Here is a 230,686-nt window from a genome sequence, read left to right as displayed (position 1 = left end):
TGAAAACTTTGAAATCCAAAGGCATCCAGCCGATGGCGATCGGTGAAAAAGACAGCTGGACGGGTTCGTTCCTGTTCATGAACATGCTGCTTCGCACCAATAACGGTCCTGGATTCCTGCAGGATGTACTGGATAAAAAGAAAACGTTTGAAGATCCTGCCTTCGTCGAAGCCGTTAACGCATTCGAAAGCCTGGTTCAGGCTGGAGCTTTCCAGGATGGCGCAACATCCTTTGATTACAACGCAGGCGAAAACCTCTTCAAAACAGGTAAAGCAGCGATGTACTTCATGGGTACCTGGGCAACCGGCGGTATTGAAACCTCTTCTGTGAACGGAAAAGTTGGCGTATTCAAGTTCCCAACCATCAACGGCAAAGGGAATCCGGATGAATTCATGCTGGCACCTGGAAGCGCATTCGCGATCTCTGCAGACAGCAAACATCTGGAAGAAACGAAAGCGTTCCTGAACTGGTTTATGATGAGCTTCCCTAAAGAAGCATTTGAAGCCAAAGGCGCAGTAGGTATCGGTCAAAAGGTAGACGGCGACTTTAAAGCTGCTGGATACTCCGACATGGCTATGGAAGTGCTGAATCTCTTCAAAGAAGTAAAGGGTGGCGACCTGGCATTCGATAATACGATGAATCCGGCCACGGCTCAAGTTCACTTGACCAGCATCCAGAACCTGTTTGCTCAGAAAAAGGATGCGGCTGAAGTTGCAAAAGAACATCAGGCTGCATTTGAAGAAAACAATAAATAAGCATGACCGTGGAGAAGGGAACGCGTGCTGAAGGCTGCATGCAGTTCCCTTCCAGTCCTTAAAGACCAGCCAGAAGAGGAGGGGGTATTTTATGAACGTGCTGAAGGTCTCCCGTCTGACGATTGCCGCGTTTGTACTGCCTAGCTTAATCATTTATATAGGTATCGTGTTTGTGCCGATTATTGTATCCATGTACAGTGGTTTGCTGGATTGGAACGGAATCGGGGATCCCAAATTCATCGGGCTTGAAAATTTTAAAAATCTGTTCTTCCATGATCCGGTTTTCTGGCCGGCTGTGAAAAGAACATTAATGTTTGCCGTCTTTTCTATGGCAGAGATTCCGATTGCGCTCCTGGTAGCCATCTTGCTGAAACGTTATATCCGCAGACCGAATTTTCTGGTCTCCAGCTACTTTTTACCTGTAATTCTGTCGGTTGTCATTGTAGGTCAGCTGTGGAAGACGATCTATAACCCCGCATCGATGGGCGGCATGCTAAATCAGGTATTGGAAGCGATCGGGCTTGGATCCTGGACTCATTCTTGGCTCACCGATCCGTCTGTAGCCATGTACTCGCTGTATTTTGTGGCACTGTGGCAATATCTTGGATATCACACGCTGATCCAGTACACAGGCATTTTGAATGTACCGGAAGAAATTTATGAAGCTGCACGAATTGACGGCGCCGAAGGTTTTACAGCTGACCGTTATATTACGTTCCCGAACATCATCCCGATCTTCAAAATTTCGATTGTGCTTGCGTTCATCGGTTCACTGCAGTCATTCGATATGATCATGGTCATGACGGGCGGCGGTCCAGCACATGCCACTGACGTGATCTCGACGCACATGTATAACATGTCCTTCCTATCCATGAAATACGGTTACGGAAGCTCAATCGCGACATTTTTGGTGATTTTGTGTCTGTTTGCAACGTTCCTGATCAACCTGTTATTCAACAAACTGGAGAAACGGTTCTCGTAAAGGAGGAAATCGCCATGAATACAAGTACTGTGGTTACGTTGAACAAGCGGACAGCAACTGCCCGTCGCGGACGGTTTTCTATTGCGAAAATAATCGCCATCCTGTTCTTGTCCATCCTTGTGGTGACTCAGGTATACCCGCTGCTCTGGCTGTTTTTATATTCATTCAAAACCAATGAAGAGATTTTATCAGGCAGTTTTTTTGCCCTCCCGCATTCGCCTCAGTGGAGCAATTACAGCGCAGCGCTTGAAGGGAATTACTTTCAGTATCTGCTAAACAGCTTGTTTGTAACATCAATAACGATGGTTACGGTCATTTTGCTAAGCTCCCTTTGTGCGTATGCCATCAGCCGGTTTCGCTGGCGTTATGGGCAGGTTGTCATGCTGCTGTTCCTCGTTGGAATGATGATTCCGATGCAGGCGACCCTGCTGCCACTGATGATTATTTTCAAGAATATGCATATATTGAACACGCACCTGTCGCTGATATTGCCTTATGTTGCTTTTCAAATGCCGATTGCCGTGTTTATCTTAAGCGGGTTCATGAAGTCCATTCCACATGAGATTGAAGAGTCAGCGGTTATCGATGGTGCGAGCATATGGAGGATTTTCCGCAGCATTATTTTACCGGTGTCTGTTCCGCCTGTCATGACAGTTTGTATTTTGACTTTCATTAACATCTGGAATGAGTACATCCTGGCAGCGACATTCATTTCGTCGGAAAAGCTTAAGACGCTGCCTTTTGGTGTCAACAGCTTTGTCAGCCAATATTCCGTCAACTATGGCGCGATCGGAGCCTATCTGGTACTGGGCGCACTTCCGGTCATCATTATCTACTTCCTGTTGTCGGACAAAATTACGCAGGGGATGGTGGCTGGCGCGGTAAAGGGCTGAACTATTAAAAAAGATAGTACGGAACAAGCGGAGAGTATGCTAAAATTGACACGAAATGTCGATTTCCCGAAAGGAGAGCACATCAATTGTGAGACGCTTCCGATCCATACACAACCGCTTGTTTCTGCTATTTATGGGATGCATGACCGGGATTTTGATCCTAATGAGTATTTTGTATTATAATCGAACTCTTTCTATTATCCATTCGAAAGTCAGCGATATTGCCGAGAAAAATATTTCTCAAACCGCTGGTCTGTTCAACCTGATGCTACAAGGCTACAACAGCCTGTCCAAATCGCTGAACAGCAACTATGAGCTGACGCGCCTGCTTCAGGAGACAGCATCCAATCCTTCGGTTGCGGTCATGAATGAACGAACCATCACCAATATTATCGGAGCAGCCTACTATTCGCGAAACGATGTGGTAGGCATTCATATTTTGTCGAATGACGGAAAGGTCTACAGTTATGAGAGACAATTTGCCGGGGTCATCGACAACAACTATGCACAGACCGAATGGTATAAAAAGCTGGGAGAATCCTCAGGTAACATGGTGTGGCTCGGACTCTATCCCGGTTCTCCAATCAACACGATGCAGCAGCAGGAGAAGGTATTCGTTTTCGGACGCAAGTTGTATGATCTGACCAGCCATAAGGAGATTGGTATTCTTGTCATCGAAACAAATCCGTCTCCTATTATGGAAGCGCTGTCTAATGTGAGCATCAGTCCGGGAACTCGGGTGTACATATTGGACGAGGACAACAAGATCATTGCATCATCTGAACAAAAAGGCACAAAGCGGCCGGAACTTGATAAACTTCCAAGGCCATCCCCGGACGAAAGTATCGTCGTGGATAAAACTTCCGATCAGTTGATCGTAGCCGCTAACACTTCGATGGCCGGTTGGACCATCTATGGTTTAACGCCGAATAAAGATATCCAGGCGGAAGTATATCAAACGACGAAAGTTTTGATTATTGTGGTGCTGGTGCTGATTATTTTGTCCGCGGTTCTGGCGTCCATCGTTTCCCGCAATATTGCCTCGCCGCTCAAGCTGCTCATCCGTGAGATGAAGAAGGTGGAGATGGGGAACTTCAACGGTTCAGTCGATGTAAATTCTTTTGATGAAATCAATAGTCTGGTCTCGTCCTTTAACCGGATGGTCTACCGGATGGATGAGCTGATCGAGACAATTAAAATTTCTACGGTCAGCGAAAAAAATGCGCAGCTGCAGGCGCTTCAGGCACAAGTCAATCCGCATTTCCTCTACAATACACTGGACATGATCTACTGGATGCTGGATGAGCAGGAAAACGAGCGCTTGAGCCGTGTGGTACTGTCTCTATCGCAAATGTTCAGATACAGCAGTAACTGGGAAGAAGCGTCGCGTACGACGCTCGGGAGCGAACTGGAGCAAATACGGCATTATTTGACGATTATTGAAACAAGACTTGGCGGAAGACTTCATACGGAAATTGCTGCAGATGAACTCTGGCTGGAAGTCACGCTTCCGAAAATGACGATACAGCCCATCATTGAAAATGCGGTGAAGTACGGGCTGGAGCCACAGGGCAGCATCGGATTTCTGAAAGTGAGCACGGAAGCCCATGGGGGTAAGCTGCATATCATCATTGAAGATAACGGCGTGGGCATGGATGAACAGACGCTCACGAGAGTAAAAGAGACATTATCACAGAGGCAGCCAGAAGCGTCAAACGCCGGACAGTCCGGACAGAGACGCGGTATAGGGCTTCGGAATGTTCACGATCGGCTCGTTATGATGTTCGGAGAAACATACGGGCTGCAGATTCAAAGTGAGCTTAAGCAGGGGACGACCGTGGTTATCACCATTCCGATTCCATTGAAAGGGGAGATAGACCATGAACATATTGATCGTGGATGATGAGAGTGTAATTAGGGAAGGGATCAAACGGACGATACTGAGGGCTTTTCCTGAGCATGGCGTACAATTGGCAGAGAGTCCAGGTGAAGCGGTAAACATCCTCAGAGGCGGCAATATCGATGTAGTGCTAACAGATATTTTGATGCCGGGCATGACCGGACTGGAATTAATGAAGCTGTCTAGAAGCAGTTATCCGCATATCAAATGGGTCATTATCTCCGCCTATTCGGAATTTGCGTACGCGAAGGAAGCGGTGAGACTCGGAGCAAAAGATTACTTGTTGAAGCCGATCGGCAAGGATCTGCTGGTGTCCATGATCGGGCAGCTGAGTGAAGAAGTAGAGCGGGATGCTGAGCAGCAGCAGGAAGCCAAGATGCTTCGCAGTAATTTGAAGTTTTTGCGGGAGGCTGTAATTCAGCGGTGGGCGATGGGCCTGGATATAGGCAATATGGATATCGCCCCGTTTGTGGAGCGGCATCACCATTTTCAATTGGCACTCATCAAAATGGAAAGCGATAATACGGTGCAACTAGAGCATTTCATCATCGAGAATGTGCTGAACGAGCTGATCGAAAGGTATGGTGAAGGATTCGTCACCAGCCTGGACGGTAAAAGCCTGCTTGGCCTAATTACCGTGAGCACCAAAGACGGCATGAAGAGCTTGGTGGATGAACTGCGGACACATCTGAAAAACTACGTTAAGGTTCCTTTTCAGATTCAGCTGTCGGATGAGATCCATCATTTTGACAATATTCCGGCCGTCATTCAGCAGATGGTTCGGGATTCAGGAACGCTGGAGTTCGATTATTACGCACCGGGCGGAAATCGCGCTATGGAAGTTGCTGTGCAGTATATCCGCGCCAACTATAAAACTGACGTTACCCTGGAAAAGGTAGCTTCCGTTGTCTTTTTGAATCCGGCGTACTTCAGTCAGGTGTTCAAACAAAAGACGGGCAGCGGGTTTAAAGAGTATGTCACGGGAGTGCGGATGGAAAAGGCAGTTCATTTGCTCGAGCATACCCAGCTTAAGCTAGCCGATATCGCTGAGAAAATCGGGTATCAGGATGTAAAGCATTTTACGCAGGTATTCCGCAAGCGCATGAATGTCACACCGACAGAGTATCGCCAGCGGTTGGCAGCGGAGTCCGGTATCAGCCGGGTATGCCCATAATTCTTATTCGATACTGCTGCGTTCGTACGATCGTAATTGAGCTCTGCCACTCCCAAACAGCCTCTTATTGATAAAAGCGAACAAATGTTCTATAATTGGATTATTAGTATTGAATCAGTGGGAGAGAGTGAGGGTTAGCCGGTTTGAAAAAAGACGCTTGGAATGCTGTAGAACGGATGAGAAAGGGGAATATTCCTGGATTAAGCATGGCGTTGATCGATCATGGAATGTTGAATCGTCAAGAATGCTGGGGGGAGACGGGTTTAGGGAGTGGAAAACCGATTCAAGCTGATACGATGTTTAACGCTTGCTCCATCAGCAAATTTGCCGCGGCTATGTTGGTCCTTCTATTAGTGGAAGAAGGGATTCTTGGACTGGATGAGGATGTGTGCGGGCGTCTGGTTGCTTGGAAAATACCTGAAGATCCCTTGTATGATTCCCGAGATATTACATTGCGCAGGCTCCTTAGTCATCAAGCGGGTTTCGCTGATCCGGAAGGAAGCTTCGGTGTATTTTCCAGAGAATATGGGGCTCCCACCATGGCGGATCTGTTGGAAGGAACGACATATTACAGCCCAAAACCTGCTGCTTTGATGGCAGAGCCGGGCAGCCAGTTTATATATTCGGATACAGGTTATCGCATTCTTCAGCAGCTGATCGAGGATGTAACCGGCAAGTCCTTTGAACGACTGATGCAGGAAAAGATATTTGAACCTCTACATATGAATCACAGCAGGATCGTTACGTCGGATATGGATATCCGGCCAGGATCAGCAAGCGGACATAACAAGCATGGTGAACGACTTCAGGACCCTTATACAATATATCCATTTCCGGCGGCTGCAGGACTGTGGGCGACGCCATCAGATTTGGCGTTGTTGTTGATAGAACTCATGAACTCTGTTCACGGGAGGGGGAGGCTCGTTATTTCTGCCGAGACCGCCAGTGACATGATCTTGCCCCAGGGCTGTTTTCAATGGACAGGCCTTGGCGTATTTTTGGATACCTCGAACGGTCAACTGGAGATTTCGTCTCTTGGGTGGGGAGTGGGGTATCAATGCATGCTGATTGCTCATCCATATACTGGCAGGGGAGCGGTGCTGATGATGAACGCTGATCCGGGAGTACATCAGAACCAGAGCCTGCTTGGAGAGGCAGCAAGTATGTGGCGACAAGGGCAGCTCGACAAGCGGAAAATAAGAAAAACGTCAATCAACGTACTTTCACAGAAGCGTTCTTAAAAAAGCCCTTGTTCTCCGGCAGGAGCAACAAGGGCTTGTACATTTTGTACGCAAAAACAATTAATGAATATCCCGGAACAAACCGACTACCTTGCCGAGGATCGTTACATGATTCAGCCGCAGTGGCTCATAGGACGGATTCTCCGGCTGTAGACGAATGTGATCCTTCTCTTTATAAAAGGTTTTCACTGTAGCTTCATCCTCTTCCGTCATCGCGACTACGATATCGCCGTTGTCAGCAGTCTGCTGCTGGCGAACGATAACGTAATCACCATTATGGATGCCTACCTCGATCATACTGTCTCCCATAACCGAAAGCATAAATACTTTCTCATCCCCGACATAATGCTGGGGAAGAGGGAAATAGTCCTCAATGTTCTCCGTTGCGGTAATCGGTACACCGGCTGTAACCTTACCAACCACAGGAACTCTTGCGATCGTATGTGTAAACAGGTTGCTGCTTTCGGACTCTTCCTGACCCAAAATCTCAATGGCGCGAGGTTTCGTAGGGTCTCTACGGATTAGTCCCTTCTTCTCGAGTCTGTCCAAATGACCGTGGACAGTTGAGCTTGAAGCCAATCCTACAGCTTCGCCAATCTCTCGGACGGAAGGCGGATAACCCTTGGCCCGCACTTCGTTTCTGATAAACTCCAATATTGCCTGCTGCCGGCTAGATATCTTCGACATTCCCCATCAACCCCATTAGTAACGTTTGGTAAAATTATAACATAGAACTACCGTTCGTACAAACACAAGTTCTAAAATCAGAATATTAAAAAATCAAGCCCAGAGGCTCCCCTGTACAATCACTAATAGAACAAACCTTCCCCTAATATATCCATGAAATATAGCCTGCACTTTGAATTAGATCTAAGTTTTAAAAAAAGGGAACAATCGTTCGAAAAAACTATTGAACAAAACATGTGTTCGTGTTATATTGTTCTCATACAAGAACAAATGTTTGGAGGAGCGCGAAAAATGTTAAAACATACTACATACCAAAGTATTTATAATAGTGAAGTTATTGAAGTAGGAACCGGTGGATGGAAGGCTGTCGAGCGTATTCAGGAACTGCAAGCAATGTTCACTCGCCGTCTTCTTTTCAAGCTTATGCTTGCTGCCGTCATTATCATCATTGGGTGTACAGGAATGGTTCGCGTGTTTGCCGGTTCACCACATGATGAAATTCCGTTGGAACAGGTGGTCGTAACCAAAGGAGACACGCTGTGGGAGATTGCCGTTGAATATAAACCGAAGGATATGGATACACGCGATTATATTAATGTTATTAAGAAGACGAATCATTTGAAGACAAGCGGAATTGAAGCCGGAGATGTACTATCTCTTCCTATATATGAATGATATTTAACACAGAAGAGCTTGGAAAGGTGCATACCTTGACAAGCTCTTTTTCTCATGGCAAAGTTAGTTATGAATTGAATAATGGAGGAGTAGTGTATGGATATCGACAGCTTAGTTCAGCGGATTAACGAGCTTGCCCGTAAACATAAGGAATCGGGGCTCACGAAGGAAGAAACTGAGGAACGTGCCAAACTGCGCGAAAAATACCTCCAAAACGTCCGCCGGAACTTCAAGGCCCAATTGGAAACGATCGAATGGGTAGAGGATCAGCAGGATGTTAAGCGCAAGTAAAATACATGATAGGATGGTTAAGGAGGAAAACCTATGTCCCGTTCCTGGGAAAGAAAGGTTCAGAAAAACACAGCACAATTAAACAAGCAGCGTAAGAAACAAGGAAAACCATCGCTTTATTCTTCGAACAGCTCCGCAACGGAAGAAATTTTCAAAGGACGAAATTACGTTCTTCCTATTACGTTGGTAGCACTGGCAGCCATTTATGTTCTCCTTGGATTGGCGAGTCAGCAGGCAGTTATGAATACGTCTTTGACGTGGATCGTGGTCGCTATGTATGTTTTGCTCGCGGTCGTCATTTTTCTGCGTCGTCCATTTCTTAAAGTGGATAAAAACACGATTTCTACCATTAAGTTTAATCGGGATCGTCGTCTTAACGCTGATCAAATTGCCAAGATTAAGGTTGGATCAGGTACGGTAGTTATTGAACTCAAGGGTACCAAAGGAAAGAACGGAAAAGTAAGCAGAGGCGGCAACTGGGTGTTCACCCGGATCGTTAACCGTTATGATACTGCAGCCATGGGTGAACGGTTAGAGCGATTCGCGAATACTTTTAATATTCCTTTTGAAAAACAATAGATCATACTTGGGAGAGGGATGGATGAAGATGGGGGCAACCGCTGTATTTTTTGATTTGGACGATACACTGCTGTGGGATGAACGGAGCGTGAAGGAATCTTTTCGTGCAACCTGCGACACGGCTGCTGCGAAAACGGGGATTGATCCTGAGGCGCTTGAAGCAGCAGTTCGCCGTGAGGCAAGAGCGTTATATGAATCTTATGATACATATGCTTTTACCGCAATGATCGGAATTAACCCATTTGAGGCGTTGTGGGGTCAATTTACTGTAGGCGAACAGCCTGAATTCCGCCTTATGGCTCAGATCGTTCCCGGTTACCAGAAGGAATCCTGGCAGCGTGGTCTACAGGCGCTGGGAATCGATGACGAAGAACTGGCTCAGCAGCTGGCGGAACAGTTTGGAGCGGAGAGACGAGCACGTCCTCATGTCTATGAAGAAACCTTCCAGGTGCTTAAAGAGCTGAAAGGCCGCTACAAGCTTTTACTTCTCACCAACGGTTGTCCTGGTCTTCAGCAGGAAAAACTGGACAGTGTACCTGAACTGGCGCCTTATTTTGATGAGATCGTGATTTCAGGCAGCTTCGGCAAGGGTAAACCAGATAAACGCATTTTTGAACATGCCCTTTCCCGGTTGAACATCTCTCCTCAGGATGCGGTCATGGTTGGAGACAAGCTATCGACAGATATCATAGGCGGACTTTCCGCTGGATTAAAGACGGTTTGGATCAACCGGAATGATAGATCAAAGCACTCAAACATTGAGCCTGACTATGAAATCAAGCATCTGTCAGAGCTTCATGGTATTCTGGAATCCATTTAATTTCAAATGTCCTATAGAAAGTCTGCTATGGTGAGCAATTGCTTTTGCGCCATCGCAGACTTTTTTTGAAGGCTTGATGAAGTCAATAACATTTGTGTGTTATCGATGTGGTATTTGTCACCAATTTGTGAACAAGCCTGCGTTTTGTAAGAGTTAAAAGCATGTATAATATATGAGGCACCAAGAGGCGTACATATGAAGGATAATGAATTAGGGAGTGACAGCATATGAAAAACAGATTCTGGCTGACAGGACTTATTTTACTTGTCGTACTGGTTCTGGGAGGATGCGGCAGTAAGAGTGAACATGACGGCATGAATATGGATGAAAGTATGATGGAGCCGCTGAAAGTGGATGTAAGCTGGACACCGGAACAGGTGAAGGTAGGAGAGCCGGTTACCATTGAAGTGAATGTGACCCAGAAGGATAAAAAGGTTGATAAAGCAGATGAAGTAATGATTGAAATCGCAAAAGAGGGAGACAGTGGTGCCCATGAGCAGGTGCCGGCTGAGAACAAGGGAGACGGAAAATACGTTATTGAAAAAACATTTAATAGCGACGGAACCTACAGCATCACCTCCCATGTAACCTACGGGCCACAGCATACGATGCCTACCAAGAAGCTGACGGTTAACAAGTGATTGCGATTTAGTGCTTTTGAAATGAAAAAGCAAAGAGAACCCACATTTGAAAGCTAAGTGCAGGTTCTCTTTTTTGTATTAATAAATATAGTTAATAATTCACTACATTAAAATAACTAGGCCTTTTGAAAGCTTGGATCTTCTACCGGATAAGCAACCCAGCCGTTCTTTTCAATGAAGAGACGTACGGCAACGATCTGACGGTTCTCCATCAAAGTAAAGAAGTGATTCGTGTTCTCAGGTACCGAAATAACGTCACCGGCTTCCAGCTCCACGTCGAAATAACCCAAGTCACCGCTGCCTTTGATCACGAAGATACCTTTTCCGCTAACAACGGCACGGATTTCATCTTCGGTATGGGTATGTACGTCCTCAAACTTTTTCAGCAGTTCTTCGAGGTTTGGAGTCGAATCAGACAACGTAATGACATCCCAGATTTGATAGCTGCGGCGCGCAGCCAGATCACGGATTTCTTCATCATAAACACTCAGGATTTCATTTTTTTGATCATCTGTTAATTGGAAGTTGTTTTGAAGCTCGGAAGGCAGCTTGGAAGCATCCCATTTTTCAAATAATACATTTTGATTGTTTAAGAAATCACGAACATTATCGTCGCCAGAGATTTTTTCGTTCGTGTTACGTATTACGATTTCAGCCATGAGCTTATCCCTCTTTTCCACTTGGATTAATTTATATTATAGCGAAGCCCTCAGTCTTTGTCGATGCATCTTCCTAATGAAAATGAGGGATGACTGCGTTTTCTAACACTTTTCTAAATTATAGGATTCTGTTAAACTAAGAGCTAACGTTTTGCAGGGGGGAAATGACATGAATAGACCAGGCTTGCAGGAAATGATGAAAGAACGAATATTAATACTTGATGGTGCAATGGGTACCATGATACAGCAGGTCGAGCTTGGACCACAGGATTTTGGCGGAGAAGAGCTTGAAGGCTGTAATGAGATGCTCGTGCTGATCCGTCCGGATGTCATTGAAGAAATTCATGAAAAGTATCTGGAAGCGGGAGCCGATCTAATTGAAACGAATACCTTTGGTGCAACGTCCGTTGTACTGGCGGAATATGATATACCTGAGAAATCAAGAGAAATTAACCTGACGGCTGCTGAAATCGCACGCCGAGCCGCTGATAAGTTCAGTACACCGGACAAGCCGAGATATGTCATCGGGGCGATGGGACCGACTACGAAAACCCTGTCTGTAACCGGGGGTGTCACGTTCGAGGAATTGGTGAATAGCTATGAAGAGCAGGCTGCTGCTTTAATCGAGGGCCGCGTTGATGCACTGCTCTTGGAAACGAGCCAAGATACGCTGAACGTAAAAGCGGGAAGCATCGGCATCCGCCGGGCATTCGAAAGTAGCGGAGTCACGCTCCCTGTCATGATTTCAGGAACAATTGAACCGATGGGCACAACACTTGCCGGGCAAAATATTGAAGCCTTTTATATTTCGCTCGAGCATTTGAACCCGATCTCGGTTGGATTGAACTGCGCAACTGGCCCTGAGTTTATGCGGGATCATATCCGTTCACTGTCGGCAATGGCCAAAACGGCGGTCAGCTGTTATCCCAACGCTGGACTTCCGGATGAGAACGGGAGCTATCATGAGTCGCCGGAGTCGCTTGCACGTAAAATGGAAGACTTTGCGAAGCAGGGCTGGCTGAACATCGCTGGTGGATGCTGCGGAACCACACCGGATCACATTAGAGCATTGTCAGACGTGATGAGCCGGTACGAGCCCCGCCCGATGGAGGGAACTCATGCACCGGCGATTTCGGGGATAGAGCCAGTGTATATTGAATCGGAAAACCGTCCTTATATGGTAGGGGAACGGACGAATGTGCTTGGTTCGCGTAAATTCAAACGGTTAATTGTTGAAGGGAAATATGAGGAAGCATCGGAAATTGCACGTGCTCAGGTAAAAAATGGTGCTCATGTGATTGATGTATGTGTGCAGGACCCTGACCGTGATGAAACAGAAGATATGGAGAAATTCCTGGAGCTCGTTGTGAAGAAGGTAAAAGTGCCTCTCATGATCGATACGACGGACGCAGCGGTCATTGATCTGGCATTGAAGTACTCGCAAGGGAAAGCGATTATTAACTCCATTAATCTTGAAGATGGTGAAGAAAAATTCGAACGGGTGACGCCGTTAATCCATAAATACGGAGCAGCCGTCGTCGTCGGCACGATTGATGAGACGGGACAGGCGATTCACCGGGATGACAAGCTGAAAGTGGCAAAACGCTCCTATGATCTTTTGGTGAACAAATACAAATTGCCTGCCGAAGATCTGATTTTCGATACGCTGGTCTTTCCGGTAGGCACCGGAGATGAGCAGTATATCGGCTCCGCGAAGGAAACCATTGAGGGCATTCGTCTTATTAAGGAAGCGATGCCTGAATGCCAGACCATTCTCGGAATCAGTAACGTATCCTTTGGTCTGCCTGAAGCGGGACGTGAAGTGCTGAACTCGGTATTTTTGTATGAATGCACGAAAGCTGGTCTCGATTACGCGATCGTCAACACGGAAAAGCTGGAGCGTTATGCTTCAATTCCGGAAGAAGAACGCAAGCTTGCGGAAGCATTAATCTATGATACGAATGATGAGACGCTCGCTGCTTTTGTCGCCGCATTCCGGAATAAAAAGGTCGAGAAGAAGGAAAAGCTGTCCAACCTTACACTTGAGGAACGCTTGGCTTCATATGTGGTGGAGGGCTCCAAGGAGGGACTTATTCCTGATTTGGACGAAGCGCTTCAGAAATACGGGGCTCTCGAAATTATCAATGGTCCGTTAATGGAAGGAATGTCCGAGGTGGGCCGCCTCTTCAACAACAATGAGTTGATTGTTGCCGAAGTGCTGCAAAGCGCCGAGGTCATGAAAGCATCCGTATCGTATTTGGAACAATTCATGGAGAAAAACGAATCATCAGTTAAGGGTAAAATGCTTCTGGCTACCGTTAAAGGTGATGTACACGACATCGGGAAAAACCTGGTAGAGATCATCCTTTCAAATAATGGATACCAGATTGTCAATCTGGGTATAAAAGTAGCACCGGAGATAATCATTGAAGCATATCGCAAGGAAAAGGCCGATATGATCGGCTTGTCAGGCCTTTTGGTCAAATCCGCGCAGCAAATGGTCGTTACGGCGCAGGATCTAAAAAATGCCGGCGTTAACGTGCCAATTATGGTAGGCGGTGCCGCATTGACCCGCAAGTTCACCAAAACGCGTATTCGGCCGGAGTATGAGGGAATGGTGGTATACGCGAAGGATGCTATGGATGGGCTGGATCTCGCTAATAAGCTGATGGATCCCGTGCAGCGGGAGATCATGCAGACTGAAATGCAGGCTGAGCTCGAGGCTATGCTCGCAGAAGAAGCAAAGCCGCGGGTGCTTCCGGAGCCGACTAGAGCGGCAAAGTCCAGCGTGTCCACAGATGTGCCGGTGTATATCCCGCCCGATCTGGAGCGCCACATTATCCGGAATTACCCGATCAATCATATTATTCCATATATGAACATGCAGATGCTTCTGGGGCATCACCTGGGTCTTCGCGGACAGGTAGAGCAGTTGCTGGCTGATGGCAATGAAAAAGCGGTCGAGCTTAAAGCAACCGTTGACGGTTTGCTGGATCAGGCGGCTAAGGAAGGTATTATTCAGGCTCATGCGATGTACCGCTTCTTCCCGGCGCAATCCAGGGAGAATGATATTGTCATTTATGATCCTGAGGATACATCTAAAGTGCTTCATACTTTCAGCTTCCCGCGCCAAAATGTGCCTCCATTCCTGTGTCTTGCGGATTTCCTGAAGTCAGTGGACAGCGGACAGATGGATTACGTTGGATTTTTGGTGGTGACAGCAGGGCAGGGGATATCCAAGCTGTCGTCCGAATGGAAAGACAAAGGCGACTACCTGCGCTCTCACGCCCTTCAATCGGTTGCCTTGGAGACGGCAGAAGCGCTTGCCGAGCGGGTGCATCATATCATGCGGGACAGCTGGGGATTCCCGGATCCGGCGGATATGACCATGAAGCTGCGTCACGGGGCGCGTTATCAAGGGATTCGTGTTTCGTTCGGATATCCGGCCTGTCCGGACTTGGAAGATCAGGAGCCGCTGTTCAAGCTGATGAAGCCGGAAGATATCGGTGTTCAGCTTACGGAAGGCTTCATGATGGAGCCGGAGGCTTCGGTATCGGCCATGGTGTTTGCTCATCCGGAAGCCCGGTACTTTAATGTGGATAAGGCAAAGTGATACAATTGTAATCATAAGTATTGCGCTTTATGCTATAAATGATTTGGAAACGGAGCTGCTTGCTTTTGAGGGAGCAGCCCTTTCTGCTTGCTGACATACATAGAAAGAAGGTTGCTTGTTATGGAACTTGAATTTTTGGGGACCAATGCGGGAGTACCCTCACTGCAGCGGAATGTAACGTCGATGGCTCTGCGGATGTTTGAGGAGCGGCGGTCGTTTTGGTTATTCGATTGCGGAGAGGCGACGCAGCACCAGATCCTGCGATCTTCGTTAAAGCTCAGCAAACTGGAGAAGGTATTTATTACACATTTACACGGAGATCATATTTTTGGCCTTCCTGGACTTTTATCGAGCCGTGCCTACCAGGGTGGTACAACGAAGCTGACGGTTTACGGCCCACCGGGCCTCAAGCAGTTTATCGAAGTCAGCCTTACGCTGAGTCAATCGAGAATTGAATACGAGCTTGAAATCATCGAACATACAGGTGGAACGGTTTACGAGGATCAGGATATCACCGTTGAATCGTTGCTGCTGGATCACCGTGTGGACAGTTATGGCTACCGCATTGCTGAGAAAGACAAAGCCGGAAGCCTTGATTTGAAACGGCTGGCTGAGTGTGGGCTTAAACCCGGACCTGCTTATGGCAGGCTGAAAAGAGGAGAAAGCATCGAACTCGGTAATGGTCAGATTTTAAAGCCTGAGGATGTGCTTGGTTCTCCAAAAAAGGGCAGAGTGGTTACCATTCTAGGCGATACCCGCCCTTGTGATAATGTGGTTACGCTCGCTAGAGATGCGGATCTGCTGGTACATGAGGCTACGTTTATGGGTGATATGAAGGAATCGGCGTACAATTACCATCACTCTACATCGATTCAGGCTGCTGAAGCTGCAGTGAAGGCCGGAGCCAAGGAGTTGATTCTTACCCACTTCAGCTCGCGTTATAAGGATCTGGAGCATCTTCAGCCAATGCTTGAGGAAGCTAAAACCATATTTCCGAATACAATGCTTGCTGAAGAACTCGTTTTGTTTCCGGTCCATAGACATACTTAAGATGATTCGGTAAATGGTAAGGTAACACCAGCACGTAAAAAGCTCCAAAAGGAGCTTTTTTCTCTATAAAACGAGGAGGGCATAAACAAGCCTAATTACTTGATCTCAGGTGGGAAATAGGGCTGAATAGCGCGTGGGAATAAATTATTTTCCGGGAAAGCGCAGGAAGTGACACAAGATTTCAGCTCCAGACCCTTTTAAGCCAGGATCATGGGTATTCTATGGCGAACTGCGGTGAAAAAGAGTCAAAAACGTCGCGATAACGATAAGATTTTATTCAATATGTTGCGGCTTTCCCCCATTTTTCTTAAAATAGGACATGCGTAATCATTGAGAAATTTGTAATATATCTGTTTTCTAGAGGGAAATAAAATATCGTGAATCTGTCAGAGTCAATCGGAAAAGAGGCACAGTAAATGACACAACGCAAAGAAACTAAAGGACTGCTGATCGACCTGGACGGAACTTTATATCATGGAATTCATCGGATTCCGGGGGCGGATACGCTCATCCAAACATTGAAGAAACGCCAGATCCCTTATATGTTCGTCACGAACAATTCATCGAGAACGGCTGAAGGGGTTGCGGCACATCTCAATGAAATGGGCATTCCCGCTGCTGCGGATGAAGTCTGCACTTCAGCGTTGGCCGCGGCAAAATACATTGCTGAAGAATCTCCCGGAGCCGCTGTGGCTATGCTAGGTGAAGAAGGGCTTCGTCAAGCCTTGCTGGAAGCGGGGCTTCATATCGTGGATGATAAACCGCAATTTGTCGTGCAGGGAATTGACCGTTCATTTACATATGAGACCTTGGCCAATGCTGTTCGCTGGATCCGTGAAGGAGCCGCTTATATATTGACCAATCCCGATCTGCTGCTTCCTTCAGATCACGGTTTGATACCAGGCGCCGGGTCTTTAAGCGCATCCATCCAGGCGGCGTCGGGGGCGGAACCGGTGGTCATCGGCAAGCCCGCACGTCATCTGATGAATTATGCGATCGAGCGGCTGGGGATATCGGCTTCAGAGGCGACGGTGGTAGGCGACAACATGCGCACGGATATTGCCGCAGGAGCGGCAGCCGGCTGTCAAACGATTTTAGTATTAACCGGGCTTACGACCGAGGAGAACCTGGATGCACAAATTCAAGCTACAGGGATGAAGCCGGATATGATCTGCAAAGACTTGTATGAATTAATTGAACAGGTTTGCAAGGCAAACGATTCAATAGATTAAAGCCATCATTGTTTTTTACGAAAGGATCGATGAACGAATGCCGGAACTGCCGGAAATGGAAAATTACCGAAGACTGCTTTCAGAGAATATCATTAATGAACCGATTACAAAGGTTGTGGTCAACCGTGAGAAGTCGGTTAATGTGTCTGCGGATCAGTTCATCCGTGAACTCGTTGGACTAAGGGCCATTTTTGTGGAAAGACGCGGAAAATTTATTGTTTTTCATATGAACAACGGCCGTCGTCTGCTTTTGCATCTTATGCTGGGCGGCATGCTGTATTACGGCACGGAGGAAGACCGTCCAAGCCGGAGTACGCAGGTAGAGATTACATTTGGACAGAAAACATTATATTTTATCGGCCTGCGCCTAGGATATCTTCACCTGCTGACCGCGAAGGAAACGAATGAGATTCTAAAGCCGCTTGGACCAGAGCTGCTGGATCGGCGCTTGAGCAAGGAACGTTTCATCAATCTGCTGAAAGGACGGCGCGGAGCCCTAAAAAGTCTGCTTGTAAACCAGCATGTCTTTGCAGGAATCGGTAACTGTTATGCAGATGAAATCGCTTTTGAAGCCGGGCTTCTGCCATCGGTTAAGGTACAGGATCTGTCAGAAGAGGCTGTCGGCAGACTATATGATGCGGCACTCAAGGTTTTGCCTGAAGCGTTGGAGCATGGAGGTTACATGGAAGCCCCATTTATGGAGGGTGACACATTAACCGGTGGATTTGATGATGAGTGTAAGGTTTACGACCGTGAAGGGGAAAGCTGCTATCGCTGCGGCGGGGTTGTGAACAGAGAAGAAATAACAGGACGCAAAGCTTTCTTTTGTCCGTCCTGCCAGCATGAACAGTAAACGTTTGATCGGCTGTCATGTCAGTACTCGCGGAGGCTTTGGGAGAGCGGCCAAGCGGGCATGGGATATGGGAGCCAGAGCGTTTCAGTATTTTCCTAAAAATCCGCGCAGCTTGGCATGGAAGGAGCTTGATGCCGCCGCTGCGGCGGATTGCTTTCATTTCTGCCGGGAAAAAGAAATCCCGAGTATCGCACATACACCGTATCCGGTCAACATTGCAGTCGGAGAAACGCGCGGGAAAGAGCTGTACCAGACGACGGTGGCATCCCTCAAAAATGATTTAATTATTGCTGAGGCCTGCGGCTCCGTGGGGATCGTCGTCCATTTTGGCCATTTGAAAAGCAAAGACCCGTTACAAGGGTATAAAAATATAATACAATGTTTAAATGAAACGTTGGCAGACTGGCAGGGCAGTGCAAAAATACTGCTTGAAAACCAAGCGGGACAACCAGGTTCAATGGGAATTACGCTCGAGGAGCTGGTTCATGTCCGGAGTTTGGCTAACGAGCCGCATAAAATCGCCTTTTGTCTGGATACCTGTCATGCCTTTGCTTCTGGAACCTGGAAACCTGGTGACACGGATCGTTTCATCGAAAAAGGACATGAGCTTGGGTACTGGCGGGATCTAGCCGCCGTTCATCTGAATGACTCGAAATACCCGTTAGGTACAGGGAAAGACCGGCATGCCAGGATTGGAGAAGGTCTAATTGGAACAGAGGCGATTATCGATTTAATCTCATATCCTGAATTTGAACGGAGGCCGCTGGTTCTGGAAACGGAGCCCGGCCGTCACGGAGATCACCAGGAAGAGATCGAGTACTTATATCGAAGCTTGGCTGAGAATCAGAAGAGATAAAGCCTGGAAGGCTTTGAGAAAGGGGGAAACTGCAGTGATACACGTCTATCTGGATGATTACCGGCGTTGTCCGCAGGGGTTTGCTCTAGCAAGAAATGCGCAGGAATGTCTGCTCATGCTTGAGGAGTGCGAGGTGAATATTTTGTCGCTCGACTACGACCTTGGGCCGGGGGAGCTCACGGGCAAAGCTGTTGTACAAGGGATGATCACAGGGCAGCTTTTCCCAAGGGAAATTTATTTGCATACGTCCAGTATGCCCGGAAAAAGAGAAATGTACGAGCTACTTTACCAATCTGTGCCTGGACATGTTAAGCTGCATAACGGCCCGATGCCTTCAGATGTGCTAGAGCGAATTGCCATGGAGGCGCAGAAATGAGGTCACTGGACGAACAACAGCTGCTCGAGGAACTATGGAGCAAAGGCAAACCTTTAGCTGTTTTTCTCCATACTCCTTTTTGCGGAACGTGCAAAGTCGCTCGGCGCATGTTGAAAGTAACGGAACATATGCTGCCTGAAGGGATTCTTGCAGAAGCGGATGTAAATATGCTGCCGAAGGTCGTAGAGCAATATAAGATCCGGAGCGTTCCTGCCCTGCTTCTTGCGGATCCGGAGCGCAGCGGCAAGCCTGAAATTGTATATTCCATGGGATCGGTAGCGGATTTATTAGCTCAAATAAGGGGAGTGCTTTCATGATTTCGATGCGGGATGTGTCTTTGAGAAGAGATGAAAATCAAATTTTGGATCATGTATCACTTGAAATTCGCAGGGGCGAGAATTGGGTCATCTTAGGCCGCAACGGCTCAGGCAAAACCACCATTCTCGAGATGCTTACGGGATATCTTTTTCCAAGTAAGGGCAGGATTGAAGTACTTGGAAACATCTATGGTGAGTGCGATGTGCGTGAAGTCCGTAAGGAGATCGGCTATATCAGCCCTAATTTGCTGGAAAAGCTAAACCTGAGTGATCCGGTTTGGGAGGTCGTAGCCACTGGAGCTTATGCATTCCTGCGCTTTTATCAGGAGATTCCGGGTGAAGTTCAGGAGAAGGCACTGAAGCTCTTGGAAGAAATGAATCTGGGCAAGCTCTCATACCATCCGCTCGGAACCTTGTCACAAGGAGAACGGAAAAAGGTGATGCTGGCACGCTGTTTGATGAGTGAGCCGAAGCTGCTGATTATGGATGAGCCTTGCGCAGGTCTCGACTTATATGAACGTGAAAAAATGCTTGCCGAAGTAGAGCGGCTTGGTAAGCGGGATATTACTGTCGTTTACGTGACACATCATGTTGAAGAAATCATGCCGATGTTTACGCATACCGCACTCATCCGCGACGGCAAAATTGCGGGCTCCGGCCCCAAAGAACAAGTCTTAACCGATGAAATGATAAAACAAACCTACGATATTCCGGCACGGATCGAATGGGACGGCGGCCGGCCTTGGATTAAAGTGGTTTCTGGAGGGTAATCCATTTTGGATGATAAACAATTAACGAACGAAGAAACGAATAACGAAATTTCCCGGTTTATTTGCACGGCCAATCACGGCTTTGCGCCTTATGCACAGGAAGAGCTGAGACGCAGATTCGGCAAGCTCAAAAGCAAAACCTTGATCTCGGGTGAAGCCTTTCTGGTAACCTTCTTTGAGGCTGCAGACAGAGCGGTGGACATGATCGTGTCCAATCCTCCAATTTTTCTACGGCATATTCAGCCTGTACAGCTTGAGCTGCCTACGGATACCGAGGATGCATTTGCGAAAATGGTTCAATTTCTGGTTCACATGGACAAGCTCCATGGTGCAAAGGTATCCCTGCAAGTAAGGAAAGCCGATAACAGCGTACTCGAGGACAATGCGGGTGCGCTTCGGGAAAATTTGCAGGGGAAGCTGGCGGAGCTAAATGCCGAATTTGTAGTACGCGATGCTCAGTGGGTTATTTCCGTTTTTGCTGCTGAAGACAGGCTGTATATTGGTGTTTCCGAGCCTGAGCATAATTTATCGGACTGGAGTGGGGGAGCGATCCGTTTTCAGCGGGAGGAGGGACAGATTTCACGTGCCAAGTTCAAGCTGCTTGAAGCTGAGCAGAGCTTTGGCATTGATTTTGCATCCTTTGAGACCGGTCTGGACATCGGTGCAGCGCCTGGAGGCTGGACTTCGTTTCTGCTCGAACGAGGACTTCGCGTGACTGCCGTCGATCCCGCCTTCATGCATGAGTCGCTGCAAAATCACCCTTCGCTTAGAATTTTCAAAAAGAATGCGTCAGAGGTGCATTTCCGCGACAGCGAATTCGATTTGCTGGTCTGCGACATGAGCTGGAGTCCGAAACAGATGGTGAAGCTGGTAACGGAGCTGTTGCCAAGCCTGAGGGCGGGTGGAACGGCGATCGTGACAGTTAAGCTAATGCACAAAAAACCGATGGCGCTTATTGACGATGTCATTTTATCGTTTGAACATGCCAATATGCAGGTGCAGCGGGCCAAACAGCTGTTTCATAACCGTGATGAAATTACCTTGTATATGATTAAATATTAATTGTATAAATTGGTGGGAAATATCCGTTCTATTCATGGCGCATCCAGTACTCTCAACGATTTAACGACATGCCTTGAAAATAGTTCTTTACACAGATATTACCATTGATCTATAATGATACCAAATTAACCAAGCGATAAATAAAGGGAAAGCATCCCGGAGTATGACAATTACGATTACCGTAATTGTCATCTCCCGAGTGCTTTCCTTTTTTTGTCATGAAAGAGAGGGGACGCGAATGGATCATCCTTCCAAACTGCTAATTGGACTAACGATTGGAGGGAGATATGAGATTATCCGGAAGATTGGAGAAGGTGGCATGAGCCATGTGTATCTCGCAGAGGACTTGAAGCTGCCAGGTAAGCTGTGGGCCGTTAAGGAGAGTGTCTCCCATCCGAATCAATACAACAGCATAAGGGACGAAGCACAGCTTCTTATTTCCCTGAGTCATTCTAGACTTCCGAGAATTGTGGATTTTTTTCCTCCTGATTCAGACGGTTATACCTATCTGGTCATGGATTATATCCAGGGAATCACTCTTGAAAAATATTTCAGCGGATACCGCGGCAGGATTCCCGTAGATTCCATTTTTCAGCTCGCGGATCAGCTGCTTGAGGTGCTCGAATATTTGCACACCAATGACCCGGTCGTCATTTTCAGAGACTTGAAGCCGTCTAACATCATGCTTACGGAGCAGCTGGAGCTAAGGTTAATTGACTTTGGCATTGCCCGTAATTACAAGCAGGAGCAGACTCAGGACACTGTTAAGCTGGGTACCGTGGGGTTTGCTGCTCCGGAGCAATACGGTTCAGGGCAGAGTGACGCTCGCTCGGATCTGTATGGCCTTGGAGCTCTGCTGCTCTATCTGTCTACGGCAGGAGCTTGTAGCGAATGGACGCAGAAAGCCGAGAAGAGTATCCGCTCCGATCTGCCGCGTAGGCTGATACCTATCATTCGCAAGCTGCTTCAGTTTGCACCTGAGAATCGATATGCAACTGCTGCTGAAGTCCGTAAGGAGCTGGCGGAGGTTGTTAGGCATGAAATGAAGAAGCCTGATCTAAGGCAGATCAGAGATCTGGCCGTAAGGAACAGCACGCAGGTCGTGGCGGTTATGGGAGCGAGCGGCGGAACGGGTACTACGCATACAGCAATCGCAATCAGCCATTTTTTGGCCCGGAATCACAGCAAGGTAGCGCTTGTCGAGATGAATGTGAGGTCCCCCGCCTTTCGCAGAATTCAACAGATCGTTAATGGAGATCAACCCCCGGCTGGCGGAAGCCGCAAGTTTGAAGTACAAGGGGTCGATTACTGGCGGCAGACGGCAAGAGCGGATGTGATCACACTGTTATCCGGAAGCTATAACTATGTAGTGATTGATCTGGGAACTTATCGGGAGCGTGACCGCCTCGAAGAATTTCTAAGGGCGGATGTTCCTGTGATCGTGGCCTCCGGTGCGGAGTGGCGCCAGCAGGATGTGAAGGATATGGCACTTAGCCTGTCCAGATATCCCCAGCAGAAATGGATGTATTTCATGCCCTTAGCTCAGCACGATGCCGTTCAGAGGTTGCGTAAGGAGCTAAATACGACTCAGGTGTTTTCCCTGCCGCTGAACATGGACCCATTTGATAAAAGTGAGGAGATGGACAGAGTGCTAAATCATATTTTTCAAGGAATATTGGGCGGAACTCAGCGGCGGAGAAGATTCAGGTTCGGACTCAGCTGATTCCCGTGCGAGAGGAGAATGAAACGATACATGTCAAAGCTGAGACAGCGGACAAGACATATGCTTTACGCCGGACTGACTGGAGCAGCAGCAGTGGGAGTTATATTTGCCAGCTATGCCGTGGTTAGTAGTATGCAACATCATACGAAGGAAAACAAAATCAGGCAGGACTACCGCGAACAAATCGCCAGGCTTGAACAAGCTCGACTTGACGAAGAAAAGAAGATGGCCTCGAGCTGGGTCCTTTCGAGGGATATTGCTGCGGGTGAAGTTATCACACCAAAGGATCTTGTACAGGTCAAGCTGCCTCCTGGAGCGGCACCGGTCAATCTAATCCAAAGCAGCGATGGCAGCGAGGCGAAGATCGCCAAGATCGAGCTGAAGAAAGGAACGGCTTTGACGGATGCCATGATCTATTATCGTGAGCCGCTGCTGGATGATCTCAGAAACAGGGAATTGAAGGTGGTTACGCTTCCGTCAAATCTTAGAGAGCACGACGTTATAGATATTCGCGTCCAGTTCCCTACAGGACAGGATTACATCATTGTATCCAAGAAAAAAATTGACAAGCTGTTAACACCGTCGATGTGGATCACCATGACTGAGCAGGAGATTCTATCCTTTTCCAGTGCAATGGTTGACGCCTACCTGCATGACGCCAAGTTATATGCCGTGACCTATGTCGAACCTGAAATGCAGGATAGAGCCATCCCGACGTATCCTGTGAACAAAGAGGTGCTTAAGCTCATTAACAGCGACCCTAATATTATTAAGAAAGCGGAGCAAAAGCTGTCCGAAACCTTAAGGGCTTCCTTGGAAAAAGATTTGGTGAAGGCTGCTGGAGAAGAAAAGACGAACCAAAATTTCGCCGTATCGGAATTTGTGCCTACTTATAAAAGCGGAAGTTCCTCTACTGGTTCAAGCACGGATTTCGACGATTCGGGATTTCGTATTGAAGATTTATCGACAGGTGACGAATCCAGAGGAAATGAAACGGTCGTTCCGGGGGAGAAGAGCAATCCTGCACCTGCGAATACAAAACAGGATGCTTATTCACTCGGAGGGGTTCAGGACAATAAGCTGCTAGAACAGAGTAAGAATGAGAATCAAATGGAAAAGGGTGAGCTAACAACAGAGCCATAGCAACAAAATGCTGACTTCGATGTGTAAGCGAAAGTGGAAAGGAGATTGGAGAAACATTGAATACATGGATTTTCGCAGGCCAATGTGATAAAAGTGAGACCTTGTTATACATAAGCAAAATGTTAGTGTCCGGAAATCACAGCGTACTATTGATAGATGCAACGGAGAAGAGGAAATATCCCTTTTATATCGGGCATCTGGATGAAAAGTTATTGCTAACCGAGTTTGCAGGGTTTGACGTTGCGACCGGATTTGATGATGCACACAGACTGGAAGCTCATTTGCAGAGCTTAGGAAGTAGCTTGGAGAAATATGATTACGTTATTTATGATGTAGAGCTTCACAATTTTTGTCCATCCGAGCTTTGGAGAGAAGCCTCAGCGCTCGTATGGGTGACGGATTATGAAATCTGGACACTTGAACAGGGGAGCCGCTGGCTTAAAGACGCGATAGAGCGCCATTTTCCAGATGGGAAAAATCCTGAAATGGTTAAAGTTGTCGTACGTGCAGTAGATGAATGGTTCGGCATTTCCTATCTGGATGGGTATTTTAACAACCTGCCGGTATGCTGGAAAGATGAACCTGTCATTATACCCTGGAATGAGCTGGATATGTCGTTGAAGCTCCAGAATGAGCATATCAAGAGAGTTCATATGAAGCCATTGACTCGCAGGTATAAAAGAAATCTATGCCAGCTGGTTCAAACGCTCACGGATTGGAATCAGAAGCAAATTAACCGCCTACTTCGGGTAGCGGAAAGGAGAAGAGCATGAGTACGGTCGTATTTTGGAGTCCACTACAGGGAGGAAGCGGGAATTCCGCCCACACAGCAGCAGCTGCAATTAGCATGGGGATGGATTACCGCCTGAAATTGCTGTTAGCGCATGGCGGCATGGCGAAAGAACGAATTGAGGGAGCATTTCAAATAGGGGCATATACTTTGGATCAATCTCTGATTTCCTTTCAGGATCATGGTATGGATGCCATAGAGAGACTTTGTGTGAATAGAAGGTTAAACCGTGAAAATTTACGGGATTACACGCTTCCGCTGCTTCCCGACAGACTTGATCTGATTCAGGGAAATGCCAAGCTGGAGGGAACGATGCCCGGATATCGCAAACAGTTGATCCAAGCGATATGTTCCGTTGCCAACCAGTCCTATGATCTCGTCATCGCAGACGCCGGATGCGGCATTCATTCGAACGAAGAGAGTGGGGATACTGCACTGTTGGAAGCTGCAGACTTGATTGTCGTCAGTTTGAACCAGTGCGTTGAAGGATTGGAATTGTTCTTCAAAGACGGGCGGTGTCCCGCCGTGATTAAGGAAAAACCGCATATTGTCGTTCTGGGCCGGTATGACAAGTACTCACACTGTACGTTAAACAATGTAAAAAGAAGATTCGGTTACAAGGGCAGTATTCATGGAATCCCTTATAATACGGATTTTTTGGATGCGTGGAATATGAGAAGCGTGCTTCCGTATATACAGCGAAGCCGTAATTTGAACAGCCGCCATCCTTCCGCTGCTTTTTTGGAAAGTGTACGCTCATTGACCAAAGACATATTAACACAATTGGAGATGACCTCTGTCCTAAAGCTGGTGGAAAGGGGGGCGTAAATGATCCCGGGAATAATCATGAATACGCTGTTGATCGCGCTGATTGTTCTCTTCGCGGTGCTGCTTGTATATATTAAATGGCTGGATTACAGGCGTCCTCCCATAGGAGTAAACATTACAGCAGGACAATATACGATTGAAAACATGACCGAATTCGTGAAAGAAACGCTGCATGAACTGACGCACAGTCAACTGACCGATCTGGGTCTTCATGAAGAGGAATATAAACGCAGACTCAATAAGCGAAGCGAGCTCCGTAAGGCGCTTAAGGACTGTATCTCAGGCGATCTAAGCGAAAAGCAATATGTGAAGCAATTCATGGCGGATCTTCTAGTCAAAAGTTTTGGATTAACGGCAGAAAACATTGATGAGGCCATACCCTTTGATGAAATCGTTCGTTTAACGCCGCAGGATCAATTTGAAATTATATTTTATTTATATCAGATTCAGTATGGTCAGGAAGCGTTATCCCGTATCTTGGAAAGCTATGGGCTTGCCGAACCGCGAATCCTGAATGGTTATGGTGAATATCCGGTATATGCGGTGACTGGCGAGGATATCGAGATGATTTTCATGGCTGAATATACGGGTCTTACATTTAGCGAGAAGCTGGATATTGTCGTACAACGGATTTACCAGCAGTATAAGGGATTTTCTGTGGTGGACGATCTCCGTGATCAACGCATCGATGGGATCAGCGGTGGTGTGAATGGCATTTTAACAGATGATGGCGTCTTGGATACATACGGGAGCAATGGATTTCATCTGTATCTGCAGGATGAGGTTGAGGATCACAAGCCATTTGCTGCAACAGAGAGCGTATGGGTTTTTTATAAGGGCAAGTCCATCCATATGGGCTTTCTATCCTTTGGATCGGAACTGGAGCTTAAACGGGTCTGCCAAAACATCTATAAATACAATCATCCCGGACAGCTTTCCGAATCCAATGGATACAAGGTCAATGAAATGAAAGACGGTTCACGTGTTGTCGTTGTTAGACCGCCATTTGCGGAATCTTGGGCTTTCTTTGTACGCAAGTTTGATATTCCGAATGCTTCACTCCAGCAATTAATCACGGGAGAAAATGCCGAGCTGCCCATCGAGCTTCTAGCCTATCTGATGAAAGGAAGCCGGATTACCGCCATAACGGGTGCCCAAGGCTCCGGTAAAACCACACTGCTGATGGCCATGGTGGAGCATATTGATCCCACGTATACGCTGAGGGTACAGGAAATGGCTTTCGAGCTGCATCTGCGGAAAATATATAGCCGGAGAAACATTCTCTCGTTTCGTGAAACCGATCGGATATCCGGTCAAGAGGGACTGGATTTGCAGAAGAAAACAGACGGTACCGTCAACATCCTGGGTGAGGTTGCAAGCGATGAGGTTGCGGCGTGGATGATTCAGATGTCTCAGGTCGCCAGCTTGTTTACCGTATTCACCCATCATGCCAAGACATTTCGTGACCTTGTTTTCTCGCTGCGGAATTCTCTGCTCAAAATCGGTGTGTTTCACAACGAGCATATTGCAGAAGAACAGGTCATTCAAGTCATTAATTTTGATATTCACATGAAGAGGGACGCGGACGGCAAACGGTATATCGAGCGGATAACAGAGTGTATTCCCATGGAGAGCCATTCCCCTCTTGAGGAGCCGATCCTGCATAAAGACAGCACGATGAAGCAAATGCTTGGCCAGCTGTTGGAACTTCAATATGAGAACAGACGGCAAGCGCATCGAAGAACCTTTACGTCTCGTAATATCGTGGAGTATAAGAACGGGAAATACATTGCAGGCGACCCAATATCGGAGGAAAACATTCAAGAAATGGCAGAACAGATGGGAGCAGAGGATGCTTCTATGTTCCGTGACTTTTTGAATGATCACTGGGGCGGTGTACATGTATATTAAATCCGTTTTAATTATTGTCCTGATCTCATCCCTAGTTCTATTTGGAGCAGCGTTCGCTTTCTTGTCCTGGATTAATAGCAGACAAAAGCAAGTACTGCAGACCGAGTTTCATGGAAAAACGCAGTCTGGAAGTATTGGCATACGGGAACATTGGAAACGTTTTTTGCAAAAAGGGTACGTGACCATGTCCAGAATTCCTTGGCTGTCAGCCTATTTACGAAGAATCAGAAAACGGTTATCAGGTGTTCACGCATATGATGAATTCCGGTTAAGGCATGAAACCGCAAAGATTACGATCGCTGTCCTTGGCATTTTGATGTTATCGTGCATCATCCTTTTTATGCTTAATCCTAGCTTCAGCTTCCTGCTGCTGGTGCTGCTGACGGCTGTAATCATCAACAGCTTGCTGATCGATATGTACGTGAACCGTTTGGAGAGACGTCTGCTGGTTCAGATGGTGGATTTGTTCTCGGAAGTCAGACATCGGTATCAGCAGCATGAGATGATCGATGAGGCATTGTATGAGGCAGCCGAAACAGCAGGCTACGAGGCGTCGATTCATACCCGCAAAATATACGAGGCTTTAAATGCGAAAGAACCGTCACAGGAACTGGAAAAATTTTATGAGACGGCACCGAACCGGTTTCTGAAAGCCTTTGCCGGTATTTCCTATATGGTTATGGAGTTTGGAGACAAGGTCAAAGAACAGGGATCCATTTATCTGCAGGGACTTAGCGGGTTAACCAAGGAAATCCATCTCGAAATTCTTCGGCGGGACAAGCTGGATTACCTTTTGAAGGGACTGAATGTGATTGCTCTTGCTCCGGTGTTTTTTACCAAGCCGATAGAGAGATGGGCCCGCAGCAGTTTTCCGGCTATGGATGAATTTTACACGAGCAAATTGGGATATATCACGAAAATTATTATTTATCTTGTCATTATCTTGTCATTCATATTGCTTCAGCGATTACATCAGGACACTGAAACGACATATCGTTCGGGAAACAGGAAAAGGACCTGGGAGCAGCTTCTTTCATCTTTCCGTATTTTCAAGTTTGCTGTGTCATTCATGGCTCCGCGTCCTACGACACCAGCTTATTCCAAAATCATCCGTCTGCTTAAGGAAAGCAGTACCCATCTCAGATACGAGTGGTTTTACGTCCGAAGAATCTCGTTTTGCATTTTGGCCTTTGCCGTAACAATGACCACCATACTGATTTTGCATCAGACAGCAAAGATCCACATTTTGCACGATCCTGTGAGTGGTACCAGCTTTTTCGGTCAAGTCTCCAGCGGCCAGAGAGAGTCAGGAGAGAAGCTTAGTAAACAGGATCAGGAGATTATGAAGGAAGTAGGCATGTCCTCTTCCGCCAGTTATGACGAAATTGCCACAAGGCTGAATGAGAGAGAGGATACATATGCTAGCAGCAAAGATCTTAAAGTCAACACCACTTATCGGATTCTTTCTAAGCTCCAGGCCTATAACGAGGAATACACCAAGTGGTGGGAGATTCTGGCTGCGCTCCTGGTAGGCTGGGCTGGATATCAGCTTCCGCTTTGGCTCCTATATTTTCAGCGGAAAATCCGCTATATGGATATGAGGCATGAGGTCTATCAGTTTCAGACGGTGATTGCTATGCTGCGCGAAATGGAGCGGATATCGGTCGAGGAGATTTTGGAATGGATGAATCGCTTCGCGATCATTTTTAAAGCGCCGATCCAGAAATGCGTTCTGCATTACGATCATGGCGCGGAAATGGCTCTCACTCAACTAAAGGAGGAAGTCAGCTTAACCGAATTTCAAAGGATTGTGGACAAGCTGCTCCTATGTGTTGAGAAAATTCCCATTGACCAGGCTTTTGATGATCTTGAGAACGAGATGTCATTTTATTTTGAGCAGCGGAAGCAGGAATACGAGAAGATGATTGATACCAAAGGTGGCATAGGTAAAATGCTTGGTTTTGCTCCCATGTATGCTCTTGTCTTTATGTACCTGGTGATCCCGCTGATCGTCATGAGCTTTATGCAGATGAATGTGTATTATGAACAAATCCAAAAAATTTAAGGAGCTGTTGTCCAATGAATAACGCTTCAAGCGCACTGAAGGTTGCTGCAGGTATTTTTCTTACGATTGCATTGATTACCATTGTTGTGATTTTGTTTATTTCAGCTCAAGAAGCCACCAAGACAGCGCAGAATAACTTCTCTGACATTCAAACGGAATTGTCCCAGGCTGCATTTACCGTTTACGATGGCACGAGTATCAGCGGTTCTCAGGTAACCAACGCACTTCGAAAATTCAGGGATAAGGATCAATTCGGCATTATGGTGAAAACAGGTAAAAATAAAGGTGGTCAATGGTATGGCAACAGACTGTTTATTAGCAGTGATGTAAACGATGATAAGTACGGATCGGTAGTCGATGTCAATAACAAAGAAGGCGAATTGAAAAACACGAGCATGGAGTCCAGTAATGAGTACGTCAATCCAAGCGGTAAATTCAAAGCCAGTATTATTAAAGACAAATCGAACGTTGTTCGTGGGCTGATATTTGAACAGTAGTCGCAGACAAGGAGGGAAGGAGGGGCACGAATGAACGTAAATGTGCAAAACATGATTACCCTAAGCGCGGCCGTTGCTCTGTTTCTGAGTGCCTGCTACTTCACATTGGGCTTGACCAGCCACATCCATACAGCTTTGGATGAAGCTTCCTTGGTATCAGGAGGACAGACGAAAAGCGTCTATACAACACTAAAAACCGCAAAGCCTGATACGTTCAGCGGCTCTCAAGCGATTATAATCACGGTGGATCAAATAAAAAACGGAGTCCAAATCTTAGTTGACAGCGCTCCAGTAACAGAAGATGATCCAGTCTGGATGATGCAGCAATCTATTTTTCAATTTGATGCGAGGTACCGCGCAATGTATAAGAGGGATGTCAACGGAAAGTTAATAGAGATCCATATCAACAAGTTGTCAGCGGGAGAGGTTGACCCATGAGCAGCATGGTTTCTAAATTCGTAGCTGTACTGATCGCCGTCGTGCTGATGTTCATTTATCCGGCTGCTGGAGCGTATCAGAAACAGGATGACTTATCGAGGGTCGTGGTGTATAACGCGGTCACGCAGTTTGTCGATGCGGTTAGAAACAAAGGTTATCTTACGCCGGTCATGTATCAGGATTTCATGAACGAGATATATGCCACGGGCAATGATTTCGAAGTACAAATGGAGCATTTACATAAGAAATATACGCCCGTTTACACGGATGCTGCGAATCCGGATACATTTCAGCATGATATTGATGTGTCATACGCAGGGTATTATACCGCTGATATCATGTCGGTCATTTTTCCGGATAGCACGGATCAGAAAGATGAGGATACCCGTAAGTACAGGATGAATGTCGGTGATTTTTTCAAAGTTACGGTAAAAAACAACAATCGTACGGCAGGAACCGTGATGATGGATTTCGTTTCGGGGACCTTCTCGGGCAGTACGCCTGTTTTGGCATATCCATACGGAGGTATGGTGCTTAATGAAGATTACTGATTTTTCAATCGTTTTTGCCGTTATTTTTGTACCCTTATTTCTGCTCAGTGGCTTTCAAGTCAGAGATCAGCAAACGGTGCAATACCTGGAGATGAAGTATGTAACAGCCCTCCGGACAGCAGTTCAAGATGGAGCGAGTGTGCTAAATACGAATGAGAAGCAGGAGTGGGAAACGGGATACGGGTCTTCGAAGTTTTTTCGTGCTGACAAGGAACTGGCAGTGGCTATTTTCTACCGGAGTCTATATGCAAATCTGGGAATCGAAGAGGATATTTCTGCACAGCAGGCACTGGATTATTACATTCCAGCCATCGCGGTAGTGGATTATGACGGCTACTATATATATGCGGACGAGGAATTCAAAGGCAAAGATAACGAAACGCTGATCAAGCACATTTGGAGTCCTAAAAAACCGTATACCTACAGTGACGATAGCGGCAATCTGGTCCGTTTTACTTTGGATAATGCTGTAGAGGTCTATGATCATCACTCGAGCAACTGGATTCAAGGCCTGCAGCGGGAACTGAAGGATTCAACAGGCGTACCATTAATTGCTCAGTCTGAATTGTTTGAACAGGTGAGACGTTCGACCATCGTCAGGACCATCGAAGACGATCTGGCCAACGTGATCAACCGTCATAATGAGTATGCCGCCAAAAACGGTGTTTCGTATGACTTTACACTTCCTTCAATCACGGGGGAGGAATGGAACAATTCTATTAACGATATTGGTTTGATTGCTTTTATTCAGGGAATTCCCGTAGGCAAGGACTATATCAATAACTATGCCTTGGGCGGAGGCCGGCTGGTAAAAAAACCGGATATATACGCGGGAAGCGATCCGGTGACAGGGATTCGTTACTTTGAACGAGGGAATTGCAGGAGCGGCCTTATCGTTGAAGAAACGTTCTCTTCCGCTAGGGAAGCCACCGCCAATGGTTACTTTGAAAGAAGCTGTTCACCTTAAGTATTCACTGCTTCTTACCGAAGCTGGAATGGTCTGAATTTTATTATGGTAGTAGACATTTTCGTGTTTTACGGCAAACTCCAACTTATGATAAAATGATATCTTGAATGCCCGTTTACAAGCTGCCGTATTCCCATAATAGGAATGCGGCTTTTTCTCAGAGGAGATGTATAAACAGATGAACACAGGAGAAGATCGATACTCCAGACAAGAGCGCTTCACGCCGCTTGGGCCTGAAGGACAGCGTAAACTGGGTGACAGCCATGTATTGATCATTGGAGCAGGTGCGCTCGGCACTTCCATTGCCGAAACGCTCGCCCGGACGGGCGTGGGACATCTGACGATTGCGGATCGCGATTACGTGGAATGGAGCAATCTTCAACGTCAGCAGCTTTTTTCCGAAGAGGATGCAAGCCAGAGACTTCCCAAAGCTATTGCGGCCAAGAAGCGGCTTCAAGCGATAAACTCGGCCATCCAAATCGACAGTCTTGTCATGGATGTGAAGCTCGAGGAACTGGAGACGCTAATCGAAGGCGTGGATTTGATTATGGACGGTACAGATAATTTCGATACCCGTCTGTTGATCAATGATATTTCCCAAAAATACAAAATTCCCTGGATCTACGGCGGCTGTGTGGGGAGCTATGGCATCACCTATACTATTTTGCCTGGGCAAACCCCTTGCCTGAATTGCCTTCTGGGTACGGTACCGCTTGGAGGCGACACATGTGATACTGCGGGTATTATTCCGCAAGCCGTTCAGATTGTTACAGCCCATCAAACGACTGAGGCGATGAAGCTGCTGAGCGGACATCTGGAAGCATTACGCGACAAGCTGCTGACTTTTGATTTATGGCGGAATGAATCCATGTCTATGGGCGTGAAGCATGCGAAAAAAGAGGACTGCCTTTCCTGTGGGACAAATCCAACATATCCTTATCTGTCCGCTTCTAACCTTGAAAAGACGGATGTGCTTTGTGGAAGGGATACCGTCCAGATCCGCCCGGGCAAGAAGCAGTCGCTGAATCTGCAGGAGACAGCAGAGCGGCTGTCGAAGCTTGGGGAAGGCCGGGTGGAAAGCAATCCATTCCTGGTTTCATATACGTCAGGTGCGCACCGGATGGTGATATTTGCAGATGGCAGGGCATTAATACACGGCACCAAGGATATTTCCGAGGCCAGAATCCTGTATCACCGTTACTTTGGCTGAGTCATTAAGAGCTCGTTTTATTAGGGATAGAACATCATGAAAACCATTCCTTAAGGCTCGTCCTTGAGGAATGGTTTTTTTCATGAGCGGTAACCCTATGTTAAGATTACTGAATCGGGACTCAAAATGAAATCAGGTGATTACATGCATGAAAAGCTACTGGTAATCGGTTCCTTTTTACAAAACGAGGAGTTATTCGATGTCCTTCAGAAGGAGGGATATGTTATAAACATGGTTTTGACAGAGCGTGAGGCCATGAGAGTGATCAATGAAGAGGCAATTGATATGCTAATGATGGATCGTGCGGAGCGTACAGGGATCACATTACATAAAATTATTAAAGCGCTTTTGAGAGAGCAGGGGGACAGGCCTTTTCCGATTATTTTATTCGAGGAACAGCTTGATACCGAAGCAGTGATCGATGGGCTGGATGCCGGGGCAAACGATGTCGTGGCGAAAGAGATCAGGGGGATTGAGCTGGTAGCACGGATTCAGAACTTACTCAGAATATTCCATATTGAAAATGAGCGGGGGAATCAAAAGGTCGTTGTCGAAGATTTGGTTATAGATCCAGCTAAGCGGAAGGTGCGTAGGGGTGATAAGCAGATTCCGCTGACGGTAAAAGAATTTGATTTGCTTTTGTTTTTGGCAAGGCACGTTAATCAGGTATGTACGCGTGAAGAGATTCTGAAAAAGGTATGGGACTATGATTTTCATATAGGTACGAACGTGGTAGACGTGTACATCCGGCATCTTCGTACTAAAATGGATAAAGGATTTGGAAAAAAACTGATCCAATCCGTACGTGGTGTAGGTTATGTAATAAAGGAAGGCGAGTAAGTCCCTAAGCTTACTGCCTTCCTTGGTATTTTAGATTACGCGACGTGCAAATAAATATGTTTTTTTCCAGTTGCCGGAGTTCAGATCGGACATCGTTACACCGGGTTTGCCATAAGTGTGCAGAATTTTACCGTTACCTGCATACACTGCGACATGAGTGACGTTCTTGCCATTGGCTCTGCTACCGCTCGAGAAGAATACGAGATCGCCTGGCTTCAGGTTAGATTTCGAAACAGAGACGCCCATTTTCGATTGATCAGTGGATGTACGCGGAAGTGTAACACCGTATTTACCAAAGATATGCTTTGTGAATGAGGAGCAGTCGAACTCTTTTGTTGTTTTGGTAGACGCTCCGAATTTATATGGCGTACCCATAAATGTTTTGCCATAATTCACAATAGCTTGTCCTTTAGAAGTTTGAGAGGATGATGCGGAGACGGAATTAGATTTAGATGAGGATGCTTCCGTCACGTCTGCTCCGGTTGCCATCATCGCTGTAAAACCAATCGTTGCACATAACCCTACGGTTACTAATTTTTGGAATAGTTGTTTTTGCTTCATGTTGTTGTAATACCTCCAAATTTCGTTTTCTTTCAGGCTCGTCTCCGAGTATAACAGCTTTGTAACTCCCTAAATTATGGATAGGTCGTCTCAACCCATTACTGCTCTAAGGATTATCCCCTTTTATTAAAAAACGATTAAAAGTTACAAAAAATTAAGAATTTGATTTTGGGAGTGAAATTATAATGAGAAAAACCCTTGATATTCAGATTCGTAAAAGTTCTAAAGTAGTTCCCAAGTATCGCGGTCGCCGGCTAGTTTTAGGCAAAGGCGCGAACGACCGATGGCATCGACTCGGTCGGCACAAACGCCGAGCTGATAAACGGCAGGAAGATAATCGGGTAGGAAAAGGCGCTTGCGCCATCCACTGATTTGGCGGACAGTCCGGCAATCGCCGCGACCCAAGTTAACGCCAGCGTAAACAGCATGAGTATGCGGGCTACTGCAAGACATGGCAGTAGCCCGCATACGAAGCCCATAAGGAGCGCTACGAGAATGATGACGACAACCGATATGGCGTTGGATACCAGCGAGGTCAGCACATGCCCACACAGTGAGGTGGAACGTGAAATCGGCATGGAGTGAAACCGCTCGAATATATCCCGTATACCTGCGTTTTGCATTTACAACCCTTTACAATAATGGAAATGATCATGTATAATTTAACTAACTAATTAGTTAAATGGGGTGTTTAAGTGTCAGAGACTAATGTGGATGAAAAAGACATTAATACTCGAGAAAAAATACTTAAGATAGCAACCAAAATATTTGCAGAAAAGGGATTTGATGGAGCAAGAGTGGATGAGATTGCTAAACAGGCAGGAGTAAACAAAGCGCTTATTTACTACTATTTTGAAAGCAAGAAAAAACTCTTAGAGGAGCTTTTTCAAAAAAATATTGATGATTATATCAATCAAAAAGATGTATTTGGAAAACAATTATCCACCATCGATCACAATCAAATCGTGGAGTATTCAGATGAAATTTTAGCTACCTTAAAAACAAAAGATGAAGTGATTAAAATTGCGCTCATAGAAGCATTAAAAAATAACGAGCCGGATTTCTCTTTATTTAAGATGATGGATATGTCTCATTGGAGTGTATTACCTAAATTAAAAGAGATGGGATTAGATATTCATGATGAAGCTAACTCACTAATAACGGGTTTTTTCTTTGGAGTTGCCCCTGTGGTCTTCTATGTTATTTTAGGCGACAAATGGGCAGAGTTTCATAATATGGACCGAAATGAATTCGATTTGAATTTTTCATCTCGATTGAAGGAGTTCTATACGAAATTTGCAACTGAATTTTTAAATCAAGTTGTTGAATAAAGCTTTCAGCATAAGCGCCCCCTTTAAAATATTTGATTATGAGAGTAGGAGCGATATGAAGAAGAGTATTCTGTGGTTACTAAGCGATACACGTAAAGCCGCCGAAGAAGGAACTCCCGCGATTATGCAGCGGCAGAACAATCGCCTTGCTGAGATCGTAGAATTCGCCCGTACCAATTCTCGTTACTATTATGAACTCTACAAAGATTTACCCGATCAAATAGAAGATATCAGGTTACTACCTGTCACCAGTAAGAAGAAACTAATGCCATCCTTTAATGACTGGGTTACCGATAAGAATGTAACGCTCGAAGATGTCCGAAACTTTGTAAATAACCCTGATATGATTGGAGAACTATTCCTCGGAAAATACACAGTAGCTACTACCTCTGGTACTACGGGGCATCGTGGAATTTTCCTTGTAGACGATCATGCCCTCAGTGTGAATCTTGTCTTAACTTTACGTGCATTGGGTAACTGGCTCGGTATTGGAGATTTTATCAAGTATCTCATCCATGGTGGACGCATGGCAGTAGTAGCTGCGGAAGGTCACTTTCTCGTCTCCTCTGGGATCAACCGTTTCCGCAAAAAAAGCATGATGCTAGGCTCCGCGATGAAACTCTTTTCAGTGCATACTCCTATTCCAGAGTTGGTTGCTCAACTAAATCACTTCCAACCATCTATCGTCATCGGCTATGGGAGTGTAATCTCGATACTTGCTAGCGAACAGGCTGAGGGGCGATTACGAATTAAGCCGATTTTGGTAGAACCAGCTGGTGAATCACTACCAAAGAAAGAGTATGAGCGAATTTCCAAGCTGTTTAACACCAAGGTTCGTGATCTCTATGGTGCCACAGAGTGCCCATTCCTAAGTGTTGATTGTAAATGTGGTTGGTATCACGTAAATTCTGACTGGGTGATTGTCGAACCAGTAGATACTAACTATAAACCAGTTCAGCCAGGTGAACAATCTCATACCGTATTGCTTACAAATCTTGCTAACCGTGTACAGCCTATTCTTCGCTATGATCTCGGCGATAGTATCATGGTACGTCCTGATCCATGCCCATGTGGGAACCCTCATCCCGCCATTCGTGTGGAAGGCCGGTCTGCCGATATACTGATCTTTCTCACTGAGGATGGTGAAGAAGTAGCGATTCCGCCGCTTGTAATTGCCACCTTGGTGGATCGTACCGCAGGGATTCGTTTTTTTCAAATTGTTCAAACGACATCAACGAATTTACGGGTTCGTTTGTTGACCATGAACAACGATGATTCAGATTTTGTATGGGATCAGATGGAAACTGAAATTAGAAATATACTCAACCAATATAAACTTAATCATATTACCATTGAACGAGCCGAAGAACCACCAGAACAGGCACTAGGCGGCAAATACCGAAGGATTATTCCACTAAAGCGTTAATCTGACTGGCTATTTTTGCCTATTAAGAATCGCTGTGAATTACCGAGTTTTCATGTGTTAGAAGAGCCGGCAGGTCAAATTCGTAGACCAGTCAATCAAGAACTATTTCAGCAAGTGTATCGTCAGTTATCCAAGGAACAAACATATATTTTCAACGACATTACAGTGACTACAATCGCTTAAAAACACTCCCCAAGAAGCTACGTTAAAAAACCTGCAATTGCACATGCAGGTTTTTTAACGTAGGTACGCTCTCGGAGTTAAAAAAGCTGTTCCCATCCGCAAAGGTGGAGTATGTTGAAAAACAGCCGACATTAGAGGAGATATTCCTCGCAATCGTCGGCAAAAAGGAGGGGAAGTAAATGGAGGCAGTACAGAAACATTATTTTAGCGATCTGGGCGTTATGCATGGACGTTCCATGCTCAATATTACCCGCAGTATGGACACCATCATCACAGTCACCATCTTTCAAGGGTTTTCAGTGTTTTATATTTAGTTACAAAATAGTTTCGATGATGAAGACATTCGTCTATTAACTTCGATAGGATTTTTCTCGAAAACGTCTTAATCACGGCTTTGGATAATAAGTAATAGCCCGTCTTCAACAGTCACTATTCCGAATGATTCCAGCAGTGCGTTGCTGATACCTAGAGATTCACCCATTTTTAATGTGGCATTTTCGAGGGGATATTGGAATCCTTCAAGCGTAATTCCGGTTACCTCAAGAGTGATAGGAAGCAGAGAGATATATTTGTATCCTCGATCTAAAACCTCGATTTTGGAGCCGGTTAACGTAATGTAATTGTTTTGATCCATAATGGCGCATGCAATATGATGTTGAAGGGCGCGATTTAGCATTTGGATATTGGCGAGCGTGTGATCCATTCGGGTTCCTGTGCCGCCTATGAGCAATATGAAATCAGGCTGTTCCCGAAAGGCCATTTTAAATGCTAGCTCGGTATCCGTCAGGTCTTTATCAACCGGATCACACTCTACTATTTTCCTGCTTTCCATTCTCACATGCTCCAGTTCTTGCGTAGAAATGGAATCAAAATCTCCAACAGCTAAATCAGGCTTAATTCCATGCTGTGTAAGGAACAAGGCTCCTTTGTCCGCGCCAATGATAAAGTCTCCCGGCTGAATTTCCTCTATATATTGAGGATGAAGTTCACCCCCCGAAAATATAACAACACGTTTCTGGCTCATTTTTGGTTCCTCCTAAATCCATTTCATTCCTATCAGATTTTTTCTTCAGTATAAATGAGAAAACACTGTTGCACAATTTAGCCAGCCGCGACTACAATAGGTAAGACATAGTTAGGGGAGAGGTTAGAGAGAAATTGGACATGCATGCTTTTGAAATTTTCAGCATCATTGGAACCGTTGCATTTGCGATGTCGGGTGCTTTTGTCGCCATGGAGGAAGAATACGACATCTTGGGCATACTGGTGCTGGGACTTGTTACGGCATTCGGCGGCGGGGTCATCCGTAATGTACTGATTGGAGTTCCCGTAACGACGCTGTGGAGTCAAGGACTTCTGATCAAACTGGCGATTTTGTCAGTTCTGTTCGCATTCCTGCTTCCGAGCGGCTGGATCAAGCATTGGAAGCGATCCGAAGCTTTTTTTGATGCGGTTGGGCTCTCGGCCTTCGCGATTCAAGGTGCTTTGTATGCAGCCAAAATGCATCATCCGCTGTCGGCCGTAGTGGTTGCAGCTGTGATGACAGGAATCGGGGGAGGTATCATCCGCGATCTGCTTGCCGGGCGCAAGCCGCTTGTTCTGCGGGATGAAATTTATGCCGTGTGGGCGGCGCTTGCAGGAGTGGTGATTGGTTTGAACTGGATTCATACGTCATGGCAGGCGATTATATTGTTTTCGTTCATTGTTTTGTTTCGTATGCTGTCTGTATTTTTCAAGTGGAAGCTTCCGCGGCGTAAGCTGTTCATGTCTTCCTCATCCGATCTCTCCGTCAGTGACAACCATCATAGCAAGCGCAATCGGAAGACGGCTTAATTGAAGAAGGAGGCAACTACAGCATGGTATCAGTACTATTTGTTTGTTTGGGCAATATCTGTCGCTCGCCGATGGCCGAAGCCATCATGAGACATAAGGTGAAGGAAGCAGGTTATGAGGAAAGGATCCAAGTGGATTCTGCCGGAACAGGGGATTGGCATATCGGCCACACGCCGCATCAAGGTACAAGACAAATGCTGGATCAGTACCAAATTAGCTACGAAGGGATTCGGGCACGGCAATTCGCTGGCACGGATTTTGAACAATTCGACTACATCGTGTGCATGGATAACAGCAACTGGAGTAATGTACGTAAGCTGCCCGGCGCGCGCGATGATAACTTGATCAAATTCATGGATCTGCTTCCGGAGCATGAGCTCAGAGAAGTCCCCGACCCTTATTTCACTGGGAACTTCGAACAAGTATACGATTTGATGGATGCAGGATGCGAAGTTCTGCTCGGCAAGATCAGAACCGAAAAAATGTAATAGGTTAGCGGACAGTTTTTCCGGCTTCATGAAAATACGGCATAAAAGCCGTTTTTTCGGAAAAACAATGAAAACGCAATCATTGTATGAAAAACAACAAAGGTGATCCTTAGACTTGATTTGGCAATTACTGCTTCATACATGTCATTGGCTCACCTTTATTATGTTCTATTTAAATCAGTTTGTTATTAAGCGTGTAAAAAATATTGAAGCGCATTCGGCAGCTCTTTTTGCCAGAAGCCCCAAATATGCTTGCCGTCTTTTTCAGCATATTCCACTTTGGCACCGCGATCGAGCAAAATTTCACGGGTTTGACGGTTTAATTCAACAAAATTATGCACGCCGTGATCTGTTTCGAATGCCGTTTCCTGCAAGCCTACAATCATATAAACATCAAGCTGAGACAGGTCATCCTGAGCCTCATAAATGTCCTGGGAGGCCGGATAATAGGCTCCGGATAGGCTGATAATGCGCTGGAACAGCTCCGGGTAGCGGATTGCCAGATGCAATGATACGCTGCCGCCGAGAGAGTCTCCGGCAAGAATCCGTTCAGAAGCTGTCCTTCTTACGGGATATTTGGCTTCGATGAAGGGAATAATCTCTTCTGCGAAGCAACGTGTGTAGGATTCAAAGCGACTTCCGAACGGGGCGTATTCCTCGGTTCTGATAGAAGTATCAACTTCAACGCCAACGATAATGAAAGGCTCAGCGTCGCCGTCAAGAATTAAATGATTGGCTGTCGTCGCTATGCGTCCGAAATTGAAAAATTCCTCGCCATCCTGGCAGTAGACCACCGGATAACTCAAAATTTCATTATAACCAGGAGGGAGGTAAACCCGAAGGCTCCGTGTTTCATTTAGAAACTTACTGTCCATTTGTTCTTTAATAATGGTACGTTTCAGATACTTTGAATCCGTCATCTAATGTTCACCCTTCTTACAATTGATTTATTGGCTGAAAAAAGCCTAATTATTTGATAACTTATCATGATGCAATGTTCACAATCCCGTCAAATTATCGTGTTCTGTTATACTACACTTTACTGACTGTTATATATACAAAACTTGTTTATTTCGAAATTTTTCCGCGATGGCTTTGACGAAACGAATAAAACAGGTGTATAATAATTCTATAACAGCAACACATGATATTCAAATTTTTTTGTTGAGGTGAAGATAATGAGCAAGGTGCCTTATGAAGTGTATACCGAGGAAGTCGAAGCGCTTTCCGTGCTCTCTCCTGAAGGTGAAATCATTAACAAAGATAAAATGCCTAACCTTTCTGATGATCAATTAAAAGAAATTATGTACCGTATGGTATTTACCCGTACTTGGGATGACCGTGCCGTTAACCTTGGCCGTCAAGGCCGTCTTGGTTTCTATGCTCCGGTATCCGGACAGGAAGCAACAATGGTCGGCAGTGAATTCGCTCTGGAAAAAGAAGATTTCGTTTGTCCGGGCTACCGTGACATGCCGCAAATCGTATGGCATGGATTGCCTCTCTACCAAGCATTCCTGTATTCCCGTGGACACCAGCATGGTGGACAGATTCCTGAGGGAGTCAACGTTTTGATGCCGCAAATCATCATCGGTGCGCAAATTTTGCATGCGATGGGTATTGCTATGGGCTTCAAACTGAAAAAACAAAAACAAGTTGCGATCACATATACTGGTGACGGCGGTTCTTCGGAAGGTGACTTCTACGAAGGTTTGAACTACGCTGGACGTTTCAAACTGCCAGTCATTTTCTTTGTGCAAAATAACGGCTATGCCATCACAACTCCTTTCGCAAAACAAACAGCAGCACTGTCTATTGCTCACAAAGCAGTAGCAGCCGGTATCCGCGGTGTGAAAATCGACGGAATGGACGTGCTTGCTGTCATTAGTGCTGTTCAGGAAGCTGCAGAGCTTGCGCGCAAAGGCGAAGGCGCAACTTTGATCGAAGCTGTGACCTACCGTTTCCGTCCGCACTCCTTGTCTGACGATGCGACCAAGTACCGTACGAAGGATGAAGAAGGCGAGTGGAACGAGAAGGATCCGATTTCCCGCATGGCTAAATATCTCGAGAAAAAAGGCTTGTGGACTGAAGAAGACACAGCACGCGTGAAAGAAGAAGCCAAAGCGAAAGTTAACGAACAGATCAAAAAAGCCGAACAAACCGAAAAAATGACGGTTCCAGGTCTGATCGATAGCATGTTCGAAACAACACCAAAACATCTGGAAGAGCAAAAAGCTGACTTCCAATAATTCTATAGATGCGTTTGATGTAATTGCAACGTGAACAGTGAATGTTTAAGGAGGAAAAGAAGCAATGGCACAAATGAATATGAAAGAAGCGATCCGCGACGCAATGCGCGTGGAAATGAAACGTGACCCTAACGTCGTTGTATTTGGTGAAGACGTAGGTAATGTCGGCGGTGTGTTCCGTGCAACGGAAGGCCTGCAAAAAGAATTCGGCGAAGAGCGTATCTTCGATACTCCGCTGGCTGAGTCCGCAATTGGCGGTCTTGCAGTTGGTCTCGGTATCCAAGGTTTCCGTCCAGTTGCCGAAATCCAGTTCGTTGGATTTATTTATGAAGCTCTTGACCAAATGTTTGTTCAGGCAGCCCGCATGCGTTACCGTTCCGGCGGCCGCTACAATGCTCCAATCGTGTTCCGTACACCTTTTGGCGGCGGCGTAAAAGCAGCTGAATTGCACACAGACTCTTTGGAAGGTTTGGCTGTGCAGACTCCAGGTATTAAAGTGGTAGTGCCTTCGAACCCATATGATGCAAAAGGTCTTTTGATCGCAGCAATCCGCGATAACGACCCAGTATTCTTCATGGAGCACTTGAACTTGTACCATGCATTCCGTGCTGAGGTTCCTGAAGAGGACTACACAGTTGAGATTGGTAAAGCCAATGTTGTTCGTGAAGGCTCTGACGTAACGATCATCGCTTACGGCATGATGGTTCACACAGCAACGAAAGCTGCTGATGAGCTGGAGAAAACAAAAGGCATTAAAGCTGAAGTGATTGACCTGCGTACGCTGAATCCTTTGGATATCGATACCCTCGTGGCTTCCGTCAAGAAAACGAACCGTGCAATTGTGGTTCAGGAAGCACAAAAAACTTCCGGCGTAGCCGCAGAAGTCATTGCTCAAATCAACGAGAAGGCCATTTTGCATCTGGAAGCACCTGTTCTCCGCGTAGCGGGACCAGACACTGTTTATCCATTTGCGCAAATTGAAGATACATGGCTTCCTACACCGGCTCGCATCATTGCTGCAGTCAACAAGGTTATGGAATTCTAAGAAAAGCAGTTAATAGGAGGTAGTAAAGGTGGCAAAATTTGAATATCGGTTCCCAGAACTGGGCGAAGGTTTGCATGAAGGCGAAATTATCAAAATGCATATCAAACCAGGTGATAAAGTAACAGACGACGACATCATTATGGAAGTGCAAAACGACAAGGCGGTTGTAGAAGTTCCTTGCCCAGTCAACGGTACAGTGCAGGAAGTTCTGACAAAGGACGGACAAGTGTGCCGCGTAGGCGAAGTCGTTGCTATTATTGATGCGGAAGGCGAAGTTCCAGAACAGGAAGCTCCTGCTGCAGATCATGGTTCCCCGGAAGCTGAAGCAGCGCAAGGCGGAGCAGACACAACTTCCTCTCCTGCACAAAGCAGCCCAGAAGCTGCACCTGCAGCTCCAAGTAAAGAAGTATTGGCTACACCAAGTGTACGCAAATTTGCGCGTGAGCAAGGTGTTGACATCGCTCAAGTGAACGGAACTGGCTCCAACGGCAAAGTAACTAAAGAAGACGTTGAAGCATTCAAAAACGGCGGCGGCCAAGCAGCTGCACCAGCTGCTGAGAAGAGCGAAGCCAAAGCAGCTCCTGCGGCATCCGCGGCAGCAGCAGTGGATACTCGTGCCGAAGAAGAACGCGTACCGTTCAAAGGTATCCGTAAAGCGATCTCCAATGCTATGGTTAAGTCTGCTTACACAGCACCACATGTTACGATCATGGATGAAGTGGACGTTACCGAACTGGTGGCATTTCGTACACGCATGAAACCAATCGCCGAGAAAAAAGGCACTAAGATTACTTACTTGCCATTCATCGTCAAAGCTTTGGTTGCGGCTTCCCGCCAATTCCCTGCTTTGAATGCCATGATCGACGAGGAAAACAACGAGATCGTGTACAAAAAGTACTACAACATCGGTATCGCTACAGATACAGACAACGGTCTGATCGTACCGGTTATCAAGGATGCTGACCGTAAGAGCGTCTGGATGATCGCTGATAGCATTCGTGACTTGGCAGCACGCGGCCGTGATGGCAAGCTGACTCCTAGCGAAATGAAAGGTAGCACGATTTCCATTACTAACATCGGTTCTGCTGGCGGTATGTTCTTTACTCCGATTATCAACTTCCCTGAAGTTGCAATCCTTGGTACTGGACGTATTTCCGAAAAACCTGTTGTTAAGAACGGTGAAATCGTAGCGGCTCCTGTGATGGCACTATCCCTGAGCTTCGACCATCGCATCATCGATGGCGCAACTGCACAACACTTTATGAATTACATTAAATCACTGCTCAGCAATCCTGAGCTGTTGGTTATGGAGGTGTAAGATATGGTAGTAGGTGACGCTTCTCTCGATATCGATACATTAGTAATTGGAGCTGGCCCTGGCGGTTATGTTGCAGCAATCCGTGCTGCACAGCTGGGTCAAAAAGTTCTGATCGTGGACAAATCCGAAGTCGGCGGCGTGTGCTTGAACCGCGGCTGTATTCCTTCCAAAGCCCTGATCGCTGCTGCTCACCAATATGAGTCTGCAAAGCATGGCGAAGCATTCGGCGTAACTGTTGAAAATGTAAAAGTTGATTTCTCTAAAACTCAAGAATTCAAAAACAGCGTTGTTAAAAAGCTGACTGGCGGCGTTGCTGGTCTTCTGAAAGGCAACAAAGTTGAAGTATTCAATGGCGAATGTATGTTCATCAGCGAAAATGAAGCGCGTTGCTTCAACGAACATGAATCTCCACGCTACCGTTTCAAGCATTGCATCATTGCAACAGGTTCCCGTCCAATTGAGCTCAAAGCATTCCCATTTGGCGGACGCATCATGTCTTCGACAGAAGCGCTGAGCCTGAATGAACTTCCGAAGAGCCTCATCGTAATCGGCGGCGGCTACATCGGTGCCGAGCTGGGTCAAATGTTCTCCAAATTCGGTACGAAGGTTACGATCCTGGAAGGTATGGATACCATCCTGAACGGATTTGATCCAGACATGACCAAAATGGTCGTAAAGAGCATGAACAAAACTGGTGTTGAAATCATCACTAACGCTAAGGCTGAAAGTGCTGAGCAAACCGATAAAGACGTAACAGTTAAATATACAGTGAACGGCGAAGCTAAAGAAGTTACTGCAGATTACCTGCTGGTAACTGTTGGACGTCGTCCTAACACTGACGGCGACCTCGGTTTGGATCTGGTTGGCATCGAAATGACCGACCGCGGTTTGATTAAAGTCGACCATCAAGGTCGTACCAACAAACCGAATATCTTCGCAATCGGCGACGTTGTTGCTGGTCCTGCACTGGCACACAAAGCTTCTTACGAAGGTAAAGTGGCTGCAGAAGCTATTTCCGGTCATCCATCCGTTGTGGATTACAAAGTGGTTCCTGCCGTTGCATTCGTAGATCCTGAGTGCGCAAGCGTAGGATACTCCGAAAAAGAAGCGAAAGAAAAAGGCTATAAAGCCAAAACTGCGAAGTTCCCATTTGCCGGTAACGGCCGTGCGTTGTCTCTGAACAACCCTGACGGTTTCGTTAAACTGGTTTATGATGAAGAAACTCAACTGGTTCTTGGTTGCCACATCGCGGGTCTCGAAGCTTCCAACCTGATCTCTGAGCTCGGTCTTGCGATCGAAATGGGCGCTACCCTCGAGGATATTTCTTTGACGATCCATGCGCATCCAACACTTGGTGAAATCGTAATGGAAACTGCTGAGCTTGCGCTTGGCAATCCAATTCACGTGATCGCACCACGCAGATAATTACGTTATAACATACTAGATTTGAAGCAAGAGCCTTGCGTTAGTAAGGCTCTTGCTTTTTTATATCCAGAAGACTAAGGTTTAATTTTACTATTCCTCAGCGCTTTGCCGCATGGTAAACTAGTAAAAAGAATTTTGTTTATTTTAAGATTATAGAATTTATAAGTTTTCAGCGAAGCTGAACCATTCTATAATCGCAAGAAAAACTACATCTAATAGCGGTCTGTCATCTGTGATAGTACGTCGATGGACGTTTTTCTTATAAAAATAGAAAGAAACGGAAACGCGAAAGGGTGGACGAAACGTGCGCAATTACTTGGAGTTACTTGAGGATATTATGGAAAATGGAACGCCAAAAGAAGACCGGACGGGTACGGGGACGATATCTGTTTTTGGTAGACAGCTGAGATTTGATCTTGCGAAGGGTTTTCCTCTATTGACAACCAAGCGTATACACATTAAATCCGTGGTGCATGAGCTGTTGTGGTTTCTAAGCGGCGAGACGAATATTCGTTATCTGAAGGAAAACGGCGTGACGATTTGGGATGAATGGGCCGATGAAAATGGTGATTTGGGTCCGGTATACGGTTCTCAGTGGCGTAACTGGGCTTCGCCGGACGGTACACATATTGATCAGTTTGCCAACGTGATCGAATCGATCAAAAACAATCCGGATTCACGCAGACATATCGTTAGCGCATGGAATGTGGCGGAAATTGAGCAAATGAAGCTACCTCCATGCCACTTTGTGTTCCAATTCTATGTAGCAGGGGGCAAACTATCCTGTATGCTCACTATGCGGTCTGTGGATACCTTCCTGGGTCTTCCGTTTAACATAGCAAGCTACGCCTTGTTGACGCATATGGTAGCGCAGCAGTGCGGACTAGAGCCCGGAGAATTCATTTGGTCGGGCGGAGACGTGCATATTTATTCAAATCATCTGGAACAGGTCAAGACTCAGCTTGAACGCGAGCCGCATGAGCTTCCTGAACTCGTGATTAAACGCAAGCCTGACTCTATTTTCGATTATACATTTGAAGACTTTGAATTCGTTAATTATAAGCATCATCCGGGTATAAAAGCACCTGTTGCCGTTTAAGCTACGAATCGTATGAATACCTATACTAAGGAGGTCCATTCTTATGAGTATGACGTTTATTTGGGCGATGGGAGAAAGCAGAGTCATTGGCCGCGATAATAAGCTTCCTTGGCGATTGCCGCGGGACATGGCTTTTTTTAAAGAGCAGACTATGGGCAAAAAGGTGCTTATGGGGCGAAAAACCTGGGAATCCTTCGGAGGTAAACCGCTGCCCGGACGTACCAACATTATTCTGACGCGCGACCATGAGTATACGGCACCAGGAGCCCAGATCATTCATACGATAGATGAAGCGCTTGAGCTCGGGATCGAAGAGGAATTGATGGTGATCGGCGGCTCGGAGATTTACCGCGTGCTCCTTCCTTATGCCGATTGCCTTCTGGTTACGGAAATTGATGAATCCTTTGAGGGAGATACCTTCTTTCCGGAAATCAATGAATCCGAATGGAAATGTGTTCAGGAAGTACAAGGAATCCGCGACGAAAAAAATCCTTATGATTACCGCTTTTGCACGTATATTCGGCGTTAGTATCTGAGAATAGTTTCCATCCGAATGTGAACGGTATGTTAAATAATACAAATAATTATTCGGATAATCCATTTAATATTCAAAGATTTAGATGCTACTATAATTGAAATATCATCGTGCAGTTATTTGGAAGATATATAGAATCATCAGGAAAAGAACGGATGGGGGAACACGTCATGTCTACACCAACAGGATTTATGGAATACAGCCGTCAGCTGCCGGCTGACCGCGATCCGACTGAACGAATAAAAGATTGGGAAGAATTCCACAAGCATATGTCCGAAGAAGAGCTGCGTACGCAAGGGGCGCGCTGCATGGATTGCGGTACACCTTATTGTCATACGGGAATGGACATGGCAGGAGGAACCTCAGGCTGCCCGGTGAACAATCTGATACCAGAATGGAATAATCTGATTTACCGAGGACTTTGGAAGGAAGCGCTGGAACGGCTTCACAAAACGAATAACTTTCCGGAGTTTACGGGCCGTATTTGCCCAGCTCCATGTGAAGGGTCTTGTACTGTAGGCTTGATCGACCAGCCCGTTACCATCAAAACCATTGAACAAGCCATTATTGATAAGGGCTTTGAAGAAGGATGGGTAGTTCCAAATCCACCGGAAAAACGTACAGGCAAGAATGTTGCTATTGTCGGTTCCGGTCCCGCAGGTCTTGCAGCCGCAGCCCAGCTGAACAAAGCCGGCCACAGTGTTACCGTATATGAGCGTGCGGACCGGATCGGAGGATTGCTGATGTACGGCATTCCGTCCATGAAGCTGGATAAAGCCGTGGTACAGCGCCGTGTGGATCTCCTTGCTGCTGAAGGCGTCCGCTTTATAACCAATACCGAAATCGGCAAAGATATTTCTTCCCAGCAGCTTGTGGATGATTACGATGCCGTTGTATTGTGCGGCGGTGCTACAAAGCCTCGTGAGTTCAACATTGAGGGCAGCGCTCTGAAAGGCGTTCATTACGCAATGACGTATTTGAACGGAACCATCAAAAGCCTGCTGGATTCCGGACTGGCGGATGGACAATATATTTCGGCAGAAGGCAAGGACGTCATCGTTATCGGTGGCGGCGACACCGGATCTGACTGCGTGGCTACTGCTCTTCGTCATGGCTGCAGCAGCGTGACACAGTTCGGTACACATGAAATAGCGCCGCTTGAACGTGATACAATCAACAATCCTTGGCCGCAGTTCCCGAACGTATATACGCTGGATTATGCCCAGGAAGAAGCAAAGGCGTTGTATGGCAAGGACCCGCGTGAGTTCTCCATCATGACCACCAAATTTGTTGGCGATGAGGAAGGTAACCTTAAAGAGCTTCACACCGTACAGATCAAACGGATCGTTGATGAAACCGGACGTAAAATCTATCAACCGATTCCAGGTACGGAAAAAGTGTTCAATGCGCAAATGGCCTTGATCGCCATCGGTTTCGACGGTCCAGAGCAAACGATCGTGAATCAGATGGGCCTGGAAACGGATCTCAGATCCAACGTGAAAGCCCCTTACGGCAAGTATCAGACGAACGTGGAAAAAGTATTTGCTGCTGGCGATATGCGCCGCGGTCAAAGTCTGGTTGTTTGGGCAATTAATGAAGGACGTCAAGCTGCTCGCGAAGTAGATAAATATTTAATGGGTTCGACTGTACTCGTATAAATCAGTAAAAAATATGCATAAGAAAAGACTTCCTGATTCAAAAGGGAGGTCTTTTTTTGGCTCAAGGGACGCCTCATTTCATGTTTTAAACATGTGTATTCATTGAAACCATACCCGATGTATGCTATCATATTTTGAGGATTCAAAATCAAAATCCGAAGATTTACATAATCTTGAGTCTATTGAACACAAATAAACCATGGTCGGGAGAAGCTTCCTTTTCTCGGCCTTTTGCTTTCATAAAAGCTTTTATCATTGGAGCCCCCCGCTAAAGCATTTGTAATAAGTACCCGAAGCAAATGCTTCGCTTTTCGGGGTTATTTTCATGGGAAACTGAAGGTCCACTTGAGGAGAGACGGTACTTTTGAAAACATTAGTGATTGCTGAAAAACCGGATATGGGGCGAAACATCGCGGCGGTCATTGAACCAAAAGCCAAGAATGCCCGTACCTACATCGAAGGGGAGAATTACATCATCACATGGGCGATTGGACACTTGATCGGTTTGGCCGAGCCGGACGCGTATGATGATAAATATAAAAAATGGAATATCAATGACCTGCCGATCATCCCCGACCATTTCAAACTGAAGCCCAACCCTAAAACGAAGGACCAGCTGAAGGTGATAGCCGAGCTCGCCAAGCGGAGCGATCAGCTGATTAATGCCTGTGACGCCGGGCGCGAAGGACAGCATATCTTTTCGTTGATCCAGCAGCATCTGAAAATGAGACAGCCGGTAAAACGTCTCTGGATCTCGGATTTGACGCCGGAAACGATAAAAAAGGGATTCGATGAGCTGAAAGACGGCAGTGAATATGAAAACCTGTCCAAAGCGGCAAGAGCGAGAAGCGAAGCGGACTGGCTGATCGGCATGAACGGCTCCCGCGCCTTCACGACCAAGCACAATGTGCTGTTGTCCGTTGGACGTGTTCAGACCCCAGTTCTTGCACTGGTGTATGACCGGCAGAAGGAGATTGATGCTTTTAACTCCGCCAAGTTCTATGACGTAGAAGCCATGTTTAAACAAGGGGATTCCGAATATAAGGGCCTCTGGCAGGGTGAACGGATTCAGGATGAAGAGAAAGCGAAGGCCATTGCAGCCAAAGTTCAGGGGAAGGAAGGCGTGATCCAGAACTATGATGTGAAGGATACGAAGGAATATCCGTTCAAGCTGTATGATTTAACACTGCTTCAGCGTGAGGCCAACGCCAAGTACAGCTTTTCCGCCAAAAAGACCCTGGATCTTGCCCAAGCTTTGTATGAAAAGCACAAGGTGATCAGTTATCCGAGAACGACATCGAACTATGTGACAGAGCAAAATATTCCGCAGATGTATAAGTCATTGGATCAGCTGCGCAGCACGGATTACGCGAAGTTTGCCGAGCAAGCGGAGAAGAAGTATGTGCATAAAAACAATAAATCAGTCTGCAATCCGTCCAAGGTCGAGGACCACCATGCGATCCTGCCGACCAATAAAATGGCGCGGAACCTGGCACCGGACGAAGCGAAGATCTATGATTTGATCGTGCGGCGCTTTTTGTCTCATTTTTTTCCGCCCGCTGAATACAAGGTGCATACGATTATGACGGAAGTGGAAAAGGAAGAATTTAAGACCACGATCAAGCAATTGCTCTCGGAAGGCTGGAAGGTGATCTATGCAGACCAGAAGAAAGACGCCAAGAAATCCCGTGCCAAAAAGGATAAAGAGGACGAGGATGAAACGCAAGGCGACGAGGAAGTAACCACTCCGTTTCAGTTAAACGGAGGCGAAGGGGTTACTTGCATCAGCAGCGAGGCGAAGGAAAAAGAAACCCAGCCTCCCAAGCCATACACCGAAGGTACGCTTCTAAAAGCTATGGAAAGTGCGGGCAAGCAGATTGAGGATGAGGAGCTGCGGGATGCCATGAAGGATTCCGGGCTTGGAACACCGGCAACACGAGCAGCCATCATTGAACGTCTCAAGCAGGTTGGATACATGGTGATGAAAGGCAAACGCATCGTGATTACCCAAAAGGGGAAAATGGCCATTGAGGTCATCCGCGGAGCGGGGGTCGATCTCCTGACATCTCCTGAAATGACGGGTCAGTGGGAGCGCAGGCTTAATGAAATTGCCAAAGGCTCTGCTTCCGATGAAGTATTCATGGCGAACGTCAAAAAATTCGCAACGATGGTTATCAGCAAAGTCAAGGTACAGCCACGGGTCGCCAAAGAGTCCTTCGAGGACAAGCCCTCAGAGGAAGCCAAGTCGACTCGGACACGTAAGAAAACAACGACAAAAGCAGGGGAGGAAAAGGCATCCGCAAAGGCGAGCACATCCAAAAGAACATCTGCGAAAAAATCAGCCTCTGTAGCTGCAACCGATAGCGCTCAGAATGACTCCCCGGAGCAAGCGCCTCCCGTACCGCGTACTACCACAGCAGGGATTGCACCATGTCCGAGAGCGGGCTGCCAAGGCGCATTGATTATGGGCCGGCGCGGGTACGGCTGCTCTCATTACAAAACGGGCTGCAAGTTTGTCATTTGGAAGGCTCAGTTCGGCATCTCCCTTGAGCCGGAGGATATTGCATCCTTGGCAGGCAGCGGTAAAACATCAAGAGTTTTCATGCTGGAGGATAAAGGACAGGAGCGGCAGGGTCACTTGGTACTTCTTGACGCCGAAACCGGACTGATCGGGATTCAATCGTAGAATAACCGGATATGAAACAAAAAACAACGGTCCCTTAATTGAGGGTCCGTTGTTTTTGTTCCTGCTTAATTTTGATATCGATGATATTCGGTACTTCCTCGATGGAGGAAACCGTGTATAACGTGCTTCCAGGCTCCTGCTGTAGCTCGACCATATTATACGCCCATTCATTGGACTGTTTGACATAGATGCTTTGCAGCCCGGCGGTAAGCGCGGGTACAACATCCGTCCGCAGTGAATTTCCGATCATCCAGGTCACGGACCGGTCAAACGAACCTTTACGCAAAATCTGCTCCAACGTGGATTCATTTTTATGCTGCGTAATAAAGATCCGGTCATCAAAATAGGTGCTGAGCTTCATCTGATCAATTTTACGCTGCTGTATCGCACTATCTCCGCCTGTGTAGAGATACAAGTGATGGCCTTCCTGTTGCAGGGTTTCCAGTGTTTCCACCATGCCGGGGTACGGCTCAACTTCCTGCTCGTATACGCTCAGGCCCAGCTTGTTCAACTGCTGCTCTTCTTCCAAATGAATCGGGCGATTCAGCTTTCGGCAAAAAAAGCGGTACGTTTCAATCAGAGATTTAGGAAAGTTTCCGCTGCTGAAGCCGGTGCGGCTGACCTGGGCGACATCGATTTCGATCTGTTTCTGGCTGATTTCATCGGTTGAAATTTGCTGATCTCCAAGCCAGTGATGAAGCATTTCAAAAAATTCTCCGAGAACAATGCCAAAGTATTTGTTGCAATAGATCAGTGTGTCATCCAAATCAAATAAAATATGTTGTCTTGATGTGTTATTCAACAAGCTTCACTCCTTATAGACGCATGTAAGATTCCAGAAACATCTGGAGCTCCGACGCACCGTCCGGACGAATACTGAATTTTTCCTTTTCTTCAGCTCCGAGATGAATCCGCAGCAATCCTGCCACCCTCAGGATCATCAAGTGATGTTTGAGCGATTCTTCCGGTTGGTCTAGATCCCGAACCATTTCATCGAGGGAATGAGGTTTCTCCGCCACATAACGGAGCAGACGAAGCCTCTTGGGATCGGATAGTGCATGAGTCATCCGCAGCAGGCAGGTTGGGGGCTCGTCCTCATCTTCTTCCGGGACATCTACGGGATACTGTACCAGCATCATTTTTTTATAGTAGCAATACGCATTGATAGGCCTATTATGGACTGTCGGAAAAAGAACGATCGTCTGAACCTCAGGAACGTTCTCGATTACCAATCCGCCGGAGGCGTACTCGATCAGGCTCATGGGGTCCATTTTGGTAAGGAGCATCCCTTTTTCCTTGGCATCCTCTTCGATGAGCGGGATAATTCCTGCTTCAACATCCTTAAAATAATTCTCATACCAAATCTCTAACAGTGGAGTATATTGTTCCCTGATGCGCCTTGTTTCTTCCAAGGTGAGATTCGGTAAATATGGGGATGCCGCCGCAAGCAGCACTTCTTCAGGTGTTTCCTGCAAGCATTCGAGGAAGCTGATGACAGAATCGCCGTTATTCCGATGAATAGCCCAGGCGTAGAGAACATCGTAGTCGTCAAACGGCCAAGCTGCGGCCTTGGAAAGTGCCGCCGAGACTTCCGGGGCTAGCTTGCTGCTTACCTCACTGATCCATTCAGGTCCAATATCCAGATTGCGGACCCACTTCTTGGAAGTATATACCATAAAACTGCCAAGCAGTTCGTATATGGGTGAAACGTCAACTTTCACTTCATAGTTCATGAAACCGATAACCTCCTATGAAATCAGTGCATCTCCTTCATTATGGCTTGTTGAGTATCGGGTTGTCTACTATAATTGTTCAAGTAAGTTTGCCCTGATCTATCGAAGGAGGATTTTTCAAAGTGTCACAATCAAACAGCATGAACCGCAGCTTGTCTTTTCATTATGTCATATTACTCATCGTAATTGTAGCTGTAGGGGTTAGCCAAGGGCTTTTGTTGCCCGTATTATCTATTTTCTTGGAAAAAATGGGCGTATCATCGGCGATGAACGGACTTAACGCAGCCGCGCTGTATGTCGGCTCCTTCGCCATGACACTCGTGGCGGAACGTACGCTGGGAGCATTAGGCTTTAAGAAGCTTGTCAGTTTTGGGCTTGCTCTCGTACTGGTTTCCGTTATTTTATTTCCGATCTTTCCGGATGTGAAATTCTGGTTTATTCTTCGTCTGCTTGTCGGTATCGGGGACAGTGCAGTGCATTATGCTGCCCAGCTTTGGGTACTGCTGGTTACACCGGAGGAGAACAGAGGAAGAAACATTTCGATATATGGCATGTCCTATGGACTGGGCTTCAGTTTGGGTCCGCTGGGTATACCACTTCTCGATTTTGGCTACAGCGTACCTTTTATAGCTCTTGCTGTGCTGATCCTGCTCTCCTTGCTGCTGGTACTGATAAAACTTCCGGATCTCAGACCGGAAAAAGTCAATAAAGAAGATCGTCCGGAGAAAAGATTCCGCCGCAGCTACGCGCTGGCCTGGTACGCTCTCATCCCGGCTCTTCTGTACGGATATATGGAAGCGGGCATCAACAGCAATTTTCCTGTCTACGGCCTGCGCGTAGGGCTCAGCGAACAGCAAATTGCATTTCTCCTGCCATGCATCGGAATCGGCGGGCTGGTGCTTCAGCTACCGCTTGGCATGCTCAGTGATCGTTTCGGCAGAAAAAGAATCCTGATTATATCCGGAATTATCGGCGGCCTGGCGTTCATGATGGTTCCATTGGCCGGAACCTCCATTGCGCTCATTCTTGTATTGCTATTGCTTGCAGGAGGAATGATAGGTTCATTTTTCTCGCTCGGTCTTGCTTATTCAGCCGATATACTTCCTAAGCTTCTGCTGCCTGCGGCCAATGTGATCGCATCCTTTCATTTTAATATAGGAAGCATCGCAGGGCCAAATGTCGGTGGTGCTTTGATGCAATACGGCTGGAATGCTGGTATGTTTGTCGTGCTCGGATTCGGATTTATCATCTTCAGTGTTATCGGTATCGCCGTACGGGATAAATCTGCAGTATATGTAAGGCAATAGCTGTACTCCTGAAACCGAATGCTTTATGATAGAAGGAAGAGAACGAGAGACCAGAGGAGAAATGTCATGATTAGAATTCAGCATTTAACCAAGTCCGTCGGAGTAGATAAAATTCCTGTACTCAAAAGCATTTCGCTTGATTTTCAACGCGGGGAACTTATTGCGCTCGTTGGTGCTAGCGGAAGCGGAAAGAGCATGCTGCTGCGCTGCCTGGCAATGAAGGAAAAATGGGATAAGGGCACCTTTGTCATAGACGGATACGATGTTTTGAAGGACACGTTTGCCGGAAAAAGAAAAATAAAACGTGAATGGGCATACTTGGAACAGAACCCTCTGCTTTACCTGAACCGTACAGCCTTGAAAAATGTGCTGATTGGACAAGTGGGCCAGACTCCACTGTGGAGAATGGCAACCGGAATGGTACGGTCCGATGATTATATGGGCGCCATGGACGTGATTGAGCAGCTCGGACTGCTGGAAAAAGCGCATCAAAAATGCGATAAGCTGAGCGGCGGCGAGCGTCAGAGAATTGCGATCGCACGCTCACTTGTACACGGGGCCAAGGTAATTCTTGCTGACGAGCCAGTCATTGGTCTTGATCCCAAATCGCAGGAGAGCGTCATGGAGACGCTGAAGCAGCTTTGTGAAGAGGAGAGAGCCACTGTGCTCACGGTACTGCCGCTGGAGCTGGCAGAACGCTATGCAACGCGGATTATAGGCCTGGCAGGCGGAGAATTCGCATTTGATGTTTCCGGACGCCGGTTGACAGTTCGAGAACGAAATATGTTATAAAGCCTTTAAACAGGCTTTGGATAGAAAGAGTGATTCATATTGGTAAAACGCTACTGGATTTATATCCCTGCCGCTTTTTTTTTGCTGCTGCTGCTGAGTGGATGCTCTTTTATCAGCGACCCGGTCCTGATGATGAAAACCCCAGAGTTGCCAGCTGAAAAAGAATCCTTGCGGTCCATCGTAATGGCCAATTTGCCTGAGGATGCGAGCTTAATCCGTTCCAACGAGGAGAATGATACCAATGTCATCCATTTTGTGGATCTGGATAATGATGGCGTCAATGAAGCGGTCGTCTTTTATGAAACGCCGGATCAGACGATTGGCATTCACGGGATGATCTTTAGAAAGACGACCGGTACGTGGGTGAAGCAAATCACCTTTGACGGTGCAGGTAAAGTGCTCGAATCCTTGTATTTTAAAGACATGACGAATGATGGCCGCGTAGATATTGTAGCCGGATATTCAATAGGCAACGAGGAGACCCAAAACTATGTTTTCATATACAGCTACACCGGCAAAACAGTGGAAAGGGTATTAGAGCATCCGTATACGAATTTTGTCATCAGCGATATGAACAAGGATCATGTCAATGATCTGACCATCGTGGAGCTGAAACACGGCGAAAGCAATTTTATTACTACGTTTCAATATGAGGACGGCAGCTTCCTAGAGCTCGACAAGCTCGAAATGAAGCCGTATATTTACGATTATTACAATGTTGTCGCAGGTAAAGTGTACGTCGATCCAGAAGGTAACAGCGTTGAAGGCATCGTTCTGGACGCCACGCTTTCTAACGTCGGGGAAGCATCCTTCACAACCGTCATTGTGATGGAAGACGGCAAGCTCAAGTCAGTTCTCCCTAACCAGGATCAAACGTACAGAAATTACAGGGTGTACAGTGAAGATATTAATAATGACGGTATTATAGAAATTCCGCTGCTGAATCCACCGATCGGCTGGTCCTACTTTAAGAATCAGGATGAGATTCCTTATTTCTGCTCGTATTATCAGTGGGATGGCAAGAGCGGACTGAAGTTTGTGGCCGAGAAATATCACGACTTCAAGTATGATTTCGACTTCGGATTTTTCCCTCCGGAGTGGCATAACAAAATTACAGTGGATACGAAGTCGGAAATGAACAAATATTTGCGTTTTGTTATGATTGATTCCGGAAAAACCGTTGCTGAAATTAAATTTTTCTCCCTATACGAGTGGGATAAGCAGCATGATGACTGGAAGTATTTGAAACGAACGAGCGAGAAGGTCATTGCATATAAGAAGAGTGTGGATTTTGACCTGTCCAATAATCCGAACAAAAACAAACCGAAAAATGAAGTTCCGCCGATAGAAAGGAAGGACAAGCAAAGTGAGTAAAGTGTTGATTTTGGAAGATGAAGATTCCATCCGCAGTTTTATTGTCATTAATTTAAAACGCAACGGGTTTGAAGTGCTTGAGGCATCTAACGGAAACGATGCGCTTGATCTGATACTCAGTAACCCGGATATTGATATTGCCCTGCTGGACGTCATGGTGCCGGGAATTGACGGATTTGAGGTATGCCGCCGAATTCGTGAGACCAATGAACGGCTGGGTATTATTTTCCTGACAGCCAAAGTGCAGGAACAGGATAAAGTCTATGCATTATCGGTAGGGGCTGACGACCACGTCAGCAAACCTTTCAGCCCAACCGAGCTGATCGCGAGAATCCAGTCTCTGCTTCGCAGAGTAAATGTGCATCGCGAGACATCAGCGAAGGTTTCTTTCCAATCTGGACCTTTTGCTTTGGATCTCATTTCCAAGCAGTTTAAGAAAAATGGACACAATATTGAGCTTACGCCAACGGAATTTTCGTTGGTACAATTTTTTCTCGAAAAAGAAAATACCCCGCTCAGCCGCGACGTTCTGCTGGATCACGTATGGGGCAAGGAATATATGGGCGATCCGAAGATCGTTGACGTGAACATCCGCCGTCTTCGCCAAAAGATTGAGGACAATCCTTCCGAGCCCGAGTTTCTCCAGACCGTATGGGGTCACGGGTATAAATGGAAGGGTCAGGGACAATGATTAAGAAAGGCATTCGCCGGCAGATCGTCATGCATTACTTTATCGTGGTGTTTTCGACGCTGCTGCTGGCTGAAGTCATTTTTTTACTGGCAATACGAAGCTATTATTATGACAGCATCTACAGCCATATCACTCAACATATCAAACAGGTAGAGGACTATCAGAAATTCAGTAGCACCTCTAACGAAGGCAAGGATGACCTGGGTAATCTGCTTGCGATATATAAGCTGAGTTTTACAGAGATGCAGATTTTAAATGTCCAGGGTGACGTCTTGATCAACTCATCTGAGTTCCAGCCTGACGAATCCATTAAGACCAGTGATATCTCACAGGCCCAATCGGGTAATGTCGGTAGATGGGTAGGTCGGCAGCCGGGTACAGGTGAGGACGTGATGGCTGTTTCCAAAATGGAGCAGGATAACGGACAAGAGCCCTACATCGTCAGGTATGTCACCTCACTTGAACGGGTAAACGAAAAGCTGTTTAACGTCACGCTCATTGCCACAGCGGTTGCTGCCGTTGTACTGGCTCTGGTTCTGGCATTCAGTCTTGGACTTGCCAATTCGATTGTTAAACCGCTGAATACGATCACAGCCGTTTCCGCGCTGATGGCGCAGGGCAAATTTAATGCAAGAATTAAAGGCAATTACAAGTACGAGCTTGGAGAGCTTGCATCAACGCTAAATTATATGGCTCAAGAAATTGTACGCAGCAATCAGGTAAAAGATGATTTTATTTCTTCAATCTCTCATGAGCTTAGGACGCCACTGACCAGCATCAAGGGTTGGAGCGAAACCATTAACTCGGGTGGGTATGATCCTGAAGAGACCAAAATAGGCATGGAGATCATCACGAAGGAGACCGATCGTCTGATCGGCCTAGTGGAAGAAATACTCGACTTCTCGAAGCTGCAGCAAAACGAGATGAAGGTGTCATTCGACAGGGTTGACTTGAAAGAACTGCTGCAAGAGATTATGCTTAATTTATGGACCAAAGCGGAGAAAAGATCCATTGAACTTCGCCTAGACTCAGTGGATAAGCCTCTTGTAGAAGGGGACGCCAACCGTCTTAAGCAGGTCTTCCTGAATCTTGTGGACAATGCCATCAAATTTTCGCATGAAAATTCGGCAATTGATCTGCTTGTCTCCATTGAAGGAAATAATGTAGTTGTACAGGTTCATGATACTGGAATAGGAATCAGTGAAGATCATTTGGTTCGAGTCAAGGATCGTTTCTTCCAGGTTGACCCGTTGAATGGGGGCACCGGACTTGGACTCGCCATTTCGCAGCAATTGGTTGAGCTTCATCATGGTATTTTACTGATTCAAAGTGAGCTGGGAGTGGGGACCACGATTGTGGTGAGACTGCCGAGACTTGAAGAAGAGCAAATGACAGATGTTTCTCAGAATACGTCGCAGCTCCCGGATGTCAGCCCAACTGAATAATACAAACAGCATGAGAAGAGCGAAAACCGCATAAGCGGAATTCGCTCTTTTGTTTAAGAGAATCTGTTGTGCCGGGCGATTATGAGGTTATGCCTTCAGCACGCAGACGTCCGGTTTTTTCGTATACTTCCTGAAGCAAACGGGCAGGCTGGGTACGAACCGTCGGTTTTGGAAGAACCATCTCATATGGACCGACTACAATGACCTGCTCGGCGGTGCCTTTGATAACTGCGCCATCCTTAATAACGGCGCCTTCACCAATAATTGCACGTTCAATATGAACATTCCGTCCGATTTTTACGTTTGGCATCACGATACTGTCTTTAATTTCCGAGAATCTGCCTACTTCCACGCCGCAGAACACGACGGATTGATGTGCAGATCCATCCATCAAGCTGGATTCGGAGATCAGGCAATTTGACGCTGTTCCTGTTTTGGTCTTTTGCATGCCCAGTTTTGAACGCCACGGTCGTGTATACATCGGCCAATCGCTATTGTGCAGTTTCCATGAGCTATCCTTGGTCAAGAGATCCATATGAGCTTCCCATAAACTATCGACCGTACCGACATCTTTCCAGTATCCATCAAAGCGGTAAGCATACATGCGATTTTGCTCATCCAGCATTTTAGGGATCAGGTCCTTGCCAAAATCGTGGCTGGATGATTCATTGGCAGCATCCTCCAGCAGATGGCGGCGCAGATAATCCCATTGGAAGAGATAAATACCCATAGAAGCTAGGTTACTTTCCGGCTCAGCTGGTTTTTCCGCAAATTCGGAGATGCGGTGCTCATCAGTTACACTCATGACGCCGAATCGGCTTGCTTCTTCCCATGGCACCTCCATCACGGAGATCGTCGCCTCAGCTTTCTGTTCCTTATGGAACTGAAGCATTTTATTGTAATCCATATGGTAAATATGGTCTCCTGAAAGGATAAGCACATGTTCAGGACGCTTATGGTCTATATATTCAATGTTTTTATAGATGGCATCAGCTGTTCCTAAGTATTCTGTGGATTCTGTATCGTATGAAGGCAGCAGAGTAATACCGTTCTCTCCGTCGCTCTGAAGATCCCAAGGTTCACCTTCACCAATATGTTTATGGAGCGATTCTGCCTCAAACTGCGTCAGAACACCGATGGTATCGATTCCCGAATTTACACAGTTGCTGAGAGGAAAATCGATTATGCGGTAGAGGCCTCCAAAGGGCACGGCTGGCTTTGCTTGTTTTGATGTCAAAGGAGCGAGTCTGCGGCCTTCACCTCCGGCAAGCAGCATCGCGATGCAATCTTTTTTATACATTGTCGTTTCCCTCCCAATAATTGGTCAATGTAGTACTACATAAACAGCTAATATCCCATCTGAAAGAGTATATTGAAATAAATTTGAAAAATTACAAATTTATATTTCAGTAGTCATTTTTGTGATTATTCGGGCTACAATGGGTTAATGGTTGTAGTGCACAATATTTTATAAAGCAGGTGATCTCATTGGCTAAATTGAAAACATTACCCGGACTGCCGCCGATAGCTGAAGATATATACTTATTCCATGAAGGGACCTCCTACCACAGTTACAGAATTTTGGGCGCTCATCCTGCTGTGGAAGATGGTTTGGAAGGCGTCCGGTTTACCGTTTGGGCTCCGCATGCTCGGCACGTCGGTTTGGCTTCCGACTTCAACGGTTGGAACGGAGATGAAGATTCATTACATAAGATACCCTATTCGGGCATTTGGACTCGCTTTTTCCCCGACATTTCGACAGGTACTTTTTACAAGTACGACATACAAGGACCCAAGGGGGAACGTTTCTTAAAAGCAGATCCCTATGCTTTTGCAGCAGAGGTTCGCCCTGCCAGTGCATCTGTAGTGACTAGCCTAAAAGGCTACACATGGCAGGATGCTGCGTGGCGCCGAAAGAAGAAGAGGTTACAAAGCAAACCAGTCAACATATATGAAGTTCATTTAGGAACATGGAAGCGAAAGGAGGACGGAGAGCTATACAATTACCGTGAAATTGCCGAATTGCTGATCCCTTATTTAAAGCAAATGAATTATACGCATGTCGAGTTTATGCCGCTGGCTGAGCATCCATACGATTTATCCTGGGGATATCAATGTACTGGATATTTTGCCGTAACGAGCCGCTACGGTTCACCTCAAGATTTTATGTATCTTGTAGATTCATGCCATCAAGCGGATATCGGTGTCATCATCGATTGGGTTCCGGCTCATTTTACCAAGGATGCACATGGGCTGCGGATGTTTGACGGAACGCCATTATTCGAATATTCAGATCCTTTGAAGGCTGAAAAGCCGGGCTGGGGCACACTAAGCTTTGACTACAGCAAGCCTGAGGTGCGCTCATTCCTGATATCAAACGCGTTATTCTGGCTCGAAATGTTCCATATCGACGGGCTGAGGGTGGATGCCGTTACCAGCATGCTGCGCCTTGATTTTGAGAAAAAAGAAGGCGAGTATGAACTGAATGAACTTGGCGGCGTAGAAAATCTGGAAGCTGTTTCGTTTTTGAAGGAGCTCAATACAGCAGTCTTTCAATACTATCCATATACATTGATGATGGCAGAAGAATCAAGCGCCTGGCCTGGAGTTACCTCTCCGATAGATGAAGATGGCCTTGGCTTCAACTACAAGTGGAATATGGGCTGGATGAACGATACGCTTGATTATATCGAAGCTCCATTTGAGACAAGGCCATCCAAGCATCAACTGCTTACATTCCCGATTGTATACGCTTATTCAGCGAATTATGCGCTCCCGCTAAGCCATGATGAAGTGGTTCATGGAAAGAAATCCTTGCTTAATAAAATGCCTGGCGATTATGATCAGAAATTTGCCGGCCTTCGAATACTTCTCGGATATCAGATGACGCATCCAGGCAAAAAACTGCTGTTTATGGGTGCCGAATTCGGCCAGTTCATCGAGTGGCGGGACCAATATGAGCTGGATTGGTTGCTGCTGGAGTATGACAGACACCGTCAGATGCAGAGCTATACCGCTGATCTAAACCTGATGTATCTGGAGGAGGAGGCGCTCTGGGAGCGGGATCATGAGCTTGAAGGTTATGAATGGATTACCCCACATGATTCCGGGCAAAGCGTGATCTCCTACATGAGAAAAGGAAAAAAAGTGAAGGACATGCTGATAGTATTAATCAATTTTTTACCGGTAGCACGTAAACATTACCGAATCGGTGTCCCGCGTGCCGGTAGGTATGTACCTGTTTTCCAGAGTGAGGAACAAAAATATGGAGGGCAGGGGGCTTCCATTACTGAGCCTATACAGACCGCAAAAATCCCATGGCATAACCAATCGAACAGCCTTGAGCTTACATTACCGCCTCTTAGCTTTATTGTGTTGAAACGTGATGCAGCTGACCGCGAGCCCGTATCTACTGCCAAGGCACCCAGACAACCTCAGCGGAATGGCTTAAAAGCGACTCCCAGTAAAAAGGCTGAGCAAGTCCAAATAGCTGTTTCATCCAAAAAGATTTTATAAAAGGAGGAAATGAGGAATGAAGGTTTTATTCGCCGCTGCTGAATCGGTTCCATTCATCAAAACTGGAGGACTCGCCGATGTGATCGGCGCATTGCCTCAGGCTTTGCAGCGAAGAGGTGATGACGTGCGTGTTGTGCTGCCTATGTATCGCGGTATACCGGCTCATTTTCGAGAGCAGATGGAGCATTTAGGTGAGGTATATGTTCCGGTGGGCTGGCGGAGCCAGTATTGCGGGATTGAGAAGCTGCTTCATGATGGTATCACTTATTATTTTGTGGATAATGAATATTACTTTGGACGTGATTCGGTTTATGGCTACATGGATGATGGCGAACGTTTTGCGTTTTTTAATCGGGCCGTGCTTCAGCTGCTGAAGTCCGCTGATTTTCAGCCGGATGTCATTCACTGTCATGATTGGCATGCTGCACTTATTCCGGTGCTTTTGAATGCGCATTATCGTCATGATCTATTTTATTACGAAATGCGCACTGTATTTACAATACATAATTTGCTGTATCAGGGTATTTTCCCATATGAAGTATTGGGTGAACTTCTCGAGCTGGATAACCGTTACTTCACGGTGGGTGGTCTGGAGTATTACGGCAATGTTAATTTCATGAAAGGCGGTATTGTATATTCGGATCATGTGACGACCGTCAGTCCGACGTATGCACGTGAAATACAGACAGCACATTATGGATACGGCCTGGATGGGCTGCTGTCTTCCTTAGGGCCTAAATTGAGCGGGATCGTTAACGGCATTGACACAAAGAGCTATAACCCAGCGACTGATTCTCATATTGCGCTTAAATACCGTTCGAGCATCGCCAAGAAAAAAGAAAATAAGATCCGTCTTCAAGAAGAACTCCATTTGCCTGTATCGGCTGATACTCCGCTGATTGCCATGGTAACGCGTCTGGTCGATTCCAAAGGATTGGATCTGCTCGTTAGAGTACTTGATGAGATGCTGACCTTTGATGATATCCAATTTGTTATTCTCGGTACGGGTGACAGCAATTATGAGCACTGGTTCAGGGAAGCCGAGCAGCGTCATCCTGCAAAACTGTCCGCTCAAATTAAGTTCAGCGATGCCCTGTCCCGGAAAATTTATGCTTCAAGTGATATCTTCCTTATGCCATCCAATTTCGAGCCATGCGGGATCAGCCAACTTCTGGCATTAAGATACGGAAGTATTCCAGTGGTCAGAGAAACCGGCGGCTTAAACGATACGGTTCATGCATTTAACGAGTTTACGGGCGAAGGCAACGGATTCAGCTTCACGAATATCAATGCCCATGACATGATGCATACGATCCGCCGTGCGGTTACCTTTTATCATCAACCCGAGCATTGGAACAAAATTGTGAAAAATGCGATTAGTGGGGACTACAGCTGGAATGTATCTGCGGAAGAATACAAGGATATATATCAGCGGGTTACTGGTAGGTAAAAATTAATCAAGGCAAGGATGAAAGAAGGAAGCATTCCTCTGGAATGTTCCCTTCTCGTTGTGCCTGCTTATTTGGCGATTTCTCGGAACAATATACGATATCCGAAAGGATCAAGCGATATGTTCATTGTTCCGTTCGTTGGCATTACCTTTTCATTACTCAATGCATCACGCCAATCCGTCGTTACCATAGGGTGAGAGAGGGTTTGCTTTTGGTCGGTATTGTTCATCCAGATTGTGAAATGAAATGATTCATCCGCACGCTCATAAATGATGCAAGGATTTGCATCGGCTTTCAGGAAGCGGAATCTACCTTCACGGAGTGCTTTATGGTTTTTTCGCAGATTGATCAACATTTTGTAGAAGTCATACATATCGCGATCCTGTTTCTCAGGATCCCAAATCATACATTTACGGCAGTCCGGATCGCCTCCGCCGGAGATTCCCACTTCATCGCCATAAAATATACACGGCGTTCCCATATAGGTGAAGAGGAACACTACAGCGAGCTTCTGCTTGCGTTTATCGCCGCCTACCCGTGTTACCAGGCGGGGGGTATCGTGGCTGCAAAGAAGATTGAATACAACCTCATTGGTCTGTTGTGGATAACGCATGAGGAGTGAGCTCATCGAATCAGAGAACGTGGCACCATCCATTCCGCCAGTAAAGAACTCCATCACCTTATCAGCAAACGGATAGTTCATTACGGTATCGAACTGGTCGCCTACAAGCCAGATTAACGAGTCGCTCCATACTTCTCCTACGATATAAGCCTCCGGATTTGCCTTTTTAACCACGGTGCGGAAATCACGCCAAAAGTGATGGTCTACTTCGTTAGCAACGTCAAGACGCCAGCCGTCAAGCTTAATCTCTTTGATCCAGTACTCCGCGACATCAAGCAAATGCTGTTTCACTTCTGAATTGGCTGTATTGAATTTTGGCATATTGCCGAAAAATCCGAAGGTATCGTAGGTTGCAATACCGTTTTCCACACGGGCAGGAAACTTGTTAATGTGAAACCAATCTTTGTATTTCGACTTTTCTCCGTTTTTAAGCACATCCTGAAAAGGGAGGAATTGCTCGCTGCAGTGATTGAACACCGCATCCAGCATGACCCTTATTCCTTTTTCGTGGCAGACTTCCACCACTTTTTTAAGTAATGCATTGTCACCAAAATGAGGGTCTACATGTCTATAATCCACGATGTCGTATTTATGATTCGATGGTGATGTGAAGAGTGGGGTGAAATAAATCGCGTTGATTCCGAGATCTACAAGGTCATCCAGATGATCCAGAACACCCTGTAGATCGCCGCCAAAGAAATTATCGGTTTTCGGCTGGCCTCCCCAAGGTTCAGTGCCATCCGGATCATTGCTTGGGTCTCCGTTTGCAAACCGTTCAGGTAGTAATTGATAAAAGACCGCATCCTTAGCCCAATCAGGCACCTTAAACACATCAATTTCGTGAATGTAGGGGAATTCGAAATATCCGTACGTTGGATCGGGACACTTCTGATAAATTCCGCTGTCCACCAAATAAACGGATTCTGTTCCCGCAACGATGCGGAATGCGTAGGTTAAACGCTTAAATTTAGGAAGCACGGAGGCTTCCCAGAAATCAAACATCTCATCGGATGCAGCTTTTTCCATGGTAATTTCAAAATAAGTTGATTTCCAGTCATATTTGTCACCGGTCATGGCGATAACAGTATCCACATCATTTCTTTTGGTGCGGACACGCAGATGAATGGTTTTTGGATCGTAAGCATAAGCCCATTTGTCACGGGGCACATGATATAGAGCTTCGAGCAGCATGTCAACACCTCTTCAAATCATTTTGATGGTTATTATGCTCATCCGCGAGGGCTTCAATGCTAAAGTCGGAGATTTTTAGTACCAATAAAACTTGAAATTTTATGCATAAAAAGTGAAAAACGGTGCCCGGTAATACGCTTCAAAAATGAAGTGTTTAATCAATATCTATATCCAAATATGTATGATGCAGGAGGTAAAAAATGTTAAATAATAATTTAGAATTCAAGGGATGATAAAGGGTTAAAGCGTTAACCCGATGAAGTATGAACATATAATGTGTCTAAATATCAACCACTGGAATATAAAATTCACCCAAACTACACCTGTAATGGGATATTATTGAAAACGATTGGATTTGTATGAAAATTACATTGCATAATCATGCATATTGTTGTACTATAAAACATGTTTTTAGATGCTGATGACGATCAGCGATCATGTTCATACTAAAATTACAGCAATAATCGATGATGAAGACAGGAGAGATAGATCATGAAAAAATGGGGAATTTTAACCGTATGTCTGATGCTGACGGGAAGCTTGCTTACCGGCTGTGGCAATCAAAATAATGATCAGGCATCCGTTTCCGATAATGGCAAAGCAGACGGTAAAACGATTGTACTTGGCACGAGTGCTGATTTTCCGCCATATGAGTTCCATAAAATGGTTAATGGTAAAGACGAGATTGTTGGCTTCGACATCGAGATTGCCAAGCAAATTGCTGCTGATATGGGAGCGACTCTGGAAGTGAAGGACATGGACTTTAAAGCTTTGCTCGGCGAACTGTCTAGCGGACGCGTTGACTTTGTTATGGCGGGTATGACGCCAGACGAGAACCGCAAGAAAGAAGTGGATTTCTCTAACAGCTACTACAGAGCTCAGCAGGCAGTAGTGGTTAGAGCAGCCGACAAGGATAAATACAAAACCATGCAATCGCTTGAAGGTGCATCCATTGGTGTTCAGACTGGTTCGATCCAGGAGGAAATCGCCAAAACCATTCCGGGTGCGAAAATTACAGGGCTTGGAAAAATTAACGATATCATTATGCAGCTCGACTCTAACCGTGTGGACGCCTCCATCATGGAAAAACCGGTGGCAGAATCATTCGTGAAAAACGTAAACGGTCTTGCGATTGCGGATGCAGTCCCTGATTATAAGGAAGACGGTTATGCAGTCGGCGTTAAAAAAGGCAATAAAGAGCTTGTGGATCAAATCAATAAAACACTTGACCGTCTAAACAAGGAAAAGAAAATCGATCAATTTGTTGCTGAAGCAAGCGATCTGGCTGTTTCCAAATAATCAAACGCATTTACCAAAAATAGCGGATGACAAATCGCTATTTTTTTGGTTGTAACATTAAAAGGAGGATTTAGGGAATTTATGAATATATTTCAGATGTTCTGGGAATACCGGACTTACTTTGCATCCGGCATCCAGTATACGCTGCTGCTAGCGGCTATAGGTGTGGTATGCGGCTTTATCCTAGGCATGCTCGTCTCGTTGCTGCGGATGTCCCGCTTTCGGATCCTGCGCTTCATTGGAACCGTATGGGTCGAGTTTCTGCGGGGAACGCCAATGGTGGTACAGCTCTTTATTATCCATTACGGTTTGGTATCTGTGGGCATTAAGTTTACGCCCATTGAATCCGGAGCGATTACACTTACGATCAATAGCTCGGCCTACCTAGCCGAAATTTTCCGTGCAGGTATCCAAGGTGTTGACAAGGGACAAGCCGAAGCTGCCCGTTCGCTGGGAATGACCGGAGGCATGACGATGAGACATATCGTTCTTCCGCAGGCTGTCAAAAGCGTACTGCCTGCCATCGGCAACGAATTTATTACTATTATTAAAGAATCATCCATTGTATCTTTTATCGGGGTTACTGATCTGATGTATCAGGCGCAAGCCGTTAACATGATTACTTATGATTTTCTCACACCACTGCTCATTATCGCGGCCATTTATTTTGTGATGACCTTTACGTTGTCTAAGCTGCTCGGTTTGTTCGAAAGGAGGTTGAACACAGATGATCACCGTTAAGGATCTGCACAAGTCTTTTGGAAAGCTTAATATTCTGAAAGGCGTAAACATTGAGATTGCCAAAGGTGAAGTGGTCGTTGTCATCGGCCCCAGCGGATCGGGTAAAAGTACGTTTCTGAGATGCCTCAATTTGCTCGAAACCCCGACAAGCGGAGAAATCAAGTTTGAAGGCGAATCGATAACAGACAAAAAGCATGATATTAATCTAACCCGTGAAAAAATGGGAATGGTGTTTCAGCAGTTTAATTTATTTCCTCATAAAACCGTCTTGGAGAATATTACGCTTGCGCCGGTGAAGGTGAAGAAGATGCCTCAGGCCGCGGCGGAAAAAATCGCTCTTGAACTTTTGCAAACGGTTGGACTTGCCGACAAGAAGGATGCGTATCCTACGCAGCTCTCCGGCGGTCAGAAGCAGCGTATCGCTATTGCCCGTGCGCTTGCCATGCAGCCGCATGTGATGCTGTTTGACGAGCCTACGTCTGCTCTTGACCCTGAGATGGTAGGAGAGGTTCTGGAGGTTATGAAGAAGCTTGCGGAAGGCGGTATGACCATGGTCATCGTTACGCATGAGATGGGGTTTGCCAGAGAGGTTGGCGACCGAATCATTTTCATGGATGGCGGTCAGATCATGGAAGAAGGGACTCCATCCCAGGTATTCAGCAACCCGCAAAATATCCGTACCAAGGATTTTCTCAGCAAGGTCCTTTAACAGTTCATAACACATTACAGTTACAAAATAGCTCCGTTCAAGGTTCATGCCTTGGACGGAGTTTTTTTGATATCATCTTTGAAAATACGGAAGTTTACATAACATGTAGGATGTTAACAGAGTGAAGAAATTGTAATTTTTTTAACTATTAAAATGACACTGATTTTGTGTATGTGAGCCTACCTTATCGCATTGATAAAGGAAGTTCGAGTTGTAGAGATTGCAATTTGGTAACATTTTCATGCGCACAGGTTACAAAATTGTGATATATTGATTAAGCCGAAACTTTGAAACGCAAAGTGCGGGGGAACATTTTTACCGTGAAAGAGTTCATGTCACTTGGGGTGAATCGTTCTGAACGTAGGGTTGTCTCCTCAATCCGAACCCGACAGCTAACCTCGCAGGCGATGTATCCTAAGGAGGAACTATGAAGAAGAGATTTAAGAAAATGAAGATTTTTACAGCAGCACTTGGTATGACATTGGCGGTATCAGCCGTTCCTATTTATGCGGATTCCGTACATGTAGCCAAAGAAGGAGATACCTTCTACAAACTTTCGAAACAATATGACGTAAACTTAAATCAACTGATGAACGCAAATTCTACTGTAAAAGCTACCAATATTTATCCAGGACTTAAGCTGAATATTCCTAGTGGAGGAACCATGAAAGCTTATGCGGATCCGGCACCATCCAACATTACAACCGCGTCTTTGAACGTGAATCCGGATCAAAAAACCGTAGAAGCATGGGGAAAAAACTTTACTTATAATAAAACGATGAAAGTGAAAGCAACAGCATACTCCGCAGATCCAAGCGAGAATGGAAAATGGGGCGCAGTAGACTCCTTAGGTAATCCGCTTGAGCTTGGAACCATTGCGGTCGATCCTTCCGTCATCCCGCTCGGAACTAAGGTGCTTGTCACGGGTCACAGCTTCCCTGGTCTGCCTAAAAAAGCGTTTGTGGCAACTGCAACAGATACCGGCGGTGCCATTAAAGGCAACCACATCGACATCTTTGTTCCAGGCAGCCAGCAGTCCGTCAGCGACTTCGGCATCCAAGACGTTGAACTTTACTTCATTAACTAGAATAGACCTCAGACATATATGATTTGCCCCCATACGGTTTTACGCAAACAAGCAGCTCTTGTCATTTACAAGAGCTGCTTGTTTTTTAAAAACTCTATTTGTCCTTTTGTACCTTCAGCAGTTTGGGTAAAGTTACAAAGGTATATCCTTTTTTCTTCAGCTCGTGGATGACTTCTGGTAATGCGCCGATGGTGCCGGACAAATCTGAGGAGCTGCCGCCGCCGGCATGCTGGAGAATGATGGATCCCTGACCGGCAGTAGTCATAATATTTCTTTTCACAGCCTCTTTGCTGATGCCTTTCCAGTCCAAAGAGTCCACATTCCAATTGACGATTTTATAACCCTCACGCTTGGCCCAGCGAAGCTGACTCTCCGTAATATCGCCGTATGGAGGGCGGATCAGTTTGGGCTTGTAGCCCGTAATGCCGTATAGAATTTTCTCGGTTCTGCTGATTTGATCGATGTATTCGGTCATCGTCAGCTTATGGAACTGTGGATGGTTATAGGAATGATTTCCGATCACATGGCCTTCGCGCACGATCCGGGCCACCAGGTCGGGATGCTTTTTGGCGCGGCTTCCTACAACAAAGAATGTGGCTTTTACCCCTTGCTTAGACAAGATTTCGAGAACCTGAGGTGTGAAACGGGGATCAGGAACATCATCAAAGGTCAATGCAATTTGCTTGACATGAGGACCATGGATTTTGAATGTATCCGGGTATTTTTTGATGAGCTGCCCCAGCGTAAGGATCTGTTTTTCCTGCTGTTTCTCCTTCTCTACTTGTTCTAAGCTGCTTGTTTCCTGTACGGATTGAGGAATAGCGGGGTCCTCCATCTTGGCCGCATGGAGTGCGGTTTCAGGCCACAGCATGCTGAGAACAAGCATAACTGCGCAGGCTTTGCCGAAATGGGCGTTTATCATGCGGTGAAGGCTCCTTTCCACTTTTTAGCTGACAGCTACTGTGATTGTCTTTACTGTTATGTCCCTAACTGAAAGGAAATATGATGAGTTTTCAAAATAGTCACCCATTTCCATAATTACTTGTAGAACGTGTATAATATAATGTGCTTTATTTGTCCTGTTTCATATAAGGATAATTAGCTTATGAAAGGAGACAGCAGCATGGAATCCGACGGAACATGGGGCATCCGCATACAGGAGATTTTAGTGGGAAGAGACTTGATGCTCATTTTAACCGGCGGATCGGCCCATATCGGATCTGTTTCTACCGCATACATAAACGAAAAGGATAAGCGAGTTGAGGTACAGACAGTGGATCTTCCTGGACATCGTGAGCATGACTTGACGGTGGAGATGGCGGAAAAAGCAGCAGCAGCATTGGGCCGGACGGTGACCGTGGCTGCAGGAATCCATTACGATGGTATAAACCGGGAGCAGATATTGGAGATCGTATCTGAGGCTAAGTCGGTATTCGAAAGGTACCTGGCAGAAAAGGTTTCGGAAAGTAAATAAAAATTTTTTTGAGAATTTTGAAACGACTTCAAAGTTGCTGCGTATATGAATATCATAAGAACGAACACAACATTTAACCTTACTTAGGAGGAATAAACAAATGGCTATTTTTAAAAGATTACGTGACCTGACAATGTCTAACATTAACTCAATTATCGACAAAGCGGAAGATCCGATTAAAATGACAGATCAATATATCCGTGACATGACGGAAGATCTTGAGGATGCGGAAAAAGCGGTAGCAGCCCAAATCGCCATCGAGAAAAAATTCAAACAGCTGTTTGAAGAGCAGCAAGCTCTGGTTGAAAAACGTACACAGCAAGCTCAAACGGCAGCACAAGCTCAAAATGTTGATCTCGCCCGCCGTGCTCTTGAAGAGAAGAAAACTGCTGAACAAAAAATGACGGAATACAAAGCAAGCTACGACCAAAACAAGGCTGCAGCCGATAATCTTCGTAACAAACTGGAAGAAATGCGCAAACAGCTGACAGAAATGAAAAACAAGCGCGAAACGCTGGTCGCCCGTTACAACGCTGCGAAAGCCCAAACAGAAATCAACAAAGCTATGCAGGGCTTCAGCACAGACAGTGCTTCAAGCGGTATGAAGCGTATGGAAGAAAAAATGATGGCAATGGAGGCACAAGCGGAAGCGAGCAACGAAATGTCCTCCAAAGGCAAATCCCTTGACGACGAATTCGAAAATCTTGGCAAAGACCAAGCAGTCGAAGACGAGCTCGCTGCGCTGATGAAGCAATACGAAAAGAAGTAATATAATAGGACAATAAAGCGTAGATTTTAGAAACAGCGAAGGGGATTACATGCCAATGTCCTCCTTCGCTGTTCCTGCTGTATAAGATAATCCTGAGCTCTTGGAGGCACGTTTTTATGGATTTTAATACGATTATAGCATTCATGGTTTGGACAGGGTGTGGAGCGCTGCTCCTATTCATTCTCATGTTTGTGGACTCCCTGTTCACCAGATATAAGGACTTTGAGGAAGTGAAAGCAGGTAATATGGCGGTGACCACTCGGCTCGTATTAAAGCTGCTCGCACAGGGCTATATTCTATCGGTGTCCATTAGTACATCTAACAGGCTGCTTGAGGCCATCGTGGTGTCGATTGTTTCCTTCCTGATCCTGCTTGTGCTGGAAGCAATCGTACGTGTACTACTGCGGGTATGGGCAAAACTCGAACTCGATGTGGGCACCCAGCAAGGAAAAGTCAGTTACGGCTTGTTTGCAGGATCGCTTCATGTGGTAGGAGCATTAATTATTACTGCATGCCTATAATGTATGGTTCATCACAGTATGTAACATAAGGAGTTATCGCATATGAGTGTATTTAAACGAATCGGCAATTTGTTTGCCAAACCGGAGCCTCCGAAGGCGGAAAAAAGCATGCTGGATCTCATGCCTGGCGATATTTGCGAAGTATCGCTTGTCACTTATGAAGTGACGGGAAGAGTACACAACCGCGGCCGAAATGCAGTGGTGCTGACACTTCAGGACGGCAACACGATTATGTATCTGCATATCGAGGAACGCGAAACGCTGCAATATGCTCTGTATAGTCCGCTCGACGGCAGGCTCGACGATCCGAGCGAAGTGCCGACGGAACTGCAGCTGGACGACAGAACCTTTTTCCTGGATGAAGAATATGAAGGCCGTGTTATGGTGAACGGCAAGACGCCATTTACCCAGGGCGGGGAGCAGCATGTATGGCAGTATCAGTCAGACGATTACGGTCTGGTACGTATTGAATGGCAAAATGGTCGATTTATGCTTTACGAAGGAGAGAAAGTACTGCCTGGCGATGTAAAAGTCATCCGGGCCAATTAGGAGTGATCCATATGAAGGGACGGCAGGGACGGACGCTGTTCAGTTTGAAAATCCTACTAGTCATCAGCCTTATCATGTCACTGCTGACCGGTTGCGGAATCGGTTCCCCGAATGTCAAGGATACTTATCCTCTAGAGTCTGTGAACCGGGATGGCAGTTCGACTTCATACGTATACAGGGCAACGGATAAGACCGTCCCAGAAGTAGCGAAACAGCTGTCAGACGAGAAAAAGCCGGATCAGATGTCCCAAGAAGATCCAGAACACATGTTTCTCGTCTACGGCAATGAGTATTATCATCTGCAAAAGGATCCTAACAAAGACAGCGATACGCTGATTGAAGTGGATTCTCAGGAATATGTCCAAAAGAACTATGATTCGAGCTTCCTTAAGGGATATCTTACTGCATCTCTGATTGGACAGCTGTTTGACTCGTTTGGCGGCGGGCATGGTGGATATCGGGGGTATTCCAGCCGTGATATTTACCAGCCAAAGCAAGGGTCATACCATTCGCCAACGGCCAATGATAAGAAAATCGCTCCTCCGCTGACCACACAGAAAAAGGGATCGATTAACCGCCGTGGTACCAAAAGCAGTGATACCCGTGTTGGATCTGGCGACAATATTTTTGAGCGAAACACCAATTCCTCCAATTCAAGTAAGGGTAGTATTTCCAGGGGAGGAAGCGGGTCAGGCAGCATGTTTGACAAACCGAAGAGTTCCTACAGCAAGCCCAAAACGAGATCGGGATCCGGTAGTGTTTCAAGGAGATCATCAAAAAGATAACAAAAGCGGCGCACGAAGCATAGATTCGTGCGTTTTTTTGTGTCATGATATAATTATGTGTTTACATAGCAGAGTACTAGAGGATGGTGTTTACGACATGAAGCAAACCAAGGATGACTATGATAAATTTCACCGGAAACCAATGCAGGTGCATAACGCCCAAAAGCTGCTGTCTTCGTATGGTAAGCCCGGACCAACTGAGAAAATACCGCTTCAAGAAGGCCACGGACGTTTTTTAGCCGAAGAAGTCCAAGCACCTCATCCTTTTCCACGGTTTCGCCGCTCGGGTATGGATGGATATGCCATCCGTTCTGAAGATACAACACAATGCTCCTCTGACAATATGATCTGGCTGGATGTTATTGATGAGATTCCTTGCGGCTATGTTTCGGAGAAGACCATTATATCTGGCACGGCCGCACGCATCATGACCGGAGCGGAAGTTCCGGAAGGTGCGGATGCCGTAGTCATGCTAGAGATGACAGAGCTGCGCGAGCATGAGGGAAGAACTCAAATGGGACTCAAACGGATGATCGAGGCAGGGAAAAACATTACCCCGGTCGGATTCGAGGTTAAGGAAGGGGAAGTGCTGCTGCGTACGGGTCGCCAGATTCAAGCAGGTGAAATATCTGTGCTTGCCTCCTTCGGCGTGCATCAGGTAACTGTCTATCAAAAACCGCGCATTGCCATCTTTTCAACTGGCTCCGAGCTGTTGACGCTGGACGAACCGCTTCAGCCAGGGAAAATCCGCAACAGCAATACGTATATGCTGGCTTCTCAGGTACGTGTGGCTGGCGGAGAGCCGTTTATCCTGGAAGCGGTGATGGACGATTTGCCCCTGGCGAAAGCTAAGGTAGAACAAGCGCTTCAGGAATATGATGCCGTCGTCACAAGCGGCGGCGTATCCGTTGGCGATTATGATATTATGGGCGACTTTGCACGGAGCGACAGTGTGGAGATGCTCTATAATAAAATCGCTATGAGACCAGGAAGTGTAACGACCGCAGCGGTCAAAGATGGCAAGCTGCTGTTCGCTCTTTCCGGGAATCCGGGTGCTTGCTTTGTCGGCTTTGAATTGTTTGTCCGTCCTTTCATCCTGCAGTCCGTTGGAAGCGGTAAGCCATACTTGACGGAGTGGACGGCAGTTCTAGATCAGGATTATACCAAGGTAAATGCTTTTACCCGTTATGTCAGAGGTAGAATTGAAGTGAGAGATGGCATACTGTATGCGATCCCTGCCAAAGTGGATGAATCAAGCGTGATGGTTACCATTAAGGACAGCGACTGTCTGATCGTGATTCCTCCGGCTAAAAGCGTGACGCCTGCAGGTGATAAGGTGAAGGTCCTGCTGCTGAAAGGAAATACACTGTGAATACAGAGAATAAGGTAATTTCAGAAAAGCTTGCTCAAAGTGAACCATTCGTATGCCAGGTTGTCGGATACAAGAACAGCGGAAAAACAACTCTTGTATGTTCTCTGGTGGAGAAGCTTAATGAACAGGGCTATCAGGTGGCTGTCATCAAGCATGATGCTCATGATTTTGAGATGGATCAACCGGGAACGGATTCCTATCGTCACCGTGCCGCCGGAGCCTCGGCGATTGCGCTGGTATCCTCGCGGAAAACCGCTGTGATTCGTGAAGAGGAAATCGCTTTGGATGAGCTCGTCATGGGTTTTTCAGAGTACGATATGGTTTTGGTGGAAGGATTTAAACAGGAACGATACCCTAAGCTTGTCATGATCCGCACGGCGGAGGACAGGGAGTTAATTAGCAGTCTGGCTTCTGTCATAGGGGTAGTAACTTGGCTTCCAGTTGAAGAGACATTGGCCGGTCTGGATGTTAACACCGCTGGCAAGCTTGCCGTATTCGGCAAAGATGATGTTGAACAGATTGCAGATTGGATTCAAAAACATAGATAAACATGCGGGCAAAGCCGGCTTCCAATGGAAACCGGCTTTTGTACATCAAAGCGGGTTATGCAGAAATCATGTACATTACTCCGTACGGCGCTCGATAGCCTCAGACATGGTCTTGTCTGTGAGATGTGCATACACTTCCGTTGTTTCTGTGGACGCATGACCGAGCTGCTCTTTGGTTTTATAGATATCATTTTGCAGATAGTAATCGGTAGCAAAGGAGTGACGGAGCTTATGTACCGTCAGATAGGGCTTGCCGAACCGTTTGGCATATTTAATTATCATGGCTTGAATGGCCCGCTTGGTCATGCGGCTGCCTTCATTTTGGCCATTGGCTAGCGCAAGGAACAGCGCTTTTTCTTTCTTAGGTGCTTTATAACGGGTTTGGCGCAGATTCAAATAAGCGGTTAAATCGTCTTTTGCCTGTTCCCGGAAGTAAACTGGCGTTTTGAAGGTTTCATCATTATTACCCTTCCGGTAAACATACAGCATTTTATTGTTCATATCGAGATCATCGACATTCAGATTTACGACCTCGGATACACGCAGACCGGAATTTAGAATGAGACTCGTAATGCTGGCGTCACGTTCTTTATTTAACTCATGGGCATATAAGGCCTGTTTATTCTTCTCTACGTCTTTGGCATATCCCTCAAGAATATACCCGATAAACTCAAGCAGCTCGTCTTCTTCAAGAATTTTGCCTTTGAGCTTGGCCGCCGTATCCTTGGGTTTATGGATCCGCTTGATTTCAATTTTGGCCATAATATTGCGTTTGAGAAGCGGGTAGAACTCTTCATCCTCGGCAATCTGGCTTAGATAGTGAAACAATGACCGCAAAGAAGACAGCTTACGAGAGACAGTAATCCGCGAGTTGGTACCTTCTCGTTTGGTTGTGAGAAAGATTCGGTAGCTGACGACGGTTTCCATCCGCAGCACTTCAAGCTCTTTTAACGTAACCTCCGTATTCTTTTCAGCTGCCGACAATCCTTCGCCGCGCAGCCAATTGAAGAAGGTTTCGTAGTCTCGTACATATTCAAGCAAAGTGGAAGGGGACAGATCAGGCAGCTTGTAATCAATGAATTGTTGGACAAACCATGGCATGCCCAGTACCTTATCATCCAGCTTGATGCGATCCAGTTCTTTTTGTACGTTCATGTGGGCATCACCTCTGTATAAATGGTTATTTCCAGTATATTTTACCATATCGGATGAAGAACTGCCGAAGAATCGTCTGCGGGTGGCTCTGAGGTATAACCTTGCTCCATAAGGCTCAAAGATATATAGTGGTTATGATACGATGTACATAAATGAGGTGGACTCATGGATTTCAGAATGGATCTGGTTCCGGTACGGAGAAAACAAGTGATCAGCGGCTTGATGCAGCTATATTTGTATGATTTCACCATGTTTCAGAATCTAGATGTGAATCAGGACGGCGTATTCCCCGACTATCCGGGTCTGGACGACTATTGGAAAAGAGGAATGGGAAAGTATCCTTTTCTGATGACAAACGGAAATATACCAGCCGGATTCGCCCTGGTGGACCGCATGGGTGATCCTGAGGAAGGCGATTTTTACATGACTGAATTTTTTGTAATGCAAAAATATCGTCGTTCCGGATTGGGAAGCTGGGCTGCTAGCGAGCTGTTTGACCGTTTCCAGGGGCGCTGGAAGGTGACACAGGTGAAGACGAATGCTCCGGCACAGGCTTTTTGGAGGAAGGTCATCGGTACATATACGGGTCAGCAGTATGAGGAAAGGGTCAATCCTGTTATCGGACATATCAGTCAATATTTTACGTCATAAAAGATTAATGCCGTAAATTAAATCCAGCGGGGTATTATAGAATTACGCTCACTGTTTGAGAGACACCTGGTTCATATTTAATGTTATGAATAAGGAGGCAGGAAGATGGAAAAGCGTATTTTTGGCAACACGGGCATGGAAGTCAGCATATTAGGTTTTGGCGGCTCTGAGATCGGTCAGGAAAAAGATCTGTCGACCGTGGAAAAGCTGCTAAACCAAGCACTTGATGAGGGACTAAACGTCATCGATACGGCGGAATGCTACGGCGACAGCGAAGAACTGATCGGAAAGGCATTGGCAGGCCGAAGAGATGATTATTACTTATTTACGAAATGTGGGCATGCCACCGGCTTTGAGGAAGAAGATTGGGATCCGGTTATGATGGAAAAGAGTATTGATCGCAGCCTTAAAAGACTGCAAACCGACTATGTGGATGTGATCCATCTGCACAGCTGCTCGGAGAAAATGTTGCGGCAAGGTGCTGTCATCGAGGTGCTTCAGAAGGCGAAGGAGAAGGGGAAAACCCGTTTCATCGGTTACAGCGGAGATAGAACGGATGCGCTTTATGCAGTACAGACCGGATTGTTCGACAGCCTGATGATATCACTTAATATCGCTGACCAGGAAGGAATCGATCTGACTTTGACTGATGCCATCGAGAGGGGCATGGGCATCATCGCAAAGCGACCGGTAGCCAATGTCGCATGGACTTATGATACATTATCGGAAAAGGCCTATCCGTATATTTACTGGCAAAGGCTAAAAGAGCTGCAATATGATTTCCTCTCGGATCATGACAAGGCAGTTGCTGCCGCGCTGCGCTTCGCGCTCACAATTCCCGGTGTGGATACGGCTGTTGTCGGAACCAAGAAGCCTGGAAGATGGTCTGAAAATGCAAAGATTTTGCAGACCAGCACTCTGTCCGGACAGGAATATGATAAGATCCGCTCGCGCTGGAAAGAAGTGGCGGGAGACGACTGGGTCGGAAAAACCTGAACGGACCGGCCGATAGGAAGCCGGAAAAAGCTTGGCCTGCACAGGCCAAGCTTTTTTTTAGATATCAGAAAGTATAACTTTAGAAACCTATCCTGATATCGCAAGAAAATGCGATCAGTCTTCAGATAGTATACGAAAAATACAACATATGAAAAATTCACAATAGGATTTCAGGAGGAGACAGTATGGGGACGATATGGATGGGCGGCACGATCTATACGATGAAGCAGGAGCTGGATATGGTCGAGGCGGTATATACCGAAAAGGGAACGATCAAAGACGCCGGCAAGCTGGACGAGCTGGAGCAGCGGTATGGTAAACCGGGGATCGAGTTTGTTGATCTGCAAGGCGGAGTGATGTTCCCAGGCTGGGTGGACAGTCATATGCATCTGATCGGACATGGAGAGACTTTTCTTAAGCTTCAGCTTGGGGGCTGCACTAGCAGAGAAGAACTCTTGGAAGCGATCCGGATTCAAACAGAACTTTTGCCGGAAGGCATGTGGGTAATCGGAGAGGGCTGGAACGAGAATGATTGGGAGAATGCACTTCTACCCGAAAGAGAACAGCTGGATCTTGCCGCGCCAAGACACCCGGTTCTGCTCCGGAGAGTATGCCGGCATGTTATCGTCGTGAATTCGGCTGCTTTGCAGGCTGCGGGTGTCAACGAGAGCAACCCTGGTGTTTCAAGGGGGATACTGGGAAGAAATGCCGACGGAGAACTTAACGGAATCTTGAAGGAGCAGGCGCAGGAGTTTGTCCTTTCAGCTGTACCGGGAGTGACGGAGGAATATCTCGAAACAGCATTAACTGCGGCTATAGAGGATTGCTGGGCAAAAGGACTCACGGGCTGTCATACGGAGGATCTGAGTTACTATGGGAGCTGTGACCGAGTGATGAGCGCTTTTCATAAGGTTCTGAACGAGAAGCAAATGCATTTTAGAGCACATCTGCTAGTCCATCACTTGGCGTTGAATGAATGGTTGGAGGAGGACAAAGGCAAGCATTATCAATCGCCGTTGCTCGAATTTGGAGCGATGAAGTTGTTTGCCGACGGGGCGTTGGGTGGCCGAACCGCGCTGCTCAGCCGGCCATATGCGGATGATCCATCTACTTCAGGTGTTGCAGTGCATAGCGATGAGGAATTGGAGCAGCTGGTCATTGAGGCGAGAAAACATGGAATGGCTGTGGCTTCACATGCAATCGGAGATGGAGCAGCGGAAAAAGTCCTTCGCAATCTGGAAAAATATCCTTGCCCAAAAGAAAAGAGAGACCGGCTGATTCATGGGCAAATATTGCGGCCGGAGCTAGTGGAACAGATGAAGCGGATGCCCGTCATTACGGATATTCAGCCAAGCTTCGTAGCTTCGGATTTTCCGTGGGTGATGGATCGGATCGGTGAGCCGGGAAGCTTGCTGGTTTATGCTTGGAAAACGCTGTTGCAGGAAGGAATATCGTGTGCCGGAGGTTCGGACGCACCCATTGAAAAGGTATCGCCATTGGAAGGCATCCATGCCGCTGTCACAAGAACCAAGCTGCATCAACAGACGGTCTATGGGGAGAAGGAGCAGCTGTCCATGTATGAAGCAATGTCCTTATATACGAAAGGAAGCGCCTACGCTATTGGCCATGAAGGCGACCGAGGGATCATTGAAAAAGAGTTTGCAGCGGACTTTACCATTTTGAAGCATGATCCATTTAAGGAAGGCCCGGATATTCTACTTCAGGATCTTGTACAGATGACCGTGGTGAACGGGGAAATCGTCTACAATAAAAACCGGGATTATATTTTAAAAATTCAACATATGAAAAATTCACAACAATAAAACCTTATATTTGCACCCTCTAGTCAATAACCACAATCAAGTTTCATTCAACATATCTAGTAACAAAACAATGGACTAAAGGAAGATAGTTACCATAAATATAGTTATGTAAACATAGTATTAAATTATTCTTCGAAAGGTTCCCGCTGCTGGCGAGGAAGACGGATCCCATTGACAGATCAAACGCTAAAGCGTACACTTCGGTTATACCCATACAGGTATATTTAGAATGTCGTTCATTCAACAAGAAAGGGAGGTGCTGGATATGCAGCAGATGACTACGCTGGAACAGATGCATGCTCAAATTCAGGAAGCCCCTTTGTCATTACTCTTGATCAAGACGGATCATTGCGGCGTATGCGACAGCGTCATGGCAAAGCTGGATGATATGCTGCCATCCTATCCCAAGATACAGAACATGTATATTCGAATGGAAGATGCGCCGAAAGTGTCTGGCGAATTTCTCGTTTTCACCGCCCCGACACTGCTTCTGTTCGCTGAAGGCAAGGAAGTGTTCCGCCAGTCCCGTTTTATTCTGATGGGAGACGTGGAGAAGCAGCTTCAAGGCTGGAGCGAATCACTGCAAAAATCATAGATGTTTGTCTTATGTCCTAATTCGAACCTTGAACTGCATATAAATGTAGAAGAGGGGAGAGTGTTCGCATGGACAAGATCGTCAAACGATATTACCAGCTGAAGCAGCAGCAAAAGGAAACCGAGCAGGAGCTCAAGGAGCTGCGCGATCAGATCATAACTTTTTGTGAGGAACAGGGTACATCGGAATTTGCGGCTGGCCCTTACCGGGTGAAGCTCGTTTCGCAGTCACGGAAGGAGTATGACGATACCAAGCTGTATGAGGCTCTGCCGGATCTGGAACTTTGGCGCATGCTGTCCAAATCCGATCCTGCCAAAATCGCCGGGCTGGTCAAGCTGGGTGTGATCAAGGAGGGACGGATTCAGGATACCTTTGCATTGAAGGAGATTACGCTGCTGCAGGTGGATAGGAAATAGTAATCGAATAAGTCCAGTAATGTAAGTCGTTGAACATATCAAGTGAAAAAGCAGCAGGCGAGCTGGAGAATGATCTCCGCATGCTTGCTGCTTTTTTCATTACCGTAACGATGTTACTTGGATTGGAGGTCTTGAAGTACTCGGTAAAGAATGACGCCGGCTTCAGCCCGGGTTAATTTGCCTTTCGGATTAAACGTATGATCCGGATTCCCTTTCAAATAACCTTTTTGTACGGCATACGATATGGATCCTAGCGCCGATTCTTGAATGCTGTTCTGGTCTTTGAATGATAGACTGGATCCCGTTCCGTTCAGATCAGCCCCGAGTGCTTTTGCAAGCAGAATGGCCAGCTCTTCACGGGTTAACGGATGACTGGAACCTGATTCCGCAGCACGGTCGCTCCAGGTTTTGCCTGTGCCGAGAAGGCGATCCAACAGGGAAAGGAACTCAGCTTGTGTGACTTGATCATTCGGCTTGAACGTGTCTGCTGAATCCTTGCCGTTAACCAAATAGTGTGCGGCGATCACTTCAATTTCAGTTTTAGCCCAGTGATTGGCAATGTCCGCAAAGGATTTGGACACCTCGGCCGCACTGAATGTATCAAGCTTGGATGTCTGGAACGTCGCAAATCCAGGTTTGTCGTTTCCGGTAGTGAGGTAAGTCCAGGTACCGTCGCTGTTTCGTGCAAAGATACCCACTTTGTTTCGGTTTTTCACTTTGGCCGGATCGAGCGTCAGCGTAATCGTCACCGGGGATGCTAGTGCGGATGCCGGTTCATTGATCGTTAGACCACCCGAAACGAAATGAACGCTTCCGCCGTTTGGAGCTTGCGGTGTACCTGTCGGCGTGCTGCTAAAACTGATGCCCACGATCAGTCCGTCTTTTGTGACGAAACTCTTCACATCATTGGCAGGTATAGAAATTTCAAAGCTTTTGCCTTTGATGACAAGAGGTTTATTGGCTTTCAACAGTTGATCCGTCAAAGAACTGCTTAGTTGAATGTTCAATGGGTGGTAGGACTCCACTTTCACATCGTTGATATCGAGCGTGATACTTTGGTTGTTCGCACTGCCCAGTTGGCTAGTGAGATAAGTGGAATCGATATTCAGGACTGCGGATTTCTGATCTCCGGTTCCTTTTTCATTTAACGTTCCGGCTGTCAGTTTATTGCCTGAAGGTACCGACGGGGAAGACCCTCCACCGCCGGATGAGCTTGGTCCGCTGCCTGAGCCATTCCCTGGATCGGGATTCGGGTCAGTTCCTGGATCCGGAATCTGATTCGCAGTAGCGACTTTTACCGTAATATCCTCTGATGCTTTAGACGCGATGTCCTTATCCTCGGAGTCTTTTAAATCGACATTTTTGATGCTAAACGAATATGAACCGGCTTCTGATGCATTGAATGTCAGATTAGCGAGTGTACCTGCGGCAATCGGTGTTTTAAATTTGAATCCGAAATGAACAATCTTATGGTTCGGATCGGAAGCGGCCTGCTCCAGAACCTTCTCATCGAGAGATTGAATTTCGTCCCCGTCCATAGCTGGAACAGGAATTCCAGCTGTGAGTTTTCCGTCGTATTCCACGTCGACAGCCATGGACTGGACGTCTTTCTGTCCACTGAAATCAACGCTGATGTGGATTGGATCGGATACATTCACTTTGCCATGAGATGTCTTGAGTCCGACTTTAGTTGGCTGATCAACTGGTGCCTTTTCAGTATCGTATTCATAAGTCTTCGCAGGATTAGTCAAACCGTTGCCCGCATTGTCGTATACGAACAACTGAATTTTGTTCAAACCTGTTTTCAGAGGAACTTCTACGCTGAAATTACCTTCCAAGTCGACCGTACCGGTGTAATCTGTCAGTTCTTCATCCGTGTCCAAGCCGGCTTTGGCTTTGACATGAACCAGGTCAGGAATATCCTCGTCCAAGCTCTCAATCAGCAGATCGTCATCGATCGTGCCTTTAAGAACGCCAACACCCGGTTTGTCCGGTTTTATGGTTACTTCCTCTGGGAGGGTGGCTTCGGGTGCCGTATTGTCTAACAGGAAGACTTTGTACGAATCTTCTAATAGAGTTCCCTCTTCCGCATTCGATTCAAATACGTAAGGAATCATGACGTATATTCCCTCGGGATTCAATTTTTCTTGGGATCCGTTTGCTGTATACACCGATCCATCCCAATCAAATGAATAGTAAAAGGGATCCAGCGAATTCTGGAAATCATCATTATAGATAAATCCAACGGGTTCAGGAATCAATCTACCTTTCTCATCGACACCGAAAACGAAGAATGCATAATCATCAAGTTTTTTATTTACGGCATAATATACATTTGTACCGTATCCACCTTCCGCAGTGGAGAGATAAACCGGGTCGAGCTCCAAGTTCGTGATGTCCGCCTTATTATATTTCTCGCCCACATACACACTAAATGGTACATGCAGCTTGTGACCCGTCTCTATTTGCGTGAAATCAAGTTGTCCCTCATACATTCCTTCCGAAGTTCCTTCCGGAATCGTGAGAGTCACGGTCAGGTTGACTGAAGTTTGATCAGCTTTGATATCGACATCATTAGTATCAGGTATCAGAGATAAAGCATTGCTGCTGCTCCAATTAACGTATATACCATAACGCTGATCAATGTGTGCGATATTATCAATGCTTAGTTGTCTTTTGGTTTGTGTGCCAGCACCCAGTTGGCCAAAGGATAAGCTGCCGGAATAAGAGGTAATGTGAGTCTCGTCCTGAAGCTGTATTGGTAAATCTTCTTGGACTTTGACGATTGCCTGCGCTGAGGCGGAATTTTTCAATTCCACACGACCGGCACCTTGCTCATTTACTCCGTACTGCTTACCTTGACGGTCTTTCATCAGCAGTGCATTGTTCGTTAATAGGGCTTTGATTTGATCCGGTGTGAGTGATAAGCCTTCTTTGCGGGTTTTCTCCAGCAGGAGGGCAGCGGAACCGGCGACATGCGGTGCGGCCATGGAAGTTCCCTGCAATTCCTCGTAAGCATTGGTATAGTCTCCACCCAGATTGAATGCCGGAATGGAAGATTTGATGCCTACACCCGGAGCGGAGATATCTGGTTTGATGCTGTGGTTCGGAAGGGAAGGGCCTCTAGAACTCAGATCAGCCAGCAAATCCTGTTCTTCTTTGTAATTAAAGGTTAGATGGTTGTTTCCTTTCAATACTTCGGTTTTAAGCTGCTGTCCGCTTTCCTGGGAGATGGTGTAGGTAGGGACAGATTGCTTCGCACCTTCAATGGTGGCGCCGCCAATTTCTCCAGGCTTGTTATTGTAAATAATCAGTGCATTGGCGCCATTTTTTGCTGCGTTTTCGGCTTTCTCGGCAAAGGTAATCTCACCACGGGATACCAGCACGGTTTTTCCTTTGACATCGATATTCGTATAGTCAGCAGCCTTGCCCAGGTTAGCGTCTATAAGCTCTAGATCGTCATCCACCGTATCCAGCTTCGAAGAAGTAACAGCAAGCTGAGCGTAGATGATGCCTAAATTTGCTGAATTGAAGATCGGTGTTTGCAGCGGCGGAGTGGATGCCCCAACGGAAATAGCGAGCTGCGCTGCGGCCGGACTGCCTACGGTTTCAGCTGCAGGTCCTTCATTACCGTTCGATAGAACGACCGTTACGCCTGCGAGTGCGGCATTGTCCGCTGCGATTGCATCAGGCGTGTACGTATTATTCAGCTTCGACCCGAGGGACAGATTGATGACATCCATGCCATCACTTACGGCTTTTTCAATGCCCGCAATGACATTTTCAGTGCTTCCAGTACCGTATGGACCAAGAACGCGGTATACATACAGATCAGAAGCAGGCGCTACGCCACGAACCCAACCCTTACCCGCATCCGGATGTTCCGGATCGCCACGGCCTGCCACTGTTCCGGAGACGTGGGTACCATGGTAGGTGTCATATGTACTCGTGCCTTTGGGAGGCTTGGTAGGATCAGGCTTCGTCTCCATCGGATCCGAATCATTATCCACGAAATCGTATCCGCCTCTGTAAGCATTCTTTAAGCTGGGATGATTGTAATCAACTCCCGTATCAATAACCCCAACCTTGATCCCTGCGCCGTCATATCCCGATTTCCACATGTCGCCTGCACCGATCAGCGGTGCGCTTTTGTCCATATTCGGATAGAAATCATGTCCATCGGCAATGGGCAGAGCATGAACTTCCTCATCGGGGAATACAGCCTTTACACCTGGTAAAGTGAGCAGCGTATCGACTTGATTGGCCGGTAGCGTTACGGAATATCCATTGAAAACCTTGGAATATTCACGCTTGAACTGTGCACCTATTTTGGATAAAGCCGCCGACTTGAATGACTGATGCTCCTGATTCAATACACTGCTGTAACTGCTCACAGACAAGCGGGATCTTCCGGATGGATTGGCCTCATATACCTTAATAGGTTCGTTCTTGAGCTGTACGATTACGGTAATGGGATCACTGCTGTCTGTTTCTTTCACGTAGTTTTGCGGCCTATCAGAATCGGTTAATGCACTCAAAGCGGATCGATTACCTTGATTTAATAAACTCTTCTGCAGGTTGCCTTGTTTTAGCAGTGATTCCAGTTGAATTTTTGTGTTTTGCGGAAGCTTGATGGAAGAGGCGGATGCGGAAGCCGCATTAGGGTAAGTCATGCCAACAACTAGCAAAGTGCTTAGGAACAGGGTGGAGTAGGTACGGATTTTAGATGGCCTTTTACTCAAATCATGTCCTCCTTATATTGAATTTCATATAGAAGATTCGGTCCCCCTTTTTACGCCACGTTAATTGAACACTAGTAAAATACACTCTCATTTTACAATTATTACATTTCAGTGTTATGAGACTGAAAGAGGGCAGGCATATGAACCATACCTGTCGTTTGCCGTCGTTTAGATGTGTCGGAAGATGATTGAGAATAACGATAAATCAAAGAAAATGTGCAGAGAAGCTTTTGGCAGAATGCTGCAGTTTTCAGTAAGAAAAAAATAGTCTTTTGGACATGCGAGAGGGTGAAAGTAAGAAAACAATAATCTATCTTTTTCTACATAAGTATTTATTGGGATAGACAGAACTTATTAATGTAAGGATTTAGAATTTATACCAACGATTACTTTAATTCTTTCAAGTTTTGTAGCATTCTTGAATATTTGCGAATGCAGCGAAATAAGGATTAAATGTGGAAATGCTTTCAACTGAAGGAGGGTTAAAGATGAAGCATTCAAAGAGAAAATGGGCGCTAGCGTCGTCGGCACTGCTGCTGGCCATGACTGTTGGCTGCTCCAGTTCTGGTTCAAGTACAGATACAAGTTCAAGTCCAAAGGACAAGGGCACAGAGCCGGCTCCGGCTCCGGCCAAAGACAGCGGTGACAAAGGTACAACAGCGACAGCCAAGAAAACGATTACGATTACTTATCGTGACGACGGAGCAGGAGAGAAAGGTACGCTGTACAAGTGGATTAAAGATGTGGCTTCCCAATATCCGAATAAGGATGTGGAGATCAAGCCGACACCGATCCAGGCATCGGAAGGAGACTATTTTGCCAAAATCGCGCTCGCTCTCAAGTCCAAGGATACAGCGCCGGATATCGTGACAGAGGATACATTTATGCTGAATTCGGACGCGAGCGCCGGTTTCCTCGAACCGATTGATGACAAGCTGAAAGGCTGGGAGGACTGGACCAACGGCTCGTTTATCGAAGCGATGAAGAAGGGTGTTACTGCTAGTGACGGCAAAGTATATGGCGTACCTTACAATACGGATTCGAGAGGTCTCTGGTATAACAAGGATATTTTCAAAAAAGTCGGCCTTCCGGAAGACTGGCAGCCAAAATCCTGGGATGAAGTTCTGGCTGCTGCCAGAACCATTAAGGAAAAAGCCGGCAGCGATGTCGTACCGATCTGGATGAACCTTGGTAAAGCAACCGGCGAAGCCACATCCATGCAGACGTATGAAATGCTACTGTACGGAACAGGTGAGCGCCTCTATGATGACGCAAGTAAAAAATGGATCACTAAAAGCCAGGGTATCAACGATGCGCTAACCTTTATAGAGACGATCACCAAGGAAAAACTGGGTCCGCCTCTTTCCAAGGTATTGAACGGGCAAGCAGGCAATACGTCAACCCGTGAATATCTGCCAAAAGGAAAGCTTGCGATTTCACTTGATGGTTCTTGGATTACAGGCAACTATCTGGATGAAGGGGCAGCTCCATGGCCTGAGTATAAGGATGTACTTGGTTTTGCGCCAATGCCAACGAGCAAAGGTCAGGCTCCTGGCTCCATCACGCTTGCGGGAGGTTGGGCATTGTCTATACCAGCCAACGCACAGCACAAGGATGAAGCTTGGGACTTTATCAAATTCGCTCTGAACAAGGAAAACACGCAAAAGCTCGTCATGTCATCTGGTAGCATTACGGTACGGGCCGATGTTGCGAAAGATCCGGAATATACCAAAATGCCGTTTAAAGAACTTGCGACGGAATATTTGAAAAATGCCGAATTCAGACCGGCTCAGGACAAATATCCGGAAGTGTCGACGCAAATTCAAACGATGGTTGAATCGGTCGCAACAGGCACATCCGCAGCGGATGCCGCCAAGAAATATGCGCAGGATATTACTCGTATCGTAGGTCAGGATAAAACGTTGGAGAAATAATGCTTCCGGCATGCCCGCGTTTACCCGTTTTGGGTGCGAAGCGCGGGCATGAGGTGTTCTTTTTCCTGGAAGAAAGGAGAGGCATGAATGGGCGGACTTACAGTTTCATCGCCGCAACTCAAACGAAAAAACTTCACTTGGCTTTATTTCCTGTTGCCATCCATCGCTATTATGCTGGTATTTTTCATCTATCCGATTCTGCTGACCTTTTTTTACTCCTTCACCAATCTCGCTTTGACAGGAGAAGCGGCCAAAGAACTGAAGTTTGTCGGACTGAGTAACTATACCCACATGTTTCAGGACCCAACGGTCCGGGTCAGCATCTGGAATACGCTTGTCTTCTTGATCGGATCGGCAGTCATTGGGCAGCAGGTGCTCGGCTTTCTGATTGCGCTCCTCATGAAGCACAAGAAAAAAGTGTTCCGCCGCGTGATCGGCACCGTCGTTCTGGCCGGATGGGTTACACCGGAGATTGTGTGTGCCCTCTGCTTGTACAGCTTTTTCGGCGATGACGGGACATTGAACGCGATAATTACCTTTTTCGGCGTATCTCCCATCACATGGCTGTACACGGTCCCGATGCTAACGGTTATTCTCGCGAATATCTGGCATGGCACCGCCTTTTCCATGCTGGTGTTCCAGGCAGCGCTTGATGATGTGCCGAATGAAATTGAAGAGGCAGCTGTTGTGGATGGTGCTTCACGCTTACAGATTTTGTTCCGAATTACCATTCCATATATTAAGGATACAATCACAACGAATATGATGCTCGTTACCTTGCAAACGCTGGGCGTATTTGGACTCATCTATGCGATGACAGGGGGCGGACCGGGTACCGCGACGACAACCTTGCCGATTTTCATGTATAACCAAGCCTTTGTAAACTACCAGCTTGGCTATGGTACAGCCATCTCGCTGCTGCTGCTACTCATCGGGATTGTACTCAGTCTGTTCTATATCCGTTCGTTAAAAGAGTAAAGGAGATTTCGTATGAATACGAAACAGCGCAAGCTCATCTACCGGATCCTTCCTTATATTATTTTATCGTTCATCGGGATCTGTTTTCTGCTGCCGCTATTATGGGTGCTGGTGGCATCCGTGGATCCGAATGCGATGCAATCCCTAAAAATGCCCAAGCAGTTGACCGCCACGAACTATGTGGATGTGCTCACCAGCCACGAGAATCAGCGTGCTTTTGTGATCGGTCTTCTCATGTCGCTTGGCCAAGCTGTCATTGTCGTTCTGCTCGCGCTATTGGCTGCATATCCGTTATCCCGATATCAGTTGAAATACAAGAAACCGTTTATGCTGACAATTCTATTCATGACTTCGCTGCCTATAACAGCCGTGATGGTGCCGGTATATCAGTTGTTTTTAAGTTTAAAGCTGTATGACAACATTGTAGGTGTCGTGCTCTTTTATGTCGCGTCGGCCATGCCATACGGGATTTGGATGATTAAAAATTTTATGGATTCCGTTCCAGGAGATTTGGAGGAGGCAGCTTGGGTGGATGGCGCTTCGGTCTTCACGGGAATACGAAAAATCATCGCTCCGCTTATGGTGCCAGGCATTTGTACCGTAGCGATTTTCACCTTTTCCGGCAGTTGGGGCAACTTCTTTGTGCCTTACATTTTGCTGCAAAACCCGGAGAAATTCCCTGCTTCCTTGAAGCTTTACCAGTTCTTTGGACAATACGGCATGGTGGATTACGGAAGGCTGGCGGCGTTTTCCGTGCTGTACGCGATGCCTTCGATCGTACTCTATATCCTGTCCCAGCGCTTTATGTCTAAAGGCTTCAGCATGCAGGGGGGAACAAAGGGGTAACATTCCCGGTGGTTGGATTGAATCCCGTACAAAAAAAGACGAACTGGAAAAACAAATCCAGTATCGTCTTTTTTTGTTGCTGACTTTAAGAAACGTTCTGAAGGAGGTTTTGCGGAAAAGAAGAAGGATTGCCCGGCTCGTCTTTTTCCATATGCAGTTTCTTTAGGAAAAAGAAAAATTAATTTGTCGTTAATTTTCCAGTCACTTGACCATGCTCGCCAGCTTTTTCATCGTATTCCAGTTGCGCACCGTGCCTGGTGTGCCAAGTTTGGTTAAACTTGCAACCAGCTTGGATTCGTTAAATTTGTTGCGGGCGAGAAGATACAAATCGGTGCCAATAATCTGATACTCATCAATGCCTCGATCAACTGCAGCCAGACGCTCCATACCTTCGGTAGTTGGAACGTTTAAAAGCATCGACACATGGATGGTTTCACCTTCTTGAAGAATAGCTTCATCATAGGGGCACTGCTGCAAGATCGCCGTAATATCTGCGCTGCTGCGGATGATTACGGGAATGTTCAGTCCGAAAGCGTCGTTGATTTCTTTTTCAATAAGCTGCTTGAGCGCATCGGGCTTCAGCACCGACTTGAGTACGACATTTCCACTTTGGATGTAGGTTTGTACCTGCTCGCACCCGGCGGCTTCCAGAACCTCGCGTAGTTCAGACATTTTGATCTTGTTATGACCGCCGACATTAATGCCGCGGAGTAGTGCTGCGTAAACAGTCATCTTTGTAAGGCTCAGCTCCCATCGGAAAACGTTTATTGTTCTTAATATATCGCATTCGATATCTTTGCAGCAATTAGAGAGGTGAATCGTCACCCTGTCATGATGGCATTTCTCTTTTATAGCCCAATAGAGTCATGTCATAATTCGTAGAAAAAGTTAAGCTATAGCTATACATGACCTATTTTATGGATATAAAGGTGATTCGGATGACGTACAAACAAATAAAATGGATGATTTTGTTTATCCCCACACTGACGGTAGGCATTTGGGAATATGTCAGGCATCAATTTTTGCTGCCCTATATTTCGATGGATATGGGGAATTTCCTCACGCCTCTCATTGTCTACATCGTTAGCGTAACGTTGTTAAACAAGCTTTTTGTGATGCTCGAAAAAAATCAGCAGGAACTGGCAAAGGAACGCTCGGCCAAAGCTGCACTGGAAGCAAGGGAACAACTGGCTAAAGAGCTTCACGACGGCATTGCACAGTCGCTTTTTCTGCTGTCGGTGAAGGTTGACCGGCTTGAATGGAGCGAAGACAAGGAAAGTCAGCTTCAAGAGATCTATAACATTCGTAAAAAAGTTCATGAGGTTAATCGATATGTCCGGCAGGCAATCTCTAATTTAAAGGAAGATGTGGCAGACGTTGAAAGGGCGAACGTAAGTGAATCTCTCGATGTTACATTAGAGAAGATGACGAAAGAAGTCCATGTAGATATCGGCGTGAATTGGGAGATCTCCGATAAAAATTTTACGCCTAAAGAAAAAGTGGAGCTGCTGGCCTGCATACGGGAAGCCGTATTAAATATTGAGAAGCATGCGGAAGCATCCAAGGGCTGGATTCAAGGCGCCGGGGACGAAAAGAACTGGAAAGTGCTGATCAAAGACAATGGCAAAGGTTTTGATGCAGATCCGTTTCAGCTTCGGAACCATTACGGATTAGTGATCTTGAAAGAGCGGGCCGCAGAGATGAATTGGGATTTCCAGCTGAGCCGGGAGGATCATCATACGATTGTGCAGCTGAGCAAGGAGGGGGATCATCGTGCAGAGAACCCGGGTTTTAGTTGTTGATGATCATGCCCATGCGCGCGAAGCGATCTGCGATATATTATCGGCGGATTCGAGTTTTGAGGTCATCGGTGTGGTTGAAAGCGGGCAGCAGGCAATTGATTTTACGGAGAAATGGCTTCCGGATTTGATCTTAATGGACATTCAGATGCCGGTTATGGATGGGCTCGAGACCACCCAGCGGATCAAGCTTTTGTTTCCCTATGTGAAGATTGTGATGATAACCGTATCAGATGACATGCTTCATTTGCTTGAGGCTTTGAAAAGAGGCGCGCAGGGCTATCTACTTAAAAACTTGTCTGCTTCCACATGGATCGAGTATTTGCATTCGATATTGAATGACGAGTCTCCGCTTAACCGTGAGCTGGCTTATCAGATTTTAAATGAAGTGTCGATCCAGGAGAAAAAGGAGCCTGATGTGCGCTTAACGGAAAGGGAACATGATATCCTTTATGGCGTGGCGGCTGGTTGGACGAATAAAAAAATTGCAGAGAACTACTTTATTTCCGAATATACGGTGAAAAATCATCTGAAAAATATACTGCAAAAGCTGCAGGTACAAAATCGGGTTCAGCTGACGAGATATGCGTTGAAACAAGGGATGCTCAGACGGCCGAAAGGATAATAACACCCGACGTTCAATAATACATGTGGAATAGACTTGAGCAAGCAGCCATCCAAGAGGAAGCTGCTTGCTTGGCGATGCGGTGATATTTATCACAAAATGGACACAGGGATACGCGATGATTAGCTAGTTCGGGCTATATAGTTCGAATGGCTTTTTAAGTACAATATGGTCTGTGATCGAATGAGTAAGGGAGGTGATGCTGCTGATCAGAGTGCGGCTCGTTTTTGTTTTTTTCCTGTTGAACCTTATCTGTATCTGGAAACCTGGAACCGGATTGGCTGAGCCAACTCCAACAACGCTCATCCCGCTTCAACCCGTGATTGATCGGGCTCAGGAAGGTGATACCATTCTGTTATCCCCGGGTACGTATCTGGGTCCTGTCACCATTGATAAAAAAATTTCGATCCAAAGCAGCGGCTCCGTAACATTGGTGAACAACACTCAAGAATCTGCAATATCCATTCACGCGAATGGAGTGTTATTACAAGGATTGAACATTGAGCAGAATGGGGACGGCGAGTCCGCCGGTGTTGAACTCCATGCGAACGATGTTCAGCTAAAAGAGCTGGTCATTCATACCAAAGGTTACGGTATTCTTCTGCGTGATTCGAACAGGACATTGATCCAGAACAACCGAATTTCCGGGTTTGAGCAGAATATAGGGAAGCCAGAGCAAAAAGGAAACGGGATCGATCTTTACAATTCTCATGATAACCAGATCCTGGGCAATAAGATTACATCCATGAGAGATGCAATTTATATGGAAAAGGGGCGGAATGAAACCATAAAAGGAAATCAAATATCGTATTCCAGATATGCTATCCATTGCATGTACATAGATGATTCTCTAGTAAGCCATAACGAAGGTGAGCACAATTTTACCGGTGCAATGGTGATGGTAGTCAGGAATACAACCGTTTCGGATAACTCATTCCGGAAGCAAAACGAAAATGTGTATGCGCAGGGTATGCTGCTCTATGATGTGCAAAAATCTGTTATTAAGAGCAATGTCCTCGAGGGAAACCGGGTCGGGATCTATATGGAGAACGCTTCGGATAATCAGTTATCGGATAACGTGCTCCTTCAGAATTTTGTGGGCATTCAAATGATTCAATCGGAACAGAATCTTCTTCAGCATAATGCTTTTGTATCAAATGTTGTTGATACAGCAAACAAAGACAGCAGTAACCAAATTACAGGGAATTATTGGGACTCATTTCAAGGTATAGACATTACAAATGATGGATTCAGTGATATTTCCTATTCCATGAACTCGTTTTATCAAAACGTTATTTCTAGTAATGCGGCTTATCAGCTGTTTTTTCAGTCTCCGGGAATGACCTTTTTAAGCGAAATATTTACTGGGGATCAGAAGCAGGGTACAAGAGACAACGCTCCAATGATGAAAATGGATATCGGAAGAGAAGCGGGCCATGGCCATGCTACGGCGAATGACAACCGTAAGGTTGTCACTATGGGTGTGATGCTGCTTTTAGCGGCTATTTCAACGATAATTATAGGGGGAATTCGAAAATGAAAAAATGGATGCCGGCTGTCATGTTGGCTTTGGGTGTATTGGTCGTAAGTGCCTGTGGGGAGAAAAAATATGAGGCAATCCCGATTAATGAGACGGTTGATATTTGCGCCGTGTGCAAGATGCAGATCAAGGATGATGTCTATGCGACACAATTAACCATGATCGATGGTAAGAATTATAAGTTTGACGATATCGGCTGTATGGAAAAGTGGGAGCATGAGCATGGCAAAGAGCAGTTGGGAATGGATTTCGTCCGAGATTACAACGATAAAACATGGATTGAGCATGATAAGGCGACTTATGTGTATGACCCGTCCATCCGTACATCTATGGCTTACGGGGTGATCAGCTTCAAAGACAAGAAGTCAGCTGAAAAATTCGTTGCCGACCAAGGGGTTGGAACCATTATGAGTGCGAAGGAGCTTGAATCCCATGATTGGCAGCAAAATAAAGAGATGATGAAAATGATGATGGATGAGAAAGGCCACGGCTCAGAAGGAATGAAGGGTATGGATGGCAAGGATGGCAAGGATGGTCACCACAAGGGAGATGCAGGCCACAAGTAATGGATGAACTGGAGATGCGAACATGTCTGACATGATGCAAGTGGCAAAAAGGGAAATCAAAATGGGATTCCGTAATCCATGGGCTTATTCCTTTTTAATCCTTTTCAGTATTTTTAGCCTATGTCTGCTGATCATTAACTCTCAAAACTACGTGCAGGGATATTCCGCGGTGACAGGTTCCATGCTTAGCCTTATATTGTATCTGCTGCCTTTGATGACCTTATTCATCGGTTCGTTCTCCTTAACCTCGGAAAAAGAAGACGGGAACTGGCAGCTGTTGTCCACTTATCCGCTTGGAACGCTGTCCTTTGTGGCGGGAAAATACATTGGGCTTATGGTTGTTTTAATGACGGTAGTGATGTTCGGCTATGGATTGATGGGAGTGCTGAGCGGAATTTTAGGTACTCATTTTCAATTTCAAACCTTTGGTCTGTTTCTGGTTTTTTCGTGCTTGCTGGTGATGTTATTTTTAAGTGTAGCGATGATTGTGGGTTCACTATCCAAAAACCGCTGGCAGGCGCTGACGATTTCGGTGTCGGTATGGTTTTTTGCTGTTATAGGCTGGTCGACGATTTTGCTCTCTACTTTAAGTTTCCTTCCTTACCTATGGATCAAGCCCACGCTAGTTATCTTGACCCTCTTGAATCCGGCTGAGCTGGTTCGGCTTTTTGTCGTCATTCGTTTAGGCGGAGGCTCGATATTGGGACCCGAATATTATGAGTGGGTTGGATGGATCCAGCGTTCAAGCGGAGGGTGGATGTTTGCGGCGGTATGCATGATATGGATGCTATGCTCGCTCGCTATTGTCTATTGGATTTGGGAGAGGGGGCGCTCACGTGGATGAGCCGATCGTACGTGTCGAAGGATTATCTAAACAAATAAAGCAGCAGAGCATCGTGAGCGATATCTCCTTTTCCCTGTCCAAAGGCAGTATATTGGCATTATGCGGCGGTAATGGGGCAGGGAAAAGCACTGTACTACGCATGCTCGCAGGAATCATGCAGCCAACCACGGGAGAAACAATCGTGAACAATATAAGATGGAAGCATAACAGACGGCTGTATTGCCAACAGATTGGTTATATGCCTGACGATTATGCATTCAATCATGGACTTACGGCTGAAGAAACCATGTCCTTTTGGGCTTCGCTCCGGAAAGTTCATAAGAAAAGAGTAGGCGAGGTATTGGCCATGGTCGGACTGGAGAACGTCAGGAAAAAACGGGTCACCACCTTTTCCAAAGGGATGCGCCAGCGTGTGATGATGGCCCAAGCGATGTTGGCAAAGCCGCTCCTGCTTATCATGGATGAACCGACAAACGGCTTAGATCCATTCTGGACCCGGGAATTTATCAAGCTGCTGAAGCAGCTTAAACAAGATGGCAGCACGATCGTATTTTCCACGCATCAGCTGGAAGCAGCCGAGAATGCGGCCGATACAGTCATTTTTCTGAATCATGGACGCAATGTCGGAGAAGGTTCTGTTGATTCGTTCTTGGATCGGTATGAGAACCTGTACGCGGCCTTTAACGATTGTCTTGGATTAGAGTGAGTGAAGAAAACATACCAGCTTGGGAATTGCTTTCACAACAAGCCTATGGTAAGGTTGAATCAACCAGTTATGAAAGGGTGAACAAAAGCCAATGATCTACTAATCCTGTCTTTACGAAAAATCGTCTTTTTGCGATGTTTTCCGGATAGGATTGGTGTGGGCTTTTTATATACAAGAAGAAGGGCTCTTTCGTATGAAGATGTTCGTCTTTTTGTGGTACGCCTGCCTCCTGTCCAGACACCGGATAGGAGGTTTTTTAGTTGCAAATTCCAAAAATTCGTTTAAACAACCTGAAATGACGAACCATACGATCAAAGGAGAGGTTATACAATGACTGGACCGAATCCCAATGCGAAATACCCTTTGCCTGGAAATACTAACGTACAGTTTATTAAAAACACCATTACAAAAGCGAACATCATCGCTGGGGAATATTCGTATTACGATGCCTTGAATGGCGAATCATTTGAGGATCAGGTACTGTATCATTATGAAGTTATCGGTACCAAATTGATTATCGGCAAATTTTGCTCCATCGCACCGGAAACAAGGTTCATGATGGATGGCGGTAACCATCGAATGGATGGCTCGACTTTTCCGTTCAACATCTTCGGGCACGGATGGGAGAAGCACACGCCTACTTTGGAGCAGCTCCCGATTAAAGGAGACACAATTGTTGGAAACGATGTCTGGATCGGTAGACGGGCAACTATCATGCCAGGAGTATATATTGGCGACGGGGCCATCATTAGTGCGGAGGCTGTCGTTGTTAAGGATGTGGAACCGTATACCATCGTCGGCGGGAATCCGGCCAGGGAAATACGGAAACGCTTTTCGCCGGAGGTCATAGAAGAGTTATTGGACATTAAATGGTGGGATTTCGATATTAAAGTCATTGAACAATATATAGATGCCATTGTAAGCGGAGATATGGTGAAGCTTAGAAAAATAAAGCAGCATTCCTAATTTCGGCAGATGATCAAAAGGTAACTCTCTATATAGAGGTTACCTTTTTGAGTTCTTAATGCTTCATACATTCATTTTGTTTACAAAAAGCAAGCAATCTTTCAGCAATAAGCGCTTCATCCGCTGGACTTTGCTCCGTCGCAAAGCTTCCCAGCTCTTTATGGCTTCCAATCATGACAGATGTGTGGGCATGCTGGAACATCGTTAAATCATTCGCATCATTTCCGAAAGCCACATAGGATTGGTCTTCCAGTCCCAGCTTCTTCAGTCCGCTCCACTTATCGATCTCTCGTGGGCTGATATCCAGAATGGCTTCGTTTCCATGCTGATGCACGACGACCGGCAATGCCGAGAGCTTGTCCAATATCAGCTGATGTTCGGCGCCTTGGATTTCGAGCAAAACGATCTTAATAATAGTCCCCATCGAAGCCAAAGGAATCAAGTTTGCCCGCTTCTCTGGATCAACATTGCGTCTGATCGGATGATCTTCACTACCGGTATAGGCATAATCCCATTCGCTGTCGATCAAGTATTTCAGATCATGCTCTTCAATAATCGTAAGAAGCTGATTCTTCACATCTTCTTCAAAATGAACGGTTGAAATGATATTCTTATCTTTAGCGACAAATGCACCGTTCCCACCAACCATCGGATAAGCATGCATATGCGTGGGAAGAACAGGGAGCAGATCACGAATCGGGCGTGCAGAAGCAAAAATAACGTCATGTCCGTGCCGCGTCAACTCGTCCAATGCTTTTACGATAACGCTGCTGAGTGCTTTTCCCTGAAAACAAATCGTACCATCCAGATCAAACACGAATTTCATATCGCACATCCTTGCTGTTTTTGATTTTATCATAAGCGGCCATAGGAGCAAAGAAAAGGACGGATGTCCTGAAAGGACAACTCTATTATGAAAATCATCCATGATACTCCACTTTTGCAATCTAAAATGCAGAAATTCGACATTCGAAATCTGTTTACATCACCAGATGGCATTCCTTTCGAGCTGCGCTGCTATGAGGAAGAAGAGCTAGTGCTGCAAGAAGGCGAACAGATGGATGCCATTTTGTTTCTTGTGGAAGGCAAAGTGAAAATTTCATCCAGCGTGCAGACAGGAAAAGCGCTGCTTCTTCGTTTTTGCGAGCCATTTGCGATCATCGGAGACATCGAGCTCATTCAAAAAGTTCCCGTACAATCCCAGGTTGAAGCTGTTGGCCTAACGTGTTGTGTCGCGGTGCCTTTTACATACATAAATAATCATCTTATAAGTGATCCGAAGTTCCTGATGTCCTTGCTGAGGCATGTCACATATAAACTTCAGACTTGCACAACGGCGTCGCGCGTAAACTTATTAGCCTCGGTCGAAAACCGTTTTGCCAGTTATCTGATGACCACGCTGCAGGAGGAAAATGAATTCGGCAAGGAAATTCGAACGACGAACACGCAGGAAATCGCAGATTTGATTGGCACGACATTCAGGCATTTAAATCGGGTTATTTTAAAATTGTCCGAGCAGGGGATCATCCGTAGGGAAGGGGATACTGTTCTGATATTAGATCAACAGCGGCTTACAGATCTTTCGCAGGGTCTTCGCTATGAATAAATCCATATAAATATGAAGAAAAAAATGCCTAGCCTGAATATCAGGCCGGGCATTTGTATTTTAGAGCCATTCTTGAAACTTGCGGATATACCATTTTTTGATCGTCTGTGTCAGGAAGCAGTAGCCAAGCAGAATGCCAGCAAGCCAAGGGAAGTAGGAGAGCGGCAATGGCTGCAGTCCTACACTGGCCCCGAAAGCACTGAATGGAATGTAGATTCCGACAATGATGATGATGCTCGTCAACAGAAGTACAGGCAAGCTGGCTCTGCTTTGAATAAATGGTATCTTTTCTGTACGAATCATGTGTACGATCAAGGTTTGCGACAGGAGACCTTCAATAAACCAACCGGATTGGAATAAAGACTGGGTGGCAGGTGTGTTTGCCGCAAAAATGAAATACATCAAAAAGAAAGTGGCATAATCGAAAATCGAGCTGATTGGGCCGATAAACAGCATGAATCTTCCTACAGATTTGGCATCCCATTTTCTAGGTTTTCTCAGGAATTCTTCATCCATGCGATCCCATGGGATCGAAAGCTGAGAAATGTCGTAAAACAAGTTCTGAATGAGTAAATGAATTGGAAGCATAGGAAGAAACGGCAGAAAGACGCTTGAGCCCATGACGCTAAATACATTACCGAAGTTTGAACTGGCAGTCATTTTGATATATTTAATAATATTGCCAAACGTCAACCGTCCTTCAATTACGCCGGACTCGAGAACCATCAAGCTTTTTTCCAACAAAATGATGTCTGCAGACTCTTTGGCAATATCAACCGCTGTGTCGACCGAAATGCCGACATCCGCATCCCGTAGTGAAGCAGCATCATTAATTCCATCTCCCATAAACCCTACGGTATGACCTTTGGATTGCAGCGCTCTGACAATTCTGGATTTTTGCATTGGATTCAGTTTGGCAAATACGGTCGTCTGTTCCGCCAAATCGGCAAGCTCTTTTTCGTTCAAATGATCAATCTCACTGCCGAGCACGATTCGATCCACATGCAGACCGACATCTTTGCATACTTTACGCGTTACCGCAGCATTATCACCAGTTAGTACTTTAATATCCACGCCATTACGCTTTAAAGCCTGAATTGCAGTTTTGGATGTTTCTTTAGGCGGATCAATAAATCCGACATAACCGACAAGCGTAAGTTCAGACTCGTCTTGCTTGCCATATGACTCTGCCTTGGGTGAAACGGTTTTGATCGCAACGGCAATGACACGCTGTCCTTCGTTGTTCAGTTCATGCACCATTTGCTTGGCTTTATGGGCGAGCTGAGGCGTTAACTCCAGCGTCTCTCCTTGATCCAGCACATGGGTGCACACGTTGATAATTTCCTCAATCGCTCCTTTGCAAATCAGAACATGGCCGTTACCGCTTTTCTCCAGAACGACGGACATTCTGCGGCGGTTAAAGTCAAAAGGAATCTCATCGATTTTCGTAAATTTTTTTTCTGCTCCAAGCACCTCTGTCAGCTCTACATGCTCCAATACGGCAACATCCAATAAATTTTTAAGTCCTGTTTGATGAAAGCTGTTCAAATAAGCATACTCGAGTACCTTCAGATCTTCATCCCCATGAACATTCATATATTTTTCGAGAATGATTTTATCTTGGGTGAGCGTTCCTGTTTTATCCGTACACAGGATGTTCATCGCTCCAAAATTTTGAATTGCGTTTAACCGTTTAACGACAACTTTATTGCGGGACATGACGCCAGCGCCTTTGGCCAGATTAGTCGTCACGATGACAGGGAGCATTTCTGGAGTAAGACCCACTGCAACCGAAAGCCCGAACAGGAGAGCATCCCACCAGTCACCTTTGGTAAAACCGTTGATAAAGAAAATAATAGGGACCATGATCAGCATGAAACGGATGAGAACGAACGTTACACTGTTCACGCCCTTTTCAAAGCTTGTGATCGGACGCTTGCCGGTTAATGTTTTGGCCATGGAACCGAAATAGGTGGAAGCACCCGTAGATATGACAACAGCTGTAGCCGAACCGCTGATGATATTTGTACCCATGTAACAGATGTTTCCAAGTTCAAGTGCGTTTGCTGTCCGCGGACGCGTTGTTTTCATCGATCTGTGATTGGCCCACTGAGATTCTTCCTTTTCTACAGGCAGTGCTTCACCGGTAAGGGCAGATTCACTGACGAAAAGATCCTTGGACAACAGCAGTCTGACATCTGCCGGAACCAAATCGCCTGCCGACAGATGGACAATATCACCAGGCACCAGCTCCTGCATATCAATTTCCTCTTTGGATCCATTACGGGTAACGGTCGTGGTGGTTCTAACCATCTCCTTTAGTTTTTCAACGGTTCGAATGGATCGGAATTCCTGGGTGAACGTAATTAGAACACTGACCGTAACCATGGTGCTGATTACAAGCACACCCGTAAGATCATCCGTAAAATAAGAGAAAATATCCAGCGCGAGCAGGATGAGAATGAAGGGACTCTTAAAGCTGCTAAGCAGCTGGACGTACCAAGCAGGCGGCTTTTCGTGCGCAATTTGATTATCTCCGAACTGATCGCGTTTTTCCTTGACATCCGCATCACTCAAACCAGCATTTGACGATCCAAGCTCGGTAAGAAGATCTTCTGCAAGGCAATAAGATGAATCAATGAGACGCTCACTGATCTCTCTATTGGTTTGTTCCATTGTTTTGTTGTTTTTCATGGCTCATTCCTCCACCTTCGTATTTAGACACAAAAAAACTCTCCCTGGAAGGAGAGCCGATGGCTTCGGAACTCGTTATTTACTGGATACTACCGGACGTAAACGCACTTAAATAAACCTGTCCGAATACAATATTTGGACAAATTTGGAAAGTTGTTCACGCGGGGTGATCCAGAAAACGAGTTCCTGCTCTTCACAGGACATTGTCGGTTAAATATAGTTCTTTGCCTATGGGGACTACTGTCCATGTGAATAATCACCCCTTTCAAAATAAAATCAAAAATCCCTCCAGGATTTCGCCTAGAGGGATCACATAAAAAGCGCGCCAAAAAAAGCACTCTTCACCGGTTCCCCCTAGTCGAGCTTTAGCACTATACAACGTAAAGAGATGCATGTTCCCTTAGCCACCTTAAGAAAAGCCTTAATCCGGCAATTCCTGTTCTACCCATTGGCATCTTTCGATGTTTCCGGGCAGTGGCCTCTGTTTGTATAGGAGCCTCACCGAACGAGGTCATATGTTTTACAGGGAAATAGTACACCGATACGTTTGAAAATGTCAACAGCTTTTTTTCATAAAACAAGTTATTCATGATCGAAGGGAAAGGTGACTTCGGAAAGATAGCGATATGCGGAAATATGACCGAGTGAAATAAAATCAAGCAGACGTGCATGTTGGCATCGTTTAATACGCTAATTTACCTAAAACGTCGGAAGCATGTCTTAATATCTGCAGATAACAAGTCGGGAGCCTCTATGGCTGCAAAGTGACCGCCGCAGTCGAACTCACTCCAGTGCACAATATTATACTGTCTCTCAGCGAGACGCCGTACCGGAAGGAATAAGTCATATGAAAAAACGGCTATTCCTATTGGTACGGAGCAAGGTTTTTTCTGTCTTTTAATAGTGGCCGACTCGTAATGAAGCCTGGAAGAAGATGCGGCAGTTCCCGAGAGCCAATATAACATTACATTCGTAAGCAAAAGATCTCTATCAATTGATCGAATCGGATCCGACCACTCGGTGAACTTCTCAGCGATCCAAGCCAGCTGTCCGACAGGCGAATCGGTGAGCCCATAGGCTAAGGTTTGAGGCCGAGTTGATTGAATAACCTTATGGCCCGCTGGCGCAGCTAAATAGCTTTCCAATTTTGCAATCCTAGCCTTATCCTCTTCGGATAGGTCGCTAAGGTCTCCGGACGGTGCCATTGGCAGAAAGTTCAAGTGAATGCCGCAAATATGATCGGGTGCCTGTTGCCCCATATTGAGTGCAACTACGGATCCGAAATCACCACCATGTACAGCGTAATTGTCATAACCCAATCGGTCCATTAACTGTATCCATGCTCGAGCGATACGATGTACATCCCATCCAGTCTCATTTGTGGGTCCGGAAAAACCATAACCCGGCATAGACGGAATAACAAGATGAAAGGCATCGCTCGGATTGCCGCCATAAGTTCGCGGGTTGGTTAACAGATCAATCACATTCAAGAACTCCAAGATTGAACCAGGCCAGCCGTGGTTAAGAATAAGGGGCATCGCATCCGGTTCGGGCGACCGAACATGCAAGAAATGTACATTTGTACCGTCAATCGTAATGGTAAACTGCGGGTACTCATTCAATTGTTTCTCATGCTTACGCCAGTCGTACGAGTTGCGCCAATATTCCACTAACTCCTTCATATATTCAAGTGATACTCCATATTTACCTACTGTGCCCGGCAGCTCGTCAGGCCAACGGGTGCGGGTCAGACGAGCCTGCAGATCATCGAGATCACTTTGAGGGATAGTGATCCGGAATGGCCGGATCGAGGTATCTGTGAGTTCGACGCTGTTTGTTGCCAGTGGTTTTGACATTTTCGATTCCATGATTGAAACGCCTCCTAGTATTTGAAGTATAATTACCGGTCACAAAACGGCTATCGTCGCTAGCGAGGAACACAATTACACCCGCGGTGTCAAGGGGCTGGGCAATTCTTCCCAATGTTCCCATCTCCTTAATTTTGATTTGCAGAAGATTTTATAGAAACGCCTGAATTCCTTGTGCGGAATTGCAAGCGGTAGAACAATAAGATACCTACATGCAGTACGGCAAGTACGAGATACGTATTGCTGAACAGAGAACTGTCAGAATCGGAATGCAGAGGATTCCAACTTACCGATGAACTTTGCGTAGCTACCAATCCGTACACGCTGGTGGCGACTCCTTGGGCAATAAAGCTGATCATTGAGTATAATCCCATCCCTACACCTACCTGATCTTTCGAGAGCGTTCTTGAGGATGTATTGGACATTGCAATTTGTATGAAAGATTGTCCTACGTTACCGAAGATCAGAAACAATGAAATCCATAGTGGCGAGATGGTCCCCGTAAAGATGGACAGCAAGACAAAGCAAGTAATAATGGAGCTAGAAGCAACGGAGAACAGATAAGTATTGCTCTTTAGATCCGCTAGTTTCCCGCCTTTTCTTCCTAGAATGGAAGAAGCGATTGCCGCTGGGACCATTGCGAAACCGATCCAATTGGAATCCAGGTGATAAACCTGCGCAAACAGAATCGGCGTTAAGATGAATAAGGATGTTCCGATGCTGGCGATGAGAAAAGCCAGTGTCTGCGCAATAGTATACGCTTTGTTTTGAAACAGCCTAGGTTGAATGAACGGTTCTTTGGCCGTCTGGGTTCTGACAATGAAGAGGAGCAGAGTCACCAAGCCTGCAATCAAGTACCACCAGGTTTGATTTGTAACTCCAAGCAGAAGTAAGGAAATCGTAGAAGCGAGAAGACCTCCGCCAAGCCAATCGAATGTTTTGGGAGCACCTTTTGGTTCATCCTCCAAATATTTTCGATACAGAGGAAGAAGCGCTAACATCAGCAGGGGAGGGAGAAAAAGCCAGTGCCAGTTCAAATAGCTGACGACAATCCCGGATATGACGGGAGCTAATGCGCTTCCAAGTGCAATCCCGACGGTTGACATGCTGATTGCGGAGCCTCTTTTCTCAGGTGCAAAATAGCGTACGGGGATGATCAGAGAAATGGCTGGAACCACCGATGCCCCTGCAGATTGCAGGCACCTTGCGAGAAGTGCGATACCGAATGTTTGGGAAGCAAGCCCGATGAGAGATCCCGCCGCAAAAAGTGTCATTCCGAATGTGAGCAGACTCTTCAGTTGGAATCTGTCCGCCAGTTTCCCATAAGTCACGGTTCCAAAAGCATAGATAAGCGTATAAGAGGATGTCAGCCAACTTACCTGAGCAAGGGTGAGATGGAACTCTTCGCTGATTTGTGGTAGCACAACATTAAACATAAGAGCGCTCATCGATGAAATCATGCAGGTAAACATCATTAATCGCATTAAAATCTGACCTTTTTTCTGTCTAGAATCTGTAAACATGGCGGATCGCTCCTTCTAAAAAGTGTGTGCAAGTACATACTTGCATTAAGTGGAAAAGAAAAGCTCCTATTCGGAGCAGTCTCTACGAGGAATCATTACAAAAACTAGGGGGTTAATGCTTTGGTGAATATACGTACGCTTTCTTCAATAAATTCGTTCAATGAGTCTTCCGAGTTCGCTTCATTCTCGTGAAGTCTGCTGATGAACGCGCCGTAATTCATCCACATGAACGACATTGCCTGCATTTGAGGATTTGTAACGATGACTTTGCCTTGTTCAGACATGGACACCAGATAATTGGACAACAGGTTTTTCAAATGCTTAGGGCTGCGAGCAGCTTCCTGAAGAACCGCATTAGGGAGATTACTGCTTCCTTTTAGAGCTATTGAAATTAATTTTTTGTTCTGATTCATGATCTTATGGTACGTTCGGCTGAGCGTAAGAAGGTCCTCGTACAGATTCCCATTAAGACCATCACTAAAAAGCTTTGTCATCTCATTTGCATAATGAAAACGATTGAACGCGGCCTCAAGCATGTTCTCTTTCGTTCCGAAATGCCGAAATATGGTGACTTCGTTCACTCCTGCAGCAAGGGCGATTTCCTTGGTGGTCGTACCGTCATAACCTTTTTCAGCCATGAGGTCGATGGTTGCCTTCAAAATTTTATCGCTTGTAGTTTGATTAGTGCTCATGAAATCACCTCGTTTTAATGCAAGTACTTACTTTCATATTTGATGATATCCTTGTTTAAGTACATTGTCAATAACGACTTAACTCCGAATTAATTCAAAAACTGTGACTCATAAATACGAACTAATTGGCTTACTTCGAGGCGAATGTTATAGAAGTTCGTATTTAAATGTTACTGGACAATATCCCCAAAAAAAAGGCCGATATGATACAATAAAAGAACTCCCAAAAAACTGCGCATAACATAAATTATACGCAGTTTTGCTTCAGATCGATTTAAATGTCGATTCAGGACGAGTTATACAGCCTTTAGTTAGGCATTTTTTAATCATTGAACATCATTTCGAGGAGGACTGCCGGATGAGTGACGTGAAAGACAGCTATGAGGAATATACGGAAGCATTTCTGATCTGGTTGAAGGATGCCGGATATACTTCGCACACCCAAAAATCCTACCTTGGAGATGTATCCCAATTTCTCGATTCGATCGGAGATAAAGAGCTTGAGCAGGTTAAAAAAATCCATGTGATGTCCTATCTGTCCTCCGTCAGGGAACAGGGCGTAAGTGATGCGACAAGAAACCGGAAGCATGCGGCTGTCAACTGCTTTTTCAAAGCGCTGATGGAGCTCGAAATGTTGACTGTCAATCCGGCGGCAGGCATTAAGAAATCCAAAACGGAAAAGAACCGTACGCCTGTTTATTTGGATGAGCAGCAGCTGCCGCGTTTTCTCGAAAGCGTAGAAGGGAAATATCGCTCTCGCAACCTCGCGGTATTTTTGCTGATGGCTTATATGGGTCTTCGGGTTGGAGAGGTACACACATTAAACCTGACGGATTATAATAGAGAGCGGCGTACGCTTGACGTGTATGGCAAAGGCAGGAAGTGGAGAACGCTCCCGGTGCCTGAAGCGGTAGGAATGATGCTGGACCGGGCGATCCAGGAACGGATCACGCCTTGGCTTAAGAAGGAAGATGCGCTTTTTATTTCGCAAAAGGGACAGCGGATCTCAATCCGCAACATCCAGCAAATTGCCGCAGATACTTTTGAACGTTACCAATCGGAACTGCCGCAGCGGCAGCGCCTCCCGTATTCGAGCCATAAGCTCCGCCATTCCTTCGCCACGATGCTTCTGCGCAAGGGTGCGGATCTTAGAACGGTACAGGAACTGCTAGGACACTCGTCCATTCAGACGACAACTGTATATACACATGTCACCAGCAAAGAAAAAGAAGAGGCCATTTCGCGACTTGAGGTTGTGCTGCCTTTTTAAAATTGATAACAGATGTATGAAATAGAGGAGAAACAGTTCGAGCTTTGGGCGGCCAGTGACAAGCGGGATATCCAGGAAAAATAGGAACCTGAACAGGTCTACGAGGCAGCCAGCCGGATCGTGGAAATCAAACCGGAGATTGAGATCAAATTTAAGCTCGGTGACACCTATGTGAAAGGTTATCTGGCCGATTTCGGGGACAAAATTCACTTGACCAAGCTGAGAGATAGGTATGCGGTCATTATTGAAGGGGACTCGTTTGTGTTCGATAAAAGCTAACAGCTTCGCATGCATAATTTTCCTCCTATTGGTGGACACTAACGCTACTTTGAGGAGGGTGATTTGCATGTGCCAGCGTTATTCCATGGCCGCCGACTTGCCGGTTGTGCTGGAGCATTTTCAAGTTGACCGTGTAATGTATTATTACAAAAACCGATACAATATTAGCCCAACCCAGTCCGCTCCCGTGCTTCTTCAGCAGAATGGAGAACGCGTGCTGGATGAATTCCGCTGGGGATTTATCCCTTACTGGGGCAGGGACGCCGTGAACGCGGATCTGCGAACCGTTAGAGAGAATCCTTCGTACCGCAAAATGATCGAAAAACAGCGCTGCGTCATTCCCTGCAACGGATTGTACTATTGGAAAAAGGAAGGCAAGAAAATGCACCCGGTGCGAGTGGTGATGAAAGACCGCGGCATGTTCGGCGTTGCGGGTTTGTATGAAATCTGGAAGGGCTATAAAGGAGAGCCGATTCGGACCTGTACGCTGGTTATGACAGACGCCAACCGTCTGATCGGAAATTATGAGGAATCCCGGATGCCGGCCATTTTACCTGAGGAAGCCATGAAGGGTTGGCTCAATGAAGAAAATAATGCTTTCCATTCATTAAGCTCGCTTCTTCAGACATATTCGGATCACGACATGGAGGCTTATCCCGTCACACCGCTTATCGGCAATGATCATCATGACAATTCCGAATGCATTAGGGAAATGGATCTGCAAACCGCATGGGTAAAGCAGTAATCCGGATAGCGAATATACTGAACATAAGCACTCCCAGAATCTATAAGGATCCCATGTGGGAAACCAATAGATTTCTGGGAGTCTTTTATTGTAGCCACATATTGTACATGTAAGTGATTTCCTCGAAATGATACATTGACAAAAAAATATTTTTAAGTTCATAATTAAATTTCGTGAACTAATAATCGCTTTAACCGTTTAAAGTTAAGAAGAAAGCGTCGAGGAGAGATCACAATGGATATTTTTCGTAAAAAAACGGTTGAAAGCATGGGTGAAAATGCTGGGAAGCTGAACAGAACGCTGGGTGCGCTGGATTTAACCGCGCTGGGGGTAGGAGCCATTATCGGAACAGGAATTTTTGTTCTGACTGGAGTAGCTGCCGCTGTTCATGCTGGGCCAGGTCTAATCTTTTCGTTTATGATTGCTGCGATTGCCTGCGTATTATCTGCAATCTGTTATTCGGAATTTGCTTCCACAGTCCCTGTGTCAGGAAGTGCCTACGCTTACAGTTATGTAGTATTTGGTGAAATTATCGCATGGGTACTGGGATGGGATCTGATCCTTGAGTACGGAGTGGCGTCAGCGTCTGTCGCGAGCGGCTGGTCATCCTATTTCATAGGGCTGCTAGACGGATTCGGAATTCATCTGCCAGCTGCCATATCGGGGGCTTATGATCCTTCCAAAGGATCGTTCATTGACCTGCCTGCAGTTATCATAATTTATGTCGTTACTTATTTGCTGAACAAGGGTGTCAAAGAAGCTGCCCGATTTAACAGTATTATGGTCATCGTCAAGCTGGTAATCGTGCTGTTATTTATCGGAGTTGGCGCCTTTTATGTCAAGCCTGAGAACTGGTCGCCATTTCTTCCTTTTGGCATAAGTGGAGTTATTAATGGAGCGGCAACAGTATTTTTCGCTTACATAGGATTTGATGCCGTTGCAACAGCTGCGGAAGAAGTCAAAAGACCGCAACGTGATCTTCCGATCGGGATTATCTCATCACTGGCCATCTGTACCGTATTGTACATCGCTGTTTCTTTGGTGTTAACAGGGATGGTGCCTTATACGCAACTGAACGTGGGAGATCCGGTCGCATTCGCTCTGCGGTTTGTAAATCAAAATACATTAGCTGGATTCATTTCCATAGGCGCCATTGCGGGAATGACAACAGTTTTGCTGGTCATGTTGTTCGGTATGACGCGGCTGCTGTTTGCGATTTCGCGAGACGGCCTCTTGACGAAGAAGCTTTCGAAAGTAAACGAAAAAACCCAAACGCCAACGCAAAGCACCTGGGTGACAGGGACGCTCATCGCACTTTTGGCCGGATTTGTACCATTAAACAAGCTGGCGAATTTGACGAGTATTGGAACTTTGTTTGCTTTTACCGTCGTTTCCTTCGGTATTATTGCGCTACGTAAGAACAAGTTAGGGCTTAAGTCAGGCTTTAAGGTGCCTTGGGTGCCATTTTTACCGATTCTGAGCGCCGCAGCATGCTTTTATTTGATGTTGAATTTACAGTTGATTACTTGGATTGGTTTTCTGATATGGATGGCAATAGGCGTGCTGATTTATTTTATATATGGTAGAAAGCATAGTTTACTAAACAATGAATCTAATGGAAAATAAAAAGCAATTTTGCTAGCATTCCATTCCTTTTCTCAGCCTAAACTGGCGCGAACCCCTGATTATGTTATATTATTTGATTTGGAGGTTTTCTTTTTACAGGACAAGCTGTCTCCAGGAGAGGAGGAACTAGAATGAAATGGTACAAACAGCTTGCTGGGATCACTTTACTGTTCAGTGTATTTTTGAGTGCTTGTTCTTCCGGTGGAGAACAGACAGCAGAGCCCCAGACAGCTACTGCCATTCAGGATTCTACAGAAGCTACAGCTGATCAGGGCCAGACATTGACCGTGGTTACTCCGTCCACCATTAGACAAAGTACGAAGGATTCAGGCAAGTATCAGATTCAAACTAAGCTTACGGATTTTCAGCTGCTTAGTGACACAGTAGGGATCGCTTGGGGATTAACACGCAATGAACTGCGTTTGTATATGACGGAAGATAATGGAAAAACATGGGTAAATATATCCCCTTCATCCAATGTGCAGTTTCCCGCAAATCCACGGTATGGAAAAGATATTTATTTTACAGATCCGATGAACGGGTGGATTGTACGCGATCCGGCCGGGATGAACGAGACGATTGTTCTTCATACGAGTGATGGAGGACAATCCTGGGATGTTGCATCCATTCCTCAGAAAGAAAAAGTATCTGCACTTACCTTTATCTCGCCGCAGCGCGGCTGGCTGATGACTACCAAGGATTCGACTCCGGGTAAAGAGCTAAAGGTGCTGTATCGAACAGATGATGGGGGAGCGGAATGGAACGTTGTTATGCAAAATACAGAGTATAATCCGCAAAAATCAAGCGTTACGAGTCCTATTCCGCACCTAGGTTACACGCTAGGGTTATCCTTTGTGGATTCCAAGACAGGATATGCTGCAGTCCAAGAGCTTGGCGACCCCAAGCTCTACAGAACCCTTGACGGAGGGAATAAGTGGAGTGCTGGTCCGGAATTTTTCAATAAAGAAAAATTAAAAAATTGCGAATCTTATGTATCGGATAACCCACTGTTTTTTGGTTCAGATCACCAAAGCGGTTATATGCCGATTGGTTGCAAGGTTGGGGATACGACCAAGTATAACGGGTATTTTACTAAAGACGGCGGCACTACTTGGAATTTCGTCAATTTTGGATTAGGCAAAAGCGGGGGCCTTAATCAGTCCCTACGACCATCTTTTATTAGCGCGAGCGAAGGCTGGGCACTCATCGACAGCGTGCTATATCACACGGTAGATCAAGGGAAGACCTGGTCCGTAGTTTCGGATAACCAGATGATTAGAGAAATGCTTCAGGAGTATCCTGAGGTTGTAAAGCTTCAGTTTACCTCATCCAAGGTCGGATGGATGCTGGTTCAGAATACGGAGAAGAAAAGCTCTCGGCTGCTCCAGACGATCGATGGTGGAGTGACATGGAAGGTGTTATAAGCAGGGTGGAGAACGATGGTTCTCCACTTTTTTTCTAACAGGATGTAGACGGACTAAAAAAATAAAATTTTAAATTAAATGTGAAATAAATCACAATATATAGGTGCAGATTATGCTATTCTAAGAGTGTAAGAAGAGCTTATCAAACAACGGGAGTGAGAACCATGACAAACTTTAATGAAGAAAAAACAACGGAATACCTGCTTCAATTCTGCTACAACTGCGAGCATGCCTGTACCTGTGACACAGAAGAAAAATGCAGAGAATGCTGGGGTGCACAAGGACTTCTGGATGAACAACAGATGGATGAAACCCGCTATCTACTGGACCAGGTTCATGCGTAAGATAAAAAGCTGCTCCTCCTGAAACCTCCACGAGCTGAAAAGCGAAGTGGAGGTTTTTTTGTCATACATACTGCATATACATGTTATGAACAGGCCCGCTTAAGAACGATGCATCATCCACTCTATAGTCAAAAGAGGAGGGAGAAGCATGCCAGGAGATTCATTTTGGATGTTTGATTTCTTCGGTAAAGTTATGCCGATCTTTTTTGTAGTCGTTATTGGGATCATCGTCTTGTCTGCCGGCAGAGGATTGATGCAGTGGGGGCGGAATAATAATCAGCCTGTTCTCACTGTTGATTCAAGGATTGTCAGTAAGCGAACGGAAATTAAACAGCATCATCATCATGAGCCTAACGATTATATGTCCAGTCATACCAATACAACCTACTTCATTACTTTTGAGGTGGAGAGCGGCGACCGCATGGAATTTCATGTAGACGGGCAGCAGTACGGTATATGTGCCGAAGGAGATCTAGGTAAGCTTACATTTCAGGGAACCCGGTTTAAAGGCTTTGAACGTCATATGCGTTTCGGGAATGAAGCTCAGCCGGGGGCACGGTATCGCGATTATTGATGTCACCTTATTTTTGACTTAGTGGCTGCATCCTTTAGGGTGTGGTCTTTCTGTTGTTATCAAGTGTTCTTGATTCAAGCCCCCGGTGAATTTAAAGTAGAAGCAGTAGATTGAACAAGGAGGAATGGAACATGTCGTTTGAGAATATCGTGGTCGTTGTAACTGGAGCGGCACAAGGGATCGGATACGGTGTCGCCAAGGCCTTCGCGGAGCAAGGTGCTCTACTGGTCATGGGCGATATGAATGAAGAACAGGGTGCTGCCGCGGCAGCTGCGATCCGAAATGAAGGGGGACAAGCAGTCTTCATTCCTTGTGATGTACGCAAGGAGGATGAGATTAAGAATCTGATGAAGACTGCAGAAGACGAGTACGGAAAGATTGATGTCCTGATTAACAATGCTGGGATCTCCCGCTGGAAATCACCTTATGAGTTGTCCGTTGACGAATGGGATGATATTTTAAATACCAATGTGAGAAGCTGTTTTCTTGCAACCCGGGAGGCGGCCCGTTATATGAAAAAGCATGCAGGTTCCGGGGCAGTCATTAATATGGCGTCTACCCGTGCCCTGATGTCCGAGCCGGATACTGAGGCCTATGCCGCCTCCAAAGGGGCCATCGTGGCGCTCACTCATGCCATGGCTATCTCGCTTGGAGTGGACGGAATTCGTGTGAACTGTATTAGCCCGGGCTGGATTGAAACCCAGCATTACGAGACCCTGGGGAAGGCTGACCATGAACAGCACCCGGCGGGACGAGTAGGCAAACCGGATGATATCGCTAGGGCCTGCCTATATTTGGCAGATCCGGACAATACCTTCGTAACCGGGACGCATTTGGTTGTGGATGGCGGGATGACCCGTAAAATGATTTACGAACCGTAACTTTACTCCTGAGTAGTTGGCCCTATTGTATTCCATAATTTCTCTATTGAAGGACAAAAGGATAATACTTCCATATCCGGAATAGTTCCTTTTGTGCAGAGAAAAGTTTCGGAGAAGGAGATGAGCACGTCCTATAAGGACATGGGCTCATCTTTTTTTGTGGGATCAATGCTATAATAACTCCGTTTACGATATAAATTGAGCTAAAGCCACAATGCACGACATCTCAATACATCAAATAAAATAGAGATGAAGATGGCACAAACTTTGGTTCTTTTTATAGACTTGAGGGCTGCCTAAGCCCTCGCATAGGAATGGAGGGAAATTATGATTGTTAAAAATTCTCGATGGCTTGCAGGCTTGCTGATTCTGGCCGCTTCGCTTTTGGTGGGCTTTCAGTCTCCGGCCCAGGGAGTAAAGGCGACGTGGGTATGGCAAACCGAACTGATCGAGGATGGTGGAGGACATCTGCTTGATTTTGCTCGGCAGGAAGGCATTAATCTGATCTACTTACAAATCAATCGGGATTTACCTAAAGCAACCTATGAAACGTTTATTCAGAATGCACATAAGGAGGCAATTGCTGTCCATGCCTTAGGCGGTGATCCCGGATGGGCACTTCAGGAGCATCAGGACCGAATGCTCGGTCTAGCGGATTGGACCATGAATTACAATGCGAGCGTGTCGCCAGAGAACCAGTTTGATGGCATCCATCTCGACATAGAGCCTTACGTCCTTCCTCAGTGGAACACGAATAAGCAAGCAGTAATCAGTTCCTGGGAAAGCAACCTGAAGGCATTTCTTGCCAAGACCTCCGGCAGTTCGCTAGAGCTCGGAATCGATATCCCTTTTTGGTTCGATGATACCAAAACTTCAGAGGGAGGCAGCTTGAACGAATGGTTGATGAATTCTTTTGATCATGTGACGGTGCTCGCATACCGCAATGAAGTGGATACTGAGCATGGCATCGTTTATCTGTCGAAGGATGAGCTTGCTCTTGCCGACCGATTGGGCAAACAAGTGCTGGTTGCCGTCAATACCAAGGAAATGCCTGGGGAAGCACATACGAGCTTCTATGGGCGCGGGAAAGATCAGATGAACCAATCTCTCAGGCAATTGTCAGGCGAACTGAGTTCGCATGCTTCCTTTGCCGGGATCGCTATTCATGATTTCCGGAACTGGGAGAACATGCCTGGCGGCGGTGGAGGAGGAGGTACAGATCCCGGAGGGGAACAGCCCGGAACGGATCCGAATCCTCCGATTAACCCAGATCCTACACCTGATCCAGATCCGGGAGCCGGCGACAGGGTACCGGATGCGGATCCTGTCAACCGGGATCAAATCGTGAGAGGTACGTACATTTGGGATGCTAATGAAGTGCTGCAGAATGGTCAGGAAATACTCGATTTTGCCAAAGAAAAGAATCTCAATTGGCTGTACGTCCGCCTGGATCTCCAGCAGCCGTTCAGCGCTTACAGTTCCTTTGTGAAACAAGCCTCTGCGGCCGGGATTGAAGTGCATGCCATGGGAGGACATCCGATTTGGGCTTTACAGGAAAACCGGCCGAAAATGATGAAGCTGGTCAAGTATGTAAAAGATTATAACCGGGCAGTCCAAGGAGATGAGCGTTTTCACGGCATACATTTGGATATCGAGCCTTATGTGCTGCCGGAATGGAGGAGTGATCCACAGGGGGTCATTGCGCAGTGGACATCGAACCTTGACGCTTTTGTCACCGAGCTGAAAAAGGATTCCAACCTGCAGGCCAGCATGGATTTGGCCGTATGGCTCGATAAGTACAAGGCTCCCGGCGAGGATATTTCGCTAAGCAAATGGATGATTAATCGTATGGATCATGTGTCGTTAATGGCATTCCGGGATAAAGCAGGCGGTTCAAACGGTATCGTCAACGTGTCGAAGGAAGAAATCGCCTTTGCGAATGAGTTGGGCAAACCGATCTTGCTCTCGGTAGAAATGAAGGAAAGTCGTGAAGGGAATCATATTACCTTCTACGAAGAAGGAGCGCAGTACATGGAGGGAGAGCTGGCGAAGCTCCCAGATCTGTTGAAGAGTTCTCCTTCGTATACGGGCAATGTTGTGCATGCCTATTCTTATTGGAAAAACGCCAAACCATAAGTTAATGAATCATATTTCAGGCCCCTATCAGCTCATACCGGAGATGGATAGGGGCTCTCTTTTTGTGTCCCGAGTCAGATTCCATCTAGGCATTCACATAGAAAAGCCAGAGCGCATAACATAAGGTGTTGGCATTTGAGGAAAATGAAGGAGCGTGAACTTGAATGGCAGGTCAGATCAAGCATTATTTTGCACGCGGAAATACAGCTGCGGGTTTGTATACTTTGTATGACTCTGTGTTAAGTGGACTCGATACCGTGTTTGTGATCAATGGCCGGAGCGGATCTGGAACTTCTCAGCTGCTGAGTGAATTGGCAGAAGCATGGGAGGATACGAATTGGACCAAGCATTATATACATGAAGCGCTGGATCATAATCGGCTTGAAGGGATCATTCTTGAAGAAGCACGTATTGCTATTATCGACGGAAATGCATGGAGTGCGGATCCTATACTGGAAGGAACGGAACTCCGAATTCTGGATATTAGCCAAGCTCTCCGAGATGAGCTTCTGGAAGAAGCGGAGGAGGGAACAGAAGCTGAGGAGCAGGAGATGGCTTCACTTTACAAAAATGCTTATGACTCTTTCTTAAGAACACTCCGTATTCATGATGAGTGGGAAAAGTTCTATATCGATAATTTAGACCGGGAGGAAGCTAACCAGATTACTTCCGAGTTTGCGGATGAGTATCTGATTCCGATTTCCACTAAAAAAGCGAAGATCACACGTCGTTTTCTGGGTGCAGCAACCTGTCAGGGCGCTGTAGATTATGTGCCTAACTTAACGGAATCACTGCGTACCCGTATTTTTGTGAAGGGGCGTCCCGGCTCCGGCAAATCCACTATGTTCAAAAAGCTTGCGAAGGAAGCGGAAGCAAGAGGCATCGATACCGAGATTTATCACTGCGGCTTTGATCCAAACAGCCTCGATATGCTCATTTTTCCGGAGCTGAGTCTGGCTATTTTCGACAGTACAGCACCGCATGAGCATTTTCCGAGCCGTGAAGGTGACAGCATCCTCGACGTATACGAGCTGGCGATCCATGAAGGCACAGATGAGGCATATGCTGAAGAAATCTCGGAAATTCGCGGAAGATATGCATCTTCCATGAAAAGCTCAATCGCTATTTTGTCAGATGTGAAGCGGATCCGGGACGAGGCATGGGAAGCGTATGATGCTGCTATAGATATCCATGCATTAAAAGCTTTTGCCTCTCAAATCGTCCGGCAAGTTGAAGAATTGACGAATAGCAGCACAGTCTCGAAAGAGTAGTAACGTAATAAATATTATGTAAACAAAAATATTGCAAATTAAGCCCCCCTTCCTCGATAAACGCAGAAGGGGGGCTTAACGCCGCTTAAGTGCTGATTAAGTGCTGCTTAAGTGCTGCTAAGTGCTGCTAAGTGCTGCTAAGTACTGCTAAGTACTGCTAAGTGCTGCTAAGTGCTGCTAAGTGCTGCTAAGTGCTAAGTGCTGCTAAGTGCTGCTTACTTGCTAACGGTTTTGTTATACTCTTGGATTTTGCTTGTTATGGCTTTAGCTGCATCTTCTAAAGCTTGTGTAGATGATTTTTTGTTGTTTAATACTTCTTCAATCGCTGTTTCTGTCAGTTGTCTGGCTTCTGGGAAGACGCCCATCACGGCACCTTGTGTTGCAAGGCTTGGTGTAGTTTGGTGAAGCTGATCTACTGCTGTCTGAAACTGAGGATACTTGGTCATGTTCTCTTTGACGGTTTGCTCGTCATAGGCTTTTTGTGTAATCGGGAAATAACCGGTATTAATATGCCACTCGGCCTGGGATTTTGGCTCGGCCAAGAACTTGATAAATTCCCAAGCGGCTTTTTGTTCGGCTTCTGGCCGGTTATTCAGAATCCAGTTGCTGGCTCCGCCGACGATCACACCGCCTTTGACGCCAGCATCCGCTTTTGGCAGGAATCCCGTACCAACTTCGAATTTGCCTTCGGCAGATTTAACAATGCTTCGTAAGGAAGCCGTGGAATCCAGTGTCATGGCGATTTGACCGGCTGCGAATGCCTTGGAGGTATCATCCGTTTTGCGGCCCAAATTAAGCATGGTTTTGTCGTCAATCATCTTCTTCCACCAGTCGAGCGTCTTCACGCCGGCATCACTGTTCAGAAGGGAAGTGTTGGCCGGTTGTGTGCGTCCATTGCCGTTATCTACGAGTTCGGCTCCTTGGTTGGCGAACAGTTGCTCCATGAACCATCCATAAATGGCAAAGGAACCGCCGGCTTGGCCGGGCTTGGTCAATTTCTTGGCGGCTTCAGCCACTTCCTCATAGGTCGCAGGCGGTTTTTCAGGATCAAGGCCCGCTGCCTTAAAGGCGTCTTTATTATAGTAAAGAATCGGGTTTGAGGTGTTAAAGGGCATGGAGTAGAGCTTGTTATCAAATGTATAATAATTCAAAATGTTAGGCTCAAGGCTGGAAGTGTCATATTTTTCGGCATCGATAAATTGCTGTACCGGAGTTATCGCTTTGCTGTCAATCATGAAACGGCTGCCGATTTCGTATACCTGGATCATGGTAGGACCGCTGTCGGAGCCCAGAGAAGCTTTGAGCTTATTCAGGCTTTCGTCGTATTTCCCCTGATACTCAGCCTTAACGACGATATCCTTATGCTCGGCATTGAATTCATCCACCAGCTGCTGTGCTGCTTTACCAACATCACCGCTCATGGAATGCCACCATACCACTTTGACAGGTTCTTCTTGTTTAGCAGGAGTTTTAGGAGCTTCAGGAGCTGCAGCAGCAGGTTCCTCTTTGGTAGCTGCTCCATTCGAGCCGCAGCCCGATGCAACCAGCATCATGCAGGACAGCAGGAGCATGGCCAATGATTTCTTTCCAAACGGTTTCATTTTTTTCTCTTCTCTCCCTTTGAAATAGTGGTTTTATTGTGAAATTACAGGCTTCCCGCGGCAAGCGGCGCCTATAATGAGCACACCGTAAGGTACATAACGTTAATAATTAATAGAATTAACCTTTAAGAGCTCCAGCCGTAATCCCGCGTACTAAAGGCTTCAGGCCAACAATTAGCAATATCAGCGAAGGCAGCAGCATCATAACAATACCGGCCATGACCACATTCCAGGCAGTCACTTCCTCAAACTGGAGCATGCTGATACCAATCTGCACCGTCCGCATGCTCTCTTTATTCGTGATTAGCAGCGGCCACAAATAATTGCTCCAGTTGGTGAGAAAAGAGTACACGGCGAGCGTAGCCAGTGACGGTGCGGACAGCGGAAGTACCAATTGAACGAAAATGCGGAGGTGCCCGCAGCCATCAACTTTCGCAGCTTCGAACAGTTCTTTTGGAAGCTGAAGAAAATATTGCCTCAGTAGAAACGTGCCGAAAGCAGAAGCCAGGAAAGGGACAATCAATCCTTGATACGAATCAATCCAATGCCAGCTCCTCACGGTCAAATAGTTGGGAATCATCGTGACTTCCCATGGGATCATCATCGTGGATAGAAACAGCGAGAAGATGACCGCTTTGCCCGGAAAGCACAGAAAGGCAAAGGCATAAGCAGCCATACTTGCCGTTATTAATTGTCCAAGCATGATGGCGGTGGAAACGACAAAGCTGTTCGTTATAAACCGGATCACCGGAACCGTCTCAACGACCTGAAGAAAATTGTCCCAGTGCAGTCCGGATGGGATCAGCCGAGGAGGGTATGTAGCTGATTCGGCGCTGCTCATAAATGCAGATGACAAGGTGAAGAGAAGCGGAAACAAGATGAACAGGGAGGCAATACTCAGTAGGATATAAAGTATCGTTTGATTAATGGGACGTATGCTCACTGGTAATGCACCTTCCTTTCACCGAATTTGAATTGGACAATCGTCAGCAGCGTGATCAGGACGAACAGGATCAATGCCTGCGCGCTGCCGATCCCAAACCGGTAATTAATAAACGCATCCTGATAGATGTTATACACGAGAACATCCGTGCTGTTCATCGGACCGCCTTTGGTCAGAATATTAATTTGGGCGAAGGACTGAAAGGCACTGATCATCGAAACGACACTAATAAAAAATAATGACGGGGAAATTAAAGGGATGGTGATGCGGAAGAAAGTACGGAAAGGACCCGAACCGTCCATTCTGGCGCTCTCATACAGATCTTCCGGCACACTTTGCATACCACTTAGCATGACGATGTAGTTAAAACCGAGATTAAGCCATACGGTCATCAAGGCAATGGACGGGAGAGCCCATTTCGGGTCTGTCAGCCAGGCAATAGGGGAAATCCCGAGCAGGCTAAGTCCATAGTTCAGGATACTTAACGTCGGATGATACAGCACCATCCAGATGACCGAACCGGTACCTACCGATATAGCCATCGGAAGCGAGAAGAAGAATTGAAAGAGCTTGGTCAGCTTAAGCTTTGGAATCGAAATGGCGGCCAGCAAGAGAGCTACAGCAACTCCGGTCGGTACCGTAAGAAGAATGAACTTTACAGTGATCAATAGACTGTTGTAAAAGATTTCGGAAGTCAGCACATTTTTAAAGTTGTCTAAACCTACGAAAGAAGCCACTCTGCCTTGCGGATCGGTTAGATATAAACTCAGGTAGATCGATTTGAGTAGCGGATAAAACAGGAAAATGCCGAACAGGATCAGCGATGGGGCCAAAAAGAAATAAGCTAACGATCTCTCCTTCCAGCGGCTGGTCCGGAGCGAAGCAGCGCTTGTACTTCGGGAAGCTTCCCGCGGGAGCGGTGTAGCAATACTGATATCTTTCTCCATAGGGCTAAATGACCTCGCTTTAAGGATGAATTTTCCATTCGTTACAAGTATAAGGTTGCAGTGTTAAGGTGGAGTCAGAGGGGTGTAAAGCTTTCAAACGCTTTTTATTAAATTGTCAAATGAGATTAAATGCTGTCGCAATCATGTACAAGCAGTCAAGATTTGTTGTCACTCAACTGGGCGAATGCACATACACTTATAAAGAATATTAATCCTGCGGGGAGGTAGGATCTTGGGTGTAATCAAAACGAATTCAGAGCAAACCAAGCTGCTCGCTCGTTTGATGAGGGCTGAAGCCGAAGGTGAAGGAGATCAAGGTATGCTGATGGTCGGGAACGTCGGCGTGAACCGTGTCCTGGGTAACTGTATGGATTTCAAAGATATTCGCACCATCGAAGATATGGTTTACCAAAGTCCAGGCGGTTTTGAAGCCGTGCAGAAGAGTTACTTTTATCAAAAGGCCAGGGATTCGGATATCCGGCTCGCTGAGCGCAGCATTAATGGAGAGAGGTATTGGCCAGCGACGAATTCACTGTGGTATTTCCGTCCCGTTGGCGAATGTCCGGCCACCTGGTACAGCCAGGATAATACCGGACGCTATAAGGCTCACTGTTTCTTTAGTCCCCAGTATTCGGATTGTCCGAATGTATATTATTGAATGCGCCATTGTCATGTGAGCGAAATACGTAAGTTTTGATATGGAATTGTACTTATAAGGAGGATTTTAATCTAATGATGCCTTATCCTTTTCGTCCAGTGAGTTATGGTGTGGGAGGCGGATATCCTGGTGTGTCTGGTGGCAGTATGGGTATGCCTGGCGGCAGTATGGGTATGCCTGGAGGCAGCATGGGCATGCCCAGTGGAATGCCAATGGGAACTATGGGTGGTGCGGGAACAACTCCTCCGCCTGTTCCCAGCGGCAGTGCGATTGGTCCGGGAGGAACAGTTATACCAGGTCCGCCACCGCAATTCGAGCAATCCTACATCGAGAATATTTTGCGTATGAACCTCGGCAAGACGGGGACCTTTTACATGACCTATGAAAATAACTCGCAGTGGAATGCAAAAGTATTCACAGGCATAGTTGAAGCAGCTGGGCGTGATCACATTATTATCGTAGACGGTACAACAGGCCAACGCATCATCTTGCTGACACTGAATCTGGATTACATCACATTTAACGAGCCGCTGAATTACCAGTATCCAGGTGTTACAGGAACCGCTGTCCCAGGCCGCTAATCGTTGATCAATTCAAATTAATAAATCATTTTATCTGCAAAAAGCTGAAAAGGCCGCCTTTCCTGTCATAAATGACAGGGGGCGGCTCTTTTGGCCTGTTAAACGAAGGTTTGCTTAGAAAAACATCAGGTCCCTGTAATATTCAGTCATACCCTGACGTTTGACTGTGTACTGTATAATTATATAATTAATGATATGTACCTAAAAAACACAAAGAGATTGGAGGTGGATCCATTGGGAAATTGATGCTGAACATTTCATACATGACTGAATTGGTCTACAACTTTACAATACGAAGGAGGTGTACCTATTTGCCGATTAAGTAATACGGTGAATAGGAAGAAGATTGGCTGACCCCTTACCGAGTTTCATAAATTTGATTTGGGTAGTGGTATTGGTATTATTAAATGGTTTTTTTGTATCCGCGGAATTCGCCATGGTGAAAATACGGAGCAGCCGTGTGGAAACCCTGGTTGATGAAGGACGCAAAGGTGCGGTTTTTGCACAAAGCATCGTAAATAATCTGGATGCCTATTTATCTGCTTGTCAGCTTGGCATCACACTCGCTTCACTCGGACTTGGATGGCTGGGAGAACCTTTCATGGCAAGTCTCATTAGACCTCTGTTACATGCCTTGGGCTTTGGAGAAGCCGCTGTTCACGGAATTGCCGTGGCAATCGCTTTTCTGCTGATAACGATTTTGCACATAGTGCTTGGAGAACTGGCCCCGAAATCGATGGCGATCCGCAACGCGGAATCTGTCGTATTGATGTCAGCTGCTCCGATGGTGTTTTTTAATAAGCTGATGTATCCTTTCATCTGGGTTTTGAACGGGCTAGCGAATGCTTTACTGCGTTTGCTGCGCATTGCACCGGCATCGGAATCTGATTCCGCCCATACGGAGGAAGAGATTCGGATTCTGATGAAAGAAAGCAACAAAAACGGACTCATTGACAATACGGAGCTTGCATTGGTTGATAATATTTTTGATTTTGTTGAAACCACCGGACGCGAGATTATGATCCCCCGTACGGAAATGATCTGTTTGAACACGCAGTTGCCTCGGGAAGAAAATCTTGAAATTGCTTACGAAGGCATGAGAACCCGTTATCCTGTTTGTGATGGTGACAAGGATCATATTATCGGATTTATTCATATTAAGGATTTGTTACGTTCCAATGCGACTGAATACAGCACTTTAATTCGTCCAATCCTTGCTGTACCGGAATCCATTCAGATCAGTGCTCTGCTGAAACTGATGCAGCGGGGCAAGACTCAGATTGCCATACTGATTGATGAGTACGGTGGCACATCCGGGCTTGTAACCCTTGAAGACATTATGGAAGAAATCGTCGGTGAAATTCAGGATGAATTTGATGAAGAGCGTCCTGGCATTGAAAAGATTCGTGAGAATGAATATTCGATTGACGGATTAATGCTCATTGATGAAGTGAACGATCGATTCGATCTGGAGCTTGATACGACAGATTATGACACCGTTGGCGGTTGGTTGTATTCACGTGTCGAAGCGATCCCTCCCCAAAAGGGGCAGTCGGCTGAACTCGATGGTCATATTTTCATAGTGGAGGAAACGGAACAAAAGCGCATATCAAGGATTAAGCTGCTGAAGCCGCAAATGATGGTGGAGGAAGCGGGCGCATAAAGTATAATATAGAAAATAGGGCACGGTGCATATGCATCGTGTCTTTTCGTATGAGTTGAATCCGGTTCCGTATATTTGGTATGATGTCAATTGTCGCAGGTAAAGGCGAATAAACTGTATAAAAGCACAGTCACTTCGTAAAATTCCAAGTAAATAGATGGAAACAAGTGGAATTCTTTAAAGAGTTCAAGTTATAATGGAGTCAATTTTACAACTCAAACAACATCGAAGGGAGGAAACGCAGATTGGATTATACCATAGATCTACAGTTCGAACCCATTCATGAATTTATGAACAGCCTACATTCCTACATATGCCGAAAGTCACATAAAAAAATTGATCTTGCTCCATCGTGGGCCCAAGAAACTAAAGAAAAGCTTACGCCTGAGTTTGCCAAAACGCTTGACGGAATGCTGATCAACGGTGATTGGACCTTAGCCTATCTGCTCGCTTTCCTTGTGCCGAAGGGACTCGGGGTTGATGGCTTTCTTACATGGTTTGAGCAGTTAAGCATTCACGATTTGATAGAACTTTTCGCTGCAAATGGGAATAAATTCCCACAGTATGAACTTGAGGTTTTTCAAAAAAGCATGCTATCCCTGTTTCACCAGTGGAATGAACAATATTATAAGAATGTGGACCCGGCCATTTTAAATGCGCTGCAACTTGAAAAGAAAGAGAGGCTTCAGCGACTGACCGAGATCCAAGGAGAAGCGTTTGTGGACGAGACAACCAATGGAATGCTGTTCAAACCATTTCCGGGGTTCAAAGAGCTATGGCTCGTTCCTCAGTATCATTTTCAGCCTTTGAATATCGTTAGCCAATATGGTGATAAAATCATCTGTCATTATAATTCATGCATCTATTTAGGTGACGAGGACGTCATTCCTACACATGATCTTCGGCTGCTCCGCAGTTTGGGTGAAAAAAACCGGCTCAAGATTTTAAGATTTTTACATCAAGGACCCCGAACGTTTACAGAAATTGTGAGTCATTTGAAGCTTTCAAAGGGAATTACCCATGATCATATCTCTAAGCTCCGGAGCGCGGGGGCATTATATGCACATTTTGAAGGAGAGAATTTGACGGAATACAGCCTTCGAAAGAATGCGCTCTACAAGCTGCAGAATCGCCTGATCCATTATATTGAAGAGGGCGGATAGGTTCTGTTGGTACAATTGCATGCATCTTTAAAAGAGGAAAACCTCCTTATTTGTCCCATGGCAGTTAAGAAGGTTTTTTGCTATGCGGCTTTTTTCATTTCAATAACAAAAGTAGAAATAAAAAGAAATTTAAGATTTTTCAGAAAACTTTATAAGTTCTCTATTTACAGAACTCCAAATGCTTCCTATAATAAACAATAACAAATGCGATCTTAAATCATACTTATCGCATAGGATTAATGATGAGATATGTCGAAAATGGGAGGTTATATCATGAAAAAAGGCGTTTATTTATTAACATCATTACTTATTGTCGGGTCTCTGCTGCTTTCGGCATGCTCAGATCAAAAAGAAGCAGCGCCATCAAGCACGAATACGACACAAACCGAGCAAGGCTCTAAGGATCAGCCGACTGCGACTCCGGCAGCGTCTCCAGCAGGGGAATCGGGCCTGAGCGCACCATATGACGCAGCCGATATGTCTAAGCTTCCTGCGGTTGCCAAGCAGCGCACGGATACGATTATCGTTGGTTTGACAGATCCGAGTGGTGCGTTTACGCCATATTTTATCCAAAGCGGATATGACGCCAATGTGAACTCGCTGCTATTCAGCTCTTTGGTAACAGTAGATGAGAAAGGGCTTCCAATTCCTGATATGGCTGAAAAATGGGATGTATCAGACGATCAATTAACGTATACATACCACCTGCGCAAGGACTTGAAATTCAGTGATGGATCTCCAATGACTGCTGATGACGTTGCATTTACTTGGACACTTCTTTTTGATAAATCCTATGATGGTGACTCCATGATTCCGACGCTCCCCGTGAAGGGCGGTCAAGCATATAAGGAAGGCAAGGCTCAAAGTATCGAAGGTATTAAGGTTATTGATCCGCTGACTGTATCGGTAACTCTTGAGAAACCTAATGCAACTGCACTCGTTATGCTGGGTGACAAAGTCTTGTCCAAAGCCTATTACGGCAAAGATTATAAGTTCGGCCAGCTTGAATACATTAAGAAGCTTCACTCGAACCCTGTAGGTAACGGTCCATACAAGTTGGAGAAGTTTATTCCGGGACAGGAAGTGCGTTTTGTAGCGAACGAGAACTATTTCAAAGGCAAGCCGAAAACGGAACATTTCATTTACAAAACCTCCGAAGGCGACACATGGCAATATCTCGAAACCGGAGAAGTTGATTACGCTTCGTTTAGTGCCACGACAGAAAATATTGATAAACTCAAAAGCCTTGGATTCGTTAACATCATTCCTTATACGCCTAGCACATACGGATATCTGCAGGTTAATTTGGAACATGAAGCTCTGAAAGACAAAAAAGTTCGTCAAGCACTGGCTTATGGACTAGACCGTCAAAGCATCTATGTAGACGCGAACCAAGGCGCAGGCGCGGTAGCGAACATCCCGTCTTCCCCGATTTCCTGGGCTTATACGGAAGACGGAATTAATCCTTACAAATTCGATACGGAAAAGGCCAAGCAGCTTCTGGATGAAGCCGGATGGAAGGAAGGGGCTGGCGGAATCCGCGAGAAAGATGGCAAGCAGCTCGTTATTCACTACCTGGGATCGAAGAGCAAACAAACAGATATTTTTATCGCTGTGGCCAAGGAAAACTTCCAGGCAATGGGCGTGAAATTCGAGCCTGAAGTATTCGCTGATTTCAACTCTCTCGTATCGAAAGTGGAAGGTGGCGATTACGACCTCGTATCCTTCTCGACACCAATGCTCACAGATCCTTCCGACGGACTGGTACAGTTCGTGGATGGTGAAATCAAAGGGTACGACAATCCGAAGGTGAAAGAGCTTTATGATAAAGGCTTAGCTACATCAGACATCGAAGAACGCAAAAAAGTATACAAAGAAATCTTCCAGCTGCTAAACGACGAGCTTCCTATTATTTTCACCAGCTATAAGAAAACCGTCTATGGCTACAATGGAAGGATCGAAAATCTGGCCGTTAGCCCATTTGTCGGTTTGGCCAACAGTCTTCCGGACTGGTCGCTGAAACCGGCACAATAATCCAAACATATACATGCCATCCCTCGTCTGTAAGCGGCCTTGCTGCAGGCGGGGGATCATGCAATTAGGAGGCTAATGATGAGTGCTTATCTAACGAAACGGATCAGTTATATGCTGATCATCCTGCTAGCTGCATCACTCCTGATTTTTAGCCTATATGCGCTCACGCCGGGGGATTACATCAGCAACAACATTAAGCTTAGTCCCGAGCGCAAGGCCGAGCTGAGGGAGATCTATGGTTTCAACAAGCCTTTGATGGAGCGGTACGGAATATGGATGAAGAATGCCTTTCATGGCGATTTCGGTTATTCCCTCGCACAGCAGAAACCTGTGTTGACCCTGTTTAATGAATATATTTGGAACTCCTTTTTGCTGGCGAGCGTATCCACATTCCTGACCTGGCTGATAGCTGTCATTATTGGTGTTGTATCAGCCTATAAACAGTATTCGTGGTTTGATACGCTGGTCATGGTTTTGATCTTCGCTGCGATGTCACTGCCTTCATTTTTCATCGGCTTGTTCCTGATCAAGGTAATCGCAGTCGACTTGAAGTGGCTTCCGCCTGGAGGCATGCTGACCACGGGCAGTAATGCTACAGGCTGGGCGTATGTTAAGGAAGTCATCCGTCACATGACGCTTCCGGTCGTCGTTATGACGCTGCTTGGAGTCGGTTCGTTGACCCGTTACTTCCGCAGCAATTTGATCGATGTGATCAAGCAGGATTATATCCGAACCGCACGTGCCAAGGGATTGAAAGAAAGTAAAGTGCTATTCAGACATGCCTTGCGCAATGCGCTTCTGCCGGCGATTACGCTTGTAGGTTTCGAGCTTCCGGCATTATTCGGCGGTTCACTGATTATTGAGAAAATATTTAACTGGCCGGGAATCGGACAACTGTACATGCAGTCCTTTGGCCTGCGGGATTATCCGCTGCTGATGGGCTTTACCATGCTGATTGCTATATTAACAGTAATCGGAACGCTCATCTCCGATGTGCTGTACCATATTGCTGACCCGCGCGTCCGGCTGCATTAGAAAAGGGGGAACTATTTCATGTCACTGAACAGCACGCCGCTGCCCGGGACAATCGGGTCCAAGATTACCGGGCCGAAATCTTCTTCCCTGTTTGGGCAGTCGATGCGAAGGCTCCTAAAGAATAAGCTAGCTATTTCGGGATTAGTGGTTGTTATCATCATGTTCTTAGCCTGTTTTGTCGGGCCGTTCTTCTCACCATATACAGACAATAAGATCAATATGGCCATGATGAACAAGGCGCCGAGTCTCAAACATTGGCTGGGGACTGATGCGATGGGAAGAGATGTGTTGACCCGCGTCCTGCAGGCAGGGCGTATCTCTTTGACGGTAGGCCTCGCATCCATGGTGCTCTCCGTATTTATCGGGGCACTTCTTGGAGCAATCGCAGGTTATTACCGGGGCATTGTCGATCAAGTTATTATGCGAATAGCAGATTTACTGCTTACCATTCCGGGTTTGCCGCTGCTGTTTATTTTCGGCGCATTATTATCCGATTGGAAGATTCCGACGGAATACCGAATGTATATCGTGATGTTTATGCTGGGCTTCGTGAACTGGCCGGGTCTTGCCAGGATGGTCCGGGGCCAGATGCTGAGTCTGCGTGAACGCGAATTTATGCAGGCTGCGGTTGTGCTCGGACTTCGCGACAGACGCAAATTGTTTAACCATTTGCTCCCGAATATCGTTCCATTACTGATTGTCATTGCAACCCTGAATATCGGCGGCTCTATCCTCAGCGAATCCGTACTCAGCTTCTTTGGTCTTGGTGTCATGCCGCCAACACCTACATGGGGGAATATGATTGACGCTGCGAACAACCTGATTGATTTTCAGGAACATCCATGGCTCTGGATACCTCCGGGGTTTTCGATATTTGCAACCGTCATTGCGATCAATATTTTCGGTGACGGGCTCCGGGATGTTCTTGATCCTAAACAGAAGAGGTAGGTGGGAGACTTTCGATGAATGATTTAATTAGAATAGACCATCTCAGCACTTATTTCGATACGGAAGGCGGCAAAGTGAAAGCCGTTGACGATGTCAGCCTGCGTGTCCGGGAAGGCGAAACGGTATGCATTGTTGGAGAGTCCGGCTGTGGAAAAAGCGTAACCGCGATGTCTATCTTGGGACTGGTAGAAGAGCCTGGCGGCAAAATCGTGAATGGTCAGATCCACTTTGATGGAAAAGATCTGCTTCAATTAAGCAAAAATGAACTGCGGACGATTCGTGGAAATGATATATCGATGATTTTTCAGGAGCCGATGTCTTCACTAAATCCGGTGCTTAAGATTGGTGAGCAGATTATGGAGCCTCTGATCGTTCATCAGAAATTGAGTAAAAAAGAAGCGCGTGAGCGGGCCATTCAGCTGATCGAGCAGGTCGGGATATCCAGAGCGAAGCAGATTGTAGATTCTTACCCGCACGAATTGAGCGGGGGGATGCTACAGCGGATCATGATTGCCATTGCCATTTCTAGTAGCCCGAAGCTGCTTATTGCCGATGAGCCTACGACTGCGCTGGATGTAACGATTCAGGCACAGATTCTGGATATGCTCCGTCAGTTCAAAGAACAGTCCAATATGTCCATTATGCTTATTACCCATGATCTCGGTGTTGTAGCGGAGATGGCGGATTACGTGATTGTTATGTATGCGGGGAAAATCGTCGAAGAAGGAGAGGTCGTCAAGCTCTTTCAGTCGCCGAAACATCCATATACACAGGGCTTACTCAAATCCAAGCCTATCATCAACCAGCGCCAGGATGAGCTGTACTCCATTCCGGGACAGGTGCCAAATCCGCTTGAGTTGACTGATTCCTGCTATTTCCATGATCGCTGTGAACACTGCATGGACATCTGTAGAACCAAACAGCCCGCATTGAAAGAAGTCACCGGGCAGCAGAAAGCCGCTTGCTGGCTGTATGAGGAGGCGTTAGTTCATGCCTGAAGCATTGCTTGAAGTAAACCATCTCAAGAAGTACTTTCCCATTCAAAAAGGACTGCTGAACCGGACCGTGGGCCACGTTAAAGCCGTTGATGGTATCAGTTTGTCGATTCAAAAGGGAGAAACATTCGGCCTTGTCGGAGAATCCGGCAGCGGGAAAAGCACCGTCGGTAAAACCATTATCCGACTGACCGAAAAGACGGAGGGAGAAGTGAAATTCAAAGGCGTAGATCTCTATGGCTTGTCTCCCCAAGAACTTCGTAAAATTCGTCCAAGCATGCAGCTCATTTTCCAGGATCCATACAGCTCGCTTAATCCGAGGGTTCGAGTGGGGGATGCCATTGGCGAAGCGCTGCTGGATCACGGTTTAGCACCTAAAGAGGAAATCCGGAACCTTGTGCTCGAAGTTCTGAAATCCTGTGGTTTGTCATCCTATCATTTTGACCGATTTCCGCATGAATTTTCAGGTGGGCAGCGGCAGCGGATCGGGATTGCGCGCGCGCTCATTTTGAATCCGGATCTGATTATCGCCGATGAACCTGTCTCAGCTCTGGATGTATCCATCCAAGCCCAAATTATTAATTTATTCCGTAAGCTTCAGGATACACGTGGACTCACATACTTGTTCATCTCACATGACCTCAGCGTAGTCGAACATCTCTGTTCTCGGATTGGTGTCATGTATCTGGGATCGATGATGGAGACAGCTTCCCGGGATGAGCTATTCAAGAATCCGCTGCATCCTTATACGAAGGCTCTATTATCGGCAGTACCTATACCTATACCGAAGCTGAAACGGGAACGGATTGTGCTGAAAGGGGATATTCCGAACCCTGCGGATCCGCCGGCCGGATGCAAGTTTCATACGCGCTGTCCATTCGCCGTGGGCCGCTGCAAGGAAGAAGTACCCGTATTCCGTGACGCTGGCGGAGGACATTTTGTAGCCTGTCACTTGGCATGAAGTACCAACCCATCTACTCGAAAAAGGCATGTTCCGAGAACGGAACATGCCTTTTTGCATCCATATTAGGTTTACAAACTAGGCTTAAAGGATATGTGTGATTGTTACTTTAGGCCAAGTCTGACTCCAATTCTTTTTGGATACGCGGCCTTCGTAGATCTGAGCTCGTTCTTCGGATTGCAGGTAATAGGGAGTAGGTCTGACAACCATACGGATTGCATCTTCAATACCGTGTGGGGCGGTAAGTACAAGCCCGTCATCTTCATCCAAGGTAAGACCCAGAGCCGTTACCGTTTCGGTAAAGTTCGATATGGCATCCACCGAAGAGGTAAAAGGAGGCAAGTTGTTGATGAGATGCATTCTTGCTTCGTTTTTCACCGACCAAGGAATACAGGGATGAAGAGAGAAGAGCCTTTGTTCCAGCTCCTTTTCAACTTTTGTGTCACAGCAGCTTGGGTCGTAATATACGACATCCACATCCGGCAGCGGTGTACGTTCTGTATACCCGTGCAGTACATCCCAAATTTTGGAACGGACAAAGCCGGCGCATACCCACCAATCTGGGAGATGCAGCGTTTTGGCTGTATGGAGAATGTCCATCATCCACACGTCCTTCTGAACCAGTTGAATGATGTCCTGCTCAGTTTTGATCATGTATCATATTCCTCCCTTAAACATGTTCTTTATTATATACCAAGGAGCGCCAGTGAAATGAGGGAGCAAATAAATTATAAAATTTTCTTTAAATATGTCGCAACTTGTCTTGCGCTTCAAGCGTTATAAAATATGTATTCCAATATTAACCAATTAAGGACGGGTGATTGTATGAAGAAATCTCTATACCGTAAACTTTTGTCCATGACCGTTGCTGTTTCGGCGCTTAGCATGATGCTGGCGACTGGAGCAGGAGCCGAATCGTTCGCAGCCGACAACACTTCAGCTTCTTCTGCAGTGAAAGAGCCTGGCGCTCTCACACCACCTCCACCTCAGGAATTTAACACACTCGGCATTTCCGGCAACTATCAATACTTGCTTTCTGGTAACACCTATATTTCTGCTATTGGAAATGGAAAACTTCAATTGAGTGGAGATACTACAGCGAAAACATCAGTCAGTACGATTAGAGCGACTGTATACCTTCAAAAATTTAACGGTACATCATGGGAAGATGTGAGCGGCAGCAGCTCATCTTTTATGGATAGTGCAAGTGACTATGTTTCTGGCAATGCAGTTTTTACTGGAGTTAAAGGTTATTATTATCGTTCCAAATGCTTACACTACATTTCGACTTCAAGTATTTCAGAGCAAGCTTATAGCTATTCGGCATCAGTACTGTGTTTCTAATTGAAATGAAAAAGGAGTGGACTTTAGAGGTCTGCTCCTTTTCCATTTCAATTATTTAGTCTGTAGTGATTTATAGAATTGAATCAATACATCTTTAGGTAGTTCACTACCAATTTGTATCAATAAATTTCCGTTGGTTCCAAAAAGCTGGTTGTATGATCCTGGAGTGAAGTATACTTCATCGGATCCTATTTGCAGTTTTTCTGTCTCTTGTGGAACAGTTGACATTATGGAAGAGTAGGTTCTTAAATGAATAATCTGAACCCAAAGGGTCTGCTCCTCATTATTTGTAAATTTAAGTGCTACTTTATCAAATTTATTCTCAACTTCACTCGGATCAGAAGTAGTATAACTTTGGAGATGGAATTCTGTCGGCAACTGTCTTAAATCAGGCAAATGGAATGAAAGTTGAGATTGTATCTCATCCATGGATTCTGGAGCTGGGTGATTCTCCCAGGTGTAAGAGTAAAGTAAGGATTCTGTCATCTCCCCATTCTCATTTTCGTCGAGAAAATCATCTGGTTTTACCGTCTTAGGTGTAACAACGCTCGGTGGAACTTCCCCATTCTTGATCACAATTCCAATCATCCCATTACCCATATCCACAACAGACTTTACAATAGGAGATATCGCCTTGATTACACTTGATGGACTAAATAAAATGGCGCCTGCTAAAAATGAAGCAGCTACGATGCCGCTGAGTTGAATACGGCGTCTCCGTTTCCTATTACGGTTAACCTGCTCGATTTGTGCTTGAACCTTCTTCCAGGAAGCTCGTTTGCTTTCGCCTTTCGTCAGTGAGGATGAAGAAACCGCGCGGTCGAAAGCAACGTCAAACCATTCTTCATATTTTCCGCTTTTCATCCTTTATCCCCCACTCTTTAAATAACATTTTTTTGATACTTTCCCGAGCCCTGAACAGACGCTGTTTGACGACATCTTCACTCAGCTCGAGTATATTCGAGATTTCCTTGTAAGAAAGACCTTGTTTCCAGCGATATTCGATCAAAACCCTGTATTCAGGTTTTAACAGCTTCATGTATTCCGTGATAGACTCTTCGATCAGCTTGGTTTCTACTGTATTTTCTACTGATACCGGAGATTGTGGAACTTCTTCTTTATACATAAAAACACCTTCAACATCCAATTGGTTACGGTAGTTTTTATTTTTTCTCAAATAATTAATGGTGGTGTTTTTGGTAACAACTTTCAGCCATGCTCTCAGCTTGATCTCGTTCTCGAAAACAGGCTTATTCTTTATGATCTTGATAAATGCGTCCTGTATGATATCTTCGGTTGCCGCGTGGTCCTTGATAATATAGAGAATCATTCCGTATGCAAAATCATAATATTCATAATATATTTCTTCCTGCAGATCCTGACTAATATCACTAAAGTCAGTTGTCACAAGAAGTCTAATCATCTTGGACATGCTCTTCTCCTTCCTGAAACCCCCGTCTTCTAAATTATTAACGTTACAACTATTTTACAATATTTGCGAATACTTAGCCTAATATTTGGTATGAATTTTTTTGGAGCCATAGAAAACAAATAACAGATAAATCATGCAATGACGAGTTAACGTTTCAAATATATGCTTTTATCCCACCCAAAAGTCGATATTTAGGTTTATTCCGCGCTGTACGCCCGAAATCACATATTATGAACTTTACTTATATCCCATTACAGCTTACGATTCACCACAAAGAGCTGGAAGCAGGGGAGACCTAATGGATGGATATAAAAGAAAAACACCGGAGCAAATATTGGAGGATATCCGCAGACTTCAGCGCGGCAATCTGAAGATCATCATCGGAGCTGTCAGCGGCAGTGGCAAAACATATCATATGCTTCGGGAAGGTCAGATTTTACAAAGCCAGGGCATTGATGTCGTCATTTGTGCGGTCTCGACACTTAAACGCCCGGAGACGGTTAAGCAGGTGGCCGATCTGGAGCGGGTTCCAAGTATCCACTGGATGGATCATGGCAAAGAAACGAAAGACCTTAACCTGGAAGGCCTGCTGGCTCGGAATCCCGAGGTGGTTCTTGTGGATGAGTTGGCGCACAGGAACCGTAAAGACGCCCACTTTCCGAACCGTCTGATGGATATTGAACTTCTGCTGGAAAAAGGAATCAGCGTCATCACGACACTGAATGTATATGAGCTTGAGGGTGTGCATGACCTGGCCAGAAAGTGGACGGGAATGGAAGCCAGAGAGACGGTGCCGCTCGAAACCTTAGGGTTAGCCGATGAGGTCAGATTGATCGATGTCACTCCAGAGACCTTGATTACAAGAATGAAGGAGGGGCATCTCGATCAAAGCATAGACATGGGTCTTTTCACCCGTAAGGATTTGGCTGTACTGCGGGAATTATCACTGCGGCTGGTGGCTGAGGATGTCAATTCAACCTTGGAAAAACACCGGGAAGAGCAAGGACTGCATGGACCTTCCGGCGCGTCGGAACGTATTCTGGTCTCGGCCCAATATCACTGGAATGGTTCGATTTATATCCGTAGAGGGCAGCAGGTCGCTAAGCGTTTGAACGGGGATCTGCTCGTCGTCATTTTTTTGAATAAGAAAATGAGGCTTACAAAAGAGGCTGCAGCCTTTAAGCGCTCCCTGCAAAAAATGGCCAAAAAAACGGACGCGCTGTTGGAGGAGATTCCTTTACGTTCGACCCGGAATTTTGCAGAATCCTTGATTCGCTATGCAGTCGACAAGAAAGTTACGCGGATTGTACTTGGTCATTCCAAAAAAAGCCGTTGGCAGGAGTTTTGGCAGGGCTCGGTAACCGATGGGATATTAAAACATGCCAAAGGGATCGACGTTTTTTGGGTTGCGGACCGGACGGCCCAGGGAGGGCCGAGAATTCTGCCGACACGCAGGCAGCAGCCCGCTGGGGACGAACTTTACCACCGGCTCAGTCAGGAAGAGATCGAGAAGAAGGTGGAACGGATCAAGCGCGGGCGTTTCAAAATTTATATTGGCGCAGCTCCGGGTGTCGGCAAGACGTATACCATGCTCAGGGAAGGCAATGAAAGTCTGCGCAAGGGTGTGGATGTGGTAATCGGTTGGCTCGAAACACATGGACGTGCGGAAACAGCCTCCCAGGTGGAAAATCTGGGTATCGTGGCGGCGCTTCAAATTCCGTATAAGGGAACTGTTTTGAAAGAAATGGACACAGCGGCTATTATCCAGCGCGATCCAGAGCTTGTTCTTGTGGATGAGCTGCCGCACAGTAATGTCCCCGGGAGCATGCACAAGAAAAGATACGAGGATATCGTGTTCCTTCTGGAACACGGGATTTCGGTGATTACGACGGTGAATGTGCAGCACCTGGAAAGCTTGAACGATGCCGTGGAGCAAATTACGGGAATTCGCGTCCGGGAAACGGTGCCTGATTACATCCTGTCGATGGCAGATGAGGTGGAGTTGATCGACTTGACCCCCCAGTCGCTGCAGCAGCGGATGAGAGACGGCAAAATATATGCGGCGGACAAAGTTGAGCAGGCACTGAGTTCATTTTTCAAGACAGGAAATCTGATTGCTCTAAGAGAGCTTGCTTTGCGTGAAATCGCGGATGATGTGGACGAAAGGCTAGAAGCGTGGGAAAGGCAGTTTTCGCTAAGAGGGCCCTGGAGAAAAGAAGAAGCCATTTACGTATGCATTCTGCCTGGCTCTAACAGTGAGCGTCTAATCCGGCGCGGATTTCGTATCGCATATCGCTTAAAAGCCACGTGGTACGTCAACTATATTCAGACGAATTCTTCATCAAGCGAAGATGAGCAATTGAAGATTGATGCTTGTCGTAAGCTCACAGAGAGCTTTGGCGGTTCATTCGAGACGACTGTCGTGAAAGTTTGGAAGGAGATTCCGGCTATGGTTATGGATCAGGCAAACCATGTGCAGGCTACGCAAATTATTGTTGGGCAGGCTATACGCGGGCAAACTTTCCGGCGACGTAAGGTGATCCGTGAGCTGATTCGCCTGGCGCGCGATCTGGATGTTCTGCTTGTGTCCAATCCGGAAAATATGTAGTGTATGAATCTATTGTCTCATTTCATTTTGCTTGTCTGCATGTCGTGGTATATTATTACAAGAAGCGTATGATTTACATACCTGAAAAGGAGGCAATCATGGAGACACAATTTGCAGCATACGAAGGCGATTTTCACGGGGAACACGCAGTCTGGCTGAAGCATGGCCAATACGAGGCGGCGGTCCTGCCCGAACTAGGAGCCAATTTAATCTTGTTCCGTGATCTTGAGAACGGTTTCCGGTATTTGCGTGAGCCTGAGCCAGATGAGATGGAGGACTTTAAAGCGAACCCTGGGGTTTACGGCATACCTGTTTTGTTTCCGCCCAACCGTTATGACGGAGGAAAATTTGCCTGGGAAGGCAAGGTTTATGAGCTCCCAATAAATGAACCGGATCGGTGCAATCATCTGCACGGCTTCATGCATAAACTTCCTTGGACCGTTGACTACATCAAGGGGGATGAATATGAAAGCGTGGTCGTCCTTTCCCAGCAGGTTCGTGACGGTCATCTGTATAAACAGTATTTTCCGTTTGAATTTACGATTACGCTGCGTTATACGCTAACTGGAAAAGGGCTGCAGCAGCAGGTAACGGTAACGAACGACGGCAAAGAGAACATGCCGAATCTGCTTGCGTTCCATACGGCGATCAATGCACCATTCGTACCGGGAAGTAAGGCATCGGATTATACCTTTAATATAACCATCGGCCAGCGCCGGGAAATGAACGAGCGGATGCTGCCGACAGGTAAGTTCCAGCCGCTTAGCGCAGAGGAAGAGCAGATGAAGACCGAGGGTGTAAGTCCATTCTTTGACTCCATGGATAATCATTACACGGCAGTTCCGCAGAATGGACGCAACCGGATGGAGCTTACGGATAACCGCACGGGTGATGTATTCGTATATGACGCCGGTACGGCATATAAGCATTGGATGATTTGGAACAACGGCGCATGCGGCAAATTCTTCTGTCCTGAGCCACAAATCAATTTGGTGAACGCACCGAATATCACGGGTCTGCCTACCGAGGAAATCGGACTCATTGGACTTGCACCTGGCGAGAAATGGATTGAAACCAGTTCGTTTTACGCCATCAAACGCGCGAAATAATGTGATAAGTCGAAAAACCGCCTTTTCCATATTGGAAAGGCGGTTTTAATTTAGATATAAGAAAGTATAAACTTCGAGGATTCCACACCATATCGCAAGAAAAACTTCCGCTAAACGCGGTCTGTCTAATGTGAAGTACATCGATAGATGTTTTTCTTACTCGCTTAATTGAAACCCGCAGCCGCGGCAGAAATGATCCCCTTGACCCGAAGGCTCGCCGCATCTTGGACAGAAGGCTGCTTGAGAGGTGTGAACGGCTGTCGGTTGAACGACAACGGTCTGAAACTGTTGGCCGCAGAACGGGCAATAGGTTGCGTCTGCCGGGAGCATTTTGCCGCATCCGCATTCTTTGAGATTTTGAAGATGCTGTATTTTCTTGTTCAGCTCCTCGATCTCTTGTTCTAGTCCTAGAATGGCTTCACGGTATTTCTGAAACTCTGCATTCGGTATAAAACTCGACTGTGTCTCAAGAGAGTGGTATACGATGCGTCCAATTTCGGTATAGTTTTTTTCAATGTCCTTTTCTTTGGAAGATACCTGAAACTTCAATGTGGTGGATTCCACGGTTTGCTGGGCTTTTTTGCCCGCATCTGACACGCCCTGTTTAAGCTTGTTTAAAAAGTTGGACATAACGGGGGTTCTCCTCCTTCATCCGCTTATGTATCCATCTTTTTCTCTACGTCAAAAGAAAGCCGCATACGGCCATGCTGACTCTTTTGCTGATGGATACTCTTGGTAGTAATAATGTATGGCTTATCTTATGGCATTATAACCGAGTACTTAGAAGAGGGGAATACCTGATTTTTTTGTTTGAGTGATAATCAGTGACATACAAGATGTCACAAATAGACTGTTATAATGGATATAAAAATATGGAAAAGGAGGTGGCGGTTTGAAAAAGATGGACCGCTTGATGGCCATTATTATGGCTTTACAGCATGGGAGCCGGACGGCGTCCGAGTTATCGGAGAAACTGGAGGTGTCCAGGCGAACGATATTGCGTGACATCCAGATGTTGTCTGAAATCGGTGTACCTCTAGCAGCGGCAAGCGGTCCGAACGGAGGCTATTCGCTTATGGAAGGCTTTCAGCTTCCACCTCTTCAGCTCAGTTCCAGAGAAGCTCTGTGCGTTCTGTTCGCACTCCAGGGGCTGACGGGATACACGGACACTCCTTTTAACGGTGAACGGTGGACTGTAATGGATAAAATCCGGAGTATTCTTCCACAGGAAACGGCACTAAGGATTAATCCACTGCTAGACAGTATGGAAGTCGAGGTTCCCAAACGGGTTTACAACCTTCCCTCTTTGGAGCTTTTGCTGGATATGACAGCCAAAAGGAACTGGATTTCGGTATTCTATCAGTCCATGAATCACCGCAGAAGGCTCTTGATTAAGCCTGAAAAGATTTTTGCTGCCCATGGCTTCTGGTACTGTGACTGTGTTTCTTACACTCACCAAGAGAAGCGGAGACTGCGCATTGACAGGATGAGCGAAATAAGTGAAGCGCCTGCCCCGGAAGATTATGTAGAGCCCAAGCAAAGTCAGAGCGCTGTCCGGGCCATACATATCCGCGCAGAACTTACATACAAAGGCATGCTTCAGGTCGAACGGGACGAGCATATTGGAGAATGCATCGAACCGGTAAGTGAAGAGTGCTGGATCGCAGACTTTCATGTCCCAGAAAGCGAGTGGGACTGGGTCGTGCAGTTATTCTTCTCTTTGGGCTCAGAAGCGAAAGTCATTTTTCCGGAAAGATTAAGGTCCGCAATCCGTCAAAAAGCTGAAAGACTGCGCAACCATTACGAAGATGCCATTGAAGATATCATTGAAGATGTCATGATGAAGGAGAGTTTAAAGAAATGAATGGTAAAATTCAAAACGAAGTCAAGGTTACATATTTTGAAGAAGCAGCGGATTACATCGAACGGATCGGCATCCTTCCGTTAGCCTCAATCATCCCTGACTATCCTTCTCTCGAAAGCATAACCGCTAAAGAGAACTGGCACAGCGATACCGAGCTTGATCCCTGGAGTTGGCGGGTACGTTTTCCGCTTGAAGGAAAGGCGGCTTACGGCAAGTTTTTCAAGAAAAAAGCGGTTCTGGTTTCACCTGAATGGTTTCCATGGGTGCATGCTTGCTTGAATATAGGGACAGACACAGAGAAGTGCTACAGGGATGGACTCTTGTCCAGGACGGCGTGGGAACTGTATCAACTCATTGACATGGATCAAGGCATAGACACCCGTGTTCTCCGGGAGCGTGCCCATATGAAAGCGAAGGAAGACAAAAAGGCTTTTGATAACGCTGTAATTGAACTGCAGGACGCTCTACTCATTGTGATTTCCGGTGTAAAGCACAAAGTAAATGAAGATGGAGAAAAGAACGGATGGAACAGCACCGTGTATGAAACTACAACGAATTGGATGCGGGAGAACGGAATCAAGACGGTGAATGTCTCCAAGGAAGAGGCACACAAAGAACTAATGTCCAGATTACAGGATAGCTGCAGTGACAAAGCCTATGCTTTTTTCGGAAAATATTCAGAACCTAGGAGGGGATTTTTATGAAATTGACCAGCTCTCAGTTTAAGAAGGCAAGAGATTTCATCTATGCTAATGGTAGGCTCCTGGACCGCAGACGTTTTGAATTTCATTTTGAACAAGGCAGCGCCGAGGCAGTTCTGAATGCACTCCGGCCTTATCAGAACGAGGATGGAGGGTATGGCAGCGCGCTTGAACCGGATATGCGGACACCTTATAGTCAACCGATCGCTACGGAATATGCGCTTTCGATTATGGATGAGATCGGCTCTTGGGATTTGGCCATGCTGAACGGCATTGTAAATTATCTGAAGAATTCCTTGAGAGAAGAAGGCGGCTTTCCTAGAGCTACGGTCGATGTTAACGATTATCCTCATGCTCCCTGGTGGAACACAGACAAAGACCACTCGGGATCCATTAACCCTACAGGCAGAATTCTTGGATTATTGTATAAACAGGAGGTGCTGCCAGGACTGGAAGAGGAGAACTGGTTTGCAAGAAGTGCTCAATTTGTATGGAAAAGCATCCCACATGCCTGTAAATCGGACTACCATGATCTGATCCAATGCATTACGTTCCTGGAAAACGTGCCGGACCGTAAGCGAGCGGAACAGGAATGGAATAGGGTGGACGGTTGGCTGCAGCAGCCGGGGACTATAGAGCTGGATCCGGAGGCAAAGGGTTATGTACATAAGGTACTAGAATGGGTTCCCGCCCCCGGCAGCTATGCGAAGAAGTGGATCTCCGATAAGGATATTAAGCGTCATTTGGAATACTTGATCCGTGAGCAGCAAGAGGACGGAGGTTGGAACATGAGCTTTGATGCGCTGAGTCCTGGTAATGAATCCGAGTGGAGAAGCCTGATCACCGTTGATCGTTTGGTTACCTTAAGATCATATGGCTGTCTTGATAGCCATGGACAATAAAATAATGTCCTAGACTGACCGCAGTATTATTGGGCTTTCGTATCTGTTAGGTTAACGCTCTTGAGTCTACTTTACGGGAAACCGGACCGAATACCGGCGCCAATCTGGAGGGATGCAATTTGCCCTTAATCCGAAAAATTCACAAAAGTTCATAATAATATGATAGCAAGATATTGAAAGAAACGTAAAAAACCGAGCTGGAGGCTCGGTTTTTTACTGCTTATTTCATATCGGAAAATGATCGTCTTTATGACTAAAGGGATGTAAAGTATCCTATGCCCAGTCGCCGTTCACGAAAATGGCTTCTTCTTTGCCGTCTTGGGTGATGCCGGTAATGTTCATTTCCGGATGGCCCATCATGAAATCGACATGCGTGATGCTTGCGTTCATGCCATGAGAGGCCAGCTCTTCTTTAGACATGGTTTTGCCGCCTTCGATGCTGAACGCATAGGAACTGCCAATGGCCAGGTGACAGGAGGCGTTTTCGTCAAATAGAGTTGTCAGATACAAAATATTGCTTTGCGAAATCGGAGAATGGAACGGAACGAGCGCTACTTCACCAAGATAATGGGAGCCTTCGTCCATACCGATCAGACGGGCCAGGGTATCTTGTCCTACTTCAGCGGTAAAGTCTACGATGCGGCCATTCTCAAAGGTAAGCTTGAAGCGGTCGATAATATTGCTGCCGTAGCTTAGAGGCTTGGTGCTGCTGACATAGCCGTTGACGCCAGTTTTGAGCGGAGCTGTAAATACTTCCTCCGTAGGAATATTGGCTACGAAAGTGGTTCCTTGCTCGTTCACGCTGCCGGCTTGAGCCCAAATATGTCCAGTTGGAAGCTCCATGGTCAGATCGGTTCCTGGAGCAACAAAGTGCAGCTTGTGATAGTTCTTGCTGTTCAGTTCGTCGGATTTGGATTGAAGGGTGTCAACATGCTTATGCCATGCTCCGATTGGATCCTCCTGGTCCGCGCGTACGGCATAGAAAATGGCATCCCATAGCTTGGATACTTGCTCTTCTTTAGGAGCGTCCGGGAATACCTTGGCAGCCCAATCCGGGGAAGGGAAAGCAATGCCTGTCCAGCTCATCTTATTGGCTTGCTGATACTGGCGGTACTTGGCCATCGCTTGTCCGAAGGTACGCTGGTAATTGGCAATGCGCTCGGGGCTGACGCCTTTGAGCAGATCCGGATTGGCGGAGATGAGCGTCAAAAATGCCGCATTCTGTTCAGCCAGCTCCGTCCATTCGCGAGCTTGGGCAGTTGGAGGGATCAGGAAGGACTCTTCCGGTGCCAGGTCGTATCTGAGACGGGTTACGACTTCGTCCGTGTAATTCACCTTGACCATATTAGCCCCTGCTTCATAGGCTTTCTTGACGATCAGCCGCACGAGCTCTGCGGCATCGATGGCGGCACTGACGACGAGAGTTTGACCCGGCTGCACGTTAGCCCCGATTTTGACGGCGAGCTCCGCGTAATTGTTTAATTTGTCTTCAAAGGTTAACATGGTTCATTCCTCCTGAATATCGATAGGATGGATTAAAGGAATTCTTAGGCTTTAAATCATTCTATGACTATGGATTATTTTTCTATTGTAAATCATCCGAAGGTCAAATAGTATCGAAACTTATCTGTTGATAAGGAAATAGAGTCTTCCCCGCTCCGCAGGAAAGACTCTACCCGACTCCAAGGGCTGCACCTTATGCAGACAGCATGGATGCTATTTTGGAATCAAAACTTAAAATGCCCAGTTTCCTTTTTTAAATACAGGTTCTTCCGTACCGTCTGCCATTACGCCGAAAATGTCCATTTCACTGGAGCCAATCATGAAGTCGACATGTGTCACACTGGTGTTCAGTCCATGATCGGTGAGCTGTTCCTGTGTCATTTCTTTGCCGCCTTCCAGACAGAAAGCGTACGCGCTGCCAATCGCCAGGTGGTTGGAGGCATTTTCGTCGAACAGTGTATTGAAGTACAAAATGTTGGAATCGGAGATCGGGGATTGATGTGGAACCAGGGCCACTTCCCCGAGGTAATGGGAGCCTTCGTCCATTTCCACCAGATGCTCGAGCACTTTCTGGCCTTCTTCAGCCTTGACGTCTACAATACGACCGTTTTCAAATGAAATGGTGAAGCGGTCGATGATATTGCCGCCGTAGCTAAGAGGCTTAGTGCTGCTGACATAACCGTTGACGCCCGTTTTCAGCGGGGCCGTGAAGACTTCCTCCGTTGGCATGTTGGCGACGAAGCTGTGACCTTTTTCGTTAAAGCTCTCGCCACCAGCCCAGATATGGCCTTCCGGCAGCTCGATCGTCAAATCCGTGCCCGGAGCTATGTAATGCAGTTTCTTGTATTTTTTCTCGTTAAGCACTTTCGATTTATGATCCAAGGTTTCCAAGTGATTGGTCCAGGCTTCAACGGGGTTGTCTTGATCGACGCGGACCGTATGGAAAATAGCATCCCAAAGCATCTGAACGCGTTCTTCCTGAGGTGCATCCGGGAACACTTTGTCTGCCCATTCCGGGGATGGAACAGCGATCAGGCACCAGCTGAATTTATCAGCCTGCTGATAGGCGCGGTATTTGGTCATCGCTTGTCCTCTGGCCTTCTGATTTGCAACGATACGCTCCTGTTTGATGCCTTTTAGAAGGTCAGGATTCTCGGCAAGCACATGCAGTATAGCCGCTCCTTTTTCTACCAGCTCAGTCATTTCGCCCGCATACCATTTTGGCGATTCGGAAAATACTTCGTCTGCCGCATGCTCATATTTTAAGCGGGTGATTTTTTCATCGTTCCAATTCACTCGAACTTCGCTTGCTCCCGCATTGTATGCCTTTTCCGTGATCATGCGAACGAATTCAGCCGATTGAACGGGGGCGTTAACAACGAGAATTTGTCCCTTTTGGACATTGGCACCGACTCTGACAGCCAGATCGGCGTATTTGTTTAGATTTTCCTGAAAATCTGCCATGAACTTAGACCCTCCAATAGATTCGTCATGAAATGCCTGAAAATGGGATAATTAAAATCCTCTGACTAGTATTGTACTAAATTGGATGACATATTGAAAATATGTTCGCTCTGGATGGAAAGTATACCGCACATGGTATACTATAGAGACAACGAGATGGAATAAAGGAGATATGTATACATGGAATTCCAAATTATTAAAGCAGACATGAAGCAGGATGAGGACAAGCAGTACCTCGGACATGTGACCTTCACTTTACCTGGGCACCAGTCGCAGTATGAAATCACCCTTTTCAGCAAAAAGGGCAAGGAGTGGGATTACAGCCTGAATTTCGCCGGGGAATCCGGCATCGAGGAAGAATTCCTGAAGACTGACGAGCAGCTAGAAGAAGACGATGATTTGTTTGATGCTTTAGTAGACGCTGCACTTGAATCCATGGAGCAGTAAACATATATAGAGCTAGAATCAACCAGGAAAGGGTGAACGAAAATGAATTATGATGATAATGTCGTCCGGCGCTTGAAGCGGCTCGAAGGGCAGGTCCGTGGCGTACTGAATATGATGGAAGAAGGTAAAAACTGCAAGGATGTGGTGGCTCAGCTTTCTGCCGTTCGAAGTGCGACGGATAAAGCGATGGCCTATATTGTCGCCATGAATCTCGAACAATGTATTCTAGAAGAGCACGCCAAAGGAAACGAAACCGGCACGCTGGTCAAAGAAGCGGTGGAACTTTTAATAAAAAGCCGATAACAGGGCTGAAAAGTTTATAAGGCAGGGAGACACCTTCCTGCCTTTGATCTGCCGACACACCTATGCAGGTGTATAAGCAGACGAAAGGAGGGATAGATATGGTCTTTTACATATTATCGCTTATCGTTCTACTGATTGATCAAGGTTCGAAATGGTGGGTACGGAATCATATGTCGCTCGGCGAATACCGAAGCGTTCTAGATCCCTATCTTCATTTTGAGTATTATCAAAACAGCGGGGCTGCCTTCGGTTCTTTTCAGGGATTTGGTAAATGGTTTGCATATCTAGCGGTCGTTGTCGTAGGAGTCATTATCTATTACCGCTTCAAAGGCGTCTTGAATGGAATCGTTATGGAACTGGCCTCGGGATTTATTGTGGGAGGTGCGCTCGGCAATGCGCTCGACAGGTTCTTTTTCGGCAAGGTCACTGATTTTATCGTATGGGGATCGGGTTCCGGAATTATGAATTTCGCCGATTTGGCGATCAATGCGGGAGCACTGCTCTTGATTGTGGGCATGCTGCTGCGCAGCCGACGTGAAAGACGTTCTTATTCTATTAAATAATCAAATCACTCAGGTCTTCATAGGAAGCGGAAAGGAAACTATGGATAACAACCATTCATCGGTTTTGGCACAAATTATAAGGGGAAGAAGGTCTGTCAAGACCGGTTATAAAAATATTCCTGTGCCGCAGGAGCTCGTACTGGAACTGCTGAATGATGCGATATATGCACCTAATCATAAGCTGCGTGAGCCGTGGAGGTTTATTTTTGTACCTACGGCCGCTAAGCAGATGTTCGCACTGGAAATGGCCCAGCATTATCCGGATGACATGTTCGAGTACCGAGTCAAATACTTTAATGAGCCGGCTGCCTATTTGATCATCGTCATGCCGGACATTGACGACCCAAAGCAGTACGATGAGGATTACGGGGCGGTAAGCTCGATGATTCAGAATTTTCAGCTATTGGCATGGGAACGAGGACTCGGCTCGGTCTGGAAAACGAATATGCATATCCATGATCCGAACGTAAAAGAAATGCTGGGGGTTCAGTCTGAAGAGCGGATTGCGGGATTTCTGCATCTTGGGTTCTTCGACGAAGCGCCGGAAGGCAAGACGAGAACACGTGCGGAAGAGAAATTTACGGTCTATGAACCGACATATGATTTGTAGCTCCCGATTAAACGGGAGTTTTTCTGTTCAATCATTGCCCAGGGAGGATCACTTTCCGGTCCATCTTGGGTAGAATGTGGTTATATACTTAGCGGAGGGATTCAACATGAAAACCAGATATTTGGCAGGAACTTCCCTTGCGGTCATGGGGGCAGGATTTGTCATCACCCTGTTTTTGCCGCAAAATATAGCGGTTAGCCTGCTCCAAGGCGGATTTGAAGCGGGACTCGTCGGTGGCTTTGCCGACTGGTTCGCGGTGACGGCATTGTTCCGCCATCCGATGGGGATACCGATTCCACATACGTCTTTGCTGTTACAAAATCGCAATAAAATTGTCAACTCGCTCATTTCCGCATTGGAAACCGAGTTGCTGAACAAGGAAAGCATTACCAAAAGGCTGCGCCAATTGAAGCTGTTCAATGGCTTGTCCACCGGCATTTTGAAACTGGTAAGCAAAAAAGAAATCCGGCTTAAGATCATCCATATCGTTAGTGATGTGATTCGTCAGATTCCTCTCGAACAGATGACACCTTCCGTTCAAAAGTCGCTGGTGAATTTTGTGCAGCGTCAGGATCTGTCACCTTTGCTTGAAGCTGCATCCCGCCAAGCTTTTCAAAGTCAGCTGGATGAGAAGGCTTTGAACTATATTCTGAACTTTGCAGGAAAATGGGTTAGTCGGCCAGAGAATGAGTATATGCTGGGACAACTCGCGAGCAACAAGCTGCAGGAAATTCAGCTGAGTGGAATGAAGGGCTTTGCTTTACAGGCGATGCTGGGATTTTTAAGTGAGGAGAAGCTCGGGAATATTCTGAAAAACCTGATTCTGTCCTCCATCCATGAAATTCAATACGAAGATAGTCTTGTCCGGCAGCGCATTCTGGTAGAGGTTCGCCAGCAGGTATCCAATTTTACAGAGAATCGGGAAGTAGCCGAGCGTTTGAAAATGCTGATCGGGGATAAATTAGCTGATCCAGGCTCCGAGCAGTGGATGCTGCGTAAGCTTGAGGAGATTCGGGCCCGTATATTGCTGATGCTGGAGCAAGAGCAGATGAACGGGGGACGCGGTGTCATCAAGGTATACCGCTGGATCACCAATATGCTGCGGGGCAAGGAAGATATGATGGAACGCTGGGAACAAGGGATTTTATCCCTAATCGTTAAAGCAGTTGAGGCGAACTATTACCGTATCGGTCTACTGGTTCGCGACAATTTGGATCAGCTGGATGACCAGGCTCTCGTCCAGATGCTTGAAGAGAAGGTCGGCAGTGATTTGCAGTGGATCCGTGTGAATGGTGCCATCTGCGGCTTTCTGATCGGACTTGTACTGACCGTCATTCATATGATCATTGCCTAAAATGGATAATGAAGAAAAATCGCGGAGAGGTGACTTTGATATGAAAAGAAATCGTCTTGGAGCTTCGGAGCTGTATGTTAGTGAGATCGGGCTTGGATGCATGTCACTGGGCACGGAGGAAAAAGAGGCTGCGCGTCTTGTGCACGAAGCGTTGGACCGGGGAATCAATTTCCTGGACACGGCGGATTTGTATGATGAGGGCCGGAATGAAGAAATTGTGGGCCAGGCACTAAAGAGCCGGCGTAGTGACGTCATCCTTGCCACGAAAGTCGGAAACCGGCGCATTCCTGGCAAGGAAGGGTGGAGCTGGGACCCATCCAAGTCCTACATCAAAGCTGCCGTTAAAGACAGTCTGCGGCGCCTGCAGACCGATTATATCGATTTGTATCAGCTGCATGGCGGCACGCTGGACGATCCAATCGATGAAACGATTGAAGCATTCGAGGAGCTGAAGCAGGAGGGCGTGATCCGTTTCTACGGTATTTCGTCGATTCGGCCTAACGTGATCCGTGAATACGTGAAGCGTTCAAATATTGTTTCTGTCATGAGCCAATACAGCATTCTGGACAGAAGACCGGAAGAAGAGGTACTGCCATTGCTGGCGGAAAATGGGATCAGCGTGATTGCGCGCGGACCTGTCGCTTCTGGCGTATTGGCCGAAGCAGGGGCAGGTAAGGTGAATAAGGGTTACCTGGATTACACGCCTGAAGAACTACTTGAGATTCGCAGGAAGCTGGAATCACTAGTACGTCCAGAGCGAAGTATGTCGCAGACCGCGATCCGCTATTCGCTAGAGCAGCCGGTAGTTGCTGCAGCCATACCGGGGGCAAGCTCGCTAAAGCAGTTGATTCATAATGTAGCAGCTTCAGAATCGCCGGTATTAAGTCCTGAAGAGTTGGATTATATCCGTAGCATTAGCCGTGCGAATGTATATACTGCGAATCGCTAGTTAATGTTTCTGCATCGAAAACTTCAAATCAACTGAAATAAACCGTCCTGCTCTGTGAAGCTCACTGTTGCAGGGCGGTTTTTGGTTAGCGATAAGGCTATGATTTTCGTGAAAGCTTGAGTGCCTCCATGAGATCGGCCTTCTGTTTGGTAGGCTCCTTGAAGAGCTGGCCTTCCTCGACATGGTCGATGAACAAAATTCCGTTCAGATGATCGATTTCATGCTGAATGCATCGAGCCAAGTAGCCGATACCTTCCAGTTCCATTATCTCACCTGTCCGGGTCAGCGTTCGGATTCGAACATAGTTCGCACGTTTAACGATGCCGCTGTATCCAGGATAAGATAGGCAGGCTTCCGGTCCAATCTGCTCGCCATGCATTTCCAGGATTTCCGGATTGATCAGCTCAATCAGACCTTCGCCGCAATCCATTACAATCAATCTTCGCAATATGCCGATTTGCGGTGCGGCAAGGCCAGCCCGGCCCTCTTCGGCGTAGAGTGTATCGACCATATCATCCAAAATTTTCAGCACTTTAGGGGATAGTTCATCGACGGGCTTAGCCTTTTTTCTGAGGACGGGATCGCCAAAGGGAAGGATCTCTTTCTCTGCCACTTTTCATGCCTCCTGAATTTGTTTTATGCCGTCATTTATTGCTAATTAATGTATGCTTCTGGAGGTTGGACGGATGACTGATCAATAGGTACTAACAAAAAGAAACGTTAAATTTTTTTGAACGATGGTAGAATCTTCTTCCCATCTCCATGTATAATAGGCATAACCCTAGTTTTGAAAGGAAGTGTGATGGTATGAAATTCAGCGAATATAAGTATGAGCGCCCGGATATTCAGGACATCAAGGTGAAATTCCAACAGCTCGTGCAAAAATTTGAATCTGCAGATCGGCTGGAGGATCAGGAGCAGGCCATGTCCGACATCAACCACCTGCGCAGTGAAGTGGAATCGATGTCCGAGATCGTAACGATCCGTCATTCCGTCGATACCAACGATGCCTTTTACAAAGCCGAACAGGACTACATGGACGAGGTAAGGCCGATTTACCAGGAATACATAACTGATTATTACCGCGCGTTGGTAAATTCTAAATTCAGAAGCGAGCTGGAGGCAAAATGGGGAACCCAGCTGTTCCTTCTCGCCGAAATGGCACTCAAATCCTTCAGCCCCGAGATCATTGAGGATCTGCAGCAGGAGAACAAGCTTTCAACCGAATACACGCAGCTGATTGCCTCTGCGAAAATTCCATTTGAAGGCGAAGAACGTACACTGACCCAGCTTACGCCTTTTGAGCTCTCGACAGACCGTGATTTACGCCGCAGAGCTTCGGAAGCCAGATATCAATTCATGGCTGAGCATGAAGCGGATTTCGACCGGATCTATGACGAACTCGTCAAAACACGTACCCGTATGGCGCATAAGCTTGGATACAAAAACTTCGTTGAACTGGCTTATGCCCGAATGAACCGTACGGACTATAATGCGGAGATGGTGGCTAATTTCCGTAAACAAGTTCAGGAATACATTGTACCTGCCGCAACGAAATTGAAGGAACGTCAGCGCGCTCGAATCGACGTAGATAAGCTCTACTTCTTTGACGAGAACTTCAGTTTCAAAACCGGCAATGCTACTCCAAAAGGAGATCCAGACTGGATTCTTGCTAACGGGGTGAAAATGTACTCCGAGCTGTCTCCAGAAGTGAATGAATTCTTCACCTTTATGGTCGAAAACGGCCTGATGGATCTTGTCAGCAAAAAAGGCAAGCAGGGTGGTGGCTACTGCACATTTATCAGCAAATACGGCGCTCCGTTCATCTTCTCCAACTTTAACGGTACCTCCGGTGACATCGACGTGCTTACACACGAAGCGGGTCATGCGTTCCAGGTTTACTCCAGCAGACATTTCGACATTCCGGAATATCACTGGCCAACCTACGAATCGGCTGAGATTCATTCCATGAGCATGGAATTCTTCACTTGGCCTTGGATGAACCTGTTCTTCGAGGAAGATACGGACAAATATAAATTCGACCATCTGAGCCATGCGCTTCTGTTTGTGCCTTATGGTGTATCTGTGGATGAATTCCAGCACTTTGTGTATGAGAATCCAGATGCAACTCCGTCTGAGCGGAAGCAAGCTTGGCGTGAGATCGAGAAGAAATACCTGCCTCACCGCAATCATGGGGACAATGAATACTTGGAGCGCGGCGGCTTCTGGCAAAAACAGGGGCATATTTTCCAATCCCCGTTCTATTACATTGACTACACGCTTGCGCAACTGTGTGCATTCCAGTTCTGGAAACGCATGAACGAAGACTGGAAATCCGCTTGGGCCGATTACTTGAAATTGTGCCAAGCCGGCGGCAGTAAGTCGTTCACAGGTCTGGTTCAATATGCCGGATTAAAATCCCCGTTCGAGGATGGATGCGTGGCATCTGTCATCGGCGACATCGAAGCCTGGCTTAACCAGGTAGACGATACGGTCCTTTAATTCTTATTGTATCGCTATAAAATGAGCTAAGTAGGTTTGTCATTGTATATAAAATAGAGCTATCACCTGTTAAGGAATGATTTTATGAATGCGATCCTATTCTTAATGTTTTCCTTCACAGTCATACTAATTGCATTAATAGGTATAATTGCTTTTAAAATAGTCAAAAAGAAACAACTCCCTGATTGCTATTACACCCCATTCGACTATATTACTGGTCAAACAACTGTTGAATTTCACGAAGAAAAAGAAGAGGAAGAGGAAGAAAACGGTCAGGGTGACGATAAGGATAAAAATTTAAAAAAGTTGTATGCAGCTCTCAAATGAACCTATTGGAAATTTCCGACCTGATTCCATCATAAAATCCGAAAACCTATCTAACTTAAACGTCTGTCCATAGGGCAAGCGTTTTTTTTGTGAGTTTTAAAAAGTCATCAAAGGTCAAAGGGGGTTATAGTCAAATTCACGTAAGTCGTAATACAACGTCAGATATCGTCCTTTTTTGCTTGCTTTGAACTTTGAACGTTTTTGCGTGTAAGCCGTACAATAGAACTATAAAGAAAACAACCACATGTAAGCCAAGGAGGAGAATATCGATGTCTGATCTGATTCCTTTTAATAAACGTACCGATGCTTTTTTAAGCAGCATGATGAAATCTTTTAACGATATGTTTGAATCCGCCGGAATCAGCGAATTAGGAGCGAAATCTTTCCGTACAGACATCCGGGAGACTGAAAATGCTTATTACATCGAGGCGGAGCTTCCCGGGTTCGATAAGAAAGACATTCAGATCGAGATGAAAGGGCAATATTTGACGATTTCTGCGATACGAAATGATGTTAAAGAAATCAAAAATGATATTGAGAAGGTCATACATCAAGAGCGTCATTACGGTGAATTTATCCGCCGCTTTTATGTCGACCGAGCCGATGAGGACCAAATCAAGGCAAAGCTCGAACATGGCGTATTGAAGATTGTAGTTCCTAAAGTAGCGACTGCGGAAGAAGGCAGAAAACGAATTCGGATTGAGTAATGAAATATCATCCTTGCTTCCATCAAACGTCTGTCCTTGACCCCAAGGCAGACGTTTTTTTGCATTCGGATTCACTGAGAGGGAAGTTTGCAGAGTAATCCTATTGACAAACGTATGAGACAAGGATTACGATGACTAAGAAATTGCATATGTCCTCGTTACGTGAGGCTCCTATATAAACACTGGCCGCTGCGCAGAAATTTCGAAAGATGCCCATGGTTAGAACGTGGGTTGCCGGATTAAGGCTTTTCATAAAAGTGGCTAACGACTCAACCAGTATTTTCGTGCGTTTGTAATGCCCTCTAGTCGTTTCTAGAGGGCATTTATTTTTGAAAAGGGGGGATTTCCATGGAAGGCGGCACGAGTCGAAATATTATCTCAGTCATCTTCTTATATTTTGTGAAGAGAAAGAGCTACGTTCCATGGGATCTTCCGTATTTCTTACGCCCATTTCGATATGCACTGCAGCGGGGGATCTCAGCCGGGTAATGATTGCATGAAAGCAATCCCATTAACGGAACAAACGCGACTCTTTCTTGACGGAAAGAGTTTTTTGTTTTGAGATCATTCCATGTTAGAGCATGCGCGTGACCGTAACTTTCAATTGGATTTACCGGCTTCGGCCGAGGAGGTGGAATCGTGGATACTACGAATCGTAATCAGGTGCTCATTGTTGAAGATGATGCCAATATCAGACGTTTTATATCGATCAATTTATCGAATCACGGATTTGTGGTGAATGAGGCCGCTTTTGGTGAGAAAGCTTTACAGAGCTATAGGGCCAATCGCCCGGATATTATCGTGTTGGATATCATGCTGCCGGATGCCAATGGACTAGAAATCTGCCAGATGCTGAGAAAAGAGGACCCGGAGGTCATTATCGTTTTCTTAACGGCATCGGGCCAAGATTTGGACAGAATCAAAGGACTTGAAATCGGTGCAGACGATTATATTGTCAAACCGTTTAATCCGCTGGAGCTTGTAGCCCGGATTAAAGCAATATTGCGCCGTACGGATATTTCCTTAAAGCCGCAAAGACATACGCTTGAATCCGGTCCGATTCGGCTGGATATGAGTTCAAATAAGGTTTTCAAACATGACATCCATATTGAACTTACGCCAAAGGAATTTCAAATGATCCGAACCTTTCTGGAACATCCCGATACAGCGCTATCAAGGAACGAATTGCTGAACCTCGTATGGGGGGAGGATTATGTTGGAGATCCCAAAACGGTAGATGTTCATGTGCGAAAGCTACGGGAGAAGATAGAAGATGACGGCTCCAAGCCACATTGGATCGAGACGGTATGGGGACTTGGATACCGCTGGAGGAAGGACGGTTGAAGGAATGAGCATTCAGAAAAGATTAGTCGGAAGTTATCTTGTGGTCATCACCCTTACGGTGCTCATTCTTGAAGTTTTTCTCATTCTTTCCGTCAGATATTATTATTTTCATAATATTGAGCGAGTGTTGATGAACCAAGCGGAGTTATCCGCTTCTTTTTTTGAGCAGTACTTTGCTGAAGAAGATCTGGAACAACAATCGGAGCGCCTGCTGCAGGGGTTTGCCTACCATTCCGATGCACAAGTACAGATCATTCATCCATCAGGCCGGCTTTTGCAAGACTCGACCGGATTTTCATCTCGCATTACGATGACCCAATATGCCGATGTGCAGTCTGCGATATCTGGGGAGCCAGGGACATGGAGAGGAAAGGACTCTTTAACCCAAGAAGCTGTATTATCAGTTTCCTATCCCTTGGAAGCACACCATGTCACTGTGGGAGCAGTCAGGTTCGTCACATCTCTGAAAGCTACAATAACGACGGTGAACCAGATCACAGTCCTGCTGATTGGGGTTGGCGTGCTTGTAATTGCGATCGTTACCGTTCTTGGGTTATTCCTGTCCGGAACCATTACCAAATCCATTAAAGACCTTAAAAAAGCTGCAGACCGGATGACAGATGGGGATTTTAGCATTCATGTACACAAGCGGTACCGGGATGAGCTGGGCTCATTAGCGGATACGTTTAATATGATGGCCAGCAGAATCGTGAAAAGCGAAAAGCTGAAGAATGATTTTATATCATCCGTTTCGCATGAACTGCGTACACCGTTAACATCGATCAAAGGCTGGGTCATTACATTAAAATCAAATGGAGCTGGGAATAAGGAATTATTCCATGAGGGACTTGAAATCATTGAATCCGAGAGTGACAGGTTAGGCCGGATGTTGAACGAACTCCTGGATTTCTCCAAACTGGATAGCGGAAGAATCGCCTTGCACATTGCCCCTGTGAATGTTACGGAATTGCTGAATCATATAGGCAGGCAGCTTGCTCCGAGAGCCGCACGGCAAGGGATCGCTCTTGACTTAGAGGCGGACGGGATTCTTCCAGTCATCCAAGCAGATGAAAACCGCTTGAAGCAGGTATTGATTAATCTGATTGATAATTCGCTAAAGTTTACGGACACCCCGGGCCGTATTACCGTACATGCCACTACTAAACAGAAACACGTCGTAATCACCGTTACGGATACGGGTTCAGGAATCTCAGAGGAAAAGCTTGCGAACGTACTTCAAAAGTTTTATAAGGAAGACCCTCACGCACCTGGCAGTGGTTTGGGTCTGGCCATATCGGATCAGATCGTGAAGCTTCATCATGGCGAATTGAGAATAAGCAGTAAGATAGACATAGGAACGAAAGTCCAAATTAGTCTACCGATCGAGGGACCGGAATTTTAACTATTTCATAACCACTTTATGTTATCTAATCGATATGATAGAAATAAGCTTGCGGGCAGGAGAGTAGGTGAGCGTAATGCCGAGAAAGTTCAAGGGTATTCATATTTTGTCTACAACTATAATATTGCTGCTTGGAGGATGCGGAGTTCCGTCAACTCCCAAGGATTTGATCGAACCACCGGTACCGGAAACAAGCCTTCAGACCGGCAATATCAGTCAAGATCTGATAAAGCTGCTGCCTCAGAAAGCCCAAATCCTGTCTCCAGTTCAGGAAAAAGCGGGCAATGATATATCGTTTGGTGATATGGACGGGGACGGTGTTGATGAAGCTGTCATTGTATACAAAGAGAAGAATAAGACCGGCAAAATGCTAAAAGCAGCGCTGTTCACGCTTCATCAAGAGCAGTGGCATAAAATCTCGGAGGTTGAAGGTTATGGGTATGGACTCGATTATGTCAGGATGACGGATATCGATCATGACGGCCGATCGGAGCTTGCGCTCGGTTGGTCTTTGGGCGAAGCGGGCAATGGTCTGAATATTTACAGTTGGCGAAATGACACTCTAAAACTGCTATCCAAGAAGGTGTACCAAGAAAAGCCAGATTTGAACCTGAAATAGAGCATCCGCACGGGCAGCTGTCTAAACCGGGAGGTGTCTTATGAATTGAACAATAAAACAAGAGGCCGCCCGGACTTTCTGCTTCTTTTTTTGACCTTTTTTCTGGTCGGATTTGGTTTGATGATGATATTTAGCGCAAGTTATCCGATAGCAATCGCTAAATATGATACTTCATGGCATTACGTCGTTAAACAAGGCGTATTCGCGCTTTTGGGTTTATTTCTGATGTTCATTTTTATGAATGTTCCCCTCTCGAAATGGAAGAAGGCTTCACCATTTCTGCTGCTGTTCACGCTGCTGATGCTCGTATTTGTGTTAATAGGGGGCGGTAATGTCAATGGCGCCACACGCTGGTTTGCGGTGGGTGGTTATACTCTGCAGCCCTCCGAATTTACCAAACTAACCGTTATAGTCTATTTGGCTACAATTATTAGCAGAAAAGGGAAGCGAATTCGTGACTTCCGCAGAGGCCTGATGCCAGTCATGACGGTGGTCGGCATTATTCTGCTGCTGGTCCTCAAACAGCCGGACTTTGGTACGGTTTTAATCTTATCCAGCATTGCCGTAACGATCCTATTGGTCGGAGACGCGGATCTTCGTCATCTATTTTTGCTAGGTACGGCATTGATTCCGGTCTTTGTGTATCTCACGTTCAGCAAAAGTTACCGTCTTCAGCGGATCAATTCATTCCTGAGCCCGATGGATGATCCGAAAGGATCCGGATATCAATTGATCCAGTCGCTTGATGCATTTAAGCATGGAGGATTATCCGGGACAGGAATCGGTCATAGCATTCAAAAGCTGTTTTATCTGCCTGAAGCCTACACCGATTTTATTTTTGCCGTCATTGGTGAGGAATTGGGGTTCATTGGCACATCTTTGCTTATCATCGTATTTTTCCTTTTCGTTTGGCGGGGGTTCGCGGCGGCTTTTAGGAGTGAAGATCCATTCGCATTCATGCTCGGCATAGGGATCGTGATCATGATATTTGTGCAATTCCTGCTGAACGTCGGAGCTGCCATCGGTATTTTGCCTATTACGGACGTGCCGCTTCCCTTTATCAGCTATGGGGGATCATCGCTCATTTTGTGTCTGGCGAGCACGGGCATTCTGCTGAACATCTCACGGTTAAACCATAACAGACGTCAAGAAGAGCGCAGAAATTTAACAAAATAGAGGTTGTTCATCCTATGTTTAATATCCGTTTAATTACCAAATTGGATAAGTCTATGTTGTTTATCGTGCTTTGTCTGGTTTCGATCGGAACCATTGCGATATACAGAGCCACAGAAGGCACGCATTTGGAAGGACTTCATATCAGCAATATCGTTCTTTTCACTGCATTCTGCATTCCAATGCTGATTCTCGCTATCATGGATTATAGAATTCTATTAGGAAAGTTGTCTTACGTATTGTATGGGATCGGCATCGCGATGCTCATTCTGGTGAAGTTCACCGGGGAGAATATTAACGGGGCGTCCCGTTGGCTGAATATAGGCCATTTCCAGCTACAGCCATCCGAATTGGCTAAAATATTTACGGTTCTGCTGATTGCTCATTTATTGGGTAAGCGGAAAGGGCAGCAGCTCCGTGTTTTTCAAGATTTGCTGCCGATTGGCTTGGTTTTTCTAGTGCCTTTCATTCTAATCATGCTGCAGCCGGATTTAGGCACGTCACTCGTCTTTGTAGGTATCCTGCTAAGTATGCTGTGGGTCGGCAACATCCGGTCCTTGTATATGATTTTGTTCATCGGTCTTGGGATTTTGATCATTTGCACTGTATTTTGGCTCTATAATGTCAATTATGAGCTGTTGTCGAAGATCGTGGAGCCCCATCAGATGGCAAGAATTCAGACTTTTCTTGATCCAGCCAGTGATCCCAATAAATCATGGCATGTCAAAAATGCAATGAAAGCGATCGGTACGGGTGGATTGAGCGGAAGCGACGGAGTCTATGTACGCAGAGGATTCATACCTTACGTGTATTCGGATTCCATCTTTGTGGTAATCGGCGAGGAATTTGGCTTTTTAGGTTCTTCCGTCCTGCTGCTGCTGTATTTGCTGCTCGTATACCGCATGGTGAATATCTCCATGGAAAGCAAAGAGCTTGCCGGATCCTATCTTGTTATCGGCTTTATCGGCATGCTGGTCTTTCAAGTCTCCGTTAATATCGGTATGCATATTGGCATTTTCCCTTTGACGGGCATATCTTTGCCGTTCATAAGTTATGGAGGCAGCTCCTTGCTTACCAATATGCTCGCAATTGGATTGATTCTGAGCGTAAATGCTCATAAAGACGATATTGCTTTAGCCGATTTAAGTGACACTCCATGTGTCTTGAAAACCGGATAAGAAACTTTATATAAGCAATCGGCTCGATACATTAGACAGTCACCCGGCATGGGTGGCTGTTTTTGGTGTATTCAGTGTTTCGGATACATGCATATCATCGTTTCTACGCAGCTCCGTGGTGCTTAAGAGTCTTGTGTTTAGCTTTTCCGCGTGCATGTTTTGCTCTATTCTTGCATATTTCACTTTATTCAGGAATAGACTTGTCTCACGATGTCTCATTTTCAATATTTGATTTCTTGCGTTTTTTAAATATGGAATAGTAACAGAGAGGGAGGTGCAGAAGCTGATGAAGGATCCGAACTATGCAAACACGGCAGCCATCATCGGAATTGGTACAAGCATCCCGCCATATAGGCTTGAACAGAATGAAGTATTCCATCGAATCGAAGCGTCCTGTAAAAAGGATTCGGATGTGATGCGCTGGGCCCGCAGAATATTTAGGCAATGCGGCGTGGATACGCGATATACCTGCGAGCCTGATTTTCAGGAAGAGGCAGGATCTTGCCGCTATTTACCGGATCATGATGGGGGCATAGTGCCAACGACTTCTGAACGGATGGAGGTCTATCGAAAAGCATCCGTTCCGCTTGCCGCACAGGCAGCACGTGAGGCCATAGCAGAGGCAAAGCTAGATCCTTCCAGCATTACGCATCTCATGACAGTCAGCTGTACCGGGCAGTTTCTGCCAGGACTCGATACACTGTTGGTCAAGGAACTGGGATTATCCCTCCGTATCAACCGGATTCCGCTTATATTCCAAGGCTGCAGTGCCGGATTAAAGGCAATTCAGCTTGCTAAAGGTATTGTGGAAAGCTGCCCATCTCATAACGTGCTTGTCGTATGTGTTGAGCTATGTACGATACATTTTCAGCCTCCGGCTTCACGTGAAGCGCTGTTTGGAGCCTCTTTTTTTGGCGATGGGGCATCGGCCTGTGTCATTAGTTCTGCAGCGAGCGGTCATGAACATATATTCGAGCTGGGAAAAGGGCATTCAGTGCTCATTCCGGAATCCGAAGATGAAATGCTCTGGAAGGTAGGCGATCATGGATTTGACCTCTATCTCTCACCGGCTATTCCCAAGCTGCTCAAAACTTTTCTAAGAGAAGAAGTAGAGCTGCTGTCCGAAGGCCGTGCGCTTCCGCCACTGTGGGCCGTTCATCCCGGAGGAAGAGGAATTGTAGATGCGGTACAGGAAATGTTCCAGCTTGATGATTCTCAGGTTGCGTACAGCCGTAACATTTTGAAGAATTTTGGTAATTTGTCTTCGGCCACGATCCTGTTTGTACTAAAGGAAATGAGGAATAATCTGATCGAGCGGGGTACGGAACAGGCTGACGGGGTATCTCTTGCTTTTGGACCGGGTCTGACGGCAGAATTGCTAAGCTTTACATATGTTCATAACGTGAAGAAGCCATATTCAGCTAGGAGAGACGCAACATATGTTTAATGTGCTTAACAGCCGCTCGGTAGAAGCGGAATACATGGATGATTTCAGTTCAGGTGGCGAAGAATTGCTGGAGGCGCTTCAGCATCTCCGTAGACTGAACCGGATATTCGCTGCGGCGGGGCCTTTGCTTCATGGCATTAAAGAATTATGGATTCGTTCCGGCAAGCCTAAGCGGCTTCATGTGATGGATATCGGAGCAGGCTCTGGAGAATTGAATCGCCATATTCTGCGATGGGCAGACCGGATGGGAATCGACATAGAAATCACTTTGGTAGATGTGACCGAAGAAGCGTGTATTGAAGCACGCAAGATATTCATAGATGAACCCCGTGTAAGAGCTGTTAGGCAAGATGTATTTGATCTCGAGAAAGCTTCTGCTGATATGCTGATTTCCTCGCAGTTTCTGCATCATTTTAACGATGATGAGCTTCTGGAAGTAACTAGACAGATGTTGAAATGCTCCCGTCTGGGCATCGTCATCAGTGACATTCATAGACACTGGATATCCTGGTCCGCAGTATGGCTAACTGCACATCTTATATCTACGAACCGGTATATCCGCCATGACGGTCCTTTATCTGTAGCCAAAGGCTTTCATTCCTCCGATTGGAAAAGATTGAGTCAGGCTTTGAGCACTCATGGGGAATACAAACTTCATTATTCATGGAAGCCTTTGTTTCGTTATAGTGTCGTGATATACAAATATGTTGAATAGGAATCACGTTAGTCGGAAGAGAGGGGAAGACGGATGCCAGATGCAGTGGTGATTGGGGGCGGCCTGGCCGGAAGCAGTCTGGCAATCCGCCTCGCAGCACTTGGATGGAAGACCATGTTATTGGATCGACAGAGTTTTCCCAGGCACAAGGCCTGCGGAGAATTTCTGTCTCCGGAGACGCGGGACATGTTCCGCGAGCTGGGAGTACTTGGACACTTAGAAGCACTTCAGCCCGCATTGATCTTCAATACGCGCCTGATCTTTAGGCATGGGGGACGAGTAGAGGCAGAACTTGGGCAACCCGCTTGGGGATTAAGCAGATATGCATTGGATGCTGCCTTGCTGGAGTCTGCAGAAACCTTAGGTGTACGAGTACAGACTGGAACTGCTGTGTCCAGTATTGCTGCCAAGCATAAGGGTTTTCGGGTCGGAATGCGGATGGACGGAGTTTCCGAAGTGATTCATTCCCGCAGTGTTATTGCGGCATGGGGAGCGCATCCACGTAAGGAGCTTACCGGCAACCCGCATGGCCGGAGTGCAGCTGGGAAGCGAGCCTATATCGGGCTGAAGGCTCATTTTACAGGGATGCGTTTAGACCATACGGTCGAGCTTTACTTTATTCGCGGAGGTTATGTCGGCGTCTCGCCTATTGAAAATGGGTTGACAAACGTGGCTGCGCTGCTGCCGCTTGCCTGGACGCGGGGAAAAGGTAGCTCCGTTTCGGAACTGCTGCTTTCGGTTGCGGAAGAAAACAAACAGCTGCGAGACAGGCTCCGGGAAGGTGTGCTGCTGCCTGATTCGCAGGTATCAGCCGCACCGGTTTATTTATCCGAGAAGCCCATTTCTTGGAGCATCATTCCACAGGTGGGCGATGCCGGAGCGATGATTCCCCCGCTTTTTGGAGACGGGATGTCAGCAGCACTCCGCTCGGCCAAAATTTGTGCATTCCACGGAGACCGCTTTCTTCGTAGAGAGATAAGCATGAAGGACTGGAAGGAAGCCTACTCGGCAGATATGGACAGTGAATACGGATCTATTTTGCGATGGGGACATTATTTGCAGACACTTGCCAGCATGCCGGTAATCCCTCGGCTTTGGACAGCCGGGACAAGATTATTTCCTCAGCTAGCCGGATTTATGGTTCAGGCAACCCGGTTGAACGGGAAAACTCCGCTGTCTTAAGGGGAAGATGTGTAATGGGATTCCGATTACTCGCATATTTGATTCACCGCCATCCAGGTGCGATTGTGGCATGCTGGGCGGTGTTTTTTATTTTCTTCGGTTCTTTTTCCACCCAGCTTCCGTCATCCGTTCATGGCCCGGGATTGGATGTCGATGGGTCAGCAAGACGTGTGCAGCAGATTCTGAATGAGCGTCTCGGGATCCCCGTTGACCCCATTTATGTTGTATTTGAGCGGCATGCCGATACTACGGCTGCAGGGTTTAGAACGGAAATCGATATTGTACTGAATAAAATAAGAAAATTTGACGGAGTGGCATTGGTCATCTCTCCTCTAGAGCATCAGGAACTGATTCGGGATGGAACAGCTTATGCGGTTCTCGATTTGAAAGAGCCATCTTATCAGCAAGCATCACTCATCACCCAAATACGCGGTTTGACGTCTAAAGTCAAGGGTACAGCTGTTCAGCTTACGGGTAAATCAGTGATCCAGGAGGATGTAAACCGGGCAAGCATGCATGATTTCAAAGTGGCGGAGCGCATCGGAGTTCCGGTGGCATTCATGATTCTACTGTTTGCATTTGGAGGCTTCTGGTATGCATTCATTCCTGTATTGACCGGACTTTTAACTGTTTCTTCAGCCATGGGGATGATGGTACTGGTCAGCAGAAGCTATGATCTTGAGCTGTCCAATTTTATCTTAAATGTCATTCCGATGACTGGCCTTGCGCTCAGTTTGGACTTTGCTTTTATCCTCACCAGCCGCTTTAGGGAGGAACTACGTACAGGCAGTGCGCCAAGAGCACTTCGATCCGTTATGACTACATCCGGTAGAGCTGTCTTTTACTCCTCTGTATGCGTGTTATGCGGTTTAAAGGCTGTATCGTTTATTCCCATGCCGATGTTTAGTAGCGCCGCAATAAGCTCAATGGTCGTCGTAGTGCTGGCAGCAGCGATCAACTTGATGCTGGTACCGGCCGTACTCATGCTGCTGGCACCTCTCCTGAAGAATAAGGCGCGCCTCAGCCTCATCCCTAATCCGAGTTATAGGCTGTGGTCATCCTGGGCGGATCTAGTGATGCATAGACCTCTGCGTACGCTATTTACGGCAGTTTTCCTGCTTCTTTTGTTGCTGATCCCGGCATTCCAATTGAGAACATCCGTTCCGGATGCAGCCTCGCTGCCGGTCGACATGGAATCGAGACATGCCGATGAGGTGATTCGTACACATTTTGCGCAAAAAGGGACTGAAGTTCTGGTTGTGCTTCAGCCTGCGGGTGAGGTATTTACTGTAAAAGAAAGGGAAATAGCTTACTCATGGCTGGATGTATTACAGAAAGACCCTATGGTCATTGATCTGAAGCCGCTCCAAATGAAGAGCACAACTGCTGAACTATCATCGAAGATAGCTGTTTATCAAGTTTTGCTGAATGGCGAACCTGGCTCCGCTAGGGTGAATGAATGGTTGAGAGCTGCGGAAGTTCAGGCTGATGCTTCAGGCATGCATATTTTGCTGGGCGGTGAAGCCAAATCACAACAGGAGGTTAAAGATGCGATAGCCCGTTCGCTCCCGCAGATGCTTGGATTTATTATGGTTTCAAACTTGCTTGTGTTGCTCATCGCATTTCGGTCGCTTTTGATCCCACTTAAGGCTTTAGTTATGAATGTGTTGAGTATCACGGCTTCTTTAGGGGTGTTAGTCATCATTTTTCAGACAGGAATCACTGGGCAACCGCCGGTGGATATAGCCATCATGGTGCCTGTATTTATTTTTGGACTTGTGTTTGGTGTGAGCATGGACTATGGGGTGTTTTTAATCTCACGGATGTCTGAAGCTTTTGAGGATACCCGGGATCCTGAGCATGCAATCCGGCATGGATTGGCAGCGACGGGGAAGCTGATTACTTCGGCAGCAGCCATACTTATTGCAGTTACGCTACCGTTTGTTTTTGGGGCGGTGGAGGGGGTTAGACAGCTTGGGTTTGGCATTGCAGCTGCCGTATTCATCGATGTTACACTCATCAGACTACTGATTGTTCCTTCGCTGATGAAGCTGCTGGGGCATTTGAATTGGTGGGTACCGCGCTGGCTTCGGTCATCCCGATAGCTTAGGCACAGTACCCTTTGCTTAATTATTAGAATTTATTATTTTCGGAGTAGTATCTGCTCGATCATGTGGTTGGCGCCTTTTTTAATAATAAGCTTGGCACGTTCCTTGGTTGGCAAAATGTTTTCATGGAGATTTTTGGCATTGATATCACGCCAGATATTCTCTGCTGTATGAATGGCTTCTTCCTCCGTTAGAGATGCATATTTGTGGAAGTAAGAGCGAGGATCCCGGAAAGCCGTATCCCTCAGCATATGGTATCTCTCGATGTACCAGTCACGGATATCCTCTTCATCAGCGTCGATATAAATGGAAAAATCAAAAAAGTCGCTCACAAAATAGGGTTGCTGCGTATTGACCTGAAGGACGTTGATTCCTTCCAGAATCAAGATGTCGGGCTGATCCACGTGCAGCGTTTGATCATCCAGAACATCATAGGCCAGATGGGAATATACGGGCACTTTAAGAGCAGGCTCCCCCGATTTGATGCTGCTGATGAAATGCATGAGCTTGTTAATGTCATAGCTTTCTGGGAAGCCCTTCTTGTTCATGATGCCTTTAGCCTCGAGTACCCGGTTCGGATATAAGAATCCGTCGGTTGTCACGAGATCGACTTTAGGATGCTCATCCCAGCGGGATAACAGGTGTTGCAGCAGCCGCGCAGTCGTGCTTTTGCCTACGGCAACGCTGCCCGCAATTCCAATCACGAAAGGGGCTTTAGGTGCCGGCACGCTGAGAAAAGAGTTCATCTTGGCCTGGAAATTTTGAAAGGACGTTACATACAGATGCAGGAGGCGTGCCAGGGGAAGATAGACTTTCGTTACTTCCTCGATGGCAATTTTTTCGTTCAGACCCTTTAATTTTTCGAATTCCTCCTCGGACACCGTCAGGGAAGGGAGATCGCGGGATAAGGCCCAGGTTTCCCGGTCAAATTCAAAATAAGGAGAATATGTATCGTTCATAATTGGCTCGCTTTCTATGTCTTCTGAGAAGGTATCTCGATTGATAGTTTTGTAATATACTGTTCATATACGAAATTTTCGTAGTTCTTATCTTATCAAATAAACCTCGCCGAAAAAAGCATATCTTCTGGCCAACAGGAATTTGGGAAGAGATCTGGAAATGTTAGTCATCATGAGTACCGATTATAGATATAGAGACGGGTGAGTAGACAAAGATGGACATTGAAAAACAACGGCTATCGATTGAAGCTGCAAGACTGTATTATCAATCGGATTTCAGTCAGCAGGATATCGCAGCACGACTTGGAGTTTCCCGTCCGACGGTATCTAGACTTCTGCAGTTTGCGAAGGAACAGGGGTATGTCAGAATCGATATTGTCGATCCTAACGAAGATTTGAATGTCCTTTCGCAGAAGCTCAAGAACAAATACGGATTGGATACGGTTCAAGTGTGCTACTCGCCGCTGAATACGTATGAAGAGATCAAAAAGCATATTACCAAACAAACGGCAGATTATCTGCATGAGACCATTCAAGATAAAGATATTATTGGCGTGACTTGGGGAACAACGATGTATGCGGTTGCTCAGCAGCTGCAGCACAAAAATGTAAAAGGAGTGGAAGTCGTGCAGCTCAAGGGTGGTGTCAGCCATTCCCATGTGAATACGTATGCGGCAGAGACGGTGAATTTATTCGCAGAAGCTTATCAGACCGTCGCGAGATATTTGCCTCTGCCGGTTATTTTTGACAGCATTGACCTCAAGAGAATTGTGGAAGAGGACAGGCATATTAACAGGATCATCGATCTCGGGAAGCAGGCTAACATTGCTATTTTCACGGTAGGTACCGTGAAGGAGGATGCGCTGCTGTTCCGGCTGGGTTATTTTAACGAAAAAGAGCAGAAGCTCCTCAAAAAGAACGGGGCAGGAGATATATGCTCTAGGTTTTTTGATAAAGATGGCAATATCTGCAGTGAAGAAATCAACAACCGGACAGTTGGCATCGATCTGTACGAACTTCGGAAGAAGGAGAAATCGATTCTCGTCGCTGGCGGACAGCGTAAGGTGGAGGCAATCCATGCAGCGCTGGCGGGCAAATATGCGAATATTTTGGTTACCGATCAATTTACAGCACAAGCACTTTTGGCATAATGTTGCAAAATCTGTCATAGACACATATGGCAGATTTTTTTTGAGCAAAATAGTCAGGGAAGCTTCACAAATCGTTCATGAACATAATTTCATGATAGTGTTTACATATGTTCAATCGAGTGATATGATAATCCTGCAAATAGAATGCATAAAGGCAAAAAAGCTTTGGCGTTCTGCAAAATAAAAACCTTTTCAATTCAAGAAAATTGGATAAATAAAAGGTATGAGATTCTTGAAGGAGATGACATGATGACAAATCTTGCAAGTATGATCGATCATACGCTGTTGCGTGCAGACGCAACACAAAGTGAAATTGCCAAATTGACGGAAGAAGCCAAGAAATACGAGTTTGCTTCCGTATGCGTTAACCCTGCTTGGGTGAAATTCGCTGCAGAACAATTGAACGGAACCAAAGTAAAAGTGTGCACCGTAATCGGTTTCCCTCTAGGAGCATCGACTTCGGCTGTGAAAGCATTTGAAGTTAAGGATGCTATTGAAAATGGTGCAACTGAGGTCGACATGGTCATCAACATCGGCGCTCTTAAAGACAAACAGGACGATGTCGTTGAAAAGGATATTAAAGCTGTTGTTGATGCCGCTGCCGGCAAAGCGCTGGTGAAGGTCATTATCGAAACTTGCCTGTTGACTGATGAAGAGAAGGAACGTGCATGCCGCTTCTCGGTACAAGCTGGTGCTGATTTTGTAAAAACGTCTACCGGATTCTCCACAGGCGGTGCAACACCAGAAGATGTTCGTTTGATGCGTCAAACCGTAGGTCCTAACGTTGGAGTTAAAGCTTCTGGCGGCGTACGCAGCCTTGAGGATATGAACAAGATGATCGAAGCAGGCGCGACAAGAATCGGCGCAAGCTCCGGCGTGAAAATTATGGAAGGCGGCCAGTCTACAGCTTCTTATTAAGAATATAGCGATGCATCCGACTGCCTTAAGTAAAGCGGGAGACTCGAAATGAAGTTTCCGCTTTACTAGCAGCACTTTGGAAGCGCTTAATGAAAGGTTTTCACTACAAACTACATCATGGGGAGACAGCTATGAAATTTCTGATTGCGATATTAGGGTTACTCGTCGTGTTTGCACTGTCTTATGTAGCCAGCAATAACAAACGTGGTATTCGCTATCGCCCGATTATCATTATGATTGCTTTGCAGGTTGTTCTGGCATACTTCTTGCTGAATACGGTTTTCGGAACCGTTCTGATCAGGGGATTTTCTGATGTCTTTACAAATCTGCTGAACTATGCGTCAGAGGGAATTAACTTCGTATTTGGCGGAATTGCAAACGAAGGACAAGCACCGTTCTTCCTAGGTGTACTGCTGCCAATCATTTTCATCTCGGCTCTAATCGGGATTCTGCAGTACATCAAGGTACTTCCGATTATCATTCGTTATACCGGTATCGTGCTCAGCAAAATTAACGGTATGGGTAAGCTTGAATCTTACAATGCTGTTGCCTCTGCTATTTTGGGCCAATCCGAAGTGTTCATTTCGGTCAAAAAACAAATTGGACTTCTGCCGAAGCACCGTTTGTACACGCTGTGCGCATCAGCCATGTCTACCGTTTCGATGTCCATCGTCGGCGCTTATATGACCATGATCGATCCGAAGTATGTTGTTACAGCGCTGGTGCTGAATCTGTTCGGCGGGTTTATCATCACTTCGATTCTGAACCCTTATGAAGTAACTGCTGAAGAAGATAAACTGGAAGTGCAGGAAGAGCATGAGAAGCAGTCATTCTTCGAGATGCTCGGCGAATACATCATGGACGGCTTCAAAGTTGCGATCACTGTAGCTGCGATGCTGATTGGTTTCGTCGCATTGATCGCGATGATCAACGGTATTTTCAGCGGCGTCTTCGGTATCTCGTTCCAGGAATTGCTCGGATATGTCTTTGCACCGTTTGCATTCATCATGGGCGTACCTTGGAAAGAAGCCGTGGAAGCGGGCAGCATTATGGCAACCAAAATGGTATCCAACGAATTCGTTGCGATGCTTGATCTGGGTAAACATGCTATGTCTGCTCGCGCGACAGGTATCGTTTCGATCTTCCTGGTTTCGTTCGCAAACTTCTCTTCTATCGGCATTATTGCTGGTGCTGTTAAGGGTCTGCATGAGAAGCAGGGTAATGTTGTTGCGCGTTTCGGGCTTAAATTGCTTTATGGAGCGACGCTGGTCAGCGTGCTTTCCGCAACCATTGCCGGTATATTTTTATAATCGCTTGGCATGAGTTATACTCAAAACAGAGGAGTGATAAACAATGGCTGAATTTAAACGTGTACATCTGATAGTAATGGATTCGGTAGGGATTGGTGAAGCACCGGATGCCGCTAAGTTCGATGATTTTGATGTGGATACATTAGGACATATTGCCAGAGAACGCGGTGGACTGAAGATGCCGTATATGGGCAAGCTAGGACTTTCCAACATCCGTGAAATTCAAGGCATCGAAAAGGCTGACAAGCCGATGGCTTATTATACGAAAATGCAGGAAAAGTCAGCAGGTAAGGATACGATGACCGGACACTGGGAGATCATGGGTCTCTATATCGATACACCGTTCCGCGTTTTTCCTGATGGATTTCCGGATGAGCTGATCCAGCGCATCGAAGAAAAAACAGGACGCAAGGTCATCGGCAACAAGCCTGCAAGTGGCACTGAAATCCTTGATGAGCTCGGAGAAGAGCAAATGAAGACCGGAGCACTGATCGTGTATACTTCGGCGGATTCCGTACTTCAAATTGCTGCGCACGAAGATGTGATTCCACTGAAAGAGCTCTACGAAATTTGCGAGTTCTGCCGCGAAATTACATTGGATGATCCGTATATGCTGGGACGCATTATCGCCCGTCCATATGTGGGTCAGCCAGGATCCTTCAAGCGTACGCCAAACCGTCATGATTATGCTCTTAAGCCATTCGAACGTACGGTTATGAGCGAGCTGAAGGATGCGCACTTCGATGTTATCGCGCTTGGTAAAATCTCTGACATCTACGATGGAGAAGGCGTAACCAAAGCCATCCGTACTGCATCCAACATGGACGGCATGGACAAAATGATCTCCACCATGGATGAGGACTTTACAGGGCTTAGCTTCCTGAACCTCGTAGACTTTGATGCGCTTTACGGCCACCGTCGTGATCCGCAAGGATACGCGCAGGCTTTGGAAGATTATGATGCGCGTCTACCGGAAGTTTTCGCAAAAATGACGGATGAGGATCTATTGATCATCACTGCCGACCACGGTAATGATCCAACGTACCGCGGAACCGACCATACCCGTGAATATGTGCCTCTGCTCGCGTATTCTCCACGTTTCAAAAATGGCGGCAGCGAGCTTTCGCTTCGCAACACATTCGCGGATATCGGCGCTACGGTAGCCGAGAACTTCGGCGTGAAAATGCCGGAATACGGTACAAGTTTCCTTGAAAATTTGAAATAGATTTCATCATCTCTATAACCTGTCAGGAGGACAATCAATGAGTATTCATATTGGAGCAAAAGCTGGAGAAATCGCGGAAACAATTCTATTGCCTGGAGACCCGCTCCGGGCGAAATACATCGCTGAAACCTATCTGCAGGACGTAACCTGCTATAACGAAGTCAGAGGCATGCTTGGATTCACGGGAACCTACAAAGGTAAACGCATCTCTGTTCAAGGAACTGGCATGGGTATTCCATCCATCAGTATTTATGTAAACGAACTGATCAGCCAGTACGGCGTCAAAAACTTGATGCGTGTCGGCACATGTGGCGGCATGCAAAAAGACGTTCATGTACGTGACGTCATTCTGGCCCAGGCTTGCTGCACGGATTCCGGCTCGAATCGCCACTACTTTGACGGCAATGATTTCGCGCCTATCGCGAGCTTCAACCTGCTGAAAACCGCTTATGATAAAGGCGTGGAAAAAGGCCTGAAGCTGCATGTCGGCAACGTATTCAGCTCGGACATTTTCTACCGTGATGATCAGACGATCTCTGAGAAATTGATGAAGCATGGTATTTTGGGCGTCGAAATGGAAACAGCGGCTTTGTACACTCTAGCTGCCAAATTTGGCGTTAACGCTCTGACTTTGCTGACCGTAAGCGACCACCTGCTGACAGGTGAAGAGACAACAGCGGAAGAACGTCAAACGACCTTCAACGAGATGATGGAAGTGGCTTTGGAAACCGCAATTACCCTGTAATATTTAGTTCATATCATTAACTTTGAAAGTGAGGCATTGCTCTATGAGAATGGTCGACTTGATTGAAAAGAAACGTGACGGCGGAGAATTGACAACAGAAGAAATTAATTTCATCATAGAAGGCTATACAAAAGGAGACATTCCTGACTATCAGGTCAGTGCCTTGGCAATGGCTATTTTCTTCAAAGACATGACCCAGCGTGAACGCGCCGATCTGACAATGGCTATCGTGAACTCCGGCGACACGATCGATTTGTCCGAGATTGAAGGAGTAAAAGTAGACAAGCACTCCACAGGCGGCGTAGGCGATACGACTACATTGGTGCTTGCTCCTCTCGTAGCGGCTCTTGACATCCCAGTAGCGAAAATGTCTGGACGCGGCTTGGGACACACCGGCGGTACTATCGACAAACTCGAATCCATCGAGGGCTTCCATGTGGAAATCGAGCGCGAAGAATTCGTTAACCTGGTGAACAAACATAAAATCGCGGTTATCGGTCAAACAGGCAACCTGACGCCAGCAGACAAAAAACTGTATGCACTTCGTGACGTTACTGGTACGGTTGACTCCATTTCCTTGATTGCCAGCTCCATCATGAGTAAGAAGATTGCCGCAGGTTCCGACGCGATCGTGCTTGACGTGAAAACCGGCGCAGGCGCGTTCATGAAAACCGTAGATGACGCTAAAGAACTGGCGCATGCGATGGTAAGCATCGGCAACAACGTCGGCCGCAAAACGATGGCGGTAATCTCCGACATGAGCCAGCCGCTGGGTTATGCTATTGGTAACTCCCTAGAAGTGAAGGAAGCGATCGATACACTGAAAGGCGAGGGACCGAAGGATCTCGAAGAGCTCTGCCTCGCGCTTGGCCGCCAAATGGTGTTCCTGGCGAATAAGGCCGACTCTTTGGAGGAAGCGGAAGAGAAGTTGAAGGAAGTCATCAAGAACGGCAAGGCGCTGGAGAAATTCAAGGAATTCATCCAAAACCAAGGTGGAAATCCTGACGTTGTAGATCATCCAGAGAAGCTTCCGCAAGCGAAGTATCTCATCGAGGTTCCTGCGAAGGAAGATGGCGTTGTCGCCGAAATCGTAGCGGACGAGATCGGTACTGCAGCGATGTGGCTGGGTGCTGGCCGTGCAACCAAAGAGTCGGAAATCGATTTGGCTGTGGGTCTCATGCTTAACAAAAAAATCGGTGATTCCGTGAAAAAAGGCGAATCGCTTATGACCATTCATGCGAACCGCGAAAATGTGGATGATGTGATGAACAAAATTTATGAAAACATCCACATCTCAGGCCATGCCGAAGCACCTATACTGGTGCACGGTACCATCACGGAATAACCTTCATATATAAAGGGTTTACGAAAAACCGACTGCTCTGAAAAGAGCAGCCGGTTTTTTCTTATAGTCTATCGATTAATGAAACAGTCAGTTACCCAATGAATAAGGCCCTGTGTTATGAATAATGAAGTCTCAAATCTGGAATGGATGAGAGTGCATCATAATAACTGTCATAAGAAGCGCCAAGAAAGATAAGTCCGATTACAACCAACAGAATAAGAATGCCGTACAATGATGTACCGACAATGCCGCACACCAACCCGCCGACTGCAAGTCCACGTCCGCCCTCGCTTCTTCTCTTGATCTCTTTGAAGGCAAGGCTTGCAAGCACGATGGCGATAATGCCGAGAATGAATCCCAAATAAGGAATCACAAGGCTTAGAATGCCGAGCACAAGTGCTCCAATAGCTTTTCCGTTTGTCTTCGGCGGCTGCATGGGCGGCTGCTGAAACTGGTTAAATTGTCCCGATGAATATGGATCCAAAGATCTGTTCCTCCTCAAATAACATACTTTACGTATAAAAGATATCTAACATCCAGGACTATTATACCCAGAAACAAGCAGATTGACTATGTAAAATGCCAATTTATATCGACAAACTTTATTTCTGAAAGAGAAAGATCGGAGATGAATCTACAGATTAAAGCTTTTGCGCAGCTCAGATGGCGATACATGCTTGTACTTCTTAAACGAGCGGCTGAAGTAATATATATCTTTAAAGCCCGTGCACAAAGCGATTTCCGAAATATTCATGCGTGAGTTCCGCAGCAGGTATTCAGATTTGTTGATGCGGAGTGTATTAATATAGTCCATGACGGTACGTCCGGTGAGCTCCTTGAACAAACGGCTGAAATGGAAACGACTGAGTCCCGCTAGAGCGGACAGCATATCGATGGTCAGATCCTCATGATAATGATCCTCGATATACTGAAATACAGGCGTGAACCGCTCAAGGTTTTTCAAGCGAAGATGATCGTCTTCCGAGCTCATTTTGTTCATACCGTACCTGCGCAGCAGAATGGTCAGAATGCGGTACAAATATGATTTTATCGACAGCTCATACCCCAGCTCACGCTGGCTATGCTCTTGGATCAGGGAAGAGATAGAACTGATGATTTCCTCATCTCTCGAAATTTTGCTGGCGAAAAGAATCCGGTTCTGCATGATCGGGGTGATGAACTTGGTTTCGATCGCGTCCACAGAGTGACTATGCAGCAGTTTGATATCCACGATCATCGCATAATAGACCAAATCATCGCATTGGCTAACACCATAATGTAAATCGTTGCTGTTCACGACAACCAGATCGCCTTCACTTACTTCGTATGGAACGGAGTTCAGCTCGATCATGGCAGAGCCTTTTGTAAAATACAAGAATTCGATGTGATTATGCCAGTGGTGCTTAAACAGCGTCTTTCCATATTGATTTGCCGTACAATAATGAATTTTGATCGGGAAAAAGCGGTTTGGCATATCCATCGGTTCCTGTAATGAAAGGGGTCTTTCCATAGTGGTCACCTCTAAATCGCACAATTGTCTAAATAATGAGCAAGGCACTGCATGGCAGACTTTCTTATAAATATTATAATTCAAGAAGAACAAACACAAAAGGATGACTTAAAGGAGAGGTAGAATACGAATGAACAAGATCAAAGTGGGCATTATCGGTGCAGGTTCCATTTCAGAATCACACATGAATTCGTATCAAAAGAACCCGGATGCTGAAATCGTAGCGATTTGCGATTTGAAAGAAGAGAGAGCTAAGGCGGCTGCCCAGAAATACGGTGCCCAGAAAACATATACCGATTACAATGAACTGCTTGCAGATCCGGAGATTGATGCTGTCAGCATCTGCACATGGAACAACTCTCACGCTGGGATCAGCATCGCGGCGATCAAGGCCGGCAAGCATGTACTGGTCGAAAAACCGCTTTGCCGCAGCGTCGAGGAAGCATTACATATTCAACAAACCGTACGCGATAGCAACAAGCTCCTGCAGGTTGGCTTCGTACGCCGTTATGATCCGAATATCGGACTTCTACAAAGCTTTATCGAAAAGGATGAGTTCGGCGAGCTGTATTACGCAAAAGCCTCAATCCTGCGTCGTTTGGGCAATCCAGGTGGCTGGTTTGCGGATAAGGAACGTTCCGGCGGCGGACCGCTGATCGATATTGGCGTACACGTCATCGACCTGTGCTGGTACATGCTTGGTAGACCGAAAGTGAAATCGGTTTCAGGAAACGTGTATCATAAGCTCGGTAACCGTTCCAACGTGAAACACTTGTCCTTCTACAAGGCTGCAGATTACGATGCCAGCAAAAATACGGTCGAAGACTTGGCGAACGCATTGATCCGATTCGAAAACGGCGCTTCGCTCATGGTAGACGTAAGCTTCTCGCTGCATGCCAAGAAGGATGAATCGGCTGTTAAAATTTTCGGAACCAAAGGCGGATTCGAGATCGACCCGGCTTTGGTGATCGTTACGGAAAAGAACGACGTGATGATCAACATCGAGCCGCAAATCGACAATAAAGGCTTCAACTTTACAGCGGCCTTCCAAAATGAAATCGACCAATTCATTCTCAATATTCAAAACAACAGAGAGCCAATAAGCCCTGTAGAAGATGGTCTGGAGCTAATGAGAATATTGACAGCCATTTATGAATCCGCTGAGAAAGGGGTAGAAATCCAGCTATGAAAATCGGAGTAAGCACATACAGCCTGTACCGTCCAATCCATTCCGGGGAAATCACTGTACTTGAGGCCATTGAGAAGATCGCCGAAATGGGCGGGGAGCATGTAGAGATCGTTCCGATCGGTTTTACGCTTACAGATAATCCTGAACTCGTGGACCAAATCGTGGCGAAAGCCAAGGAAGTTGGCATCGATATCTCCAATTATGCTATCTATGCGAATTTTGGCGTGGATAGCGACGAGGAAGTCACGAATGAAATCGAGCGCGTCAAAAAGGAAGTGGACATCGCAGCACGACTCGGCGTAAAGCTGATGCGCCATGATGTGGCTGGACGCAAAGATACTTCCATCAAACAGTTCAACAGCGAGGTTAGCCGTCTGGCTGACGCCTGCCGCCAGGTGGCAGATTATGCTGCTCAGTATGGTATTACAACCAGCGTAGAGAACCACGGCTACTACATCCAGGCCAGCGATCGTGTTCAAACCTTGGTACAGACGGTAGACCGTCCGAACTTCAAGACAACGCTTGATGTCGGCAATTTCATGTGTGTGGATGAAGATCCGGTCGTAGCCGTTAAAAAGAATTTGCCGTTTGCTTCGATTGTGCACATTAAAGATTTCTACCTGCGTCAAGCTTCACAAAATCCAGGGGAAGGCTGGTTCAAAACTGCCAGCGGCAACTACCTGAGAGGTGCCATCTCCGGCCATGGGGATATCAATCTCCGTGAATCCATCCGTACGATCAAGGAATCTGGATATGACGGTTATCTGTCGATCGAATTCGAAGGCATGGAAGATGCTTACCAAGGCACAAGAATCGGTCTTGCAAACGTAAAACGTATTTGGGAAGAAGTTTAGGTATGAGGGGAGTATCTTAAATGAACAATAAAATTGGTGTTATCGTAGACAGCTTCCGTGTGGGTGTCAGAGAAGGCCTACAGCGCGCGAAAAAGGTTGGGGCGGATGGCGTTCAAATCTACGCCGTAAGCGGCGAGATGGACCCTGCTAACCTCTCAGGAGCGGAGCGTAAAGAGCTTAAGGACTATATCGCATCACTAGGTCTTGAAATTTCCGCACTTGTGGGTGATCTGGGCGGATACGGATTCCAGGACAAGAGTGTAAATGCGGAAAAGATTGAAAAATCCAAACGCATTCTCGATTTGGCGGTAGAACTGGGTACGCCAGTCGTGACTACACACATTGGGATCGTACCTGAAGACACGAATAGCGAAATTTATCAAACCATGCATGATGCCTGCGCAGAGCTCGCTAACTATGCAACCAGCATGAACGCATTTTTCGCCATCGAGACAGGTCCAGAACCTTCCGCAAGATTGAAGCAGTTCCTGGATGGTCTCGGTTCCAAGGGGGTATCAGTTAACTTTGACCCGGCCAATATGGTCATGGTAACCGGTGATGATCCTGCACAAGGCGTTTACAACCTGAAGGACTATATTGTGCATACCCATGCCAAAGACGGACTTCGTCTGCGTGAAGTGCCTGCTCACTATGTCTATGAATCCCTAGGATATGAAGCTCCGGCTAACGAGAATAATACCTTTGTACCGGGCGAAGGACAATACTTTCGCGAGGTTCCACTTGGCGAGGGTGGTGTGAACTGGACGGAATATCTGAACGCATTAAAAGACATTGGATATACGGGTTATTTGACGATCGAGCGGGAAGTCGGCGAGGATCCGGAAGCGGATATTTCCAAAGCCGTGCAATTCCTGAAGCAGTTTAGAGGCTAAGCCTTTACCATGATGTAACGCAAAAACAGTGGGCATACTACGGATCATTCCGTAACGCACCACTGTTTTTTTGTGATTTCCTTGGAACATCCCCTTGAAATGAAACCAAATGGTTGTATATAATAGATATGAAACCAAATGGTTTCTTAAATAAGAAAAGAAAGATACAGGAGGAAAAACATAATGGATACTTCAAAACATAAAAACTCGCTGCCGGATATCCGGCACACAGGTGTGTTTAAGGCGCCTATTCAAAAGGTATGGGAGGCTGTTGCGACGTCAGAAGGACTTTCTGCATGGTTTATGCCTAATGATTTTGAACCGGTTGTAGGTTATGAATTTCATATTAATGCAGGGCCTTACGGCATGTCGCCATGTAAAGTGAAGGAGATTGATCCACCACGGAGACTTTCTTTTGACTGGGGGAAAGACTGGGCGCTGACATTTGAGCTTAAGGATTTGGATGGACAAACCGAAGTTACCATCATTCATTCTGGTTGGAGCGAGGATATGGTTACTGAATTCGGTCAACCTCATACCCAAGTCCGCCAAGTTATGGATCAAGGATGGGCAGGACTGCATCGCAAACTCGGCTCATACGTCGAGGGATAAGTATGGGAGAGCCTCTAGCGACGAAACATGATGTTTTCCAGGCGATAGCCGATCCCACACGCCGTAAGCTGCTGAAGCTTTTGGCAGAGGAAGAGATGCCGGTTACGGTCATCAGTGGACATTTTCCCATGAGCCGGACGGCTGTATCAAAGCATTTGCGGATTTTGTCTGAAGCGGGGCTTGTAAGGGAGAGAAGGGTAGGGCGGGAGAATCGCTTTCGGCTTGATCCTCAGCCTCTTCAGGAAATAAAGCAGTGGTATGCTTACTTTGAACGCTTCTGGGAGAATAAAATGGCAGCTTTGCAGTATCTGGTCGAATCAGATGAACCGGTTAAGCCGGAACAATAATTCTCAAAAAAAAGGAACTCCGCATTGAATTTCCGAAGAGATTTACGGATCAATGTGAGAGTTCCATTTTGTTTTTAATCGTGTAAACGCATTTCTTATCACCTTTAGCCAAGCATTCCGTACGACCGACCTCGGCTCCGAGTAGGGATTCAAACATCTTCATCTCGCAGGTGCAGGCGTGGTTGTACTTTTTGGCAATTTGAGAGATCGGGCAATTATATTCCATCAGTGTGTATTCATTCTCACTGTTTTTTTCAAGTTCAACCATGTATCCATTATCATTCTGTATTTCAGCCAGTACTTTCACTTTCTCGGCAAAAGATTTTCCTTGCATCTTCGTCGCATGGTTCCTCCGGAGCGATTCGCCGCGGCGGTCAAATAAACGGTCAACCATTTCAGATCCAGCATCGAGCTCAAGTTCACTAAGCAGATCCAATGTCAGGGTATGATATTTATTCGGAAAAAAGGTTTCGGCCTGTTCGGTTAAATGATAGATAGCAGTTGGGCGTCCCATCGGTTGACGAATCGTTTTCGATTCGATTAATCCGTCTTTTTCAAGGGTATTAATATGCCTGCGTACAGCCATGCTTGTGATCCCGATAAATTCGGTGATTTCCTTGGCGCTGAGATCGCCTTTTGTTTTCAGCAGCTGCAGGATTTTGTCCCGGGTTGAAATATCCAGTTGTTGATCCACGTTTCATCACCGCCTGTTCTGCTGTTTATTCCTTAAAATCATCTCCGAGTGTAAAACAGCCTGGCGACGTGGGAACGAAGCAGGCTGTCACGACTCGAAATAATTAGATGGTGTAACCTATTATTTGTTTTTGAAGAAGTTTTCTGCTTTTGCAATGAAGCTCTTTTCTTCTTCAGGCAAATCCGTATCGTAATACACCGCACCAACCGGGCAAGCGACTTCGCAAGCACCGCATTCGATGCAAATGTCAGTGTCGATAAAGTATTGATCTGGACCTTCCTCGATGCAATCTACTGGACAAACATCAACGCAATCGGCTGCTTTCTCATCGATACAAGCCGAGGTAATAATGTAAGACATGTTCTTTTCACCCTTTCAATTTAATTAACCTTCTTGTGATGTAATGATGTTCGATGCTAATTCCATAAAAATCTTCCACTGTTCACTGCTGTCTGCAAACAGGGTAGGGGCGGAATCAGCTCCCTCCGGAGTATCCGAAGACTGAATCGGTACCTCCGCAAGCAGCTTCGTATTCAGCTCATCAGCCAGCTTTTGGCCGCCGCCGCGTCCGAACAGATAATGCCGTTCACCTGCAGGATCTGTAAAATAGGACATGTTCTCGATCACGCCGAGTATTGGATGGTTGGTCTGTACGGCCATCTCACCGGCCCGGGCTGCAACATGATTGGCAGTCGGATGGGGAGTGGTAACCAAAATTTCTGCGCAATGGGGAATTCGGTTATGAACATCCAGAGCAACGTCTCCTGTTCCAGGGGGGAGATCAAGAATCATATAATCCAGTGGGCCCCATTCTACTTCATTCAGGAAGGTGCCAATCATTTTGCCAAGCATCGGTCCACGCCAGACCACAGGCTTGTTTCCTTGTACGAAAAATCCTGTCGATATGACCTTGATGCCATGGCTTTCCACTGGGGCGATACGGTTGTCCTGCTTTTTCGGCAATTCTTTGATTCCCAGCATTTCAGGAACGCTGTAACCGTATATGTCGGCATCAATGATCCCTACACGTTTTCCTTGTTTGGCTAAAGCAGCCGCAAGGTTAACCGTGACGGTGGACTTTCCAACTCCGCCTTTACCGCTCGCAATAGCAATGAAGGTGACGCCGGAATCCCCGGCTACCAAAGGTGAGTTCATTAAGGTTGGAGCACGGCGCACCGATTTATTCAGCTTTATAGCTATAATATCATTTTTTTCTTCATTTGAAATATGTTTGAAGCGTATGTGAACATCGGTAATTCCTGACTTTTGCAGCGCACTGGTGATTTGCTCCTTTAATTCTTCTTCGCGAGGCGCAAGATCAGGTGCGAGGAGAATGCTTAGCGCGGCACGATCATTATTCGTGGTAATATCGCGGATCAGGCCAATCTCTGTCAGCGGCAGTTGATGCTCATCATCTCGGATATGGGCGATGGCTGCGACCAATTCATCCTTTGTCAACATTATTCACCTTCAATTCTCTATCTATCTGTAAACACAGTATGGCCATAATTATCGTACAATCTTCACGGAACCGAATTGGCTTTTTCACGTTTATGACATAGAGGTCAAGTGAATAAAGGCAATTGTAACTGGCGTTTGAATATCACTGTACAAATTATGTCACGGTAATTGTAGAACACGTATCGCATATAGTCAACATATATGTATAAAAAGTTAAACAATATTCGTCTGGGCTCTTGACAAAGCGTTTCCAGGATTATAATAATTAATATACATTTATGTTTACTAAATAAACATGCTATAGTTCATTTTATAGTCTTAGATCGAGTTAAAAATAATATCTAATAAAGGAAGGGAGGCTCATTTTCTCCTTGAACCCAGAACACAATCAGAGCACTGAACGACCGATGTCTTATTATGAGCAGGTTGGCGGTGCGCCAACTATTCGTGCAGTCGTTGAAGCCTTTTATCCGAGAGTAGTCGAGCATCCACTGTTGGCTCCATTGTTTCCAGAGGACATTGATCCCGTGATGGATAAACAGGAGATGTTCCTGACGCAATATTTTGGCGGACCCCAGCTCTACACGATGAAAGAGGGACATCCGCGAATGAGAGCGAGACATATTCGGTTTCCGATCACACCGGACCGTGCAACGGCATGGCTGAGCTGTATGCAGCAGGCGATGGACGAAGTCATTGAGGACAAAATGCTGCGTGAGCAGATGATGGAGCGCCTGGCGATGACCGCATACTTTTTTGTGAATACGGATGAACAAGAGGCTGACATGTAGATCAGCCATGCAATTTGACGGAAAACGGGAACTAGATGCAGTACGACATCCTGACTGAAATCAGACAACCGCTGAAGGAATCTCCCATTTACCGGCAAAATCAAGCAAATTACATCAGAAAAGGAGGCTGCCTTCATGAAGCTGGTTGGTATATCAGGTGCGATCATCGGCAGCAAAACAGCTATTGTCGTACAAAAGGTATTGGAAGAAGTCAAAAAAATGGATCCGGAGATCGAGACAGAACTGCTGGATATGAAAGATTATGATGTTCAGTTTTGTGATGGACGTGATCCGTCTGCTTATACGGGCGATACCAAGAAGGTCATCGACTGCGTCATTTCCAGTGACTTTTGCCTGATTGGAACGCCGATTTATCAAGCCTCCATGTCGGGTGTCCTGAAAAACTTATTCGACCTGATCCCGATCAAGGCACTGCAGCAAAAAGTGATCGGTTTCGTAGCCACAGGAGGAACATACCAGCACTATCTGGTGATTGAAAATCAGCTGAAGCCGATTGCCGGCTTCTTCAGATCGTATGTGGCTCCAGGGTATGTGTATGTGCATGATGACCATTTTAACGAATATAAGGAAATTATCGATCCTGACGTATTGGAGCGAATTGAGCGGCTTGCTTTGGAGCTTGTATTCATGCAGAAACGTTTGAAGACTGTCGATTAATATCAGCTACATATAACCAATTTTATGAATGGCCTGATCAATGGTTTGATCAGGTCTTTTTTTGTCGTATAATGAAAATATCATTTCATAGATTGACAGATTCATAGACTTATAGATTTATTGTTTCGAACGCAAATCGTTCGATTCATCATGGGAGAAGGGTACAAATTTATATGCGTAAATACGTGGTCACTTCCATAGTGGCAGTTATCATGGTAGGGGGAGCCATTTGGGCCTGGGATAAAAACCGGACGCCGGCTGCCGAAGGAGCCGTTGTGGAGAAAACACCTGCACTGACACAGCAGAAAAGCAACCAGGAGAAGGAAGCCGTATCTGTGAAGGATAATGCATCCGAGACAGCAAAGAAAGATCATGATGCCGAGTCGGAAGATACGAAGTCGGAAACTGGAAAAAACGATGAGCCGGCAGCTCAAAAAGTAGAAAAGCCTACCTCAGAGAAGACAAATTCGACGAAAAATACGGATGCCAAAGCTACGGCGAAAAAGCCAGAAAAAAGCGATACAGCATCGCATCCAGCTACAGGCTCGAAAACAAACAACGAAGCTTCTTCGAAGAAGTCCAGCAAAACCGGCGGCAACGCAGAGTTTGTCAACACCTATAGTGTAGAGCATGTTGTCGCCAATCCGGAAAGCGTAGATGTGTTGGTCAACAAGACCTATAGACTTCCTTCGGGATACGTGCCGCCTGATCTCGTCTATCCGAATGTTCCTTTTACCTTCTCGGAGAAAGTCGACAAGCGCAAGATGAGAAAGGATGCTGCGATCGCGCTTGAAGAAATGTTTGAAGCTGCCGAAGAAGACGGCATAAGTCTGGCTGGCGTATCCGGCTATCGCTCGGAATCCCGCCAAACAACGTTATACAACAACTATGTAAAGAAGGACGGCGTAAATGCTGCGGATACTTACAGCGCGCGCCCTGGGCATAGTGAGCATCAGACGGGTCTGACCATCGACGTATCGGGCAGTTCCGGCAAATGTGCGGCTGAGAGCTGCTTTGCTGGAACTAAGGAAGCCAAGTGGTTGGCCAAGCATGCGAGTGAATACGGGTTTATCATCCGGTATCCGGAAGGCAAGGAATCGATAACAGGCTATAAATACGAGCCTTGGCATCTTCGCTACGTCGGAACCAAGATCGCTCAAGAGGTAACCAGCCGCTCCATCACGCTGGAGCAGTATTTCGGTAAAGCGGTTCCTGTATCCAAATAGCAGATCGAGAAAGAAAACTGAAAGAGGCATATAACGCAGGACAATCGGATGCGTGCGAGTTGATGCGCGGTTTCCGATATCCTGCTCTTTGCTGTTTACGGGATATTTTTGCGTTCGGATTGATTTGCCTTTTTAACCGCTGACGTGTACGATTTATGAAGTAGAATGAAAAAATTAATATACTTAATTATCCGTAAGATTTCATGAAAGGTCGTGCAGATATAATGGGTTCCGAAATCAATATCAAGTTAACCTCACTATCAAGCAAAGGAGGTTGCGGCTGCAAGATCGGTCCTGCCGATCTTAGCCAGGTTCTTCGTAATCTCCCGCCTGCGGAGCCGAATCCCAATCTGCTAGTTGGTCTCGATACAAGCGATGACGCAGGGGTGTACAAGCTGAACGATGAGCTTGCTCTGGTGCAGACACTCGACTTTTTCACACCGATCGTGGATGACCCGTATTCCTTCGGACAGATCGCCGCAGCGAATGCAATCAGCGATATCTATGCAATGGGCGCTAAACCTTTAACGGTGTTAAATATTGTGGCATTTCCGATCTCTACCCTGGATAAACGCATTTTGACCGAAATTTTGCGCGGAGCAGGGGATAAAGTGAAGGAAGCAGGCGCGACCTTGGTTGGCGGCCATTCCATTGATGACAAGGAGCCTAAGTTCGGTTTAGCCGTCACAGGTCTTGTCCATCCTGATAAAGTGCGGAGCAATGCGGGAGCTCAGGTGGGTGATAAGATCATTTTGACCAAGCCGATTGGTGTAGGCATTATGACAACCTCCATTAAAAAAGACAAGCTCACTGCCGAGGAGATTACTCGCGTAACCGAGGTCATGTCCACGTTAAACAAAACAGCGGCTGAAGTTATGGAAAGCTATGATGTACATGCATGTACAGATGTGACCGGCTTTGGTCTGATGGGACATTCTCTTGAGATGGCAAAAGGAAGCGGCGTCGAGATCAAAATCCGCAAGGATGATGTGCCTATGCTTCCGCGCGTACGTGAATTGGCCGAGCAGGGGCTAGTACCTGGCGGCTCTAAAAACAATTATGCCCATGTAGAAGACAGCGTACAATTCCCTGAACAGATGGACCAGATTGACCGCTGGATTCTATGTGATGCTGTTACTTCTGGTGGACTGCTGATTTCCGTGAGCGGAAATGTTGCTGAAGCATTGCATCAGGAATTGGTGAATGCCGGTGTGGAAGCCAAAATTATTGGTGAGGTTACAGCCAGCGGCAGCGGACAAATTGTAATCGAGTAAGGGAGTGCCTTTTATGTTTCAAGATATATCAATAGAGAAACTGAATGATCTTCGTTCTAAAAATGAAATGACAGTCATCGATGTCCGGTCTCCATCCGAGTATGCAGAGTCGACGATCCCAGGAAGCGTCAACATTCCTTTTTTTACGGATGAGGAGCGGGCAGAGATCGGCATCTTATATAAAAAGGTCAGCACACAGGCAGCCAAAGAAAGAGGTCTGGAGATTATGTCTGCCAAGCTGCCGGCATTCGTCAAACGTTTTGCTGAAATTAAGGGGAATAAAACGGTTTTCTGTTGGCGCGGGGGAATGCGGAGCAGAACGACGGCGACCGTGCTGTCCTTAATGGGCATCCACGTAAATCGTCTTGATGGGGGCTATCGCTCATACCGGAAATGGGTTGTTGAAACGCTTGAACAGGTGGAATTTGCACCTCAAGTTTTTGTCCTTCATGGCAATACGGGTACCGGTAAAACGGAAATTCTCAAAGCGTTGAAGGAGAAAGGCTATCCGGTTGTAGATCTGGAGCGACTGGCAGGGCATAGAGGTTCTATTTTCGGTGAGATTGGCCTGAAGAGCAACAATCAAAAGACGTTTGATGCATTGTTACTAGAGGATATTCTTCGGTACCGCCAAGAGCCATATATTCTCATCGAAGCGGAAAGCAAACGGATCGGCAAGGTGATTCTGCCTGAGTTTCTGATCAACAAAAAGGAGAAGGGGACGCATATTTTGCTGGAAGCCCCAACTAGCTTGCGCGTAAGTAACATTTTGAACGATTACCAACCTGAAGAACATGCGGAGCAGAGTTTACAGGCTTTCAATCAAATTAAGTCGCGGATTCATACACCTATTGCCCAAGAGATTGAGGAAAGCTTGCTGACAAGGCAATTTGGCAGGGCTGTGGAGCTGCTGCTGGTATATTACTATGATCCAAGATATGCCCACACATCCGTGAATTACGGAGATGAATTCGCACGAACGACTCCAATTCGTTTTGAGACGATGGAGGATGCAGTTGAGCAAGTCGAGCGGCGTATTGAGGAATTGATTTACCGGGATGGCGCTAGTAACAAGGTTCAGACCAGTGTATAACAGAAAAAAAGAGAGCCTTGAGGGCTCTCTACAGGCTGCCCGAGACATCTCGGCAGCTTTTTTTGAATATCCGTTCACTCGTTAAATGCCCACCGGAATTCCATGGGTTGTAAGAACTCTTGCCTGATCCGAACCATTGAGCAGTCTGACGACTTCAGATGCACACAAGCTAGGACTATAGCAACATTCTCTCCCAAGGGAGTCGAAGCGAGATGGCAGGAAGCCTCGGGCAATCTGAATCTGTTCTCCACGGGCAAGTTTCCGCAGCCACTCTTCAAGCACATTCTCATTGTTCAATGCCTCGCCGTAACCAAGTTTAACGAAATATTCGCGGTTCTTCTCTTCCTGGCCAGGGAGCGATTCGCAGAACAGCATTGGAAGACCTTTGGCCAGAGCCTCTGTGCATGTCATCCCGCCTGGCTTGGTAATTAGCAGATCAGAAGCATCCATCCACTTGCTGATTTCGTTCGTATGGCCCATGAGCACAATATTTTCATGCTGGTACATCGGGTCATGTTTCATTTTATCCAGCAGCTTTTCGTTATTTCCAAGGCAGAATACGAGCTGGACCTGTTCTTTAAAGCTGTTGATCTGTCTGGTCAGCTTTTGGTTCGATACCAATCCCCATCCGCCACCCATGATGAATACAGTAGGCATGTTTTTAATCTTAAGTAGCCGTCTGACGGAAGTCTTGTCTTCGGTTAACCAGAAATCCGGATGAACAGGAATACCGGTCACCTGTACATTCTGAGAATATACACCGCGGTCGAGCAGCAGCTTGCGTACGCTCTCTGTCGAAACAAGAAAACGGTCGACTTCAGCATTAATCCAGGAGGCATGAGCGTCATAATCCGTAATCACGGTATAAAGCGGGACGTTCAGTCCGGCTGCTTTCAGTCTGGAGATAATATTGGTCGGGATCGGATGCGTACTTATGATCAAATCCGGTCTTAAATGCTCAATAACTTCCGCCGTATGATGATAGAATAACCGGTGCAGTGCCATCGTCGTTAATTTACTAAGGCGTTTGGCATGCTGTTTCCGATAAAGCAAACCGACGAGCCCGGGATTCGTATGAATGGTCAGGCGGTAAGCGGAGATGATCCATGGAGCTACCGTCGGATTTAAAAATGAGCCTAGCTCGATTACTTTGGTCTGAATATTCGGATTCATTCTCTTCATGCCGGCAGCCAGTGCATATCCCGCTTGGGTATGCCCGCTTCCAAAGCCTTCGGACAAGATCAATACTCTTTTCTTGCGCATTCATGTTCACCTTCGCTTTTTTATATTTGATGCTCCTTCAATGGGAAGAAGCTTATGTTCTAACGGGAATTTATTTATTTATCCTGTTAAGTATTTTTGGAGCTCAGCCCTATGTACGATTAAGCAATCTTTATGATTAGTGTATGATGGATTGCATATCGACAAAACGGACCGCGGACTGGTTTCATGCTAGACCAAGGTCGGGGAACTCTGTAGTTTTCGTTTCTATGTATTTAGACGATTCACTAGAGAGAATCCATGCAGCTTTTTGATAATTTTTTTCGATATGCCTTTTATGTTAACGACTATATTATACTAGTAATAGAATGATAGGAAAAATATGTATGGAAAAGGAGGCAATGATGATAAACCGCAAAGAATTTTTGTTAGCGATGGAAGAGAATAATCGAAAAGACGTTTTGCTGAGCATGTGCGAGCGTGCCGAGCAAGCCATAAATGAAAGTAGTAACGAAGGAATGGCAGCGGAACTGCTGCAGATTGTAGATGAAATGTATCTTCGAGAACAAGAACGGCTGGAAAACGAAAGCCATGTACATATCACGTTTTCACCGAGTAATGAAGGATCCCTAAAAGTAGCCTTAAGTAAATGCGGTAAACGAATGGAGAGCCGCGTGATGCATTGGGATGATTTTTATGCCTACGGACCGATTTGGAAGCTCCATACAGAAGAAGGAATAGTTCTGCGGGAGCAATGGTTGATGGAACGCTTCAATAACCAGTTATTTCTAGTGTTTAAGAACCGGGAGAATCGGTTGAATCTTATCATGGAGCGGCTTGCACAGATCCCGGACCATCACCGTATCTATCTATGGGGTGGAGATAACACTCATGATCAGGTGGCGGTCCGGCTGGTGCTCTACGCACTTCGCGGTAAGCCCAATGATATCCATATACTGAACGTAACCCGGGAATACCAAAAAGTAGTGCAGAAATATCAACCGGATCTCGAACCGCGGAGTATCGGACACGTACCTTTTAATGCTTTGATAGACATCGTGAGCCGGTTTGAAACTGCAGAGCCGATCAGTCGCAAGACTCGGGACGATCTCGTTGACGACTGGATTCGCTTGTCTCATACAACGGATACGCTGCGTATCTGGAAGAACGGAGATATCGTCGGCCTTGAAGAAAATGCATTTGACGAAGATATTCTAGAGGCGGTTCGATCTCTTCAGAACTCAGGTGATGAAAATAATGTTCAAGACGGTTATGTAAAGGCAGGCCGGATTGCGGCCGAGCTGATTGACCGGAATATCTTTGATAGTGATAGCTACTTTCAATACCGGATATGGCACTTGGTCAGCACCGGTCAACTTCAGTTTAAAGGCATTCCGTATGCGATGTATTTGTACAATGTAAAAATTCGAGAGTAATAGAAAAAAGATAAGCACATGATCATGGAACATCGTCATTATTTCCCGGATCTCGTGCTTATTTTTTTTGAGATTATAGAATTATAAGTTTTCAGCGAAGCTGAAGCATTCTATAATCGCAAGAAAACTACATCTAAACGTGGTCTGTCATCTGTGAAAGTACGTCAATAGACGTTTTTCTTATGCAGAGTTTCAAGCTGTTATTCATTCAATTGACTGGCGTTTGGGTACAGAATCACTTGGGTCACCCATTTGGCCATATGCTCAGGGGATTTCTCCATATCGGAGGAAACCCAATAACGGATTAACCCGATAAGTCCGCCGGCGTTGTATGCACAGCGAATTTTATCGATGGAGAATTTGAAGAGCTCCTCTTTGATCATTTCATCCAACTTCTGCTGAAACTCCTTTTCACCGAGCATGACGGAATAGAATTCAAAGTACTCCTGAATATGCCGGAAAATGGCCAGTAAAGACGAGATCGGCTGCTGCCGCTCCTCATAATCGCGGATAGCCTCTTCGAAATTGAAGGAAGGATACTGGATCGCTTCCCGTAGCTTATCAAGGATGAAGTTGGAGTTTTGCTCTTTCAGATCTTCTTTATCCAGAAAATGAAGATAAAACGTGGACCGGTTGATACCCGCCTTCTGAACAATATCACGTACGGTGATGGATTCGTATTTTTTTTCGGACATGAGGTCCAGAAGAGCGTTCATCAGTGAAATTTTAGTTTTAAGCACTCGTGAATTCATGTTGTCACTCCTTATTAAGCTTATGATATCTGAAATAGACATTTTGAGTCAAAATGATGATTGTTCTGCTGTGTGACAAAAGTTACAATTATTATAGACACTATGTTGTCTAATTCAATGCCATAGGAGGTATAAACAATGAAACTTCAAGACAAAGTTACAGTAATTACAGGTGCGGGCTCTGGCATGGGCAAGGAAATGGCGCTGCTGTTCGGACGTGAGGGCGCAAAGCTGGTGCTTGCCGATATTTTTCAGGCTTCCTTGGATCAGGTCGTGGCAGAAGTGAAGGCAAACGGCGGAAATGCTGTCGGTGTTGTTGCTAACGTTGCCAAAGAAGACGATGTTCAGAATATGATTGATACCGCTGTCAACACCTATGGCTCACTCGATGTGCTGGTGAACAACGCAGGTATTATGGATAAAATGGTTCCGGCTGCGGAAGTAACAGATGAACTGTGGGAAAGAGTAATTGCTGTGAACGCTACAGGTCCTATGCGTGCGATCCGTAAAGCATTGCCAATTATGATCAAACAGGGAAAAGGTGTCATCGTCAATACGGCTTCGGTTGGCGGTTTGTATGGCTCCCGTGCAGGCGCGGCGTATACGGCTTCCAAGCATGCGGTAGTAGGTCTCACTAAAAACGTAGGATACCAGTATGCCGATGCAGGCATCCGTTGTAACGCGATTGCACCAGGTGGTGTTGAAACCAATATCATGGCAGATGCCGGCGAAATCAACATCGAAGCGCTTGGCGTGAGAAAAGCGATGGCGGGTATGGGTACGAACCCAAGAAACGGTAAACCGGAAGAAATCGCCAAGGTTGCGCTATTCCTTGCTTCTGATGATTCTTCCTTCATCAATGGTACAGTCATTACAGCTGATTCCGGCTGGACTGCATACTAATATCACGAATTCTAGTCTCTTTTATCACGAATTTTAAATATCTTTTTAATAATAAAATTTTTTGAAAATACACAGGGCTCTTTCTCAAACTGTTTTTACAGTAAGGGAAAAAGCCCTGTTTGCTGTCCTGAAAATGTATACAGGTTAGAGGCAAAAAAATAGCGCCGTCGTCTGTGCCTTTTCGGCACCACGTGCGGCGCTGCTCTGCTTTTTTATTAGCGACGACCTGGGTCATCGGCTTACGGCTCCAAGATACCCGTCCTCCGAGTACAGGTGCCGGACCATGGTTTTGAGAAGATTTTACCGGATGATGCTTTCTTTTTTTCATGAGAATCTCTCCTTTATTGAAGTTACAGTTACAGCATAAAACATTTTATTCATGAACTCAAATAAACGGACGTAAAATGAAAAGGTATGCTATAATATATTTGGTTTAATTTGGAAAATGGGAGGTTAGAAAATGAAAAAAGGCAACATCTCTGGCAGACAAGCCTACCGGGGAAATTCCACGAAAAAGGTAGCCAAAACCGTTCTTGCAGGCACCCTTGGATTGGGTCTACTGCAGGTTCCGGTATGGGCGGCTGGTGCTGAAGTGAGCAACTCCGGAACTAATTTTGCAACGGTTCAAGTTGTTGAAAAGGCAGCTGCAGCAGATCAAACGAAGGGGAATTCTGCAAAAATAACCAAAGAGCAGGCAGCGCAGAAGATGCTCGCTTTGTTTCCCGATCTAAAGGATGCGAAGCTGGATGACACCAGTTACTCGGAAAACGAGAATATGCCAGGTAATCAGTCGGTTTGGACACTCAACTGGACTTTTACGAAAGGCAACTCGTCGCATACGATCGGCACGACCGTGGATGCAATTACAGGGGATGTGCTCAGTTATTATAAGCCTTATTTCCTTTTAGATGATGACAAAGCATACTATCCACCGGAAATTACGAAAGAGCAAGCCGAGAAACTTGCCAAGGATTTCGTTGCAAAAGCGGCACCCTCCATATCTGCCGAAAAACTTATACCTATGAACTCATATTATAACTCCTCCAAATCTCTATTTGGGCCGGTCATGTACAATTTCAACTATAATGTCAAAGTGAATGGAATTCCTTCAGACGGTGAGAACATCCGTATCGAAATCGATGGCAAGGGTAGGGTGAACAGTTACAACCGAATGACTTTCGCTCTGAATTATCCGTCAAGTAAGCCGGCAATTTCCTTATCCCAGGCTACCGATGCCTATAAGAAGGATCTATCCCTTTCGCTCGCCTATGTTGCTTTTAATGAATATATGTCTTCTAGTAATGCAAAAAAAGATTGGCGTCTCGAATACATACCCTCACCTTACCTAACGGTGGTGGATGCCAATACAGGTAAACGGCATGTCTCGACGCCTGATACGGAATACGTCATTCCAAAGGTTTTGGAATATACGGCTTTGCCGTCTTCCGCTTCAAAACCATTCACGCCTCACCAAGGTAGCACATTGAGTTCGGAGGAAGCGCTGAAGCTGTATGCTGACATTGCACCCTCCAGCAAGGACTACACGTTGTCCTCAAATCTCTCAAGTTACTGGATGGATGGCAAGCAGGTGTGGAACTTGAATTGGAACAAACGCAATTCGATAGGCTTCCCTAGCGACAGCATCAGTATGACGATTGACGCGAATACCGGACAGCTTATCGGCTATTATATCAACTCTTATCCTATGATGTATAACACCGGTGAAACGAAGAAGAGTGACGATAACAGCAAAAATAATACTGCCGTTATTTCCGAATCGAAAGCACGTGAAAAGGCCATCGGTCTAGTTCAGCGTTATTATCCTGATGCAGCTAAGTATCTAAAGATATCCAATGAATCCGGCGCGCAGAAGTCAGACGGCAAGACTTCTTACCGATATGTCTTCCAGCAGTTCTATAAGGATCTTCCAGTTTATGGACATCAGGTCATGATTGTGTTGGAGGGGGACGGCAAACTTCGGAATTACAACGCTTCTCTGCCTCTTTCGCAAGACAACGAGAAAGAGCTGGACGCATTGTCCGTGAGCATCAAATCTGAGGATGCTCTGAAAGCATACCAGAAAGATCTAGGAGCCGAGCTGAGATACACATCTGACGGAGGTTATTATACAGAGAGTAGTAAATATGTGGAGCCTACAGTAACACTCAGCTATATTCCGACCTATAACGGAGAGCGATCGCTGCCATTCCTGAACGCCGTAACAGGCAAAAGTGAAGTTAACGGGTTATGGGGTTCGAATGACACAGGCAGTCCAGTAAATCTTCCGTCAGATGCCGTATCCCATTCAGCCAGCAAAGACCTGGCTACGCTGTTGGAATACAAAGTAATAGCGCCGGGTAGCGATGGATTGATACATCCGGATGCAGATCTGACCTATGGAGATCTGCTGGATATGATTTCGAAGGCGGTATATCCGGACCATATGTATTACGATTCCGGGCGACTTGGCAAGCAGTATAAGGATGTGACAGCCGACAGTCCATATGCGGAGGCTGTTCAAATGTTCTCCGATCGCGGTTGGTTGCAAAGCAACCCGTCAACAGAGCTTCATCCGGAGCAGAAGCTGACGCGTGAAAAGCTGGCGGAGACGATAGTCAAGGTCCTGCATTATGACCGTTTATCCAAGTACTTTGATACAGATCCAACGGTGATGAGCCTGTCCGATGCGACAGCCATACAGAATAAAGGATCCGTAGAGATTATGATCAAACTCGGATTAATGAGTGCGAAGGATGGAAAGTTCGAACCTGCTAAAACCGTCACTAAAGCGGAGGCGGCACAAATACTTGTGCATCTTGCCCATATCCAAGGCAAGGTGGATACGCCAATCTCCGGCTATCGCTGAGGACAAAAGCCTGCTGCACTGTCCGTGCAGCAGGCTTTTTTTGAAGATACAAACAGCCATAGATCAGAGATGATCCATGGCTGTTTTGTCTTGTTACATGGAGTTTATTCTAAAACGAGCTGGGGGAGGGAGATTAAAGCGTTTAAAGACTTGATACATATAGTAGTGGCTAGAAAAACCGCAAGCGTCGGCAATAGCTTCAGTGCTGAGAGTAGAATGATTCAGCAAATGTTTCGCTTGAGAGACTTTGTAAAGTAAAAGTTGTTCATTAAAGGTACAGCCCATATATTTTTTCATGATCCGATTAATCTGTTTAGGACTAAGGAAAATCAGCTTAGACAAATCATCGATCGTAGGAGAAAGGTGATAGTTGTTTTCGATAAAATTCATAATACGGGACACACGGACATCACTTTGCGGATGCGGCAAATTCGTTTGATCGAGTGTGGTGATCACTGAGCGAAATAAGCTTACAACTAAAAGAAATAATAGCGGTTGAATTTGCAAGGAAAATCCCGGGAGTTTAAAGGATGTTTCTTTGATAATGGAATCAAATAACCCCATGGCGCCATAGTTGTCCTGGAAGGTGCGTGGGTAGGTCGTCGAAAGGACATTGATGAAAAATTCCGTATCTTCAGAAGAATGAAAGTAGGTGAAATCTGGTGTATCCGATAAGCTAATTTCACATTGTAAACAGTATTCAACCATAGGATCTATAGGATCGGACACTTGACGGTGTGTCACATAAGGTCCCGTGATATAGAAGTCTCCTTCTTGAAAAGAGAGCGCCTGGCCCTCGATCGATACAATGCCTTTCCCGGACTTAATCATATGAAATTCAAAGTAAGTATGAAAATGATCTTCTTTTTCCCAATGTGGTCCAGCATCTAATACAGCGGCATCTAGTACCTTTATCTGAAGTCCACTAAGGCTAATGGTGAAATTTTTAGCAGTCAGATAACTAATGATATTAGCCATAATAGACTCTCCCCATGTCGTTATTTCTCAATCTAATGTCCTCAAGGCTTAAAGACTCTTGTATCAAGCTATTGTACACTATTCTACGATAACCATAAAATTTGAAGCACATAAGATCACAGATATACGGGAGGAACGAGCGATGTTAGAGAAATTAACCCATAGATTACGAAATAAACAGCTAACCTATCAAGAAGACCGTGTCATGACGCAAATGAAGTATGCAACCATTTTGTCAGCAAGAAAAGAGGGGGCATTTGACGATCTTATTGAAGAAGTAGAGAAGGACTTGGTAGAAGGGTATGACGCACAAGGTGCCATCACCAATGAGCTAATAAGTAAGATGGAGCAAAAACTCATTCCACTTCAAGAAGAAGCCAAGCAGTTTGAAATGTTATGTGTGGCTCACGCTCATATTGATATGAACTGGCAATGGGGGTGGGATGAAACTGTAGGTATTACTTTAGATACATTTCGAACAATGTTGCAAATCATGAGAGAGTATAAAGATTTCACTTTTTCGCAGTCTCAAGCTTCGCTGTATCAGATTGTAGAAACCTATGATCCGGAAATGTTAGAAGAGATTAAACAAAGAGTGGCAGAAGGCAGATGGGAGATTACGGCGTCTACATGGGTTGAGGCAGATAAAAATATGCCGAGTGGAGAGAGCCAAACGAGACAATTGCTATATACGAAAAAATACTTATCCCAACTATTTAACCGGCCATTAGATTCATTTAATATCGATTTTGAACCAGATACATTTGGACACAGTATTCAAACACCGGAGATTCTTACCAAAGCTGGCGTGAAGTATTACTATCATTGCAGAGGACGAAAAGAAGGACCAACCCTTTATCGATGGAAAAGTCCTTCAGGCGCTGAAATCATCGTCAACTGGGAACCCCAATTTTATAATGCGTTTATTCATTCAGACATGTGCCTTTGTGTACCCGATCTAGCGGATCGAACACATATGCCTTCTGTATTAAAAGTCTATGGAGTAGGGGACCATGGGGGCGGACCAACAAGAAGAGATATTGAAAGAATCATAGATGTTTCCAATTGGCCAATCTATCCGAAGGTGAGATTTTCTACCTATCGAGAGTATTTTGAAATTGTTGAAAAATATAAAGAGCAGCTGCCTATTGAATATCAAGAGCAAAATTTCATCTGTGATGGATGCTACAGTTCGCAAAGCCGGATTAAAAAGGGCAATAAAGCTTCTGAAAACGGTTTGTACGAAGCAGAGCTCTTTAGCACATGGGCAGCCTTAACTCAAGGAGTCCAATATCCGAAGCAAAGTTTTGAAAAAGCCTGGAAATCCGTATTATTTAATCAGTTCCATGATATCTTAACAGGTTCAGGGGTAGATGCCACAAGAGATTATGCCCTAGGCCTATATCAAGAGGTTGCAGCAACGGTTAAAGCCAATAAGAAAATAGCTCTTCAAAAGATCGCTCAGCAGATTCATACGGCCGATCTTGTCGTCAGTGAGGGTGAGACTGAACCAGGCTTGGATTACGGTGCAGGTGCAGGGTCAGCACAGTATGAAAATGGTACAGGAAAAAACCGAATTTATCATGTATTTAATCCAACAATGCAGGCCCGCCAAGAAGTGATTGAATTGATGATTTGGGAATGGCCATATGACCACGAGCGAATGCTGTTTACCAATGAAAAAGGTGAAGTCGTAACTCATCAGGTATTGGAAAAAGACTTTAATCACTATTGGGGACACAATTATTTAAAAGTGGCATTAGAAGTGGATGTTCCTGCATGTGGCTATACAACATACATTTTAACTGAACGAGATATTGAACAGGTTAAAGTAAGTTATTGGCATGAAAAGCGTACCCAAAACGAACCGTGCTATACATTGGAAAATGAGAAGATTAAAGTGGTGTTTAATAGCTTAGACGGATCGATTGACTCCATGATGGATAAAGCAACAGGGAAAGAAATGATCGACCCCGCGAGAAAATCAGGGATTTTTAGATTAATAGATGAGGCAGACCATAAAGAGATTACAGATGAGGGTACAGGAATGTCTTCCTGGTTTGTTGGACGCTACAAAAATATCCAATGGATTCATCAAAATCTCGAAATCACAAGTGCAACAGGTACATTACGAAGCCAGATTGCGTATGAGTTAAGTTTTAGAAATTCAAAGCTTAAAGTGATCGTCTCCTTAGATAAAGGCAGCAGTCATCTGGACTTCAAAGTTGAATGTGATTGGCAAGAGGTGGGGCGTCTTGGTAAAGGTGTACCGCAACTGCAATTCTATATGCCGCTTCATGATTCATGCGCAACGTATCATTATGATGTTCCTTTTGGCAGAGTTACAAGGCAAGCACTAGACATAGATCTGCCAGGGAATAACTATATCTATGGAGAAGGTAAGGACGGATCGGCAGGTGTTATGCTCATGTCCAAAGTAGGCTATGGATTTAGAGGAGTAGATCATAGTCTTACCCTTACTTTACTAAGAGGCTCTTACGATCCGGATCCATGTCCAGAGTATGGTATCAATCATCTCGAGTTTGGATTAGGTGTTATGCCATCGAACAGTCCAAAACTGTTAAATGACTATGTCCAAAAATATAACCACGGGATGACCGTAGTAACAGGGTTAAGACAACAAGGAAAGTTTAATCCAAGACATACCTTTGCAGCATTTGAGTCTCAAACTTCTGTAGTTTCTTGTATCAAAGGAGCAGAGGAAGGAGACCGAAGTTTCATCGTGCGTTTTTACGAGATGGAAGGGAAAAGAGACACCATAACATTGATCTGCCCTGAACCAATCAAGCATGCTTATTGGACAGATATCAATGAACAAAAGATAGCATGTGAGGAAGAGCTAAGAGTAGAGGGCACAACACTCAAGATGGTCATCCAGCCTTATCAGATCGGTACCGTAAAAATAGTGCTTGAGTAGACAGATTATAGGGTGCTTTGAACTCTGTCATGATTAACAATAAGAATGTTGGGCATGTTGAACAAGAGACGACCTTTCTAATGTCAAGAGAGCATGAAATGGAAACGAAAATGGCTGCCATGAGGCAGCGTTCGTTTCTTCTTTTTTTTGTCAGAGTAACGTCACAAATGGGCATGCCAGCCCAGTAAATTCCCTGTGATATAATAACATCATGGATCATTACGATGGAAGCAGGTGGCTCAGATTTGAAAAAGGTTGTTGTGATCGGCGGGGGCATTACGGGCTTATCTACCGCTTATTATTTGCAAAAAGACGCACAGGGCAGTGGTACGGACATTCATATTACGATTGTAGAAGCAAGCGAACAGCTGGGCGGTAAAATAAGAACGGTACACGATGGGGAATTCACCATGGAGACAGGTGCGGATTCGATCGTTACACGCAAGACTAACGCAATGGACCTGATTGAGGAATTAGGGCTGAAGGATAAGGTGGTCTATAATGCGACAGGAATCTCTTATATCTATTCGGACGGGAAGCTGAAGCAAATTCCGAAAGATGCGGTTTTCGGCATCCCGACAAGTATAGAGTCTCTGGCAACAACGGAGCTGGTATCGGCGGAAGGAAAGGTTGAAGCGCTTAAAGACCTGTATACACCAAATGAACGGTTTACGAAAGACGATTCAGTCGGCGACTTTTTGGAAGCTTTTTTCGGAAAAGAATTCGTGGACAAGCAAATTGCGCCTGTATTATCCGGGGTATACTCAGGTAAGTTGAGTGATCTGACCATTGCTTCTACGCTTCCATACCTCATTGATTATAAAAATGAATACGGCAGTATTATCAAGGGATTCTCCGAAAATAAGGCCAAGTTCCAAAGTGGCAGCGGCAAAAAGTTTTTATCGTTTGAGAATGGTGTTTCCGAGCTAATTGACGGACTGGAGAATGCTTTGACAGCTGCAGGAGCCGTCATACTCAAAGGCACTGCGGCAGAAGCACTAAAGCCGTTGGACCATGGCCGATATGAAGTTTCTCTAATGGACGGGCGTAGTCTTGACGCTGATGCGGTTGTCATTAGTACACTTTCCGCCTCTGCACAGAAACTGCTTGGAAATTCGGATCTGGATGAGGAATTCAATCAGTTCGAGAACAGTTCCCTGATCAGTGTCTATATGGCTTTTGATGTGCCTGACCGCGAACTGCCCGCAGACGGTACGGGATTTATTACTTCGGACAGCAACGATGTGAAATGTAATGCTTGTACATGGACAAGCCGGAAATGGGAGCATACGTCCACGGAAGGCAGACTGCTGGTGAGACTCTTTTACAAGAGTACTAATCCTCATTATGAAGAGCTTGTGAAGCTGTCGGATGAGGAATTGCTGCAAGTGGGAATGGATGATATCAAAACCAGCCTTGGCATTACGAGCCAGCCTCTGACCTATGACGTGACCAAATGGCATGAGGTCATGCCGAACTATCACATTACCCATCATCAGATTGTGAAGACGCTGGAAGTGAAGATAGAGGAATTATATCCTCACGTGCTGCTAGCAGGATGTTCCTATTACGGAGTTGGCATACCGGATTGTATCGCAAACGGAATGGCGACAGCCGAGAAGATTTTGACATGTCTGCGATAATAATCAGTTAATGACAATAATGATTAATAACATTAAATATACAAAAGGGACTTGATTAATATAATCAGGTCCCTTTTGTTTCATATTCTTGATCCGTGTCAGCTTCATAAGCGTCGAGGCTCTTTTGAAGCAGCTGTTTCACCATATCGCGCAGTTCTCTTGGATAAATGACTTCGGCGTCCGGACCATACTTAAGCATCAGTCTGGCTACATGGGGGAACTCGCTGACCGGGATGCGCCCTTGCCATTCTTGCTGCGAAATTTGCTGGAACAAAGGATCGGATTCAACGAGCCGGACGCCGAAGGCTGTAAATCTAATTTTTGCCGGCACGCCCTCACGGGGATCTTCCATTTCCAACCATTCAATAAGAGTAGGGAGGTCTGGGTTTATAGCCTCCAGTAAGGTCATTTCAATCACCCTGTCCGCACGGTAGAGAAGAATCCTATCTCTGCTGTATGCGGGCATATACCAATAACCGTGATCAAAGTAAAGACCGACAGGATATACTTCAAAGTATTTTTCCCCGGAGGCAGAACGGTATTTCATCTTGATACCTTTCTTATTCATTGCGGCTTCTAGAATGAGAGAAGTGTATGGTGATCCGGCAAAAGTGGGCATCATGCGAAAAGATACATAGTCTTTCAATTGATCGATGCTGTCCTTAACATCGGGGGGAAGTTCAGCGTAGTATTGTTCGGATAGATGCTCGCGAACCGACCCGAATGGGATGTCAGGGATGTCTTCCAGCAGCTTCAGCATCAGAAAAAGACCCATGGCCTCGTCCCGGGCGAGATGAAGAGGGGGAAGAAGCCTGTTGGGAAGCGCCCGGTATCCGCCGTGAGGACCGGTTTCGGTATAGAGAGGCAATCCCATTTGCTGCAAATAATCTAGATCCCTTTGTATGGTCCGGACAGATACATCAAAGCGTTCTGCAAGCTCGCGTGCCGTATATTTTTTGCGTGAATCCAGCATTCGCATGAGGGCAATTCTGCGTTCGTTCATGTTCGCTCCTTTAAATATAGAATGAATCTTTTAAGATTATAGAAATTATAAGTTTTCAGCGAAGCTGAACAATTCTATAATCGCAAGAAAAACTACATCTAAACGCGGCCCTTGCATCTGTGAAAGTACATCGATAGACGTTTTTCTTATAAAAATATTTAACTACGTCAATTAATGTCATAAATACATTGTACCATAGGATCAGAAGGGAGCGATAAAATATGAATGAATCAAAATCGAACCAAGTCGTGCTGTATATCGCCATGAGCCTGGACGGGTATATCGCCCTGCCCGATCATTCAGTAGACTGGCTGTATGATGTGAAAGGGGATGGCGGTGACAATGGGTATGCCGAATTTTACGATACGGTAGGAACTGTCATCATGGGAAGATTGACGTTTGATGAAGTATTGAAGCTTTCGGAAGAATTCCCTTATGCCGGCAAACCATGTTATGTCACAACCCGAACACCGGAAAAGCAGCAAAACAATCCGCATGTGACCTTTACAGATGAAGCCTTGACTGAGCTTATTCCACGCTTGCAAAGCGAATCAGAAGGGGCGGTTTGGCTGTTGGGCGGTGGCCAACTGGTTCAGGCTTTTCTTCAAAAAGGGCTTCTTGATGAAGCCGTGATTGCGATTATTCCCAAAGTGCTTGGGAAAGGAATACCATTGTTCCCTGAAGGGACCATGTCCAGCGGTTTTGAACTGCAGCATGTAGAGCAGCGCGGAGACATTGCCATGCTGTATTACAACATCCAGAAGTAAAATTACTAAAAAAGGAGTGCTTTGAAGCGATAGCCGCTCAAGGCACTCCTTTGTGTTTTATGGATGATACATTCGATTTATATGATTAAACTCAAGACCGTCCGCGGATTTCCTGACGCATGAATATGACGTAGGAGATTGCGAAGCAGGCGAGCGTTAATGCAATCAGTCCGACGACCTGAGGCCAAATAAGCAGCAGGCTCTGGCCAAAAGGAAGCGGGCTGTCGATGGCGCCGTAAATCTGATCGGTCGTGAGCGGACCCAAATTTCGAACGGTAGGCATCATCAAAGTGGAGGTCGCTTCATTGAATAAGGTATACGGCGATAATCGACTTAAATTCATCATGAAATCAACATGGTGCACCACGTCGTCAACGGTTGCCGTTGAGGCGTCGGGGGCCAGACCGGAGGACACCAGCTTCAGGATCATATCATAAAAGAAGCTGAAGAACAGCCATACGGCGATTGACGCCAGCGCAGAAGTCGCGGGTTGACGGAAGCGGACCGAGAACAGAATGGACAGATTAAGCCAAAAGCCGATATAAATGATCGTGACGATCAAAAAACTGAAGATTCGCAGCAGCTCTTCTAAGGATGGCGGCAGCCCTACGATCACAAACCCCAGCGATAATACGAGCAGCCCCAGGGTTATAAACATAAAGGCGATAATGAACAAGGAGGCTGTAAATTTAGCGTTAAGCAGATCATCGCGGTGGATCGGCTGCGCCATGATACGGCTTAGTGTTCCTTTGTTCCGCTCACTGTTGACTGCATCAAAACCGAGTCCAATCCCGAGCAAAGGGCCAAGAAAGCCGACAAACCCGATGAAAGAAGGTATGGTTCCGTCCGATATGGTAAACAGCTTCAGGATGACGAATTCACTATATCCGTCCTGTGAATTGATCGCATCCTGGAGACTGTTCAGTGCAGTATAAAGGGAAGCGATACACGTTAGAAAAATAATGGCCAGCAGGAGAATAAAACGCCAGCTTCGGACATGATCGGAAATTTCCTTGCGCACAAGTACCCAGAAAACGGCTGGATTTGAATTGGACTTACTGAACCGTTCACGGTCTGTACGTCCGGATTCTATCAAGCTTCCAAGTTTTCCGCCAAGAAGCTGGCGCGCCACATCCCGCCATTTATTTAGCTGCTTTCTTAGAACGCTTGCTTCCATGTTCATCACCTCCTGCAAAATAGCGCCGGTATATCTCATCCAAACCGTATTGTTTGCGTTGCAAGCTGAATAACGATGCCCCTAATTCCACAAAGGTCTTGGCAATTGCAGAGCTGCAGTCTTCACTGCATCCGATTTGCAGAAGAATATGTCCTTCCGAAGGCCTGAATGCTTCGTTGTCCCCGTTCACGATTTGAATGTTGTTCACATGCTCAATGCCAGCAAGACGATTAAGAAGATCATCATCCACATGATCCATTTCAGCCGTAATGACGATCGGCGTGTCTGTCAGGAGCAGGCGGGATAGGGTAGGAAGATTGCCTTCCGCTAGCAGTTTACCGCTGACGAACAATCCTACCCGATCACAGATTTGCTGCACCTGATGCAGCTGATGAGATGACAGCAGGACGGTCAAGCCCTGTTCCCGGCTAAGATTGCTAATGAGTGCCAGCAGTTCATCAATACCCTTCGGGTCAATTCCAAGCGTGGGCTCATCCAGAATGATGATTTCGGGCTGCTTGATCAAAACATCCGCAAGTCCAAGGCGCTGCCGCATCCCCCGTGAATAGGCGCCCGCTTTTTTATCCGCTGCGTCCTTCAATCCTACTTCAGCGAGAAGCCTGATAGCCCGCTCATGTGCTTCCTTATTGGAAATACCGTTCAGGCGGGCGGTGAGCTTCAAGTTCTCAAGGCCGGTCCAGTCCTCATAAAATCCGATGTCGTCAGGCAAATAACCTACGCGGCGTTTTACTTTAATCGGCTCCCGTGTCGGATTCATACCAAGTACGTCAATGTTTCCGCTGTCCGGCTCAGTAAGTCCAAGCAGCATCAAAATCGTTGTAGATTTACCGGCTCCATTCGGACCCAGAAGGCCAAAAATTTCACCGCGGCGGATTTGCAGGGATAAGCTGTCAACGGCTTGATGTCCGCTATAGCTTTTGGACAGCTGCTGAATGTCGATGACTGTTTCCGCCACGATTATCTCCTCCCATATTTGCGAATAAGTACATAGATTCCACCGAAAATTGCCAGAATGATCAGCACGCCGATCCATCCCCACAGTACGGAGCCTTTAATCGCAACCCTGAAGGTCGCTGTTGCAGAGGCTTCTGCAGCCTGGGCTGTCATGTCGGTAACATAATCACCTGCGATGGCTTTGTCACTAGAGGTTATTTTGGCTTCTACGGTAGTGGATTTACCTGCTGCAAGCTTGTCAATTGTTTTTGGATTAAACGTAACTTCCCAGTTGGATGGGGTGGTGGACGTCAGATTGATATCGGTTAAATCGGCTGTTCCTGTGTTCTTCACCTGCAGCTCGACCGTCTTGTCTCCACCAGCTTTGACATCTGTGCTGAGTAGTCCGCTCGGAGTTGTCAACTCTAAGCTGTATTTTCCTGAGATGGCGGCTTCCAGAACGAGCTCGGAATTGGTGGACTGATTTGCAGCGCGAATCGGAATTTTAAAAGTTCCTTTGGTTACATTCTCAGCCGGTTTGATATCAACTGTAATCGCTTTGCTGGCACCCGGATCAACCTCTACGGATGATACCTGTTTACCGTCTGCGCTAAAGGTCACGTCCCAGCCTGGTTCCGCTTGAGCGGTCAGTGCGTAGGTTTGCTTTTCCGCAGTACGATTTGTCAAATTAACCGAGTACGTAAAGGTGGCGTCCGAATGGCCTTCCAAATTGGCCTGATCCGTGGTCAGCTCTGTTTGGTAGGTTCCTTTTTCAGTAATTTGGACCGTTAGAGGCAGTGATGCCAGGCTTCCGGCGGTCAGCGTAAAGTGATAGGTTCCCTTATCAATTTGCATCGGAACGGTAACGGCAAGGGAAATGGATTGCGCTGTATTCGGCATCACCGAAATCTCATTGAGATCCCAGCCGTCGCCTGTCATTTTGGCTGTCCAGCCTTTGGGAAGATCCTTAATGGCCAGAGGGACGGTTACCATACTGTCCGTATTATTTCTTAGCTCTACGTTATAGTTCAATGATTCACCCGGAGGAACGGAGATGGATGTATACGTCGTATACAAGCTCACCCCTCCGGAAGCATGTGCCGGCACTACGCCGAGCAGCGGTCCGACTACAAGAGTAAAAATCAGAAGCAGACTCGTTAATTTGATGTTCCTAAGGAAACGCGTCATGAATGATAATCCTCCTAAACTGATTTGTTTTGTTCAACATGATTACGATCCTAAAGGGAGTTTTGGATTTATAGAAAGCTTAAAATAAGATAAAAGTTTGCTGAAAAATAGATAAAAACAGATTGAGTTTGAATCTGGCTGCATGTTCTTCTGCTACAATGTTGTGAATAAGTCATCTTGTCTGTTCGTGGAAATAGGCAGTGAAGTTTAAGATGAAGCGTCCATTTTGCGATGCATCTGTTCTGTAGGGGGGGACATTAATGGAAGAAAATCCTGCCGAATGGTTGAGGGGAATTGCGGAAGGATCGACTTCAGCCTTCAACCTCTTCTATGAAAGGTTCGCTCCGATGGTATATCGGCTGGCGGATTATTGGATGAAGGATGAGGCGGAGGCAGAAGATGTGTGTCAAGAAATATTCATTGAAGTCATGCAAAAGGCTGGGCAGTATGATCCGGAGCGGGGAAGCGTTGAAGCTTGGCTCGCCGTACGCGTGCGCAGCAGGGCCATAGACAGGTTAAGAAAGAAAGAACGGACCGCCGCTGCGGAACGGTGTGGAGAAGATCCAACGGAGCCGATTTGGACCGGGCAGCCGGAATCTGCCGAACGGGAAGCTTTACGGAATTTCGAGCAGGAACGGTTAAGAGGTGCACTTCGCAATCTTCCTGCTTTGCAGCGGCTGGCTCTTTACGGTAGTTATATGATGCAGCTGTCGCACCGGGAGCTGGCGGAGCAAATGCAGAAGCCCGTGGGTACGGTGAAATCCCTCATCCGTTATGGAATCCGAAATATGCGGGTACAACTGGAAGATCAACATGTGAAACAAGCAGAGAAGGGAGGTGAGCCGCATGCCTTCATCAAGACCGGAAAATGGGAATGAAGCAGAAGATGCGGTTTGTCACTTTCTACCCGAAGAAAAGCTGGTCGATTATGTCATGAATCGGCTGCCTGAGAGTGAAAGGGCGGGCGTAGCAGTTCATGCTGCCACATGCTCTCATTGTGCAGAACGACTACAGGAGTGGGAACAGGTAATGCAGTTGCCGGAACTGGAGGGATTTTGCCTGACCGTTGATGGCGTGGATGGAAGTGTTGATGATGGACACCATATCGAGGTACCATCTCCGGAACGAAGTTTGATACCTCCTGCACGTATGGGGAGAAAGCTTCGAATGCGCGCGTACCTGCGCTCGGCAGGCATCTGGTTCGCTCGAAACCGCCGGTTTATCCTACCCGGTGCCGCAAGCGCAGCTGTGGCCGTATTTCTGCTTGCAGGCTTGTTTTCGATGAAGCAGCAGGTTGTACCTTCCGCGGAATCTATCGATGGTGAGGTATCATCCAAAATCGCCGTGATGCAGTCCGCAGCCTATGAGCAGTACCCGATCTCACCAATGCCGCCAATGCATGGTTCCGGGGGAGTATGGATTAACCGAAATTCGGGAGAGCTTCTGATTGTCGTAGACGGGCTGAAACCAACGCGTGAAAAGGATTATCAAATATGGCTTCAGCAAGAACAGCAGCCCGTTAGTGATGGTATGCTGCTTACGCGAAATTCGCATGGGAAAGGTTACTATTACGGATATGGTCCCGTTGATCCGGATCAGATTGTGATCAGTCTGGAGCCCAAGGGAGGCAGCCACGTTCAAACGGGACCGGTAGCATTGCGAATCAAAGTGAATGGTCAGCAATAAAAACACAAAAAGCCGCATTTTTCTGCGGCTTTTTGTGTGCAATTTAAAAGTAATACCGTTCTAGAATTAACTTCTTGCTTATCGGTTATCGATCTTCTCCGGATACAAGTCATGATTCATCAGGCGCTGTTCGGCCATTTGTTCAAATTTGGTTCCCGGCTTGCCATAGTTGCAGTAAGGATCGATGGATATTCCGCCGCGAGGTGTGAATTTGCCCCATACCTCGATGTAACGCGGGTCCATGAGCTTGATGAGATCATTCATGATGATGTTCATGCAGTCCTCATGGAAATCTCCGTGATTACGGAAGCTGAATAGATAGAGCTTCAGCGATTTGCTTTCTACCATTTTCTCGTCCGGAATATAGCTGATATGGAGCGTGGCGAAATCCGGCTGGCCGGTAATCGGGCACAGGCTCGTAAACTCGGGAAAATTGAATTTGACGAAATAATCGCGGTACGCATGTTTATTGTCAAAGCTCTCGAGCACCTCGGGTGCATACTGAAACACATATTTCGTCCCTTGATTGCCAAGAAGCGTTAAATCTTTCATTTCTTCGGGCTGTCTGCCTGTCATCTTGTATGTTCCTCCTTTAGGTAGCTGACGTCTTAAACGCCGCGTTTGTTACCCCACACCAGCGTGTGAAGCTGCGGGAGTACCCGCACATCGTTCAAAACCTCAGATGTCATAACCTTGTCGATCAGTGCTTCATATTGTTTTATCAGCTCGGCGGCATGCGTGTCTTTGTCCATCCGCGTCACATCCGAATTTCCGACCTGCAAAAACATCGGTACGTTGGGATAACGGTTGTGTACAGTCTGGGCGTATTCCAGATCATGATCATCGAAAATAACGACCTTTAGGCTGTAAGCATATCTTTCAGGACGACTGCCCAGTCTGTTCACGATGCCGTCGAGCTTATCCCAATCCGTGGCCATTCCCGAGCTTGGCGGCTTCGGAGAAATCGTTACTTCATCAATTTCCGTTAGCCAATCCTGCCAACGCGTTCCCTGCGTTTCCACAGCCATCCGGATACCGTAAGCTTTCAGCAAGGATACGAGGGAAGAGAGTTGGGGAAGCAGAAGTGGGTTCCCGCCGGAAAGGGTCACATGTGAAAAACGGTCCCCACCGATGCATTTCAGCTCATCCCAAATCGCTTTGGCGTCCATTTTCCGGATATCCTTAACACCGCTGCCGTCCCAAGTAAAGGCGGAATCGCACCAGGAGCAGCGGTAGTCGCAGCCAGCGGTGCGGACGAACATCGTTTTTTGGCCGATGACCATGCCTTCGCCTTGGACCGTGGGTCCGAAGATTTCCAGAACTGGAATGGGGGAAGCGGCTTTGACTAAACTCTTCACTTCACTCATGACTCTACCCACTCCCGGCGGAACTCGGCATAGCTAGTTGGCGTTTCATACAAACGTACAAATTCGGTTCGCCCTTGATCAATCAATTCTGCATATGGCTGAGATGCCAGCCCGGCTTCCATTTGCTCATAGAGCCAGATGACCATATTTTCTGCCGTCGTATTCATGAGAGGAAGGGTCTCATTTAGGTAACGGTGGTCCAGATAAGGCTCAATTCTTTGTTTCCAGATGTCCTTTACCAGTCCGAAGTCGGCCGCAATGCCGATCTCATTCGGATATGCGCTGATGCCGAACACCGCTTTATAGGTATGACCATGCAAATTTTTGCACTTTCCTTCGTAAGCGTGTAGGTGATGGGCAGCGTCGAAGGTGAATTCCTTACTGACCATCACGCGGTAATGCTTGTATTTTAAATCTGCGGCCGTGATGTCTGTGCCGAACTGCTGCAGGCGGTCAACGATGCGAAATGCTCCCGGTGTCCCGCTCATTGTCTGATCTCCCGTGTCTGGCCCTGCAAGAACTGCTCCAGTCCTTTACGCCGCAGCTCACAAGAAGGACATTCGCCGCACCCGTCGCCGATGATGCCGTTATAGCAGGTGAGCGTACGTTCACGTACAAATTTAAACGCGCCTAATTCATGCGCCATCGCCCAGGTTTCGGCTTTATCCAGCCACATCAGCGGAGTGTGAATGACGAAATTATAGTCCATGGCCAGGTTCAACGTGACATTCAGGGATTTGACGAAAGAATCCCGGCAATCAGGGTATCCGCTGAAATCCGTTTCGCATACGCCGGTCACCAGATGTCTCGCACCAGATACCTTGGCCAGAACGGCTGCAAAGCTGAGGAACAAATGATTACGTCCTTCAACGAAGGTGCTAGGAAGCTGACCTTCTTCCTGCGTAATCTCGATGTCGTTTCGGGTAAGCGCATTGGGCGCGAGCTGATTCAGAAGACTCATATCGAGAACGGTGTTCTTGAAGCCGAGTTCCTTCGCGATCGCTTGAGCGCATTCAATCTCGAGTCGGTGCCGCTGGCCGTAGTCAAACGTTACCGTCTCGACTTCCGCGAATTGCTGTTGTGCCCAGAACAGGCAGGTGGTGCTGTCTTGGCCGCCGCTGAATACGACAACCGCTTTTTCGTTTTTAAGCATAAAAAAACCTCTCCATCTTCAAAATGTGTTGTACAAGTGGAACTATGTCCGCTTCTACCTTCGAAGAGAGAGGGTCTTGAACTGTCTCGAAAAAACAAACCCAACAGGAAATAAGCCTTGGAGGGCAGTCTTAGTTTTTTATAGAGGGAGTTCGCGAACCTCTCCCGGAGGCGGCATGGGCCGCAGCCGGACTTTCTTCTGTTGGCGCACGTTTGGCGCGGACTCATTATAACATAACTCTATTAAGGTGGATACACATAGCTACTCCTCGAGGAGTCCTCCAAAATATGGATTACAGCCTATGCGGCATATTCTTATAAACAAAAACACCCTCGGGTTCTGAGCATAACGTTCAGATCCAAAGGGTGTTTTGATAAACTTATTCGTTCATAATATCGATATTAAGCGTGTTGAAGCACCAATTTGTTGGCCACTTCAGTCACTTGACGAAGACCTTCTTGAATGATTTGATCTGCTTTGTCACGTTGTGCATTGTGTCCTTCGATAATCACTTCGCCGATGATTTCCATTCCGAATACACCGCCAAAAACGTTGCGCATATAGTTAACAGCCATCTCCATTGGAGCAGCTTCCGGAGCGGAGTAGAATCCGCCGCGAGCGTTCAGAAAGATTGCTTTTTTGTCTGTCATCAACTGGATCATGTTGCCCTCAGCATCATATTTGAATGCAAAACCTGCTGCATATACATAATCTACGAAAGTTTGAAGTTTAGCAGGAATCGTCAGGTTCCAGAGCGGGAAGGCGAATACGACAACGTCTGCTGCAGTCAGCGCGTCCATTGCTTTTTGCTTGGCAGCCACGAGGCGGCTTTCAACGTCTGTCAATTCGGTGCCATTTTGCATTTTGCCGAACGCGTTGAACAAGTCTTGTCCGAAGTAAGGCATGTCCTCGGCGAATACGTCATAAGTGGTTACATTCAGGTTTTCGGCACCTTTTACAGCCTCCATGAATGTTTCATACATTTTGCTCGAAATTGCTTCTGTAGCAGGACGGTTGTTTGCTTTTACGACTAATACGTTCATGCTGTATTTTCCTCCAATGATTGAACACAAAGATGATGCGAAAATCAAGTTGAATACCGAATTAAGATCTCTTGTGTTTCTTCTTAGTTTGTAACAACATCCGTTGTATAGTTAAATTGTAAGCAACTTTCGAAAATTCCGCAACCCCTTTCTTTCAATTTTAAGATTTTATACTGAAAATGTTGTCTAATGTATGAAAAATGGAAGAAAAAGGATGAGTGAATAGAAAAAACATGTGAATGCGCTGCCCCATCCACATGCTTTCTAGTTTAAGTTTATTAAGGATATCAGACCAAAACCTTCCGGAATTCCTGCGTCAGCAGAGGCACGACTTCAAACAGATCTCCGACGATGCCATAATCTGCGACCTTGAAGATCGGCGCTTCCGGATCCTTGTTGATCGCAATAATGATCCGGGATTGGCTCATGCCCGCCAAATGCTGAATCGCGCCGCTGATGCCGCAAGCGATATAGATTTCGGGCGTCACCACTTTGCCGGTTTGGCCGATCTGCATCGAATAGTCGCAGTAGCCGGCATCACACGCTGCGCGTGAAGCGCCGACAGCGCCATGCAGGACATTGGCGAGCTCTTCGAGAGGCTTAAAACCTTCTGCGCTTTTGACGCCGCGACCACCGGAAACGACGATTTTGGCTTCGGTCAGATCGACCTTGCCGGAGGTTTTGCGGACGATGTCTTTGACAATGGAGCGAAGGGAACCGTTTGGCGTATATTCCAGCTCGATAATTTCAGCGGGAGAAGAAGCCCCCGCCGCCGGATCGATATTATTCGGACGGACGGTGATGACCTGCGTGCCGCCCGTAAACTGCTTTTGTTCAAAGGCTTTGCCTGCATACAGCGGACGGGTGTACAGCACATCATTACCATTTTTCTCAATGGCGGTCACATCGGAGATTTGGCCTGCACCCATATGGGCAGCAATTGTCGGACCCAGGTCGCGGCCCTGCGCGGTATGGCCCAGCACGACCACATCTGGCGTTACGTGCTCAAAGACGGTTTTCATCACATTCAAATAGGCTTCGGGATTATACATTTCAAGATCAGGATGATCGATGGAGTAAACCTGACCGTCCACATAGTTTGCAAGCTCCGAGGCTAGCGGCGTAATTTGCGAGCCAATCAGTACGCCTGCCGTGCTGTCACCATCCTGTTTGACGATCGAAACAGCCTGAATCGCTTCCAAAGTAACCTGACGCAGGCTTCCCCCACGGGCCTCTGCAACTACCACATACGTTTTACCCATTTCCAGATTCCTCCTTAATATGGTCAGGATTTCGCGAAATCCTTATGTGTAGATTCATGCTTTGCAAGGCGTTTGAATGTCGATTCATCATGCTGAAAATGAATTAGATCAGCTTAGCTTCCGTTCGGAGCAGGTGTACCAGCTCAGCCGCCTGCTGGGCATAATCTCCTTGAAGAATCCGTCCGGCTTGGCGCTGCGGAGGCAAGGAGAGGGAGACGCGTTTCGTTTTCGCTGTCACTTCGCTGTCACTTACGCCAAGATCTGCAGCCGTCTTTTGATGGAATGGCTTTTTCTTGGCTTTCATAATTCCAGGCAGGGAAGGGTAACGCGGCTCATTCAGGCCTTGTTGCGCTGTAAAGACAGCAGGGAGGGAGACCTCCAGCGTTTCCGTGTCGCCTTCGGCATCGCGTTCCAAAGTTGCCTTTTGTCCGTTAATGGTGAGCTTGGTGATGGAAGATGTGTGCGGAATGTCTAGTAGCTGTGCCAGTCTGACCGCTACCTGTCCGCCGCCGCTGTCCACAGAGAAGTTGCCGCCAAGAATAAGATCATAAGACTGTTGACCGAGATAAGCCGCGAGCAGACGGGATACCGAATACTCATCCGTTTCAAGACCCGTACTACTGATCAGTACAGTCTCGTCAGCACCCATCGCCAGAGCAGTCCGTAAGGCTTCAGCCGTACGGTCCGGACCAACGCCAACGACGGTAATTGTGCCGCCATGCTGGTCTCTTTGAAGCAGCGCTTCCTCTACAGCATACTCATCGTAAGGATTCATCACGTATTTCACGCCGTCATCGGAGATTTCCCCATTTTGAATGACAATTCTTTCCTCGGTATCGAAGGTTTGCTTCAGCAGTACAAAGATATTCATCTGGCAAGCTCCTCTCATTTTAGGGATTTTTGCAAAGTACTTAATAAACGGTTTATTTTAGTCCTTTCAAGAAAAATTCAACCGTCTTGTCGACCTGTGCGGAGAGCGAGTATTTCCGGCCTGAGATCAGCCAAGAGGTCACTACCTCATCCATGGCGCCGAAAATCAGCAGTCTTGTTAATTTCAAATCAAGGTCCTGACGGAAGGAACCCTCCGACATGCCTCTTTCTACAATATGCTCAATAAGCTCAATATAAGGCTTCACCACAAGGCCGATGGCTTTGCGGAGTTCGAGCGAGCTTTGTCTCAGCTCAATCTGGGTGACATAGGCGAGGTTCACGTTATTTTCAAGCTCGGTAAAATGAATCTCGCATATCTTGCGCAGCGCATCTTCCGCTGTACTGCTCTCCTTGATGCTGCTGTGGAACATCCCGACCAGATTTCCGAGCCGCTCCTGAAACAGGGAAATAAGGATATCTTCCTTGTTTTTAAAATATAGATATATCGTACCGTCTGCGACACCAGCCTCCTTGGCGATCTTGGAAATTTGGGAGCCGTGAAATCCGTTCTCCGCTATAACTTTTAATGCTGCATCCAAAATTAACTCATATTTTTCCAATTTTCTGCTTGTCATCCAGGCCACCCCAGTGTTAGAATTCAATTGACTGAATGAATACTCATTCATTTTTTCTTAATCTTATGGTAATCGATGTAAGTTGTCAATGATTCAGACAAGATTTGTTACGGGGATTTTGTGAATGTCAGCAGATGGTCGATTTTTGCAAAATCTTGATTTTAAACACCATGTGAAATCGCTTTCTATTAGTAAAACCGTCATTGAATTACATTTATTTTAAGGAAGGACGGATCGCGAATGGTGTGGCAAATTGTCAACTTACTTTTGTTTCTCGCTGTGGCAGGTTACGGCATCCACCTCTTTTACAAAGCCGTATACCACCGGATCCTGTACGTCAAGCTCGGCAGGCCGACAGATTTTCGGAAGCAGCGTGAAGGGAAGTGGGGTGAATTTCTTTCGCAGGTATTCGGACAGAAAAAGCTGTTTAAAGACCTGAGAAGCGGCGTGATGCACTTTGTGATCTTTTACGGCTTTATCATTCTACAGTTCGGAGCTCTGGATTTGATCATTAAAGGGCTGACGAACGGCGGACATCTCCCGCTTCCTGCCTATGAAGTATTTGGCCTGCTGCAGGAAATAACCGTGTTCATCATTTTGGTGGCAATCACTTATGCGGCTTACCGCCGGTACGGTGAGAAGCTCGCAAGACTCAAAAAAGGCTGGAAGCCGAGCTTGGTCATCTTCTTTATTTTCTTCCTCATGCTGTCTGTCGTACTTTCCTTAGGCTTCGAAAGGGTATGGCTTGGACAGGAAGCCTCAGGCTACGCACCCATCTCTTCATTGATTGCGGCTATTTTCGGCGGCATTTCTGCTTCTTACGCTCAAGTTCTTTTCTACGTATTCTGGTGGGCGCATTTGCTCATTCTGCTCTCATTCCTTGTGTATGTACCTCAGTCCAAACATTTTCATTTAATAACTGCTCCTGTCAACATCTTTCTGGGACGATCTGAACCAGTCGGAAAGCTCAGCAAGCTGGATTTGGAGGATGAAGAAGCGGAGTCTTTCGGCGTAGGTAAAATCGAAGACTTTACGCAAAAGCAGATGATCGATTTTTACGCCTGCGTGGAATGCGGCCGCTGCACCAATGTCTGCCCCGCATCCAATACCGGCAAAGTGTTGTCACCCATGCATTTGATCGTCAAGCTTCGGGACCATTTAACGGAAAAAGGAACCGTCGTTACTGGCAAGTCGCCATACGTGCCTGAATTTGCTTTTGCTGCAGGCGGCGCTCATACGTTACCCTCCTCCAGCAGCGAACCTGTCTGGAACACAGATGGAATCACGGACATTCGACCGACGCTCGCCTGGCAAAAGTCTACCTGGACCCATCAGGAGAAGAATCCGCAAGAATTGAACCTGATCGGGGATGTCATGACCGAAGAAGAGATCTGGTCCTGCACAACATGCCGCAACTGTGAAGATCAATGTCCGGTCGGCAACGAGCATGTGGACAAAATCATCGATTTGCGTAGACATCTCGTACTCATGGAAGGCAGCATGCCTGCAGAAGGCCAGCGCGCACTGCAAAATATCGAAAGACAAAGCAATCCGTGGGGCCTGAACCGCAATGACCGCGCCAACTGGAGCGGGGAAGTCGAAGGCATCAAAGTACCGACGGTCAAGGATAATCCGGGCTTTGAATATTTGTTCTTTGTCGGCTCGATGGGATCTTATGATCTTCGCAGCCGCAAAATCTCCCGGGCATTTGCCAGACTGCTGAATGAAGCGGACGTCAATTACGCCATTCTCGGCAACGAGGAGAAGAATTCGGGCGATACGCCGCGCCGGATGGGGAATGAAATGCTCTTCCAGCAGCTCTGCATGGAAAATATCGAGATTTTCGAGAAATACGGCGTTCAAAAAATCGTTACTGCGTGTCCTCACACTTTTAATACTTTTAAAAACGAATATCCGGAGTTTGGTCTTGAAGGGGTTGAGGTGCTTCATCATTCACAGCTTCTCGACCAATTGATTAGAGAGGGCAAGTTGGCTCTCAAGCATGAAGTGAAAGAACGCATCACGTATCACGATTCCTGCTACCTCGGCCGGTACAACAACGTCTATGACCAGCCTCGCAATGTGCTGAAGGCCATCCCTGGAGTAGAACTTGTCGAAATGAAGCGCACCCGGGAAAACGCGATGTGCTGCGGCGCAGGCGGAGGGATGATGTGGATGGAAGAGACCTCCGGCAAACGCGTGAACCTGGCGCGCACAGAGCAGGCTCTTGAAGTGAATCCGAGCATCATTAGCAGCGCTTGTCCTTACTGCCTGACCATGATGGAGGACGGGACGAAAATGAAGGAAATCGAAGACCGTGTGAAAGCGAAGGACATCGCGGAAATATTGGAGCTCTCCGTGTTCAGCGATCATCCCGCTCACAATAAAGGACTAGAAATGGAGGCAAGCACAAAATGAACAAATCCATTCGCAAAGCGGCCGTCATCGGCTCTGGAATCATGGGTTCCGGAATCGCGGCACATCTGGCCAACGTCGGAATTCCGTGCTTACTGCTGGATATGGTACCTAGACAACTGACGGAAGAAGAAGCAGCCAAGGGCTTAACATTGGAAAATCCGGCCGTAAGAAACAGGCTAGCGGCTTCTGCGATCGCCAAACTGGCCAAAACCAAACCGGCTCCGCTTTTTGACAATTCGTTCGCAGACCGCATCACGCCAGGTAATCTGGAAGATCATTTGTCTCAGCTTGCCCAGGTGGATTGGATCATTGAAGTTGTGGTGGAGAATCTGGAAGTGAAGAAAGGGCTCCTGCAAAAAATCGAAGGTGTCTGGACGCCGGGAACGATCGTCAGCTCCAATACGTCGGGGATTTCGATCAACGATATGGTGGCGGAATGTGGTGAGGAGTTCAAAAAGCATTTCATGGGAACGCATTTCTTTAACCCTCCGAGATATATGAAGCTTCTCGAAATTATTCCCGGGCAGCAAACGAATCCCGAACTTGTCACTTTTATGAAGGGATTCTGTGAAAAGGTACTGGGTAAAGGCGTCGTGCTTGCCAAGGACACGCCGAACTTCATTGGCAACCGCATCGGGACGTACGGACTGCTGGTAACACTGAAGGAAATGACGGAAAACGGCTTTACAGTTGAAGAAGTGGATGCGGTGACCGGTCCGGCCATGGGCCGTCCTAAGAGCGCCACCTTCCGCACGCTGGATTTAGTCGGACTCGATACGTTCGTGCATGTCGCGGATAACGTGTACAACAATGTCTCGGATGAAAAAGAACAATCCATCTTTTCCGTGCCGCTCGTCATGAAGAGCATGGTAGAGAAAGGTTGGCTGGGTGAAAAGTCGGGTCAAGGCTTCTATTTGAAGAAAAAGGGCGAAGGCGGCAGCGAAATTCTTGCGCTTGACCTGATAACGATGGAGTACGTTCCACAGAAAAAGCCGAAATCCGCTTCACTGGAAGCCGCAAAGCTGGCCAAAGGCGCCAAGGAGAAAACGAAAGCACTCATCGGAGGCAAAGACCGTTATTCCGATCTTGCATGGAACATCTTGAAGCAGGTACTAATTTACTCTGCGGAAAAGGTCGGTGAAATCTCGGATTCCATTCAAGAGATCGATGACGCAATGAAATGGGGCTTTTCCTGGGAACTCGGACCGTTCGAGACCTGGGATGCCATTGGTTTGCAGAGATCAGTAGAGCGTATGGAGACGGAAGGCCTTACCGTTCCGGCTTGGGTGAAGGAATGGATCTCAGCAGGCAATACATCTTTCTATAAAAAAGGAGATGGGAAGCTCTACTCCATTCATATCGGTTCTTCAAAGTACAAGGAAGTGGAATTTGGACCCGAAATCATCAATTTACGCAGTCTGAAGGAGAGCAACAAAGTCATCATAGGCAACAGCGGTGCAAGCTTGATCGATCTAGGTGATAACGTGACATGCCTAGAGTTCCATTCGCCAAACAATGCGATCGGCGGAGACATTCTGAGCTTGATCACCCGTAGCCTCGATGAAGTCAGAAAGAACTATAAAGGCATGGTCATCGCCAACCAGGGACGCAATTTCTGCGTAGGGGCTAACATCATGCTTCTATTGATGGAAGCCCAGGACGAAGAATGGGACGAAATCAACGATATCATTCATTTATTCCAAAATACGATGTATAAGGTCAAACGCTTTGAAAAGCCAGTTGTGGCCGCTCCTCACCGGATGTGCCTTGGAGGCGGCGTCGAAGCTTGCATGCCGGCCGATCATGTGGTGGCTTCCGCAGAAACCTATTACGGTCTGGTTGAGGTCGGCGTAGGCTTGATCCCTGCGGGCGGGGGTTGCAAGGAATTTGCACTCCGTTCAAGCCAGCAGGCGAATGTGGAGGGCGTAGACCTGCAGCCGTTCATTAATCACATATTCCAAACAGTAGGTACGGCTACGGTATCTACAAGCGGCTATGATGCCAAAAAGCTTGGATATCTCCGTCCTTCAGATCGTGTCGTTGCGAATCAGGACTTTTCGATCTATGAAGCCAAACAATCGGTGCTGGGTCTTGCGAATACCAATTACAAGCCGATTCCGGAAGAAAAGATCCGCGTCGTTGGCTCTGAAGGCAAAGCTGTTCTGCAGCTTGGAGCCATTGAAATGAAGCGCGGCGGATATGTCAGCGATCATGATCTGCTTATTGCCAAAAAGCTGGCGCATGTGCTTGCCGGCGGCGACGTTCCAGCCGGAACGCTCGTCACCGAGCAGTATATGCTTGATCTGGAACGCGAAGCGTTCCTCAGTCTCTGTGGTGAGCCAAAGACGCAGCAGCGTATGCATCATATGCTGACCAAAGGCAAAGCACTCCGAAACTAACATCCCAGGGGAGGGTGAAATCGAAATGAGAGAAGCAGTAATCGTATCCATGGCCCGCACCGCCATTGGCAGAGCCAAAAAAGGCAGTTTGGCCCAAACCCGGGCGGACGATCTCGGGAAAGCAGTCCTGGAAGCGGTCATCGATCGCGCGCCGGGACTGAGCAAGGAAGATGTAGAGGACATTATCATTGGCTGTGCGATGCCAGAGGGGGAACAGGGATTAAACTTTGCCCGCATCATGTCGCTGTATGCCGGTTTTCCGGTAACTGTACCTGCACTGACGATCAACCGCTTCTGTTCATCAGGTCTGCAGGCGATTGCGTTCGCAGCGGAGCGGATTATGCTGGGTCATGCGGATGTCTTGATCGCCGGCGGTGTCGAGAGTATGAGCCATGTGCCGATGACCGGCTTTAAAATATCGCCAAATCCGAAGCTCGTTGCGGAAATGCCTGAAGTGTATATAGGTATGGGGCATACCGCAGAGGAGGTGGCGGAGCGTTTTGGTATTTCAAGAGAGGATCAGGACCGCTTCGCTGCCCGTTCTCATGAGAAGGCTGCTAAAGCCATCGCGGAAGGCAAATTCAACGATGAGATTATTCCGGTTCAAGTTGAACTGAAGCACGTGGACGACAATGGAAAAGTACACGCCAAATCCTTTGTCTTCCAAATGGATGAAGGTGTTCGCGCGGATACAACGGTCGAAGTGCTTGGTAAGCTGAGACCTGCGTTCAAGCTCGGCGGAACGGTAACCGCAGGGAATTCTTCGCAGACCAGTGATGGAGCTGCGGCAGTCGTGGTGATGAGCCGGGAAAAAGCAGATGAGCTCGGTCTGAAACCGCTGGCTACGTTCCGTTCCTTCGCACTCAGCGGCGTGGAGCCCGAAATTATGGGTGTCGGACCTGTGAAGGCGATTCCCAAAGCACTGGACATGGCAGGCATTACGCAGAACGACGTGAAGCTGTTTGAAATCAATGAAGCCTTTGCTTCGCAGTGCGTTCATATTATCCGCGAGCTGGGCATCGATGAGGAGAAGGTCAATGTCAATGGCGGCGCGATTGCTCTTGGTCACCCGCTGGGCTGTACAGGAACGAAACTGACGACCACGCTCATCAACGAGCTCAGACGTCAGGGCGGAGGATATGGTGTCGTTTCGATGTGTATTGGCGGTGGAATGGGAGCCGCAGGCGTTTTTGAAGTTCATCCTGAGTAAACACCGTATATTTTAACATCTAAAAAGGAGAGGTAGAGCATGAGCACAACAATGAACAAAGTGGTTGGCGGCAGTTTCATTATTGAGGATACCGATTTCAGTCAAATCGTTACGCCTGAGGATTTTACCGAAGAACATCGTATGATTGCCGAAACGACGGCTGACTTCGTTGCAGGAGAAATCATTCCTCATGATGAAGAAATTGAGAAGCTGAACTATGAATTGACGGTGGAAAAAATGCGCAAAGCCGGCGAGCTGGGACTCCTCGGCGCTGATGTGCCTGAAGCTTACGGCGGTCTCGGCCTAGATAAGGCCAGCTCCACGCTGATCAACGAAAATCTGACAAAAGCTTCCTCCTTTGCTCTCTCGATTGGAGCTCATGTCGGGATTGGAACCCTTCCAATCGTGTACTTCGGCACCGAAGAACAGAAGCAAAAATATTTGCCGCTTCTAGCTACCGGCGAAAAGATCGCGGCCTACTGCCTGACAGAGCCTTCTTCCGGTTCGGACGCGCAAGGCGCCAAAACAACAGCCATGTTAACGGATGACGGCGAGTATTATGTATTGAACGGAACAAAGCAGTTCATCACAAATGCCGGTTTTGCGGACATATTTATTGTGTATGCGAAAGTAAATGGTACAGATTTTAGCACCTTTATCGTGGAACGCACCATGGAAGGTGTGAGTATCGGTCCGGAAGAGAAGAAAATGGGGATTAAAGGTTCCTCGACCTGCCAGCTCATTCTGGAGGATGTGAAAGTTCCAGCCCAGAACCTGTTATGGGAAGTCGGAAAGGGCCATCTGATCGCCTTTAACATCTTGAACATCGGTCGCTTCAAACTAGCCGCAGGCTGCGTGGGTGCATCCAAAGACACGATTGCGCTCGCTGCAGAATATGCCAACGAACGTACTCAGTTCGGACGCAAAATTTCTTCCTTCCCGCTTCTTGGCAAAAAGCTTGCCGACATGAATACGAAGGCTTTCGTGCTCGAAAGTATGGTATACCGTACTGCAGGCCTCTTTGATGTGGGTCTGGCTGAAGTAGATCACAGCAGTCCACAGGTAGGGTACCAATCCGCAAAAGCGATAGCCGAATATCAGCTCGAATGCTCCATTAATAAAGTGTTCGGTTCCGAGGTGCTGGATTTCATCGTTGACGAAGGCGTGCAAATTCACGGCGGCTACGGATTTACCCAGGAATACCGTGTGGAACGCAATTACCGTGATTCCCGCATCAACCGTATTTTTGAAGGTACGAATGAAATCAACCGTTTGCTTATTCCTGGTTCGCTGGTGAAGAAAGCCATGAAGGGCGAGCTTCCTTTGATGCAAAAAGCGATGGCACTTCAAAACGAACTGATGGAGCCGATTCCAAGCCAGCTGTTTGAAGGAACGCTTGAACAAGAAGCGCATCTACTCAAAATGTCGAAGAAAATCTTCCTGATGTGCGGCGCTCAGGCCGTTCAGAAGTATCAAATGAAGCTGGAAGAGCAGCAGGAAATCCTGAGCGATCTGGCTGACATGATGATTTCGGTATTTGCGATGGAAAGCGCGCTGCTCCGCACGCAGAAGATCATTGACCGCTCCGGCGAAGACAAAGCGAAGCTTACTATTCACATGACGACGGTGTTCATTCATGAGGAATTTGTAAAAATTGAAAACTGGGCCAAGGAAGTGCTGGCAGCCATGGAATCCGGAGATACACTCCGCACGCAGCTGTCGGTACTGAAAAAGCTTGCCCGCAAAACGCCGATCAACGTACTTGGCATCAAGCGTGAAATTGCAGCGAAAGTGATCAGTGCAGAAGCTTACGTTTTGTAATTATGTGAGATGGGGTGGCCTGGATGACGATGAATCCATGGTTAGATCAATATCCTGAAGAGGTCCCGCACAGTTACGAATATCCCAAGCAAAATGTGGCCCAATTTTTGATCGATTCAGCGACATTATACCCCCAGCATATTGCGCTGGATTTTCTGGGGAAGAAAATAACCTATTCAAGCTTGCTCAAATCGGTTTACCGTTTTGCGAATGCCCTGCACCAGTTGGGCGTTCGCAAAGGGGACCGCGTCGCCATCATGCTGCCCAACTGCCCTCAAGGAGTGATTGCCTACTACGGCACACTCCTTGTAGGCGGTATAGCGGTGATGACGAATCCACTGTATGTCCCCCGCGAAATTGAACATCAGCTGACTGACTCGGGAGCAAAAATCATCGTGACCTTAGATGCGCTCGTGGAGCGGGTCAATAAAGCGATGGAGCGTCGCCCAATGGAACGTATGATCATCACATCTTTGAAAGATTACCTGCCATTCCCGAAAAATATGCTATATCCCATTAAGGCCAAAAAAGACGGCATGGCCGTCAAAGTGGAATATAACGAGCGTGTACTGTCATTTGTCCAGTTTCTAAAAAATTCAACCGAAACGCCGTTTGAGGTCCCGGTTGATGCCGAAAATGATCTCGCCTTGATTCAGTATACGGGCGGAACGACCGGTTTTGCCAAAGGCGTCATGCTTACGCATATGAACCTGGTATCCAACACCGTTCAGGGACAGCTCTGGTTTTACCGTACACAAATAGCGAAAGAAGTCTATCTGGCGGCACTGCCATTTTTTCATGTGTTCGGCCTTACAGTTCTCCTGAATCAGGCGATTTATAATGCCGGTACGCTGCTCCTGATCCCGCGATTTCAAATTGATGAGGTGCTGAAAACGATCCACAATAAAAAGCCGACCGTGTTCCCGGGCGCTCCAACCATGTATATTGCCGTTATTCATCATCCGAATGTCAGCGGCTTTGATCTTTCGTCCATCCAAATCTGTATCAGCGGTGCTGCGCCGCTTCCGGTGGAGGTTCAGGAGCGTTTCGAGAAGATCACAGGCGGGAAGTTGATTGAAGGCTATGGATTGACGGAAGCCTCGCCAGTGACTCATGCCAATAATATTTGGGAAAAGAGAAAAACCGGATCGATCGGTATTCCGTTTCCAGATACTCTTGCCCGGGTTGTCCATCCGGAGACGGGAGAAGAAATGCCACTCGGAGAAGTCGGCGAATTGATCGTCAAAGGTCCTCAGGTCATGAAAGGCTACTGGAATCTGCCCGAAGAGACGGAGCGCACGCTTCGTGACGGCTGGTTGTACACCGGCGACCTGGCACGCATGGATGATGAAGGCTTCTTCTATATTCTAGATCGACGGAAAGATTTGATCATTGCTGGAGGCTACAATATCTATCCGCGGGAAGTTGAAGAAGTATTGTTTGAACATCCGGACGTGGAAGAAGCGGTTGTCGCCGGCATTAATGACCCTTACCGAGGCGAAAATGTAAAGGCTTACATCGTACTGCGCAAAGGCTCAACCGTAACGGAGAAAGAGCTGAAGAGCTGGTGCAAGGAGCGGCTGGCCGTTTACAAAGTACCGAAGATTTACGAGTTCCGTGATTCTCTGCCTAAGACGCTGGTGGGCAAGGTGCTCCGCCGGAAACTGATCGACGAAGAAAACGAAAAGCTTGCGAATCAATCCAAGGTGGATTTGTGAAGGAGTGTAAACATATGGATCACGTATCCGGCGGTAATTTTCCAGATCTGGAGCGCCTGGAACGGGCAGCAAAGAATACCTTCTGGGACTTTATCGGCTGCGAAATTGTCGAGATCAACGAAAAACAAGTTGTCGTCGCATTTGATATTCAGCCACATCATCTGAACCTGATCGGGATTCTGCACGGAGGAATGCATGCATCAGTCATTGATTCCGCAATGGGAATTATCGTGATGCTTGCAAGACCTGGTGTTAGCGTCGTCACTGTAGGGCTAAATATGAACTACGTGGCACCGTCATCCGAAGGGCGTGTACTGGTGACGGCGGAGCTGATTCACAGTTCCCGCAAGCTGATTACAGCCCAAGCATTCGCCCGCAAAGAAAACGGGGATCTGCTGGCTTTCGGTACAGGAACGTTCCGTGTGCTGGAAAAACCGATACCGGGATATGAATGAGACTGATGATGAAGGAGGACTTGTATGACCATTAAGGAGGAGCTTCAGCAGCTTGCAGACAAGATGAATGCCAGGCCGGAGCCGATCGAAACGCTGAATGCGGTCTACCAGTTTAACATCGGTGATGTCGGCACATATCAGGTTGCTTTTAAGAATGCCAAAGCGGTTGTATTTGAAGAAGCTTCAGGGGCAGCCGACTGCACGTTAACACTATCGGAAAAGAATTTTCACAAGCTGCTCGAGAACGATTTGAACACAACGATGGCATTTATGACCGGGTCACTGAAGGTCGAAGGTAAGATCGGACTCGCGCTTAAGCTGCAGGAGATATTGAAACAGTACATGTAACGGTGTTTTGATGAAAAGTAAATCATCGATACCCTGCTTTCTTCGCATTGAATCGACATGCCTAGACAACATCTCTTTGAACGATTGAGGGTAAGGGATGACGTAGTAGCATTTTAAGCTCCTCTTCCGTAGATAAATAGGGGAGCTTCTTTGCAGTTTTTGGAAGCATCTTGGACAGTTTCCTTACTGAAGCCCCAAAACTCTCTGATTGACAACTTCAAAGGAATTCTTTATCTTATAAACATACCAACCGAATGTATGAAAGGAAGACGTATTGATGGCAAGGAATAAATATCCAGAAGAAACACTAAACCAGATTCTCAGCGTTTCGCTAAACCTGTTTATAAAAAAAGGCATTGAAAACACATCTATACAGGATATCATCGAGGGGCTCGGCGGGCTTACGAAAGGGGCAATTTATCATCATTTCAAGTCAAAGGAAGATATCATCATTGCGGTTCTCAATCAACTTTACAAAGACGTTGAAGATAGATTGGTTGCTGTCCGGGATGACAAGGGATTAAATGGTCTTGAGAAGCTTCGTCAAATAATCCGGGTCTCTTTAAATCATGATCCTGCACAACTGGAGATGATGTCCACGGCGCCAAATCTCTTGAAAAATCCAAAGATGTTGGCAGCCCAACTACAAAGCGTAATTGAGGATGCTGTGCCCATTTATATACAGCCTATCATTGAACAAGGGGTATTAGATGGGTCTATCAAAACAAACTATCCCAAGGAGCTTAGTGAGACAGTGATGCTTCTCAGTAACTTATGGCTAAGCCCCATGATTTTCGAAGCCTCACCCGAGGATATGGTTCGTAGGTGCCGCTTCTTCCAGGAATTATTAAATGGAATAGGGATTGACCTGTTAGATGAGCAAATGATTGAGCGATATGAGGAGTTTTATCGTTCTTATAGCGAGAAGCATTAAAAGTTAGGTTTATGCATCTTCTCTGATTATAACTGCCTTAAAAGGCAGATCTTTTTTAGCTATTATCATACCTTTGGTTGGTATCTATAAAACAATGGAGGAAATCGATATGGAAAATACGACGAAAACCTTCAACCTAGATCATTGGCAAAAGAGACTAGATGGGCTGCGAACAACCTACCACGTACCAGGTGCGTCTCTAGCGGTGCTCATTAATGGGGAAATTCACGAGTTAGCCAGTGGACTGCTGCATAGGGGGACAGGCGTGGAAGCAACGACGGATTCGTTGTTCCAGGTCGGTTCAATTACTAAAGTGTATACGGCTACACTGGTGATGCAGCTGGTCGATTCGGGAGAGCTAGATATAAACGCAACAGTGAAGGATATACTACCGGAGCTTGTTGTCCCCGGAACCGAAGCGATAACGATACGTCAATTACTCAATCACACTAGCGGTATGACTAGTGATTTTATGATCGACACCGGTCGCGGCGATGACTGCTTAGCCCGTTACATCGAGGCCTGCGAGGAACTGAGACTGGAAAGCTCACCCGGGACGGTCGTTTCGTACAGCAGCGTGGGATACAACGTGTTGGGCCGTATCGTCGAGGTCGTAACGGGCCAGTCTTGGGACGATGTCTTAAGAGACCGACTCCTCGTTCCACTCGGACTAGTCGGTACGGTAACGTTGCCTGAGGAAGTGCTGCGGTTTCGGGCGGCGATGGGGCACTTGGCAGGCGGGAATGGTCAAGATCCGGAACCAGCGCCATTCTGGAACCTATTGCCACGTTCGTCTGGTCCCAGCGGCGGAGCTTTGTGCGCTACGGCTGCCGACCTCGTTCGGTTGGCTCAGATGTATCTCAAAGGCGGCGTTGCGCCGGACGGTACTCGAGTGTTGACTTCTGAGACGGTCGCCGACATGCATCGATTGGAGGCCGAAACTCCTGACAAGTGGACATCTCACAACGAAGGATGGGGGCTTGGTTGGATGATTTACGACTGGAACGGTGTCCCTGTGTTTGGACACGATGGTGCCACAATCGGACAGAATGGGTATTTGCGTATTGTCCCAGGTCGCGGCGTAGCCGTTGCCTTGTTGACCAACGGTGGGAGCACGGATTTGCTTCAGTCGATTCTATTTCGGGAACTGTTCGAAGAATTGGCCGAAACAAGAATGCCTGACGCTGCCTTTGAACCGGTGATGCAGTCGCCTATGGTTGATATCACGCCGTTCGTTGGCATTTACAAGCGTCAAGGAGTCGTCATGACCGTCACGAATCACAACGGAACACTCCATTTGAGATACGAAATCTTCGACGGAAGGCAAGCCCCCCCTCCGCCGATGGAAATCATCCTTATCCCCGTGTCGGAGTCGGTGTATGCCGGGGTGGGCGCCAGCGAGGACTTGATACCTGTGGTTTTCTCCACACTGACAGACGGTTCAGTATATTGCTACATCGGCATGCGCGCTGCACCGAAAATAACGTAATACGGGTGGTGTAAGCTCCGCTGGTACTATCTAAAAAGCCCATTTTCTCAAGGATAAGTCAGAGAAATTGGGCTTTATATTATAATTTATTGCATTTACAATTCACAACATTAATTATGTTTTGACTCGAAAAATAACAATCAAAAAATTTCAACTGCGTCAGCCGGAAGCGCATGGACATGCTTCAAATACGCAGTCACCCGCTCATCATCCTGATGAGGATATTCAAACTCGAAATGCTTAGCGACAAACAGAGCGCAGCTGCGGAAAAGCAGGCACATGTCGAACAAAGCCTTCCATACATTTTCATAGCTTCCATCGGGATAGGTCGAGAGGAGTTCATTCCAGTTCTGTTCTGTCATATACTGCTGCAGATATTTTCCGTTCTTGCCCGTGCTCACCGAGAAATCGGTTTGGATGCCAACCTGCCACTCCAGCATTTTGATCAGCATCGGTCTCATAATATTTTGCAAATGATGCTGTGCATATAGAATTTCGTTTCTCCATAATCCTTTGGCCACATACGTGGAGACCCACCAAAATTCATTGCAGCAGTCGGCAAAAAACGCAGCGGATGGTCGCTGAACCCAATACTTCTCATCGGAAGGCGACGCAATTTCAGGAAGATTTTGATCCTTGTCGAGCAGAATGACGGTCAGCTTATCCTCTTGACAGTAGATCTCTTTTTCCTCAATGGGGACCAACATCAGATCAATCCGGTTGCCGTCTGTAAAAAGCATTAAATACGTAAAGCGGCCACCAAGCGATGCAGGGAATAAGTCCATATTCTCCGGTGTTTGCATGATGATCCGGTCTCCGAACACATCCACCCACTGCGGATCTTGAATAAAAGAATCCATTTCGGACACCAGGTAGACGATATCATAATCCTGAAACGGATCGACAGGCGCATTTGGATTGGTGCGCGATCCGTTCATGGCGACGGCTCGAATCCGTTCATCTTTTTTCGCAACATTTAGAACTAAATCCATCATTTCTTGCTTCGTTCTCATTTATTTTCCTTTCCGGGTCATTTGGGCGAGGACATCCCACTGCTCATCGGTCACTTGCCTTAAGTCGTTGAATTGCCCAGCTCCTTGAAGCCATTCCCCGCCATCGATCGTGACCACTTCTCCGTTAATGTAAGCTGCATAATCGGAGATCAGGAAGGCCGCGAGATTGGCAAGCTCATCTTTGTCTCCAACCCGTTTGAGCGGAATCCGGTCCATCATTTTCTCTTCCAGTTCAGGGGTAGGAGAGAGCCTTGACCACGCACCTTCGGTCGGAAAAGGACCTGGAGCAATCGCTACCTGACGGATACCATATTTAGCCCATTCGACCGCCAGGGAGCGGGTGAGAGAGAGGACGCCGGCTTTTGCGGCCGCAGAGGGCACGACATAACCTGATCCGCTGGATGCGTAGGTCGTCACGATGTTCAGCATGGTTCCTGGCCGCTTTTGTTCAATCCAGCGTTTTCCTACTTCAAGGGTAGCATAGAAGGTGCCGTGCAGTACAATATTGAGGACGGCGTCGACGGCCCGGTGCGACAGCCTTTCGGTCGGACTGATAAAATTGCCGGCAGCGTTGTTGACGAGGATATCTAGACCACCGTAATGCGATTCAACGGCATCAACAAGCTCGGAGATCTGGTCGGGATCGCGCACGTCACAAGGCTTGTAGAAGACGCTGTAACCGTTTGCAGAAAGCTCGCTGGTTGTTTGCTTCAATACCTCTTCCCGGCGCCCAGTAATCGCTAGTTTTGCCCCTAGATTCAGAAATTTCTCCCCCATTGCACGTCCCAGCCCGGTTGCTCCTCCCGTAATCAATACGACCTTATCGTTTAGCAAATCACTTGAAAATGGCTCCATGTGACAACCTCCCTGATATGTGGACTGGAAATAAATAGTATCTGATTTAACTATAATCGAATAAAAGATAAGTGTATAGCATGGTGATCCATAACCGCCTGAGATAAATTCTTTTCATATGACCAAAGCGATGAGCTTGAACTTTCAGCTGTCTTTAGGTAATAATGATTGTTGATGATATGAAAGGAGGGAAAAAACAATATGCCAACAATTCTTGTTGAGGGCAGAGGCCCGATTGAGATCGAAGAGGGTAAGAAGCTGGTGCTTGCTCTGGAAGATAACGGAGTAGATATTTTGCACCGCTGCGGCGGCAATGCAAGATGCACGACCTGCCGTGTTGAAATTCTGGAAGGCGATGCCGGTCCTAAGGGAGCAGCAGAAGCTGAAATTCTGGAGAAAAAGGGGATTACGGAGCCTAACATCCGTCTGTCCTGTCAGATCCGCGTACATAGTGACCTTACCGTAAAGCCGGTAATGACCGTATCCGAAACGGGTATGGATGCGGGGAACAGACCCGAAGAATAATTCATACGCACGCAAGAAAACAAAAAAGCGGCAGCCGCTCTTAAACATGAGCAGGTGTGCCGCTTTTTGCGTTTTATTTTACTCCATGATTTACAAGAAAACGTTTATTCCACATAATAAAAAATGGAAGCAAATCAAATGAGTTAACGAAAATAATATTATGTAAACTATTTGAATGATTATATTCACTGTTTGTGAGGTAGAACGGAAACATCAAGAAATGAGGTGCAAGATGAAAGAATGGAACAAATCCGCTTTACTTATTTTTGGCATCGGTTTTTCCAATCTGGGTAACTGGATTTATTTTGTGGCCATTAATCTGCTCATCATTCATATGACAGGCTCCGCAGCTGCGGTGGCGGGTTATTTCGTCGTCAGACCGGTAGCGATGCTCCTCACCAATCTGTGGTCCGGCAGCATTATTGACCGCGTGAATGTGCGCAAGCTGATGATCGGCGTCGATGTCATCCGAGGGCTGCTAATTGCTCTGATTCCATGGCTGCCTTCGATTTGGATGATATACGCCGTTACATTCCTGATCAGCGTCTTAAGTTCCTTTTTTGGCCCGGCTTCGAACGTTTACATTACCAAGCTTGTACCGGTAAGCAGCCGGCAGCGCTTTAACTCGATCATGAGCATGACGAATTCAGGCGCTTTTTTGCTGGGACCCGCTATTTCGGGAGTGTTAATTAACCTGACCAATACAACCTTCAGCATTCTTTTTAATGCGGCCAGCTTCCTGGTCTGCGCGTGTCTTATCTACTTATTGCCCAATGTAGACGAAGATCGTAAGGAAAAAAGCGAACCGGTCCGACTACGTACCATGGTGGAAGATTGGCGCATCGTACTCCAATTCACGAAAAACTCTACATACTTCTTTATGTTATTCATTCTCATCCAGATCGCGATGCTGATCGGTTTCTCCATCGACTCACAAGAAGCGACATACATCAAGATGCATATGAAGCTGTCCGAAAAAGACTATGGCAATCTGCTCAGTTTGACAGGGGTTGGTTCGCTTGCAGGCTCCTTTCTCGCGACGCTGCTGTCCAAAAAATGTTCCTACCGCCTGTTTATCAGCGCAGGGCTAACGGTTACCGCAGTATGTTATTTTTGGTTTTATGCATCATCGGGCTTTTTGTCAGCTACGGCGGCTTTTATGCTTTTAGGATTTTGCATGTCGTTTGCCAGCTCGGGTTATTCGACTTTTTTCCAAAAGCATGTGCCTTCGTCGATAATGGGCCGATTCGGAAGTATGTCTGACATGATGCAGGGCATCATTACGATTGTACTGACACTCTTGGTCGGCGTTCTTTCGGAGATATTCTCCGTTCAGTCCGTGTGCTTGATTGCTGCAGGAGCAGGCATTGCCGTGTGTGTGATACTATCCCTCAAAGCCTTCTCGGATAAAGGAACCCGCTTCTTCCAGTCAAAAGAGGATGCCGTCTTTACAAATAACAGAGTGGACCTCGGCACATAGTTAATAACATTAAATATAAACACTATAAACAACCTTCCTGAATGTTCGGTTGGTTGTTTTTTGTTGCTTCATGTCTTCCAGATAAATCTCCTTTCTGTGATCCTTCCTCATAAAACTTGTTCAACCGCATATTTCGAGCTATAATATACCAGTGTATTTAGGCGCGATCAAGAAAATAGTAGGCCAAATTGAGCAGCCATTTTCTTGATCGCGCCTTATAAGACCGAAGTATAGAATCAATAGCGAAAGAGAGCGGAAAAGTATGGGGCGTAAGTGGAATAATATCAAGGAAAAGAAAGCATCGAAAGACGCAAATACAAGTCGTGTATATGCCAAGTTTGGCCGCGAAATCTACGTGGTTGCCAAGCAAGGCGAGCCGGATCCGGAATCCAACCGTGCACTGAAGGTCGTTCTGGAACGCGCAAAAACATACAATGTGCCTAAAGCGATCATTGACCGCGCATTGGAAAAAGCGAGAGGCAACTCCGATGAAATCTATGACGAACTTCGTTACGAAGGCTTTGGACCTAACGGTTCGATGATCATCGTTGACGCGTTGACGAATAACGTTAACCGTACGGCTTCCGAAGTGCGTTCGACCTTCAGCAAAAATGGCGGAAATCTCGGAGTAAGCGGCTCTGTGTCGTATATGTTCGACCAAGCGGCCGTTATTGGCGTTGAAGGCAAAACAGCCGACGAAGTGCTTGAGCTGATGATGGAAGCGGACGTTGACGTACGTGATATCGTGGAAGAGGATGAAGCGGTTATCGTCTATGCGGAGCCGGATCAATTCCAAGCGGTTCAGGATGCATTTAAAGGTGCAGGTGTTACGGAGTTTACCGTTGCCGAGATCACGATGCTGGCCCAAAACAATGTGACTATTCCTGAAGACGTACAAGCACAGTTCGAGAAGTTGATCGACACACTCGAGGATCTGGAAGACGTTCAGCAGGTTTATCACAACGTTGAATTTGAAGATTAATAACATCTTGTTCTTCAACTAAATATCTATCATGAAGGAGCTGCAGACTTGAACTGCAGCTCCTTTTTCTATTGGGGCTCCAAAGGGAAAAATACGGACCGTCCGGTGAATGAGGAAACGAAGCGGAAGATCATGGATGCAGCAATTGAGCTGGGATACCGGATTCAGAAGGATTCCGGAACTGGATACATGTCCAAGAATCCCTTCAAGCACATTGCATGTGTGGTCCCGCAGCATTTAATTGAGAACCATCCGTATTTTACCGAGGTACTTGCAGGATTTCACGACCGGATGAACGAACTTGGATATCCTTCGGCAATCGTGCGTACTTCGGATGAGGTGAGTGATTCTGATCGGATCAAAACGCTGATTAGGAATGAAGAAATACAAGGCGTTGCGCTAATAAGCTGGTATGATCAGGAAATGATAGAGCTGCTTGAAAAAGAAAACGTTGCTGTACTAGGCGTCAATTGGAATGATGAAAGGTTATCCGTACCTGTTGTCGACTGCGACCGTATTTTCTCGGCCCGGTCAGCCGTTCATCATCTGATTGAACAAGGACATGAGCGAATTGGTTTTATTGGAGGCCCCGCCTATTCGAGAAAGATGGATAACGATGAGCGTGATGATCCGGGAATCTACTAGCTTTGTAAGAAAATAACAGAAGAAATTCCGATTCAAAAGAGAGCCTGAATTCGTTATGGATGTCAGGTTTTTGCATTTTTTATCTATTTCTGTGAAATCCAAGCCAAAACAAATCGCAAAATATTGTTTGACAATCCAAATATCCCTATATTATGATGAGAAAAATTAATCAAGTTTTGGCATGTATATCCAAATATTTGGATGGGAGCTATATTTGGTTTGTTTATTTAGCAACTTTTGATTGCGCTTACAAAAACTCTGAATTACTGTTATCATGACATTTCACATTTAACTCTACACTAAACTTCACGTACCCATCACTTTCAACACACCTCATAGATCCGCCCAATCTTACACACGATCCCAATCAAACATTTTCCGAAAAGCTACCACGCGTTTTACTAAACCAAACTTATTTGGTTTTCATTTGTTTGTCATGAACCTTTACATAGAATCAATGACTTCAAGACAAATTATCGCTTTAATGCGGATGGGAGGGAATACGTTAATTTCATAAAGTCGCAAAAGTTATTGATGAAGCTGCATCTATGTCCTATCCAAAAAAGGGGGATTCAACGTGGCTAATGCCAAAGTATCTGCGCTTGCCGGTACCAGACCGGAAGCCAAGCGAGACTCCAAGTTGAAATGGAGCCGCATTTCACGTAATTGGCAGTTATACTTGCTTATTTTCCCGGTCGTCGCATATTACATTCTTTTTCACTATGTACCGATGTACGGTATTCAAATTGCGTTTAAGGACTTTATCGCGACCAAAGGGATTACAGGAAGTCCTTGGGTTGGCACTGAGCATTTCGAGCGTTTTTTTCACAGCTACTTTTTCTGGCGACTAATCAAAAACACATTGGGGCTCGGCCTTTATAGTCTTGCTTTAGGTTTTCCGATCCCGATCGTGCTGGCACTGCTGATGAATGAGGCCAAATCGGCCAAATTCAAAAAATTCGTCCAGACCGTCACCTATGCGCCGCACTTTCTGTCCACCGTCGTCGTTGTTGGCATGATGATGATTTTCCTGTCACCCCGTTACGGGATGGTCAACCATTTGATCACCATGTTTGGAGGTCAACCGATCAACTTCATGGCAGAACCAGCGTGGTTTAAATCCCTTTATGTATTCTCGGATGTATGGCAGACGATGGGCTGGAGCTCGATCATCTATTTAGCCGCTTTGGCTGGCATTGATAATCAGCTGCATGAAGCGGCACGTGTGGATGGAGCTGGCCGACTGCGGCGGATTTGGCATATTAACTTGCCGGGCATCCGCCCGACGATTATCATCCTGCTCATTCTCAATCTTGGGAGCATCATGGGAGTTGGATTTGAAAAGGTGCTCCTGATGCAAAACAATCTAAACATGGAAACCTCGGATATTATTGCAACTTATGTATACCGCGCAGGCATACAAGGGGCCGAATACAGCTTCTCTGCTGCCATTGGATTGTTTAATTCCGTCATTAATTTCATTTTGCTGATTACCGTTAACTGGGTGTCAAAACGCGTGAGTGAAACAAGTCTATGGTGAGGAGGAAGAGGCATGCTGCTGGAGTCCCGTGGAGACCGCATTTTCAATGTTTCGATCTATATTATTCTTAGTCTGGTTACCGTTATCGTGCTTTACCCGCTCATATTCGTACTCAGTGCTTCTTTTAGTGATCCACAGACTGTACTTCGCGGAGAGATGCTACTCTGGCCAAAAGGATTCAACCTAAACTCTTACGCTAAGATATTTCAGAATCATGATATTCTCATCGGTTACTCTAACACGATCTTATATACCTTGATCGGGACCTTGATTAATCTCGTGATGACGATCATAGGTGCGTATCCACTGTCGCGGAAGGATTTCGTGGGACGGAACGCGATCATGGCGCTATTTGTATTTACGATGTTCTTCGGAGGCGGCTTGATCCCGACTTATCTGCTCATCAAAGATCTTGGTATGCTGAACTCCTTCTGGGTTATGGTCATCCCGAACGCCGTATCGATCTGGAACATTATCATCATGCGCACCTTCTTTCAGCAGTCCATTCCTTATGAGCTGCAGGAGGCGGCGACGATCGACGGCTGCTCCAACATTAAGATTTTGACCCGTATTATTTTACCGCTGTCGATGCCGATTATTGCGGTTATGATTCTCTTTTATGCTGTAGCCCACTGGAACGCGTTCTTTAGTGCCCTGCTATATCTCTCGGATAAGAACAAGTTCCCGCTTCAGCTGATCCTGCGTGAAATTCTGATCCAGGGACAGACGAACGATATGGTGAAAATGTCGACCGAGTCGGCGATCAAACAGCAGCGGGAAGTAGAAGGCATTAAATATGCGGTGTTGGTTGTAGCGAATATTCCGGTTCTGATCCTGTATCCATTCCTACAAAGATATTTTGTCAAAGGTGTAATGATTGGTGCCATCAAAGGGTAGCCCTTGTATGGATAAATTGAGACAAAGGGAGGACGTAAGATGAAGGGGAATAAAAGGGGGAAAATGCTGCTGGCCTGTATGGTTACGATTACCGTTCTGGCGGGATGCAGCTCAGGTAAGTCGGCTGATACAGGTGGTGGCGGGGCCAAGGAGGCTACAGAAGCCAAGATCAATGCAACCGGTTATCCGATCGTGAACGAAAGCATTACGGTATCGGCCTTTGCGGGCAAGTTTTTTGCAAATGCGGATTGGAACAACATCAGATTGTGGACTGACTATGAGAAAAAGACCAATATCCATGTCAAATGGGATACGGTACAGACAGATACGCTGAAAGAAAAACGAAACTTGCTCCTCGCCGGTAACGATTATCCGGAAATGTTTTACGCTTCGGCGTTTTCCCGGACGGATTTGCTCAAATACGGCAAACAGGGAGCATTTATCCCACTAAACGATCTCATCGACAAATATGCGCCCAACTTCAAGGCAGTGATGGAAAAATACCCGATTATCGCCAAGGGCATTACGATGCCGGATGGTAATATCTATGGCTTGCCGACCATTTATGATCCGGAATTCAAATCGGTTTTATACGGAACGCCATGGGTGAAGCAGGAATGGCTGGATAAGCTGGGTCTCAAGCAGCCAGAGACGCTGGACGATCTTTACAACATGTTGAAGGCGTTTAAGGAAAACGATCCGAACGGCAACGGCCAGAAGGATGAAATCGCTTGGGGAGCTGTTGGTACGGACGGTCTCCTCAGCTATTTGAGAGGTTCGTTCGGATTAAATAATCACGGTACCGCGAATATCAACGTGGACACCGATCCTACGACAGGCAAGGTGCGGTTTGTTCCGACGGATCCACACTACAAGGAACTGCTTCAGTTCGTGAATAAGCTATATAAAGACGGGCTGCTGGAACAGGATATCGTATCGGTCAAGAGTACAGAAGTTGATTCGAAAGGGATGCAGGGACTTCTTGGCGTGTCCGACAGTGTTGATCCGGTGGCTATATACAATCAGAAAGGATACGTAGGACTTCCAGTATTAAAAGGTCCCCATGGCGATCAGAGTTTTAACGCTTACGGTTCTCCACTTGGCAACATCGGCATGTTCGTTCTGACGGATAAGGCGAAGCATCCGGAAGCGATGATACGGTGGATGGATTACTTCTACAGCGATGAGGGCATCAAGCTGTTCTTTATGGGCTGGAAGGATGAAACCTACAAAGAAGATGCTAACGGCAATGTCGACTATACGGATGAAATTAAAAATAACCCGAATGGACTTAATTTGGATCAGGCGATCGGACAATATCTCATTTGGCCAGGCGGCTATTATCCGGGATTCGTCAAGCAACAGTTTTTCAAAGGAGCCGAAGGCCTGCCTACCTCCGTCGAGAATGCCAAGAAAGCCGAGCCTTACGTACTGCCTCAGGATCAGGTCTGGCCGGCATTCAACTTCACGCAGGATGAACAAAGCGAGTTGACGACCATTAAAACGGATATCGATTCGTATGTCATGGAAATGAAAGACAAGTTCATTACGGGCAATGAATCATTTGATAATTGGGATAAATATGTGGATGCACTGCAGAAGATGGGCGTAGATCGCTACGTGGCCATTTATCAATCGGCAGCGGAGCGATATGTCAAACCTTAATGAATTCTGATTGTTAAACATCAAAGAGCATTCAAACAAGCACGAGTCTCGAAGTCTACCGAAGCACCCTGTAGGAGACCATTCTAATAAAGGTAGGGAGAAGTACATGAACCAACTTAAGGCAGTCGTAATCGGAGCGGGAGCAAGAGGAGGAAGTTATGCCAACTACGCTCTGGATTATCCGCATGAGCTTGAAATTGTTGCTGTTGCCGAGTCTGACCCGGTACGCCGGGAAAGATTTGCTGAAAAGCACAACATCCCTCAGGAGCGGTGTTATGAATCCTGGGAGCCGCTGCTGCAAGAGCCGCAAATGGCAGATATCGCTATCATTTGTACGCAGGATCAGATGCACTTTGGTCCAACGATGCAAGCATTAAAGCAGAAATACCACGTAATGCTGGAGAAACCGATGTCACCATCGCCTGCGGAGTGTATCGAGATGGAGAGAATGGCCCAGGATCAGGATCGTCTGTTG

Annotated in this window: 214 protein-coding genes, 3 pseudogenes and 4 riboswitches (2 of these 221 running past the window's edge); of the genes and pseudogenes, 164 read left to right on the top strand and 53 right to left on the bottom strand. The window is 46.4% G+C overall.

The features are described from left to right. The 6 genes from MUG84_RS12560 to MUG84_RS12535 all read left to right on the top strand — a co-directional run. Window positions 1-755: the 3' portion of an extracellular solute-binding protein gene (locus tag MUG84_RS12560; RefSeq protein ID WP_244725352.1), read on the top strand. The gene continues 577 nt to the left of window position 1, outside the view; only the last 755 of its 1,332 coding nucleotides appear in the window; the start codon falls outside the window, past its left edge; it ends in the stop codon at window positions 753-755. A 91-nt stretch (window positions 756-846) separates the two neighbouring features. Then, window positions 847-1,737, top strand: a complete 891-nt coding sequence (locus MUG84_RS12555; protein ID WP_244725351.1) for a carbohydrate ABC transporter permease — start codon at window positions 847-849, stop codon at window positions 1,735-1,737. 14 nt (window positions 1,738-1,751) lie between these two features. After that, on the top strand, window positions 1,752-2,630 hold the full coding sequence (locus MUG84_RS12550; RefSeq protein WP_244725350.1) for a carbohydrate ABC transporter permease: 879 nt from the start codon (window positions 1,752-1,754) through the stop codon (window positions 2,628-2,630). Window positions 2,631-2,793: 163 nt separating this feature from the next. Beyond that, on the top strand, window positions 2,794-4,533 hold the full coding sequence (locus MUG84_RS12545) for a sensor histidine kinase (RefSeq protein ID WP_342346110.1): 1,740 nt from the start codon (window positions 2,794-2,796) through the stop codon (window positions 4,531-4,533). Continuing rightward, window positions 4,511-5,704, top strand: coding sequence for a response regulator transcription factor (locus MUG84_RS12540; protein ID WP_244725349.1), 1,194 nt, complete (start codon window positions 4,511-4,513; stop codon window positions 5,702-5,704). Before MUG84_RS12545 ends, MUG84_RS12540 begins: the two co-directional genes overlap by 23 nt. Before the next feature lie 143 nt (window positions 5,705-5,847). Beyond that, window positions 5,848-6,945, top strand: coding sequence for a serine hydrolase domain-containing protein (locus MUG84_RS12535; RefSeq protein ID WP_244725348.1), 1,098 nt, complete (start codon window positions 5,848-5,850; stop codon window positions 6,943-6,945). A gap of 60 nt (window positions 6,946-7,005) precedes the next feature. On the opposite strand, the gene lexA is transcribed toward MUG84_RS12535, so the two are convergent. Continuing rightward, the gene (gene lexA / locus MUG84_RS12530) at window positions 7,006-7,632 is read right to left on the bottom strand and encodes a transcriptional repressor LexA (protein WP_244725347.1); all 627 of its coding nucleotides are present in this window, start codon (window positions 7,630-7,632) and stop codon (window positions 7,006-7,008) included. Window positions 7,633-7,923: 291 nt separating this feature from the next. Between lexA and yneA the strand changes: the two genes are divergently transcribed. From yneA to MUG84_RS12505, 5 genes are all read left to right on the top strand, one after another. Beyond that, window positions 7,924-8,307, top strand: coding sequence for a cell division suppressor protein YneA (yneA, locus tag MUG84_RS12525; RefSeq protein WP_244725346.1), 384 nt, complete (start codon window positions 7,924-7,926; stop codon window positions 8,305-8,307). Window positions 8,308-8,403: 96 nt separating this feature from the next. Beyond that, a complete protein-coding gene (locus tag MUG84_RS12520) occupies window positions 8,404-8,598 on the top strand; it encodes a DUF896 domain-containing protein (protein WP_244725345.1) in 195 nt (64 codons plus the stop codon). Between the two features lie 33 nt (window positions 8,599-8,631). Further along, the gene (locus MUG84_RS12515; protein WP_244725344.1) at window positions 8,632-9,177 is read left to right on the top strand and encodes a hypothetical protein; all 546 of its coding nucleotides are present in this window, start codon (window positions 8,632-8,634) and stop codon (window positions 9,175-9,177) included. Between the two features lie 28 nt (window positions 9,178-9,205). Next, window positions 9,206-9,997, top strand: a complete 792-nt coding sequence (locus MUG84_RS12510; protein WP_244725484.1) for an HAD family hydrolase — start codon at window positions 9,206-9,208, stop codon at window positions 9,995-9,997. 227 nt (window positions 9,998-10,224) lie between these two features. After that, window positions 10,225-10,638 carry a FixH family protein gene (locus MUG84_RS12505; RefSeq protein WP_244725343.1) on the top strand — a complete coding sequence of 138 codons (414 nt, stop codon included), beginning with the start codon at window positions 10,225-10,227 and terminating at the stop codon, window positions 10,636-10,638. A 116-nt stretch (window positions 10,639-10,754) separates the two neighbouring features. Here MUG84_RS12505 and MUG84_RS12500 read toward each other — a convergent pair whose 3' ends face one another. Continuing rightward, on the bottom strand, window positions 10,755-11,297 hold the full coding sequence (locus MUG84_RS12500; RefSeq protein WP_244725342.1) for a 1,2-dihydroxy-3-keto-5-methylthiopentene dioxygenase: 543 nt from the start codon (window positions 11,295-11,297) through the stop codon (window positions 10,755-10,757). Between the two features lie 169 nt (window positions 11,298-11,466). Between MUG84_RS12500 and metH the strand changes: the two genes are divergently transcribed. From metH to MUG84_RS12395, 21 genes are all read left to right on the top strand, one after another. Further along, on the top strand, window positions 11,467-14,910 hold the full coding sequence (gene metH, locus MUG84_RS12495) for a methionine synthase (protein WP_244725341.1): 3,444 nt from the start codon (window positions 11,467-11,469) through the stop codon (window positions 14,908-14,910). Between the two features lie 120 nt (window positions 14,911-15,030). Further along, window positions 15,031-15,960 carry a ribonuclease Z gene (gene rnz / locus MUG84_RS12490; RefSeq protein ID WP_244725340.1) on the top strand — a complete coding sequence of 310 codons (930 nt, stop codon included), beginning with the start codon at window positions 15,031-15,033 and terminating at the stop codon, window positions 15,958-15,960. A 416-nt stretch (window positions 15,961-16,376) separates the two neighbouring features. Continuing rightward, entirely contained in the window at window positions 16,377-17,192 is an 816-nt protein-coding gene (locus MUG84_RS12485; RefSeq protein ID WP_244725339.1) for a TIGR01457 family HAD-type hydrolase, read from the top strand. A 37-nt stretch (window positions 17,193-17,229) separates the two neighbouring features. Continuing rightward, window positions 17,230-18,045, top strand: coding sequence for an Fpg/Nei family DNA glycosylase (locus MUG84_RS12480; protein ID WP_244725338.1), 816 nt, complete (start codon window positions 17,230-17,232; stop codon window positions 18,043-18,045). Beyond that, window positions 18,035-18,901: a deoxyribonuclease IV gene (locus MUG84_RS12475; protein WP_244725337.1), complete on the top strand. Its 867-nt coding sequence runs from the start codon at window positions 18,035-18,037 to the stop codon at window positions 18,899-18,901. The genes MUG84_RS12480 and MUG84_RS12475 overlap by 11 nt, the downstream gene beginning before the upstream one ends. A 34-nt stretch (window positions 18,902-18,935) precedes the next feature. Continuing rightward, a complete protein-coding gene (locus MUG84_RS12470) occupies window positions 18,936-19,277 on the top strand; it encodes a cyclic-phosphate processing receiver domain-containing protein (protein ID WP_244725336.1) in 342 nt (113 codons plus the stop codon). Next, window positions 19,274-19,594, top strand: a complete 321-nt coding sequence (locus MUG84_RS12465) for a thioredoxin family protein (protein ID WP_244725335.1) — start codon at window positions 19,274-19,276, stop codon at window positions 19,592-19,594. The genes MUG84_RS12470 and MUG84_RS12465 overlap by 4 nt, the downstream gene beginning before the upstream one ends. Beyond that, window positions 19,591-20,364, top strand: coding sequence for an ABC transporter ATP-binding protein (locus tag MUG84_RS12460; RefSeq protein WP_244725334.1), 774 nt, complete (start codon window positions 19,591-19,593; stop codon window positions 20,362-20,364). Before MUG84_RS12465 ends, MUG84_RS12460 begins: the two co-directional genes overlap by 4 nt. Before the next feature lie 6 nt (window positions 20,365-20,370). Beyond that, complete coding sequence (locus MUG84_RS12455) at window positions 20,371-21,426, top strand: SAM-dependent methyltransferase (protein ID WP_244725333.1); 1,056 nt, start codon at window positions 20,371-20,373, stop codon at window positions 21,424-21,426. A 238-nt stretch (window positions 21,427-21,664) separates the two neighbouring features. Beyond that, window positions 21,665-23,149 carry a protein kinase domain-containing protein gene (locus tag MUG84_RS12450; RefSeq protein ID WP_244725332.1) on the top strand — a complete coding sequence of 495 codons (1,485 nt, stop codon included), beginning with the start codon at window positions 21,665-21,667 and terminating at the stop codon, window positions 23,147-23,149. Window positions 23,150-23,179: 30 nt separating this feature from the next. Then, entirely contained in the window at window positions 23,180-24,292 is a 1,113-nt protein-coding gene (locus tag MUG84_RS12445; protein WP_244725331.1) for an SAF domain-containing protein, read from the top strand. A gap of 56 nt (window positions 24,293-24,348) precedes the next feature. Next, window positions 24,349-25,065: a hypothetical protein gene (locus MUG84_RS12440; protein ID WP_244725330.1), complete on the top strand. Its 717-nt coding sequence runs from the start codon at window positions 24,349-24,351 to the stop codon at window positions 25,063-25,065. Further along, window positions 25,062-25,910 (top strand): hypothetical protein, encoded by an 849-nt coding sequence (locus MUG84_RS12435; protein WP_244725329.1) that lies wholly within the window; start codon window positions 25,062-25,064, stop codon window positions 25,908-25,910. Before MUG84_RS12440 ends, MUG84_RS12435 begins: the two co-directional genes overlap by 4 nt. Continuing rightward, window positions 25,911-27,821: a P-loop NTPase family protein gene (locus MUG84_RS12430; RefSeq protein WP_244725328.1), complete on the top strand. Its 1,911-nt coding sequence runs from the start codon at window positions 25,911-25,913 to the stop codon at window positions 27,819-27,821. Then, window positions 27,811-29,886, top strand: a complete 2,076-nt coding sequence (locus MUG84_RS12425; RefSeq protein WP_244725327.1) for a hypothetical protein — start codon at window positions 27,811-27,813, stop codon at window positions 29,884-29,886. Before MUG84_RS12430 ends, MUG84_RS12425 begins: the two co-directional genes overlap by 11 nt. Before the next feature lie 14 nt (window positions 29,887-29,900). Continuing rightward, window positions 29,901-30,383 (top strand): ABC transporter permease, encoded by a 483-nt coding sequence (locus MUG84_RS12420; protein WP_244725326.1) that lies wholly within the window; start codon window positions 29,901-29,903, stop codon window positions 30,381-30,383. Between the two features lie 30 nt (window positions 30,384-30,413). Further along, window positions 30,414-30,821 carry a hypothetical protein gene (locus MUG84_RS12415; protein ID WP_244725325.1) on the top strand — a complete coding sequence of 136 codons (408 nt, stop codon included), beginning with the start codon at window positions 30,414-30,416 and terminating at the stop codon, window positions 30,819-30,821. Then, window positions 30,818-31,372: a hypothetical protein gene (locus MUG84_RS12410; protein WP_244725324.1), complete on the top strand. Its 555-nt coding sequence runs from the start codon at window positions 30,818-30,820 to the stop codon at window positions 31,370-31,372. The genes MUG84_RS12415 and MUG84_RS12410 overlap by 4 nt, the downstream gene beginning before the upstream one ends. Beyond that, the gene (locus tag MUG84_RS12405) at window positions 31,359-32,339 is read left to right on the top strand and encodes a hypothetical protein (RefSeq protein WP_244725323.1); all 981 of its coding nucleotides are present in this window, start codon (window positions 31,359-31,361) and stop codon (window positions 32,337-32,339) included. The genes MUG84_RS12410 and MUG84_RS12405 overlap by 14 nt, the downstream gene beginning before the upstream one ends. Window positions 32,340-32,517: 178 nt before the next feature. Further along, a complete protein-coding gene (locus MUG84_RS12400; protein WP_244725322.1) occupies window positions 32,518-33,549 on the top strand; it encodes a thiazole biosynthesis adenylyltransferase ThiF in 1,032 nt (343 codons plus the stop codon). Window positions 33,550-33,675: 126 nt separating this feature from the next. After that, window positions 33,676-34,389, top strand: coding sequence for a response regulator transcription factor (locus MUG84_RS12395; protein WP_342346109.1), 714 nt, complete (start codon window positions 33,676-33,678; stop codon window positions 34,387-34,389). A 30-nt stretch (window positions 34,390-34,419) separates the two neighbouring features. Here MUG84_RS12395 and MUG84_RS12390 read toward each other — a convergent pair whose 3' ends face one another. After that, window positions 34,420-34,950 (bottom strand): C40 family peptidase, encoded by a 531-nt coding sequence (locus MUG84_RS12390; protein WP_244725320.1) that lies wholly within the window; start codon window positions 34,948-34,950, stop codon window positions 34,420-34,422. A 263-nt stretch (window positions 34,951-35,213) separates the two neighbouring features. After that, window positions 35,214-35,555 (bottom strand): annotated as a pseudogene (locus tag MUG84_RS12385) (ABC transporter permease); the annotation flags it as partial. Window positions 35,556-35,645: 90 nt separating this feature from the next. Here MUG84_RS12385 and MUG84_RS12380 point away from each other — a divergent pair. The 4 genes and pseudogenes from MUG84_RS12380 to MUG84_RS12365 all read left to right on the top strand — a co-directional run bounded on the left by MUG84_RS12380 (window position 35,646) and on the right by MUG84_RS12365 (window position 38,204). After that, window positions 35,646-36,281 carry a TetR/AcrR family transcriptional regulator gene (locus tag MUG84_RS12380; protein ID WP_244725319.1) on the top strand — a complete coding sequence of 212 codons (636 nt, stop codon included), beginning with the start codon at window positions 35,646-35,648 and terminating at the stop codon, window positions 36,279-36,281. 55 nt (window positions 36,282-36,336) lie between these two features. Further along, window positions 36,337-37,707 carry a hypothetical protein gene (locus MUG84_RS12375; RefSeq protein ID WP_244725318.1) on the top strand — a complete coding sequence of 457 codons (1,371 nt, stop codon included), beginning with the start codon at window positions 36,337-36,339 and terminating at the stop codon, window positions 37,705-37,707. Between the two features lie 245 nt (window positions 37,708-37,952). Beyond that, window positions 37,953-38,069 (top strand): annotated as a pseudogene (locus MUG84_RS12370) (ABC transporter ATP-binding protein); the annotation flags it as partial. Beyond that, entirely contained in the window at window positions 38,070-38,204 is a 135-nt protein-coding gene (locus tag MUG84_RS12365; protein WP_425313199.1) for a hypothetical protein, read from the top strand. Between the two features lie 68 nt (window positions 38,205-38,272). On the opposite strand, the gene MUG84_RS12360 is transcribed toward MUG84_RS12365, so the two are convergent. Then, window positions 38,273-38,914, bottom strand: coding sequence for a thiamine diphosphokinase (locus MUG84_RS12360; RefSeq protein ID WP_244725317.1), 642 nt, complete (start codon window positions 38,912-38,914; stop codon window positions 38,273-38,275). A gap of 140 nt (window positions 38,915-39,054) precedes the next feature. Here MUG84_RS12360 and MUG84_RS12355 point away from each other — a divergent pair, with 140 nt between their 5' ends. Both MUG84_RS12355 and MUG84_RS12350 read left to right on the top strand, forming a co-directional pair. Then, entirely contained in the window at window positions 39,055-39,723 is a 669-nt protein-coding gene (locus tag MUG84_RS12355; protein ID WP_244725316.1) for a trimeric intracellular cation channel family protein, read from the top strand. 23 nt (window positions 39,724-39,746) lie between these two features. Continuing rightward, the gene (locus tag MUG84_RS12350) at window positions 39,747-40,211 is read left to right on the top strand and encodes a low molecular weight protein-tyrosine-phosphatase (protein WP_244725315.1); all 465 of its coding nucleotides are present in this window, start codon (window positions 39,747-39,749) and stop codon (window positions 40,209-40,211) included. 188 nt (window positions 40,212-40,399) lie between these two features. On the opposite strand, the gene MUG84_RS12345 is transcribed toward MUG84_RS12350, so the two are convergent. After that, window positions 40,400-41,131: an alpha/beta hydrolase gene (locus MUG84_RS12345; RefSeq protein WP_244725314.1), complete on the bottom strand. Its 732-nt coding sequence runs from the start codon at window positions 41,129-41,131 to the stop codon at window positions 40,400-40,402. A gap of 258 nt (window positions 41,132-41,389) precedes the next feature. Between MUG84_RS12345 and pdhA the strand changes: the two genes are divergently transcribed. The 8 genes from pdhA (at window position 41,390) to MUG84_RS12305 (ending at window position 52,223) form a co-directional block, all read left to right on the top strand. Beyond that, complete coding sequence (gene pdhA, locus MUG84_RS12340; protein WP_244725313.1) at window positions 41,390-42,457, top strand: pyruvate dehydrogenase (acetyl-transferring) E1 component subunit alpha; 1,068 nt, start codon at window positions 41,390-41,392, stop codon at window positions 42,455-42,457. 64 nt (window positions 42,458-42,521) lie between these two features. Continuing rightward, on the top strand, window positions 42,522-43,502 hold the full coding sequence (locus MUG84_RS12335) for an alpha-ketoacid dehydrogenase subunit beta (protein ID WP_244725312.1): 981 nt from the start codon (window positions 42,522-42,524) through the stop codon (window positions 43,500-43,502). A gap of 28 nt (window positions 43,503-43,530) precedes the next feature. Beyond that, complete coding sequence (locus MUG84_RS12330) at window positions 43,531-44,820, top strand: dihydrolipoamide acetyltransferase family protein (RefSeq protein WP_244725311.1); 1,290 nt, start codon at window positions 43,531-43,533, stop codon at window positions 44,818-44,820. A gap of 3 nt (window positions 44,821-44,823) precedes the next feature. Next, complete coding sequence (gene lpdA, locus MUG84_RS12325; protein ID WP_244725310.1) at window positions 44,824-46,245, top strand: dihydrolipoyl dehydrogenase; 1,422 nt, start codon at window positions 44,824-44,826, stop codon at window positions 46,243-46,245. Window positions 46,246-46,549: 304 nt separating this feature from the next. Beyond that, entirely contained in the window at window positions 46,550-47,344 is a 795-nt protein-coding gene (thyA, locus tag MUG84_RS12320) for a thymidylate synthase (RefSeq protein ID WP_244725309.1), read from the top strand. Between the two features lie 43 nt (window positions 47,345-47,387). Beyond that, the gene (locus MUG84_RS12315) at window positions 47,388-47,873 is read left to right on the top strand and encodes a dihydrofolate reductase (protein WP_244725308.1); all 486 of its coding nucleotides are present in this window, start codon (window positions 47,388-47,390) and stop codon (window positions 47,871-47,873) included. 176 nt (window positions 47,874-48,049) lie between these two features. Further along, entirely contained in the window at window positions 48,050-49,537 is a 1,488-nt protein-coding gene (locus MUG84_RS12310; RefSeq protein WP_244725307.1) for a glutamate synthase subunit beta, read from the top strand. A 364-nt stretch (window positions 49,538-49,901) separates the two neighbouring features. Continuing rightward, window positions 49,902-52,223, top strand: coding sequence for a DNA topoisomerase 3 (locus tag MUG84_RS12305; protein ID WP_244725306.1), 2,322 nt, complete (start codon window positions 49,902-49,904; stop codon window positions 52,221-52,223). 34 nt (window positions 52,224-52,257) lie between these two features. On the opposite strand, the gene MUG84_RS12300 is transcribed toward MUG84_RS12305, so the two are convergent. Together MUG84_RS12300 and MUG84_RS12295 are read right to left on the bottom strand one after the other, a co-directional pair. Beyond that, window positions 52,258-53,025: an HAD family hydrolase gene (locus MUG84_RS12300; protein ID WP_244725305.1), complete on the bottom strand. Its 768-nt coding sequence runs from the start codon at window positions 53,023-53,025 to the stop codon at window positions 52,258-52,260. A 13-nt stretch (window positions 53,026-53,038) separates the two neighbouring features. Then, window positions 53,039-53,956: an ArsR/SmtB family transcription factor gene (locus MUG84_RS12295; protein WP_244725304.1), complete on the bottom strand. Its 918-nt coding sequence runs from the start codon at window positions 53,954-53,956 to the stop codon at window positions 53,039-53,041. 140 nt (window positions 53,957-54,096) lie between these two features. On the opposite strand from MUG84_RS12295, the gene MUG84_RS12290 reads away from it, so the two are divergent. The 5 genes from MUG84_RS12290 (at window position 54,097) to MUG84_RS12270 (ending at window position 59,565) form a co-directional block, all read left to right on the top strand. Continuing rightward, complete coding sequence (locus MUG84_RS12290; RefSeq protein ID WP_244725483.1) at window positions 54,097-55,263, top strand: MFS transporter; 1,167 nt, start codon at window positions 54,097-54,099, stop codon at window positions 55,261-55,263. A gap of 66 nt (window positions 55,264-55,329) precedes the next feature. Further along, on the top strand, window positions 55,330-56,055 hold the full coding sequence (locus MUG84_RS12285; protein WP_244725303.1) for a phosphonate ABC transporter ATP-binding protein: 726 nt from the start codon (window positions 55,330-55,332) through the stop codon (window positions 56,053-56,055). Between the two features lie 39 nt (window positions 56,056-56,094). After that, window positions 56,095-57,429: an FG-GAP repeat domain-containing protein gene (locus MUG84_RS12280; RefSeq protein WP_244725302.1), complete on the top strand. Its 1,335-nt coding sequence runs from the start codon at window positions 56,095-56,097 to the stop codon at window positions 57,427-57,429. Then, the gene (locus MUG84_RS12275) at window positions 57,422-58,120 is read left to right on the top strand and encodes a response regulator transcription factor (protein ID WP_244725301.1); all 699 of its coding nucleotides are present in this window, start codon (window positions 57,422-57,424) and stop codon (window positions 58,118-58,120) included. Before MUG84_RS12280 ends, MUG84_RS12275 begins: the two co-directional genes overlap by 8 nt. Continuing rightward, window positions 58,117-59,565 carry a HAMP domain-containing sensor histidine kinase gene (locus MUG84_RS12270; RefSeq protein ID WP_244725300.1) on the top strand — a complete coding sequence of 483 codons (1,449 nt, stop codon included), beginning with the start codon at window positions 58,117-58,119 and terminating at the stop codon, window positions 59,563-59,565. Before MUG84_RS12275 ends, MUG84_RS12270 begins: the two co-directional genes overlap by 4 nt. Window positions 59,566-59,644: 79 nt before the next feature. On the opposite strand, the gene MUG84_RS12265 is transcribed toward MUG84_RS12270, so the two are convergent. Then, window positions 59,645-60,865, bottom strand: coding sequence for a glucose-1-phosphate adenylyltransferase (locus tag MUG84_RS12265; RefSeq protein WP_244725299.1), 1,221 nt, complete (start codon window positions 60,863-60,865; stop codon window positions 59,645-59,647). Window positions 60,866-61,053: 188 nt separating this feature from the next. On the opposite strand from MUG84_RS12265, the gene glgB reads away from it, so the two are divergent. Beyond that, window positions 61,054-63,081, top strand: a complete 2,028-nt coding sequence (gene glgB, locus MUG84_RS12260) for a 1,4-alpha-glucan branching protein GlgB (RefSeq protein WP_425313197.1) — start codon at window positions 61,054-61,056, stop codon at window positions 63,079-63,081. Between the two features lie 16 nt (window positions 63,082-63,097). Next, window positions 63,098-64,531 carry a glycogen synthase GlgA gene (glgA, locus tag MUG84_RS12255; protein WP_244725298.1) on the top strand — a complete coding sequence of 478 codons (1,434 nt, stop codon included), beginning with the start codon at window positions 63,098-63,100 and terminating at the stop codon, window positions 64,529-64,531. A gap of 68 nt (window positions 64,532-64,599) precedes the next feature. Here glgA and MUG84_RS12250 read toward each other — a convergent pair whose 3' ends face one another. After that, complete coding sequence (locus MUG84_RS12250; protein WP_244725297.1) at window positions 64,600-66,345, bottom strand: alpha-glycosidase; 1,746 nt, start codon at window positions 66,343-66,345, stop codon at window positions 64,600-64,602. Between the two features lie 492 nt (window positions 66,346-66,837). On the opposite strand from MUG84_RS12250, the gene MUG84_RS12245 reads away from it, so the two are divergent. The 4 genes from MUG84_RS12245 (at window position 66,838) to MUG84_RS12230 (ending at window position 70,181) form a co-directional block, all read left to right on the top strand. Beyond that, a complete protein-coding gene (locus MUG84_RS12245; protein ID WP_244725296.1) occupies window positions 66,838-67,644 on the top strand; it encodes a transporter substrate-binding domain-containing protein in 807 nt (268 codons plus the stop codon). Window positions 67,645-67,725: 81 nt separating this feature from the next. Continuing rightward, window positions 67,726-68,385, top strand: coding sequence for an amino acid ABC transporter permease (locus tag MUG84_RS12240; protein ID WP_244725295.1), 660 nt, complete (start codon window positions 67,726-67,728; stop codon window positions 68,383-68,385). Next, a complete protein-coding gene (locus tag MUG84_RS12235; protein ID WP_244725294.1) occupies window positions 68,372-69,094 on the top strand; it encodes an amino acid ABC transporter ATP-binding protein in 723 nt (240 codons plus the stop codon). The genes MUG84_RS12240 and MUG84_RS12235 overlap by 14 nt, the downstream gene beginning before the upstream one ends. 267 nt (window positions 69,095-69,361) lie before the next feature. Beyond that, window positions 69,362-69,518, top strand: a riboswitch (cyclic di-AMP (ydaO/yuaA leader). 3 nt (window positions 69,519-69,521) lie between these two features. Continuing rightward, complete coding sequence (locus MUG84_RS12230; protein WP_244725293.1) at window positions 69,522-70,181, top strand: 3D domain-containing protein; 660 nt, start codon at window positions 69,522-69,524, stop codon at window positions 70,179-70,181. Between the two features lie 94 nt (window positions 70,182-70,275). On the opposite strand, the gene MUG84_RS12225 is transcribed toward MUG84_RS12230, so the two are convergent. Further along, complete coding sequence (locus MUG84_RS12225; RefSeq protein WP_244725292.1) at window positions 70,276-71,103, bottom strand: polysaccharide deacetylase family protein; 828 nt, start codon at window positions 71,101-71,103, stop codon at window positions 70,276-70,278. A gap of 201 nt (window positions 71,104-71,304) precedes the next feature. Here MUG84_RS12225 and lpdD point away from each other — a divergent pair, with 201 nt between their 5' ends. From lpdD to mobB, 7 genes are all read left to right on the top strand, one after another. Beyond that, on the top strand, window positions 71,305-71,655 hold the full coding sequence (gene lpdD, locus MUG84_RS12220) for a prenylated flavin chaperone LpdD (protein WP_244725291.1): 351 nt from the start codon (window positions 71,305-71,307) through the stop codon (window positions 71,653-71,655). A 100-nt stretch (window positions 71,656-71,755) separates the two neighbouring features. Beyond that, a complete protein-coding gene (locus tag MUG84_RS12215) occupies window positions 71,756-72,424 on the top strand; it encodes a PspA/IM30 family protein (RefSeq protein WP_244725290.1) in 669 nt (222 codons plus the stop codon). Window positions 72,425-72,540: 116 nt separating this feature from the next. Beyond that, window positions 72,541-72,945 (top strand): DUF350 domain-containing protein, encoded by a 405-nt coding sequence (locus MUG84_RS12210; protein ID WP_244725289.1) that lies wholly within the window; start codon window positions 72,541-72,543, stop codon window positions 72,943-72,945. 42 nt (window positions 72,946-72,987) lie between these two features. Beyond that, on the top strand, window positions 72,988-73,494 hold the full coding sequence (locus MUG84_RS12205) for a DUF4178 domain-containing protein (RefSeq protein WP_244725288.1): 507 nt from the start codon (window positions 72,988-72,990) through the stop codon (window positions 73,492-73,494). Window positions 73,495-73,505: 11 nt separating this feature from the next. After that, window positions 73,506-74,279 carry a DUF4247 domain-containing protein gene (locus MUG84_RS12200; protein WP_244725287.1) on the top strand — a complete coding sequence of 258 codons (774 nt, stop codon included), beginning with the start codon at window positions 73,506-73,508 and terminating at the stop codon, window positions 74,277-74,279. 97 nt (window positions 74,280-74,376) lie between these two features. Continuing rightward, complete coding sequence (locus MUG84_RS12195) at window positions 74,377-75,651, top strand: molybdopterin molybdotransferase MoeA (RefSeq protein WP_244725286.1); 1,275 nt, start codon at window positions 74,377-74,379, stop codon at window positions 75,649-75,651. Further along, complete coding sequence (mobB, locus tag MUG84_RS12190) at window positions 75,648-76,199, top strand: molybdopterin-guanine dinucleotide biosynthesis protein B (protein WP_244725285.1); 552 nt, start codon at window positions 75,648-75,650, stop codon at window positions 76,197-76,199. The genes MUG84_RS12195 and mobB overlap by 4 nt, the downstream gene beginning before the upstream one ends. Window positions 76,200-76,274: 75 nt before the next feature. On the opposite strand, the gene xerS is transcribed toward mobB, so the two are convergent. Further along, window positions 76,275-77,354: a tyrosine recombinase XerS gene (gene xerS / locus MUG84_RS12185; RefSeq protein ID WP_244725284.1), complete on the bottom strand. Its 1,080-nt coding sequence runs from the start codon at window positions 77,352-77,354 to the stop codon at window positions 76,275-76,277. 165 nt (window positions 77,355-77,519) lie between these two features. Here xerS and MUG84_RS12180 point away from each other — a divergent pair, with 165 nt between their 5' ends. The 5 genes from MUG84_RS12180 to MUG84_RS12160 all read left to right on the top strand — a co-directional run bounded on the left by MUG84_RS12180 (window position 77,520) and on the right by MUG84_RS12160 (window position 81,835). Then, a complete protein-coding gene (locus MUG84_RS12180) occupies window positions 77,520-78,005 on the top strand; it encodes a GNAT family N-acetyltransferase (protein ID WP_244725283.1) in 486 nt (161 codons plus the stop codon). A 105-nt stretch (window positions 78,006-78,110) separates the two neighbouring features. Next, window positions 78,111-79,001, top strand: a complete 891-nt coding sequence (locus MUG84_RS12175) for an aldo/keto reductase (protein WP_244725282.1) — start codon at window positions 78,111-78,113, stop codon at window positions 78,999-79,001. 185 nt (window positions 79,002-79,186) lie between these two features. Further along, window positions 79,187-80,824 (top strand): amidohydrolase, encoded by a 1,638-nt coding sequence (locus MUG84_RS12170; RefSeq protein WP_244725281.1) that lies wholly within the window; start codon window positions 79,187-79,189, stop codon window positions 80,822-80,824. 265 nt (window positions 80,825-81,089) lie between these two features. Beyond that, a complete protein-coding gene (locus MUG84_RS12165; protein ID WP_244725280.1) occupies window positions 81,090-81,419 on the top strand; it encodes a thioredoxin family protein in 330 nt (109 codons plus the stop codon). Between the two features lie 68 nt (window positions 81,420-81,487). After that, entirely contained in the window at window positions 81,488-81,835 is a 348-nt protein-coding gene (locus tag MUG84_RS12160) for a hypothetical protein (protein WP_244725279.1), read from the top strand. 113 nt (window positions 81,836-81,948) lie between these two features. Here the strand turns inward: MUG84_RS12160 and MUG84_RS27280 are convergent, their stop codons facing one another. Continuing rightward, on the bottom strand, window positions 81,949-86,577 hold the full coding sequence (locus MUG84_RS27280; protein WP_280521281.1) for a S8 family serine peptidase: 4,629 nt from the start codon (window positions 86,575-86,577) through the stop codon (window positions 81,949-81,951). 488 nt (window positions 86,578-87,065) lie between these two features. Here MUG84_RS27280 and MUG84_RS12140 point away from each other — a divergent pair, with 488 nt between their 5' ends. From MUG84_RS12140 to MUG84_RS12130, 3 genes are all read left to right on the top strand, one after another. After that, on the top strand, window positions 87,066-88,511 hold the full coding sequence (locus tag MUG84_RS12140; RefSeq protein ID WP_244725278.1) for an ABC transporter substrate-binding protein: 1,446 nt from the start codon (window positions 87,066-87,068) through the stop codon (window positions 88,509-88,511). 87 nt (window positions 88,512-88,598) lie between these two features. Then, window positions 88,599-89,489 (top strand): carbohydrate ABC transporter permease, encoded by an 891-nt coding sequence (locus tag MUG84_RS12135; protein ID WP_244725277.1) that lies wholly within the window; start codon window positions 88,599-88,601, stop codon window positions 89,487-89,489. Window positions 89,490-89,501: 12 nt separating this feature from the next. Further along, window positions 89,502-90,335, top strand: coding sequence for a carbohydrate ABC transporter permease (locus MUG84_RS12130; protein WP_244725276.1), 834 nt, complete (start codon window positions 89,502-89,504; stop codon window positions 90,333-90,335). Window positions 90,336-90,536: 201 nt separating this feature from the next. Here MUG84_RS12130 and MUG84_RS12125 read toward each other — a convergent pair whose 3' ends face one another. Further along, window positions 90,537-91,067: a DUF1697 domain-containing protein gene (locus tag MUG84_RS12125; protein ID WP_244725275.1), complete on the bottom strand. Its 531-nt coding sequence runs from the start codon at window positions 91,065-91,067 to the stop codon at window positions 90,537-90,539. A 206-nt stretch (window positions 91,068-91,273) separates the two neighbouring features. On the opposite strand from MUG84_RS12125, the gene MUG84_RS12120 reads away from it, so the two are divergent. The 7 genes from MUG84_RS12120 to vat(I) all read left to right on the top strand — a co-directional run bounded on the left by MUG84_RS12120 (window position 91,274) and on the right by vat(I) (window position 97,381). Next, window positions 91,274-92,137: a sensor histidine kinase gene (locus MUG84_RS12120; protein ID WP_244725274.1), complete on the top strand. Its 864-nt coding sequence runs from the start codon at window positions 91,274-91,276 to the stop codon at window positions 92,135-92,137. Beyond that, a complete protein-coding gene (locus MUG84_RS12115) occupies window positions 92,109-92,759 on the top strand; it encodes a response regulator (RefSeq protein ID WP_244725273.1) in 651 nt (216 codons plus the stop codon). The genes MUG84_RS12120 and MUG84_RS12115 overlap by 29 nt, the downstream gene beginning before the upstream one ends. Window positions 92,760-92,958: 199 nt before the next feature. After that, complete coding sequence (locus tag MUG84_RS12110; protein ID WP_244725272.1) at window positions 92,959-94,299, top strand: right-handed parallel beta-helix repeat-containing protein; 1,341 nt, start codon at window positions 92,959-92,961, stop codon at window positions 94,297-94,299. Then, window positions 94,296-94,865, top strand: a complete 570-nt coding sequence (locus tag MUG84_RS12105) for a nitrous oxide reductase accessory protein NosL (RefSeq protein WP_244725271.1) — start codon at window positions 94,296-94,298, stop codon at window positions 94,863-94,865. The genes MUG84_RS12110 and MUG84_RS12105 overlap by 4 nt, the downstream gene beginning before the upstream one ends. Before the next feature lie 22 nt (window positions 94,866-94,887). After that, window positions 94,888-95,709, top strand: coding sequence for an ABC transporter permease (locus tag MUG84_RS12100; protein WP_244725270.1), 822 nt, complete (start codon window positions 94,888-94,890; stop codon window positions 95,707-95,709). Next, window positions 95,702-96,415: an ABC transporter ATP-binding protein gene (locus MUG84_RS12095; protein ID WP_244725269.1), complete on the top strand. Its 714-nt coding sequence runs from the start codon at window positions 95,702-95,704 to the stop codon at window positions 96,413-96,415. The genes MUG84_RS12100 and MUG84_RS12095 overlap by 8 nt, the downstream gene beginning before the upstream one ends. Window positions 96,416-96,745: 330 nt before the next feature. After that, the gene (vat(I), locus tag MUG84_RS12090) at window positions 96,746-97,381 is read left to right on the top strand and encodes a streptogramin A O-acetyltransferase Vat(I) (RefSeq protein ID WP_244725268.1); all 636 of its coding nucleotides are present in this window, start codon (window positions 96,746-96,748) and stop codon (window positions 97,379-97,381) included. 55 nt (window positions 97,382-97,436) lie between these two features. Here the strand turns inward: vat(I) and MUG84_RS12085 are convergent, their stop codons facing one another. After that, on the bottom strand, window positions 97,437-98,207 hold the full coding sequence (locus MUG84_RS12085) for an HAD-IIB family hydrolase (protein WP_244725267.1): 771 nt from the start codon (window positions 98,205-98,207) through the stop codon (window positions 97,437-97,439). A gap of 87 nt (window positions 98,208-98,294) precedes the next feature. Here MUG84_RS12085 and MUG84_RS12080 point away from each other — a divergent pair, with 87 nt between their 5' ends. Beyond that, on the top strand, window positions 98,295-98,987 hold the full coding sequence (locus tag MUG84_RS12080; RefSeq protein WP_244725266.1) for a cyclic nucleotide-binding domain-containing protein: 693 nt from the start codon (window positions 98,295-98,297) through the stop codon (window positions 98,985-98,987). A 60-nt stretch (window positions 98,988-99,047) separates the two neighbouring features. Here the strand turns inward: MUG84_RS12080 and mgtA are convergent, their stop codons facing one another. From mgtA to MUG84_RS12060, 4 genes are all read right to left on the bottom strand, one after another. Next, a complete protein-coding gene (gene mgtA / locus MUG84_RS12075) occupies window positions 99,048-101,663 on the bottom strand; it encodes a magnesium-translocating P-type ATPase (protein WP_425313220.1) in 2,616 nt (871 codons plus the stop codon). 361 nt (window positions 101,664-102,024) lie between these two features. Next, a riboswitch (M-box (ykoK) riboswitch) is annotated at window positions 102,025-102,198 on the bottom strand. Between the two features lie 178 nt (window positions 102,199-102,376). Further along, on the bottom strand, window positions 102,377-103,549 hold the full coding sequence (locus tag MUG84_RS12070; RefSeq protein ID WP_244725264.1) for an epoxide hydrolase family protein: 1,173 nt from the start codon (window positions 103,547-103,549) through the stop codon (window positions 102,377-102,379). Window positions 103,550-103,677: 128 nt separating this feature from the next. After that, window positions 103,678-105,072: an MFS transporter gene (locus tag MUG84_RS12065; protein WP_244725263.1), complete on the bottom strand. Its 1,395-nt coding sequence runs from the start codon at window positions 105,070-105,072 to the stop codon at window positions 103,678-103,680. A gap of 104 nt (window positions 105,073-105,176) precedes the next feature. Continuing rightward, window positions 105,177-105,764: a TetR/AcrR family transcriptional regulator gene (locus tag MUG84_RS12060; RefSeq protein WP_244725262.1), complete on the bottom strand. Its 588-nt coding sequence runs from the start codon at window positions 105,762-105,764 to the stop codon at window positions 105,177-105,179. 358 nt (window positions 105,765-106,122) lie between these two features. Between MUG84_RS12060 and MUG84_RS12055 the strand changes: the two genes are divergently transcribed. From MUG84_RS12055 to MUG84_RS12010, 10 genes and pseudogenes are all read left to right on the top strand, one after another. Continuing rightward, window positions 106,123-107,034, top strand: a complete 912-nt coding sequence (locus MUG84_RS12055; RefSeq protein WP_244725261.1) for a tyrosine-type recombinase/integrase — start codon at window positions 106,123-106,125, stop codon at window positions 107,032-107,034. A 24-nt stretch (window positions 107,035-107,058) separates the two neighbouring features. Beyond that, window positions 107,059-107,307: pseudogene (locus tag MUG84_RS12050) on the top strand (DUF3898 domain-containing protein); the annotation flags it as partial. A 73-nt stretch (window positions 107,308-107,380) separates the two neighbouring features. Then, complete coding sequence (locus MUG84_RS12045) at window positions 107,381-108,058, top strand: SOS response-associated peptidase (RefSeq protein WP_244725259.1); 678 nt, start codon at window positions 107,381-107,383, stop codon at window positions 108,056-108,058. A gap of 234 nt (window positions 108,059-108,292) precedes the next feature. Continuing rightward, the gene (gene bcaP / locus MUG84_RS12040; protein WP_244725258.1) at window positions 108,293-109,684 is read left to right on the top strand and encodes a branched-chain amino acid transporter BcaP; all 1,392 of its coding nucleotides are present in this window, start codon (window positions 108,293-108,295) and stop codon (window positions 109,682-109,684) included. A gap of 131 nt (window positions 109,685-109,815) precedes the next feature. Further along, entirely contained in the window at window positions 109,816-111,108 is a 1,293-nt protein-coding gene (locus tag MUG84_RS12035; RefSeq protein ID WP_244725257.1) for a WD40/YVTN/BNR-like repeat-containing protein, read from the top strand. A gap of 164 nt (window positions 111,109-111,272) precedes the next feature. Then, window positions 111,273-111,452: a hypothetical protein gene (locus tag MUG84_RS12030; RefSeq protein ID WP_244725256.1), complete on the top strand. Its 180-nt coding sequence runs from the start codon at window positions 111,273-111,275 to the stop codon at window positions 111,450-111,452. 148 nt (window positions 111,453-111,600) lie between these two features. Further along, the gene (locus MUG84_RS12025) at window positions 111,601-112,026 is read left to right on the top strand and encodes a DUF2500 domain-containing protein (protein WP_244725255.1); all 426 of its coding nucleotides are present in this window, start codon (window positions 111,601-111,603) and stop codon (window positions 112,024-112,026) included. Between the two features lie 131 nt (window positions 112,027-112,157). Continuing rightward, entirely contained in the window at window positions 112,158-112,907 is a 750-nt protein-coding gene (locus tag MUG84_RS12020; RefSeq protein ID WP_244725254.1) for an SDR family NAD(P)-dependent oxidoreductase, read from the top strand. Window positions 112,908-113,234: 327 nt separating this feature from the next. After that, window positions 113,235-115,043 carry a hypothetical protein gene (locus MUG84_RS12015; protein ID WP_244725253.1) on the top strand — a complete coding sequence of 603 codons (1,809 nt, stop codon included), beginning with the start codon at window positions 113,235-113,237 and terminating at the stop codon, window positions 115,041-115,043. 164 nt (window positions 115,044-115,207) lie between these two features. Beyond that, window positions 115,208-116,314 carry a hypothetical protein gene (locus MUG84_RS12010; protein WP_244725252.1) on the top strand — a complete coding sequence of 369 codons (1,107 nt, stop codon included), beginning with the start codon at window positions 115,208-115,210 and terminating at the stop codon, window positions 116,312-116,314. Between the two features lie 215 nt (window positions 116,315-116,529). Here MUG84_RS12010 and MUG84_RS12005 read toward each other — a convergent pair whose 3' ends face one another. The 3 genes from MUG84_RS12005 to MUG84_RS11995 form a co-directional block, all read right to left on the bottom strand. Beyond that, window positions 116,530-117,915, bottom strand: coding sequence for an ABC transporter substrate-binding protein (locus MUG84_RS12005; RefSeq protein WP_244725251.1), 1,386 nt, complete (start codon window positions 117,913-117,915; stop codon window positions 116,530-116,532). A gap of 118 nt (window positions 117,916-118,033) precedes the next feature. Continuing rightward, window positions 118,034-118,858, bottom strand: coding sequence for a carbohydrate ABC transporter permease (locus MUG84_RS12000; protein WP_244725250.1), 825 nt, complete (start codon window positions 118,856-118,858; stop codon window positions 118,034-118,036). Then, complete coding sequence (locus MUG84_RS11995) at window positions 118,855-119,805, bottom strand: carbohydrate ABC transporter permease (protein WP_244725249.1); 951 nt, start codon at window positions 119,803-119,805, stop codon at window positions 118,855-118,857. Before MUG84_RS11995 ends, MUG84_RS12000 begins: the two co-directional genes overlap by 4 nt. Window positions 119,806-120,037: 232 nt before the next feature. Here MUG84_RS11995 and MUG84_RS11990 point away from each other — a divergent pair, with 232 nt between their 5' ends. The 9 genes from MUG84_RS11990 to MUG84_RS11950 all read left to right on the top strand — a co-directional run bounded on the left by MUG84_RS11990 (window position 120,038) and on the right by MUG84_RS11950 (window position 129,843). After that, window positions 120,038-120,463, top strand: a complete 426-nt coding sequence (locus MUG84_RS11990) for a cell wall hydrolase (protein WP_280521279.1) — start codon at window positions 120,038-120,040, stop codon at window positions 120,461-120,463. A gap of 146 nt (window positions 120,464-120,609) precedes the next feature. Continuing rightward, a complete protein-coding gene (gene gerQ / locus MUG84_RS11985) occupies window positions 120,610-121,044 on the top strand; it encodes a spore coat protein GerQ (protein WP_425313219.1) in 435 nt (144 codons plus the stop codon). Between the two features lie 346 nt (window positions 121,045-121,390). Continuing rightward, window positions 121,391-122,707: a hemolysin family protein gene (locus tag MUG84_RS11980; RefSeq protein WP_244725248.1), complete on the top strand. Its 1,317-nt coding sequence runs from the start codon at window positions 121,391-121,393 to the stop codon at window positions 122,705-122,707. A gap of 245 nt (window positions 122,708-122,952) precedes the next feature. After that, window positions 122,953-123,870 (top strand): ArsR/SmtB family transcription factor, encoded by a 918-nt coding sequence (locus MUG84_RS11975; protein ID WP_244725247.1) that lies wholly within the window; start codon window positions 122,953-122,955, stop codon window positions 123,868-123,870. 273 nt (window positions 123,871-124,143) lie between these two features. Next, a complete protein-coding gene (locus MUG84_RS11970; protein ID WP_244725246.1) occupies window positions 124,144-125,904 on the top strand; it encodes an ABC transporter substrate-binding protein in 1,761 nt (586 codons plus the stop codon). Window positions 125,905-125,982: 78 nt separating this feature from the next. Then, entirely contained in the window at window positions 125,983-126,939 is a 957-nt protein-coding gene (locus MUG84_RS11965; RefSeq protein ID WP_244725478.1) for an ABC transporter permease, read from the top strand. An 18-nt stretch (window positions 126,940-126,957) separates the two neighbouring features. After that, entirely contained in the window at window positions 126,958-127,887 is a 930-nt protein-coding gene (opp4C, locus tag MUG84_RS11960; protein WP_244725245.1) for an oligopeptide ABC transporter permease, read from the top strand. Window positions 127,888-127,901: 14 nt separating this feature from the next. Continuing rightward, window positions 127,902-128,885 (top strand): ABC transporter ATP-binding protein, encoded by a 984-nt coding sequence (locus MUG84_RS11955; RefSeq protein WP_244725244.1) that lies wholly within the window; start codon window positions 127,902-127,904, stop codon window positions 128,883-128,885. Beyond that, entirely contained in the window at window positions 128,878-129,843 is a 966-nt protein-coding gene (locus tag MUG84_RS11950) for an ABC transporter ATP-binding protein (RefSeq protein ID WP_244725243.1), read from the top strand. Before MUG84_RS11955 ends, MUG84_RS11950 begins: the two co-directional genes overlap by 8 nt. Before the next feature lie 84 nt (window positions 129,844-129,927). Here MUG84_RS11950 and MUG84_RS11945 read toward each other — a convergent pair whose 3' ends face one another. Further along, complete coding sequence (locus tag MUG84_RS11945) at window positions 129,928-130,497, bottom strand: nucleotidyltransferase family protein (protein ID WP_244725242.1); 570 nt, start codon at window positions 130,495-130,497, stop codon at window positions 129,928-129,930. 171 nt (window positions 130,498-130,668) lie between these two features. On the opposite strand from MUG84_RS11945, the gene MUG84_RS11940 reads away from it, so the two are divergent. Continuing rightward, a complete protein-coding gene (locus MUG84_RS11940; RefSeq protein ID WP_244725241.1) occupies window positions 130,669-131,187 on the top strand; it encodes a hypothetical protein in 519 nt (172 codons plus the stop codon). A gap of 51 nt (window positions 131,188-131,238) precedes the next feature. Here the strand turns inward: MUG84_RS11940 and MUG84_RS11935 are convergent, their stop codons facing one another. Continuing rightward, complete coding sequence (locus MUG84_RS11935; protein WP_244725240.1) at window positions 131,239-132,051, bottom strand: hypothetical protein; 813 nt, start codon at window positions 132,049-132,051, stop codon at window positions 131,239-131,241. Beyond that, complete coding sequence (locus MUG84_RS11930) at window positions 132,032-132,619, bottom strand: RNA polymerase sigma factor (RefSeq protein WP_244725239.1); 588 nt, start codon at window positions 132,617-132,619, stop codon at window positions 132,032-132,034. Before MUG84_RS11930 ends, MUG84_RS11935 begins: the two co-directional genes overlap by 20 nt. A gap of 298 nt (window positions 132,620-132,917) precedes the next feature. Here MUG84_RS11930 and MUG84_RS11925 point away from each other — a divergent pair, with 298 nt between their 5' ends. Together MUG84_RS11925 and MUG84_RS11920 are read left to right on the top strand one after the other, a co-directional pair. Then, window positions 132,918-135,227, top strand: a complete 2,310-nt coding sequence (locus MUG84_RS11925) for a histidine kinase (RefSeq protein ID WP_244725238.1) — start codon at window positions 132,918-132,920, stop codon at window positions 135,225-135,227. 98 nt (window positions 135,228-135,325) lie between these two features. Next, window positions 135,326-136,336 (top strand): aldose 1-epimerase, encoded by a 1,011-nt coding sequence (locus tag MUG84_RS11920; RefSeq protein ID WP_244725237.1) that lies wholly within the window; start codon window positions 135,326-135,328, stop codon window positions 136,334-136,336. A 156-nt stretch (window positions 136,337-136,492) separates the two neighbouring features. On the opposite strand, the gene MUG84_RS11915 is transcribed toward MUG84_RS11920, so the two are convergent. Continuing rightward, window positions 136,493-136,966 (bottom strand): double zinc ribbon domain-containing protein, encoded by a 474-nt coding sequence (locus tag MUG84_RS11915; RefSeq protein WP_244725236.1) that lies wholly within the window; start codon window positions 136,964-136,966, stop codon window positions 136,493-136,495. 271 nt (window positions 136,967-137,237) lie between these two features. Between MUG84_RS11915 and MUG84_RS11910 the strand changes: the two genes are divergently transcribed. The 3 genes from MUG84_RS11910 to MUG84_RS11900 are packed head-to-tail and all read left to right on the top strand — an operon-like array spanning window position 137,238 to window position 139,803. Then, complete coding sequence (locus MUG84_RS11910; RefSeq protein ID WP_244725477.1) at window positions 137,238-138,200, top strand: helix-turn-helix transcriptional regulator; 963 nt, start codon at window positions 137,238-137,240, stop codon at window positions 138,198-138,200. Continuing rightward, window positions 138,197-138,904 carry an AlkZ-related protein gene (locus tag MUG84_RS11905; RefSeq protein ID WP_244725235.1) on the top strand — a complete coding sequence of 236 codons (708 nt, stop codon included), beginning with the start codon at window positions 138,197-138,199 and terminating at the stop codon, window positions 138,902-138,904. Before MUG84_RS11910 ends, MUG84_RS11905 begins: the two co-directional genes overlap by 4 nt. Then, window positions 138,901-139,803, top strand: a complete 903-nt coding sequence (locus MUG84_RS11900) for a prenyltransferase/squalene oxidase repeat-containing protein (RefSeq protein WP_244725234.1) — start codon at window positions 138,901-138,903, stop codon at window positions 139,801-139,803. The genes MUG84_RS11905 and MUG84_RS11900 overlap by 4 nt, the downstream gene beginning before the upstream one ends. 273 nt (window positions 139,804-140,076) lie before the next feature. Here the strand turns inward: MUG84_RS11900 and MUG84_RS11895 are convergent, their stop codons facing one another. Beyond that, window positions 140,077-141,306 (bottom strand): aminopeptidase, encoded by a 1,230-nt coding sequence (locus tag MUG84_RS11895; RefSeq protein WP_244725233.1) that lies wholly within the window; start codon window positions 141,304-141,306, stop codon window positions 140,077-140,079. Window positions 141,307-141,537: 231 nt separating this feature from the next. Further along, window positions 141,538-142,770 (bottom strand): aminopeptidase, encoded by a 1,233-nt coding sequence (locus MUG84_RS11890; protein WP_244725232.1) that lies wholly within the window; start codon window positions 142,768-142,770, stop codon window positions 141,538-141,540. Window positions 142,771-142,950: 180 nt separating this feature from the next. Between MUG84_RS11890 and MUG84_RS11885 the strand changes: the two genes are divergently transcribed. The 6 genes from MUG84_RS11885 (at window position 142,951) to MUG84_RS11860 (ending at window position 146,996) form a co-directional block, all read left to right on the top strand. Then, window positions 142,951-143,217: a hypothetical protein gene (locus MUG84_RS11885; protein WP_244725231.1), complete on the top strand. Its 267-nt coding sequence runs from the start codon at window positions 142,951-142,953 to the stop codon at window positions 143,215-143,217. Window positions 143,218-143,259: 42 nt separating this feature from the next. Continuing rightward, window positions 143,260-143,520: a metal-sensitive transcriptional regulator gene (locus MUG84_RS11880; protein ID WP_244725230.1), complete on the top strand. Its 261-nt coding sequence runs from the start codon at window positions 143,260-143,262 to the stop codon at window positions 143,518-143,520. A gap of 98 nt (window positions 143,521-143,618) precedes the next feature. After that, complete coding sequence (gene lspA / locus MUG84_RS11875) at window positions 143,619-144,083, top strand: signal peptidase II (protein ID WP_244725229.1); 465 nt, start codon at window positions 143,619-143,621, stop codon at window positions 144,081-144,083. 40 nt (window positions 144,084-144,123) lie between these two features. Continuing rightward, window positions 144,124-144,693 (top strand): nitroreductase family protein, encoded by a 570-nt coding sequence (locus MUG84_RS11870; RefSeq protein ID WP_244725228.1) that lies wholly within the window; start codon window positions 144,124-144,126, stop codon window positions 144,691-144,693. A gap of 106 nt (window positions 144,694-144,799) precedes the next feature. Next, window positions 144,800-146,047, top strand: coding sequence for a DUF445 domain-containing protein (locus tag MUG84_RS11865; RefSeq protein WP_244725227.1), 1,248 nt, complete (start codon window positions 144,800-144,802; stop codon window positions 146,045-146,047). Window positions 146,048-146,087: 40 nt separating this feature from the next. Beyond that, window positions 146,088-146,996 (top strand): aldo/keto reductase, encoded by a 909-nt coding sequence (locus tag MUG84_RS11860; protein ID WP_244725226.1) that lies wholly within the window; start codon window positions 146,088-146,090, stop codon window positions 146,994-146,996. A gap of 97 nt (window positions 146,997-147,093) precedes the next feature. Here MUG84_RS11860 and def read toward each other — a convergent pair whose 3' ends face one another. Further along, window positions 147,094-147,609, bottom strand: coding sequence for a peptide deformylase (gene def, locus MUG84_RS11855; protein WP_244725225.1), 516 nt, complete (start codon window positions 147,607-147,609; stop codon window positions 147,094-147,096). A gap of 194 nt (window positions 147,610-147,803) precedes the next feature. On the opposite strand from def, the gene MUG84_RS11850 reads away from it, so the two are divergent. From MUG84_RS11850 to MUG84_RS11795, 12 genes are all read left to right on the top strand, one after another. Beyond that, complete coding sequence (locus tag MUG84_RS11850) at window positions 147,804-149,498, top strand: M3 family oligoendopeptidase (protein ID WP_244725224.1); 1,695 nt, start codon at window positions 147,804-147,806, stop codon at window positions 149,496-149,498. Between the two features lie 84 nt (window positions 149,499-149,582). Beyond that, the gene (locus MUG84_RS11845; RefSeq protein WP_244725223.1) at window positions 149,583-149,825 is read left to right on the top strand and encodes a DUF3951 domain-containing protein; all 243 of its coding nucleotides are present in this window, start codon (window positions 149,583-149,585) and stop codon (window positions 149,823-149,825) included. Window positions 149,826-150,094: 269 nt separating this feature from the next. Further along, window positions 150,095-150,532, top strand: coding sequence for an Hsp20/alpha crystallin family protein (locus MUG84_RS11840; protein WP_244725222.1), 438 nt, complete (start codon window positions 150,095-150,097; stop codon window positions 150,530-150,532). A 147-nt stretch (window positions 150,533-150,679) separates the two neighbouring features. Next, window positions 150,680-150,857, top strand: a riboswitch (M-box (ykoK) riboswitch). A gap of 314 nt (window positions 150,858-151,171) precedes the next feature. Continuing rightward, window positions 151,172-151,876, top strand: coding sequence for a response regulator transcription factor (locus MUG84_RS27490; RefSeq protein ID WP_244725221.1), 705 nt, complete (start codon window positions 151,172-151,174; stop codon window positions 151,874-151,876). Window positions 151,877-151,880: 4 nt separating this feature from the next. Then, entirely contained in the window at window positions 151,881-153,278 is a 1,398-nt protein-coding gene (locus tag MUG84_RS11830) for a sensor histidine kinase (RefSeq protein WP_244725220.1), read from the top strand. Between the two features lie 76 nt (window positions 153,279-153,354). Next, window positions 153,355-153,897 carry a hypothetical protein gene (locus MUG84_RS11825; RefSeq protein WP_244725219.1) on the top strand — a complete coding sequence of 181 codons (543 nt, stop codon included), beginning with the start codon at window positions 153,355-153,357 and terminating at the stop codon, window positions 153,895-153,897. A 45-nt stretch (window positions 153,898-153,942) separates the two neighbouring features. Beyond that, window positions 153,943-155,073 (top strand): putative lipid II flippase FtsW, encoded by a 1,131-nt coding sequence (gene ftsW / locus MUG84_RS11820; RefSeq protein WP_244725218.1) that lies wholly within the window; start codon window positions 153,943-153,945, stop codon window positions 155,071-155,073. Between the two features lie 14 nt (window positions 155,074-155,087). Further along, window positions 155,088-156,248 (top strand): FtsW/RodA/SpoVE family cell cycle protein, encoded by a 1,161-nt coding sequence (locus MUG84_RS11815; RefSeq protein ID WP_244725217.1) that lies wholly within the window; start codon window positions 155,088-155,090, stop codon window positions 156,246-156,248. A gap of 286 nt (window positions 156,249-156,534) precedes the next feature. Continuing rightward, window positions 156,535-157,695, top strand: a complete 1,161-nt coding sequence (locus tag MUG84_RS11810) for a type III polyketide synthase (RefSeq protein WP_244725216.1) — start codon at window positions 156,535-156,537, stop codon at window positions 157,693-157,695. Beyond that, window positions 157,688-158,410, top strand: a complete 723-nt coding sequence (locus MUG84_RS11805; RefSeq protein ID WP_244725215.1) for a methyltransferase domain-containing protein — start codon at window positions 157,688-157,690, stop codon at window positions 158,408-158,410. Before MUG84_RS11810 ends, MUG84_RS11805 begins: the two co-directional genes overlap by 8 nt. 33 nt (window positions 158,411-158,443) lie before the next feature. Next, window positions 158,444-159,592, top strand: coding sequence for an NAD(P)/FAD-dependent oxidoreductase (locus tag MUG84_RS11800; RefSeq protein ID WP_244725214.1), 1,149 nt, complete (start codon window positions 158,444-158,446; stop codon window positions 159,590-159,592). Between the two features lie 14 nt (window positions 159,593-159,606). Next, entirely contained in the window at window positions 159,607-161,697 is a 2,091-nt protein-coding gene (locus MUG84_RS11795) for an MMPL family transporter (protein ID WP_244725213.1), read from the top strand. 38 nt (window positions 161,698-161,735) lie between these two features. Here MUG84_RS11795 and coaA read toward each other — a convergent pair whose 3' ends face one another. Next, window positions 161,736-162,659, bottom strand: coding sequence for a type I pantothenate kinase (coaA, locus tag MUG84_RS11790; RefSeq protein WP_244725212.1), 924 nt, complete (start codon window positions 162,657-162,659; stop codon window positions 161,736-161,738). 215 nt (window positions 162,660-162,874) lie between these two features. Here coaA and MUG84_RS11785 point away from each other — a divergent pair, with 215 nt between their 5' ends. From MUG84_RS11785 to MUG84_RS11760, 6 genes are all read left to right on the top strand, one after another. After that, the gene (locus tag MUG84_RS11785; RefSeq protein WP_244725211.1) at window positions 162,875-163,810 is read left to right on the top strand and encodes a DNA-binding transcriptional repressor DeoR; all 936 of its coding nucleotides are present in this window, start codon (window positions 162,875-162,877) and stop codon (window positions 163,808-163,810) included. A 249-nt stretch (window positions 163,811-164,059) separates the two neighbouring features. After that, window positions 164,060-164,728, top strand: coding sequence for a deoxyribose-phosphate aldolase (gene deoC / locus MUG84_RS11780; protein WP_244725476.1), 669 nt, complete (start codon window positions 164,060-164,062; stop codon window positions 164,726-164,728). A 131-nt stretch (window positions 164,729-164,859) separates the two neighbouring features. Further along, entirely contained in the window at window positions 164,860-166,038 is a 1,179-nt protein-coding gene (locus MUG84_RS11775) for a NupC/NupG family nucleoside CNT transporter (protein WP_244725210.1), read from the top strand. A 43-nt stretch (window positions 166,039-166,081) separates the two neighbouring features. Next, complete coding sequence (gene deoB / locus MUG84_RS11770) at window positions 166,082-167,263, top strand: phosphopentomutase (protein ID WP_244725209.1); 1,182 nt, start codon at window positions 166,082-166,084, stop codon at window positions 167,261-167,263. A 37-nt stretch (window positions 167,264-167,300) separates the two neighbouring features. After that, window positions 167,301-168,008, top strand: a complete 708-nt coding sequence (gene deoD / locus MUG84_RS11765; protein ID WP_244725208.1) for a purine-nucleoside phosphorylase — start codon at window positions 167,301-167,303, stop codon at window positions 168,006-168,008. Window positions 168,009-168,051: 43 nt separating this feature from the next. Further along, the gene (locus MUG84_RS11760) at window positions 168,052-169,353 is read left to right on the top strand and encodes a pyrimidine-nucleoside phosphorylase (RefSeq protein WP_244725207.1); all 1,302 of its coding nucleotides are present in this window, start codon (window positions 168,052-168,054) and stop codon (window positions 169,351-169,353) included. 115 nt (window positions 169,354-169,468) lie between these two features. Here MUG84_RS11760 and MUG84_RS11755 read toward each other — a convergent pair whose 3' ends face one another. Next, window positions 169,469-169,837: a DUF4190 domain-containing protein gene (locus MUG84_RS11755; RefSeq protein ID WP_425313195.1), complete on the bottom strand. Its 369-nt coding sequence runs from the start codon at window positions 169,835-169,837 to the stop codon at window positions 169,469-169,471. A 150-nt stretch (window positions 169,838-169,987) separates the two neighbouring features. Further along, window positions 169,988-170,863, bottom strand: a complete 876-nt coding sequence (locus MUG84_RS11750) for an AraC family transcriptional regulator (RefSeq protein WP_244725206.1) — start codon at window positions 170,861-170,863, stop codon at window positions 169,988-169,990. Window positions 170,864-170,993: 130 nt separating this feature from the next. Here MUG84_RS11750 and MUG84_RS11745 point away from each other — a divergent pair, with 130 nt between their 5' ends. From MUG84_RS11745 to MUG84_RS11725, 5 genes are all read left to right on the top strand, one after another. After that, window positions 170,994-172,052 carry a Gfo/Idh/MocA family protein gene (locus tag MUG84_RS11745; protein ID WP_244725205.1) on the top strand — a complete coding sequence of 353 codons (1,059 nt, stop codon included), beginning with the start codon at window positions 170,994-170,996 and terminating at the stop codon, window positions 172,050-172,052. Next, window positions 172,049-172,906 carry a sugar phosphate isomerase/epimerase family protein gene (locus MUG84_RS11740; RefSeq protein WP_244725204.1) on the top strand — a complete coding sequence of 286 codons (858 nt, stop codon included), beginning with the start codon at window positions 172,049-172,051 and terminating at the stop codon, window positions 172,904-172,906. Before MUG84_RS11745 ends, MUG84_RS11740 begins: the two co-directional genes overlap by 4 nt. Before the next feature lie 20 nt (window positions 172,907-172,926). Continuing rightward, window positions 172,927-173,799: a sugar phosphate isomerase/epimerase family protein gene (locus tag MUG84_RS11735; RefSeq protein ID WP_244725203.1), complete on the top strand. Its 873-nt coding sequence runs from the start codon at window positions 172,927-172,929 to the stop codon at window positions 173,797-173,799. A gap of 183 nt (window positions 173,800-173,982) precedes the next feature. Continuing rightward, window positions 173,983-174,411, top strand: a complete 429-nt coding sequence (locus tag MUG84_RS11730) for an SRPBCC family protein (protein ID WP_244725202.1) — start codon at window positions 173,983-173,985, stop codon at window positions 174,409-174,411. A gap of 2 nt (window positions 174,412-174,413) precedes the next feature. Further along, window positions 174,414-174,758 (top strand): ArsR/SmtB family transcription factor, encoded by a 345-nt coding sequence (locus MUG84_RS11725; RefSeq protein ID WP_244725201.1) that lies wholly within the window; start codon window positions 174,414-174,416, stop codon window positions 174,756-174,758. A 49-nt stretch (window positions 174,759-174,807) separates the two neighbouring features. Here the strand turns inward: MUG84_RS11725 and MUG84_RS11720 are convergent, their stop codons facing one another. The 3 genes from MUG84_RS11720 to MUG84_RS11710 all read right to left on the bottom strand — a co-directional run bounded on the left by MUG84_RS11720 (window position 174,808) and on the right by MUG84_RS11710 (window position 176,913). After that, a complete protein-coding gene (locus MUG84_RS11720; protein WP_244725200.1) occupies window positions 174,808-175,452 on the bottom strand; it encodes a helix-turn-helix transcriptional regulator in 645 nt (214 codons plus the stop codon). 120 nt (window positions 175,453-175,572) lie between these two features. After that, window positions 175,573-175,812, bottom strand: a complete 240-nt coding sequence (locus MUG84_RS11715) for a DUF362 domain-containing protein (protein ID WP_244725199.1) — start codon at window positions 175,810-175,812, stop codon at window positions 175,573-175,575. A gap of 24 nt (window positions 175,813-175,836) precedes the next feature. After that, window positions 175,837-176,913 carry an Mrp/NBP35 family ATP-binding protein gene (locus MUG84_RS11710; RefSeq protein WP_244725198.1) on the bottom strand — a complete coding sequence of 359 codons (1,077 nt, stop codon included), beginning with the start codon at window positions 176,911-176,913 and terminating at the stop codon, window positions 175,837-175,839. Between the two features lie 371 nt (window positions 176,914-177,284). On the opposite strand from MUG84_RS11710, the gene MUG84_RS11705 reads away from it, so the two are divergent. The 5 genes from MUG84_RS11705 to mnmH all read left to right on the top strand — a co-directional run bounded on the left by MUG84_RS11705 (window position 177,285) and on the right by mnmH (window position 181,975). Further along, on the top strand, window positions 177,285-177,704 hold the full coding sequence (locus MUG84_RS11705) for a globin domain-containing protein (protein WP_425313194.1): 420 nt from the start codon (window positions 177,285-177,287) through the stop codon (window positions 177,702-177,704). 135 nt (window positions 177,705-177,839) lie between these two features. Next, entirely contained in the window at window positions 177,840-178,382 is a 543-nt protein-coding gene (locus MUG84_RS11700; RefSeq protein WP_244725197.1) for an NADPH-dependent FMN reductase, read from the top strand. 173 nt (window positions 178,383-178,555) lie between these two features. Next, window positions 178,556-179,608, top strand: coding sequence for a M15 family metallopeptidase (locus MUG84_RS11695; RefSeq protein WP_244725196.1), 1,053 nt, complete (start codon window positions 178,556-178,558; stop codon window positions 179,606-179,608). A gap of 224 nt (window positions 179,609-179,832) precedes the next feature. Further along, window positions 179,833-180,882 carry a selenide, water dikinase SelD gene (gene selD / locus MUG84_RS11690; RefSeq protein ID WP_244725195.1) on the top strand — a complete coding sequence of 350 codons (1,050 nt, stop codon included), beginning with the start codon at window positions 179,833-179,835 and terminating at the stop codon, window positions 180,880-180,882. 13 nt (window positions 180,883-180,895) lie between these two features. Further along, window positions 180,896-181,975 carry a tRNA 2-selenouridine(34) synthase MnmH gene (gene mnmH, locus MUG84_RS11685; protein WP_244725194.1) on the top strand — a complete coding sequence of 360 codons (1,080 nt, stop codon included), beginning with the start codon at window positions 180,896-180,898 and terminating at the stop codon, window positions 181,973-181,975. Between the two features lie 81 nt (window positions 181,976-182,056). Here mnmH and MUG84_RS11680 read toward each other — a convergent pair whose 3' ends face one another. Next, the gene (locus MUG84_RS11680) at window positions 182,057-183,238 is read right to left on the bottom strand and encodes an MGDG synthase family glycosyltransferase (RefSeq protein ID WP_244725193.1); all 1,182 of its coding nucleotides are present in this window, start codon (window positions 183,236-183,238) and stop codon (window positions 182,057-182,059) included. 344 nt (window positions 183,239-183,582) lie between these two features. Here MUG84_RS11680 and MUG84_RS11675 point away from each other — a divergent pair, with 344 nt between their 5' ends. After that, window positions 183,583-184,632, top strand: a complete 1,050-nt coding sequence (locus MUG84_RS11675; protein ID WP_244725192.1) for a DUF1835 domain-containing protein — start codon at window positions 183,583-183,585, stop codon at window positions 184,630-184,632. A 200-nt stretch (window positions 184,633-184,832) separates the two neighbouring features. Here the strand turns inward: MUG84_RS11675 and MUG84_RS11670 are convergent, their stop codons facing one another. Then, entirely contained in the window at window positions 184,833-185,384 is a 552-nt protein-coding gene (locus MUG84_RS11670; RefSeq protein ID WP_244725191.1) for a TetR/AcrR family transcriptional regulator, read from the bottom strand. Between the two features lie 138 nt (window positions 185,385-185,522). Here MUG84_RS11670 and MUG84_RS11665 point away from each other — a divergent pair, with 138 nt between their 5' ends. Continuing rightward, window positions 185,523-186,287, top strand: a complete 765-nt coding sequence (locus MUG84_RS11665) for an SDR family oxidoreductase (RefSeq protein ID WP_244725190.1) — start codon at window positions 185,523-185,525, stop codon at window positions 186,285-186,287. Here the strand turns inward: MUG84_RS11665 and MUG84_RS11660 are convergent. Further along, window positions 186,256-186,615: a hypothetical protein gene (locus MUG84_RS11660; protein WP_244725189.1), complete on the bottom strand. Its 360-nt coding sequence runs from the start codon at window positions 186,613-186,615 to the stop codon at window positions 186,256-186,258. The two genes, MUG84_RS11665 and MUG84_RS11660, sit on opposite strands and share 32 nt — an antisense overlap. A 132-nt stretch (window positions 186,616-186,747) precedes the next feature. Here MUG84_RS11660 and MUG84_RS11655 point away from each other — a divergent pair, with 132 nt between their 5' ends. Continuing rightward, window positions 186,748-189,153, top strand: coding sequence for a YcdB/YcdC domain-containing protein (locus MUG84_RS11655; protein ID WP_244725188.1), 2,406 nt, complete (start codon window positions 186,748-186,750; stop codon window positions 189,151-189,153). A gap of 93 nt (window positions 189,154-189,246) precedes the next feature. On the opposite strand, the gene MUG84_RS11650 is transcribed toward MUG84_RS11655, so the two are convergent. Continuing rightward, window positions 189,247-190,131, bottom strand: a complete 885-nt coding sequence (locus MUG84_RS11650) for an AraC family transcriptional regulator (protein WP_244725187.1) — start codon at window positions 190,129-190,131, stop codon at window positions 189,247-189,249. A gap of 142 nt (window positions 190,132-190,273) precedes the next feature. Here MUG84_RS11650 and MUG84_RS11645 point away from each other — a divergent pair, with 142 nt between their 5' ends. Further along, the gene (locus tag MUG84_RS11645) at window positions 190,274-193,069 is read left to right on the top strand and encodes a glycoside hydrolase family 38 N-terminal domain-containing protein (protein ID WP_244725186.1); all 2,796 of its coding nucleotides are present in this window, start codon (window positions 190,274-190,276) and stop codon (window positions 193,067-193,069) included. A gap of 245 nt (window positions 193,070-193,314) precedes the next feature. Continuing rightward, window positions 193,315-194,712 (top strand): protoporphyrinogen oxidase, encoded by a 1,398-nt coding sequence (gene hemG / locus MUG84_RS11640; protein ID WP_244725185.1) that lies wholly within the window; start codon window positions 193,315-193,317, stop codon window positions 194,710-194,712. A gap of 64 nt (window positions 194,713-194,776) precedes the next feature. Here hemG and MUG84_RS11635 read toward each other — a convergent pair whose 3' ends face one another. Continuing rightward, window positions 194,777-195,715, bottom strand: coding sequence for a helix-turn-helix transcriptional regulator (locus MUG84_RS11635; protein WP_244725184.1), 939 nt, complete (start codon window positions 195,713-195,715; stop codon window positions 194,777-194,779). A 221-nt stretch (window positions 195,716-195,936) separates the two neighbouring features. Between MUG84_RS11635 and MUG84_RS11630 the strand changes: the two genes are divergently transcribed. After that, on the top strand, window positions 195,937-196,482 hold the full coding sequence (locus tag MUG84_RS11630) for a dihydrofolate reductase family protein (protein ID WP_244725183.1): 546 nt from the start codon (window positions 195,937-195,939) through the stop codon (window positions 196,480-196,482). A gap of 91 nt (window positions 196,483-196,573) precedes the next feature. Here MUG84_RS11630 and MUG84_RS11625 read toward each other — a convergent pair whose 3' ends face one another. The 3 genes from MUG84_RS11625 to MUG84_RS11615 are packed head-to-tail and all read right to left on the bottom strand — an operon-like array spanning window position 196,574 to window position 199,801. After that, window positions 196,574-197,659, bottom strand: coding sequence for an ABC transporter permease (locus tag MUG84_RS11625; RefSeq protein ID WP_244725182.1), 1,086 nt, complete (start codon window positions 197,657-197,659; stop codon window positions 196,574-196,576). After that, window positions 197,625-198,638, bottom strand: a complete 1,014-nt coding sequence (locus tag MUG84_RS11620; RefSeq protein WP_244725473.1) for an ABC transporter ATP-binding protein — start codon at window positions 198,636-198,638, stop codon at window positions 197,625-197,627. Before MUG84_RS11620 ends, MUG84_RS11625 begins: the two co-directional genes overlap by 35 nt. Next, window positions 198,638-199,801: a COG1470 family protein gene (locus MUG84_RS11615; protein WP_244725181.1), complete on the bottom strand. Its 1,164-nt coding sequence runs from the start codon at window positions 199,799-199,801 to the stop codon at window positions 198,638-198,640. The genes MUG84_RS11620 and MUG84_RS11615 overlap by 1 nt, the downstream gene beginning before the upstream one ends. Window positions 199,802-200,061: 260 nt before the next feature. On the opposite strand from MUG84_RS11615, the gene MUG84_RS11610 reads away from it, so the two are divergent. Both MUG84_RS11610 and MUG84_RS11605 read left to right on the top strand, forming a co-directional pair. After that, window positions 200,062-200,679: an RNA polymerase sigma factor gene (locus tag MUG84_RS11610; protein WP_244725180.1), complete on the top strand. Its 618-nt coding sequence runs from the start codon at window positions 200,062-200,064 to the stop codon at window positions 200,677-200,679. Further along, window positions 200,648-201,487, top strand: coding sequence for an anti-sigma factor domain-containing protein (locus MUG84_RS11605; RefSeq protein ID WP_244725179.1), 840 nt, complete (start codon window positions 200,648-200,650; stop codon window positions 201,485-201,487). Before MUG84_RS11610 ends, MUG84_RS11605 begins: the two co-directional genes overlap by 32 nt. A gap of 78 nt (window positions 201,488-201,565) precedes the next feature. Here the strand turns inward: MUG84_RS11605 and queF are convergent, their stop codons facing one another. From queF to MUG84_RS11565, 8 genes are all read right to left on the bottom strand, one after another. Continuing rightward, the gene (gene queF, locus MUG84_RS11600) at window positions 201,566-202,063 is read right to left on the bottom strand and encodes a preQ(1) synthase (RefSeq protein WP_244725178.1); all 498 of its coding nucleotides are present in this window, start codon (window positions 202,061-202,063) and stop codon (window positions 201,566-201,568) included. A gap of 32 nt (window positions 202,064-202,095) precedes the next feature. Beyond that, window positions 202,096-202,854: a 7-carboxy-7-deazaguanine synthase QueE gene (queE, locus tag MUG84_RS11595; RefSeq protein ID WP_244725177.1), complete on the bottom strand. Its 759-nt coding sequence runs from the start codon at window positions 202,852-202,854 to the stop codon at window positions 202,096-202,098. Continuing rightward, the gene (queD, locus tag MUG84_RS11590) at window positions 202,851-203,342 is read right to left on the bottom strand and encodes a 6-carboxytetrahydropterin synthase QueD (protein WP_244725176.1); all 492 of its coding nucleotides are present in this window, start codon (window positions 203,340-203,342) and stop codon (window positions 202,851-202,853) included. The genes queE and queD overlap by 4 nt, the downstream gene beginning before the upstream one ends. Continuing rightward, window positions 203,339-204,007 carry a 7-cyano-7-deazaguanine synthase QueC gene (gene queC / locus MUG84_RS11585; RefSeq protein ID WP_244725175.1) on the bottom strand — a complete coding sequence of 223 codons (669 nt, stop codon included), beginning with the start codon at window positions 204,005-204,007 and terminating at the stop codon, window positions 203,339-203,341. Before queC ends, queD begins: the two co-directional genes overlap by 4 nt. A 124-nt stretch (window positions 204,008-204,131) precedes the next feature. Continuing rightward, a riboswitch (PreQ1 riboswitch) is annotated at window positions 204,132-204,175 on the bottom strand. 233 nt (window positions 204,176-204,408) lie between these two features. Beyond that, window positions 204,409-205,050 carry an FMN-dependent NADH-azoreductase gene (locus MUG84_RS11580; protein WP_244725174.1) on the bottom strand — a complete coding sequence of 214 codons (642 nt, stop codon included), beginning with the start codon at window positions 205,048-205,050 and terminating at the stop codon, window positions 204,409-204,411. Between the two features lie 287 nt (window positions 205,051-205,337). After that, on the bottom strand, window positions 205,338-206,312 hold the full coding sequence (locus MUG84_RS11575) for an electron transfer flavoprotein subunit alpha/FixB family protein (protein ID WP_244725173.1): 975 nt from the start codon (window positions 206,310-206,312) through the stop codon (window positions 205,338-205,340). Between the two features lie 103 nt (window positions 206,313-206,415). After that, window positions 206,416-207,183, bottom strand: coding sequence for an electron transfer flavoprotein subunit beta/FixA family protein (locus MUG84_RS11570; RefSeq protein ID WP_244725172.1), 768 nt, complete (start codon window positions 207,181-207,183; stop codon window positions 206,416-206,418). Window positions 207,184-207,235: 52 nt separating this feature from the next. Further along, window positions 207,236-207,817: a fatty acid metabolism transcriptional regulator FadR gene (locus MUG84_RS11565; protein ID WP_244725171.1), complete on the bottom strand. Its 582-nt coding sequence runs from the start codon at window positions 207,815-207,817 to the stop codon at window positions 207,236-207,238. Between the two features lie 240 nt (window positions 207,818-208,057). Between MUG84_RS11565 and MUG84_RS11560 the strand changes: the two genes are divergently transcribed. The 9 genes from MUG84_RS11560 (at window position 208,058) to MUG84_RS11520 (ending at window position 220,609) form a co-directional block, all read left to right on the top strand. Then, a complete protein-coding gene (locus MUG84_RS11560) occupies window positions 208,058-210,235 on the top strand; it encodes a (Fe-S)-binding protein (RefSeq protein ID WP_244725170.1) in 2,178 nt (725 codons plus the stop codon). Then, window positions 210,232-212,634: a 3-hydroxyacyl-CoA dehydrogenase/enoyl-CoA hydratase family protein gene (locus tag MUG84_RS11555; RefSeq protein WP_244725169.1), complete on the top strand. Its 2,403-nt coding sequence runs from the start codon at window positions 210,232-210,234 to the stop codon at window positions 212,632-212,634. Before MUG84_RS11560 ends, MUG84_RS11555 begins: the two co-directional genes overlap by 4 nt. Window positions 212,635-212,659: 25 nt before the next feature. Beyond that, complete coding sequence (locus tag MUG84_RS11550; RefSeq protein ID WP_244725168.1) at window positions 212,660-213,844, top strand: acetyl-CoA C-acetyltransferase; 1,185 nt, start codon at window positions 212,660-212,662, stop codon at window positions 213,842-213,844. 39 nt (window positions 213,845-213,883) lie between these two features. Continuing rightward, entirely contained in the window at window positions 213,884-215,665 is a 1,782-nt protein-coding gene (locus MUG84_RS11545) for an acyl-CoA dehydrogenase family protein (RefSeq protein ID WP_244725167.1), read from the top strand. A gap of 23 nt (window positions 215,666-215,688) precedes the next feature. After that, entirely contained in the window at window positions 215,689-217,383 is a 1,695-nt protein-coding gene (locus MUG84_RS11540; RefSeq protein WP_244725166.1) for an AMP-binding protein, read from the top strand. Window positions 217,384-217,397: 14 nt separating this feature from the next. Next, complete coding sequence (locus tag MUG84_RS11535) at window positions 217,398-217,838, top strand: PaaI family thioesterase (RefSeq protein ID WP_244725165.1); 441 nt, start codon at window positions 217,398-217,400, stop codon at window positions 217,836-217,838. Window positions 217,839-217,862: 24 nt separating this feature from the next. Continuing rightward, window positions 217,863-218,186 carry an SCP2 sterol-binding domain-containing protein gene (locus MUG84_RS11530; RefSeq protein ID WP_244725164.1) on the top strand — a complete coding sequence of 108 codons (324 nt, stop codon included), beginning with the start codon at window positions 217,863-217,865 and terminating at the stop codon, window positions 218,184-218,186. Between the two features lie 277 nt (window positions 218,187-218,463). Then, window positions 218,464-219,120 carry a TetR/AcrR family transcriptional regulator gene (locus tag MUG84_RS11525; protein WP_244725163.1) on the top strand — a complete coding sequence of 219 codons (657 nt, stop codon included), beginning with the start codon at window positions 218,464-218,466 and terminating at the stop codon, window positions 219,118-219,120. A gap of 109 nt (window positions 219,121-219,229) precedes the next feature. Next, a complete protein-coding gene (locus MUG84_RS11520; protein ID WP_244725162.1) occupies window positions 219,230-220,609 on the top strand; it encodes a serine hydrolase domain-containing protein in 1,380 nt (459 codons plus the stop codon). A 140-nt stretch (window positions 220,610-220,749) separates the two neighbouring features. Here the strand turns inward: MUG84_RS11520 and MUG84_RS11515 are convergent, their stop codons facing one another. Then, window positions 220,750-221,622 carry an aminoglycoside 6-adenylyltransferase gene (locus tag MUG84_RS11515; RefSeq protein WP_244725161.1) on the bottom strand — a complete coding sequence of 291 codons (873 nt, stop codon included), beginning with the start codon at window positions 221,620-221,622 and terminating at the stop codon, window positions 220,750-220,752. Continuing rightward, window positions 221,623-222,477, bottom strand: a complete 855-nt coding sequence (locus MUG84_RS11510) for an SDR family oxidoreductase (RefSeq protein WP_244725160.1) — start codon at window positions 222,475-222,477, stop codon at window positions 221,623-221,625. 201 nt (window positions 222,478-222,678) lie between these two features. Between MUG84_RS11510 and MUG84_RS11505 the strand changes: the two genes are divergently transcribed. The 8 genes from MUG84_RS11505 to MUG84_RS11470 all read left to right on the top strand — a co-directional run. Further along, window positions 222,679-223,002 carry a 2Fe-2S iron-sulfur cluster-binding protein gene (locus tag MUG84_RS11505; protein WP_244725159.1) on the top strand — a complete coding sequence of 108 codons (324 nt, stop codon included), beginning with the start codon at window positions 222,679-222,681 and terminating at the stop codon, window positions 223,000-223,002. A 232-nt stretch (window positions 223,003-223,234) separates the two neighbouring features. Continuing rightward, window positions 223,235-224,482, top strand: coding sequence for an MFS transporter (locus MUG84_RS11500; protein WP_244725158.1), 1,248 nt, complete (start codon window positions 223,235-223,237; stop codon window positions 224,480-224,482). Window positions 224,483-224,744: 262 nt separating this feature from the next. Beyond that, window positions 224,745-225,464 carry a YebC/PmpR family DNA-binding transcriptional regulator gene (locus MUG84_RS11495; RefSeq protein WP_244725157.1) on the top strand — a complete coding sequence of 240 codons (720 nt, stop codon included), beginning with the start codon at window positions 224,745-224,747 and terminating at the stop codon, window positions 225,462-225,464. 48 nt (window positions 225,465-225,512) lie between these two features. After that, on the top strand, window positions 225,513-226,109 hold the full coding sequence (locus MUG84_RS11490) for a LacI family DNA-binding transcriptional regulator (protein WP_244725156.1): 597 nt from the start codon (window positions 225,513-225,515) through the stop codon (window positions 226,107-226,109). A gap of 640 nt (window positions 226,110-226,749) precedes the next feature. Beyond that, a complete protein-coding gene (locus tag MUG84_RS11485) occupies window positions 226,750-227,649 on the top strand; it encodes an ABC transporter permease (RefSeq protein WP_244725472.1) in 900 nt (299 codons plus the stop codon). 12 nt (window positions 227,650-227,661) lie between these two features. Then, window positions 227,662-228,546: a carbohydrate ABC transporter permease gene (locus MUG84_RS11480; RefSeq protein ID WP_244725155.1), complete on the top strand. Its 885-nt coding sequence runs from the start codon at window positions 227,662-227,664 to the stop codon at window positions 228,544-228,546. A gap of 39 nt (window positions 228,547-228,585) precedes the next feature. Continuing rightward, window positions 228,586-230,211, top strand: coding sequence for an extracellular solute-binding protein (locus tag MUG84_RS11475; protein WP_244725154.1), 1,626 nt, complete (start codon window positions 228,586-228,588; stop codon window positions 230,209-230,211). Window positions 230,212-230,317: 106 nt separating this feature from the next. Continuing rightward, on the top strand, window positions 230,318-230,686 hold the start of the coding sequence (locus MUG84_RS11470; protein ID WP_244725153.1) for a Gfo/Idh/MocA family protein. The gene runs 903 nt beyond the window's last position; only the first 369 of its 1,272 coding nucleotides appear in the window; its start codon is at window positions 230,318-230,320; its stop codon lies off the right edge, out of view.

Origin of the sequence: Paenibacillus mangrovi (assembly GCF_022898935.1) — a bacterium.
GTDB classification, from domain to species: domain Bacteria; phylum Bacillota; class Bacilli; order Paenibacillales; family Paenibacillaceae; genus Paenibacillus_AQ; species Paenibacillus_AQ mangrovi.
The sequence above is the reverse complement of the archived record's forward strand: the minus strand, read 5'-3'. Positions and strand labels throughout refer to the sequence as shown.

What these genes read in the sequence shown, in the direction of transcription:
- MUG84_RS12555 (WP_244725351.1), top strand. Translation starts at nt 847, where the DNA reads ATGAACGTGCTGAAGGTCTCCCGTCTGACGATTGCCGCGTTTGTACTG.
- MUG84_RS12550 (WP_244725350.1), top strand. Translation starts at nt 1,752, where the DNA reads ATGAATACAAGTACTGTGGTTACGTTGAACAAGCGGACAGCAACTGCC.
- MUG84_RS12545 (WP_342346110.1), top strand. Translation starts at nt 2,794, where the DNA reads ATGAGTATTTTGTATTATAATCGAACTCTTTCTATTATCCATTCGAAA.
- MUG84_RS12540 (WP_244725349.1), top strand. Translation starts at nt 4,511, where the DNA reads ATGAACATATTGATCGTGGATGATGAGAGTGTAATTAGGGAAGGGATC.
- lexA (WP_244725347.1), bottom strand. Translation starts at nt 7,632, where the DNA reads ATGTCGAAGATATCTAGCCGGCAGCAGGCAATATTGGAGTTTATCAGA.
- yneA (WP_244725346.1), top strand. Translation starts at nt 7,924, where the DNA reads ATGTTAAAACATACTACATACCAAAGTATTTATAATAGTGAAGTTATT.
- MUG84_RS12520 (WP_244725345.1), top strand. Translation starts at nt 8,404, where the DNA reads ATGGATATCGACAGCTTAGTTCAGCGGATTAACGAGCTTGCCCGTAAA.
- MUG84_RS12515 (WP_244725344.1), top strand. Translation starts at nt 8,632, where the DNA reads ATGTCCCGTTCCTGGGAAAGAAAGGTTCAGAAAAACACAGCACAATTA.
- MUG84_RS12510 (WP_244725484.1), top strand. Translation starts at nt 9,206, where the DNA reads ATGGGGGCAACCGCTGTATTTTTTGATTTGGACGATACACTGCTGTGG.
- MUG84_RS12505 (WP_244725343.1), top strand. Translation starts at nt 10,225, where the DNA reads ATGAAAAACAGATTCTGGCTGACAGGACTTATTTTACTTGTCGTACTG.
- MUG84_RS12500 (WP_244725342.1), bottom strand. Translation starts at nt 11,297, where the DNA reads ATGGCTGAAATCGTAATACGTAACACGAACGAAAAAATCTCTGGCGAC.
- metH (WP_244725341.1), top strand. Translation starts at nt 11,467, where the DNA reads ATGAATAGACCAGGCTTGCAGGAAATGATGAAAGAACGAATATTAATA.
- rnz (WP_244725340.1), top strand. Translation starts at nt 15,031, where the DNA reads ATGGAACTTGAATTTTTGGGGACCAATGCGGGAGTACCCTCACTGCAG.
- MUG84_RS12485 (WP_244725339.1), top strand. Translation starts at nt 16,377, where the DNA reads ATGACACAACGCAAAGAAACTAAAGGACTGCTGATCGACCTGGACGGA.
- MUG84_RS12480 (WP_244725338.1), top strand. Translation starts at nt 17,230, where the DNA reads ATGCCGGAACTGCCGGAAATGGAAAATTACCGAAGACTGCTTTCAGAG.
- MUG84_RS12475 (WP_244725337.1), top strand. Translation starts at nt 18,035, where the DNA reads ATGAACAGTAAACGTTTGATCGGCTGTCATGTCAGTACTCGCGGAGGC.
- MUG84_RS12465 (WP_244725335.1), top strand. Translation starts at nt 19,274, where the DNA reads ATGAGGTCACTGGACGAACAACAGCTGCTCGAGGAACTATGGAGCAAA.
- MUG84_RS12460 (WP_244725334.1), top strand. Translation starts at nt 19,591, where the DNA reads ATGATTTCGATGCGGGATGTGTCTTTGAGAAGAGATGAAAATCAAATT.
- MUG84_RS12450 (WP_244725332.1), top strand. Translation starts at nt 21,665, where the DNA reads ATGGATCATCCTTCCAAACTGCTAATTGGACTAACGATTGGAGGGAGA.
- MUG84_RS12445 (WP_244725331.1), top strand. Translation starts at nt 23,180, where the DNA reads ATGTCAAAGCTGAGACAGCGGACAAGACATATGCTTTACGCCGGACTG.
- MUG84_RS12435 (WP_244725329.1), top strand. Translation starts at nt 25,062, where the DNA reads ATGAGTACGGTCGTATTTTGGAGTCCACTACAGGGAGGAAGCGGGAAT.
- MUG84_RS12430 (WP_244725328.1), top strand. Translation starts at nt 25,911, where the DNA reads ATGATCCCGGGAATAATCATGAATACGCTGTTGATCGCGCTGATTGTT.
- MUG84_RS12425 (WP_244725327.1), top strand. Translation starts at nt 27,811, where the DNA reads ATGTATATTAAATCCGTTTTAATTATTGTCCTGATCTCATCCCTAGTT.
- MUG84_RS12420 (WP_244725326.1), top strand. Translation starts at nt 29,901, where the DNA reads ATGAATAACGCTTCAAGCGCACTGAAGGTTGCTGCAGGTATTTTTCTT.
- MUG84_RS12415 (WP_244725325.1), top strand. Translation starts at nt 30,414, where the DNA reads ATGAACGTAAATGTGCAAAACATGATTACCCTAAGCGCGGCCGTTGCT.
- MUG84_RS12410 (WP_244725324.1), top strand. Translation starts at nt 30,818, where the DNA reads ATGAGCAGCATGGTTTCTAAATTCGTAGCTGTACTGATCGCCGTCGTG.
- MUG84_RS12405 (WP_244725323.1), top strand. Translation starts at nt 31,359, where the DNA reads ATGAAGATTACTGATTTTTCAATCGTTTTTGCCGTTATTTTTGTACCC.
- MUG84_RS12400 (WP_244725322.1), top strand. Translation starts at nt 32,518, where the DNA reads ATGAACACAGGAGAAGATCGATACTCCAGACAAGAGCGCTTCACGCCG.
- MUG84_RS12395 (WP_342346109.1), top strand. Translation starts at nt 33,676, where the DNA reads ATGAAATCAGGTGATTACATGCATGAAAAGCTACTGGTAATCGGTTCC.
- MUG84_RS12390 (WP_244725320.1), bottom strand. Translation starts at nt 34,950, where the DNA reads ATGAAGCAAAAACAACTATTCCAAAAATTAGTAACCGTAGGGTTATGT.
- MUG84_RS12375 (WP_244725318.1), top strand. Translation starts at nt 36,337, where the DNA reads ATGAAGAAGAGTATTCTGTGGTTACTAAGCGATACACGTAAAGCCGCC.
- MUG84_RS12365 (WP_425313199.1), top strand. Translation starts at nt 38,070, where the DNA reads ATGGAGGCAGTACAGAAACATTATTTTAGCGATCTGGGCGTTATGCAT.
- MUG84_RS12360 (WP_244725317.1), bottom strand. Translation starts at nt 38,914, where the DNA reads ATGAGCCAGAAACGTGTTGTTATATTTTCGGGGGGTGAACTTCATCCT.
- MUG84_RS12355 (WP_244725316.1), top strand. Translation starts at nt 39,055, where the DNA reads ATGCATGCTTTTGAAATTTTCAGCATCATTGGAACCGTTGCATTTGCG.
- MUG84_RS12350 (WP_244725315.1), top strand. Translation starts at nt 39,747, where the DNA reads ATGGTATCAGTACTATTTGTTTGTTTGGGCAATATCTGTCGCTCGCCG.
- MUG84_RS12345 (WP_244725314.1), bottom strand. Translation starts at nt 41,131, where the DNA reads ATGACGGATTCAAAGTATCTGAAACGTACCATTATTAAAGAACAAATG.
- pdhA (WP_244725313.1), top strand. Translation starts at nt 41,390, where the DNA reads ATGAGCAAGGTGCCTTATGAAGTGTATACCGAGGAAGTCGAAGCGCTT.
- MUG84_RS12335 (WP_244725312.1), top strand. Translation starts at nt 42,522, where the DNA reads ATGGCACAAATGAATATGAAAGAAGCGATCCGCGACGCAATGCGCGTG.
- lpdA (WP_244725310.1), top strand. Translation starts at nt 44,824, where the DNA reads ATGGTAGTAGGTGACGCTTCTCTCGATATCGATACATTAGTAATTGGA.
- MUG84_RS12315 (WP_244725308.1), top strand. Translation starts at nt 47,388, where the DNA reads ATGAGTATGACGTTTATTTGGGCGATGGGAGAAAGCAGAGTCATTGGC.
- MUG84_RS12310 (WP_244725307.1), top strand. Translation starts at nt 48,050, where the DNA reads ATGTCTACACCAACAGGATTTATGGAATACAGCCGTCAGCTGCCGGCT.
- MUG84_RS12295 (WP_244725304.1), bottom strand. Translation starts at nt 53,956, where the DNA reads ATGAACTATGAAGTGAAAGTTGACGTTTCACCCATATACGAACTGCTT.
- MUG84_RS12290 (WP_244725483.1), top strand. Translation starts at nt 54,097, where the DNA reads ATGAACCGCAGCTTGTCTTTTCATTATGTCATATTACTCATCGTAATT.
- MUG84_RS12285 (WP_244725303.1), top strand. Translation starts at nt 55,330, where the DNA reads ATGATTAGAATTCAGCATTTAACCAAGTCCGTCGGAGTAGATAAAATT.
- MUG84_RS12270 (WP_244725300.1), top strand. Translation starts at nt 58,117, where the DNA reads ATGATTAAGAAAGGCATTCGCCGGCAGATCGTCATGCATTACTTTATC.
- MUG84_RS12265 (WP_244725299.1), bottom strand. Translation starts at nt 60,865, where the DNA reads ATGTATAAAAAAGATTGCATCGCGATGCTGCTTGCCGGAGGTGAAGGC.
- glgA (WP_244725298.1), top strand. Translation starts at nt 63,098, where the DNA reads ATGAAGGTTTTATTCGCCGCTGCTGAATCGGTTCCATTCATCAAAACT.
- MUG84_RS12250 (WP_244725297.1), bottom strand. Translation starts at nt 66,345, where the DNA reads ATGCTGCTCGAAGCTCTATATCATGTGCCCCGTGACAAATGGGCTTAT.
- MUG84_RS12245 (WP_244725296.1), top strand. Translation starts at nt 66,838, where the DNA reads ATGAAAAAATGGGGAATTTTAACCGTATGTCTGATGCTGACGGGAAGC.
- MUG84_RS12240 (WP_244725295.1), top strand. Translation starts at nt 67,726, where the DNA reads ATGAATATATTTCAGATGTTCTGGGAATACCGGACTTACTTTGCATCC.
- MUG84_RS12235 (WP_244725294.1), top strand. Translation starts at nt 68,372, where the DNA reads ATGATCACCGTTAAGGATCTGCACAAGTCTTTTGGAAAGCTTAATATT.
- MUG84_RS12230 (WP_244725293.1), top strand. Translation starts at nt 69,522, where the DNA reads ATGAAGAAGAGATTTAAGAAAATGAAGATTTTTACAGCAGCACTTGGT.
- MUG84_RS12225 (WP_244725292.1), bottom strand. Translation starts at nt 71,103, where the DNA reads ATGATAAACGCCCATTTCGGCAAAGCCTGCGCAGTTATGCTTGTTCTC.
- lpdD (WP_244725291.1), top strand. Translation starts at nt 71,305, where the DNA reads ATGGAATCCGACGGAACATGGGGCATCCGCATACAGGAGATTTTAGTG.
- MUG84_RS12215 (WP_244725290.1), top strand. Translation starts at nt 71,756, where the DNA reads ATGGCTATTTTTAAAAGATTACGTGACCTGACAATGTCTAACATTAAC.
- MUG84_RS12210 (WP_244725289.1), top strand. Translation starts at nt 72,541, where the DNA reads ATGGATTTTAATACGATTATAGCATTCATGGTTTGGACAGGGTGTGGA.
- MUG84_RS12205 (WP_244725288.1), top strand. Translation starts at nt 72,988, where the DNA reads ATGAGTGTATTTAAACGAATCGGCAATTTGTTTGCCAAACCGGAGCCT.
- MUG84_RS12200 (WP_244725287.1), top strand. Translation starts at nt 73,506, where the DNA reads ATGAAGGGACGGCAGGGACGGACGCTGTTCAGTTTGAAAATCCTACTA.
- MUG84_RS12195 (WP_244725286.1), top strand. Translation starts at nt 74,377, where the DNA reads ATGAAGCAAACCAAGGATGACTATGATAAATTTCACCGGAAACCAATG.
- xerS (WP_244725284.1), bottom strand. Translation starts at nt 77,354, where the DNA reads ATGAACGTACAAAAAGAACTGGATCGCATCAAGCTGGATGATAAGGTA.
- MUG84_RS12180 (WP_244725283.1), top strand. Translation starts at nt 77,520, where the DNA reads ATGGATTTCAGAATGGATCTGGTTCCGGTACGGAGAAAACAAGTGATC.
- MUG84_RS12175 (WP_244725282.1), top strand. Translation starts at nt 78,111, where the DNA reads ATGGAAAAGCGTATTTTTGGCAACACGGGCATGGAAGTCAGCATATTA.
- MUG84_RS12170 (WP_244725281.1), top strand. Translation starts at nt 79,187, where the DNA reads ATGGGGACGATATGGATGGGCGGCACGATCTATACGATGAAGCAGGAG.
- MUG84_RS12165 (WP_244725280.1), top strand. Translation starts at nt 81,090, where the DNA reads ATGCAGCAGATGACTACGCTGGAACAGATGCATGCTCAAATTCAGGAA.
- MUG84_RS12160 (WP_244725279.1), top strand. Translation starts at nt 81,488, where the DNA reads ATGGACAAGATCGTCAAACGATATTACCAGCTGAAGCAGCAGCAAAAG.
- MUG84_RS12140 (WP_244725278.1), top strand. Translation starts at nt 87,066, where the DNA reads ATGAAGCATTCAAAGAGAAAATGGGCGCTAGCGTCGTCGGCACTGCTG.
- MUG84_RS12135 (WP_244725277.1), top strand. Translation starts at nt 88,599, where the DNA reads ATGGGCGGACTTACAGTTTCATCGCCGCAACTCAAACGAAAAAACTTC.
- MUG84_RS12130 (WP_244725276.1), top strand. Translation starts at nt 89,502, where the DNA reads ATGAATACGAAACAGCGCAAGCTCATCTACCGGATCCTTCCTTATATT.
- MUG84_RS12125 (WP_244725275.1), bottom strand. Translation starts at nt 91,067, where the DNA reads ATGACTGTTTACGCAGCACTACTCCGCGGCATTAATGTCGGCGGTCAT.
- MUG84_RS12120 (WP_244725274.1), top strand. Translation starts at nt 91,274, where the DNA reads ATGACGTACAAACAAATAAAATGGATGATTTTGTTTATCCCCACACTG.
- MUG84_RS12110 (WP_244725272.1), top strand. Translation starts at nt 92,959, where the DNA reads ATGCTGCTGATCAGAGTGCGGCTCGTTTTTGTTTTTTTCCTGTTGAAC.
- MUG84_RS12105 (WP_244725271.1), top strand. Translation starts at nt 94,296, where the DNA reads ATGAAAAAATGGATGCCGGCTGTCATGTTGGCTTTGGGTGTATTGGTC.
- MUG84_RS12100 (WP_244725270.1), top strand. Translation starts at nt 94,888, where the DNA reads ATGTCTGACATGATGCAAGTGGCAAAAAGGGAAATCAAAATGGGATTC.
- MUG84_RS12085 (WP_244725267.1), bottom strand. Translation starts at nt 98,207, where the DNA reads ATGAAATTCGTGTTTGATCTGGATGGTACGATTTGTTTTCAGGGAAAA.
- MUG84_RS12080 (WP_244725266.1), top strand. Translation starts at nt 98,295, where the DNA reads ATGAAAATCATCCATGATACTCCACTTTTGCAATCTAAAATGCAGAAA.
- mgtA (WP_425313220.1), bottom strand. Translation starts at nt 101,663, where the DNA reads ATGGAACAAACCAATAGAGAGATCAGTGAGCGTCTCATTGATTCATCT.
- MUG84_RS12070 (WP_244725264.1), bottom strand. Translation starts at nt 103,549, where the DNA reads ATGGAATCGAAAATGTCAAAACCACTGGCAACAAACAGCGTCGAACTC.
- MUG84_RS12065 (WP_244725263.1), bottom strand. Translation starts at nt 105,072, where the DNA reads ATGTTTACAGATTCTAGACAGAAAAAAGGTCAGATTTTAATGCGATTA.
- MUG84_RS12060 (WP_244725262.1), bottom strand. Translation starts at nt 105,764, where the DNA reads ATGAGCACTAATCAAACTACAAGCGATAAAATTTTGAAGGCAACCATC.
- MUG84_RS12055 (WP_244725261.1), top strand. Translation starts at nt 106,123, where the DNA reads ATGAGTGACGTGAAAGACAGCTATGAGGAATATACGGAAGCATTTCTG.
- MUG84_RS12045 (WP_244725259.1), top strand. Translation starts at nt 107,381, where the DNA reads ATGTGCCAGCGTTATTCCATGGCCGCCGACTTGCCGGTTGTGCTGGAG.
- bcaP (WP_244725258.1), top strand. Translation starts at nt 108,293, where the DNA reads ATGGATATTTTTCGTAAAAAAACGGTTGAAAGCATGGGTGAAAATGCT.
- MUG84_RS12035 (WP_244725257.1), top strand. Translation starts at nt 109,816, where the DNA reads ATGAAATGGTACAAACAGCTTGCTGGGATCACTTTACTGTTCAGTGTA.
- MUG84_RS12030 (WP_244725256.1), top strand. Translation starts at nt 111,273, where the DNA reads ATGACAAACTTTAATGAAGAAAAAACAACGGAATACCTGCTTCAATTC.
- MUG84_RS12025 (WP_244725255.1), top strand. Translation starts at nt 111,601, where the DNA reads ATGCCAGGAGATTCATTTTGGATGTTTGATTTCTTCGGTAAAGTTATG.
- MUG84_RS12020 (WP_244725254.1), top strand. Translation starts at nt 112,158, where the DNA reads ATGTCGTTTGAGAATATCGTGGTCGTTGTAACTGGAGCGGCACAAGGG.
- MUG84_RS12015 (WP_244725253.1), top strand. Translation starts at nt 113,235, where the DNA reads ATGATTGTTAAAAATTCTCGATGGCTTGCAGGCTTGCTGATTCTGGCC.
- MUG84_RS12010 (WP_244725252.1), top strand. Translation starts at nt 115,208, where the DNA reads ATGGCAGGTCAGATCAAGCATTATTTTGCACGCGGAAATACAGCTGCG.
- MUG84_RS12005 (WP_244725251.1), bottom strand. Translation starts at nt 117,915, where the DNA reads ATGAAACCGTTTGGAAAGAAATCATTGGCCATGCTCCTGCTGTCCTGC.
- MUG84_RS11995 (WP_244725249.1), bottom strand. Translation starts at nt 119,805, where the DNA reads ATGGAGAAAGATATCAGTATTGCTACACCGCTCCCGCGGGAAGCTTCC.
- gerQ (WP_425313219.1), top strand. Translation starts at nt 120,610, where the DNA reads ATGGGTATGCCTGGCGGCAGTATGGGTATGCCTGGAGGCAGCATGGGC.
- MUG84_RS11970 (WP_244725246.1), top strand. Translation starts at nt 124,144, where the DNA reads ATGAAAAAAGGCGTTTATTTATTAACATCATTACTTATTGTCGGGTCT.
- MUG84_RS11965 (WP_244725478.1), top strand. Translation starts at nt 125,983, where the DNA reads ATGAGTGCTTATCTAACGAAACGGATCAGTTATATGCTGATCATCCTG.
- opp4C (WP_244725245.1), top strand. Translation starts at nt 126,958, where the DNA reads ATGTCACTGAACAGCACGCCGCTGCCCGGGACAATCGGGTCCAAGATT.
- MUG84_RS11955 (WP_244725244.1), top strand. Translation starts at nt 127,902, where the DNA reads ATGAATGATTTAATTAGAATAGACCATCTCAGCACTTATTTCGATACG.
- MUG84_RS11950 (WP_244725243.1), top strand. Translation starts at nt 128,878, where the DNA reads ATGCCTGAAGCATTGCTTGAAGTAAACCATCTCAAGAAGTACTTTCCC.
- MUG84_RS11945 (WP_244725242.1), bottom strand. Translation starts at nt 130,497, where the DNA reads ATGATCAAAACTGAGCAGGACATCATTCAACTGGTTCAGAAGGACGTG.
- MUG84_RS11940 (WP_244725241.1), top strand. Translation starts at nt 130,669, where the DNA reads ATGAAGAAATCTCTATACCGTAAACTTTTGTCCATGACCGTTGCTGTT.
- MUG84_RS11935 (WP_244725240.1), bottom strand. Translation starts at nt 132,051, where the DNA reads ATGAAAAGCGGAAAATATGAAGAATGGTTTGACGTTGCTTTCGACCGC.
- MUG84_RS11930 (WP_244725239.1), bottom strand. Translation starts at nt 132,619, where the DNA reads ATGTCCAAGATGATTAGACTTCTTGTGACAACTGACTTTAGTGATATT.
- MUG84_RS11925 (WP_244725238.1), top strand. Translation starts at nt 132,918, where the DNA reads ATGGATGGATATAAAAGAAAAACACCGGAGCAAATATTGGAGGATATC.
- MUG84_RS11920 (WP_244725237.1), top strand. Translation starts at nt 135,326, where the DNA reads ATGGAGACACAATTTGCAGCATACGAAGGCGATTTTCACGGGGAACAC.
- MUG84_RS11915 (WP_244725236.1), bottom strand. Translation starts at nt 136,966, where the DNA reads ATGTCCAACTTTTTAAACAAGCTTAAACAGGGCGTGTCAGATGCGGGC.
- MUG84_RS11910 (WP_244725477.1), top strand. Translation starts at nt 137,238, where the DNA reads ATGGACCGCTTGATGGCCATTATTATGGCTTTACAGCATGGGAGCCGG.
- MUG84_RS11905 (WP_244725235.1), top strand. Translation starts at nt 138,197, where the DNA reads ATGAATGGTAAAATTCAAAACGAAGTCAAGGTTACATATTTTGAAGAA.
- MUG84_RS11900 (WP_244725234.1), top strand. Translation starts at nt 138,901, where the DNA reads ATGAAATTGACCAGCTCTCAGTTTAAGAAGGCAAGAGATTTCATCTAT.
- MUG84_RS11895 (WP_244725233.1), bottom strand. Translation starts at nt 141,306, where the DNA reads ATGTTAACCTTTGAAGACAAATTAAACAATTACGCGGAGCTCGCCGTC.
- MUG84_RS11890 (WP_244725232.1), bottom strand. Translation starts at nt 142,770, where the DNA reads ATGGCAGATTTTCAGGAAAATCTAAACAAATACGCCGATCTGGCTGTC.
- MUG84_RS11885 (WP_244725231.1), top strand. Translation starts at nt 142,951, where the DNA reads ATGGAATTCCAAATTATTAAAGCAGACATGAAGCAGGATGAGGACAAG.
- MUG84_RS11880 (WP_244725230.1), top strand. Translation starts at nt 143,260, where the DNA reads ATGAATTATGATGATAATGTCGTCCGGCGCTTGAAGCGGCTCGAAGGG.
- lspA (WP_244725229.1), top strand. Translation starts at nt 143,619, where the DNA reads ATGGTCTTTTACATATTATCGCTTATCGTTCTACTGATTGATCAAGGT.
- MUG84_RS11870 (WP_244725228.1), top strand. Translation starts at nt 144,124, where the DNA reads ATGGATAACAACCATTCATCGGTTTTGGCACAAATTATAAGGGGAAGA.
- MUG84_RS11865 (WP_244725227.1), top strand. Translation starts at nt 144,800, where the DNA reads ATGAAAACCAGATATTTGGCAGGAACTTCCCTTGCGGTCATGGGGGCA.
- MUG84_RS11860 (WP_244725226.1), top strand. Translation starts at nt 146,088, where the DNA reads ATGAAAAGAAATCGTCTTGGAGCTTCGGAGCTGTATGTTAGTGAGATC.
- MUG84_RS11850 (WP_244725224.1), top strand. Translation starts at nt 147,804, where the DNA reads ATGAAATTCAGCGAATATAAGTATGAGCGCCCGGATATTCAGGACATC.
- MUG84_RS11845 (WP_244725223.1), top strand. Translation starts at nt 149,583, where the DNA reads ATGAATGCGATCCTATTCTTAATGTTTTCCTTCACAGTCATACTAATT.
- MUG84_RS11840 (WP_244725222.1), top strand. Translation starts at nt 150,095, where the DNA reads ATGTCTGATCTGATTCCTTTTAATAAACGTACCGATGCTTTTTTAAGC.
- MUG84_RS11830 (WP_244725220.1), top strand. Translation starts at nt 151,881, where the DNA reads ATGAGCATTCAGAAAAGATTAGTCGGAAGTTATCTTGTGGTCATCACC.
- MUG84_RS11825 (WP_244725219.1), top strand. Translation starts at nt 153,355, where the DNA reads ATGCCGAGAAAGTTCAAGGGTATTCATATTTTGTCTACAACTATAATA.
- MUG84_RS11815 (WP_244725217.1), top strand. Translation starts at nt 155,088, where the DNA reads ATGTTTAATATCCGTTTAATTACCAAATTGGATAAGTCTATGTTGTTT.
- MUG84_RS11810 (WP_244725216.1), top strand. Translation starts at nt 156,535, where the DNA reads ATGAAGGATCCGAACTATGCAAACACGGCAGCCATCATCGGAATTGGT.
- MUG84_RS11805 (WP_244725215.1), top strand. Translation starts at nt 157,688, where the DNA reads ATGTTTAATGTGCTTAACAGCCGCTCGGTAGAAGCGGAATACATGGAT.
- MUG84_RS11800 (WP_244725214.1), top strand. Translation starts at nt 158,444, where the DNA reads ATGCCAGATGCAGTGGTGATTGGGGGCGGCCTGGCCGGAAGCAGTCTG.
- MUG84_RS11795 (WP_244725213.1), top strand. Translation starts at nt 159,607, where the DNA reads ATGGGATTCCGATTACTCGCATATTTGATTCACCGCCATCCAGGTGCG.
- coaA (WP_244725212.1), bottom strand. Translation starts at nt 162,659, where the DNA reads ATGAACGATACATATTCTCCTTATTTTGAATTTGACCGGGAAACCTGG.
- MUG84_RS11785 (WP_244725211.1), top strand. Translation starts at nt 162,875, where the DNA reads ATGGACATTGAAAAACAACGGCTATCGATTGAAGCTGCAAGACTGTAT.
- deoC (WP_244725476.1), top strand. Translation starts at nt 164,060, where the DNA reads ATGACAAATCTTGCAAGTATGATCGATCATACGCTGTTGCGTGCAGAC.
- MUG84_RS11775 (WP_244725210.1), top strand. Translation starts at nt 164,860, where the DNA reads ATGAAATTTCTGATTGCGATATTAGGGTTACTCGTCGTGTTTGCACTG.
- deoB (WP_244725209.1), top strand. Translation starts at nt 166,082, where the DNA reads ATGGCTGAATTTAAACGTGTACATCTGATAGTAATGGATTCGGTAGGG.
- deoD (WP_244725208.1), top strand. Translation starts at nt 167,301, where the DNA reads ATGAGTATTCATATTGGAGCAAAAGCTGGAGAAATCGCGGAAACAATT.
- MUG84_RS11760 (WP_244725207.1), top strand. Translation starts at nt 168,052, where the DNA reads ATGAGAATGGTCGACTTGATTGAAAAGAAACGTGACGGCGGAGAATTG.
- MUG84_RS11750 (WP_244725206.1), bottom strand. Translation starts at nt 170,863, where the DNA reads ATGGAAAGACCCCTTTCATTACAGGAACCGATGGATATGCCAAACCGC.
- MUG84_RS11745 (WP_244725205.1), top strand. Translation starts at nt 170,994, where the DNA reads ATGAACAAGATCAAAGTGGGCATTATCGGTGCAGGTTCCATTTCAGAA.
- MUG84_RS11740 (WP_244725204.1), top strand. Translation starts at nt 172,049, where the DNA reads ATGAAAATCGGAGTAAGCACATACAGCCTGTACCGTCCAATCCATTCC.
- MUG84_RS11735 (WP_244725203.1), top strand. Translation starts at nt 172,927, where the DNA reads ATGAACAATAAAATTGGTGTTATCGTAGACAGCTTCCGTGTGGGTGTC.
- MUG84_RS11730 (WP_244725202.1), top strand. Translation starts at nt 173,983, where the DNA reads ATGGATACTTCAAAACATAAAAACTCGCTGCCGGATATCCGGCACACA.
- MUG84_RS11725 (WP_244725201.1), top strand. Translation starts at nt 174,414, where the DNA reads ATGGGAGAGCCTCTAGCGACGAAACATGATGTTTTCCAGGCGATAGCC.
- MUG84_RS11715 (WP_244725199.1), bottom strand. Translation starts at nt 175,812, where the DNA reads ATGTCTTACATTATTACCTCGGCTTGTATCGATGAGAAAGCAGCCGAT.
- MUG84_RS11710 (WP_244725198.1), bottom strand. Translation starts at nt 176,913, where the DNA reads ATGTTGACAAAGGATGAATTGGTCGCAGCCATCGCCCATATCCGAGAT.
- MUG84_RS11700 (WP_244725197.1), top strand. Translation starts at nt 177,840, where the DNA reads ATGAAGCTGGTTGGTATATCAGGTGCGATCATCGGCAGCAAAACAGCT.
- MUG84_RS11695 (WP_244725196.1), top strand. Translation starts at nt 178,556, where the DNA reads ATGCGTAAATACGTGGTCACTTCCATAGTGGCAGTTATCATGGTAGGG.
- selD (WP_244725195.1), top strand. Translation starts at nt 179,833, where the DNA reads ATGGGTTCCGAAATCAATATCAAGTTAACCTCACTATCAAGCAAAGGA.
- mnmH (WP_244725194.1), top strand. Translation starts at nt 180,896, where the DNA reads ATGTTTCAAGATATATCAATAGAGAAACTGAATGATCTTCGTTCTAAA.
- MUG84_RS11680 (WP_244725193.1), bottom strand. Translation starts at nt 183,238, where the DNA reads ATGCGCAAGAAAAGAGTATTGATCTTGTCCGAAGGCTTTGGAAGCGGG.
- MUG84_RS11675 (WP_244725192.1), top strand. Translation starts at nt 183,583, where the DNA reads ATGGAAAAGGAGGCAATGATGATAAACCGCAAAGAATTTTTGTTAGCG.
- MUG84_RS11670 (WP_244725191.1), bottom strand. Translation starts at nt 185,384, where the DNA reads ATGAATTCACGAGTGCTTAAAACTAAAATTTCACTGATGAACGCTCTT.
- MUG84_RS11665 (WP_244725190.1), top strand. Translation starts at nt 185,523, where the DNA reads ATGAAACTTCAAGACAAAGTTACAGTAATTACAGGTGCGGGCTCTGGC.
- MUG84_RS11660 (WP_244725189.1), bottom strand. Translation starts at nt 186,615, where the DNA reads ATGAAAAAAAGAAAGCATCATCCGGTAAAATCTTCTCAAAACCATGGT.
- MUG84_RS11655 (WP_244725188.1), top strand. Translation starts at nt 186,748, where the DNA reads ATGAAAAAAGGCAACATCTCTGGCAGACAAGCCTACCGGGGAAATTCC.
- MUG84_RS11650 (WP_244725187.1), bottom strand. Translation starts at nt 190,131, where the DNA reads ATGGCTAATATCATTAGTTATCTGACTGCTAAAAATTTCACCATTAGC.
- MUG84_RS11645 (WP_244725186.1), top strand. Translation starts at nt 190,274, where the DNA reads ATGTTAGAGAAATTAACCCATAGATTACGAAATAAACAGCTAACCTAT.
- MUG84_RS11635 (WP_244725184.1), bottom strand. Translation starts at nt 195,715, where the DNA reads ATGAACGAACGCAGAATTGCCCTCATGCGAATGCTGGATTCACGCAAA.
- MUG84_RS11630 (WP_244725183.1), top strand. Translation starts at nt 195,937, where the DNA reads ATGAATGAATCAAAATCGAACCAAGTCGTGCTGTATATCGCCATGAGC.
- MUG84_RS11625 (WP_244725182.1), bottom strand. Translation starts at nt 197,659, where the DNA reads ATGGAAGCAAGCGTTCTAAGAAAGCAGCTAAATAAATGGCGGGATGTG.
- MUG84_RS11615 (WP_244725181.1), bottom strand. Translation starts at nt 199,801, where the DNA reads ATGACGCGTTTCCTTAGGAACATCAAATTAACGAGTCTGCTTCTGATT.
- MUG84_RS11610 (WP_244725180.1), top strand. Translation starts at nt 200,062, where the DNA reads ATGGAAGAAAATCCTGCCGAATGGTTGAGGGGAATTGCGGAAGGATCG.
- MUG84_RS11605 (WP_244725179.1), top strand. Translation starts at nt 200,648, where the DNA reads ATGCCTTCATCAAGACCGGAAAATGGGAATGAAGCAGAAGATGCGGTT.
- queF (WP_244725178.1), bottom strand. Translation starts at nt 202,063, where the DNA reads ATGACAGGCAGACAGCCCGAAGAAATGAAAGATTTAACGCTTCTTGGC.
- queE (WP_244725177.1), bottom strand. Translation starts at nt 202,854, where the DNA reads ATGAGTGAAGTGAAGAGTTTAGTCAAAGCCGCTTCCCCCATTCCAGTT.
- queD (WP_244725176.1), bottom strand. Translation starts at nt 203,342, where the DNA reads ATGAGCGGGACACCGGGAGCATTTCGCATCGTTGACCGCCTGCAGCAG.
- queC (WP_244725175.1), bottom strand. Translation starts at nt 204,007, where the DNA reads ATGCTTAAAAACGAAAAAGCGGTTGTCGTATTCAGCGGCGGCCAAGAC.
- MUG84_RS11580 (WP_244725174.1), bottom strand. Translation starts at nt 205,050, where the DNA reads ATGAACGTATTAGTCGTAAAAGCAAACAACCGTCCTGCTACAGAAGCA.
- MUG84_RS11575 (WP_244725173.1), bottom strand. Translation starts at nt 206,312, where the DNA reads ATGGGTAAAACGTATGTGGTAGTTGCAGAGGCCCGTGGGGGAAGCCTG.
- MUG84_RS11570 (WP_244725172.1), bottom strand. Translation starts at nt 207,183, where the DNA reads ATGAATATCTTTGTACTGCTGAAGCAAACCTTCGATACCGAGGAAAGA.
- MUG84_RS11565 (WP_244725171.1), bottom strand. Translation starts at nt 207,817, where the DNA reads ATGACAAGCAGAAAATTGGAAAAATATGAGTTAATTTTGGATGCAGCA.
- MUG84_RS11560 (WP_244725170.1), top strand. Translation starts at nt 208,058, where the DNA reads ATGGTGTGGCAAATTGTCAACTTACTTTTGTTTCTCGCTGTGGCAGGT.
- MUG84_RS11555 (WP_244725169.1), top strand. Translation starts at nt 210,232, where the DNA reads ATGAACAAATCCATTCGCAAAGCGGCCGTCATCGGCTCTGGAATCATG.
- MUG84_RS11550 (WP_244725168.1), top strand. Translation starts at nt 212,660, where the DNA reads ATGAGAGAAGCAGTAATCGTATCCATGGCCCGCACCGCCATTGGCAGA.
- MUG84_RS11545 (WP_244725167.1), top strand. Translation starts at nt 213,884, where the DNA reads ATGAGCACAACAATGAACAAAGTGGTTGGCGGCAGTTTCATTATTGAG.
- MUG84_RS11540 (WP_244725166.1), top strand. Translation starts at nt 215,689, where the DNA reads ATGACGATGAATCCATGGTTAGATCAATATCCTGAAGAGGTCCCGCAC.
- MUG84_RS11535 (WP_244725165.1), top strand. Translation starts at nt 217,398, where the DNA reads ATGGATCACGTATCCGGCGGTAATTTTCCAGATCTGGAGCGCCTGGAA.
- MUG84_RS11530 (WP_244725164.1), top strand. Translation starts at nt 217,863, where the DNA reads ATGACCATTAAGGAGGAGCTTCAGCAGCTTGCAGACAAGATGAATGCC.
- MUG84_RS11525 (WP_244725163.1), top strand. Translation starts at nt 218,464, where the DNA reads ATGGCAAGGAATAAATATCCAGAAGAAACACTAAACCAGATTCTCAGC.
- MUG84_RS11520 (WP_244725162.1), top strand. Translation starts at nt 219,230, where the DNA reads ATGGAAAATACGACGAAAACCTTCAACCTAGATCATTGGCAAAAGAGA.
- MUG84_RS11515 (WP_244725161.1), bottom strand. Translation starts at nt 221,622, where the DNA reads ATGAGAACGAAGCAAGAAATGATGGATTTAGTTCTAAATGTTGCGAAA.
- MUG84_RS11510 (WP_244725160.1), bottom strand. Translation starts at nt 222,477, where the DNA reads ATGGAGCCATTTTCAAGTGATTTGCTAAACGATAAGGTCGTATTGATT.
- MUG84_RS11505 (WP_244725159.1), top strand. Translation starts at nt 222,679, where the DNA reads ATGCCAACAATTCTTGTTGAGGGCAGAGGCCCGATTGAGATCGAAGAG.
- MUG84_RS11500 (WP_244725158.1), top strand. Translation starts at nt 223,235, where the DNA reads ATGAAAGAATGGAACAAATCCGCTTTACTTATTTTTGGCATCGGTTTT.
- MUG84_RS11495 (WP_244725157.1), top strand. Translation starts at nt 224,745, where the DNA reads ATGGGGCGTAAGTGGAATAATATCAAGGAAAAGAAAGCATCGAAAGAC.
- MUG84_RS11480 (WP_244725155.1), top strand. Translation starts at nt 227,662, where the DNA reads ATGCTGCTGGAGTCCCGTGGAGACCGCATTTTCAATGTTTCGATCTAT.
- MUG84_RS11475 (WP_244725154.1), top strand. Translation starts at nt 228,586, where the DNA reads ATGAAGGGGAATAAAAGGGGGAAAATGCTGCTGGCCTGTATGGTTACG.